At 70.1% G+C, this 217,513-nt stretch carries 226 protein-coding genes, 2 tRNA genes, 2 pseudogenes and 1 riboswitch (2 of these 231 only partly in view); of the genes and pseudogenes, 118 read left to right on the top strand and 112 right to left on the bottom strand.

The genetic code is table 11. From position 1 onward, the window contains the following. The 3 genes from M8231_RS16265 to clpB form a co-directional block, all read right to left on the bottom strand. Window positions 1-1,181, bottom strand: a protein-coding gene (locus tag M8231_RS16265; RefSeq protein ID WP_250201343.1) for an IS3 family transposase whose coding sequence is annotated in 2 segments (ribosomal slippage) — window positions 1-911 and window positions 911-1,181 — 1,197 coding nt in all (it extends 15 nt beyond the left edge of the window). Because the reading frame shifts where the segments join, the coding sequence is not laid out codon by codon here. 46 nt (window positions 1,182-1,227) lie between these two features. Next, window positions 1,228-1,995: a hypothetical protein gene (locus tag M8231_RS16260; protein WP_250201953.1), complete on the bottom strand. Its 768-nt coding sequence runs from the start codon at window positions 1,993-1,995 to the stop codon at window positions 1,228-1,230. A 161-nt stretch (window positions 1,996-2,156) separates the two neighbouring features. Then, entirely contained in the window at window positions 2,157-4,745 is a 2,589-nt protein-coding gene (gene clpB, locus M8231_RS16255) for an ATP-dependent chaperone ClpB (protein WP_249749298.1), read from the bottom strand. Window positions 4,746-4,935: 190 nt separating this feature from the next. On the opposite strand from clpB, the gene M8231_RS16250 reads away from it, so the two are divergent. After that, window positions 4,936-6,840 carry a BCCT family transporter gene (locus M8231_RS16250; protein WP_249749297.1) on the top strand — a complete coding sequence of 635 codons (1,905 nt, stop codon included), beginning with the start codon at window positions 4,936-4,938 and terminating at the stop codon, window positions 6,838-6,840. A 56-nt stretch (window positions 6,841-6,896) separates the two neighbouring features. Then, on the top strand, window positions 6,897-8,510 hold the full coding sequence (locus M8231_RS16245) for a serine hydrolase (protein ID WP_249749296.1): 1,614 nt from the start codon (window positions 6,897-6,899) through the stop codon (window positions 8,508-8,510). On the opposite strand, the gene M8231_RS16240 is transcribed toward M8231_RS16245, so the two are convergent. The 5 genes from M8231_RS16240 to M8231_RS16220 all read right to left on the bottom strand — a co-directional run bounded on the left by M8231_RS16240 (window position 8,470) and on the right by M8231_RS16220 (window position 12,843). Next, window positions 8,470-8,964, bottom strand: coding sequence for a hypothetical protein (locus tag M8231_RS16240; protein ID WP_250201952.1), 495 nt, complete (start codon window positions 8,962-8,964; stop codon window positions 8,470-8,472). The two genes, M8231_RS16245 and M8231_RS16240, sit on opposite strands and share 41 nt — an antisense overlap. After that, window positions 8,961-9,737 (bottom strand): DUF4893 domain-containing protein, encoded by a 777-nt coding sequence (locus M8231_RS16235; RefSeq protein ID WP_249749294.1) that lies wholly within the window; start codon window positions 9,735-9,737, stop codon window positions 8,961-8,963. The genes M8231_RS16240 and M8231_RS16235 overlap by 4 nt, the downstream gene beginning before the upstream one ends. Before the next feature lie 80 nt (window positions 9,738-9,817). After that, complete coding sequence (locus M8231_RS16230) at window positions 9,818-10,504, bottom strand: DUF4893 domain-containing protein (protein WP_250201951.1); 687 nt, start codon at window positions 10,502-10,504, stop codon at window positions 9,818-9,820. Window positions 10,505-10,543: 39 nt separating this feature from the next. Continuing rightward, window positions 10,544-11,833: an ATP-binding response regulator gene (locus tag M8231_RS16225; protein WP_250201950.1), complete on the bottom strand. Its 1,290-nt coding sequence runs from the start codon at window positions 11,831-11,833 to the stop codon at window positions 10,544-10,546. An 86-nt stretch (window positions 11,834-11,919) separates the two neighbouring features. After that, complete coding sequence (locus M8231_RS16220) at window positions 11,920-12,843, bottom strand: DUF4167 domain-containing protein (protein WP_250201949.1); 924 nt, start codon at window positions 12,841-12,843, stop codon at window positions 11,920-11,922. Window positions 12,844-13,223: 380 nt separating this feature from the next. Here M8231_RS16220 and M8231_RS16215 point away from each other — a divergent pair, with 380 nt between their 5' ends. Genes M8231_RS16215 through M8231_RS16205 form a run of 3 tightly spaced genes read left to right on the top strand, consistent with a single transcriptional unit; the run spans window position 13,224 to window position 15,795 of the window. Continuing rightward, on the top strand, window positions 13,224-14,453 hold the full coding sequence (locus tag M8231_RS16215) for an NAD-dependent epimerase/dehydratase family protein (RefSeq protein ID WP_250201948.1): 1,230 nt from the start codon (window positions 13,224-13,226) through the stop codon (window positions 14,451-14,453). A 29-nt stretch (window positions 14,454-14,482) separates the two neighbouring features. Continuing rightward, a complete protein-coding gene (locus tag M8231_RS16210; protein ID WP_249749287.1) occupies window positions 14,483-15,373 on the top strand; it encodes a Rossmann-fold NAD(P)-binding domain-containing protein in 891 nt (296 codons plus the stop codon). Window positions 15,374-15,408: 35 nt separating this feature from the next. Continuing rightward, window positions 15,409-15,795, top strand: a complete 387-nt coding sequence (locus M8231_RS16205; RefSeq protein WP_249749286.1) for a VOC family protein — start codon at window positions 15,409-15,411, stop codon at window positions 15,793-15,795. On the opposite strand, the gene M8231_RS16200 is transcribed toward M8231_RS16205, so the two are convergent. Continuing rightward, window positions 15,792-16,403, bottom strand: coding sequence for a DUF1134 domain-containing protein (locus M8231_RS16200; protein ID WP_249749285.1), 612 nt, complete (start codon window positions 16,401-16,403; stop codon window positions 15,792-15,794). The genes M8231_RS16205 and M8231_RS16200 overlap by 4 nt on opposite strands. A gap of 222 nt (window positions 16,404-16,625) precedes the next feature. On the opposite strand from M8231_RS16200, the gene M8231_RS16195 reads away from it, so the two are divergent. From M8231_RS16195 to M8231_RS16185, 3 genes are all read left to right on the top strand, one after another. Then, a complete protein-coding gene (locus M8231_RS16195; protein WP_249749284.1) occupies window positions 16,626-16,772 on the top strand; it encodes a hypothetical protein in 147 nt (48 codons plus the stop codon). Between the two features lie 151 nt (window positions 16,773-16,923). After that, window positions 16,924-17,331 (top strand): hypothetical protein, encoded by a 408-nt coding sequence (locus M8231_RS16190; RefSeq protein ID WP_249749283.1) that lies wholly within the window; start codon window positions 16,924-16,926, stop codon window positions 17,329-17,331. Between the two features lie 160 nt (window positions 17,332-17,491). Beyond that, window positions 17,492-17,890, top strand: coding sequence for a VOC family protein (locus M8231_RS16185; RefSeq protein ID WP_249749282.1), 399 nt, complete (start codon window positions 17,492-17,494; stop codon window positions 17,888-17,890). 139 nt (window positions 17,891-18,029) lie between these two features. Here M8231_RS16185 and M8231_RS16180 read toward each other — a convergent pair whose 3' ends face one another. Further along, complete coding sequence (locus M8231_RS16180) at window positions 18,030-18,593, bottom strand: hypothetical protein (protein WP_250201947.1); 564 nt, start codon at window positions 18,591-18,593, stop codon at window positions 18,030-18,032. A 291-nt stretch (window positions 18,594-18,884) separates the two neighbouring features. Between M8231_RS16180 and M8231_RS16175 the strand changes: the two genes are divergently transcribed. Both M8231_RS16175 and M8231_RS16170 read left to right on the top strand, forming a co-directional pair. Continuing rightward, window positions 18,885-19,205: a DMT family transporter gene (locus tag M8231_RS16175; protein ID WP_249749280.1), complete on the top strand. Its 321-nt coding sequence runs from the start codon at window positions 18,885-18,887 to the stop codon at window positions 19,203-19,205. 71 nt (window positions 19,206-19,276) lie between these two features. Then, complete coding sequence (locus M8231_RS16170; RefSeq protein ID WP_250201946.1) at window positions 19,277-19,681, top strand: ACT domain-containing protein; 405 nt, start codon at window positions 19,277-19,279, stop codon at window positions 19,679-19,681. A 62-nt stretch (window positions 19,682-19,743) separates the two neighbouring features. Here M8231_RS16170 and pheT read toward each other — a convergent pair whose 3' ends face one another. Genes pheT through M8231_RS16150 form a run of 4 tightly spaced genes read right to left on the bottom strand, consistent with a single transcriptional unit; the run spans window position 19,744 to window position 24,668 of the window. Further along, complete coding sequence (gene pheT, locus M8231_RS16165) at window positions 19,744-22,167, bottom strand: phenylalanine--tRNA ligase subunit beta (RefSeq protein WP_249749278.1); 2,424 nt, start codon at window positions 22,165-22,167, stop codon at window positions 19,744-19,746. Continuing rightward, window positions 22,164-22,553 carry a hypothetical protein gene (locus M8231_RS16160; protein WP_249749277.1) on the bottom strand — a complete coding sequence of 130 codons (390 nt, stop codon included), beginning with the start codon at window positions 22,551-22,553 and terminating at the stop codon, window positions 22,164-22,166. The genes pheT and M8231_RS16160 overlap by 4 nt, the downstream gene beginning before the upstream one ends. Beyond that, window positions 22,553-23,629: a phenylalanine--tRNA ligase subunit alpha gene (gene pheS, locus M8231_RS16155; protein ID WP_249749276.1), complete on the bottom strand. Its 1,077-nt coding sequence runs from the start codon at window positions 23,627-23,629 to the stop codon at window positions 22,553-22,555. Before pheS ends, M8231_RS16160 begins: the two co-directional genes overlap by 1 nt. A gap of 52 nt (window positions 23,630-23,681) precedes the next feature. Continuing rightward, window positions 23,682-24,668: a polysaccharide deacetylase family protein gene (locus tag M8231_RS16150; protein ID WP_249749275.1), complete on the bottom strand. Its 987-nt coding sequence runs from the start codon at window positions 24,666-24,668 to the stop codon at window positions 23,682-23,684. Window positions 24,669-24,825: 157 nt separating this feature from the next. On the opposite strand from M8231_RS16150, the gene M8231_RS16145 reads away from it, so the two are divergent. After that, window positions 24,826-26,436: an ATP-binding protein gene (locus M8231_RS16145; protein WP_249749274.1), complete on the top strand. Its 1,611-nt coding sequence runs from the start codon at window positions 24,826-24,828 to the stop codon at window positions 26,434-26,436. A 127-nt stretch (window positions 26,437-26,563) separates the two neighbouring features. Here M8231_RS16145 and rplT read toward each other — a convergent pair whose 3' ends face one another. The 4 genes from rplT to M8231_RS16125 all read right to left on the bottom strand — a co-directional run bounded on the left by rplT (window position 26,564) and on the right by M8231_RS16125 (window position 29,063). Continuing rightward, on the bottom strand, window positions 26,564-26,917 hold the full coding sequence (gene rplT, locus M8231_RS16140; RefSeq protein WP_249749273.1) for a 50S ribosomal protein L20: 354 nt from the start codon (window positions 26,915-26,917) through the stop codon (window positions 26,564-26,566). Between the two features lie 107 nt (window positions 26,918-27,024). Then, window positions 27,025-27,222, bottom strand: coding sequence for a 50S ribosomal protein L35 (gene rpmI / locus M8231_RS16135; RefSeq protein ID WP_250201945.1), 198 nt, complete (start codon window positions 27,220-27,222; stop codon window positions 27,025-27,027). A 209-nt stretch (window positions 27,223-27,431) separates the two neighbouring features. Next, entirely contained in the window at window positions 27,432-27,953 is a 522-nt protein-coding gene (infC, locus tag M8231_RS16130; RefSeq protein ID WP_250201944.1) for a translation initiation factor IF-3, read from the bottom strand. A 126-nt stretch (window positions 27,954-28,079) separates the two neighbouring features. Further along, window positions 28,080-29,063, bottom strand: a complete 984-nt coding sequence (locus M8231_RS16125) for a glycosyltransferase family 9 protein (RefSeq protein WP_250201943.1) — start codon at window positions 29,061-29,063, stop codon at window positions 28,080-28,082. Between the two features lie 169 nt (window positions 29,064-29,232). On the opposite strand from M8231_RS16125, the gene M8231_RS16120 reads away from it, so the two are divergent. Next, entirely contained in the window at window positions 29,233-29,973 is a 741-nt protein-coding gene (locus M8231_RS16120) for an alpha/beta fold hydrolase (protein WP_250201942.1), read from the top strand. On the opposite strand, the gene prmC is transcribed toward M8231_RS16120, so the two are convergent. Beyond that, entirely contained in the window at window positions 29,970-30,887 is a 918-nt protein-coding gene (prmC, locus tag M8231_RS16115; RefSeq protein WP_249749270.1) for a peptide chain release factor N(5)-glutamine methyltransferase, read from the bottom strand. The genes M8231_RS16120 and prmC overlap by 4 nt on opposite strands. A 77-nt stretch (window positions 30,888-30,964) precedes the next feature. Here prmC and M8231_RS16110 point away from each other — a divergent pair, with 77 nt between their 5' ends. From M8231_RS16110 to M8231_RS16090, 5 genes and pseudogenes are all read left to right on the top strand, one after another. Next, window positions 30,965-32,245, top strand: a complete 1,281-nt coding sequence (locus tag M8231_RS16110; protein WP_249749269.1) for a YihY/virulence factor BrkB family protein — start codon at window positions 30,965-30,967, stop codon at window positions 32,243-32,245. A 168-nt stretch (window positions 32,246-32,413) separates the two neighbouring features. Continuing rightward, complete coding sequence (locus tag M8231_RS16105) at window positions 32,414-32,842, top strand: DUF2141 domain-containing protein (protein WP_249749268.1); 429 nt, start codon at window positions 32,414-32,416, stop codon at window positions 32,840-32,842. A gap of 8 nt (window positions 32,843-32,850) precedes the next feature. Beyond that, window positions 32,851-34,337: pseudogene (locus M8231_RS16100) on the top strand (carotenoid oxygenase family protein). A gap of 66 nt (window positions 34,338-34,403) precedes the next feature. Continuing rightward, the gene (locus M8231_RS16095) at window positions 34,404-35,546 is read left to right on the top strand and encodes an acyltransferase family protein (protein ID WP_249749266.1); all 1,143 of its coding nucleotides are present in this window, start codon (window positions 34,404-34,406) and stop codon (window positions 35,544-35,546) included. A 36-nt stretch (window positions 35,547-35,582) separates the two neighbouring features. After that, window positions 35,583-36,113 (top strand): CHAP domain-containing protein, encoded by a 531-nt coding sequence (locus tag M8231_RS16090; protein WP_250201941.1) that lies wholly within the window; start codon window positions 35,583-35,585, stop codon window positions 36,111-36,113. A gap of 3 nt (window positions 36,114-36,116) precedes the next feature. On the opposite strand, the gene M8231_RS16085 is transcribed toward M8231_RS16090, so the two are convergent. The 4 genes from M8231_RS16085 to dnaK all read right to left on the bottom strand — a co-directional run bounded on the left by M8231_RS16085 (window position 36,117) and on the right by dnaK (window position 41,080). Next, window positions 36,117-37,028, bottom strand: coding sequence for a DMT family transporter (locus M8231_RS16085; RefSeq protein WP_249749264.1), 912 nt, complete (start codon window positions 37,026-37,028; stop codon window positions 36,117-36,119). Between the two features lie 10 nt (window positions 37,029-37,038). After that, on the bottom strand, window positions 37,039-37,788 hold the full coding sequence (dapB, locus tag M8231_RS16080) for a 4-hydroxy-tetrahydrodipicolinate reductase (RefSeq protein WP_249749263.1): 750 nt from the start codon (window positions 37,786-37,788) through the stop codon (window positions 37,039-37,041). Next, a complete protein-coding gene (gene dnaJ / locus M8231_RS16075; protein ID WP_250201940.1) occupies window positions 37,785-38,990 on the bottom strand; it encodes a molecular chaperone DnaJ in 1,206 nt (401 codons plus the stop codon). Before dnaJ ends, dapB begins: the two co-directional genes overlap by 4 nt. A gap of 176 nt (window positions 38,991-39,166) precedes the next feature. Then, on the bottom strand, window positions 39,167-41,080 hold the full coding sequence (dnaK, locus tag M8231_RS16070; protein WP_249749262.1) for a molecular chaperone DnaK: 1,914 nt from the start codon (window positions 41,078-41,080) through the stop codon (window positions 39,167-39,169). 227 nt (window positions 41,081-41,307) lie between these two features. Here dnaK and M8231_RS16065 point away from each other — a divergent pair, with 227 nt between their 5' ends. Then, a complete protein-coding gene (locus tag M8231_RS16065; protein ID WP_249749261.1) occupies window positions 41,308-41,925 on the top strand; it encodes an alpha-ketoglutarate-dependent dioxygenase AlkB in 618 nt (205 codons plus the stop codon). 154 nt (window positions 41,926-42,079) lie between these two features. On the opposite strand, the gene M8231_RS16060 is transcribed toward M8231_RS16065, so the two are convergent. Next, entirely contained in the window at window positions 42,080-42,973 is an 894-nt protein-coding gene (locus M8231_RS16060) for a class I SAM-dependent methyltransferase (RefSeq protein ID WP_250201939.1), read from the bottom strand. On the opposite strand from M8231_RS16060, the gene M8231_RS16055 reads away from it, so the two are divergent. The 7 genes from M8231_RS16055 (at window position 42,972) to M8231_RS16025 (ending at window position 47,190) form a co-directional block, all read left to right on the top strand. Beyond that, the gene (locus M8231_RS16055; protein ID WP_249749260.1) at window positions 42,972-43,766 is read left to right on the top strand and encodes a ComFC family protein; all 795 of its coding nucleotides are present in this window, start codon (window positions 42,972-42,974) and stop codon (window positions 43,764-43,766) included. The genes M8231_RS16060 and M8231_RS16055 overlap by 2 nt on opposite strands. A gap of 67 nt (window positions 43,767-43,833) precedes the next feature. Beyond that, window positions 43,834-44,091 (top strand): glutaredoxin 3, encoded by a 258-nt coding sequence (gene grxC, locus M8231_RS16050; RefSeq protein WP_249749259.1) that lies wholly within the window; start codon window positions 43,834-43,836, stop codon window positions 44,089-44,091. A 3-nt stretch (window positions 44,092-44,094) separates the two neighbouring features. Continuing rightward, entirely contained in the window at window positions 44,095-44,934 is an 840-nt protein-coding gene (locus M8231_RS16045; protein WP_249749258.1) for a carbon-nitrogen hydrolase family protein, read from the top strand. Then, window positions 44,931-45,362 carry a DUF1178 family protein gene (locus tag M8231_RS16040; RefSeq protein ID WP_249749257.1) on the top strand — a complete coding sequence of 144 codons (432 nt, stop codon included), beginning with the start codon at window positions 44,931-44,933 and terminating at the stop codon, window positions 45,360-45,362. The genes M8231_RS16045 and M8231_RS16040 overlap by 4 nt, the downstream gene beginning before the upstream one ends. A gap of 2 nt (window positions 45,363-45,364) precedes the next feature. Next, a complete protein-coding gene (locus M8231_RS16035; protein ID WP_250201938.1) occupies window positions 45,365-46,186 on the top strand; it encodes a helix-turn-helix domain-containing protein in 822 nt (273 codons plus the stop codon). 30 nt (window positions 46,187-46,216) lie between these two features. Next, complete coding sequence (locus M8231_RS16030; RefSeq protein ID WP_249749254.1) at window positions 46,217-46,675, top strand: DUF6265 family protein; 459 nt, start codon at window positions 46,217-46,219, stop codon at window positions 46,673-46,675. After that, a complete protein-coding gene (locus M8231_RS16025; RefSeq protein WP_250201937.1) occupies window positions 46,630-47,190 on the top strand; it encodes a GNAT family N-acetyltransferase in 561 nt (186 codons plus the stop codon). Before M8231_RS16030 ends, M8231_RS16025 begins: the two co-directional genes overlap by 46 nt. 3 nt (window positions 47,191-47,193) lie before the next feature. On the opposite strand, the gene M8231_RS16020 is transcribed toward M8231_RS16025, so the two are convergent. After that, window positions 47,194-47,580, bottom strand: coding sequence for a hypothetical protein (locus M8231_RS16020; RefSeq protein ID WP_250201936.1), 387 nt, complete (start codon window positions 47,578-47,580; stop codon window positions 47,194-47,196). Window positions 47,581-47,654: 74 nt separating this feature from the next. Next, window positions 47,655-48,380 (bottom strand): ribonuclease PH, encoded by a 726-nt coding sequence (rph, locus tag M8231_RS16015; protein ID WP_249749252.1) that lies wholly within the window; start codon window positions 48,378-48,380, stop codon window positions 47,655-47,657. A gap of 44 nt (window positions 48,381-48,424) precedes the next feature. Here rph and hrcA point away from each other — a divergent pair, with 44 nt between their 5' ends. Genes hrcA through arfB form a run of 4 tightly spaced genes read left to right on the top strand, consistent with a single transcriptional unit; the run spans window position 48,425 to window position 51,018 of the window. Next, window positions 48,425-49,495, top strand: a complete 1,071-nt coding sequence (gene hrcA, locus M8231_RS16010) for a heat-inducible transcriptional repressor HrcA (protein WP_250201935.1) — start codon at window positions 48,425-48,427, stop codon at window positions 49,493-49,495. Continuing rightward, a complete protein-coding gene (grpE, locus tag M8231_RS16005; protein ID WP_249749251.1) occupies window positions 49,492-50,136 on the top strand; it encodes a nucleotide exchange factor GrpE in 645 nt (214 codons plus the stop codon). The genes hrcA and grpE overlap by 4 nt, the downstream gene beginning before the upstream one ends. A 25-nt stretch (window positions 50,137-50,161) precedes the next feature. Next, window positions 50,162-50,620: a YaiI/YqxD family protein gene (locus M8231_RS16000; RefSeq protein WP_249749250.1), complete on the top strand. Its 459-nt coding sequence runs from the start codon at window positions 50,162-50,164 to the stop codon at window positions 50,618-50,620. Beyond that, window positions 50,617-51,018 carry an alternative ribosome rescue aminoacyl-tRNA hydrolase ArfB gene (gene arfB / locus M8231_RS15995; RefSeq protein ID WP_249749249.1) on the top strand — a complete coding sequence of 134 codons (402 nt, stop codon included), beginning with the start codon at window positions 50,617-50,619 and terminating at the stop codon, window positions 51,016-51,018. Before M8231_RS16000 ends, arfB begins: the two co-directional genes overlap by 4 nt. On the opposite strand, the gene nth is transcribed toward arfB, so the two are convergent. From nth to M8231_RS15980, 3 genes are read right to left on the bottom strand one after another with little or no spacing between them, the layout of a single operon-like run. Next, complete coding sequence (nth, locus tag M8231_RS15990; RefSeq protein WP_249751897.1) at window positions 51,015-51,704, bottom strand: endonuclease III; 690 nt, start codon at window positions 51,702-51,704, stop codon at window positions 51,015-51,017. The genes arfB and nth overlap by 4 nt on opposite strands. 59 nt (window positions 51,705-51,763) lie before the next feature. Continuing rightward, on the bottom strand, window positions 51,764-53,176 hold the full coding sequence (gene argJ / locus M8231_RS15985) for a bifunctional glutamate N-acetyltransferase/amino-acid acetyltransferase ArgJ (RefSeq protein ID WP_250201934.1): 1,413 nt from the start codon (window positions 53,174-53,176) through the stop codon (window positions 51,764-51,766). A gap of 1 nt (window position 53,177) precedes the next feature. Next, complete coding sequence (locus M8231_RS15980) at window positions 53,178-54,107, bottom strand: peptidylprolyl isomerase (protein ID WP_250202634.1); 930 nt, start codon at window positions 54,105-54,107, stop codon at window positions 53,178-53,180. Between the two features lie 246 nt (window positions 54,108-54,353). Between M8231_RS15980 and secA the strand changes: the two genes are divergently transcribed. From secA to M8231_RS15960, 4 genes are read left to right on the top strand one after another with little or no spacing between them, the layout of a single operon-like run. Further along, entirely contained in the window at window positions 54,354-57,203 is a 2,850-nt protein-coding gene (secA, locus tag M8231_RS15975) for a preprotein translocase subunit SecA (RefSeq protein ID WP_250201933.1), read from the top strand. A 55-nt stretch (window positions 57,204-57,258) separates the two neighbouring features. Next, window positions 57,259-57,540, top strand: a complete 282-nt coding sequence (locus tag M8231_RS15970) for a ribbon-helix-helix domain-containing protein (protein ID WP_249749248.1) — start codon at window positions 57,259-57,261, stop codon at window positions 57,538-57,540. Next, the gene (locus tag M8231_RS15965) at window positions 57,537-57,836 is read left to right on the top strand and encodes a type II toxin-antitoxin system RelE/ParE family toxin (protein WP_249749247.1); all 300 of its coding nucleotides are present in this window, start codon (window positions 57,537-57,539) and stop codon (window positions 57,834-57,836) included. Before M8231_RS15970 ends, M8231_RS15965 begins: the two co-directional genes overlap by 4 nt. Next, entirely contained in the window at window positions 57,833-58,993 is a 1,161-nt protein-coding gene (locus tag M8231_RS15960) for an aminotransferase class V-fold PLP-dependent enzyme (RefSeq protein ID WP_250201932.1), read from the top strand. The genes M8231_RS15965 and M8231_RS15960 overlap by 4 nt, the downstream gene beginning before the upstream one ends. A 22-nt stretch (window positions 58,994-59,015) precedes the next feature. Here the strand turns inward: M8231_RS15960 and M8231_RS15955 are convergent, their stop codons facing one another. Continuing rightward, window positions 59,016-59,192 (bottom strand): YegP family protein, encoded by a 177-nt coding sequence (locus M8231_RS15955; RefSeq protein ID WP_249749246.1) that lies wholly within the window; start codon window positions 59,190-59,192, stop codon window positions 59,016-59,018. A 172-nt stretch (window positions 59,193-59,364) separates the two neighbouring features. Between M8231_RS15955 and M8231_RS15950 the strand changes: the two genes are divergently transcribed. From M8231_RS15950 to M8231_RS15940, 3 genes are all read left to right on the top strand, one after another. After that, on the top strand, window positions 59,365-60,081 hold the full coding sequence (locus M8231_RS15950; protein ID WP_249749245.1) for a glutathione S-transferase N-terminal domain-containing protein: 717 nt from the start codon (window positions 59,365-59,367) through the stop codon (window positions 60,079-60,081). 64 nt (window positions 60,082-60,145) lie between these two features. Continuing rightward, complete coding sequence (locus tag M8231_RS15945; RefSeq protein ID WP_249749244.1) at window positions 60,146-60,544, top strand: DUF3597 domain-containing protein; 399 nt, start codon at window positions 60,146-60,148, stop codon at window positions 60,542-60,544. A 12-nt stretch (window positions 60,545-60,556) separates the two neighbouring features. After that, window positions 60,557-60,763, top strand: a complete 207-nt coding sequence (locus M8231_RS15940) for a KTSC domain-containing protein (protein ID WP_249749243.1) — start codon at window positions 60,557-60,559, stop codon at window positions 60,761-60,763. On the opposite strand, the gene M8231_RS15935 is transcribed toward M8231_RS15940, so the two are convergent. Continuing rightward, complete coding sequence (locus M8231_RS15935) at window positions 60,708-61,922, bottom strand: benzoate/H(+) symporter BenE family transporter (RefSeq protein WP_250201931.1); 1,215 nt, start codon at window positions 61,920-61,922, stop codon at window positions 60,708-60,710. The genes M8231_RS15940 and M8231_RS15935 overlap by 56 nt on opposite strands. 74 nt (window positions 61,923-61,996) lie before the next feature. On the opposite strand from M8231_RS15935, the gene M8231_RS15930 reads away from it, so the two are divergent. Continuing rightward, window positions 61,997-62,401 carry a VOC family protein gene (locus M8231_RS15930; protein ID WP_249751822.1) on the top strand — a complete coding sequence of 135 codons (405 nt, stop codon included), beginning with the start codon at window positions 61,997-61,999 and terminating at the stop codon, window positions 62,399-62,401. A gap of 4 nt (window positions 62,402-62,405) precedes the next feature. Here the strand turns inward: M8231_RS15930 and M8231_RS15925 are convergent, their stop codons facing one another. After that, complete coding sequence (locus M8231_RS15925; protein ID WP_249751821.1) at window positions 62,406-63,227, bottom strand: enoyl-ACP reductase FabI; 822 nt, start codon at window positions 63,225-63,227, stop codon at window positions 62,406-62,408. A 70-nt stretch (window positions 63,228-63,297) separates the two neighbouring features. Further along, entirely contained in the window at window positions 63,298-64,416 is a 1,119-nt protein-coding gene (gene ald / locus M8231_RS15920; protein WP_250201930.1) for an alanine dehydrogenase, read from the bottom strand. Window positions 64,417-64,564: 148 nt separating this feature from the next. On the opposite strand from ald, the gene M8231_RS15915 reads away from it, so the two are divergent. Further along, window positions 64,565-65,041 (top strand): Lrp/AsnC family transcriptional regulator, encoded by a 477-nt coding sequence (locus M8231_RS15915; protein WP_249751819.1) that lies wholly within the window; start codon window positions 64,565-64,567, stop codon window positions 65,039-65,041. A 2-nt stretch (window positions 65,042-65,043) separates the two neighbouring features. Here the strand turns inward: M8231_RS15915 and M8231_RS15910 are convergent, their stop codons facing one another. The 8 genes from M8231_RS15910 to nepR form a co-directional block, all read right to left on the bottom strand. Beyond that, window positions 65,044-66,357: a GSCFA domain-containing protein gene (locus M8231_RS15910; protein WP_250201929.1), complete on the bottom strand. Its 1,314-nt coding sequence runs from the start codon at window positions 66,355-66,357 to the stop codon at window positions 65,044-65,046. Beyond that, entirely contained in the window at window positions 66,357-67,259 is a 903-nt protein-coding gene (locus M8231_RS15905; RefSeq protein ID WP_250201928.1) for a WcbI family polysaccharide biosynthesis putative acetyltransferase, read from the bottom strand. The genes M8231_RS15910 and M8231_RS15905 overlap by 1 nt, the downstream gene beginning before the upstream one ends. Before the next feature lie 78 nt (window positions 67,260-67,337). Further along, window positions 67,338-68,789, bottom strand: a complete 1,452-nt coding sequence (locus tag M8231_RS15900; protein WP_250201927.1) for an NAD-dependent succinate-semialdehyde dehydrogenase — start codon at window positions 68,787-68,789, stop codon at window positions 67,338-67,340. Window positions 68,790-68,829: 40 nt separating this feature from the next. After that, on the bottom strand, window positions 68,830-70,485 hold the full coding sequence (locus M8231_RS15895; protein WP_249751816.1) for an MFS transporter: 1,656 nt from the start codon (window positions 70,483-70,485) through the stop codon (window positions 68,830-68,832). Between the two features lie 119 nt (window positions 70,486-70,604). Then, complete coding sequence (locus M8231_RS15890) at window positions 70,605-70,742, bottom strand: entericidin A/B family lipoprotein (protein ID WP_249751815.1); 138 nt, start codon at window positions 70,740-70,742, stop codon at window positions 70,605-70,607. 90 nt (window positions 70,743-70,832) lie between these two features. Continuing rightward, window positions 70,833-72,491: a sensor histidine kinase PhyK gene (phyK, locus tag M8231_RS15885; RefSeq protein WP_431307139.1), complete on the bottom strand. Its 1,659-nt coding sequence runs from the start codon at window positions 72,489-72,491 to the stop codon at window positions 70,833-70,835. Window positions 72,492-72,593: 102 nt separating this feature from the next. Then, complete coding sequence (locus M8231_RS15880) at window positions 72,594-73,205, bottom strand: sigma-70 family RNA polymerase sigma factor (protein ID WP_249751811.1); 612 nt, start codon at window positions 73,203-73,205, stop codon at window positions 72,594-72,596. Continuing rightward, the gene (nepR, locus tag M8231_RS15875; RefSeq protein WP_249751810.1) at window positions 73,202-73,405 is read right to left on the bottom strand and encodes an anti-sigma T factor NepR; all 204 of its coding nucleotides are present in this window, start codon (window positions 73,403-73,405) and stop codon (window positions 73,202-73,204) included. The genes M8231_RS15880 and nepR overlap by 4 nt, the downstream gene beginning before the upstream one ends. Before the next feature lie 201 nt (window positions 73,406-73,606). Between nepR and phyR the strand changes: the two genes are divergently transcribed. After that, window positions 73,607-74,401 carry an anti-anti sigma factor/receiver protein PhyR gene (phyR, locus tag M8231_RS15870; protein WP_249751809.1) on the top strand — a complete coding sequence of 265 codons (795 nt, stop codon included), beginning with the start codon at window positions 73,607-73,609 and terminating at the stop codon, window positions 74,399-74,401. Between the two features lie 69 nt (window positions 74,402-74,470). On the opposite strand, the gene M8231_RS15865 is transcribed toward phyR, so the two are convergent. Further along, window positions 74,471-74,818: a hypothetical protein gene (locus M8231_RS15865; RefSeq protein WP_250201925.1), complete on the bottom strand. Its 348-nt coding sequence runs from the start codon at window positions 74,816-74,818 to the stop codon at window positions 74,471-74,473. A gap of 315 nt (window positions 74,819-75,133) precedes the next feature. Between M8231_RS15865 and M8231_RS15860 the strand changes: the two genes are divergently transcribed. The 7 genes from M8231_RS15860 (at window position 75,134) to hisS (ending at window position 80,128) form a co-directional block, all read left to right on the top strand. After that, window positions 75,134-76,153, top strand: a complete 1,020-nt coding sequence (locus tag M8231_RS15860) for an NADP-dependent oxidoreductase (RefSeq protein ID WP_250201924.1) — start codon at window positions 75,134-75,136, stop codon at window positions 76,151-76,153. Between the two features lie 14 nt (window positions 76,154-76,167). Then, window positions 76,168-76,575, top strand: a complete 408-nt coding sequence (locus tag M8231_RS15855; protein WP_249751806.1) for a hotdog family protein — start codon at window positions 76,168-76,170, stop codon at window positions 76,573-76,575. A gap of 4 nt (window positions 76,576-76,579) precedes the next feature. Then, window positions 76,580-76,837: a hypothetical protein gene (locus M8231_RS15850; protein WP_249751805.1), complete on the top strand. Its 258-nt coding sequence runs from the start codon at window positions 76,580-76,582 to the stop codon at window positions 76,835-76,837. Between the two features lie 21 nt (window positions 76,838-76,858). Continuing rightward, window positions 76,859-77,878 (top strand): fumarylacetoacetate hydrolase family protein, encoded by a 1,020-nt coding sequence (locus M8231_RS15845; protein ID WP_250201923.1) that lies wholly within the window; start codon window positions 76,859-76,861, stop codon window positions 77,876-77,878. Between the two features lie 48 nt (window positions 77,879-77,926). Then, window positions 77,927-78,457 (top strand): CcdC protein domain-containing protein, encoded by a 531-nt coding sequence (locus tag M8231_RS15840; RefSeq protein ID WP_250201922.1) that lies wholly within the window; start codon window positions 77,927-77,929, stop codon window positions 78,455-78,457. A 47-nt stretch (window positions 78,458-78,504) separates the two neighbouring features. After that, window positions 78,505-78,589: transfer RNA gene (locus tag M8231_RS15835), tRNA-Leu, on the top strand. A gap of 48 nt (window positions 78,590-78,637) precedes the next feature. Further along, complete coding sequence (hisS, locus tag M8231_RS15830; protein ID WP_250201921.1) at window positions 78,638-80,128, top strand: histidine--tRNA ligase; 1,491 nt, start codon at window positions 78,638-78,640, stop codon at window positions 80,126-80,128. A 343-nt stretch (window positions 80,129-80,471) separates the two neighbouring features. Here hisS and M8231_RS15825 read toward each other — a convergent pair whose 3' ends face one another. Further along, window positions 80,472-82,595, bottom strand: a complete 2,124-nt coding sequence (locus M8231_RS15825; protein ID WP_250201920.1) for a M13 family metallopeptidase — start codon at window positions 82,593-82,595, stop codon at window positions 80,472-80,474. Window positions 82,596-82,749: 154 nt separating this feature from the next. On the opposite strand from M8231_RS15825, the gene M8231_RS15820 reads away from it, so the two are divergent. The 5 genes from M8231_RS15820 (at window position 82,750) to M8231_RS15800 (ending at window position 87,328) form a co-directional block, all read left to right on the top strand. After that, window positions 82,750-84,615: a cation:proton antiporter domain-containing protein gene (locus M8231_RS15820; RefSeq protein ID WP_250201919.1), complete on the top strand. Its 1,866-nt coding sequence runs from the start codon at window positions 82,750-82,752 to the stop codon at window positions 84,613-84,615. A gap of 195 nt (window positions 84,616-84,810) precedes the next feature. Continuing rightward, window positions 84,811-85,449 (top strand): TetR/AcrR family transcriptional regulator, encoded by a 639-nt coding sequence (locus tag M8231_RS15815; RefSeq protein ID WP_249751802.1) that lies wholly within the window; start codon window positions 84,811-84,813, stop codon window positions 85,447-85,449. Between the two features lie 240 nt (window positions 85,450-85,689). Further along, the gene (gene rplU, locus M8231_RS15810; RefSeq protein ID WP_249751801.1) at window positions 85,690-86,247 is read left to right on the top strand and encodes a 50S ribosomal protein L21; all 558 of its coding nucleotides are present in this window, start codon (window positions 85,690-85,692) and stop codon (window positions 86,245-86,247) included. A gap of 98 nt (window positions 86,248-86,345) precedes the next feature. Next, the gene (rpmA, locus tag M8231_RS15805) at window positions 86,346-86,630 is read left to right on the top strand and encodes a 50S ribosomal protein L27 (RefSeq protein ID WP_250201918.1); all 285 of its coding nucleotides are present in this window, start codon (window positions 86,346-86,348) and stop codon (window positions 86,628-86,630) included. 164 nt (window positions 86,631-86,794) lie between these two features. Further along, window positions 86,795-87,328: a GNAT family N-acetyltransferase gene (locus M8231_RS15800; RefSeq protein WP_250201917.1), complete on the top strand. Its 534-nt coding sequence runs from the start codon at window positions 86,795-86,797 to the stop codon at window positions 87,326-87,328. Between the two features lie 6 nt (window positions 87,329-87,334). Here M8231_RS15800 and M8231_RS15795 read toward each other — a convergent pair whose 3' ends face one another. The 3 genes from M8231_RS15795 to M8231_RS15785 form a co-directional block, all read right to left on the bottom strand. Next, on the bottom strand, window positions 87,335-87,490 hold the full coding sequence (locus tag M8231_RS15795) for a hypothetical protein (protein WP_250201916.1): 156 nt from the start codon (window positions 87,488-87,490) through the stop codon (window positions 87,335-87,337). Window positions 87,491-87,515: 25 nt separating this feature from the next. Continuing rightward, entirely contained in the window at window positions 87,516-87,704 is a 189-nt protein-coding gene (locus tag M8231_RS15790; RefSeq protein ID WP_250201915.1) for a Flp family type IVb pilin, read from the bottom strand. 125 nt (window positions 87,705-87,829) lie between these two features. Further along, window positions 87,830-88,015, bottom strand: coding sequence for a Flp family type IVb pilin (locus M8231_RS15785; RefSeq protein ID WP_250201914.1), 186 nt, complete (start codon window positions 88,013-88,015; stop codon window positions 87,830-87,832). 235 nt (window positions 88,016-88,250) lie between these two features. Between M8231_RS15785 and M8231_RS15780 the strand changes: the two genes are divergently transcribed. Genes M8231_RS15780 through M8231_RS15770 form a run of 3 tightly spaced genes read left to right on the top strand, consistent with a single transcriptional unit; the run spans window position 88,251 to window position 89,787 of the window. Beyond that, a complete protein-coding gene (locus M8231_RS15780; RefSeq protein ID WP_250201913.1) occupies window positions 88,251-88,691 on the top strand; it encodes a pilus assembly protein N-terminal domain-containing protein in 441 nt (146 codons plus the stop codon). Window positions 88,692-88,696: 5 nt separating this feature from the next. After that, window positions 88,697-89,242 (top strand): TadE/TadG family type IV pilus assembly protein, encoded by a 546-nt coding sequence (locus M8231_RS15775; RefSeq protein ID WP_250201912.1) that lies wholly within the window; start codon window positions 88,697-88,699, stop codon window positions 89,240-89,242. 5 nt (window positions 89,243-89,247) lie between these two features. Then, complete coding sequence (locus M8231_RS15770) at window positions 89,248-89,787, top strand: TadE/TadG family type IV pilus assembly protein (protein ID WP_249751794.1); 540 nt, start codon at window positions 89,248-89,250, stop codon at window positions 89,785-89,787. 70 nt (window positions 89,788-89,857) lie between these two features. Here M8231_RS15770 and M8231_RS15765 read toward each other — a convergent pair whose 3' ends face one another. From M8231_RS15765 to M8231_RS15750, 4 genes are read right to left on the bottom strand one after another with little or no spacing between them, the layout of a single operon-like run. Continuing rightward, window positions 89,858-91,165: an anthranilate synthase component I family protein gene (locus M8231_RS15765; protein WP_250201911.1), complete on the bottom strand. Its 1,308-nt coding sequence runs from the start codon at window positions 91,163-91,165 to the stop codon at window positions 89,858-89,860. Then, the gene (locus M8231_RS15760; protein WP_250201910.1) at window positions 91,162-91,941 is read right to left on the bottom strand and encodes a tyrosine-protein phosphatase; all 780 of its coding nucleotides are present in this window, start codon (window positions 91,939-91,941) and stop codon (window positions 91,162-91,164) included. The genes M8231_RS15765 and M8231_RS15760 overlap by 4 nt, the downstream gene beginning before the upstream one ends. A gap of 8 nt (window positions 91,942-91,949) precedes the next feature. Further along, entirely contained in the window at window positions 91,950-92,252 is a 303-nt protein-coding gene (locus M8231_RS15755) for a winged helix-turn-helix domain-containing protein (protein ID WP_249751793.1), read from the bottom strand. Then, on the bottom strand, window positions 92,252-92,875 hold the full coding sequence (locus tag M8231_RS15750) for a hypothetical protein (protein ID WP_249751792.1): 624 nt from the start codon (window positions 92,873-92,875) through the stop codon (window positions 92,252-92,254). The genes M8231_RS15755 and M8231_RS15750 overlap by 1 nt, the downstream gene beginning before the upstream one ends. A gap of 143 nt (window positions 92,876-93,018) precedes the next feature. Between M8231_RS15750 and M8231_RS15745 the strand changes: the two genes are divergently transcribed. Beyond that, window positions 93,019-93,771 carry an SAM-dependent methyltransferase gene (locus M8231_RS15745; RefSeq protein WP_249751791.1) on the top strand — a complete coding sequence of 251 codons (753 nt, stop codon included), beginning with the start codon at window positions 93,019-93,021 and terminating at the stop codon, window positions 93,769-93,771. A gap of 64 nt (window positions 93,772-93,835) precedes the next feature. Here the strand turns inward: M8231_RS15745 and M8231_RS15740 are convergent, their stop codons facing one another. Beyond that, on the bottom strand, window positions 93,836-95,281 hold the full coding sequence (locus M8231_RS15740; protein WP_250201909.1) for an AMP nucleosidase: 1,446 nt from the start codon (window positions 95,279-95,281) through the stop codon (window positions 93,836-93,838). A 128-nt stretch (window positions 95,282-95,409) separates the two neighbouring features. Here M8231_RS15740 and M8231_RS15735 point away from each other — a divergent pair, with 128 nt between their 5' ends. Continuing rightward, window positions 95,410-96,666, top strand: coding sequence for a multidrug effflux MFS transporter (locus M8231_RS15735; RefSeq protein WP_250201908.1), 1,257 nt, complete (start codon window positions 95,410-95,412; stop codon window positions 96,664-96,666). Window positions 96,667-96,727: 61 nt separating this feature from the next. Then, window positions 96,728-98,680, top strand: coding sequence for a M1 family metallopeptidase (locus M8231_RS15730; RefSeq protein WP_250201907.1), 1,953 nt, complete (start codon window positions 96,728-96,730; stop codon window positions 98,678-98,680). Window positions 98,681-98,997: 317 nt separating this feature from the next. Here the strand turns inward: M8231_RS15730 and M8231_RS15725 are convergent, their stop codons facing one another. After that, a complete protein-coding gene (locus M8231_RS15725; RefSeq protein ID WP_249751790.1) occupies window positions 98,998-99,429 on the bottom strand; it encodes a DUF488 domain-containing protein in 432 nt (143 codons plus the stop codon). Window positions 99,430-99,544: 115 nt separating this feature from the next. Between M8231_RS15725 and M8231_RS15720 the strand changes: the two genes are divergently transcribed. Together M8231_RS15720 and recQ are read left to right on the top strand one after the other, a co-directional pair. Then, a complete protein-coding gene (locus M8231_RS15720; protein WP_249751789.1) occupies window positions 99,545-100,528 on the top strand; it encodes a complex I NDUFA9 subunit family protein in 984 nt (327 codons plus the stop codon). A gap of 71 nt (window positions 100,529-100,599) precedes the next feature. After that, window positions 100,600-102,480: a DNA helicase RecQ gene (gene recQ, locus M8231_RS15715; protein ID WP_249751788.1), complete on the top strand. Its 1,881-nt coding sequence runs from the start codon at window positions 100,600-100,602 to the stop codon at window positions 102,478-102,480. On the opposite strand, the gene M8231_RS15710 is transcribed toward recQ, so the two are convergent. From M8231_RS15710 to mutM, 3 genes are read right to left on the bottom strand one after another with little or no spacing between them, the layout of a single operon-like run. Then, window positions 102,477-103,370 (bottom strand): alpha/beta fold hydrolase, encoded by an 894-nt coding sequence (locus M8231_RS15710; protein ID WP_250201906.1) that lies wholly within the window; start codon window positions 103,368-103,370, stop codon window positions 102,477-102,479. The two genes, recQ and M8231_RS15710, sit on opposite strands and share 4 nt — an antisense overlap. Before the next feature lie 44 nt (window positions 103,371-103,414). Then, window positions 103,415-103,897 (bottom strand): hypothetical protein, encoded by a 483-nt coding sequence (locus tag M8231_RS15705; protein ID WP_249751787.1) that lies wholly within the window; start codon window positions 103,895-103,897, stop codon window positions 103,415-103,417. A 4-nt stretch (window positions 103,898-103,901) separates the two neighbouring features. Further along, window positions 103,902-104,762: a bifunctional DNA-formamidopyrimidine glycosylase/DNA-(apurinic or apyrimidinic site) lyase gene (gene mutM, locus M8231_RS15700; protein ID WP_249751786.1), complete on the bottom strand. Its 861-nt coding sequence runs from the start codon at window positions 104,760-104,762 to the stop codon at window positions 103,902-103,904. A 145-nt stretch (window positions 104,763-104,907) separates the two neighbouring features. Here mutM and M8231_RS15695 point away from each other — a divergent pair, with 145 nt between their 5' ends. The 3 genes from M8231_RS15695 (at window position 104,908) to M8231_RS15685 (ending at window position 107,805) form a co-directional block, all read left to right on the top strand. Further along, window positions 104,908-106,968, top strand: coding sequence for an OPT family oligopeptide transporter (locus M8231_RS15695; protein WP_250201905.1), 2,061 nt, complete (start codon window positions 104,908-104,910; stop codon window positions 106,966-106,968). Window positions 106,969-107,072: 104 nt separating this feature from the next. Further along, entirely contained in the window at window positions 107,073-107,492 is a 420-nt protein-coding gene (locus M8231_RS15690; protein ID WP_249751784.1) for an Hsp20 family protein, read from the top strand. A gap of 61 nt (window positions 107,493-107,553) precedes the next feature. Further along, window positions 107,554-107,805 (top strand): DUF1150 family protein, encoded by a 252-nt coding sequence (locus M8231_RS15685; RefSeq protein ID WP_249751783.1) that lies wholly within the window; start codon window positions 107,554-107,556, stop codon window positions 107,803-107,805. Window positions 107,806-107,826: 21 nt separating this feature from the next. Here M8231_RS15685 and ptsN read toward each other — a convergent pair whose 3' ends face one another. From ptsN to rpoN, 3 genes are all read right to left on the bottom strand, one after another. Then, window positions 107,827-108,294: a PTS IIA-like nitrogen regulatory protein PtsN gene (gene ptsN, locus M8231_RS15680; protein ID WP_249751782.1), complete on the bottom strand. Its 468-nt coding sequence runs from the start codon at window positions 108,292-108,294 to the stop codon at window positions 107,827-107,829. 73 nt (window positions 108,295-108,367) lie between these two features. After that, window positions 108,368-109,018 carry a ribosome hibernation-promoting factor, HPF/YfiA family gene (gene hpf, locus M8231_RS15675; RefSeq protein WP_249751781.1) on the bottom strand — a complete coding sequence of 217 codons (651 nt, stop codon included), beginning with the start codon at window positions 109,016-109,018 and terminating at the stop codon, window positions 108,368-108,370. Between the two features lie 64 nt (window positions 109,019-109,082). Further along, window positions 109,083-110,585: an RNA polymerase factor sigma-54 gene (gene rpoN, locus M8231_RS15670; RefSeq protein ID WP_249751780.1), complete on the bottom strand. Its 1,503-nt coding sequence runs from the start codon at window positions 110,583-110,585 to the stop codon at window positions 109,083-109,085. A gap of 294 nt (window positions 110,586-110,879) precedes the next feature. Here rpoN and M8231_RS15665 point away from each other — a divergent pair, with 294 nt between their 5' ends. Together M8231_RS15665 and M8231_RS15660 are read left to right on the top strand one after the other, a co-directional pair. Beyond that, window positions 110,880-112,142, top strand: coding sequence for a type III PLP-dependent enzyme (locus M8231_RS15665; protein WP_249751779.1), 1,263 nt, complete (start codon window positions 110,880-110,882; stop codon window positions 112,140-112,142). Window positions 112,143-112,265: 123 nt separating this feature from the next. After that, window positions 112,266-113,321 carry a 1,9-bis(guanidino)-5-aza-nonane synthase gene (locus M8231_RS15660; protein ID WP_249751778.1) on the top strand — a complete coding sequence of 352 codons (1,056 nt, stop codon included), beginning with the start codon at window positions 112,266-112,268 and terminating at the stop codon, window positions 113,319-113,321. A gap of 21 nt (window positions 113,322-113,342) precedes the next feature. Here the strand turns inward: M8231_RS15660 and M8231_RS15655 are convergent, their stop codons facing one another. Both M8231_RS15655 and M8231_RS15650 read right to left on the bottom strand, forming a co-directional pair. Beyond that, complete coding sequence (locus M8231_RS15655; protein WP_249751777.1) at window positions 113,343-113,915, bottom strand: cob(I)yrinic acid a,c-diamide adenosyltransferase; 573 nt, start codon at window positions 113,913-113,915, stop codon at window positions 113,343-113,345. Continuing rightward, window positions 113,915-114,118, bottom strand: a complete 204-nt coding sequence (locus M8231_RS15650) for a twin transmembrane helix small protein (RefSeq protein ID WP_250201904.1) — start codon at window positions 114,116-114,118, stop codon at window positions 113,915-113,917. The genes M8231_RS15655 and M8231_RS15650 overlap by 1 nt, the downstream gene beginning before the upstream one ends. 152 nt (window positions 114,119-114,270) lie before the next feature. Between M8231_RS15650 and M8231_RS15645 the strand changes: the two genes are divergently transcribed. Beyond that, on the top strand, window positions 114,271-115,434 hold the full coding sequence (locus tag M8231_RS15645; protein WP_250201903.1) for a hypothetical protein: 1,164 nt from the start codon (window positions 114,271-114,273) through the stop codon (window positions 115,432-115,434). On the opposite strand, the gene M8231_RS15640 is transcribed toward M8231_RS15645, so the two are convergent. From M8231_RS15640 to M8231_RS15630, 3 genes are read right to left on the bottom strand one after another with little or no spacing between them, the layout of a single operon-like run. After that, window positions 115,431-116,027, bottom strand: coding sequence for a Smr/MutS family protein (locus tag M8231_RS15640; protein WP_249751775.1), 597 nt, complete (start codon window positions 116,025-116,027; stop codon window positions 115,431-115,433). The genes M8231_RS15645 and M8231_RS15640 overlap by 4 nt on opposite strands. After that, complete coding sequence (locus M8231_RS15635) at window positions 116,024-116,260, bottom strand: helix-turn-helix domain-containing protein (RefSeq protein WP_249751774.1); 237 nt, start codon at window positions 116,258-116,260, stop codon at window positions 116,024-116,026. Before M8231_RS15635 ends, M8231_RS15640 begins: the two co-directional genes overlap by 4 nt. A 23-nt stretch (window positions 116,261-116,283) precedes the next feature. Beyond that, complete coding sequence (locus M8231_RS15630) at window positions 116,284-116,886, bottom strand: DUF2975 domain-containing protein (protein ID WP_249751773.1); 603 nt, start codon at window positions 116,884-116,886, stop codon at window positions 116,284-116,286. 467 nt (window positions 116,887-117,353) lie between these two features. On the opposite strand from M8231_RS15630, the gene M8231_RS15625 reads away from it, so the two are divergent. Both M8231_RS15625 and hemW read left to right on the top strand, forming a co-directional pair. Further along, window positions 117,354-117,956, top strand: a complete 603-nt coding sequence (locus tag M8231_RS15625) for a non-canonical purine NTP pyrophosphatase (RefSeq protein ID WP_249751772.1) — start codon at window positions 117,354-117,356, stop codon at window positions 117,954-117,956. Continuing rightward, window positions 117,949-119,109 carry a radical SAM family heme chaperone HemW gene (hemW, locus tag M8231_RS15620; protein ID WP_250201902.1) on the top strand — a complete coding sequence of 387 codons (1,161 nt, stop codon included), beginning with the start codon at window positions 117,949-117,951 and terminating at the stop codon, window positions 119,107-119,109. The genes M8231_RS15625 and hemW overlap by 8 nt, the downstream gene beginning before the upstream one ends. On the opposite strand, the gene M8231_RS15615 is transcribed toward hemW, so the two are convergent. Then, on the bottom strand, window positions 119,106-120,761 hold the full coding sequence (locus tag M8231_RS15615) for a GNAT family N-acetyltransferase (protein ID WP_250201901.1): 1,656 nt from the start codon (window positions 120,759-120,761) through the stop codon (window positions 119,106-119,108). The genes hemW and M8231_RS15615 overlap by 4 nt on opposite strands. A 155-nt stretch (window positions 120,762-120,916) precedes the next feature. Here M8231_RS15615 and M8231_RS15610 point away from each other — a divergent pair, with 155 nt between their 5' ends. Further along, entirely contained in the window at window positions 120,917-121,414 is a 498-nt protein-coding gene (locus tag M8231_RS15610; protein WP_249751770.1) for a hypothetical protein, read from the top strand. Between the two features lie 64 nt (window positions 121,415-121,478). Here the strand turns inward: M8231_RS15610 and M8231_RS15605 are convergent, their stop codons facing one another. After that, complete coding sequence (locus M8231_RS15605) at window positions 121,479-121,721, bottom strand: GlsB/YeaQ/YmgE family stress response membrane protein (RefSeq protein ID WP_249751769.1); 243 nt, start codon at window positions 121,719-121,721, stop codon at window positions 121,479-121,481. Between the two features lie 168 nt (window positions 121,722-121,889). Between M8231_RS15605 and M8231_RS15600 the strand changes: the two genes are divergently transcribed. Beyond that, the gene (locus M8231_RS15600; protein ID WP_250201900.1) at window positions 121,890-122,264 is read left to right on the top strand and encodes a helix-turn-helix domain-containing protein; all 375 of its coding nucleotides are present in this window, start codon (window positions 121,890-121,892) and stop codon (window positions 122,262-122,264) included. 39 nt (window positions 122,265-122,303) lie between these two features. Further along, window positions 122,304-123,089, top strand: coding sequence for a histidinol-phosphatase (gene hisN, locus M8231_RS15595; protein WP_250201899.1), 786 nt, complete (start codon window positions 122,304-122,306; stop codon window positions 123,087-123,089). Between the two features lie 189 nt (window positions 123,090-123,278). Here the strand turns inward: hisN and M8231_RS15590 are convergent, their stop codons facing one another. The 3 genes from M8231_RS15590 to M8231_RS15580 all read right to left on the bottom strand — a co-directional run bounded on the left by M8231_RS15590 (window position 123,279) and on the right by M8231_RS15580 (window position 126,108). After that, window positions 123,279-124,280, bottom strand: a complete 1,002-nt coding sequence (locus M8231_RS15590; protein WP_250201898.1) for an alpha/beta fold hydrolase — start codon at window positions 124,278-124,280, stop codon at window positions 123,279-123,281. Further along, window positions 124,277-125,203: a class I SAM-dependent methyltransferase gene (locus M8231_RS15585; protein ID WP_249751768.1), complete on the bottom strand. Its 927-nt coding sequence runs from the start codon at window positions 125,201-125,203 to the stop codon at window positions 124,277-124,279. The genes M8231_RS15590 and M8231_RS15585 overlap by 4 nt, the downstream gene beginning before the upstream one ends. Window positions 125,204-125,322: 119 nt before the next feature. Beyond that, window positions 125,323-126,108: a class I SAM-dependent methyltransferase gene (locus M8231_RS15580; protein WP_249751767.1), complete on the bottom strand. Its 786-nt coding sequence runs from the start codon at window positions 126,106-126,108 to the stop codon at window positions 125,323-125,325. A 253-nt stretch (window positions 126,109-126,361) separates the two neighbouring features. Here M8231_RS15580 and M8231_RS15575 point away from each other — a divergent pair, with 253 nt between their 5' ends. Next, window positions 126,362-126,862 (top strand): Hsp20 family protein, encoded by a 501-nt coding sequence (locus M8231_RS15575; RefSeq protein WP_250201897.1) that lies wholly within the window; start codon window positions 126,362-126,364, stop codon window positions 126,860-126,862. A gap of 17 nt (window positions 126,863-126,879) precedes the next feature. Here the strand turns inward: M8231_RS15575 and M8231_RS15570 are convergent, their stop codons facing one another. From M8231_RS15570 to sdhC, 6 genes are read right to left on the bottom strand one after another with little or no spacing between them, the layout of a single operon-like run. Next, a complete protein-coding gene (locus M8231_RS15570) occupies window positions 126,880-127,236 on the bottom strand; it encodes a PilZ domain-containing protein (RefSeq protein WP_249751766.1) in 357 nt (118 codons plus the stop codon). Between the two features lie 44 nt (window positions 127,237-127,280). Further along, a complete protein-coding gene (locus tag M8231_RS15565; RefSeq protein ID WP_249751765.1) occupies window positions 127,281-127,601 on the bottom strand; it encodes a 2Fe-2S iron-sulfur cluster-binding protein in 321 nt (106 codons plus the stop codon). 52 nt (window positions 127,602-127,653) lie between these two features. Beyond that, the gene (locus tag M8231_RS15560; RefSeq protein WP_249751764.1) at window positions 127,654-128,451 is read right to left on the bottom strand and encodes a succinate dehydrogenase iron-sulfur subunit; all 798 of its coding nucleotides are present in this window, start codon (window positions 128,449-128,451) and stop codon (window positions 127,654-127,656) included. A 1-nt stretch (window position 128,452) separates the two neighbouring features. Further along, the gene (sdhA, locus tag M8231_RS15555; RefSeq protein ID WP_249751763.1) at window positions 128,453-130,237 is read right to left on the bottom strand and encodes a succinate dehydrogenase flavoprotein subunit; all 1,785 of its coding nucleotides are present in this window, start codon (window positions 130,235-130,237) and stop codon (window positions 128,453-128,455) included. Window positions 130,238-130,244: 7 nt separating this feature from the next. Beyond that, window positions 130,245-130,643 carry a succinate dehydrogenase, hydrophobic membrane anchor protein gene (gene sdhD, locus M8231_RS15550; protein ID WP_249751762.1) on the bottom strand — a complete coding sequence of 133 codons (399 nt, stop codon included), beginning with the start codon at window positions 130,641-130,643 and terminating at the stop codon, window positions 130,245-130,247. Next, window positions 130,640-131,104, bottom strand: a complete 465-nt coding sequence (gene sdhC, locus M8231_RS15545; RefSeq protein WP_249751761.1) for a succinate dehydrogenase, cytochrome b556 subunit — start codon at window positions 131,102-131,104, stop codon at window positions 130,640-130,642. The genes sdhD and sdhC overlap by 4 nt, the downstream gene beginning before the upstream one ends. Window positions 131,105-131,308: 204 nt before the next feature. Here sdhC and M8231_RS15540 point away from each other — a divergent pair, with 204 nt between their 5' ends. Next, window positions 131,309-131,905 carry a major capsid protein gene (locus tag M8231_RS15540; RefSeq protein WP_250201896.1) on the top strand — a complete coding sequence of 199 codons (597 nt, stop codon included), beginning with the start codon at window positions 131,309-131,311 and terminating at the stop codon, window positions 131,903-131,905. Window positions 131,906-131,943: 38 nt separating this feature from the next. Further along, window positions 131,944-132,810: a pirin family protein gene (locus M8231_RS15535; RefSeq protein ID WP_249751759.1), complete on the top strand. Its 867-nt coding sequence runs from the start codon at window positions 131,944-131,946 to the stop codon at window positions 132,808-132,810. A 4-nt stretch (window positions 132,811-132,814) separates the two neighbouring features. On the opposite strand, the gene M8231_RS15530 is transcribed toward M8231_RS15535, so the two are convergent. Further along, entirely contained in the window at window positions 132,815-133,942 is a 1,128-nt protein-coding gene (locus tag M8231_RS15530) for an aromatic ring-hydroxylating oxygenase subunit alpha (RefSeq protein WP_249751758.1), read from the bottom strand. 109 nt (window positions 133,943-134,051) lie between these two features. Here M8231_RS15530 and M8231_RS15525 point away from each other — a divergent pair, with 109 nt between their 5' ends. From M8231_RS15525 to M8231_RS15515, 3 genes are all read left to right on the top strand, one after another. Then, window positions 134,052-134,999, top strand: a complete 948-nt coding sequence (locus M8231_RS15525) for an alpha/beta fold hydrolase (RefSeq protein WP_249751757.1) — start codon at window positions 134,052-134,054, stop codon at window positions 134,997-134,999. A gap of 105 nt (window positions 135,000-135,104) precedes the next feature. After that, complete coding sequence (locus tag M8231_RS15520) at window positions 135,105-137,186, top strand: transglycosylase domain-containing protein (RefSeq protein ID WP_250201895.1); 2,082 nt, start codon at window positions 135,105-135,107, stop codon at window positions 137,184-137,186. 231 nt (window positions 137,187-137,417) lie between these two features. Beyond that, a complete protein-coding gene (locus M8231_RS15515; protein ID WP_250201894.1) occupies window positions 137,418-138,005 on the top strand; it encodes a manganese efflux pump MntP in 588 nt (195 codons plus the stop codon). Here M8231_RS15515 and M8231_RS15510 read toward each other — a convergent pair. The 3 genes from M8231_RS15510 to M8231_RS15500 all read right to left on the bottom strand — a co-directional run bounded on the left by M8231_RS15510 (window position 138,002) and on the right by M8231_RS15500 (window position 140,666). Beyond that, complete coding sequence (locus M8231_RS15510; RefSeq protein WP_250201893.1) at window positions 138,002-138,721, bottom strand: M48 family metallopeptidase; 720 nt, start codon at window positions 138,719-138,721, stop codon at window positions 138,002-138,004. The genes M8231_RS15515 and M8231_RS15510 overlap by 4 nt on opposite strands. Further along, a complete protein-coding gene (locus tag M8231_RS15505) occupies window positions 138,687-139,967 on the bottom strand; it encodes a polyhydroxyalkanoate depolymerase (protein ID WP_249751754.1) in 1,281 nt (426 codons plus the stop codon). Before M8231_RS15505 ends, M8231_RS15510 begins: the two co-directional genes overlap by 35 nt. Before the next feature lie 78 nt (window positions 139,968-140,045). After that, a complete protein-coding gene (locus M8231_RS15500; protein ID WP_250201892.1) occupies window positions 140,046-140,666 on the bottom strand; it encodes an SCO family protein in 621 nt (206 codons plus the stop codon). A 44-nt stretch (window positions 140,667-140,710) separates the two neighbouring features. Here M8231_RS15500 and M8231_RS15495 point away from each other — a divergent pair, with 44 nt between their 5' ends. After that, on the top strand, window positions 140,711-142,153 hold the full coding sequence (locus tag M8231_RS15495) for an ActS/PrrB/RegB family redox-sensitive histidine kinase (RefSeq protein ID WP_250201891.1): 1,443 nt from the start codon (window positions 140,711-140,713) through the stop codon (window positions 142,151-142,153). Between the two features lie 99 nt (window positions 142,154-142,252). Beyond that, the gene (locus M8231_RS15490; protein ID WP_249751752.1) at window positions 142,253-142,807 is read left to right on the top strand and encodes an ActR/PrrA/RegA family redox response regulator transcription factor; all 555 of its coding nucleotides are present in this window, start codon (window positions 142,253-142,255) and stop codon (window positions 142,805-142,807) included. A gap of 73 nt (window positions 142,808-142,880) precedes the next feature. Here M8231_RS15490 and mmcB read toward each other — a convergent pair whose 3' ends face one another. The 4 genes and pseudogenes from mmcB to thpR form a co-directional block, all read right to left on the bottom strand. After that, on the bottom strand, window positions 142,881-143,327 hold the full coding sequence (mmcB, locus tag M8231_RS15485; protein WP_250201890.1) for a DNA repair putative endonuclease MmcB: 447 nt from the start codon (window positions 143,325-143,327) through the stop codon (window positions 142,881-142,883). A 43-nt stretch (window positions 143,328-143,370) separates the two neighbouring features. Then, on the bottom strand, window positions 143,371-143,898 hold the full coding sequence (locus M8231_RS15480) for a lipocalin family protein (protein WP_249751751.1): 528 nt from the start codon (window positions 143,896-143,898) through the stop codon (window positions 143,371-143,373). Window positions 143,899-143,959: 61 nt separating this feature from the next. Next, a pseudogene (locus M8231_RS15475) lies at window positions 143,960-144,445 on the bottom strand (GNAT family N-acetyltransferase). A gap of 48 nt (window positions 144,446-144,493) precedes the next feature. Further along, window positions 144,494-145,033 carry an RNA 2',3'-cyclic phosphodiesterase gene (gene thpR, locus M8231_RS15470; RefSeq protein WP_249751750.1) on the bottom strand — a complete coding sequence of 180 codons (540 nt, stop codon included), beginning with the start codon at window positions 145,031-145,033 and terminating at the stop codon, window positions 144,494-144,496. Window positions 145,034-145,165: 132 nt separating this feature from the next. Here thpR and M8231_RS15465 point away from each other — a divergent pair, with 132 nt between their 5' ends. Both M8231_RS15465 and M8231_RS15460 read left to right on the top strand, forming a co-directional pair. Then, window positions 145,166-145,915, top strand: coding sequence for a Bax inhibitor-1/YccA family protein (locus M8231_RS15465; RefSeq protein WP_249751749.1), 750 nt, complete (start codon window positions 145,166-145,168; stop codon window positions 145,913-145,915). Between the two features lie 116 nt (window positions 145,916-146,031). Beyond that, a complete protein-coding gene (locus tag M8231_RS15460) occupies window positions 146,032-146,829 on the top strand; it encodes a hypothetical protein (RefSeq protein ID WP_250201889.1) in 798 nt (265 codons plus the stop codon). Here M8231_RS15460 and M8231_RS15455 read toward each other — a convergent pair. Continuing rightward, window positions 146,826-147,164, bottom strand: coding sequence for a DUF2794 domain-containing protein (locus M8231_RS15455; protein WP_249751747.1), 339 nt, complete (start codon window positions 147,162-147,164; stop codon window positions 146,826-146,828). The genes M8231_RS15460 and M8231_RS15455 overlap by 4 nt on opposite strands. 322 nt (window positions 147,165-147,486) lie before the next feature. After that, window positions 147,487-148,830 (bottom strand): trypsin-like peptidase domain-containing protein, encoded by a 1,344-nt coding sequence (locus tag M8231_RS15450; RefSeq protein WP_249751746.1) that lies wholly within the window; start codon window positions 148,828-148,830, stop codon window positions 147,487-147,489. 132 nt (window positions 148,831-148,962) lie between these two features. Between M8231_RS15450 and M8231_RS15445 the strand changes: the two genes are divergently transcribed. From M8231_RS15445 to M8231_RS15430, 4 genes are all read left to right on the top strand, one after another. Further along, entirely contained in the window at window positions 148,963-149,262 is a 300-nt protein-coding gene (locus M8231_RS15445) for a DUF6356 family protein (protein WP_249751745.1), read from the top strand. A 140-nt stretch (window positions 149,263-149,402) separates the two neighbouring features. Further along, window positions 149,403-150,563: a dual-specificity RNA methyltransferase RlmN gene (gene rlmN / locus M8231_RS15440; protein ID WP_249751744.1), complete on the top strand. Its 1,161-nt coding sequence runs from the start codon at window positions 149,403-149,405 to the stop codon at window positions 150,561-150,563. A gap of 83 nt (window positions 150,564-150,646) precedes the next feature. Next, the gene (locus M8231_RS15435; RefSeq protein WP_249751743.1) at window positions 150,647-151,087 is read left to right on the top strand and encodes a DUF350 domain-containing protein; all 441 of its coding nucleotides are present in this window, start codon (window positions 150,647-150,649) and stop codon (window positions 151,085-151,087) included. Window positions 151,088-151,091: 4 nt separating this feature from the next. Beyond that, entirely contained in the window at window positions 151,092-151,916 is an 825-nt protein-coding gene (locus M8231_RS15430) for a S1 family peptidase (protein WP_249751742.1), read from the top strand. A gap of 14 nt (window positions 151,917-151,930) precedes the next feature. On the opposite strand, the gene M8231_RS15425 is transcribed toward M8231_RS15430, so the two are convergent. From M8231_RS15425 to M8231_RS15415, 3 genes are all read right to left on the bottom strand, one after another. Beyond that, window positions 151,931-152,920, bottom strand: coding sequence for a DUF6607 family protein (locus M8231_RS15425; RefSeq protein WP_249751741.1), 990 nt, complete (start codon window positions 152,918-152,920; stop codon window positions 151,931-151,933). 50 nt (window positions 152,921-152,970) lie between these two features. Continuing rightward, window positions 152,971-155,172, bottom strand: a complete 2,202-nt coding sequence (locus M8231_RS15420; protein ID WP_249751740.1) for a TonB-dependent hemoglobin/transferrin/lactoferrin family receptor — start codon at window positions 155,170-155,172, stop codon at window positions 152,971-152,973. Window positions 155,173-155,262: 90 nt separating this feature from the next. Next, entirely contained in the window at window positions 155,263-156,132 is an 870-nt protein-coding gene (locus tag M8231_RS15415) for an isoaspartyl peptidase/L-asparaginase family protein (RefSeq protein ID WP_250201888.1), read from the bottom strand. 121 nt (window positions 156,133-156,253) lie between these two features. Here M8231_RS15415 and M8231_RS15410 point away from each other — a divergent pair, with 121 nt between their 5' ends. Further along, on the top strand, window positions 156,254-157,255 hold the full coding sequence (locus tag M8231_RS15410) for an NADPH:quinone oxidoreductase family protein (RefSeq protein WP_249751739.1): 1,002 nt from the start codon (window positions 156,254-156,256) through the stop codon (window positions 157,253-157,255). An 18-nt stretch (window positions 157,256-157,273) separates the two neighbouring features. Here the strand turns inward: M8231_RS15410 and M8231_RS15405 are convergent, their stop codons facing one another. The 3 genes from M8231_RS15405 to M8231_RS15395 form a co-directional block, all read right to left on the bottom strand. Continuing rightward, complete coding sequence (locus M8231_RS15405; RefSeq protein ID WP_249751738.1) at window positions 157,274-157,888, bottom strand: hypothetical protein; 615 nt, start codon at window positions 157,886-157,888, stop codon at window positions 157,274-157,276. Between the two features lie 299 nt (window positions 157,889-158,187). Continuing rightward, entirely contained in the window at window positions 158,188-158,415 is a 228-nt protein-coding gene (locus M8231_RS15400; RefSeq protein WP_249751737.1) for a hypothetical protein, read from the bottom strand. Between the two features lie 21 nt (window positions 158,416-158,436). Then, a complete protein-coding gene (locus M8231_RS15395) occupies window positions 158,437-158,844 on the bottom strand; it encodes a YkvA family protein (protein ID WP_250201887.1) in 408 nt (135 codons plus the stop codon). A 54-nt stretch (window positions 158,845-158,898) separates the two neighbouring features. Here M8231_RS15395 and M8231_RS15390 point away from each other — a divergent pair, with 54 nt between their 5' ends. The 3 genes from M8231_RS15390 (at window position 158,899) to M8231_RS15380 (ending at window position 161,627) form a co-directional block, all read left to right on the top strand. Beyond that, window positions 158,899-159,681 carry an SDR family NAD(P)-dependent oxidoreductase gene (locus tag M8231_RS15390; RefSeq protein WP_249751736.1) on the top strand — a complete coding sequence of 261 codons (783 nt, stop codon included), beginning with the start codon at window positions 158,899-158,901 and terminating at the stop codon, window positions 159,679-159,681. Between the two features lie 87 nt (window positions 159,682-159,768). Next, window positions 159,769-159,843: transfer RNA gene (locus M8231_RS15385), tRNA-Gly, on the top strand. Window positions 159,844-160,298: 455 nt separating this feature from the next. Further along, window positions 160,299-161,627 (top strand): tyrosine-type recombinase/integrase, encoded by a 1,329-nt coding sequence (locus M8231_RS15380; RefSeq protein ID WP_250201886.1) that lies wholly within the window; start codon window positions 160,299-160,301, stop codon window positions 161,625-161,627. Here M8231_RS15380 and M8231_RS15375 read toward each other — a convergent pair. Then, window positions 161,607-162,802 (bottom strand): IS3 family transposase gene (locus tag M8231_RS15375; protein WP_250201343.1). Its coding sequence is split into 2 segments (ribosomal slippage): window positions 161,607-162,532 and window positions 162,532-162,802, totalling 1,197 coding nucleotides; the frame shifts between segments, so codons are not numbered across the junction. The genes M8231_RS15380 and M8231_RS15375 overlap by 21 nt on opposite strands. Before the next feature lie 90 nt (window positions 162,803-162,892). Here M8231_RS15375 and M8231_RS15370 point away from each other — a divergent pair. Next, window positions 162,893-163,519: a hypothetical protein gene (locus M8231_RS15370; RefSeq protein ID WP_250201885.1), complete on the top strand. Its 627-nt coding sequence runs from the start codon at window positions 162,893-162,895 to the stop codon at window positions 163,517-163,519. A 105-nt stretch (window positions 163,520-163,624) separates the two neighbouring features. After that, a complete protein-coding gene (locus tag M8231_RS15365; RefSeq protein ID WP_250201884.1) occupies window positions 163,625-163,870 on the top strand; it encodes a hypothetical protein in 246 nt (81 codons plus the stop codon). A 14-nt stretch (window positions 163,871-163,884) separates the two neighbouring features. On the opposite strand, the gene M8231_RS15360 is transcribed toward M8231_RS15365, so the two are convergent. After that, complete coding sequence (locus tag M8231_RS15360) at window positions 163,885-164,820, bottom strand: IS1595 family transposase (protein WP_250201883.1); 936 nt, start codon at window positions 164,818-164,820, stop codon at window positions 163,885-163,887. Window positions 164,821-165,270: 450 nt separating this feature from the next. On the opposite strand from M8231_RS15360, the gene M8231_RS15355 reads away from it, so the two are divergent. The 3 genes from M8231_RS15355 (at window position 165,271) to M8231_RS15345 (ending at window position 168,350) form a co-directional block, all read left to right on the top strand. Further along, window positions 165,271-166,466 (top strand): IS3 family transposase gene (locus M8231_RS15355; RefSeq protein ID WP_250201343.1). Its coding sequence is split into 2 segments (ribosomal slippage): window positions 165,271-165,541 and window positions 165,541-166,466, totalling 1,197 coding nucleotides; the frame shifts between segments, so codons are not numbered across the junction. A gap of 20 nt (window positions 166,467-166,486) precedes the next feature. Beyond that, on the top strand, window positions 166,487-167,392 hold the full coding sequence (locus tag M8231_RS15350; RefSeq protein ID WP_250201882.1) for a fimbria/pilus outer membrane usher protein: 906 nt from the start codon (window positions 166,487-166,489) through the stop codon (window positions 167,390-167,392). A 28-nt stretch (window positions 167,393-167,420) separates the two neighbouring features. After that, complete coding sequence (locus M8231_RS15345) at window positions 167,421-168,350, top strand: hypothetical protein (RefSeq protein ID WP_249749309.1); 930 nt, start codon at window positions 167,421-167,423, stop codon at window positions 168,348-168,350. Window positions 168,351-168,426: 76 nt separating this feature from the next. Here the strand turns inward: M8231_RS15345 and M8231_RS15340 are convergent, their stop codons facing one another. Together M8231_RS15340 and M8231_RS15335 are read right to left on the bottom strand one after the other, a co-directional pair. Further along, window positions 168,427-168,849 (bottom strand): hypothetical protein, encoded by a 423-nt coding sequence (locus M8231_RS15340; protein WP_249749310.1) that lies wholly within the window; start codon window positions 168,847-168,849, stop codon window positions 168,427-168,429. A 131-nt stretch (window positions 168,850-168,980) separates the two neighbouring features. After that, a complete protein-coding gene (locus tag M8231_RS15335) occupies window positions 168,981-169,415 on the bottom strand; it encodes an acyl-CoA thioesterase (protein ID WP_249749311.1) in 435 nt (144 codons plus the stop codon). A gap of 95 nt (window positions 169,416-169,510) precedes the next feature. Here M8231_RS15335 and M8231_RS16955 point away from each other — a divergent pair, with 95 nt between their 5' ends. Then, window positions 169,511-170,668: a zinc-dependent alcohol dehydrogenase family protein gene (locus M8231_RS16955; protein WP_283843564.1), complete on the top strand. Its 1,158-nt coding sequence runs from the start codon at window positions 169,511-169,513 to the stop codon at window positions 170,666-170,668. Window positions 170,669-170,671: 3 nt separating this feature from the next. Here the strand turns inward: M8231_RS16955 and M8231_RS15320 are convergent, their stop codons facing one another. From M8231_RS15320 to M8231_RS15300, 5 genes are all read right to left on the bottom strand, one after another. Then, the gene (locus M8231_RS15320; RefSeq protein ID WP_431307112.1) at window positions 170,672-173,149 is read right to left on the bottom strand and encodes a S9 family peptidase; all 2,478 of its coding nucleotides are present in this window, start codon (window positions 173,147-173,149) and stop codon (window positions 170,672-170,674) included. Window positions 173,150-173,256: 107 nt separating this feature from the next. Beyond that, window positions 173,257-174,993, bottom strand: a complete 1,737-nt coding sequence (locus M8231_RS15315) for a cellulase family glycosylhydrolase (RefSeq protein WP_250201881.1) — start codon at window positions 174,991-174,993, stop codon at window positions 173,257-173,259. Between the two features lie 98 nt (window positions 174,994-175,091). Further along, window positions 175,092-176,351: a hypothetical protein gene (locus M8231_RS15310; RefSeq protein WP_250201880.1), complete on the bottom strand. Its 1,260-nt coding sequence runs from the start codon at window positions 176,349-176,351 to the stop codon at window positions 175,092-175,094. Window positions 176,352-176,406: 55 nt separating this feature from the next. Continuing rightward, a complete protein-coding gene (locus M8231_RS15305) occupies window positions 176,407-177,252 on the bottom strand; it encodes a ribokinase (RefSeq protein WP_249749316.1) in 846 nt (281 codons plus the stop codon). Then, window positions 177,249-178,202 (bottom strand): nucleoside hydrolase, encoded by a 954-nt coding sequence (locus tag M8231_RS15300; RefSeq protein ID WP_250201879.1) that lies wholly within the window; start codon window positions 178,200-178,202, stop codon window positions 177,249-177,251. Before M8231_RS15300 ends, M8231_RS15305 begins: the two co-directional genes overlap by 4 nt. 310 nt (window positions 178,203-178,512) lie before the next feature. Between M8231_RS15300 and M8231_RS15295 the strand changes: the two genes are divergently transcribed. From M8231_RS15295 to M8231_RS15260, 8 genes are all read left to right on the top strand, one after another. Beyond that, window positions 178,513-178,851 (top strand): type II toxin-antitoxin system PemK/MazF family toxin, encoded by a 339-nt coding sequence (locus M8231_RS15295; protein WP_249751901.1) that lies wholly within the window; start codon window positions 178,513-178,515, stop codon window positions 178,849-178,851. A gap of 219 nt (window positions 178,852-179,070) precedes the next feature. Further along, entirely contained in the window at window positions 179,071-179,898 is an 828-nt protein-coding gene (locus tag M8231_RS15290) for a TIGR02587 family membrane protein (protein WP_250201878.1), read from the top strand. A 4-nt stretch (window positions 179,899-179,902) separates the two neighbouring features. After that, complete coding sequence (locus M8231_RS15285; RefSeq protein WP_249749318.1) at window positions 179,903-180,289, top strand: hypothetical protein; 387 nt, start codon at window positions 179,903-179,905, stop codon at window positions 180,287-180,289. 18 nt (window positions 180,290-180,307) lie between these two features. After that, window positions 180,308-180,417: riboswitch (TPP riboswitch) on the top strand. 72 nt (window positions 180,418-180,489) lie between these two features. Then, window positions 180,490-182,526 carry a phosphomethylpyrimidine synthase ThiC gene (thiC, locus tag M8231_RS15280; RefSeq protein WP_249749319.1) on the top strand — a complete coding sequence of 679 codons (2,037 nt, stop codon included), beginning with the start codon at window positions 180,490-180,492 and terminating at the stop codon, window positions 182,524-182,526. A 119-nt stretch (window positions 182,527-182,645) separates the two neighbouring features. Continuing rightward, window positions 182,646-183,413 carry a DUF5131 family protein gene (locus M8231_RS15275; protein ID WP_249749320.1) on the top strand — a complete coding sequence of 256 codons (768 nt, stop codon included), beginning with the start codon at window positions 182,646-182,648 and terminating at the stop codon, window positions 183,411-183,413. Next, window positions 183,410-184,303: a three-Cys-motif partner protein TcmP gene (gene tcmP / locus M8231_RS15270; RefSeq protein WP_249749321.1), complete on the top strand. Its 894-nt coding sequence runs from the start codon at window positions 183,410-183,412 to the stop codon at window positions 184,301-184,303. The genes M8231_RS15275 and tcmP overlap by 4 nt, the downstream gene beginning before the upstream one ends. Then, complete coding sequence (locus M8231_RS15265) at window positions 184,300-184,470, top strand: hypothetical protein (protein ID WP_249749322.1); 171 nt, start codon at window positions 184,300-184,302, stop codon at window positions 184,468-184,470. The genes tcmP and M8231_RS15265 overlap by 4 nt, the downstream gene beginning before the upstream one ends. Window positions 184,471-184,797: 327 nt before the next feature. Further along, entirely contained in the window at window positions 184,798-185,643 is an 846-nt protein-coding gene (locus tag M8231_RS15260; protein WP_250201877.1) for a hypothetical protein, read from the top strand. A gap of 199 nt (window positions 185,644-185,842) precedes the next feature. Here M8231_RS15260 and M8231_RS15255 read toward each other — a convergent pair whose 3' ends face one another. Beyond that, window positions 185,843-186,535 (bottom strand): DsbA family oxidoreductase, encoded by a 693-nt coding sequence (locus tag M8231_RS15255; protein WP_249749325.1) that lies wholly within the window; start codon window positions 186,533-186,535, stop codon window positions 185,843-185,845. 73 nt (window positions 186,536-186,608) lie between these two features. Then, window positions 186,609-187,517 carry a DUF1206 domain-containing protein gene (locus M8231_RS15250; protein WP_250201876.1) on the bottom strand — a complete coding sequence of 303 codons (909 nt, stop codon included), beginning with the start codon at window positions 187,515-187,517 and terminating at the stop codon, window positions 186,609-186,611. A gap of 104 nt (window positions 187,518-187,621) precedes the next feature. Here M8231_RS15250 and M8231_RS15245 point away from each other — a divergent pair, with 104 nt between their 5' ends. The 3 genes from M8231_RS15245 (at window position 187,622) to typA (ending at window position 190,672) form a co-directional block, all read left to right on the top strand. Further along, window positions 187,622-187,822, top strand: a complete 201-nt coding sequence (locus M8231_RS15245) for a hypothetical protein (protein WP_249749327.1) — start codon at window positions 187,622-187,624, stop codon at window positions 187,820-187,822. 119 nt (window positions 187,823-187,941) lie between these two features. Beyond that, complete coding sequence (locus M8231_RS15240) at window positions 187,942-188,637, top strand: Crp/Fnr family transcriptional regulator (RefSeq protein ID WP_250201875.1); 696 nt, start codon at window positions 187,942-187,944, stop codon at window positions 188,635-188,637. Window positions 188,638-188,839: 202 nt separating this feature from the next. Continuing rightward, complete coding sequence (gene typA / locus M8231_RS15235) at window positions 188,840-190,672, top strand: translational GTPase TypA (RefSeq protein WP_249749329.1); 1,833 nt, start codon at window positions 188,840-188,842, stop codon at window positions 190,670-190,672. Window positions 190,673-190,729: 57 nt separating this feature from the next. On the opposite strand, the gene M8231_RS15230 is transcribed toward typA, so the two are convergent. The 3 genes from M8231_RS15230 to M8231_RS15220 form a co-directional block, all read right to left on the bottom strand. Next, window positions 190,730-192,937, bottom strand: coding sequence for a prolyl oligopeptidase family serine peptidase (locus M8231_RS15230; RefSeq protein WP_250201874.1), 2,208 nt, complete (start codon window positions 192,935-192,937; stop codon window positions 190,730-190,732). Between the two features lie 148 nt (window positions 192,938-193,085). Further along, window positions 193,086-195,275 carry a prolyl oligopeptidase family serine peptidase gene (locus M8231_RS15225; RefSeq protein WP_249749331.1) on the bottom strand — a complete coding sequence of 730 codons (2,190 nt, stop codon included), beginning with the start codon at window positions 195,273-195,275 and terminating at the stop codon, window positions 193,086-193,088. An 83-nt stretch (window positions 195,276-195,358) separates the two neighbouring features. Further along, window positions 195,359-196,174 (bottom strand): potassium channel family protein, encoded by an 816-nt coding sequence (locus M8231_RS15220; protein WP_249749332.1) that lies wholly within the window; start codon window positions 196,172-196,174, stop codon window positions 195,359-195,361. A gap of 148 nt (window positions 196,175-196,322) precedes the next feature. Here M8231_RS15220 and dapF point away from each other — a divergent pair, with 148 nt between their 5' ends. The 6 genes from dapF to M8231_RS15190 all read left to right on the top strand — a co-directional run bounded on the left by dapF (window position 196,323) and on the right by M8231_RS15190 (window position 203,049). Beyond that, window positions 196,323-197,156, top strand: coding sequence for a diaminopimelate epimerase (gene dapF, locus M8231_RS15215; RefSeq protein WP_250201873.1), 834 nt, complete (start codon window positions 196,323-196,325; stop codon window positions 197,154-197,156). Continuing rightward, the gene (mtaB, locus tag M8231_RS15210; RefSeq protein ID WP_431307111.1) at window positions 197,153-198,406 is read left to right on the top strand and encodes a tRNA (N(6)-L-threonylcarbamoyladenosine(37)-C(2))-methylthiotransferase MtaB; all 1,254 of its coding nucleotides are present in this window, start codon (window positions 197,153-197,155) and stop codon (window positions 198,404-198,406) included. Before dapF ends, mtaB begins: the two co-directional genes overlap by 4 nt. A 145-nt stretch (window positions 198,407-198,551) precedes the next feature. Beyond that, window positions 198,552-200,891: an NADP-dependent malic enzyme gene (locus M8231_RS15205; RefSeq protein ID WP_250201872.1), complete on the top strand. Its 2,340-nt coding sequence runs from the start codon at window positions 198,552-198,554 to the stop codon at window positions 200,889-200,891. Window positions 200,892-200,928: 37 nt separating this feature from the next. Then, the gene (gene rsmI, locus M8231_RS15200) at window positions 200,929-201,801 is read left to right on the top strand and encodes a 16S rRNA (cytidine(1402)-2'-O)-methyltransferase (RefSeq protein ID WP_250201871.1); all 873 of its coding nucleotides are present in this window, start codon (window positions 200,929-200,931) and stop codon (window positions 201,799-201,801) included. Next, window positions 201,798-202,214: a YraN family protein gene (locus tag M8231_RS15195; protein ID WP_250201870.1), complete on the top strand. Its 417-nt coding sequence runs from the start codon at window positions 201,798-201,800 to the stop codon at window positions 202,212-202,214. The genes rsmI and M8231_RS15195 overlap by 4 nt, the downstream gene beginning before the upstream one ends. Before the next feature lie 19 nt (window positions 202,215-202,233). Continuing rightward, a complete protein-coding gene (locus M8231_RS15190; protein WP_250201869.1) occupies window positions 202,234-203,049 on the top strand; it encodes a SirB1 family protein in 816 nt (271 codons plus the stop codon). Between the two features lie 15 nt (window positions 203,050-203,064). Here the strand turns inward: M8231_RS15190 and M8231_RS15185 are convergent, their stop codons facing one another. The 3 genes from M8231_RS15185 to M8231_RS15175 form a co-directional block, all read right to left on the bottom strand. After that, a complete protein-coding gene (locus tag M8231_RS15185) occupies window positions 203,065-203,862 on the bottom strand; it encodes an exodeoxyribonuclease III (protein WP_250201868.1) in 798 nt (265 codons plus the stop codon). 236 nt (window positions 203,863-204,098) lie between these two features. Then, the gene (locus M8231_RS15180; RefSeq protein ID WP_250201867.1) at window positions 204,099-204,785 is read right to left on the bottom strand and encodes a LolA family protein; all 687 of its coding nucleotides are present in this window, start codon (window positions 204,783-204,785) and stop codon (window positions 204,099-204,101) included. A 357-nt stretch (window positions 204,786-205,142) separates the two neighbouring features. Next, window positions 205,143-207,548 (bottom strand): FtsK/SpoIIIE family DNA translocase, encoded by a 2,406-nt coding sequence (locus M8231_RS15175; protein WP_250201866.1) that lies wholly within the window; start codon window positions 207,546-207,548, stop codon window positions 205,143-205,145. A 119-nt stretch (window positions 207,549-207,667) separates the two neighbouring features. On the opposite strand from M8231_RS15175, the gene M8231_RS15170 reads away from it, so the two are divergent. Together M8231_RS15170 and M8231_RS15165 are read left to right on the top strand one after the other, a co-directional pair. Then, on the top strand, window positions 207,668-208,162 hold the full coding sequence (locus M8231_RS15170; protein ID WP_250201865.1) for a hypothetical protein: 495 nt from the start codon (window positions 207,668-207,670) through the stop codon (window positions 208,160-208,162). 48 nt (window positions 208,163-208,210) lie between these two features. After that, window positions 208,211-209,464 (top strand): UbiH/UbiF/VisC/COQ6 family ubiquinone biosynthesis hydroxylase, encoded by a 1,254-nt coding sequence (locus tag M8231_RS15165; protein WP_250201864.1) that lies wholly within the window; start codon window positions 208,211-208,213, stop codon window positions 209,462-209,464. Here M8231_RS15165 and M8231_RS15160 read toward each other — a convergent pair whose 3' ends face one another. Both M8231_RS15160 and M8231_RS15155 read right to left on the bottom strand, forming a co-directional pair. Then, a complete protein-coding gene (locus M8231_RS15160; RefSeq protein WP_201216989.1) occupies window positions 209,465-210,151 on the bottom strand; it encodes a response regulator transcription factor in 687 nt (228 codons plus the stop codon). It lies immediately after the preceding gene. Window positions 210,152-210,214: 63 nt separating this feature from the next. Continuing rightward, on the bottom strand, window positions 210,215-210,931 hold the full coding sequence (locus M8231_RS15155; RefSeq protein ID WP_249749344.1) for a YggS family pyridoxal phosphate-dependent enzyme: 717 nt from the start codon (window positions 210,929-210,931) through the stop codon (window positions 210,215-210,217). Between M8231_RS15155 and M8231_RS15145 the strand changes: the two genes are divergently transcribed. After that, the gene (locus M8231_RS15145) at window positions 210,930-211,568 is read left to right on the top strand and encodes a thiamine phosphate synthase (RefSeq protein WP_284150795.1); all 639 of its coding nucleotides are present in this window, start codon (window positions 210,930-210,932) and stop codon (window positions 211,566-211,568) included. The two genes, M8231_RS15155 and M8231_RS15145, sit on opposite strands and share 2 nt — an antisense overlap. Here the strand turns inward: M8231_RS15145 and M8231_RS15140 are convergent, their stop codons facing one another. Then, the gene (locus M8231_RS15140) at window positions 211,569-211,952 is read right to left on the bottom strand and encodes an NtrZ family periplasmic regulatory protein (protein ID WP_250201863.1); all 384 of its coding nucleotides are present in this window, start codon (window positions 211,950-211,952) and stop codon (window positions 211,569-211,571) included. A gap of 344 nt (window positions 211,953-212,296) precedes the next feature. Between M8231_RS15140 and M8231_RS15135 the strand changes: the two genes are divergently transcribed. The 4 genes from M8231_RS15135 to holA all read left to right on the top strand — a co-directional run bounded on the left by M8231_RS15135 (window position 212,297) and on the right by holA (window position 217,205). Then, window positions 212,297-212,752 carry a DUF3576 domain-containing protein gene (locus M8231_RS15135; protein WP_249751904.1) on the top strand — a complete coding sequence of 152 codons (456 nt, stop codon included), beginning with the start codon at window positions 212,297-212,299 and terminating at the stop codon, window positions 212,750-212,752. A gap of 235 nt (window positions 212,753-212,987) precedes the next feature. Beyond that, window positions 212,988-215,537: a leucine--tRNA ligase gene (gene leuS, locus M8231_RS15130; RefSeq protein ID WP_249749347.1), complete on the top strand. Its 2,550-nt coding sequence runs from the start codon at window positions 212,988-212,990 to the stop codon at window positions 215,535-215,537. Continuing rightward, window positions 215,537-216,013: an LPS assembly lipoprotein LptE gene (gene lptE / locus M8231_RS15125; protein WP_249749348.1), complete on the top strand. Its 477-nt coding sequence runs from the start codon at window positions 215,537-215,539 to the stop codon at window positions 216,011-216,013. Before leuS ends, lptE begins: the two co-directional genes overlap by 1 nt. A gap of 139 nt (window positions 216,014-216,152) precedes the next feature. After that, complete coding sequence (gene holA / locus M8231_RS15120; RefSeq protein WP_249749349.1) at window positions 216,153-217,205, top strand: DNA polymerase III subunit delta; 1,053 nt, start codon at window positions 216,153-216,155, stop codon at window positions 217,203-217,205. On the opposite strand, the gene M8231_RS15115 is transcribed toward holA, so the two are convergent. Further along, window positions 217,202-217,387: a hypothetical protein gene (locus M8231_RS15115; RefSeq protein WP_249749350.1), complete on the bottom strand. Its 186-nt coding sequence runs from the start codon at window positions 217,385-217,387 to the stop codon at window positions 217,202-217,204. The two genes, holA and M8231_RS15115, sit on opposite strands and share 4 nt — an antisense overlap. Beyond that, window positions 217,384-217,513 carry the 3' end of a class I SAM-dependent DNA methyltransferase gene (locus M8231_RS15110; RefSeq protein ID WP_250201862.1) on the bottom strand. The gene runs 491 nt beyond the window's last position, so the window shows 130 of its 621 coding nt (coding positions 492-621); its start codon lies off the right edge, out of view; its stop codon occupies window positions 217,384-217,386. The genes M8231_RS15115 and M8231_RS15110 overlap by 4 nt, the downstream gene beginning before the upstream one ends.

Raw genomic sequence — 217,513 nt, 5'->3', positions numbered from 1 at the left:
GCCTGACGCCATGGTTGGGTTGGGCGAGCGCGCGCCTTCAAGCGCTGGCGCGCTCGCCCACGGCACGATGTTTCCGGCGCGAGGGATGAGGGCTTCCGGTGCTGGCGGTCGGTACTTCAGGGCGCTGTGCGGTCGCACGGCGTTGAAGTGACGCCGCCACGCCTCGATCAGCACCTGAGCCTCGGCCAGACTGAAGAAGGTCTCGCCGTTCAGCAGTTCATCCCGGAGCTTGGAGTTGAAGCTCTCGCAGTAGCCGTTCTCCCAGGGACTACCGGGTTCGATGTAGGCCGTCTGAGAGCCGACGGCGGCGATCCATTCACGCAGGGTGGTGGCGATGAACTCCGGTCCGTTGTCGGACCGCACATAGGCCGGCGGCCCGCGCAGTATCATCAGGTCCGCCAGGGTCTCTAGCACGTCGGTGGAGTTGAGCCTGCGCTTGACCCGGATCGCCAGAGCCTCGCGCGTGAACTCATCAATCACGCAGAGCATGCGGAACTTCCTGCCGTCCTGGGTGCGATCCTCGACGAAGTCGTAAGACCAGACATGGTTGGGCCGCTCGGCGCGCAGCCGCACGCACGACCCGTCATTGAGCCAGAGCCGGCCGCGTTTCGGCTGTTTCTGCGGGACCTTCAGCCCTTCCCGTCGCCAGATCCGCTGAACCCTTTTGGCGTTCACCGACCAGCCCGCCTGATGCAGCAGCGCCGTGATCCGGCGGTAGCCGTAACGGCCATAGGTCGCCGCCAGTGCGGTGATGGCCGCCGTCAGGGCCGCCTCGTCGGTGCGGCCCCTCGGCGTCTTTCGCTGGGTTGAGCGATGCTGTCGGAGCACCGCGCAGGCGCGCCGCTCCGACACCTTCAACTCGGTCCGCACCTTGTCGATGCAGGCCCGGCGACGGGCAGGGCTCAGAAGTTTCCCCGCGCCGCCTCCGACAGGATCAGCTTGTCCAGCGTCAGGTCCGACACCGCCCGACGAAGCCGGGCGTTCTCCAGCTCCAGCGCCTTCATCCGTTTGACCTGATCGGTCTTCATCCCGCCGAACTCCGCTCGCCAGCGGAAGTAGGTCGTCTCCGTCACCGCTATCGTCTTCACCGCCTCCGCGATCGATTTGCCTTGCCCGGTCAACACTTCAACCTGGCGCAGCTTGGCGATGATCTCTTCGGGCTTGTGACGCTTCCTGGCCATCCTTGGCTCCATCCGTTCCGGTCCGCAGACCAACATAAGGGATGGATCACTTCAAAGGGCGCAGACCACTCTCCACGAGCGACTCTGTCTTGGCTTTGCCGAAGACGACCTCGGCCAACGTTTTGGCTTGCTCAAACACCGCGTACTTCTCGGCGACCTTTCGCGACGTAGCGACAGTTCGGTCCCGCTCAGGAGTGTCGCTTGGCACGACAGTGAGCTGCGGAACAGACTTCCCACTAATACGGAGGCTTCGGACGTCGCCGATGTCCCCCGCGACTTGCGCCTTGTCGAACTCCGCCTGGAAGTTCAGCGGAACATTCTGGCCTAGCGTGCCGGTCTGCTGCTTCAGAAGCCAGTCCATATACTGTCTGAACAGGTCAGAGGTCATAGACTGCGTTTTGACGAATAGCACGTGGTCTCCGATAGCCAGCCAATAGGCCATGCCTCGCACGAACTGAGAACCCGCCGGAGCCGCGCGCTCGTCGAGTCCAAAAATCTCGGCCGTCGTGATATTGGAGAGCTGTACGGTCTGCGCTCTCAGTTGCAGAAGAGCTTGGAGCCCGTGGTTCTGAACCAAGCACATCTCGCCGAACACAGCGCTTTCCAAGTCTGCAACCCGGTTCAACACGAGCTGACCGCCGTCGCTGCCGCCCAAATCAAGCAGCCGGTCTTGTGCGCGCTCCCATAGCGCCTGTCCTCCAGCATTGGCCTGCCCGAGGGCTGTTCGGCACGCGGACTCAAAGGTTTCTGACCCGATATTGACGCCACCAGTGTTGAAGCGGCGGTAGTGAACCATGTGGTAGGCAGTCGGCATTCCATTCCCCTGTCCTCAGCGAGAGCTGAGTCTCTAAGATGTACAGGGAGCATGTCGCCTACCGCAGGTTTCGCCAAGATCAATGTTTTACCAAGAACAAAGATAGAACATTGATGCGTCAATCACGGTCATAGAGTGCGGCGGGTGAGTTAAAATGCCACTTAATGCACCCGCGCCTTCCCGATCTCCAGCCCGTCCGCGCCTGCTGACACGGCGATCACGCTTCCGTCCTCGATCTCGCCCGCCAGCAACTTGCGCGCGATGGGGTCGACGAGGTCCTTCTGGATGACGCGCTTCAGGGGGCGGGCGCCGTACACCGGGTCGTAGCCCTTGTCGGCCAGCCAGGCGGCGGCGCTGTCGTCCAGGGCCAGGGTCAGGCGGCGGTCGGCCATCAGCTTTTCCAGGCGCGACAGCTGGATGCGGACGATGCCGCCCATCTGTTCGCGGCCCAGGCGGCGGAACAGGATGATCTCGTCGATGCGGTTCAGGAACTCGGGCCGGAAGTGGGCGCGCACGGCGTCCATGACGAAGGGGCGCACGGCCTCCACGTCGTCGCCCTCGCCCTGCTCGGCCAGGAACTGGCTGCCCAGGTTCGAGGTCATGATGATCAGGGTGTTGCGGAAGTCGATGGCTCTTCCTTGCCCGTCTGTCAGGCGGCCGTCGTCGAGCACTTGAAGAAGGACGTTGAAGACGTCGGGGTGGGCCTTTTCGACCTCGTCGAACAGCACGACCTGATAGGGGCGCCGACGGACGGCCTCGGTCAGGGCGCCGCCCTCGTCATAGCCGACATAGCCGGGAGGCGCGCCGATCAGGCGGCTGACGCTGTGCTTTTCCATGTATTCCGACATGTCCAGGCGGGTGATGGCCGCCTCGTCGTCGAACAGGAACTCGGCCAGGGCCTTGGTCAGCTCGGTCTTGCCCACGCCCGTCGGGCCCAGGAACAGGAAGCTGCCCAGCGGGCGGTTGGGGTCGTTCAGGCCGGCGCGGGCGCGGCGCACCGCGTCGGAGACGGCGATCAGGGCCTCGTCCTGGCCGACCACGCGGCCGCGAAGCGCGTCCTCCATCTTGAGCAGCTTCTCGCGCTCGCCCTCCAGCATCTTATCGACGGGCACGCCGGTCCAGCGGCTGACGACGGCGGCGATCTGCTCGGCGTCGACGACCTCGGGCGTCAGCGGGCCCTTGTTGTCGGTTTCCCTGGCCTCGGCCTCGGCCAGCTGCTTCTCGATCTGGGGGATCTGGCCGTAGGCGATCTCGGACGCGCGGGCCAGGTCGCCGGCGCGCTGGGCGTTGGTCAGCTCCAGCCGCAGGCGGTCCAGGGTCTCGCGCAACTGGGCGCCCTGGCCGACCTTGTCCTTTTCGGCCTTCCACTGGGCGGTCAGGTCGTCGGACTGACCCTCCAGGTCGGCGATCTCGTCCTCCAGCTTCTCCAGCCGGTGTTGGGAGGCCTGGTCGGTTTCCTTCTTCAGGGCCTCGCGCTCGATCTTCAGCTGGACCAGGCGGCGGTCGATCTCGTCCAGGGCCTCGGGCTTGGAATCCACGGCCATGCGCACGCGCGACGCCGCCTCGTCGACCAGGTCGATGGCCTTGTCGGGCAGGAAGCGGTCGGTGATGTAGCGGTTCGACAGGGTGGCGGCGGCGACGATGGCGCTGTCGGAGATGCGGACCCCGTGGTGGACCTCGTACTTCTCCTTCAGGCCGCGCAGGATGGAGACGGTGTCCTCCACCGTCGGTTCGGAGACGAAGACGGGCTGGAAACGACGGGCCAGGGCCGCGTCCTTCTCGATGTACTTGCGGTATTCGTCCAGGGTGGTGGCGCCGACGCAGTGCAGTTCGCCGCGCGCAAGCGCCGGCTTGAGCAGGTTGGAGGCGTCCATGGCGCCGTCGCTCTTTCCGGCGCCGACCAGGGTGTGCATCTCGTCGATGAACAGGACGATCTGGCCCTCGGCGGCCGAGACCTCGGACAGGACGGCCTTCAGCCGTTCCTCGAACTCGCCGCGGTATTTCGCGCCGGCGATCAGGCTGCCCATGTCCAGGGCCATCACGGTCTTGTCGCGCAAGCTCTCGGGCACGTCGCCGTTGACGATGCGCAGCGCCAGGCCCTCGACGATGGCGGTCTTGCCGACGCCGGGTTCGCCGATCAGGACGGGGTTGTTCTTGGTGCGGCGGGCCAGGACCTGGATGGTGCGGCGGATCTCCTCGTCGCGGCCGATGACCGGATCGATCTTGCCGTCGGCGGCGGCCTGGGTCAGGTCGCGGGCGTAGCGTTTCAGGGCGTCGTAGCCGTCCTCGGCGCCGGCGCTGTCTGCGGTCTTGCCCTTCCTCAGGTCCACGATGGCGGCGTCCAGCTTGTCGGCCGTGACGCCCGAGGCCTTGAGCACCTCGGCGGCGACGGCGCCCTCGCGCGCCAGGGCGGCCAGCAGGCGTTCGGTGGTGACGAAGGCGTCACCGGCCTTCTTGGAGGCCTCCTCGGCGGCGGCGAAGACGCGGGCGGTGGCGCCGTCCAGATACAGCTGGCCCGAGCCGCCCTCGACCTGGGCGCGCTTCTTCAGGGCGGTCTCGACGTCGGCCTCGGCGCGGCGGGCGTCGCCGCCGGCCGCGGTGATCAGGTTGGGGGCCAGGCCGTCGCGTTCCTCCAGCAGCACCTTGAGCAGGTGTTCGGGCGCGAACTGCTGATGACGGCGAGCCAGGGCCAGCGACTGGGCCGACTGGACGGCCTGTTTGGCGCGGTCGGAATAGAGATCGAGATTCATGGTTCAGTCCCCTCGGGAGGCGGATTTCATCCCAATGCGCCCTTACCGAAAGCGACGCCTTGAGCTGTCGCAAACGAGATGGTGTGACATATGGGCCACGCAAGGGCGCGGGAGCGAAATTCGGCGCGGCGGCGGCGTCGGGTCGGAGGCCGGTCGGGGAACCGTAAGCGTCGCCATACGCTTTTCGCCGATGCTGACCACCAAGATGAACCCGCGCGTCTTCTGGGGCGCAAGCCTGATCATCGGCCTGCTGCTCGTCGTCGCGATCGCCGCGCCCGGACAGTCCGACCGGGTGTTCCAGACCGTCCAGGCCTGGGTGATCGACACCTTCGGCTGGTTCTACGTCGCCGCCGTGGCGGGCTTTCTGGGGCTGGCGCTGGTGCTGGCCGTGGGGCCGACGGGCGCGCTGAAGCTGGGGCCGGACGACGCCGAGCCCGACTTTCCCTATCTGTCGTGGCTGGCCATGCTGTTCGCCGCGGGCATGGGCATCGGCCTGATGTATTTCGGCGTGGCCGAGCCGATCCAGCATTTCGTCAGCCCGCCGGAAGGCGAGCCGCGCACCTTCGCCGCCGCGCGCGAGGCGATGGGGATCACCTTCTTCCACTATGGCGTCCACGCCTGGGCCATCTATGCGCTGGTGGGGCTGAGCCTGGCCTTCTTCGCCTATCGCAAGGGCCTGCCGCTGACGCTGCGGTCGGGGCTGTCGCCGCTGCTGGGGCGGCGCATCAACGGGCCGATCGGCGACGCGGTGGACATCTTCGCCATCTGGGGCACGGCCTTCGGCATCGCCACCTCGCTGGGCTTCGGCGTGTCGCAGATGAACAGCGGCCTGACCTATCTGCTGGGCGTACCGAACAACGCCTGGGTCCAGATCGGGCTGATCGCGGCGGTGATGGCGGCGGCGACCGCCTCGGTCATGACCGGGGTGGGCAAGGGGGTGCGCCGGCTGTCGGAGCTGAACCTGACCCTGGCCGTGCTGCTGATGCTGTTCGTGCTGGCCGTCGGGCCGACAGGCTTCCTGTTCAAGGCGCTGGTGCAGAATTTCGGCTTCTATCTGAGCCATCTGGTCGAGCGCACCTTCACCCTGTACGCCTATGAACCGCGGGCCTGGATGGCGGACTGGACGCTGTTCTACTGGGCCTGGTGGATCGCATGGTCGCCGTTCGTGGGCATGTTCATCGCCCGCATCTCGCGCGGGCGGACGGTGCGCGAGTTCATCCTGAACGTGCTGCTGGTCCCGGCCGGCTTCACCTTCCTGTGGATGACGGTGTTCGGCAACACGGCCATCAGCCTGGACATGGGCCAGGCGCAGGGGGCCATCTCGGCCGCGGTGTCGGCGGACCTGTCGACCGCCCTGTTCCACTTCCTGGAGCAGCTGCCCGGCGCGGCGATCACCTCGACCCTGGCGATCCTGCTGGTGGCGGTCTTCTTCATCACCTCGGCCGATTCCGGCGCCCTGGTGATCGACACCATCGCCTCCGGCGGGGCCGACGACACGCCGCGCTGGCAGCGGGTCTATTGGTGCCTGCTGCTGGGCCTGATCGCCGCCCTGCTGCTGCTGGCCGGCGGGCTGGGCGCGCTGCAGGCCGCCACTCTGGGCGCGGCCCTGCCGTTCGTGGTCATCATGGTGCTGCTGTGCGTCGGCCTGGTCCGGCAGATGAACGCCGACGTGGCCGGCCGGGTCATCGAGACCGAAGGGCCGCCGCTGGCCGAACAGCTGAAGCGCATCCTGGCGCCGGCCAGCCGCCGCGACATCGACCGACAGATCGAGCGCAACGGCGCGCCCGCGCTGGAGACCGTCCGCGAGGGCCTGGCGGCCGAGGGGCTGGGCGCCGAGGTGGAACGCGACGCGGACGGCGTCTCGCTGACGGCGCCGGTGGTCGGGGGGCGCGACTTCCACTACCGCCTGACCGCGCGCGAGCGGCCCCGGCCGGCCCTGACCGCGCTGGACGCGCCGGAGCGCAAGCGGGCGATGGAATGGCGGCTGTCGGCGCGGTCGGACGACGGACCCCGGCCGCGCGACATCACCGGCTTCACCCGCGAGCAGATCGTCGCCGACGTGCTGGAACACCTGCACCGCTGGCGCACGGGCTGAGGCTGGCGAAGCGCGCCCGAACCTCTAAGGTGGGCCTTCGTCATTCCGAGGTCGCCATGTCCGTTCGTCTGTCCCGCCGTTCCGCCCTGTTCGTTTCAGGAGGCGTCGCGGCGCTGGCGGCGCGCCCCTCCTGGGGGCAGGCGGCGAACGACGACGTCTCGCTGGCCGAGGCGGTCGACGCCTATGTGGCGAAATGCCGGGCGGCCTGGCCGGACCAGCCGGCGCTGGGCGTGGCGGTGGTGCGCGAGGGCCAGACGGTCTTGGCGCGCGGCTATGGCGTCAAGGCGCAGGACCGGCCGGGGGCCGCGGACGAACACACCTTGTTCGCCATCGCGTCGAACACCAAGAACGTCACCGCCGCCGCCCTGGCCATCCTGGTCGACGAGGGCAAGGTGAAGTGGGACGCGCCGGTGAAGACCTATCTGCCGGACTTCCGCCTGTCGGCCCCCTATATCGGCGAGCACGTCACGGTGCGCGACGCGATCAGCCACCGGGCGGGCTTCGGCCTGGGCGCCGGCGACCTGCTGTTCTGGCCCAACAGCGACCGGACCCGCGCCGAGGTGGTGGCCCAGGCCGCCTTCGTGCCGATCGAGGACGGCTTCCGCGCCCGCTATCACTATTGCAACCTGATGTTCGTGGTCGCCGGCGCGGTGATCGAGGCGGTGTCCGGGCGGTCGTGGGAAGACTTCATCCAGACCCGCATCCTGGACCGCGTGGGCATGAGCGAGACGGTTCCGCTGGCGCGTCTGGCCGATCCGGCGAAATCGGCCCTGCCGCACGGGCGGGTGGGCCCGCCGCTGCGCTATCAGGGGGACATGACGCGCATCGCCCAATCGATCGTCGAGGTGTGGAACTGGGATTCGGCGGCGGCGGCGGGCGGGATCTGCACCACCCCGACCGACTGGGCCAAATGGATGGCGGTGCGGCTGAACGAAGGGGTGCTGCCCGACGGGTCGCGCCTGTTCTCGGAAGACGCGGCGCGGGAGATGTGGAAGCCCAACATCATCGTCGGCTCGTCGGCCGGGCCGACGGCGGAACTGCCCAACCGGTCCATCGCCTCGACCTATGCGATGGGGTTCCAGGTCCAGGACTATCGCGGCGAGCGGCTGATCAGCCACGGCGGCGGTTCGCCCGGCGGCATTTCGGCGACGGTGCTGATCCCTGGGCGCAAGACCGGCTTCTGCATCTTCTCCAATGCGGAGGAAAGCTTCCTGCTGCGCGCGCTGCGCTCGGGGATCGCCGACATCGTCATGGGCAAGGTCGACGTCGACTGGATCGCCGATTCCAAGCGGCTGGAGGCCGAGGGGACCGAGAAGTCTCTGGCCGCCGCCGCCGAGATCGACGCCAAGCAGCGGGCGGGCGCGGCGCCGTCCATGCCGCTGGACGCCTATGTCGGGACCTGGCGCGACCCGTGGTACGGCGACATCGTCATCTCCCGGCGGGGCGAGGGGCTGTGGCTGGACTTCACCCACACGCCCGCGCTGAAGGGGCCGCTGGAGCCCTATGACGGCGAGACCTTCCGCACGCGCTTTCCCGACAGGCGCGAGGAGGACGCCTTCGTCACCTTCGCCATCCAGACGGCCAAGCCGGCCACGGCGACGCTGAAGGGCGTCAGCCCCGACATCGACTTCAGCTACGACTATCAGGACCTGCGGCTGACGCGGGTGTGATCACGATGCGGCGGCCGGGCGCGGGGTCGGCCACGCCGCGTGGCGTCAGGCGCGAGAAGGGCGCCCCGCCGATGTAGGACAGGGCCTCGGCCGCGCCCTTGGCCAGGGCGTCGGCCTGGATGGGGTCAGGGGCGCGGCCCGTGACGACGACGGGCGGACCGTCGCCGGTCCCGATCAGCTCGGCCGCGCGGCGCAGCATGGGTTCGGCCTGGGGCGACAGTTCGGTCGATCCCGGCAGGAACAGGCGGTCGCCGTCGATCAGGACCCGGTCGCCCTGGGCCACGACGCCCTCGACCGGGCCGGACGGCGCCGGCGACAGGGCCGCGGGCGGCGGCGCGCCCGTCTGGTGAACCTGGGGCGCGGCGTCCTCGCCCGGCGAACAGGCGGCCAGGAGCACGACCGACGCCAGGATGACCGACCCCAACGACAAGGGGCGCGACGGGACGCGCGTCACCGCACGACTTCCAGCAGCTCCAGCTTGGACTCCTGCTTGGGCCAGGGCAGGACCAGGCGCCAGCGCTGGTCGCCGATCCGCTCGAACACCCCGACCTGGTCGCGCTCGCGCGTCTGGCCGTAGCGGGGGAAGTGCGCCTCGTCGCCCCAGGCCTGGGCGCCGACATAGACCAGGCGGCGGTCGGTGTCGGGATAGAGCAGCCCCTGGGTGCGCTGCGAGCCGGTCGCCTTGGTCAGGAACAGGTCGCCGCCGGGCGTCAGCTCCACCGTGCAGCGGAAATAGGGATAGGCGACATAGGCCAGCCCCTGGCCCTCGGTCCGGCGGCCCAGCTTGATCGTGCGGCAGCGATAGGTTCCGGGCGCGGGCTGCAGCCGCCCGGCCAGGCCCGCATTGGGATCGACCAGGGCGCCCAGCCTTTCCACCTCGTCGGCGAAGCCGGCGTCCTCGGCCTCGGCCCGCGCCATCCGCCACGCCTGGTCGAGCCGCCCCAGCAGGCTGGCGTCGGCGGCGGAGGCGACCTGACGCCAGTCGTCGGTCCCGCCCTGGGCGCCCGCGGGTGCCGTCGTCGCATCGGCGGCGGGCGCGGCGGCCTGTTCGGGCGTGGCGGCGGCCTGGGGCGCGGCCTGGCCCGGCACGCCCGCGGCCGGGGCGCTGACGGCCGGCGACGTCTCCGCCGGGGTCGAGGGGCTGTTCTCGCCGCAGGCGGCCAGGGCGACGCCCAGCCCCGCAGTCAGGGCCAGGACGGAGATCAGGGCGGTCGGGCTGCGGCGCATCACGCGTCTCCTCAACGGACTGTCAGGCAAACGGCCCAGCCTCGCTCGGGTTCACCGCGCGGCGGGCGGACCCCGTCAGCTCAGGTCGCCGGGCGCAGTTCGATCAGGTCCAGGTTGGACTCGTTGCGCGGCCAGGGCAGCACCAGGCGCCAGCGCGCCTCGCCGATCCGTTCCAGCACGGCCACGAGGTCGCGCTCGGGGTTGCGGCCGTAGGCGTTGGCGGCCGGCTCCTGCGCCAGGGCCATCGAGCCCAGCATCACCATCTCGCGGTCGTTTTCGGGAAACAGCAGGCCCGAGGGGCGCTGCGACCCGGTCAGCTTGACGAACTTCAGGCCCTGGGCGGACGTCTCGATGCGGCAGGCGAACCAGCCATAGACGACATATCCCAGCCCGTCCTCGCCGCCCTGGGACCCCAGCTTGACGGTGCGGCAGCGATAGTCGCCGGGGGGCGGCAGGACGCCCGGACGCGCGGCGTCCGGATCGATCAGCTCGCCCAGGGCGTCCAGGTCGCCCGAGCCGGGCTGGCGGCGCGCCTGTTCCAGCGCCAGGCGCCAGGCGGCGTCGCGGCGCTGATAGCGGTCGCGGTCCGCCGTGGTCACGACGCCGCGCCAGTCCCGGAGGACCGCGCCGGACGATCCGCCCGCGCCCGCGCTGGCGGGCGGCGGCGGCGGCGGCGGAGGCGGCGGGGTGGCGCAGGCGGCGACCAGCGCCAGCAGGGGGGCCGCCACCAGGGCGGGCGACAGGAGATGCCGGGCGGGGGGGCGCATGGTGCCTCCGTTCGTCGGGCCTTGCGGCGGAAGCGTTCCTTAGGCCTCGCGCGCGGCCTCCGCGTCAAGGGCGCGACCGACGTCGTCGACGCGGGACGGCAGGGCGGCCAGGGTCTGGGTCAGGGTCTGGGCCAGGGTTTCGGCCAGGGCTTCGAGGTCCAGCGGCCGGGCCAGAAGGGCGTCGAAACCGGCCGCCAGCAGGGCGGGCGCGCGGCCGTCCGCGCCGGCCTCGGTCAGGGCCACGACCGGCGGGGGAAGGCCGTCCGCATGGACTTCCGCCAGCCGTCGCCGCAGCCGCGCGGCGGCCCTGGGCGCGGGGCCGGCGTCGACCAGCACCACGTCCGGCCGCAGGGCCCGCGCCAGCGTCAGGGCCGCCTCGGGCGTCTCGGCCACCTGCAGGCTGAAGTCCATGCGGACGGCGGCGTGGCGCAGCAGGGCGATCTCGGCCGGGCCCGAGCCGGCGTAAAGGGCCAGCCGGATGCGGGGGCGGGGTAAGGCGGCCTCGGCCGCGGGCAGGCTCAGGCGCAGCGTCGGCCCGGGGGCGGCGCGCGACGGCTCCAGGGTCCCGCCCATCGATTCCGCCAGCCGTTGAACCGCGCCCAGGCCCAGGCCGGGGCGCAGCCGGCCCTCCGCGTCGACGGCGTCGGTCAGGGACCGGGGGCGTCCGGGCGGGGTCCGGGTCGTCCGCGTCAGCTGGATGCGGTCGCCGCGCCGTTCGACATCCAGACGCACGACCTCGCCGGGGGCGGCGTGGCGCAGGGCGTCGTCGATCAGGGCGCGCAGCGCGGCCTGAAGCCGCTGCGGATCCGCCAGGGCGCACAGGCCGGCCGTCGGCGGACCGCATTCCAGCTCGACGCCCGCCGCCTGGGCGCGGCCGTGAAGGCCGTCGCAGGCCAGGCGCGCGGCCAGCCGCAGGTCGACGCGGCGCGGAACGGCCGGGGGCAGCGGTCGATGGGCGTCGGCGCAGGCCCCCGCCTCGTCCAGGCGTCCGGCCAGTTCGGCGGCGGCGCGCGCCATCTCGCGCACGGCCTGCGTCTGCCGCGGGCTGAGCGGGTCCGAGCCGGCGTTGATCTCGAGCAGCTGGGCGAAGCCCGAAAGGGTGTGAAGCGGGCCCCGCAGGTCCCGCAACAGGGCCAGGAGGAAGGCGGTGCGGGCCGTCGCCTCGGCCGCCAGACGGTCGCGGTCGCGCTCGGTCGCGGCCAGGGCCTGTGTCAGGGCCAGGGCGATGGCCTGCGTCGGCGCGGCGTCCTCGGCCGCGTCAGCTCCGAGCGGGGCGGGACGGGGCGCCGAGCGACCGCGTCCTCGCGACAGGCTCCACAACGCTGCCATCGACGGCCTCCCTCGCGCCGGACCTCACGGAGAGAGGATTGCGCGCAAGGGTTGCGTTTCGGTGAAGACGCCAGTCGAGGTTGCGATCAGCCCTCGCTGTCGGCGACCTCGGCCTTGCGACGCGGCGCGCGACGGCGGGGGGCGGGCTCCTGCTCGGCGGCCGCCTCGGTCGCGACGGGCGCGCGGGTCAGGAAGCCGGGAAGGGCGGCGGGCGCGTCGTCGTCGGACGGCGCGGCGGCGGCCGGACGGCGACCGCGACGGGGCCGCTCGGCCGGGGCCTCCTCGCGCGCGGGCGAAGGCGCGTCGCCGGACGGCGCCGCGTCCGCCGAAGGGGCGGGGGCGGGCGGCTGGGCGCCCTGATCCGAAGCGGCGGCGTCGCGCGCCTCGGGCCGGCCGTCGGTCGATCCTTCGGCCTGATCGTCGGACGCGGTCTCGAAGCGGCGGTTGCGTTCCTCGCGGCGGCGTTCCCACCGTTCGCGCCGGCTTTCGCGCCGGCCGCCCTCGCCCTCGGCGCGGGGTTCGCGGTCGTCGCCGGCTTCGCGGTTCTGGTCGCGGTTCTGATCGCGATTCTGGTCCCGACCCTGGTCGCGGTCGCGGTTCTGGTCGCGCTGTTCGGCGCGGTCGGCCGCTTCCTGGGCCTGGCGCTCGGCGGCCTGCTGGGCGGCCAGGAAGGCGGCGGCCTGGGCGCCGGATTCGTCCTCGAAGTCGATGTCGAAGCCCTGGTTCGACAGTTCGCGCGCCGCGATGTCGGAGAAGGACCGCTGCGGCTGCAGCGCCCTGAGGACGCGGTAATAGTGTTCGGCGTGCTGCTGGTAGTTCTCGGCCAGGACGCGGTCGCCGGACGAGGCGGCGTCGCGCGCCAGCTGCTGATAGCGCTCGTACACGGTCTGGGCGTTGCCGCGGACCTTGATGTTCTCGGGACCTTGCGAGTCCCAGGACCGGTTGGGATTGGCGTTGTTCGCGTTGTTCGCCCCCGCCTTGTTGCGGTTGCGTCCACGCTGACGCTTCATGCCCTTGAAATCTCTCATTCGCGCTACCGTGTGCAGGGGCGGAAGGCCGGGTCGTCGAGAGCCGGGTTCCGTCCGTTTCGTCGTTCCGTCTCGCTCGGGGCCGATCCCCGATTGTCGATGTGTTCGGAATGCCGTCGTCGCCCGATGGTGCGCCGGTCCTTTGCGGGGCCGACCGTCATGTCGCCTCAAGACGCGGACAGTCGGGCGCGTGACCCGCAAGGCTGCGTTTGAGTGGGAGACAGCGATGACTTAGCGTGTGCGTCGGCGCTTTCCAAGGGGTATTCGACGGATCGCGGCCCGGCGTGCGTCAAACCGCTGCGCTTTGCCGTGCGGCCCCTGGTGCGTTAGGCAGGGCGCGATCCGGTTGAAAGGCTATTCCCATGCGTGTCCTGGTTCTTGGCGGCGACGGCTTCTGCGGCTGGCCCACGGCGCTGCATCTGTCGGCGCGCGGGTGGGACGTCACGATCGTGGACAACCTGAGCCGGCGCAACATCGACAACGAGCTGGAGGTCCAGTCCCTGACGCCGATCCGCACCATGGGCGAGCGGATCAGGGCCTGGAAGGAGGTCTCGGGCCGCGAGATCGGCTTCGTCAACATGACGGTCGGCAAGGAGTTCGACCGGCTGGTCGCCCTGATCCGCGACCTGGCGCCCGACAGCGTGGTGCATTTCGCCGAACAGCGCGCCGCGCCCTATTCGATGAAGTCGGCGCGGCACAAGCTGTACACCGTCGACAACAACATAAACGCCACCAACCACCTGCTGGCCGCCATCGTCGACAGCGGGCTGGATGTGCACCTGGCGCACCTGGGGACCATGGGGGTCTATGGCTACGGCACCGCCGGCCTGCGCATCCCCGAGGGCTATCTGAAGGTCACGGTCGACACCGACAACGGCCCGGCCGAGCAGGAAATCCTGTTCCCGCCGAACCCGGGCAGCATCTATCACATGACCAAGACGCAGGACGCCCTGCTGTTCCAGTTCTACGCCCGGAACGACGCGCTCAGGATCACCGACCTGCACCAGGGCATCGTCTGGGGCGCCCAGACCGAGGAGACCCGCAGGGACGAGCGGCTGATCAACCGGTTCGACTATGACGGCGACTACGGCACGGTGCTGAACCGGTTCCTGATGCAGGCGGCGGTCGGATACCCGCTGACGGTGCACGGGTCGGGGGGGCAGACGCGGGCCTTCATCCACATCCAGGACACGGTGCGCTGCGTCGAACTGGCGCTGAAGAACCCGCCGAAGCGCGGCGAGCGGGTCAAGATCCTGAACCAGATGACCGAGAGCCGGCGGGTGCGCGACCTGGCCCGGATGGTGGCCGACATGACCGGCGCCGAGATCCGCAACGTGCCCAATCCCCGCCAGGAGGCCGACGAGAACGAGCTGGTGGTCGCCAACGACCAGTTCCGCGAACTGGGCCTGAAGCCGATCACCCTGGCGGAGGGGCTGATGCAGGACGTGACCGAGATCGCGCGCCGCTACGCCGACCGGGCCGAGATGAGCCGCATCCCGTGCGTCTCGGCCTGGAACTGCGGCCGGGCCGAGGCGCTGAAACAGGACGCGCGGCCGCAACCGCCGCAATCCGCCCACGCCCTGTCCGCCTGATCCCAAGTCCGAATTCGCCCGTGTTCGCCATGCCCGACGTCCCCTCCGCCCCGTCCCTGCTGGTTTTCGGCGGCGGCTACCTGGGCCGGGCGGCGGCGCGCGAGGCGCTGCGGCGCGGCGGGCGGGCGACGGCGACGTCTCGCGACCCCGAACGGCGCCGGGCCCTGGAGGCCGAGGGCGTCGCGGCGCTGGATCCGGCCGACGCCGGGGCGCTGAAGACGGCGCTGGAAGCGGCCACGGCGGTCCTGGTCACGGCCGCGCCCGACGCCCAAGGCTGCCCGGCCCTGCGCGCCCTGGGGCCGCTGGCGGGCGACGCCTGGCCCGACTGGATCGGCTATGTCTCCTCCACCAGCGTCTATGGCGACCGGGCCGGCGGCTGGGTGTTCGAGGGCGGGCCGCTGAACGCCGCCAGCCTGGAGGGCGCGCGCCGCGTGCGGGCCGAGCGCGACTGGCTGGACGGGGCGCGGGGCATGGGGCTGACGCTGCAGATCTTCCGCCTGCCGGGCTTCTACGGGCCGGGCCGCAGCGTGGTGGACCGCCTGCGCGACGGTTCCGCCCGGATCGTCCGGAAGCCCGGCCAGGTGTTCAATCGCATCCATGTGGACGACGTGGTCTCGGGCCTGTTCGCCTCGATGGACCGGCCCCGTCCCGGCGCGGCCTACAACCTGACCGACGACGCGCCCGCGCCGGCGGACGTGGTGATGGAGTGGGCCGCCGCCCGCATGGGCCTGCCGCGCCCGCCCGAGATCGACCTGGACGACCCGGCGGTGAGCGACGCCATGCGGCGCTTCTATCTGGACTCCAAACGGGTCTCGAACGCCCTGGCCAAGGCCGAGCTGGGCTGGAGGCCGGCCTATCCGACCTGGCGCGAGGGGCTGGGCGCGATGCTGACGCCGACGCCGGAACGATCGGCCGCCTGAACGGCTTGAGGGGGCGTCCGCCAAGGGAGCGCCCCATGATCCACCACGTCTCGTTCGGCACGCGCGACGCCCGCCGCGCCAAGGCCTTCTACGATCCCGTCCTGGCGGTCGTCGGCTGGCGCTGCATCCAGAGCAGCGACCGGGCCGTCGACTATGGCGTCAGCGACATCATGTTCAGCCTGGAGACGCCGTCCGACGGCGGCGAGGCCGCGGCCGGGAACGGCGGCCACGTCGCCTTCGCAGCGCGGGACCGCGACACGGTGGACCGGTTCCACCGCACGGCGCTGGAGAACGGCGGGACGGACGCCGGCGCGCCGGGCCTGCGGCCCGACTACGACGCCCACTACTACGGCGCCTTCGTGCGCGACCCCGACGGCAACAAGATCGAGGCGGTCACCCTGGCCGCCAAGCGTTCGGCCTAGAACGGCAGCAGGTTGCGCTGGCGGCTGTAGCTCATGGTGCCGACGTTGGCGCCCAGGCGCAGGCCCACGCCGGTGCGGATGGGGGCCAGGACGATGCCGTCCGCCTGCTGATAGTTCACGCCCAGGCCGGCGACCAGATAGGCCGACCCCTCGACCCCCGGATAGCGGCGATAGATCATGTCGGGGTGGTACAGGCCATAGACCAGGGTGAAGACCCGGCTGGCGTTGCCGCCCCAGTCCCAGCCGATCGAGGCGCCCTGCCAGAAGACTTCCTGCGAGGCGCTGAGATCCTTCATGTGCAGCGCGCCGCGGCCGTAGCGGGCGCCGACCACGACGGCGCCGGAACCCTCCTCGCCCGCGATATAGGCGGTGGGGCGGTCGCCCTGATCGGCGAAGACGCGCTCGATGGCGCCGCCCACGACCTCGGCGGCGATGCCCAGCTCGCGCGAGCCGGCCGCGACCAGTTCGTCGAAGGTGTAGGCCTGGGCGTTCTGGTCCGAACGGATCGGATAGTTGGGATCGCGCGCCGGCGCCGAGGCGCAGGCCGTCAGAGACGAGGCCCCGGCGGCGGTCGCGAGGCCGGAAAGGATCATTTGGCGGCGATGCATGGGGGACGCTCCGAGAGGCGGCGAGAGGACGGCCGGCTGGCGCGCCGGTCTTCGCTGCACCGTCCCCGACCTTTGCGGCAGCCTTGCGGCTTCAAGGTTAACCGGACCTTACGGGGGGGGCGGATTGGAGGGGTGGGGCGCCGACGTCGCACGAGTCTGCAACGGGTGGACAGGAGACTTGCGCCCTAAGTAGTCTTTGCCGTCAGAAACTGGAGACGAGAGATGAAAGCCGTGTTGGCTCCATTGGGCGACAAACCCCTCAAGACGGCTGCTCTGATCTTTCTCGCATTGGTAGTGGCGCGCATAGCTGGTGAGTTTGGGGCGGGTGTAATCGATGGCTTCATCGCCGAGATCACGAATGGCGTTTGATCGCTGACCCGATGTCTCAAACGGGTCGATTTCGGCCTAGGCTTCAGACCCGAAAGCGGCCCCCGCTGTCCGGGTGGAGAGCTGACCATCTTCAGCTAGGGGTGGGTAGCCGCCATTGACGGTGTCACATCTGCAAGATGGAGTACCACCGGTGAAGTTGATCGCCGCTATAGTTGTCGCAGGGCTCGTCGGCTTCGCGAATCCAGCATCAGCGTGTCGTTGGATCGGCAATCATCGCGCTCTGGTCCATTCGGCTGCTCCTCCAATGCTGCCTGCTGGGGCCATCGCTCTGGACGTGGAAATTGAGCCTGAAGATGACGACAGCCTTTACCTTAACGGGCTGACGGCGCGCGTTCGCCGCGTGGTAGCAGGCGATTTCGACCGAGCGATCGTGACGCTTAGGTTGAAGGCGCGCGGTAGCTGCGATCATCCGTTCGAAAATGGTTCGGCAGGGTTAATCGTCGGCTTCTTGATGCCGGACGAAACTTTGGCCCCTTTGCTTGTCCAGCAACAGAGCAACTACCAGCTTCAATCCAGCGGCAGGGCGGCTGCGCCTTAGTCATCGACCAAATCGATTTTCACCGAAAGGTCCGCAATGGGTCGATTTCGGTCAAAGGTTTCGGCGCTGAAAGCGGATATCGGCCATCCGTCCGGAGATCGGATGCTCCGAACTTCAGCTATGGTTGAACAGCGGACTGGGGAATGGACGTATCGTCACAGTGGAACGACTGAAAAAGCCCGTCGTTACCCCGAAGCAGCAGCTGGAGGATCGCATGAAGGTCGCTCAGGTGTTTCTCAGTATCAACGCCAAAGACTTCGATGCTCAATCGGCTTGGTGGGCGACTTTTCTCGGACGCCGGTGGGATCGCCGCCCCATGCCGACTTGCCATGAATGGGACTTGAGAGACGGCGTGCTTTTTCAGGTGCTAGACAACAACGACAGCAGCACGACCGCCATATCGATCATGGTGACCGATCTAGACGATCAGATAGCGCGGCTGGGCCAAGCGGGTGTTGCGATCGACGAACCCGAACTTGTGCCCGGTTTCGATCAGCTTCGCTTATGCAGCTTCAAAGACCCGGAAGGCAATCCGGTCAGCCTGCTCGAAGGTCACTGAACCTCGCCAGCGGGTCGATCGCGGTCATTGCCCTACGACCCGGAACTTCGCGCCGGGGCCGGCGCCGAACGTCACGACCGACCCCGCGGAACGACGCACAGCGCCCACCGCGGGCTCCACGGAGGTGGCGCAGGAACAGCTAGCCCGCGATGCTCAGGGGCAGCCATTGCAGGGCCAGGGGAATGATCAACACGAGCAGCACCAGACCGTGCAGCCAACGCCTGCCTACAAAAATACAGGCGACACAGAGGGCGATGAACAGGATGTTCTCCCAAGGCAGCGGCCAGTCGCTCCCGGGCGTCATCAGCCGATGCACGATAGGCGTCACCACCCCGACCAGCAGGACGAAAAAGGCGAACCCGCCGAAAAACAGCCGCCGACCGCTCTCGAACCGCTCACGCAGATCGGTGCTCTCGCCCTCCGGCGCCGGCAGAGCCGCCACCGACACGACGTAGATCGCCAGACACGCGACGGCGCGCACCGCCAGGGCCGCCAATGTCACCTCCTGATCCCTGATGGACCACTGGTACCACCAAAAGATCAGCCCGGATTGGAACACCGCGAGCGCCGCCAGCGGCGAAAGCCAGTCCCACCGCACGCGCGGCCCGGCCATGACAAGCAGGGCGAAGCTGTTGGCCAGATGCGCAAAGCCGAGCCCCAACAGCAGGGACACCAGACCGAACGTGAATTCGAATGCACTCATCGGCCCGAGCCCCCGCCACCGAAGCACAAGCTAAGCCTTATCGATCCCGCCAACAATGTCTGGCGCCGCCTGCCTCAACCGTGAACGGCGCCCCCGGCGTCGTCGGAAACGTCACGACCTTTCTCGGCCATTGCGCAGCGCCGAACACCGACCTCACGACCGTGCAAAAGGGTGGTTAGCGGCGGTTGACCTGCGGCCCTCGCAAAACTATGTGGCGCATCGCGAGGCCACGTCCTCCCCCTTATGGGTATAAGTCCGGGACGGCCCGGCGTCACATCAGGAGGACGCCCAATGGCTTGGGTTTACCTTATCGCTGCCGGACTTCTGGAAATTGTCTGGGCCTTTCTAATGAAGCAGTCCGATGGGTTCACTCGGCTGTGGCCGAGCATCGGAACCATCGCCTTCATGGTAGGCAGCTTCGGTTTGTTGTCGTTGGCTATGCGGACCCTGCCTCTTGGGACCGCTTATACAATCTGGACCGGTGTCGGGGCTGTGGGGGCGTTTCTTGTCGGCGTGACGATCCTGGGCGAGCAGTTGTCTATCATGCGGGTCGTTGCAGCGATCCTCATCGTAGCCGGCTTGGTCGCTATGAAGATGTCGAGCACACACTGAGCGCAGCTACTCTATCAATGCTTGCGAGGTGAGCTCTAATCATGACGAACCCTTCTGCTCAGACCGCAACCTTGAGCGACCTCGGCGCCATGCTACGCGGCATGACCCCGCGCCTAGATGCGGAGACCTATCGCTTTTGTTCGATCACAAGCGACGCCGAAGTCGCCGCGCTTTGGGGCGAGAGCCTGTCGCTGTTCAGAGAAGACGAGGGAGCAACTCTGATTCTGCGTGAAGCTGCCGCAGCGCAACACGGTCTTCCCCCTTCACCCCCGATGCAGCAGATTGTGCTGGAGGTGTTCTCTGCCTTAGAGGGCGTAGGACTAACCGCAGCAGTGGCTTCGGCGCTGGCTAACGAGGGTATTGCTTGCAACATGGTCGCGGCGTTTCACCACGACCATGTGTTTGTGCTTGCCTCTTCATCGGCGAAGGCTCTCGCCGTCCTCCAGTCGTTGCAGAATAAGGCTATTGCCGTTTAACGCCGCAATGGGTCGAAGGCGGCCTTCGGGATCGCGTCCGAAAGCCGCCTTCGATCAGCGCCTCACGCCCGCAGCCTGCCGCCCTGCTTTTCGATCGCGGCGACGACCCTGGCGGTCAGGGCTTCGATCTCGGCGTCGGTCAGGGTCGCCTGGCGGGGCTGGAGGACGACTTCCAGGGCGACGGACTTGAAGCCGTCGTCCACGCCCTTGCCGCGATAGACGTCGAAGACGCGCACCTCGGCGATCAGGGCCTTGTCGGCGCCGGCGGCCGCGCGGACCAGGTCGCCTGCGGGCTTGGCGTCCTCGACCACGAAGGCGAAGTCGCGGGTCAGCGGCATCAGGGTCGCCAGGTCGGCCGGGCCGCGCGCCTTGGACCCCTTGCCGCGCGGTTCGGGGACGGTGTCCAGCACGATCTCGAAGGCCAGCATCGGGCCGTCGGCGTCCAGCGCCTTGAGCACGCGGGGATGCAGTTCGCCGAACTCGACGATCACGTTCTTGGGGCCCAGCTGCAGGCGGGCCGAACGGCCGGGGTGCCACCAGTCGCGGTTCGACCCCTGCGCCAACTGCAGCGAGGCGACCGGCGCGCCGATCTCTTCCAGCAGGGCGGTCAGGTCGCCCTTCAGGGCGAACAGCGGGTCCTCGCCCGCCCCGGCCCAATGGCGCGCGGCGTGGGGCGCGACCAGGGCGGCGACGACGGTGCGCTGATCGTTCGGCCCGTCGCCCAGATAGATCGGGCCGATCTCGAACAGGGCGGCTTCGGCGAAGCCGCGCGCGGCGTTCCTGGCCGCCGCCTGGATCAGGTTCGGCAGGGCCGAGGGCCGCATGCAGTCCAGGTCGGCCGCGATGGGGTTTTCCAGCACCAGCGTCTCATCGCCGCCGCCGAACAGGGCCGCGGTGGATTGCTTAGTGAAGGACCAGGTGACCGCCTCGGCGTAGCCCAGGGCCGCCAGGGCCCGGCGCGCGGTCCGCACGCGGGCCTGGCGCGGGTTCAGCACGCCGCCGGCGGGGCGGGCGACGGGCGGCAGGGGCGTGTCGGGCAGGCGGTCGAAGCCCTCGATGCGGGCGACCTCCTCGACCAGGTCGGCGGGGCCGTCCACGTCGCGGCGGAACGACGGCGGGGTGACGATCCAGGGCTGGGCCTGGCCTTCCGGCGCGGCCTGAACCAAAAAGCCCAACTGGCCCAGGATGGTCCCGATGCGGTCGTCGGCCAGGCTCATGCCCGTCAGCCGCTTCACATGGGCCGGATCGAAGGCGATCGGCGCCGGATTGGCGGGCGGTTCGCCGACATAGACGATCTCGGACGGCTCGCCGCCGCACAGGTCCAGGATCAGGCGGGTCGCCAGCTCCAGCCCCGGCGTGACCGAGGCCGGATCGACGCCGCGCGCAAACCGGTACTGGGCGTCGGAGTGGATGGCGTGGACGCGGCCGGTCTGGGCGATGACCAGCGGCTCGAACCAGGCGCTTTCCAGGAAGACGTCGACGGTGTCGTCGTCGCAGCCGGTGGATTCCCCGCCCATGACGCCGCCCAGGCCGATGGGACGTTCGCCCGCGGCGTCGGCGATGACGCAATCGGCGGGCTGGACGGCATAGGTCTTGCCGTCCAGGGCGATCAGATGTTCCGCCTCGCCGGTCTGGGCCGAGACCTGGCCGGCGCGGACCACGATCTCGGGCCCCGACAGCTTGGCCAGGTCATAGACGTGCAGCGGACGCGCGCGGTCGTAGGCGATCAGATTGGTGACGTCGACCAGGCGGTTGATGGGGCGCAGGCCGATGGCGGTCAGGCGCTTCTGCAGCCAGGCCGGCGACGGGCCGTTCCGGACGCCCCGGATCACGCGCCCGGCGAAGACCGGGCACATCTCGGACGCCTCGATCCGCACCGAGACGGGCGAAGGGAAGCCGCCGCGCACCACGGCGATGTCGAAATGCTTCAGCCTGCCCACGCCGGCGGCGGCCAGGTCGCGGGCGATCCCGGTCACGCCCAGCCAGTCGGGGCGGTTGGGCGTAACCTCGAAGTCGATGACGGGTTCGGCGCCGAACAGGCCGGCGACTGGGGTTCCGACCGGAATCTCGGGCGGCAGCTCCTGGATGCCGTCGCTGTCGTCGGCCAGCTCCAGCTCGGCGGCCGAGCACAGCATGCCGTTGGACACCACGCCGCGCACCGGCTTTTCCACCAGGGTCACGCCCAGGCCGGGCACATAGGCGCCGATGGGGGCGTAGATGGTCGTCAGGCCCGCGCGCGCGTTGGGCGCGCCGCAGACGATCTCCTTCATGCCGTCGACGGTCTCGACCTGGCAGACCTGAAGCCGGTCGGCGTTGGGGTGACGCTCGGCCGAGACGATCTTGGCCACGGTGAAGGGGGCCAGCTTGGCGGCGGGGTCGAGCACCTCCTCGACCTCCAGCCCGGCCATGGTCATGGCCTCGGCGATCCGGTGGACGTCCGCCTCGGTCTCGAGGTGGTCCTTGAGCCAGGAGAGGGTGAATTTCATGCGTTTCCGCCCAGCGTCTGCGGTCGGCCCAACTCGTTGATCATGGCGTCGATGAAGTTCGGATGGCCCGTGAAGCCGACCACGCCGAAGGTGCACTGTTCGAACAGGCAGTCTGCGACCGGGATTGCGCCGATCGCGCGACGTTCGTCCACGGGGCGGAACAGGATCGAGCGAATGTCGTCCACGCCGAAGCTGGTGCGGTCAAAGCGGGTGCCGGGCAGGACCAGGATCAGCGCCGGCCCTTCCAGGATGCAGTTACGGAAGGTGCGGCCGGTCAGGGTGACGCCGTCGCCGGCTTCGACCGTGGCGCGGTGCAGGTCGTGGAACGAAATCTGGATGTTTTCGAAGACCTTGGCCTTCGGGTCGAACTTCGCATTGGGAGCCATCAGGACAGTCCGCTCGCAGGGTTGGGGGCCGCGAAGGCCGAGAAGCCGTAGTGCGCCAGCCAGCGCGTGTCGGCGTCGAACATGGGGCGAAGGTCGGGCACGCCGTACTTCAGCATGGCCAGGCGATCGACGCCCATGCCGAAGGCGAAGCCCTGCCATTCGTTCGGGTCCAGGCCGCAGGCGCTCAGCACGTTCGGATGAACCATGCCGCAGCCCAGGATCTCCAGCCAGTCGTCGCCCGTGTTGAACGTCAGCTGGCCGCCCGACCGGTCGCAGCGGATGTCCATCTCGGCCGACGGCTCGGTGAAGGGGAAGTGGTGCGGCCGGAAGCGGGCCTGGACCTCGTCCAGTTCAAAGAAGCGGCCGATGAAGGTCTGAAGCGTCGTCTTTAGGTGGCCCATGTGGATGTCGCGATCGATCACCAGACCCTCGATCTGGTGGAACATCGGCGTGTGGGTGGCGTCCGAATCCTTACGGAAGGTGCGGCCCGGCGCGATGATGCGGATCGGCGGCTGCTGCGACATCATGGTGCGGACCTGCACCGGGCTGGTGTGGGTGCGCAGCACCTTGCGCTCGCCCGTCTGGGGATCGGGCTTCAGGAAGAAGGTGTCGTGCATCTCCCGCGCCGGATGCTTGGGCGGGAAGTTCAGGGCGGTGAAGTTGTGGAAGTCGTCCTCGACGTCCGGGCCTTCGGCGACGGCGAAGCCCATCTCGGCGAAGATGGCGACCATCTCGTCCATCACCTGCATGGTCGGGTGGACCCCGCCCTTGCGGCGCGGGCGGGGCGGCAGGGTCAGGTCGACCCGTTCGGCCAGCAGGCGCGCATCCAGTTCGTCGGCCTCAAGCTCGGCCTTGCGCGCGGCGATGGCGGCCGAGACCCGGTCGCGCAGGCCGTTGATGAGCGGGCCCTGTTCGCGGCGCGCGTCGGGACTGAGCGCGCCCATTCCCTTCAGCAGGCCGGAGACGGAGCCGGACTTGCCGAGGGCGGCGACGCGCACCTCCTCCACGGCGGCGACGCTTTCGGCCGAGCCGATGGCGTTGATCAGGTCGAGTTCGAGTTGGGCGAGATCGGTCATTTGCGCTGTGCCTTAGCGGGCGATCGCGCCTTCGTCACCCTTCAACGCGCGTTCAGGGCGCGGCGGCGATGGCCGCGAGATCGGCGGCGGGCGCCTTGTTGGCGGCCACGATCCAGGCCGGGGGCGCGGGCTCCCAGCGGATCGGGCGGCCCTCGGTGTGGGTCCAGCGGTGCAGCCAGGATATCCCGTTGGCGCGGACATAGGCGTCCGGGCGGGCGTAGATCGGGTCGGCCAAGGCCTCATCCAGGGTCACGAAGCGATAGCCGCGCGCCAGATAGAGGGCGTGAATCCGCGGATAGAAGGCCTGGTTCAGGCTGTTGGCGTGCAGCAGCAGAACCTGCGCCGGCTCGCGCCCGTCGGCCAGTTCGGCGCTGTAGGGTTCGAAGAAGTCCAGCACCGTGGTCATGTGCGCCACATAGGCCTCGCCGATGCGGCGCATCAGGTCGGCGTCGCCCAGCGTCTCGGCCTTGCGATAGACGTCGGCGAACATCCAGTCGTTGTTGTCGATCGTCACCGGCGCGACGTCATAGCCCCGCGCGGCCAGGCCCGCGGCGATGGCGTCATGCTTTTCCGGGGTTTCGCCGGTGAACAGGAAGGGGTGGCGGAACCAGTGCAGGCGACGCCCCCGCGCCTCCAGCACCGACCGCGCGACGGGGGCGCCGGCGTCCACGTTCGCCAGATAGGCGTCGGCGGCGATGTCGTGGATGTTGACGTGGTCGGCGGTGTGGTTGCCCAGGTCCAGACCCGCGTCCAGCCAGAGGTCGAGCGCCCGCGCCAGCGTCGAGGCGCGGGTCGGGGCGCAGACGCGCCCCTCGTTGACGAAGGCCGTGGCGTGGGTGTCCAGCGGCCGCAGCATCTCGACGAAATCCGTGGTCAGCCGCATCAGGCTGGCCGGATCGCAAAGGGCGGCGTCGGCGGCCTGATAGGGCAGGTCGTCGAAGGTGACGGCCACGCGCCGGTCCTGGGCGTCGGCCGCGCGCGCCAGGCCGAGCGCCAGGGCCAGTGCGACAAGGGCGGACAGGGCGGCGGAAATCCTCATGGCGGCACCCTAGCCCGTGGCGGGCGCGCCGCAAGGCGGGACGTGTTTGATCCGAAGGCGGATCATCTGTCGAAAACCCGCCGCGAAAGGTTCACGAACGGCAAAGCCGGCGTTAAATTTCAACGGTTAGACGGCCTTTCGAGCAGGGAGGGCCCGGATGCCGCTGATCGGTGATTTCGTCGACATGATCCCGCCTCTGGACCTGGGCACGCCCGGGGCCGAGGTGTTCGAGCGATTCCAGGCCGAGCCCAACACCCTGGCGCTGGCCGTGGTGGACGGCGACGGCCGCCCGGTCGGCCTGATCGAGCGCAACGCCTTCACCCTGCGCATGGCGGCCGAGTTCGGCCGCGCCCTGTATGCGCGCAAGCCCGCCGAGAGCCTGATGGATCGCGACCCGCCGATCGCGGACGCCTCGACCAGCGCGGAATCCTTTTTCGAGGCCTATGGCGCGGCGCAGCTGGGGGCGCTGCTCAGCGGCTTCATCGTGGTGTCGAGGGGGCGCTACGTCGGCGTGGGCACGGCGCTGCAGATCGTCCAGGCCGGGGCGGCCGTCCACCGACAGCGCGCCGAGGCCATGAGCGCCCTGGCCCGCGACCTGGCCCTGGCCGAGGCCGAGGCGGTCGCCTCCAGCCGCGCCAAGTCCGAGTTCCTGGCGGTGATGAGCCACGAGATCCGCACGCCGCTGAACGGGGTGCTGGGCGTGGCGGCGCTGATGGAGAAGAAGCTGGAGCAGGAGGAGCTGCGGCCCTATGTCCGCACCGTCATCGATTCCGGCCAGAGCCTGCTGCGGCTGCTGACCGACGCGCTGGACATGTCGCGCGCCTCGGCGGGGATGCTGACCCTGGAGGAGGAGCCGCTGGACCTGGGCGTGCTGGCCCGCGACATCGACGCCCTGTGGCGGGCGCGGGCCGAGGAAAAGAGCCTGACGCTGCGGATCGAGGCGGACCTGCCGGACGCGTCCTGGGTCATGGCCGACGGGATGCGGCTGAAGCAGCTTCTGAACAATCTGATCGGCAACGCCCTGAAATTCACCCACGAGGGCGAGGTCGTCGCCACGATCCGGCGTCGCCCCGACGCCCAGGGCCAGGCGGTCGAACTGACCGTGGACGACAGCGGCCCCGGCGTGCCGCCCGCGGCCGCGGCGACGATCTTCGAGCCGTTCAACACCGGCAAGGCCGGGCGCGAGGGCGCCGGCGCGGGCCTGGGCCTGGCCATCTGCCGCCAGATCGCCGAGCGGATGGGCGGGACGATCGGCCTTTCCACCTCGCCCCAGGGCGGGGCGCGGTTCCAGGTGACGCTGCCGCTGGCGGCCTGCGCCGCCGACGCCGCCCCGGCCGCGGCCCCGCCCGCCGAGCCCACGCCGCACGAGACGCTGCACGTCCTGGTGGTCGACGACAATGCGGCCAACCGCTTCGTGGCCGGCAAGCTGCTGGAGATGTTCGGCTGCTCGGCCGAAATGGCCGAGAACGGGGCCGAGGCGCTGGCCGCGGTGCAGGCCCGCGACTTCGACCTGGTGCTGATGGACATCAAGATGCCGGTGATGGACGGCGTCAGCGCCGCGCGCGCCATCCGCGCCCTGCCCGGACCCCAGGCGCGCCTGCCCATCCTGGCCCTGACCGCCAACGCCGACGAGCGCGACGAGGCCGATTACGTCGCCGCCGGCATGAACGGCGTGGCGCAAAAGCCGATCCAGCCCGACGCCCTGCTGAACGCCATCCGCCTGGTCCTGGCCGAGGCCGGCGACGCGCCGGTCGCCGCGGCCGCCTGAAACGAACGACGCCCGCCCCGGAGACCGGAGCGGGCGTCGGACTTTTTCGCTGTACGCGCGACGCGGTCGCTCGCGGCTTGAGCCGGCGTGTCCGCCAGGCGCGCGCCGCGCGCGGCCTGGGCGAACCTTAAGCCAGGGCGGCGCGGACCTTGTCGGCGACGGCCTTGAAGCCGGTCGCGTCGGCGGCGATCGCGGCCAGGACCTTGCGGTCCAGCTCGATGCCGGCCTTGCCCAGGCCGTGGATGAACTGGCTGTAGGTGAAGCCTTCGACGCGGGCGGCCGCGTTGATGCGCTGGATCCACAGGGCGCGGAAGTTGCGCTTCTTGGTGCGGCGGTCGCGATAGGCGTATTGCCCGGCGCGGTCCACGGCGGCCTTGGCCGTGCGGATGGTGTTCTTGCGACGGCCCCGGAAGCCCTTGGCCTGTTCCAGAACCTTCTTGTGCTTGGCGTGCGAGGTTACGCCACGTTTGACGCGAGCCATGATGTCATTTCCCTTCGGGAAGCCCCTACGTTCGCTGCGCGGCAGCTCACTTCTTCAGGGGCGTCAGTTCAAATTCGATGCGGTGAGAAGAGGTCGATGCCTGCGCCTTAGGCGTAGGGCATGTAGGACTTGATCTTCTTGGCGTCGGCGTCGGCCATGACGGCGGTGCCGCGGTTCTGGCGGATGTACTTGGAATTGTGGCTGATCAAGCGGTGACGCTTGCCCGCCACGCCGGCCTTCACCTTGCCCGACGCGGTGAATTTGAAGCGCTTCTTGGCGCCCGACTTGGTCTTCAGTTTCGGCATTTCAGTCTCCTTTTTTGGAGGGGCTGCCGCCCTTCGGGCTGCTTGAGCCCGTTGGGGGGTGTCTCTCCAGAGTTTAAGAACCGCCCAGGCATGCCTGTTCGCCCGGCGGTTCGGTACGCGAAGGCGCGGCTTCTACGCGAAGGCCCGATCGAAAGCAAGACGCCCCGGCCTTTCGACCGGGGCGTCCATTGTTCGGCGGCGGATCGCGATCAGCGCGGGGCCAGGATCATGATCATCTGGCGGCCTTCCATCTTGGGCGCGAACTCGACCTTGGCCACCTCGTCGAAGTCGGCCTGGACCTTGTTCAGCAGCTTCATGCCCAGTTCGGGGTGCGCCATCTCGCGGCCGCGGAAGCGCAGGGTGACCTTGACCTTGTCGCCTTCCTCGAAGAAGCGCGTCATCGCCTTGGTCTTCACCTCGTAGTCGTGGGTGTCGATGTTGGGGCGGAGCTTGATCTCCTTCAGCTCCACGACCTTCTGACGCTTGCGCTGCTCGGCCTTCTTCTTCTGTTCCTGGAAACGGAATTTGCCGTAGTCGAGGATCTTGGCCACGGGCGGGTCGGCGGTGGCGACGATCTCGACCAGATCCATGCCCGCCTCCTCGGCGGCCTCGAGGGCGGCGGAGGTCGGCATGACTCCCTGCTTTTCGCCGTTCTGATCGATGAGCAGAACGCGGGGGGAGCGGATTTCCTGGTTCATACGCGGCCCGTCCTTCACGGGCGGCGCTTGCATGGGACGGCGAATGGGCGTCGTTTCCTTATGTGGTCGATGAAGGCTTGCAATTCGATGAGCGGAAGCGCGCGGCTGAGCGCCGCGTTCCCCTCAAGGCCGGCAATATGGCCGCGAAAGGCCGGATTTTCAAGGCGTCGTCGGGGTGGAGGGCGCGCCGGCGACATATTGGTCGTGCAGCTGCAGCACGGCCTGGAAGACGTGATCGACGCTCAGGTCCTCGATCGGCGCGAACTGGCCGCGCGTCTCGTTGGAGGCGACGGTCGCCGTCCGGGGGCCCCACGGCCCGTACAGCCACCACTCGGTCGGGCCGAACAGGCCCAGCGTCGGCCGGCCCAGGGCGGCGGCGACGTGCATCAGGCCCGAGTCGTTGCCCACGAACAGGGTCGCCCGGTCGATGGCGGCGGCCGAGGCCAGGATGTCGCCCTTGCCGACGAAGTCGATGCCGCGAGGACCGGCCGCCTCCAGCGCCGGGGTCGCCGGGGGCCGGTCGCCGGGGCCGCCCACGGGCATGAAGCGCCAGCCGTCGAAGCGCGGCTCGGCCTTCAACCTTTCGACCAGGGCGCCCCAGCGGTCGGCGGGCCAGCTCTTGCCGGGCTGGTGGGCGATGGGGGCCAGCGCCAGGATGGGGCCGGGGCCGGACCCGCCGGCCAGCTGCGGGTCGATGACGGCGGCGGCCTCGGCGCGCGCCCGGTCGTCCAGGAAGATCTCGGGATCCAGCGGCCGGTCGGCGCCCATCAGGCGCGACACCATCTCCACCTTGCGCAGGCCGGTCTCCCAGGAGCGGTTATAGACGATGCGCCGCCTGGCCGGGACCAGATAGGCCAGGGCCGAGCCGCGGATGTCGATGACCAGGTCCCAGCGCGTGGCGACGACCTGTCTCCACAGGTCCAGCCAGTGGCCGGCCATCTTCTTCTTGTCCAGGACGATGGTGCGGACCACGCCGGGCGCCGACCGGAAGAAGGGCGCGGGCGGGCGGCCGCAGGCGACGGTGATCGCCGCCCCCGGAAGCTGGCGCGCGATCTCGCGGATCACGCCCGACGAGATGACGCAGTCGCCGATGCGGTTGGAGGTGACGAACAGGACCTGGGGCGGCTGGGAGGGTGCGGACATCGCTTCTTCCGTCATCCTCGGGTCAAGCCCGAGGATCGGGGGCGCGGCGCGAAAGACGCCGGGCGGGTTCACGGCCGAAGCCGCCTGCTGCCCATCCGTGTGCGTCACGCCCGATCCTCGGGTCAAGCCCGAGGATGACGAAGGCGCGGAGTCGGGGCACAAGGGCGCCATGACCGACATCCAGCACCTCTCCCGCCCCGACGGCGAAACGCTCGCCTTCAAGCGCGTCGACGGCGAGGGCCCGACCGTGGTCTGGATCGGCGGCTTCCGCTCGGACATGGAGGGGACCAAGGCCGTGGCGCTGGATGGGGCGGCGCGCGCGCGCGGCTGGAACTATGTCCGCTACGACCACTTCGCCCACGGCCGGTCCTCCGGCGACTGGAGGCGGGCGACGATCGGCCGCTGGCGCGAGGACGCCGTCGCCCTGGTCGACAGCCTGGAAGGGCCGGTGCTCCCGGTCGGATCGTCGATGGGCGGCTGGGTGGCCCTGCTGCTGGCCCTGGCGCGGCCGGAGCGCGTGAAGGGCCTTGTGCTTGTCAATCCGGCCCAGGACTTCACCCAGCGGCTGATGTGGCCGGGCCTGGCCGACCACGAACGTCAGGCCATCCTGCGCGAGGGCGAGACCCTGATCGTGGAGGAGGGGCTGGGCGAATACGTCCTGACGCGCCGCCTGTTCGAGGAGGCGCGCGACTGGCTGCTGCTGGACGGCGCGATCGACATCGCCGCGCCGGTCCACGTGCTGCAGGGCCGCGACGACGACGTGGTGCCGTGGCGGCATCAGGTCGAGCTGGTCGAGCGGCTGACGGGCGGCGACGTGCGGCTGGACCTGATCGCGGGCGGCGACCACCGCCTGTCGACGCCCGCCGACCTGGACCGCCTGGTCGCGGCGGTCGAGGCGATGCGCGCCTAGCCTTCCGCCTGCGGGATCGGATTGACGCGCGGATCGGGGCCGTTGGTGACGACGCGGTCGCGGTCGGCCAGGTCCTTGACCACCTTGACGTCGGCGAAGCCCGCCGCCTCGAACAGGGCCTTGACCTGCGGACCCTGGTCCCAGCCGATCTCGACGGCGAAGACGCCGCCGGGCTTGAGGATGCGCATCACCTCGGGGGCCAGGTCGCGATAGGCCTGGAGCCCGTCCGGCCCGCCGTCCAGCGCCAGGTGCGGGTCGTGGTCGCGCACCTCGGGGTCCAGGCCGGCGATGTGGTCGGTCGGGATGTAGGGCGGATTGGACACCACCAGGTCGAAGCTGTGGTCGCCGAAGCCGGCGGCCCATTCGGTGCGCAGGAAGGTCGCCCGGCCGTTCAGGTCCAGGTTGGCGGCGTTCTCGCGCGCCACCGCCAGGGCCTCCGACGAGATGTCGGACCCGACGCCGGTCGCCGCCGTGCGCTCGCTGAGCAGGGCCAGCAGGATGGCGCCCGAGCCGGTGCCCAGGTCGATGACGCTGAACGCCTCGTGCGGGGCGAAGGCCAGCAGGGCCACGTCCAGCAGGGTCTCGGTGTCCGGGCGCGGGCTGAGCACGTCGGGCGTGACGTTCAGCATGATCTTCCAGAACCCCTTCTTGCCCAGGATGCGCGACACCGGCTCGCGGCGCAGGCGGCGCTCGACCATCGCCTCATAGGCCTGGCGCTGATCGTCGGCGACGGCGCGGTAGGGGTCGGTCAGGATGTCGGTCCGGCTGGCCCCGGCGGCCGCCTCCAGCAGCAGGCGCGCGTCGATGGCCGGGCTGTCGATGCGGCCTTCCTTCAGGCGGGCCTGGGCCGCCTTCCACACGGTCAGCAGGGTCGGGGTGGCGTCGGCGGGCTTTGGGGTCAAGGGGTCGGTCATGTCCGGGTGATTGGGGTTTCGACGGGCGGATTGCAAGCGGCGCGGAACGCGGGGGCGGGCTGGCCGTTGGCCTCGCCATGGCCAAGCCGTCTCGTCCGCCCCTGTCCGCCCTGATCCGTCGCCTTTCCGCCCCGGGCGCGAAGGGAGGGGGCGGCGGCGGCCGGCTGTGGAAATTCGCCGGGGCGGCGCTGGGCGGCCTGGCGGCGGGCGCCGGCGCGGCGCACCTGCTCTACAGCCAGGGACACAAGGTCGGGGTCGAGCTGAGGGCGCCCCGGCCCGAACCCCTGCCGCCCAAGGACCCCACGCCCGAGGACTATGACGCCCAGGAGCCCGGCCGCGGCCGCATGGCCCAGCGTCCCGAGCATATTCCGCGCAAGGGCTGGGTCGACATCCTGTGGCGGACCGGCGCCGCCTATCTGGGCGACCGGGTCGGCTTCGTCGCCGGGGGCGTGACCTTCTTCACCCTGCTGTCGCTGTTCCCGCTGCTGGGGACGTTCGTGACCCTTTACGGCCTGTTCGCCGATCCGGCGGACGCCTGGGGGCGGCTGCAGTTTCTCTACGCCCTGCTGCCCGGCAGCATCGCCCAGTTCCTGGGCGGCGAGATGCAGCGGCTGGCCGAGAATTCCAACAGCCAGCTGACCTTCACCCTGATCTGGACCCTGGCCCTGTCGCTGTGGAGCGCCTCGGGCGCGGTGAAGGTGCTCTTCTACGGGCTGAACATCGCCTATCACGAGGTCGAGCGGCGCAACATCGTCCGCTACAACCTGCTGTGCCTGGGGTTCACGGTCGGCGCCATCCTGGCCGTGCTGCTTACCTCGGCCCTGGTGGTGGGCGTGCCGGTGGTGGTGCGGCTGTTCGGCCTGCAGGAGGAATGGGGCCTGTTCGCGCCGCTGCGCTGGCCGCTGCTGTTCCTGGGCTATGTCGCCGCCCTGACCCTGATCTATCGGTTCGGCCCGTGCCGGCAGAAGGCGCGCTGGCGCTGGCTGACGCCGGGCGCGATCTTCGCCGCCGTGATCAGCCTGACCATCTCCTTCCTGTTCAGCTGGTATCTGACCAACTTCGTGCGCACCGACAGCTACGGCCCGCTGGCGGCGATGATGGGCTTCCTGCTGTGGACCTGGATCTCGGTGCAGGTGATCCTGATGGGGGCCGAGCTGAACGCCGAGATCGAGCACCAGACGGCGATGGACACCACCACGGGCGCGCCCCAGCCGATCGGCGAACGCGGCGCGCGCGTGGCCGACACCGTCGGCGCCCGGCGCGGCAACCCCGCCGCCCTGGCCTTCACCCAGAAGCACGCCGAGGCCATCGCCGATCGGGTCATGGGCGCCGTGGGCCGCCGACGCTCCAAGGGCTGAGGCGGGCGTCCGTTCGCGCTTCGTGAACGGACGGGGGCGGTCGTTGGCGAAGGCGCCGCGGCCGTCGCCGCAACGGCGATGGCGGGGCGGGCGGCGTCGGGCCAGGGTCCGCCCATCGACGGCCGCCGCTCATGGGGAACGGCGCCGCCTTCGCCAAGGACGCCCGCCATGAAGACCGCCTCCCTCTTTCTCACTCCCGCCCTGGGCCTGCTGGCCGCCGGCCTGGCCAGCGCCCCGGCCCTGGCCGCCGATCTGTCCGTGACGTTCGAGCCGGGCGCCGAGACCGGCCGGATCATGGTCGCCCTGTTCGACAGCCAGGCCGCCTATGACGAGGGCCGGTCGGTGCGTCAGGCGGTCGTGGACGTGGCCGCCGGCCAGCGCACCGCCGCCTTCGACGGCCTGCCCGACGGCGACTACGCCGTGCGCGCCTTTCACGACGTCAACGGCGACGGGCGGATGACCACCAACCCCTTCGGCATGCCGACCGAGCCCTACGCCTTTTCCAACAACGCGCGCGGAAACATGGGGCCGGCCAAGTGGGATCAGGCCCGCTTCGCCGCCTCGGGCGCGACCGTCCAGACCGTCTCGATCAAGTGAGCCCGGCCATGACCCCGTCCCGCCGTTCCTTCCTGATGGGCGCCGCCGCGCTGTCGGCCGCTGTGGCCACGCCCGAGGCCGTGCGCGCCGCCGCCGCCCTAGACGCCGCCGCCGACTGGGCCCCCGACTGGGCCCCCGACTGGGCCTTGGCGACCCGCGACGTGGAGGGCGACGTCGCCCGCCGCGCCCTGACCCTGGTCCACGGCCGCGTTCCCGAGGGCCTTTCGGGCGTCCTCTATCGCAACGGGCCGGCCAAGTTCCGCCGGCCGGGCGGCGCGGCGACGCACTGGTTCGACGGCGACGGCCTGATGCGCGCCTTCCGCATCCAGGACGGCCAGGCGACGCTGGAGGCCCGATTCGCCGACACGCCCAAGCGCCGCTGGGAGAGCGAGCTGGACGCGGTGGTCACCCCCGGTTTCGGCACCAAGGGCGACGCGCGCGCCCGCGTCGGCTCCAACGACGACGCCAACGCCGCCAACACCGGCGTGATGACGGCCGGCGATCAGATCTGCTGTGGGAGGGCGGATCGCCCTTGGCGATGGACGCGGCGGACCTGTCGACCGGCGCCTTCGTCACCCTGCGCGACGACCTGAAGGGGATGCCCTTCCAGGCCCATCCGCGCTACGCCCCGGACGGTTCGATCTGGAACGTGGGGGCCTCGGGCGACCGGGCGGTGATCTGGCGGCTGGACCCGGACCGCGGCCTGAGGGACGCCCAGGTCGTGCCCCTGCCGCGCGCCAGCTACATGCACGACTTCACCGCCACGGACCGGCACGTGATCCTGGTGCTTCAGCCCTGGGTGTTCGAGGGGGACGCCATGCCCTTCGTCGCGCGCCTGAACTGGCGGCCCGAGGCGGGGACGCAGGTGATGGTCCTGGACAAGGACGACCTGACCCGGCGGCGGATCTACGACCTGCCCGGCTTCTTCCATTTCCACCTGGGCGACGCCTGGGCCGAGCCGGACGGCACGATCCGCTTCGACGTGGCCGCCAGCGGCGATCCGCGGTTCGCCGTCGACGGCGCCCGGGTGCTGGTCGAGGGGCGCGGCGTCGTGCCGGGAGAGCCCGCGCGCCTGGCCCTGATCACCCTGCGCCCCGACGGCCGGGCCGAGATGACGACGACCGACGCGGTCGGCGAGTTTCCCAAGGCGGACCCGCGGCGCGCAGGCCTGAAGCGCAGCCTGACGGCGCACACCGCCGGCGAGAGCCGGGGACGGCCCCTGCCGACGGGCCTGGCGATCCAGGACTGGAACGCCGGCCGGTCCGACGCCTTCGACTTCGGCGTCCACCAGGTGGTCGAGGAGACGGTCTTCGTGCCCAAGCCCGGCGCGACGGCCGAGCGGGACGCCTGGCTGGTCGGGCCCTCGGTCAACCTGCGCCAGGGGCGCACCGAACTGCACGTGTTCGACGCCGCGCGCGTCGCCGACGGGCCGGTCGCGACCTGGGCCGCCGACCTGGCGCTGCCGGCGGGCTTCCACGGCGTCTGGGCGGGATAGGTCCGTCTGGCGCGGGAATTGCCGGGGGTTCACGGTTCGCAAAGGCTGACGTGCCAAGGTGAGACCATGACCCCCGTCCAGACGCCCGCCGACCTGAAGCCGATCACCGCGCTGCGCTTCGCCGCCGCGCTGTGGGTCGCCGTCTACGCCTTCTGGGAGAACCTGGCCGGCGTCGGCCTGCCGGGCCTGGTGGCCAAGGGCTATCTGGGGGTCGAGCTGTTCTTCGTCCTGTCCGGCTTCATCCTGAGCCACGTCTATCTGGCGCAGGCGGGCGAGAAGCGGTTTTCTTACGGCCGGTTCCTGTGGGCGCGGGTGGCGCGGGTCTATCCGCTGCACATCGCCACCCTGCTGGGGGTCGGGCTGCTGGCCGGCGCGGCGATCGTCGCGGGGATGAGCGTGGATTCCAACGTGCTCAGCTGGTCGTCGCTGCCGGCCAATCTGCTGATGGTCCACGCCTGGGGCCTGGCGCCGGCGGCGGGCTGGAACCACCCGTCGTGGTCGATCTCGGCGGAGTGGTTCGCCTATCTGTGCTTCCCGGCCTTCGCCTTCGTCTTCTGGCGCCTGCGCGACAAGCCGGTCGTGGCCGTGCTGGGCGCGGCGGCCTTCCTGGCGGTGCTGTATTTCGTGTTCGAGCAGTGGGCGGGTTTTCCGCTGACGGAAGCCACCATCCGCTGGGGCGCGCTGCGCATCGTGCCGTGCTTCGCTTTGGGGTGCGCCCTCTATCTGGTCTATCGCAAGGCGCCGCTGAAGGCGCCGGGCCTCAGCGCCGCGATCTTCCTGGCGCTGATGCTGGCCAGCGCGGCCCTGGGCCTGTGGGACGCGATCACCGTGCTGCTGGCGGGCGGGCTGATCCTGTCGCTGGCCTCGCTGCCCAACGCCCGGGCCGGATGGCTGGCGTCCCGCCCGGCCGTCTATCTGGGGGAGATCAGCTATTCGGTCTATATGGTCTGCGTGCCGTGGAAGCTGCTGGCGGTGAATCTGGCGGCCAAGGCGACCGACGCGCCGGACAAGCAGCTTCACGTTTTCGTGTGGTTGGCGATCGTGGCCCTGCTGCCGGTCGTGGCCGCCGTCTCCTATCACCTGGTCGAACACCCGGCGCGCAAGGCTCTGCGCGGCTGGGGCGAGCGTCGCAATAAGACTTCCGCAACGAATACAAAGGACGCGGATACGTCGAAAGGGCTTGCCCCCGGCGGCGAACCCGTGGCCTAGTTTCCCGACCTGAGGCAGGTCGGGATACGCCACAGCATGACGAAACGCTTCACCGCCGCCGCGGTTGCGGCGACCCTTGGATTTTTTGCGGTCGGCGTGACGCCCTCCGCGGCCAGGGCCGACGACCCCTATTGGCAGTGCGTGACCTTCGCCCGGATGTTCTCGGGCATCCAGATCTTCGGCGACGCCTGGACGTGGTGGCGCCAGGCCGCCGACAACTTCCGCACCGGCCGCCGCCCCGAAACGGGCTCGGTGCTGGTGTTCCGCCCCGAGGGCCGCATGAGCCGGGGCCACGTCGCCGTCGTCTCCGACATCCTGACCGACCGCGTGGTGCGCGTGACCCACGCCAACTGGGGCGGCAGCCGCGGCAAGGTCGAGGAGAACGTCACCGTCGTCGACGTCTCGCCGTCCAACGACTGGAGCCAGGTCAAGGTCTGGTACAATCCGATCAACGACCTGGGCACGACCGTCTATCCGACCTACGGATTTATCTACAAGGGCGCGCGCGACGCCTTCGACGCCGGCCGCCAGATCGCCAGCGCCGCGACCGGCCAGGGCCAGCAGTAGCGCTCAGACCGGCGGCGGGGTGGCCTGGACCAGGCGCTGGCGACGCCGCACGTGCTCGCGCCAGGCCGTATAGAGGCCGCTGGCGCCGATCAGGCCCGCGCCCGCCAGGGTGGCCAGGCTGGGCGGACTGGCCAGCAGCCACCAGCCGAAGCCGATCGCGCCCACGATCTGCAGATAGTCGAACGGCGCGACCACGGCGACGGGCGCGCGCTGCAGCGAGGCGGTCATGAACAGCTGGGCCAGCCCGCCGGTCACGCCCGCGCCGACCAGCAGGGCGTAGGTCGCCGGGGCGTGGACATGGCCCACGAAGGGCAGCAGCAGCGCCCCCACGGCGGAAGACGCCGCGAAGAACCAGAAGACGATGGCGGCGACGTGCTCGCTGTCGCGCAGCTGGCGCAGGGTGATGGTCACCCCGGCGGTCAGCAGCGCCGCCGTCAGGCCGAACGCCAGCCCTTCCAGCGGGACGCCCCCGGCCGCGCCGGGCCGGGTCACCACCACCACGCCGATGAAGCCGACCGCGACCGCGGCCCAGCGGCGCGGGCCGACCGGCTCCTTCAGGATCAGGAAGGACAGCAGGGTGGCGAAGACCGGCGCGGTGAAGCTCAGCGTCGTCGCGTCCGCCAGCGGCAGCAGGGTCAGGGTCTGGAACACGCACAGGATGGAGGCGATGCCCAGGGCGCTGCGCCCCACGTGCGCCCACGGCCGGCGGGTCGACAGGGCCTTCAGCCCGCCCTGGCCGGTCATGACCCAGGCCAGCACCACCGGCAGGCCGAAGAAGGCGCGGTAGAACAGCATCTCGGGCGCGACCACGCCGTCCAGCGAGGCCAGCTTCAGCAGGGCGGCCATGACGGAGAAACAGCCCGCCGCCGCGACGCGCAGCGCGATCCCCCGGCCGATGGCTTCCGACGACGACACGGCGGCCTCCTCAGGCCTGGCGGAAGCCCAGGACGTCCTGCATGTCGTAGAGGCCCGGGCGGCGCGTGCGCACCCAGGCGGCGGCGGCCACGGCGCCCTTGGCGAACAGGGACCGGTCGATGGCCGAATGGCTGAGGGTCAGGACCTCGTCCTCGGAGGCGAACATGACGGTGTGCTCGCCGATGACGCCGCCCGCGCGGATCGAGGAGAAGCCGATCTTGCCGACGGGCCGTTCGCCGGTGATCCCGTCGTAGGGCTTCAGCCGCAGGTCCGCCAGGTCCGAGAACCGGCCCTCGGCCGCCGCCTCGCCCAGCATCAAGGCGGTGCCGGACGGCGCGTCGATCTTGCGCCGGTGGTGGGCCTCGGCGACCTCGATGTCCCAGTCCTGGGCGTCCAGCCGCTGGGCCGCGTGCTGGACCAGGCCGATCAGGATGTTGACGCCCAGCGAGAAGTTGCCGCTCTTGACGATGGCGATGCGCTCGGCGGCCTGCTGCAGCGCCGCCTCCTGCTCGGGCGTGAATCCGGTGGAGCCGATCACCAGGGCGGGTCCGCCGCGTTCGGCCGCCGCCTGGGCCAGGGCCAGGGAGGCGTCGGCGGTGGAGAAGTCGATCACCACGTCGCACAGCGACAGGTCGGCCTCGTCGCCCCAGTCGATGCGGGCGGCCACGACCACGTCGTCGCGCGCGTCCAGCACCTGGGACACCGCCCGACCCATCCGGCCGCGATAGCCGGAGATGCCGGCGTGGAAGATGGCGCTCAAGCCGCGTTCTCTTTCGACCCGTCCGCATCCTGGTTGCCCAGGATGTCGGCCCAGAAGCGCTTCGCCTTTCCGGCGAAGCTGGAGTTGCGGGGGTTCTGCTCCTCGCCGAACGACAGGGCAAGCTCCTGAAGCAATTCCTTCTGGCGGGCGGTCAGGTCGGTGGGGGTCTCCACGAACAGTTCGACGACCAGGTCGCCGCGCCCGCGTCCGTTCAGGTGCGGCATGCCCTTGCCCTTGATGCGGACCGTCTTGCCGGTCTGGGCGCCGGCGGGCACGTCGACCGAGGCCTTGCAGCGGCCGTCGCAGGCCTCGGACACCAGGCAGGGGGCGTCGACCACCCCGCCCAGGGCCGCCACCGTCATCGGCACCGGCACCGTGACCAGCAGGTCCAGGTTGTCGCGCTCGAACAGTTCGTGCGGGGTGACGGACAGGAAGACGTACAGGTCGCCGCGCGGGCCGCCGCGCTGGCCGGCGTCGCCCTCGCCCGACAGGCGGATGCGCGAGCCGTCGTCCACGCCGGCGGGAATCTTCAGGTTCAGGGTGCGGGTCTTGCGCACCTGGCCGTGGCCCTGGCAGGTCGTGCAGACGTCGGCGGCGGCGATGCGCTGGCCGGCGCCGCCGCAGGACGGGCAGGTCCGTTCCATCTGGAAGAAGCCGTTGGCCTGGCGGATGCGCCCGGCGCCGCGGCAGGTGGCGCAGGTCGTGGGCTTGGCCCCCGGCTTGGCGCCCGAGCCCTCGCAGGTTTCGCAGGTGGCGGTGGCGGGGACGGAAATCTCGACCTCGGCGCCCTTGTAGGCCTGCTCCAGGGTGATCTCCAGGTCGTAGCGCAGGTCGGAGCCGCGGCGGGGGCCGCCCTGGCTGCGGCCCTGGCGGCCGCCGAACGCATCGCCGAAGGCGTCGCCGAACACCTGGGAGAAGATGTCGTTCAGGTCGTTGAAGCCGGCGCCGCCGCCCTGGCCGAACGGATTACCGCCGCCGCCGTTCACCCCGGCATGGCCGAAGCGGTCATAGGCGGCGCGCTTCTGGTCGTCCGACAGGACCGCATAGGCCTCCGAGATTTCCTTGAACACGGCCAGCGATTCCTCGGAGCCGCCGTTGCGGTCCGGATGGTGCTGCATGGCCAGCTTGCGATAGGCGGCCTTCAGGCCGGGCGCGTCGATGGTGCGCTCGACGCCCAGAACCTCGTAGTAATCACGCGCCATCGGGCGTTGGTCCTCATACTTCCCCGGTCGGCCCCGCCGTCGCGCCTCTGGCGGACGCTGGCGGGAAACGATGTCCCGGCTGACATGGGGGCCGGGACGGATGATGCAAGTTTCATGAAAAGACCCCGCCCATCGCGAGACAAGCGGGGTCCTGTCATTTCAGCGACCTGATGCGATCAGGCGCTCTTCTTGTCGTCGGCGTTGTCGGCGTCCGAGACTTCCTCGAACTCCGCATCCACCACGCCGTCGTCGGCCGGCTGGCCCTCGGCGGCGTCGCCCGCGCCCTGCTGGGCGGCGTACATGGCCTCGCCCAGCTTCATCGAGGCCTGGACCAGGGTGTTGGTCTTGGCCCGGATGTCCTCGGGATCGGTCCCGTCGCGAGCGGTCTTCAGATCGGCCAGGCCGGTCTCGATGGCCGTCTTCTCGTCGGCGCCGACCTTGTCGCCGTGTTCGGCCAGGGCCTTCTCGGTCGAGTGGATCAGGCTGTCGGCGGCGTTCTGGGCCTCGACCAGGTCCTTCCTGGCCTTGTCGGCGGCGGCGTTGGCCTCGGCTTCCTTGACCATCTTGTCGATGTCGGCGTCCGACAGGCCGCCGTTCGCCTGGATGCGGATCGACTGCTCCTTGTTGGTCGCCTTGTCCTTGGCCGAGACGTTGACGATGCCGTTGGCGTCGATGTCGAAGGCGACCTCGATCTGCGGCATGCCGCGCGGGGCCGGCGGGATGCCCATCAGGTCGAACTGACCCAGCATCTTGTTGTCGGCCGCCATCGGACGCTCGCCCTGGAAGACCCGGATCGTCACGGCCGACTGGTTGTCGTCGGCGGTCGAGAAGGTCTGGCTCTTCTTGGTCGGGATGGTGGTGTTGCGCTCGATCAGGGGCGTGAAGACGCCGCCCAGGGTCTCGATGCCCAGGGTCAGGGGCGTCACGTCCAGCAGCAGCACGTCCTTGACGTCGCCCTGCAGCACGCCGGCCTGGACCGCGGCGCCCAGGGCCACGACCTCGTCCGGGTTCACGCCCTTGTGCGGCTCCTTGCCGAAGAAGGTCTTCACCGCTTCCTGCACGGCCGGCATCCGGGTCATGCCGCCGACCAGCACCACCTCGTCGATGTCCGAGGCCTTCAGCCCGGCGTCGGCCAGGGCCTTCTTGCACGGCTCGATGGTGCGCTGGATCAGGTCGCCGACCAGGGCTTCCAGCTTGGCGCGCGTCAGCTTGATGTTCAGGTGCAGCGGACCGGACGCGTTCATGGTGATGAACGGCAGGTTGACGTCGTACTGGGCGGTCGAGGACAGCTCCTTCTTGGCCTTTTCCGCTTCCTCGCGCAGGCGCTGCAGGGCCAGCTTGTCCTGGCGCAGGTCGACGCCCTGTTCCTTCTTGAACTCGTCGGCCAGATAGTCGGCCAGGCGCACGTCGAAGTCCTCGCCGCCCAGGAAGGTGTCGCCGTTGGTCGACTTCACCTCGAAGACGCCGTCGCCGATCTCCAGGATCGAGACGTCGAACGTGCCGCCGCCCAGGTCATAGACGGCGATCTTCTGGCCGTCGTTCTTCTCCAGGCCATAGGCCAGGGCCGCCGCGGTCGGCTCGTTGATGATGCGCAGCACTTCCAGGCCGGCGATCTTGCCGGCGTCCTTGGTGGCCTGGCGCTGGCTGTCGTTGAAATAGGCCGGGACGGTGATGACGGCCTGGGTGACCTTCTCGCCCAGATAGGCCTCGGCGGCCTCCTTCATCTTGGTCAGGGTGAAGGCCGAGATCTGCTGGGGCGAATAGTCCTTGCCGTGCGAACGCACCCAGGCGTCGCCGTTCGGGCCCTTGACGATCTCGTAGGGCACCATGCCCTTGTCCTTGGCCACGATCGGATCGTCGAAGTTGCGGCCGATCAGGCGCTTGATGGCGAAGAAGGTGTTGGCGGGATTGGTCACCGCCTGGCGCTTGGCCGGCTGGCCGACCAGGGTCTCGCCGCCGTCCTGAAGGGCGACCACCGACGGGGTGGTGCGGGCGCCTTCGGCGTTCTCGATGACCTTGGGGTTCTTGCCGTCCATGACGGCCACGCACGAGTTGGTGGTGCCGAGGTCGATGCCGATGATCTTGGCCATGGGCGTTCTATTTCTCTCCGTATCGGCGGGCGATGCGGCGGCCTTCGACGAAGCGCCGCGCGTGACCGCCCCCAGTGGGTTGGCGTTGAACTTTCCGGATAGCCCCAGTTTTCTCGGGGTTTCTCCGAAGCTGGCCCCGATATGGGAAACACCCCTAGGGCCGCAAGGCCTTGATTGCGATCCGAAGGCCTTTTGCGGGGATGCGGGGCGGGCCTATGTGAAGGCGCATGATCCCGCTTCCGCCAGAAACGCCCACGGCGACCCCCGGCTTCCGGCTGTGGCGCGGCGCCCTGGCGGCGTCGGCTCAGGCGGCGCTGGTCGAGGCGGTGATGCAGGGGCTGGAGGCCGCGCCCCTCTATCGGCCCGTCACGCCGGGCGGGCGGCCGCTGTCGGTCAAGATGAGCAACTTCGGACCGCTGGGCTGGGTGTCGGACCGGGCCGGCTATCGCTACCAGCCGACCCACCCCGAGACCGGCCGACCCTGGCCGTCGATCCCGCAGGCGCTGCTGGAGCTGTGGCGGGCGACCGTGAACTGGCCCGATCCGCCCGACGCCTGCCTGGTGAACCTTTATCGCGACACGGCGAAGATGGGCCTGCACCAGGACCGGGACGAGGCGGACCTGAAGGCGCCGGTGCTGTCGGTGTCGCTGGGCGACACGGCCGTGTTCCGCATCGCCGGCGCCGACGGAAAGACCTCGACGCTGAAGCTGGAAAGCGGCGACGTCTGCGCCCTGGCCGGCCCGGCGCGGCTGGCGCGCCACGGGGTGGACCGCGTCCTGGCGGGATCGTCGCGACTGATCCCCGGCGGCGGGCGCATCAACCTGACCCTGCGCCGGGCGCGCTGATCTTGCCGTCGTTCCGGGACTGAGCGAAGCGATGAACCCGGAAGCCACGGCCGCATCCACGATCTGAACCGCATGGTGGACGGGCCGGATGACGGCCTCCTGGGTTCCGGGTTCGCCCTGCGGACGCCCCGGAAAGACGATGTCTGGGGCGATCCTAGTCCCCCGTCTGTTCCTTGACGCCCAGAGCGTCGGCCAGGCGCATCTTGGCCGAGCCGCGCGGCAGGGGCTTCTGCTGGCTCTCGTGCGGCTTCCAGCCGGCAAGATGGACGATCTCGAAGGTGGCGGGGATGCGGCCGTCGGCCTCGGCGTGGCGCTCGGCGTAGAGGGCGGCGGCGCGGCCGAGGACGGCGCGCGACAACGGCCGGATCGGGCCGGCCAGGACATTGGTCTCGCCCATCGCCCGCAGGTCGCGGACCAGGGCGGCCAGGTCGGGATAGCGCACGGTGAACCGGTCCACGTCGGACACGGGCAGGGCGAACCCCGCCCGCTGCAGCAGGGCCGCGCCGTCGAAGCCGTCGGCGAAGGGCGAGACCCGCGCCTGGGCGCCGCCGCGCTCGGCCAGTTCCGCCTCGGTCAGCACCCCGCGCAGCTCCTTCAGCGTGCCGGCCCCGAACAGCGTGCCGATGAACAGGCCGTCCGGCTTCAGGGCGCGGCGGATCTGGGCCAGGGCGCCCGGCAGGTCGTTGGCCCAGTGCAGGCTGAGCAGAGACACGATCAGGTCGGTCGAGCCGGGGTCCAGCGGCAGGGCGGCGGCGCCCGGCGCGGCGCGCTGGTCCAGGCTGGTCGGCGTCGACACGGGGCCGATGCGGCCCGCCGCGTCGCTGGCCGCCACGGCCTCGGAAAACACCCCCGGTTGCGCCGAGAGGTCGACCGCGACGGGAAAGTCGCGCAGGATCGCCTCCAGGCTGCCCGCCGCGTTCTCGGCGGCCCGCCGGTGCAGGAAGTCCGCCTCGCGAAAGCGCCGGGCCGAACGCGCCAGCCGGGCCGCGCGGCGGCGGGCGTCGAAGATCTGCGGGGGGCCGGAGGCGGCCGGGGAGGGGTCGGTCATGGACGCACAGGATGGGGTCTGGCGCGCGACGTGGAAAGGGGCGAGCCGACGCGCGCGCGACCTGGGGCGGTCCGCCGCCGACCTGATCCTGCCGCCGCTGGCCCACGACAGCCGCGAGGCGACCGCCGCCGCCGGCCTGACGCCCGACGCCTGGAGCCGCATCGCCTTTCTGGAGGCGCCGGTGTGCGACGGCTGCGGCGCGGCGTTCGAATATGACGGCGGGGCGTTCGCCCAGGACCGCTGCGCCGCCTGCCTGGCCCAGCCCTACGGCTTTCACCGGGCGCGGGCGGCTTGCGTCTATGACGACGCCTCGCGCGGGCTGATCCTACGCTACAAGCACGGCGACCAGCAGCAGTTCGCGCCCCTGTTCGCCCGCTGGATCGGCCGGGCGGCCGCCGACCTGCTGGGCGAGGCCGATGTCATCGCGCCCGTGCCGCTGCACCCGTTCCGGCTGCTGTCGCGCCGCTTCAACCAGGCGGCAGAGATCGCCCGGCCGCTGGCCCGCACGGCCGGCCTCGACTATGTCCCCGACGCCCTGGTCCGCATCGTCCGCACCGACAGCCAGGGCGGCAAGAGTCGGCGCGGGCGGCGGTTGAACGTGAAGAAGGCCTTCGCCGTCACCGAGGCCGGCCGCCGTCGCATCAAGGGCCGTCGCATCCTTCTGGTCGACGACGTGTTGACCACGGGCGCGACCGGAGAGGCCTGCGCCCGCGCCCTGGTCGACGCCGGGGCCCGGGCCGTGGACCTGGCCGTGATCGCCCGGGTGAAAAACGCCCGGCAACTGATTATCTAGAAGCGGCCCCTATGTTCGCCGCGCGGCGGCTCACGACTTGAGGGCGCATAATGATTGGAGATGCCTTTTGGCCGACGTCGTCATCTACACCAAACCCGGCTGCCCCTACTGCTTCAGCGCCATGGCGCTGCTGAAGAAGAAGGGCGTCGACTACACCGAGATCGTCGCCTCGAACGATCCCGCCAAGAAGGCCGAGATGGTCGAGCGGTCGGGCGGGGCCATGACCTTCCCGCAGATCTTCATCGACGGGCGGCACGTCGGCGGGTCCGACGACATCCACGCCCTGGACCGCCAGGGCGAGTTGGACCCCCTGCTGGCGGCCTGAGCCGTGGCGGGCGCGCTCGACATCGCCCTGGTCCAGACCCGCACCCCGGCGACGGCGCAGGCGGGGCTGGATCACGTCGCGCCGCTGATCCGCGAGGCGGCGGCGGGCGGGGCGAAATTCGTCCTGACGCCCGAGGGGACCAACCTGCTGGAACAGCGCCGCGACCGCCGCGCGGCCGTCCTGTCGAGCGAGGACCAGGATGTCGCCGTCCTGGGCTTGCGTCGGCTGGCGGCCGAGCTGGGCGTCTGGCTGCTGATCGGCTCGGCGATCGTCCGCTCGGGCCGGGAGGGCGACGACCGCGCCGCCAACCGGTCCCTGCTGATCGACGACAAGGGCGCCGTCGTGGCCCGCTATGACAAGCTGCACGTCTTCGACGTCAACCTGCCCAACGGCGAGCGCTACCGCGAGAGCGCGACCGTGCGGCCCGGCGACGGGGCGGCCGTCGCCGACACGCCCTGGGGCCGGCTGGGCCTGACCATCTGCTACGACATCCGCTTTCCCCACCTGCATCGCCAGCTGGCCCAGGCGGGGGCGTCGATGATCGCCGTGCCCGCCGCCTTCACCGCCCCGACCGGCGAGGCGCACTGGGAGACCCTGCTGCGCGCCCGCGCCATCGAGACGGGCGCCTTCGTCCTGGCCCCGGCGCAAGGGGGGCTGCACGAGGACGGCCGGCGCACCTGGGGCCGCTCGACCGTCGTCGGTCCGTGGGGCGAGGTCATCGCCAAGGCGGATCACGACCAGCCTTGCGTTCTTCACGCGAAACTGGACATGGAGGCCGTGGCCAAGGCGCGCGCGGCCATTCCCTCCTTGACCCACGATCGCGATTTCGCCCCCGTCCGATGATCCGCTACGCCCTGAAGTGCGACCACGACCACGGCTTCGAGGCCTGGTTCGGCTCCTCGTCGGACTATGACGACCAGGCCGCGCGCGGGCTGGTCGAATGCCCGTTCTGCGGCTCCCATGCGGTGGAGAAGGCGATCATGGCCCCGTCGGTCGGCGGCACGAAGAAATCCGCCGCGCCCGACATGGCCGCGAAGATGCAGACCATGATGATGGAGGCCGCGCGCGAGGTCCGCGCCCATGTCGAGGCCAACTTCGACTATGTCGGCGACGCCTTCGCCCGCGAGGCCCGCGACATCCACGAGGGCCGGTCCGAGAAGCGCGAGATCTACGGCGAGGCCACGCCCGCCGAGGTCAGGAAGCTGAAGGACGACGGCGTCCCCGTCGCGCCCCTGCCGGCCCCGCCGCCGGACCCGACCAAGGTCAACTGATCATGGCCTCGGGGGAGGAGCGGTATCAGGAGTTCGGGCCGCCGCCGGCGCTCCGCCCCTTCGTCCGCACGATCTGGACCTACGCCGCGCCGGCGCCGACGCCGGTCGTCCAGCGCATCGCCCCCGACGGTTGCCCCGAACTGATCTTCGACATCGGCGCGCCCTATGAGGAGCAGGACGACGACGGTGAATGGCGTCTTCAGCCGTCCGCCCTCTTCGCCGGCCAGATGACCCGGCCGCTGGCGCTGCGTCCCGTCGGCGCGACCGAACTCGTCGCCATCCGCTTCGAACCGGACGGCGCGCGCGACTGGCTGGGCCTGCCGCTGCATCAGGCGACGGACCGCCGGCTTGACATGACCGGGCGTCTGCGCGGCTTCAGCGCGCCGGCGGGCGATCCGGCCGGGCAGGCGGCGGCGTTCGGGGACTGGCTGGACGCCCAGCGCCGGGCCGGCGACTGGCGCATCGACCCGCGGGTCCGCGCCGAGGTCGAGGCGGCGACCGAGGCGCGTTCAGTCCCGCCCCGCGCGCCGACCGAGCAACGCGCCCTGCAGCGCCGCTTCGCCGACCGGGTCGGCGTGTCGCCGCGCCTGCTGCGTTCCATCTTCCGCTTCCGGCGGGTGTTCGACCACGCCGCCGATCCGGCGCGGGCCGAGGGCTGGCTGGGGGCGGGGCTGGAGGCCGGCTATTTCGATCAGCCGCAGATGGCGCGCGACTTCCGCCGCTTCCTGGGCTGCACCGCCACCGACTGGGCGCGCGAACAGCACGACCTGGCGCGGGCCATCGCGTCGCAATCCTACAAGCCGGGCGTCCCGCCTTCGGCCTAGCGTCGACTTCGCAGAGAGGGAGACCCGACGATGCTGACGCTGCTGATGATCACCGCCCTGCAGGCGGACCCGCGCCCCGACCTGAGGTGGATGGCCGGCTACTGGCTGTCCTGCGAGGACGGGCGCGAGGTCTCGGAGACCTGGACCGATCCGCGCCTGGGCCTGATGGCGGGAACCTCGGTCACCGTGCGCGGCGGCCGCGTCGGCTTCGAACTGTCGCGCATCGCCCCGACGGGGCCGGCGCCGGACGCGCCCCTGGCCTATTTCGCCCAGCCGGAGGGCATGGCGGTCACCGTCTTCCCCGTCGTCGCCTCGGGGCCGAACCAGGTGACGTTCGAACAGCCCGCCCACGACTTCCCCAGGCGCATCGTCTATGAACGCGCCGGCGATATGTTGTCGGCCCGGATCGAGGGCGACATCGACGGCGAGACGAGGACGATCCGATGGCGCTTCCGGACGGCGGAACTGAACGCGCGCTGCCCGGCCTGACCGGCCTGGACTGGCGGGCCATGCGGCCCGAGGACATCGACGCGGTGGTCGAGGTCGCGCGCCTGTCCTTCCCCGACCATTTCGAGGACCGCGCCTGTTTCGAGAACCGCCTGGCGCTCTATCCGCGCGGCTGCTTCGTTCTGGCGGGAGCCGGTGCGGAGGACGGGGCGGAGCCGGCGCGGGGCTATCTGATCGCCTACCCCTGGCGGGCCGACGCGGCGCCGGCCCTGAACACGGTGATCGAGGGCCTGCCGGCCCAGGCCGAGGTTCTCTATCTGCACGACCTGGCGCTGGACCCCCGGGCGCGCGGGGGCGGCCGGACCGGCGCGGTGATCGAGCGCCTGGCCGAACAGGCGGCCGAGGACGGCTGGCCCGCCCTCGCCCTGGTCGCCGTCAACGCCGCCTCGGGCTTCTGGGCCCGCCACGGCTTCGAGCCGCGCGATCCGCCCGGCATGGCGCAAAAGCTGGCCAGCTACGGCGAAGACGCCCGCTACATGGTGCGAACCCTGGCCTGAGCCTCAGCGGGCGCATTCCTTGGGCGCGTTTCCGTCGCGCGCCCACATCGCGCACGAGCGGTCGATCTCGGCCTGGATCATCTCGCAGGGATTGGCGGCGTTGCAGGGCGGGCGGGTCGCGGGGCTGACCATCCGGCACTGTTCGGCCAGGGCCGTGGCGGCCGCCTCGCCGATCTGGTCGCGGCACGGCTGGGCGCTCGTCGCGGGCGGCGCCGGGGTTTCCGGCGCGGTCGGAACCGGCGCGGGCGCAGGCGCGACGGGCGTGACGGGTGCGGGCGCGGGGGCCGGCGCGGCGGGGGCCGGCTCCGGCGCGGACGGGGCCGGTTGCTGCTGGCAGGCGGCCAGCGCCAGGGCCAGGGACAGGATCGGGGCGTAAACGGCGGCTTTCATGACGTCCTCGCGGTCTGTTCCAGGCAAGAACGCCGCCCGGGCCGTCCGGCTCCGCCCCGCCTGGGCCGCCGGTCTCAGCGGGCGACCGCCGCCAGCGCCGCCTTCTGCAGGGCGAACAGTTCGCCGCAGCCGCTCTCGGCCAGGGAGAACAGCCGGTCGAACTCGGCGCGCGAGAAGCCGCGCTTCTCGCCGGTGGCCTGGACCTCCACGATCTGACCGGCGCCGGTCAGGACGAAGTTGGAATCCGCCTCGGCCTGGGAGTCCTCCTCATAGTCCAGGTCCAGGACCGGAACGCCGTCGCAGACGCCGCACGACACCGCCGCCACCTGGTCCAGGATCGGGTCCGCCTTCAGCACACCCTCGTCGCGCAGATAGGTCAGCGCCGAGGCCATGGCGACCCAGGCGCCGGTGATGGCGGCCGTGCGGGTGCCGCCGTCGGCCTGGATCACGTCGCAGTCCAGCACCACCTGGCGCTCGCCCAGCGCCTTCAGGTCGACCACGGCGCGCAGGGACCGGCCGATCAGGCGCTGGATCTCCTGGGTGCGGCCCGTCTGCTTGCCCGCGGCGGCCTCGCGACGGCCGCGCGTGTGGGTGGCGCGGGGCAGCATGCCGTATTCGGCCGTGACCCAGCCCTGGCCCTTGCCGCGCATCCAGCCGGGGATGGTCTCCTCGACCGAGGCGGTGACCAGGACCCGGGTGTGGCCGAAGGCGATCAGGCACGACCCCTCGGCGTAGCGGTTGACGCCCGTTTCGATGGTGACGGCGCGCAATTGGTCGTCGGTGCGTTGCGAAGGGCGCATGGCTTGTCCTTGGAAGAGCTGGCGGCGGTGCTTATCCTGAAACCATGAGCCTGATCCACCCCTCGGCCAGCCTCGCCGCCCTGGACGAGCGCGCGCGCGACATCTTCCGTCGCATCGTCGAGTCCTATCTGGACACCGGCGAGCCGGTGGGGTCGCGCACCCTGTCGCTGGGCGGGGTGGCGCTGTCGCCCGCCTCGATCCGCAACACCATGCAGGACCTGACGCTGGCGGGCCTGCTGGCCTCGCCCCACGCCTCGGCGGGGCGGATCCCGACCCATGCGGGGCTGCGGCTGTTCGTGGACGGCCTGCTGGAGATCGGCGACCTGAGCCAGGAGGAAAGGCGCGAGATCGACGGGCGCCTGGCCGGGCGGGGTCGCAACTTCGAGGCGGCGCTGGACGAGGCCTCCAATCTTCTGTCGGGCTTGGCGGGCGGCGCGGGCGTCGTGTCCAGCCCGGTCCGCGAGTCCGGGGTCAAGCACGTGGAATTCGTGGCCCTGGGCGGCGACCAGGCGCTGGCGGTCATCGTCGCCGACGACGGCACGGTGGAGAACCGGATCATGACCCTGTCGGCGGGGGTCACCCCCTCGACCCTGGTCGAGGCGTCCAACTTCCTGAACGCGCGCCTGCGGGGCCGCCCCTTCGCCGACGCCCGCCGCGAGATGGCCCGCGAGCTGGAGGCCGCCCGGGCCGAGCTGGACCAGACCGCCGCCCGTCTGGTCGAGGACGGCCTGGCCGCCTGGTCCGGCGGCCCGGACCGCGAGCGCGCCCTGATCGTGCGCGGCCGCGCCAATCTGCTGCAGGACCGGGACGGCCTGGCCGATCTGGAGCGGGTGCGGGTGCTGTTCGACGACCTGGAGCAGAAGGAGCAGCTGATCGGCCTGCTGGACGGGGTCGACGCGGCCCAGGGGGTCCGCATCTTCATCGGCGCGGAAACGCGCCTGTTTTCACTTTCGGGTTCCGCCGTGATCGCGGCGCCCTATATGAGCGGCCGGCAGCGGGTCCTGGGCGCCATCGGCGTGATCGGACCCGCGCGGTTGAACTACGCCCGTGTCATCCCGTTGGTGGACTATACCGCCCGGGTGCTGGGCCGGATGCTGGACGGGAACGACAAGTGAGCGACAAGCCCCTAAACGACGAAGACTTCACCGAGCTGGACGCCGATCAGGCCGAGGCCAACGCCGAGCACGGCCTGGACTCGCATCCGGGCGACGACCTGGCCCCGCTGGACGCCGTCATCGCCGAGCGCGACGAGTGGAAGGACCGCGCCCTGCGCGTCGCCGCCGAGATGGAGAACCTGAAGCGCCGCTCGGAGGCGCAGCAGAACGACGCCCGCGCCTTCGCCATCCAGCGCTTCGCCAAGGACCTGCTGGGCGTCGCCGACAACCTGGAGCGCGCCCTGATGGCGGCGCCCAAGGACGCCGACGGCCCCGCCGCCGGACTGGTCACAGGGCTGGAGATGACCCAGAAGTCCCTGCTTCAGGCGTTCGAGACCAACGGCCTGAAGCGCGTCGCGCCCCAGCCAGGCGACGCCTTCGACCCCCACCTGCACCAGGCCATGATGGAGCAGCCGTCCGACACGGTTCAGGGCGGCGCCGTGCTGCAGACCATGCAGCCGGGCTTCGAACTGTTCGGCCGCACGGTGCGCCCGGCCATGGTGGTGGTCGCCGCCAAGGGATCGGGCGGCGGCTCGGCGGGCGGGGGCAACCCCTATGCGGCCGCCCCGGCGTCGGGTCAGACGTTCGACGGCAAGGCCTGACGGCGCCGCCCGCCGCGCCCTGTCCATGCCCACGGTCCTCTACATCGACGCCGACGCCTGCCCGGTGAAGGAGGAGGTCTATCGCGTGGCGCGGCGCTACGGGCTGAAGACCTATGTGGTCTCCAACGGCTGGATGCAGGTCCCGCGCGAGGCGTTGATCGAGCAGGTGGTGGTCGACGCCGGCCCCGACGTCGCCGACGACTGGATCGCCGAGCGGGCGGGGCCGGGCGACGTGGTGATCACCGCCGACATCCCCCTGGCCGACCGCTGCCTGAAGGCCGGGGCCCAGGCGCTGAAGGCCAACGGCCAGCCGTTCACGCCCGATTCCATCGGCTCGGCCCTGGCCGGGCGGATGGTGGGCGAGCACCTGCGGTCGATGGGCGTGGCGACCTCGGGCCCGCCGCCCTTCTCGGCCGCCGACCGCTCGCGCTTCCTGCAGGCCCTGGACCAGGCGGTGGTCAGGGCGCGCAAGGCCGTCCGATGACGACGATCCCGGAAGAGGAACTGGAGTTCCGCTTCTACCGCGCCGGCGGGCCGGGCGGCCAGAACGTCAACAAGGTCGCGACCGCCGTGCAGATGCGCTTCGACGTCGGGAACTCGCCCAGCCTGGCGGAGGCGGTCAAGGCGCGGCTGATGAAGCTGGCGGGCAGTCGGCTGACGCTGGACGGGGTGATCGTCATCAGCGCCGTGCGGTTCCGCACCCAGGAGCGCAACCGCGCCGATGCGATGGAGCGGCTGCAGGCGATGGTCGACCAGGCCTCGGTCCGGCCGACCTATCGCGTGCCGACCCGGCCGACCAAGGCGTCCAAGGAGCGGCGGCTGAAGGCCAAGACGACGCGCGGTTCGATCAAGTCCGGCCGAGGCAAGCCGTCGCTGGACTAGGTTCGCGCCTCGCCCAGCGCCTGCAGCCCCGCGCGCGAGGGACACAGGTCGGCGATGACGCAGGCCGGGCAGTTGGGCTTTCGCGCCGTGCAGGTGTAGCGGCCGTGCAGGATCAGCCAGTGGTGCGCCTTGGGCAGCCAGTCCTCGGGCACGACGCGGAACAGCTGGGCCTCGACCTTGTCGGGGGTGGCGGCGTTGGCCAGGCCCAGCCGGTGCGAGACGCGGAAGACGTGGGTGTCGACCGCGATGGCCGCCTCGATCCCCAGCTCGTTCAGCACCACCGACGCCGTCTTGCGGCCGACGCCGGGCAGGGCCTGCAGCCCCTCGCGCGTCAGCGGAACCTCGCCGCCGTGCTGCTCCAGGACGATGCGGCTCAGCGCGATGACGTTCTTGGCCTTGTTCCGATAAAGGCCGATGGAGGCGATGTAGGGGATCAGCCCTTCCTCCCCCAGCGCCAGCATCTTCTGCGGCGTGTCGGCGACCTTGAACAGCCGGTCGGTCGCCTTGTTGACCGAGACGTCGGTGGCCTGGGCCGACAGGGCGACCGCCACCACCAGGGTGAAGGGATTGCTGAAGTTCAGCTCGGTCTTAGGATCGGGCATGACCCCGCTCAGCCGCTCGAAGATCGCCTCCACGCGGTCGGGGTCGGGCGGCCAGCCCAGCACGGGGATGGCCGCGCCGGTCATCACCGACGGACGGCGCGGCGCCGGTCCGGCCTTGCGCCTGGCGGGGGGCTTGCCGGCCACTAGCTGCGGTAGTCGCCGTTGATCTCGATGTAGCCCTTGGTCAGGTCGCAGGTCCACACCGTGGCCGAGGCGCGGCCCGAGGCGACGTCGACGGTGATGTCGATCTCGGGGTTCCTCATATAGGCGCTCATCTTCGCCTCGTCGTAGGTCGGGGACGGGGCGCCGTCGATCGCCGCCTGGTGCGGGCCGAACTTGATGGCCAGGCGGTCGCGGTCGACCGGCTCTTCGGTCTTGCCCACGGCCATGACGACGCGGCCCCAGTTGGCGTCCTCGCCGGCGATGGCGGTCTTGACCAGGGGGCTGTCGGCGATGGACTTGGCCAGCTTGCGGGCCGAGGCGGGGCTGGCGGCGCCGTCGACCGTGACCTTGACGAACTTGGTCGCGCCCTCGCCGTCGCGCACCAGCTGGTGCGCCAGGTCCAGCATGACCTTGTCCAGCGCGGCGGAGAAGCTCTTCAGCCGCCGGTCGCCCACCCGTCCGATCCGCGGCGCGCCCGAGGCGCCGGTGGCGAACAGCAGGCAGGTGTCGTTGGTCGAGGTGTCGCCGTCCACCGTCACGCTGTTGAACGTCGTGCGCACGTGCAGGCCCAAAAGGGCGCGCAGGACGTTGGGATGGATGTCGGCGTCGGTGACGATGAAGGCCAGCATGGTCGCCATGTCCGGCGCGATCATGCCCGACCCCTTGGCGATCCCGGCGATGCGGACCTTGTAGCCCTCGATCTCGGCCTCGGCGTAGGAGCCCTTGGGGAAGGTGTCGGTGGTCATGATCCCCCGACCTGCGCGCGCCCACTGTTCGGTGGGCGGCACGTCGCCGTCCAGGGCGTGCTCGACCTCGGGCAGGCGGGCGACGATCTTCTTGTCGTCCAGCACCACGCCGATCACCCCGGTCGAGGCCAGCATGACGTCGCGCTGGCGGCAGCCGAAGCGTTTGGCGACCTCCGAGGCGGTGCGGCGGGCGGCGTCGGCACCGGCCTTGCCGGTGAAGGCGTTGGCGCAGCCGGCGTTGACGACCAGGGCGCGCACGTCCTTGCCGCCCTCGCTCGCGCCCAGCTGCTTCTTGCACCAGTCGACCGGCGCCGACCCGATCTTGTGGCGGGTGAAGACCCCCGCGCAGCTGGTTCCCCGCGCGAAGCGGAACACCACCAGGTCGTCGCGCTCGTGCTTGTAGAAGCCGGCGCGGGCGGCGGCGATCTCGACCCCGCCGATGGGCGGAATGGCGGGGAAGGGCACGGCCAGGGGCGAAATCTTCAGGCCCGGCTTGCCGGCCGGCGGCGGGGCGGCGGCGGGCTCGGCGGCGGCGGGCGCTCGCGTCGCCCGCTTCAGCGCCGAGGCGAAGGGGTCCAGGGCCTTTTCGAACGCCTGCTCGATCTTCTGGCTGGCCTTGGGGCCGGGCTTGCTCGGGGTCTTGGACATGTCAGGCGGCCGGGGCGGGAGGGGAGGGGGCGGGCGCGGCGGAGGGGGGCGGCGCCGGCGATGCGGGCGCGGGCGCGGGCGGGGCGGCGGGCGTCAGCACCTCGACCCGGGCCTTGCCGCGCAGCTGCTCCAGCAGCTGGCGCACCCCCTCATAGGTCAGATAGCGCACGATCTGAGGACGCGCCTGCTCCAGCGTCGGCGGGTTCTCCTTGCGTCGATCCTCGATCTTCAGCACGGCCCAGCCGCCCTCGGTCTCAAACGGGCCGACCACGGCGCCGGCGGGCTTGTCGCGCAGGGCGTCGGCGTAGGCCTGGGGCAGGACGTCCAGCGTCGAATAGCCCAGGTCTCCGCCGGAGAAGCGCGTCGCCTCGTCGATGGAGCGTTCCGTGGCCACGGCCTCGAACCCGGCGCCCTGGGCCAGGACGCCGACCACCGCATCGGCCTCGGGCTTGGTGCGCGACAGGATCAGGCGCAGCCGATACTCCTCGGACGACCGCGCCAGCCGCAGCTGTTCGTTGTAGAGGCGCTGGACGTCCTGGTCGGTGACGGCGTCGTTGACCACGCTCTCGACCAGCATGTCGCCCAGGATGCGTTCGCGCGTCGCCTCCAGCCGCCGCTGCGCCAGGGGCGAGGCGTCCAGCCGGCGCCGTTCGGCCTCGCGCGCCAGCAGCTTCTGGTCGATCACCTCGTCCAGGACGCGGCGGAACAGGTCCGAGGCGGGATCCAGCGGCTCGCCCTCGCCGACCAGCCCCTGGGCCACGGCCTCGCGCCGCACGTCGGAGGCCCAGATCGTTCGGTCCTGCACCCGCGCCACGGCCTGGTCGCCCTTTTCCGGCGGCGCGTCCTCGCCGCCGCGCGAACAGGCCGACAGGGCCAGCGCGGCGCTCACGGCGGCGATGGCCAGGAAGGAGAACGGTCGCCGGACTGGGATCAAGGGGGCGCTCCGTCGCTGGGGCGAGAAGGCCCTCGCGTTGACAGGGATAAGGCCGGTGCTTAAGTCCCGCCTGCGCCCAAGTCGAGGGGTTTTGATCGTCTGCGCGGCCCTTCGCGCGCGCCCGTGGCGGCGCTTTCGAGGGTCGCCGCCGGTCCGGGCCTCTCCCGCGGCGTCCGTATCGCCGCCCCCCTTCAGGGATTCCAGAGCCGCTCCTTCGACGCTCGACCGCCTATCGGACCCACCATGCTCGGCTTCGCCAAGAAACTCTTCGGCTCTTCCAACGATCGCAAGGTCAAGGCCTTCCAGGACCAGGCCCAGCGCATCAATGCGCTGGAGCCCAAGTTCGCCGCCCTGTCGGACGACGAGCTGCGGATGATGACCGACGCCTTCAAGGACCGGCTGAACGGCGGCGAGAGCCTGGACAAGATCCTGCCCGAAGCCTTCGCCGTGGTGCGCGAGGCGTCCAAGCGGGTGCTGGGCCAGCGCCAGTACGACGTCCAGCTGGCCGGCGGCATGATCCTGCACGAGGGCGGCATCGCCGAGATGCGGACCGGCGAGGGCAAGACCCTGGTCGCCGTGGCCCCCGTCTATCTGAACGCCCTGACCGGCAAGGGCGTGCACGTCATCACCGTCAACGACTATCTGGCCCGGCGCGACGCCGAGACCATGGGCCGCGTCTATCGCTTCCTGGGGCTGGAGGTCGGCGTCATCGTCAACGGCCTGTCGCAGGGCCAGCGCCAGGCGGCCTACAACGCCGACGTCACCTACGGCACCAACAACGAGTTCGGCTTCGACTATCTGCGCGACAACCTGGTCTATGACCGGCGCGAGATGGTGCAGCGCCCGCACAACTTCGCCATCGTCGACGAGGTCGATTCCATCCTGATCGACGAGGCGCGCACCCCGCTGATCATCTCGGGCCCGACCGAGGACCGTTCGGACCTGTACAAGGTCCTGGACGGCCTGGTGAAGGAGCTGATCAAAGACAAGTCGACCTACGACCTGGACGAGAAGCAGAAGCAGTCGCTGCTGACCGAGGAAGGCTCCGAGCGCATCGAGGAGATGCTGGAGAAGGGCGGCTATTTCGCCGCCGACACCACGGGCCTCTACGACGCCGCCAACATCAGCCTGGTCCACCACGTCAACCAGGCCCTGCGCGCCAACACCCTGTATCAGCGCGACAAGGACTACATCATCAAGGGCGGCGAGATCGTCCTGATCGACGAATTCACCGGGCGGATGATGACCGGGCGGCGCCTGTCCGAAGGCCTGCATCAGGCCATCGAGGCCAAGGAAGACGTCAAGATCCAGCCCGAGAACCAGACCCTGGCCTCGGTGACCATCCAGAACTACTTCCGCCTCTACGAAAAGCTGTCGGGCATGACCGGCACGGCCGCGACCGAGGCGCAGGAATTCCTCGACATCTACAAGATGGACGTTCTGGAGGTGCCGACCAACCGGCCGATCCAGCGCAAGGACTTCGACGACGAGGTCTATCGCACCCACGCCGAGAAGAACCAGGCCATCGCCAGGCAGATCGCCGAATGCCACCTGGCCGGACAGCCGATCCTGGTCGGCACGGTGTCGATCGAACGCTCGGAACAGCTGTCGGACCTGCTGAGCCGCTATGAATACAAGGTCGAGGTTTCGCGCACGCTGAAGCCGGAATACGCCGGCAAGGCCAAGGAGGCCGAGAAGGTCGGCGACGCCGCCTATGACATCGTCTGGGAGACCAGGCTGCGCGGCATCCCGCACAACGTGCTGAACGCGCGCCAGCACGAGCAGGAAGCCTATATCGTCGCTGACGCGGGCCTGCCCGGCGCGGTCACGATCGCCACCAACATGGCCGGCCGCGGCACCGACATCCAGCTCGGGGGCAACCTCGAGATGAAGATGCAGAAGTGGCTGCTGGACCAGCGCAACCTGGCCGTCGAGGTCACGCCCGAGATGGAGGCGGCCAAGGAGGCCGAGTTCAAGGCCGAGATCGCCGTGCTGAAGGAACAGGCCCTGGCCGCCGGCGGCCTGTTCGTCCTGGGCACCGAACGCCACGAGAGCCGCCGCATCGACAACCAGCTGCGCGGCCGCACCGGCCGCCAGGGCGACCCCGGCGTGTCGAAATTCTACCTGTCCTGCGAGGACGACCTGCTGCGCATCTTCGCCGGCGACCGTCTGGACTCGATCATGAAGACGTTCGGCGTGGGCGAGGGCGAGGCCATCACCCATCCCTGGCTGAACCGCGCCATCGAGACCGCCCAGAAGCGCGTCGAGACCCGCAACTACGACATCCGCAAGAACCTGCTGAAGTACGACGACGTCGTGAACGACCAGCGCAAGGCCGTGTTCGAGCAGCGCCAGGAGTTCATGGACTCCGAGGATCTGTCGGAACTGGTCGGCGACTTCCGCCGCGACGTGGTGTCCGACCTGGTCGAACGCTACATGCCGCCCAAGGCCTATGCCGAGCAGTGGGACATCGACGGCCTGGACGAAAAGGTCCGCTCGACCCTGGGGCTGGAGCTTCCGCTGCACGACTGGGCCGCCGAGGAAGGCGTCTCCAACGAGGAGATCGAGGAGCGGCTGCTGGCCGCCGCCGACGCCCGCGCCGCCGAACGCCTGGAGCAGATCGGCGCCGACCAGACGCGCGGTCTGGAAAAGCAGTTCATGCTGCAGATGATCGACATGCAGTGGCGCGAGCACCTGGTCCACCTGGACCACCTGCGCGGCGTCATCGGCCTGCGCGGCTATGGCCAGCGCGACCCGCTGAACGAGTACAAGACCGAGGCCTTCTCGCTGTTCGAAAGCCTGCTCTATGACCTGCGCCACAACGTCACGCGCTGGCTGATGACGGTCGAGTTCCGCTTCCAGCCGCCGCCCGAACTGCCCGAGTTCCAGGAAATCCACCTGAACCCCGGCACCGGCGAGAACGAGATGGCCAATCCGGCGGCGCAGAATCCGGAAGGCGCGCTGATCGGCGACGACCGGTCCAGGCTGCCGGTCGAGATGCTGCCGGCCGGCTGGGAGATGACCGGCCGCAACTCGCCCTGCCCCTGCGGCTCGGGCCGCAAGTTCAAGCACTGCCACGGCGCGCTGATCTAGGGCGGGCTTGCGCGTCGAAAAGGCATCGCCGATCTTGACCATGAAGGAGATCGCGATGGGACGTCACGAACGCATATCGACCGATCTTCCGGACTATATGGTCAGCGAGCTTCGTTCGGCCGTGGAGTCCGGAGAGTTCGCCTCGACGGACGAGGCGGTGCGCGAGGCCCTGACCCACTGGCTGGGCGCGCGCGCCATGGGCGCCGTGACGGCCGAGGACCTGCGTGTCGCCCTTCAGCGCGAGGTCGAAGGCCCGGGGCGTGACGCCGACGCCGTGTTCGACCGGCTGGAGGCCCTGTGCGGCGACCGGATCGAGGCGAGCGAGCGCAAGGCATGAAGCTGGTCTTCTCGCAAGGCGGCGAGAGGGACCTTGAACAGATCGTCGACCACATCGCGCGGGACAATCCGCGCCGCGCCCTGAGCTTCGTCAGGGAACTCCGCGCCGCGGCGCGGGCCCTGGTCCGAAACCCCGAAGGGCGTCCCGGGGCGAACTTCGATTCCCGCATCCGCCGGTCGGTTCATCGCGGTTACAATCTCTACTCCGCCATTCTTCCGGGCGAGATTCGCATCCTGGCCGTCATCCATGGCTCACGCGCGGACGACGCCGTCCTGTTCGATCTGGTCAAACGATGAACCGCAAGTCCCTCTTCTCCCGCGCGCTGGCCCTGTCGCCCGGGCGGCTGCATTTCGCCGCGCACAGCCACCATCTGTGGCCGGACGCCAGCTTCGAGGCGCAGCAACAGGCGTGGCTGGACGCCAACCGGCACGCCGACCGCAAATGGGATCTGGTCTTCGACGCGGTGATCCCCGAGGCGCAGCGCCAGGTGGCGGCGGAACTGAACCTGCCGTCGCCCGACAGCATCGTCTTCTCCTCCAACACGCACGATCTGCTGTTGCGGGTCTTCTCGGCCTTCGAACGCGGGCCGGTGCGGATTCTGTCGACCGACGGGGAGTTCCATTCCTTCCGCCGCCAGGCGGACCGCTGGGAGGAGGCGGGCCAGGCGGTGGTGACGCGCGTGCCGCTGCAGCCGTTCGACACCTTCGCCGAACGGTTCGTCGATGCGGCGCGGGCGGGGGGGCATGACTGGATCGTGGTCAGCCAGGTCTTCTTCCGCACCGGCGGCCTGTTCGACCGCATCGGCGACCTGGCGGCCCTGGCGCGGCCCCAGGGGCCGTGGGTCCTGGTCGACGGCTATCACGGCTTCATGGCCACGCCGACCGATCTGTCGGCCGTAGCCGACCGGATATTCTATGTCGCCGGCGGGTACAAATACGCCATGGCCGGGGAGGGCGCCTGTTTCCTGCACGCGCCGGACGGGTTCGCGCCGCGGCCGGTCGTGACGGGCTGGTTTTCCGAGTTCGGCGACCTGTCGGGGCCGCCAGGCGGGGTGCCGTACCGCAGCGACGGCGGCCGCTTCTGGGGCGCCACCTTCGACTGTTCGGCGCTGTATCGCTTCAACGCCGCGCGACGCGCCCTGGCCGGCGCGGGCCTGGACACCGCCGCCGTCGCCGACCATGCGCGGACCCTGGCCACGATGGTCCAAGAGGCGGTCCAGGCGGGCCGGGCCGGCCCCCTGTCGGAGGCCGAAATCCTCAACCCCGTTCGGGGCGATGCGCCGCGGGCCCGCTTCCTGGCCCTGCGCCATCCCGACGCCGCGGCCTGGCGCGCCCGGCTGCTGGAGGCGGACGTGGTGGCCGACGTGCGCGACGACGTGATCCGTTTCGGCTTCGGCCTGTATCAGGACCAGGCCGACGTCCAGGGCCTGATCGCGGCCGCCCGCGCCCTGTAGGACGCAGGCGGCCGGGGCGGGGTCAGGCGGCGTCCTCGACCGGCGCGTCGCCGACGTGCTTCTTGATCGACTCGATCGCGCGCTTGGCGCCCGACTTGTCGGAATAGCCTTCGGTCGAGAAGATGACCTCGGAATTGTACTTGAAGCGGACGCGGAACTCGCCCGCCTTGTCCTGATAGACTTCGAACTTGTGAGCCATGCGGCGTCTCCGTTTGCGGCGCCCCCGATCGGGCCAAGGCCAAGCTGGCATGGGCGGCCGCGTCGTCAAACCCCGAATGCGCGCTTTCGAACACAAGGGCGCGAGCGCGCCGCCGGGCGTTGGCGGATCGGGCGCCAGCGACCACATGACCCGGGCAGATCAAGGAATCCCCATGACCGACCTTTCCGCCTTTCCGATCACCACGCGCTGGCCGGCGCGCCATCCCGATCGCCTGCAGCTCTATTCGCTGAACACGCCGAACGGGGTGAAGGTCTCCATCATGCTGGAGGAGATCGGCCTGCCCTATGAGCCGCATTTCGTCGACATCACCAAGAACGAGACGTGGGGGCCGGAATTCCTGTCGCTGAACCCGAACGGCAAGATCCCCGCTATCCTGGATCCGAACGGGCCCGACGGCCGGCCGCTGGCCCTGTTCGAATCCGGCGCCATCCTGCTCTATCTGGCCGAAAAGACGGGCCGGCTGCTGTCGACCGATCCGGCCGAACGCTATCAGACGATCCAGTGGGTCATGTTCCAGATGGCGGCCATCGGGCCGATGTTCGGCCAGCTGGGCTTCTTCCACCGCTTCGCCGGCAAGGACTATGAGGACAAGCGCCCGCGCGACCGCTATGTCGCCGAGAGCCGCCGCCTGCTGGGCGTGCTGAACGACCGTCTGGCCAATGACGCGGGAACGCCGCGCGACTGGATCATGGGCGACTATTCCATCGCCGACGTCGCCGCCCTGGGCTGGGTGCGCAACCTGGTCGGCTTCTACGAGGCGGGCGAGATCGTCGGCTTCCAGGATTTCGCGAACGTCGCGGCCTGGCTGGAGCGCGGCCTGGCCCGTCCCGCCGTCCAGCGCGGGCTGGAGATTCCGGCCCGTCCGTGAAACCGGCCTGAACCACAGCCCGTCGGTCGCGTTGTCTCGCCACATCCAACCAGGAGCGCGACCGATGGGCATCTTCTCTTCGATCTGGAACAAGATCACCGGCCACAAACCCAAGGCGGCGCCGAAGCCGGCCCCGGCTCCGACAGCGACCGGCGCGCCACCCACGCCCAGCGCCGGGCCGGTTCCCACCGCCCAGCCGTTGCCGCCCGTCGACGTCGAGGCGGTGCTCAGCGACCTGGCGGAATCGAAGGGCGGCGGCGGCAACTGGCGCACCTCGATCGTCGACCTGCTGAAGCTGCTGGACCTGGATTCCAGCCTCGCCGCCCGCAAGGAACTGGCCGAGGAGCTGAACGTCCACGCCGGCGAGCACGGCTCGGCCGAACAGAACATCGCCCTGTCCAAGGCCGTCTGGAAGAAGCTGGCCGAGAACGGCGGCCAGGTCCCGGCCTCGCTCCGGGACTGATGGACGGGCGTCATGCCCTCCAGCGTGATCCGGCGGTTCGACTATGACCCATCGCGGCGTCGCCTGAGCGTGACCTTCACCTCGGGCGACCGCTACGACTATCAGGCGGTGCCGCCGGAGGTCGCCGACGGCCTGCGCGGCGCCGTGTCCAAGGGCCGCTTCTTCAGCGCGCGGATTCGCGATCGCTATGCGTTCGAGCGTCATCCGAAGACGGAATAGGCCGGATCCACCGCAGGGCGGCCAGCGCCGCGAAGCCGACGACCAGACCCCAGAAGGCCGCGCCGAGGTCGAACAGGGCCAGGCCCGAGCCCGTGGCGGCGAAGGTCAGGACGGCCGCCTCCCGCTCAGCCGTCTTCGCCAGCATGGTCGCCAGCGCCCCGGTCAGGGGCGCGACCAGGGCCAGGCCGGTGATGATGGCCAGAACGGCGGGCGGCATGGCGATGAACAGTCCCGCCAGCGGCGCGGCGAACAGGGCGACGACGACATAGAAGCCGCCATAGACGACGCCGACGATCCAGCGCCGCGCGGGGTCGGGATGGGCGTCCGGCCCGGTGCAGAGGGCGGCGGTGATGGCGGCCAGATTGACCCCGTGCGCCCCGAACGGCGCGGCGACGACGCTGGCCAGGCCGGTCGCCAGGATCAGGCGGTTGGCGGGCGGCTCGTATCCGGCGGCCCTCAGCACGACCAGCCCCGGCAGGTTCTGCGACGCCAGCGTCACCAGGAACAGCGGCAGGCCCAGGCTGACGGCGACCTTCGTGTCGAAAACGGGCATGACCGGCGACAGCGTCCCGAACAGGCCGGTTCCCGGCGGCAGGCCGATCTGGCCCCGCAGCGCCAGGACGACCACGGCGGCGCCCAGCACGGCGGGCAGGGCCCAGGCGGGCCACAGCCGCCGCGCGACGATGAAGACCGCCAGCAGGCCGACCGCCAGCGCCGTCTCGGTCGGCACGACCGCGAACAGCCTCAGCACGAAGGGCAGCAGCACCCCCGCCAGCATGGCCGAGGCGACGGACGCCGGAATGCGCTGCGCCAGCCGTCCCAGGGCGGGCAGCAGGCCGGTCAGCGCCATCAGCCCGCCGGCGACGACGAAGGCCCCCACCGCATTGGCCCAGCCCAGCCCGAGCGTGGAGGCGGCCAGCAGCGCCGCGCCCGGCGTGGACCAGGCCAGCACCACAGGCATGCGCAGCCGCCAGCTCAGCAGCGCGCCCGGCAGCCCGATTCCCAGGCACAGGGCCGTGACCATCGACACGATCTGGGCCGGCGTCGCGCCGAACGCCTGCCCGGCCTGGACCACCAGGGCCACGGTCCCGCCGAAGCCGACGACGGTCGCCACTGCGGCGGCGGAGATGCTGGAGGGCGGAAGGCGGGACGGGTTCATGGCCCCGGCTTAGGCCGGGACGCCGCGCGCCGAAAGGGGTGGAACGGCCGGCCCCGACCGGTAGTTGAACCGCCATGTTCGACCACACCGGAATCGTCGTCTCGGACCTGAAGGCCGCTCGCCGCTTCTACGACGCGGTGGCGGCCGCGCTGAAGCTGCAGACCATCAGCAACTCGCCCGAATCCTTCCTGTTCGGCCACAGCGCCGACCAGCCGATCCCCTATCTGTGGATCGGGACCACGCGGCCGTCCTACTGGGTCGAGGGCTCGCGCGCCGGGCGGAACCAGATGCACGTGGCCTTCGTCGCCGAGGACAAGGCGATGGTCGACGCCTTCCATCGGGCGGCGCTGGCGGCGGGCGGCCGCGACAACGGCGCGCCCGGCCCCCGCGAAGGGGCCGGGGACTATTACGGCGCCTTCGTGCTGGACCCGGACGGCAACAATATCGAAGCCTGCTGCCGGGGCGCGGCGGCCCGCTGAGCGATCAGCCCTCGACGTCTTCGGGCAGGCCGACGGCGTGGAAGCCGGCGTCGACGTGGACGACCTCGCCCGTGGTCGACCGGCCCAGGTCCGAGCACAGCCACAGGGCGGCGCCGGCGACGCCTTCCATCGAGGTCTCTTCCTTGATCAGCGAGAACTGCGCCGACTTGGAATGCAGGCCGCGCCCGCCCGAGATGCCGGCCAGGCTAAGAGTGCGCATCGCGCCGGCGCTGATCGCGTTGACGCGGATGTTCTTGGGCCCCAGGTCGCGGGCGATATAGCGGGTCGCCGCCTCCAGCGCCGCCTTGGCCACGCCCATGGTGTTGTAGTTCGGAATGACCCGTTCCGACCCCAGATAGGTCAGGGTGATCATCGACCCGCCGTTCGGCATCAGCCTGGCCGACCGCTTGGCCACGTCGACGAAGCTGAAGGCCGAGATGTTCATGGCCAGCAGGAAGCTGTCGCGGGTGGTGTTGTCGACGAACGAGCCCTTCAGCTCGTCCTTGTTGGCGAAGGCCACCGAGTGGACGACGAAGTCGATCGCGCCGAATTCCTTCTCCAGCTCCTCGAAGGCCTTGTCCATCGAGGCGTCGTCGGTGACGTCGGCCTGGATCAGCAGCTTGGCGCCGACGCTTTCGGCCAGCGGGCGCACGCGCCGCTCCAGGCTTTCGCCCAGGTAGGTGAAGGCCAGTTCGGCGCCCTGGGCCGCCAGCTGCGAGGCGATGCCCCAGGCGATGGAGCTGGAGTTCGCGACCCCCATGATCAGGCCCTTCTTGCCCTTCATGAGGTCGCCGGTCGGCATGTCCCAGCCTTCGGAAGCGGCCATGGTTCGTCTCCTGATGATTTGGCGGAGGGTTAGCAGGGGCCGGGCCGGACCGGAACCCTCCGCGTCGTCGTCAGCCGTGCGCCCAGACGCCGAACGGATCGGACCATTCCAGGCCCAGCGCCTGGGCCACCGCCGGATAGGTGATCTGGCCCTTCAGCACGTTCAGGCCGCGCGCCAGGTGCGGGTCCTTCTTCAGGGCGTCCAGGCCGTGGTCGGCCAGGGCCAGGCCGAACGGCAGGGTGGCGTTGTTCAGGGCCTCGGAACTGGTGCGCGGCGCCGCGCCCGGCATGTTGGCCACGCAATAGTGGACCACGCCGTCGATGACATAGGTCGGGTCCTCGTGCGTCGTCGGCCTGGAGGTCTCGAAACAGCCGCCCTGGTCGATGGCGACGTCGACCAGCACCGAGCCGGGCTTCATCTTCGCCAGATGCTCGCGCTTGACCAGCTTGGGCGCCGAGGCGCCCGGCACCAGGACGGCGCCGATGACCACGTCGGCCTTGACGATCTCCTCGTCGATCGCGCCGATCGAGGAATAGCGGGTGATGACGCGGCCGCCCGTGACCTCGTCGATATAGGCCATGCGCGGGATCGAGCGTTCCAGCACCACCACCTCGGCGCCCAGGCCCATGGCCATGCGCGCCGCGTTCAGGCCGACGACGCCGCCGCCCAGCACCAGCACCCGCGCGGGCGCCACGCCCGGCACGCCGCAGAACAGCAGGCCCATGCCGCCGTTGTGCTTCAGCAGGGTCTCGGCCGCCGAGAAGACGGCGATCCGGCCGGCGACCTCGGACATCGGCGCCAGCAGCGGCAGGCCGCCGCGCGCGTCCGTCACGGTCTCATAGGCGATGGCGGCGCATTTCGACGCCAGCAGGCCCTGGGTCTGTTCGGGATCGGGCGCCAGGTGCAGGTAGGTGTAGAGGATCTGGTCCTCGCGCAGCATCTCCCACTCGACCTTCTGGGGCTCCTTGACCTTCACGATCATGTCCGAGCCCGAGAAGACGGCTGCGGCGTCGGGGGCGATGCTCGCGCCAGCCTTGCGATAGTCCTCGTCGGTGAAGCCTGCGCCGGCCCCGGCCCCCGCCTGGACCATGACCGAATGGCCGCGGGCCGCATATTCGCGCACCGCCGTCGGCGTCAGGCCGACCCGGTGTTCATTGGTCTTGATCTCGCTGGGAACGCCGACGCGCATCTGTGTCTCCTCCGGGAAAAGGGCCTTCCGCCTGTTCCCGGCGGACCGCCTCGTCGATCGCACTTATATCGCCCAGCGAAACGCAGATTCCTGTTCATTTCGCGGCGAGGGGTGCAGAAAGCGAAGAATCCGCCAGGGAAAGCCGCAGATGAAGACCGTTTCCGCCGTCGAACTGGATGCGACCGACAGAAAGATGCTCCGCCTGCTTCAGGAGGACGGCCGCATGACCAATGCGGACCTGGCCAAGCGGGTGGCCCTGTCGGAGAGCGCCTGCCTGCGCCGCCTGCGGGCCCTGGAAGGGGCGGGGGTGATCCGCCGCTACGCCGCCGTCATCAACGAGCGGGCCGTCGGCCTGCCCATCAGCGTCTTCGTCACCGTGACCCTGTCGTCGCAGTCGGAGGCGGCGCTGTCGGCGTTCGAGCAGGCCGTCGCCGCCGTGCCGGAGGTGATGGAGTGCTATCTGATGACCGGCGGGGCCGACTATCTGCTGCGGCTGGTGGTCCGCGACGTCGACGACCTGGAGCGCCTGCACGCCAAGGCCCTGACCCGGCTGCCCGGCGTCCACCGCGTCTCCTCCAGCGTGGCCATGCGCCCCGTCGTCAAGCGCGGGGCGCTGCCGGTGTGACGTCAGGCGGACAGCCAGTCGATCCATTCGGCGAACCGGTCCGGCGCGTCCGGACGGCGGCCCTGACGAAACTCGTCGGATCGCACCAGCGACAGGGCGAAGCTTCGTCGGTCCGAAAACGTACGCCGGTGGAGCGTGATCACCTCCTCGGATTCCGGCGCCCTTTGCAGGAAGAGGCGGTAGCCGTCGCGCACCTCCTTGACGGACAGGCCCAGGGCTTCTCCCTCCTCGGCCAGGACCGGGGCGTCCTGACGCCGTATGCGACTGCCTTGAAGGGCGGCTTCCAGCACGTCCTCGTCGCAGATGACGTCGCTGTGCCCGCCGGTGTCGAACACCGGCGCGGCGGCGGCTGCGGGATCGGCGCCTTCGCCCCGGATGAAGTGCCGTTCGAACACGCGCATCACATGGGCGACGCCGAGGTCCTTCACCTCCCGCAGATCCTGGGCGTAGTAGCGCCCGGCCCCGCCCGGTCCGGTGATGATCTCGAACGACGGGAAATAGACCACGTCATCATGGGAATCCGCCGCGTGCTGAGCGGCGACGCGGAGCACGGACTTGCTGTACACCGTCGACTGCAGCACGTGGCGATCCTCGAAGGTCGCCTTGAGCGGCACCGGGGAGACCGTCAGGATGATGCGGACGCCGGCGTTGACCGACCGCGTCTTCGTCACGAACAGATCCAGATCGGCGATGACCTCGTCGACCTTGAAGTTGACCGGCTCGAACAGGGCCGGATCGAAGGCGCCGCCGGCCACGCCGGGGGCCGTGGGATAGACGGCGCCCGTGGCGATCGACCGCCATGCTTCCGTCAGCCCCAGGGTGAAGACCAGCACGTCGGCTTCCTCGAACACCCGCCGCACCGCGGCCAGATGTTCGGCGCGCGACGCCCGCAGCGCGTTCAGATCGGCGAAGCCCTTCGGGTCGATCTGCGGCCGAAAGGGGTCCACCAGCCGGTCGTCCCGCTCCCACGCCTCGTCGAACGTCGCGTGACCGAAGGCCCGATCGAACAGCTGAACCGCCTGGCGAACCGTGTAGATGTTGCCATAGCGGGCGGAGAAGACGCCGTAGTTCGCCGCCTTGGCCTCGGCCGCCGGCAGGGACGCGGGCGCCGCTTCAGGCACGAAATAGTTGAAGCCGGAGGCCTGCAGCCGACGCGAGATGTGCTGGGCGAAGCAGCTGCCCATCGTCGCCACCTTGTCGGAGGCGGAAATCATGAACGGCGCCCTGGACATCGGGTCCATCTGGGCCGGATGCACCCAGGTGACGCCCCGGCTCCAGAAGCAGTGATCGGGAAGCGAGCTGTAGGGATTGCTCATCAGGCGGCGATCTCGCGAAGTATGGACCTGAATTGCGGCGTGTCGGCCATGGCGCAGGTCACCGGGCCGTCCGCAGCGTCCAGAGCGCGGAACTGCGCCTCCAGATAGTCGTCCAGGGTATAGAGGACGTCGCCGATCTTCCACAGCCAGCTGGGCTGCAGGCCCAGCGCCTCCGCGACGCCCGGATAGACCGGCCAGATCGGCCCCAGACTGAGGGCGTCGGGCACCATGTCCTCGAGCGGCTGGCGAAGGTCCGCCTCGGCCGCCCCCAGCCGACGCGCCACGCCGCGCGCCAGTTGGGCGATCGCCGCGATGTGCGGGTGGTTGAAGGTGTGCATGAAGAGCCTGCCCGACGCCTGGAGCGGCAGGAAGTAGTCCGTGAACGGAATGGTCGTGGCGGCGAAATCCGCGCGGCTCTCCGCCACGGCCTTGGTCCAGTATCGGTCGTATCCCAGCGCGCCCATCGTCCGTTGCGTGAAAAGGCGTCGCGCGTCGCGGGCGGTCAGGCCCCGCTTCCACGCCCAGACCCCAATGGCCGATTGATAGGGCACGCCCGCCAGGACGTTGATCCGCGTCTGGCCCGCATAGGCGATGGTCAGGTCGGGATGGAAGCCGGCGAAGTGAATGCTGGGAATAATCACGCACTTGGTTTCGTCGAATCCGTGCTCGGCCGCCATCTGCGCGCGCAGGTCGGGCGGCGCGGAGGTCACGACGATGTCGGCGTCCGCGGCTGCGGCCGCGGCGTTCGCCTTGCCCTCCTCGGAATATAGCCAGTGAAGGCCCGTCACCGTGTCCCGAGGCAGCAGCAGGTCAAGGCAGGCGGTCAGTCCCCCGGTCTGGCAGTTCGCCAGAACGAAGATCCGGCGGCCGTCTCGAACCGGGGGAGGAGGGAAGTCGCTCAACGTCGTCGATCCGAGTGGTGGGGGGCAGCCGCCGATTATCAGCAAAGCGACGTCGACTTCCACCCCTTCACGTCGGACCTAGCGCAACGCCAGGGTCACGGCCTTGACGTCGACGTATTCGTCGATGCCGTGGATCGAGCCTTCGCGGCCGTAGCCGGACTGCTTGACCCCGCCGAACGGGGCGACGGGGGTCGAGATCAGGCCGGTGTTGACGCCGCACATGCCGGCCTCGATGCGGCGGCCGATGCGCATGGCGCGGTCCAGGTCGCGGGTGAACAGATAGGAGGCCAGGCCGAACTCGCTGGCGTTGGCCTTGTCCAGGACCTCGTCCTCGGCATCGAAGGCGAAGACCGGGATCATGGGGCCGAAGGTCTCTTCCTCGCGGAACAGCCGGTCGTCGCCGCCCAGGGTCACGGTCGGCTGGAAGAAGCGGCCGCCCAGGGCGTGCCGTTCGCCGCCGGTCAGGACGCGGCCGCCGTCGGCCTTCACCGCCGCCACGTGCTTCTCGACCTTGTCCAGGGCCTTCTCCTCGATCAGGGGGCCGACCTTGACGCCGTCGTCGAACGCGTTTCCGACCGGAATCTTCGCGACCTCGGCGGCCAGTTTCTCGGCATAGGCCTCGGCGACCGGACGTTCGACATAGACGCGGTTGGGACAGACGCAGGTCTGGCCCGAGTTCCTGAACTTGCCCTTGATGGTCTCGGCCACGGCCAGGTCCAGGTCGGCGTCGGCGAAGACGATCAGGGGGGCGGCGCCGCCCAGCTCCATCGACACCCGCTTCAGGGTCGGGGCGCACTGTTCGGCCAGCATCCGGCCCACGCCGGTGGAGCCAGTGAAGGACAGCTTGCGGATGTCGGGGCTGTCGGTCAGCGCCTTGCCGATGGTCGCCGCGTCGCCGGTGACGACCGACAGGGCGCCGACGGGCAGCCCCGCCTGATAGGCCAGTTCAGCCAGGGCGATGGCGGTGAAGGGCGTCTGGCTGGCCGGCTTGACCACGGCGGTGCAGCCGGCGGCGAAGGCCGGACCCAGCTTGCGCGTCAGCATGGCGGCCGGGAAGTTCCACGGCGTGATCAGGGCGCACGGACCCACCGCCTCGCGGTAGGTCAGGATCAGATGCCCCAGCGGGCTGTCCTGGGTCTCGCCGATCAGGCGCTCGGCCTCGCCGGCGAACCATTTGATGAAGCCGTTGGCGTAGGCGACCTCGCCCTTGGCCTCCTCGAACGGCTTGCCGTTCTCCAGCGCCATCAGGGCGCCCAGCCCCTCGGCGTTCTCGTCGATCAGCGCCGCCCACTTGCGCAGGAAGGCCGCGCGCGCGTGCGGGTCGGACCGGGACCAGGCGGGAAAGGCCTCGGTCGCGGCCTGGATCGCCCGCCGGGTCTCGGCTTCGCCCAGGTCGGGCACATGACCGATCACCGCGCCGGTCGCCGGATCGTCCACGGCGATCCCGCCGCCGTTCGCCGCAATGGGCTCCCCGGCGATCAGGGCGTGCTGGCGCAAAAGGTTGAGGCCGGCGTCGCGAGGACTGGTCATGAAGGCGCTCCGATGTCTGGGTCCGAGCCCTAGAACGCGCTCAGGCCCCGATGGTGTCCAGGTCGCGCCCCTTGGTCTCGGGCATGAACAGGACGGTGACGACGACGGCGATGACGGTGAAGACGACCGAATACCACAGGCCGAAGTAGATGTTGCCCGACGCCGCCGCCAGGGCGAAGCTGGCGGCCGGCAACAGCCCGCCCACCCAGCCGGTGCCGATGTTGTAGGGCAGGCTCATGGCCGTATAGCGCACCCGCGTGGGGAACAGCTCGACCAGGGCCGCGGCCTGGGGGCCGTAAAGCGCGCAGGCGGCCGTCATGAAGACCATCAGGATCAGGAAGACCATCGGCAGGTTGATCCGCGCGGGATCGGCCCGGTCGGGATAGCCCGCCGCCGCCAGCGCGGCCTTGATGCGCGCCTCGACATCGCCGCGGGCGGCCTTCAGCTGGGCGGGCGTCAGGCGGGCGCCGTCGACGGAGGCGACCTCGGCCGCCCCCACCCGGACCAGGGCCGTGGCCCCGGCGGACGCCGCGACCGTGTCGTAGGAGACGCCGGCGTTGGTCAGTATGGTCTTGGCGATGTCGCAGGCGCTGACGAAGGCGGCCTTGCCGACCGGATCGAACTGGACCGCGCAGGTGGCGGGATCGGCCACGACCGTGACCGGCGCGCGGGCCTGCGCCTCGGCCAGGGCGGGGTTGGCCGCGCGGGTCAGGGCGTGAAAGCCGGGGAAGAAGGCGACCAGCGCCAGGATCATGCCGAACAGCATGACGGGCTTGCGCCCCACCCGGTCCGACAGCCAGCCGAAGAAGACATACAGAAAGGCCGAGGCCAGCGAGATGGCCAGGATCAGGCCGTCCACCGTCGCCACGTCCACCTTCAGCATCCGCTCCATGAAGAAGCGGGTGTAGAAATAGCCGCAGTACCAGACCGCCCCTTGCGCGAACATGACGCCGAACAGGGCGATCAGGACGAAGCGGCCGTTCTTCCAGGTCAGGAAGGCCCCGCGATAGGGCGCGCGCCGGGCGCCGCCCTCGGCCTCCATGCGGCGAAAGGCCGGGCTCTCGTTCAGCTTCAGCCGGATCCACAGCGAAATGGCCAGCAGCAGGCCCGACAGCAGGAAGGGGATCCGCCAGCCCCAGGCGTCGAACGCCTCGACGCCCACGATCAGGCGGGTGACCAGGATCACCACCAGGGCGCCGATCAGGCCCAGGGCCGCGGTGGTGTTGATCCAGCTGGTCATGAAGCCGCGGTTGCGGGGCTGGGCGTGCTCGGCGACATAGATGGCCGCGCCGCCGTATTCCCCGCCCAGGGCGAAGCCCTGCAGCACGCGCATCAGCAACAGCAGCGCCGGCGCCAACAGGCCGATCTGGCCGTAGTCGGGCAGCAGGCCGATCGCCACCGTCGCCAGGCCCATCATGGTGATGGTCACCAGGAAGGTGGTCTTTCGCCCCACCCTGTCGCCGAACCAGCCGAACACCAGGGCCCCCAGGGGCCGCACCACGAAGCCGACGCCGAAGGTCAGCAGCGCCAGGACATAGCTCGTGGCCTCTCCCACGTCGGCGTAGAAATGGCGGGCGATGACGGTGGTCAGCGAGCCGAAGATGAAGAAGTCGTACCACTCGAACGCCGTGCCGGCCGCGGAGGCCCCCACCACGGTCTTCAGGCCCGGCTCACGGGCGGCGGCGGCTTGGGCCATCTGTCCTCCGACGCCATCTGACGGGCGCTTCCGGGACCAAGCCTAGCCCTGGCGCGCGCATACGAAAAGGCCCCGCCGCAGGGTGCGACGGGGCCCTGAACGTCTGGCTCAGGCCAAGATCAGCAGACGCGGCCTTCGGCGCAGTTCTCGACGGCCTGACCGGCGGCCTGGGCGTCTTGGCCGACGCCGGAAACGGTGTTGCAGGCGGCCGTGGTCAGGGCGGCGGCGGCGGCGAACAGGACGAAAATCTTGCGCATTCTTTTCTCTCCGACAATCCCGGCGCAGGAATGGCCGGTTCCGTGGCAGTCAACGCCACCCAGGCTTGGCGGTTCCGCACCGTGAAGCTTTTAAGGCGCTTCTTCCGGGTGAACGGCCTCGGGCGTGGCGAACGTCATGCGCGCGATGGTTCCGCCTCCGGGCGCGGGGAGCATCTGCGCCTCTCCCCGCAGCTGTTTGGCGAAGGCGCCCATCAGGGTCCGGCCCACGCCCACGTCGTCGTCGGACGGCACGCCGGGGCCGTCGTCCTCGACCTCCAGGACGCTGGTCGCGCCGTCGACGCGGAAGCGGACCTTCAGATGGCCGCCGCGCCCGGCGAAGGCGTGCTTCTGGGCGTTGGACACGGCCTCGACCAGCCACAGCGCCAGGGGGGCCAGCTTGTCCGGGTCGACATACAGGGTGTCGGCCTCGACCGAACTGACGACCATCGGCCCGCGCCCGGCTTCGCTGGCGATCAGCTGGCCGACCAGCTCGGTCAGAAAGACGCGCGCGTCGGCGTGGCGCACGTCGTCGCTCTGGTACAGGGTGCGGTAGATCAGGGCCAGGGCCGAGATCCGCTGGCGCGTGTCGCCCAGCGCCGCCTTGGCCGAGGCGTCCGCCACCGCCCGCTGCTGCATCGACAGCAGCGAGGAGATGATCTGCAGGTTGTTCTTCACCCGGTGGTGGATCTCGCGCATCAGCGCGTCCTTTTCCGCCAGGGAGTCGGTCAGCGACCGGTCGCGCACCGTGATCGCCTCGGCCATCTCGTCCAGGGTGCGGGCCATGACCCGGATTTCGGACGGGGCGTTCATGGCCTGGATCGGCCGCACCGAGAAACGCCCCTTGGCGTAGATGGCGGCGACCCGCTCCAGATAGTCCAGCCAGCGGATGAACAGCCGCTCCGACAGCAGCATCACCGCCGCGAAGGCCGTCAGCCACGCGCCCAGCGGCAGCAGCAGGGCGCCGATCGGATTGAGCCGCGCCCACGACAGCAGGCCCGGCGACGGCGCCGAGATCAGCACATAAAGGTCGCCGCCCGCCAGCGCAGCGCCGGCGTAGTCGCGGCGCTGGCCCCGGCTGTCCCGCGCCTCGAACACCGCCGCCCCGTCGTTGCGCGCCCGCTCGACCCAGCCGGCCACGTCGCCCCCGCCGGACAGCTGGAAGGCGCTGGCGTCGCTGGCGGTCAGCAGGCGGCCGGCGCCGTCGGTCAGGGCCGTTTCCGATCCCTGGGGCAGGGCGGGGTCGCGGGTGTCGGGCTGCAGCGTGGTCAAGGGGATGACCGCCGCCATGGCGCCGTCGAACCGGCCCATCGGCCGCTCGGCGCGGATGGCCACGATCAGCGCGGGCGGATAGTCGGAATCGACCGGGGCGCGCATGACCACCATGTCCTCGCCGGCCCGCAGGCGCTCGAACCAGCCGGACTGGCCGGCCGGGGCGACGCCGGACCGGAAACCCTCGTCGCGGCCGGACGCGCAGACGGCCTGGCCGGTCGGGCTGACGCGATAGAGGCCTTCATAGCCTTCCAAATCGTCGACCAGGGCCGAAAGACGCGGGGTGCAATAGGGGCCGAGCGCGGCGGGGCTGAGCGCGCGCAACAGCACCTGCGTGCTGTCCAGCCGCGCCTTGGTGGACGCCGACGACCGTTCCGCCGCCAACTGCAGGTTGACGCGCCGCGCCTCGGCCTGCTGGCGGAAATCGGCCTGGGTCTGGATCAGGCTCAGGATGAAGATCGGCAACAGGGCCGCCGCCATCGCCAGGCCCAGGCGAAAGCGGATGCCCTGAAGACGGTCCGGCCGCCAGCCGAACCGTCGGGCGGGAGATCGCCCCGTCGTTCTGGTTTCGGCGGGCACCCGCTAGTCCCGGGCGCCGCTCAGGCGATCCGCTTCCCCCAGGATTGTGCGCATGGCGTCGCCCGCGGCCTGGCCGTCGCGCGCGTAGCCGCCGCGTTCCAGCGTGGCCAGCAGCGCCCGACGCGCGCGGCTGACGCGGCTCTTGACCGTGCCGACCGCGCAGCCGCAGATCTCGGCCGCCTCCTCGTAGGCGAAGCCGCCCGCCCCGACCAGGATCAGGGCTTCGCGCTGCTCCTCCGGCAGGGTCTTCAGCGCCTGGCGCAGTTCGTCCAGGGCGACGGGCGCCTCGGGATCGTCCACCGCCACCAGGGTCCGCTCGGCCGCTTCCTGGTCCAGCTGCGACTGGCGCCACGACCGGCGCTTCTCGGAATAGAACTGGTTGCGCAGGATCATGAAGGTCCAGGCCTTCATGTTGGTGCCCATTTGATAGCTGGCGCGCGCGTCCCAGGCCTTCATCATGGCGTCCTGCGCCAGGTCGTCGGCGGCGGTCGGATCGCCGGTCAGGGTGCGCGCGAAGGCGCGCAGGTGCGGGATCAGGGCGACGAGTTGGGTCTTGAAGGCGTTGTCGTCGCTCGACGGCGGCTTGGGCGCCGCGCCCAGACGAGAGGCGCTCATGCGCCACCCTCGCCCGAACGATTGTCCGCGCGCTTGAGGATGTCCAGGAATTCGTCGGGGACCGGCTCGTTGACGACCTCGTCGAACATGTGCCGCAGCTTGACCCCGATGGCCTGCTGTCGAAGCCGGGCCTCTTCAAGACCGGCCGTCCCCGCCTTTTCATCGACCTTGCGGTGCGGGGATTCAGAAGAATTAGTCATAGACAGAACACCGCCCACCCAACATGCAGTGCAGAAATGCAGCGTCGATAACGTCGCCCCCCGGCGGGGGTTCCTGCCTTACGACCTTTTAATGCTCAAGCTTGATCGTTTCGCCGGAACCGTGACGCCTTTGGCACGTTTCGTTCCGCTGTAGCGCCTCTCCTTGGGTTGGAGGGGCCATTAGTCGGGGAATTCCGGAATATGAGCCTTCTGGCCAGACTTGCGCCGCACCTGCCCTATGTCCGCCGTTACGCTCGCGCGCTGACCGGGGACCAGGCGACCGGCGACAATTATGTCCGCGTCGCGCTGGAGGCGCTGGCCGCCGGCGAACAGCAGCTGTCGCCGGACATGACGCCGCGCGTGGCGCTGTATCACGTCTTTCACGCCATCTGGGTGTCGACCGGCGCCCAGCTGGAGGACGCCAGCGGGGTCGAGGCGCGCGACGACGCCTCGCGCCGCCTGCTGCGCATCGCGCCGCGCTCGCGCCAGGCCTTCCTGCTGACGGCGCTGGAGGGGTTCACCCCGTCCGAGGCGGCGCAGATCCTGTCGGCCGACCCGCGCGAGGTCGAACGCCTGATCGGCGAGGCCCAGTCCGACATCGACGCCGAACTGGCCACCGACGTGCTGGTGATCGAGGACGAGGCCATCATCTCGGCCGACATCCAGAGCCTGGTCAAGGAACTGGGGCACCGGGTCACCGGCGCCGCCACCACCCATGACGAAGCCATCGACGCCGTGGCCCGCCACAAGCCCGGCCTGGTGCTGGCCGACATCCAGCTGGCCGACGGCTCGTCCGGCATCGACGCGGTCAAGGACATCCTCAAGAGCATGGACGTGCCGGTGATCTTCATCACCGCCTTCCCCGAACGCCTGCTGACCGGCGAGCGGCCCGAGCCCACCTTCCTGATCACCAAGCCGTTCCAGCCCGAGACGGTGAAGGCGGCGATCAGCCAGGCGCTGTTCTTCCATCCGTCGCGCCAGAAGCAGGCGGCCTGATCCGACGGAACGGTTCAATTGAAAAGGCCCCCGGAGCGGCGCTCCGGGGGCCTTTCTCTTGTCTGTCGATCAGTTGGAGGGTTCGGTCGGGGCGTTGACGTTGGGCGCCTCGCCGGTGGGAACCGGCTGGGCCTCGCCCGTCGGGCCGGTGGGCGCGTCCGGCGTCGGCGCGGCGGCGCCTTCACCCTGGAAGGCCTGGGCGTCCACCGCCTGGGCCCCGTTGTTGGCGTTGGTCTGGGAGAAGCCGCCCTGGCTGACCAGCCACAGGCCCAGCAGCACCACGGCGGCGGCGCCGGCCGAGATGATCAGCAGCCACAGGATCCGCACGCCCGGCCGCCCCTGGCGCGTGTCGCGCGCGTCCACGGGATGGCCCTGGCGCGGCGTGTCCGGGGTTCGGTTGGGGTCGAGTTGAGTCATTCAGGCCTCCCGCCTCTTGTCCTTGGGTCGGCTGTTGAACGCCGGTCAGGCTTGGCTGTTCCGAAAGCGGAAAAAACCTGTCCGGCGTCGGAACCGCCGTCAGCGGGCGCCGTTATCGGGATGCGGAGGCGGCGACGCCCCCCGACTTGATCGGCCCCAAAACCGATCTGTCGCCTCCGCGCCTCATTCTCGATGATGCCACTCCCAAAGGCGGTCCGCACGGACCGCCTTTTTTCTTTTCTTGCGCACGCGTCTCGACGGCGCCCGCGCCTGCGCTAGTATGCGTCCTGAATGAAAACGCATGGGAGAGCCGACATGGCCCGAACCAATCGTCAGTGGGTGCTGCGTCAACGGCCCAAGGGGGTCGTTCAGGACGGCGACCTGGAACTGGTCGAGAGCCCCATCCCGGACCTGAAGGAGTCCGAGGTTCTGGTCCGCACCGTCTATCTGTCGCTGGACCCGACCAACCGCACCTGGATGAACGACGCCGAAGGCTATCTGCCGCCGGTGGGCCTGGGCGACGTGATGCGCGGCCTGACCCTGGGCGTGGTCGAGGACAGCCGCTCGGAACGGTTCAAGGTCGGCGACGTGGTCATGCCGATCTCGGGCGGCTGGGCCGACTATGCGGTCGTGCCCGAGGCCGGCCTGCGCCCCGTCCACCGCGCGCCGGGCCTGCCGCTGACGGCCAATATGTCCGTGCTGGGGATGACCGGCCTGACCGCCTATTTCGGCGTCACCGACGTGCTGAAGGCCCAGGCGGGCGAGACGCTGGTGATCTCGGCGGCGGCGGGCGCCGTCGGCTCCATCGCCGGCCAGGTCGCCAAGCAGCGCGGCTGCCGCGTCATCGGCATCGCCGGCGGCCCGGAGAAGTGCGCCTGGCTGACCGACGAACTCGGCTTCGACGCCGCCATCGACTACAAGAACGAGGACGTGGGCGACGCGCTTGACCGGCTGGCCCCGGACGGGATCGACCTGAACTTCGAGAACGTCGGCGGCGACATCATGATCGCCGTCTTCAACCGCCTGAAGGTGCACGGCCGCATGGCGGTCTGCGGCCTGGTGTCCTCGTACAACGCCACGCGGATGCCGCCGGCGCCGAACTTCGGCCGGATCATCACCCACCGCCTGAACGTCCAGGGCTTCCTGGTGCTGGACTACGCCCCCCGCGCCAAGGAGATGGTCGCCGAGATGGGGCCGTGGCTGGCGGACGGGAAGATCAAGTGGAAGGTCCACGTCGACGACGGGCTGGAAGGCGCCGTCTCCTCGCTGAACCGCTTGTTCACGGGCGATCACGACGGCAAGCTGCTGGTTCGCGTCTCCGAAGAACCGGCCTGAAGGATCGACCGCCCATGAGCGACCCGCTGCTCGTCCATTTCGAGGATCTGGAGGTGGGGCAGGTCGTTCCCCTGGGCGCCTGCGCGGTCGACCAGGGCGCGCTCGACATCTTCGTCGAGCGGTTCCAGCCCGGCTGGGACGTCGCCTATGGCGCGCCGGACGCCCTAATCTATGTGCTGTGGAGCCGACTGGCCGCCGACAAGGCCGCCGGGTGGGCCCAGACCAAGGTGCTGGCCGTCGACGGCCTGCGCTATATGCGCAATCCGCCGGCGGGCGAGCTGCTGCGCGGGCGGATGACGGTGATGGGCAAGGATCCGGTGGGCGACGAGAAGGGCATCGTCATCGCCTCGCACGACCTGCTGGACGAAGGCGGCCGGCTGGTATTCTCGGGCCTGACCCGCGCCCTGTTCTCGCGGCGCTGACGCCATGACCGACGAACTGGACGCCATGGCCCAGGAAGAGCTGGACGCCGCCTGCGCCCTGCCGTTCGCCGACATCCGCAAGGTCACGCCCTGGGGCGACAGCTTCGCCGGCTTCGCCCCCTCGGGCCGCGCGGTCGAGGTGGAGCGCCGCTATCTGTGGGCGGTCGAACCGAAGGGCGCGGTGGTGGTCGAGGTCGAGGTGCGCGACCCCGCCGCCCGCGCCGGCGCCGAGGCCCGGACCCTGCTGCTGGCCCCCGACTGATTTTCGGTCTAGGCCTTGGGCATGAAACTCGCCTCGCTCAAGCACGGCCGCGACGGCCGCCTCGTGGTCGTCTCCAGCGACCTTCACTGGTTCACCGACGCCTTCCTGATCGCGCCCACCCTGCAGGCGGCGCTGGACGACTGGGATCGCTGCGAACCGCTGCTGCGCGCCCTGGCCGAAAGCCTGGAGCACGAGGCCGTGCCGCGCGGGCGCTTCCGCGAGCACGAGGCCGCCAGCCCCCTGCCGCGCGCCTATCAGTGGGCGGACGGCTCGGCCTATGTGAACCACGTCGAACTGGTGCGTAGGGCGCGCGGCGCCGAGATGCCCGAGAGCTTCTGGACCGACCCGCTGATGTACCAGGGCGGGTCCGACGGCTTTTTGGGCCCGCGCGACCCCATTCCGCTGGCCGACCCGGCCTGGGGCTGCGACCTAGAAGCGGAGATCGTGGTGGTCGTGGGCGACGTGGCCCAAGGCGCGACGCGGGAAGAGGCGCTGGCCGCCATCCGCCTGGTCGGCCTGGTCAACGACGTCTCGCTGCGGAACCTGATCCCGGCCGAACTGGCCAAGGGCTTCGGCTTCGTCCAGTCCAAGCCCGCCAGCGCCTTGTCGCCCGTCCTGGTCGCGCCCGACGCCCTGGGCGACCGCTGGAAGGACGGCAAGCTGCACGGCGAGCTGTCGGTGCAGCTGAACGGCCGCGACTTCGGCAAGGCGGACGCCGGGGTCGACATGACCTTCGACTTCGGGACCCTGATCGCGCATCTGGCCAAGACGCGCGCCTTGAGCGCCGGCACGATCATCGGTTCGGGCACGGTGTCGAACCGCGACGCCGACGGCGGCCCCGGCCGTCCGGTCGCCGAGGGCGGCCTGGGCTATTCCTGCATCGCCGAGGTCCGCACCGTGGAGACGATCCTGCGCGGCAAGCCCGAGACGCCCTTCCTGGCCCACGGCGACACGGTGCGGATCGAGATGCTGGACGCGCGTCACCACTCGATCTTCGGCGCCATCGAACAGAGCGTGGAGCCGCTTTCGCGCAACGCCTGACGCGGCTAGTCTGGCCCCGGCCTCAAGGGGGAGGTCGGGGAAGAGATCATGTCGCCGCAACAGTGGATTCCGCTGGCCGTCATTCCGGTCGTCATCGTTCTGGTCCTGCTGCGCAACCGCAGGCGGCGCGTCCTGCGCCCGAACCTGCTGTGGGTCATGCCGGCGATCGTGGGACCGCTGATCCTGCTGGGCGTGTGGGGCTCGACCCGCGCCGTCGGGGCGTCGCCGTTCGGCCTGGACGTCTGGGCGATCCTGCTGGTCGGGGCGGTGCTGGGCGGCGTCGCCGGCTGGTGGCGCGGCAAGACCATCACCATCGAGAAGGAGCCCGACGGGTCGCTGCGGTCCCAGGCCTCGCCGCTGGGCCTGGTGCTGGTGGTGGCCCTGTTCGCCTTCCGCGGCGTGCTGCGCCCCCTGATCGAGAGCCACGCGGCCCAGTGGCATCTGAACGCCCTGGCCGTCACCGAGGCCTTCCTGGTGTTCGCCCTGGCCCTGATCGTGCTGCAGCGCGTCGAGATGTTCATCCGCGCCCGCCGCATCCTGGCCGGCCGCCCGGACGACCACGTGGAAGTCGCGGCCTAGTCGCCGCTTTACGCCGCCCGCGTCCGTGTGGCATGAGGCGGCCCAATGCGGGCGTGGTGAAATTGGTAGACGCGCCGGACTCAAAATCCGGTTCCGAAAGGAGTGTCGGTTCGACCCCGACCGCCCGCACCACCATCCTCTTCGGTTGCGACCGCGCGTGCCTTGGCTTAAGCGCGCGCCATGAGCACCGAAGGCCCCCTCCGCCCCCTCGCCCGCAATCCGCGCGGTTTCGCCGACAAGCGCGGGCGCGACCTGTCCGCCGAACGGCGCATCGTGCGCCAGGTGTCCGAGGTCTATGAGCGCTGGGGCTTCGAGCCGCTGGAGACGCCGGCCTTCGAATACGCCGACGCCCTGGGCAAGTTCCTGCCCGACGCCGACCGGCCCAACGAGGGCGTCTTCGCGCTGCAGGACGACGCCGGATCGGACGAGCCGGGCGACTGGATGGCGCTGCGCTACGACCACACCGCGCCCCTGGCCCGGTTCGCGGCGCAGTCGTGGGAGACCCTGCCCAAGCCCTTCCGCCGCTACGCCTATGGCCCGGTGTGGAGGAACGAGAAGCCCGGTCCCGGCCGGTTCCGCGAATTCTGGCAGTGCGACGCCGACACCGTGGGCTCGGACCGGCCCGAGGCCGACGCCGAGATCATCGCCATGGCCTGTCAGGGCCTCCAGGCCGCCGGCCTGGCGCCGGGCCAGGCCCAGATCCGCGTGTCCAACCGCAAGCTGTTCGACGGCCTGTTCGACGCCGGCGGCGTGACCGAGGCGGGCCAGCGGCTGACGGCGCTGCGCGCGATCGACAAGTTCGACCGCCTGGGCTGGGACGGCGTGGTCCAACTGCTGGGCGAAGGCCGGCTGGACGAGTCGGGCGACTACACACGGGGGGCGAACCTGCCGGCCACGGTCAAGGGCGCCGTCGAGGCCTTCCTGGCCTCGGCCAACACGCCGGGCCTGACCCGCGCCCAGACCCTGGACGCCGTGGCCCGATCGGGCGACCTGGGCGCGGCGGGCGAGGCGGCCCTGAACGAACTGGCCGCCATCGACCGCGCCCTGAACGCCATGTCGGTCGACCCGGCGGCGGTGACCTTCGACCCGACCATCGTGCGCGGCCTGGAATACTACACCGGCGCGGTGTTCGAGGCCGAACTGCTGCTGGAGACGGCCGACGACAAGGGTCGCCCGGTCCGCTTCGGCTCGATCGGCGGGGGCGGCCGCTACGACGACCTGGTCGCCCGCTTCACCGGCCAGAGCGTGCCCGCCACCGGCTTCTCGTTCGGCGTCTCGCGCCTGGCCTCGGCCCTGCGCGCGGCCGGGCGGGGCGACGCCGACGCCGTGCGCGGCCCGGTGGTGGTCATCGTCTTCTCGGAGGACGACATGGCGCACTATCTGTCGGCCGTGGCCGAGCTGCGCGCCGCCGGGATCGCGGCCGAACTCTACCTGGGCCGGGCCGGCATGAAGGCGCAGATGAAATACGCCGACCGGCGCGGCGCCCCGGCCGCCGTCATCCTGGGCGGGGACGAGATCGCGGCCGGACAGGTGACCATCAAGGACCTGGACGCCGGCCGCGCCGCCGCCGCCGGGATCGCCGACAACGAAGCCTGGAAGGCCGAGCGTCCCGGACAGGTCGTCCTGCCGCGCGCCGAACTAGTCTCCGCCATCCGCCGCATTATCGAATAAGCTTCGATAAATAGTCTCGCCAAGGATGAGTTATCAGCGATAAGTCGACGAAAGTTCGATTTGCGGCGAAACCCCCGTTGACGACAGCCCCGGGATGGCGTCAATTGGTCTCACTCGAGGACGAGCGGTGCTCAAGCACGCAGTTCTTGAAGGCGTTTCGGGGAGGAAACGTCGGCTCACAAGAGCCTCGGAAAGCCCGCTGCGACGTATCCCCCGCAGCGGGCTTTTTCGTGCCTGAAATCAGCAGCCTGGACCGTCGCCGCGCCTTCGCCGAACAGGACGCCGGACAGCAGAAAGGCCGGGCTCGCCCCCGGCCTTTCGCGATTCTCGAAGGAGCGTCGCCTTACCAGATGCGGACGCGATCCTCCGGCGCCAGATAGTATTTGGCGCCCGGCTCCACGTCGAAGGCGTCGTACCAGGCGTCGACGTTGCGCAGCGGGCCGATCACGCGGAACTGCGCCGGCGAGTGCGGGTCGGTCGCCACCTGCTGCTTCAGGGCCTCGTCGCGGTACTTCGACTGCCACACCTGGGCCCAGCCGTAGAAGAAGCGCTGGTCGCCGGTGGTCCCGTCCAGGACCGGCGCGACCTGGCCGTTCAGCGACAGGTGATAGGCCTCCAGGCCCACCGCCACGCCCGAGGCGTCGCCGATGTTCTCGCCCATCGTCAGCCCGCCCTGCACGTGATAGCCGGGCAGGGGCTCGTACTGGTCGTACTGGGCGCCCAGGCGGGTGGTCAGGGCCTCGAAGTTGGCCTTGTCCTCGGCGGTCCACCAGTTGCGCAGCACGCCGTCGCCGTCGGACTTGGAGCCCTGGTCGTCGAAGCCGTGGCCGATCTCGTGGCCGATCACGCCGCCGATGCCGCCGTAGTTGACCGCCGGGTCCGCGTCCGGATCGAAGAAGGGCGGCTGCAGGATGGCGGCCGGGAAGACGATCTCGTTGTTGGCCGAGTTGTAGTAGGCGTTGACCGTCTGCGGGGTCATGCCCCACTCGGACTTGTCGACCGGCTCGTCCAGGCGGGCCAGGTCATAGTTCCACTCGAACAGGCCGCGGCGCTCGGCGTTGCCGACCAGGTCGTCGGCGCGGACCTCCAGGCCGGAATAGTCGCGCCACTTGTCGGGATAGCCGATCTTGACGGTGAACTTGGTCAGCTTCTCCTGCGCCGCCGCCTTGGTCTCGGCGCCCATCCAGCTCAGGCCGTCGATGCGGTGCGACAGGGCGGTGCGCAGGTTGGCGACCAGCTGTTCCATCTTGGCCTTGGACTCGGCCGGGAAATATTCGGCCACATAGAGCCGTCCCGTGGCCTCGCCCAGGGCGTTCTCGGCGAAGGAGATGGCCCGCTTCTCACGGCTGCGCTGCCCGGGCTGGCCCGACAGGTCGCGCGAGCGGAAGGCCCATTGCGCGTCGGAAAAGCGCTTGGACAGGAAGGGCGCCATGTCGTCGGCGGTGTGGAAGGCCTCCCACGCCTGCAGCAGCTCGACCGGCGTCTCGGCGTACAGGGCCGCGATCTTGGGCATGGCCGTGTCCTGGCGTACGATCAGACGCGGCGTCCCGCCCAGTTCGGCGGCGTCGAAATAGGTCTGCCAGTCGAAGCCGGGCGCGTCGGCGGCCAGGCGGGCGATGGTGTATTCGTTGTAGGTCTCGTCGCGGTTGCGGTTCTGGATCGGGGTCCAGTGCGCCTCGGCGATCTTGGTCTCCAGGGCCACGATGGCGGCGGCGGTCTCGGCCGGGTTCGCCCAGCCGATCATGCCCAGCATGTCGGCGACGTAGGCCTGGTACTTCTCCTTCTTGTCGGCGTAGCGCGCGTCCAGATAGTAGTCGCGGTTGGGCAGGCCGATGCCCGACTGGCCGGTGGAGACGACGTAGCGGGTCGGCTGCTTGGCGTCGATGGTGATGCCGGTGCCGAAGAAGGACCCGCCGAAGCGGCCGACCGTCTGGCCCATGTAGGCGGCCAGCTTCTCATGGCTGTCGGCGGCGCGGATGGCGCTCAGATAGGGTTGCAGCGGCTGGGCGTCCAACTGCTCGATGCGGGCCTCGTCCATGTAGGCGCGATAGGCGTCGGCGATCTTGGCCTCGTCCGATCCGGGCGCCAGGTCGGTGCGCGCCGCCAGGCCCGTGACCAGTTCCTTCATCCGGTTGTCCGACAGTTCGCGCAGCAGGGCGAACGAGCCGTAGCTGGTGCGGTCCGACGGGATGATCAGCTTGTCGATCGCCGTCCCGTTGGCGTAGCGGAAGAAGTCGTCGCCCGGCGCCACGGCGGTGTCGCGCCCCGCCAGGTCGAAGCCCCAGGTCCCGTACTTGGGCGCCTCGGTCCCCTGCCAGCCGGCGGCGGTCTCCTCGCCCGAGAACAGCGAGACGATGGTGCAGCTCTCGTCCAGGCAGGCGTGGTCGTGTCCGATGTCCTGCGCCAGGGCGGCGGTGGCGGGCAGCAGAAGGGCGCCCGCGGCGGCCCCGATAAGCAGACGTTTCATACTTCGATCCTCGATCCCGGCCCCGATGCGGCCGGGCGGCCGGACCCTAGACCGGACAAGGGGCCTGTCGCCTTAAAATAAGTTCATGAAAGCGCGCCGGCCTCTCGCCAGACGACGCGCGGCGCCCTCTGATACGCCGGGCGACGGAGGGCGGATGACCAACGGGCACGGCGGCGGCGAATACAAGGATCTGGTGGTCTTCCTGGCGGCCGCGGGCGTCATGGTGCCCCTGGTCAACCGGCTGAAGATCAGCCCGATCCTGGGGTTCCTGGCGGCCGGCGTCCTGCTGGGGCCGGACGGGCTGGCGCGCTTCTCCGACGCCCTGCCATGGCTGTCGTGGGCCACGATCAGCGATCCGGGCCAGCTGGCCCAGCTGTCCGAACTGGGCGTGGCCTTCCTCCTGTTCATGATCGGGCTGGAGCTGTCGTGGGAACGGCTGCGGGCTCTGCGCCGCCTGGTCTTCGGCCTGGGGCTGATGCAGGTCGTCGCCTGCACCGTCGTGCTGGCGGCCCTGTTCATGCTGACCGGCCAGCCGCTGGCCGGGGCGGTGGTTCTGGGCATGGGCCTGGCCCTGTCGTCGACCGCCGTGGTCATGCCGGTGCTGGCCGAGCGCGGGCGGCTGAAGGGGGTGGTCGGCCGCTCGACCTTCGCCGTGCTTCTGGCCCAGGACCTGTCGGTGGCGCCGATCCTGATCACCGTCACCGTTCTGGCCGCCCTGGCGCAGAGCGCCGGCCTGGGGGGAAGCGTCCTGGAACCGGCCGTCCTGGGCCGCGCCCTGCTGACGCTGGTTCCCGCCGCGATCGGCCTGGGGCTGCTGGTGCTGCTGGGCCGGATCGTGCTGCGGCCGATGTTCCGCTCGGTCGCGCGCGCCCGGCGGGCCGAGCAGGGCGGGGAGCTGTTCGTCGCCGCCAGCCTGCTGGTGGTCATCGGCGCCGGCCTGGCGGCCCAGGCCGCGGGCCTGTCGATGAGCCTGGGCGCCCTGGTCGCCGGGGTGCTGCTGGCCGAGACCGAGTTCCGGCGCGAGGTCGAGGTCTCGATCGAGCCGTTCAAGGGCCTGCTGCTGGGGGTCTTCTTCGTGGGGGTGGGCCTGGGGCTGGACCTGGACGCGGTGGCGGCCGACCCGGCGGGGGTGTTCGGCCTGGCGCTGGCCATCGTGGCGGTCAAGGCCGCGGTCGTCTTCGGTTTGGCGCGGCTGTGGGGCCTGGCCTGGCGTCCGGCGCTGGAGACGGCCCTGGTCCTGGCCCCGGCGGGAGAGTTCGCCTTCGTGGTCTTCGCCACCGGCCTGGTCGAGGGCGTGGCCTCGCCGGGGATCACGGCCGCCGTCGCCCTGTCGGCCACGATCAGCATCTTCTGCATCCCCCTTCTGGCCCTGCTGGGTCAGCGGCTGACCCGCCCGGCCGCGGGCGCGCCCCACGACCCGGGACCGGATGCGGTCGGCGCCGTCCCCGACCCCGGCGAGGGGGCGACCGTCATCGTCGGCTTCGGCCGCGTCGGGCGGCTGATCGGCGAGATGCTGCGCGAGCATGACCAGCCCTTCATCGCCGTGGACGCCGATCCGGCCACGGTGGCGGCGGGCCGCCGGGCGGGCTTCGACGTCTTCTACGGCGACGCCGGCCGGTCCGAGATGCTGCTGCGCTGCGGCGTCATGACCACCCGCGCCCTGGTCGTGACGATGGATTCCCCGGCCAAGGTGGACGAGGTCGTCCGCGTCGCCCGGCCCCTGCGCGAGGACCTGATCCTGATCGCGCGCGCCCGCGACGACCAGCACGCCGCCCGCCTCTATGCGCTGGGGGTCACCGACGCCGTGCCCGAAACCACCGAGGCCAGCCTGCAGCTGGCCGAGAACACCCTGGTCGACCTGGGCGTGCCGATGGGCCTGGTCCTGGCCTCCATCCACGAACGGCGCGACCAGTTCCGCCGCGCCTTCCAGGCCGCAACCCCGGAGTCGCGTCGCCACCGCCCCATGCGCGCGCTCAGGAACAGCCAGCTTAACCATAGGCGTCCGTCGCCCACAGAATAGAGTACGTAGTTATACGAGGAGCCTTGTCCGTGACCCATTTTTGTCATGGTTCCGTGGTGGAAGCGCTGCCTCTGTATTCATCGCATCGGCGGAGACTTCAGCGCCCATCGCCCCGGATCGCGCCGATCCCCTTCAGTCAACTTCGTCTCGTCCCCCGCGGGTTCGGAGTCCTTCGTAGAGTACACGCCCCCGTTCATGACCGATTCCATCGCCGCCTCCCCCGAGCCCCGTCTGAACCGTCGCCAGGCCGCCAAGATCCGCACCCGCCAGAAGGTGCTGGAGGCCGCCCGCTCGCTCTTCGCCGAGCGCGGCTACGAGCCGGCCACGATCCGCGACATCGCCAAGGGGGCCGGAATGTCGACCGGCGCGGTCTTCGCCAACTTCCAGGACAAGGCCGAACTGTTCGAGGCGGTCCTGACCGAGGACATGACCCGTCTGGCCGAGGTGGTCGAGGCCGGGGCGCCGCAGGGCGAGCCGGTGCGCGACCGCCTGGTGTCCGCGCTCAGCGCCGGCTACCACTCGTCGCTGGACCAGCTGCCGCTGTTCCAGGCCATCGTCGCCCGGTCCTGGTTCCAGCCGCTGGCGGCCGAGATGCGGGCCCGCGCCGCCACCCGGAAGCTGCAGCTGGCCATCGGCGCCATCCTCCAGGACGCGGTCTCGCGCGGGGAGATCAGCCAGGACGCCGACCTGCGCCTGTTGGTCGAGCTGATCTGGGACGCCTATCTGTCCAACTATCGCCGCGCCGCCTACGACAACTGGGACGCCCAGGCCCTGTCGGATCATGTGGCGCGTCAGATCGACGTGATCCTGGCGGGCGCGCTGGCCGCCCGCTGACCCGACGTCGGTCCCGACCTGGAAAGGCCCCGCTTCGGCGGGGCTTTTTCTTTGCGGGCGTCTTGTCGGCTCCGGCGAAGCGCTGCAGAGAGCCGTCAGGGGCGATTCGTCCGAATTCACCCCGAAAACGCGGCAAATCGCGTTGACTCCGCGACCGCCTTCCGTATATGTCGCCGCTCTTCGCCCGCGGGGGTCACCCGGCGGGCGCACTCTTTTTTGCGTTTGCGCTGAGGCTTCAACATGTACGCGGTGATCAAGACCGGCGGCAAGCAGTACCGGGTCCAACCGGGCGACACCATCGTCGTCGAAAAGCTCGACGGCGACGCCGGCGCCGAGCTGAAGTTCGACAGCGTCCTGATGCTGGGCGGCGACAAGGGCGTGACCCTGGGCGCCCCGCTGATCGACGGCGCCTTCGTCGGCGCGACCCTGATCGAGACCCGCAAGGGCGAGAAGGTCAAGATCTTCAAGAAGACCCGTCGCCAGGGCTATCGCCGCACGAACGGCCATCGCCAGATGGAATCGGTCCTGCGCATCACCGGCATCGAAGGCGCCGGCGAGACCGCCAAGTGGGACGGCAAGATCGACCTGCTGACCAAGGCCGAGATCGACCTGCGCGCGCGTGGCCTGGCCACCCGCGGGGCGACCTCCTCGATCGGTTCGACCGAGACGGTCGTGACCGAGGCCGACGGCGCCGACGTCAAGGGCGCCGTGGTCGAGAGCTCGGCTCCCGCCAAGAAGGCTCCGGCCAAGAAGAAGGCTCCCGCCAAGAAGGCCGAAGCGGCCGGCGACGAAGCCTAAGACATTCACCGGCGCTTCACCGGCGCCATAGGATATAAGGAGCGTCCTCAAGTAGGCCGAACGGCTGATAGGACGCTAGGAAAGAGCGGAGCGATACGATGGCTCACAAGAAATCCGGCGGTTCGTCGCGCAACGGTCGCGACTCCGAGTCCAAGCGCCTCGGCGTGAAGAAGTTCGGCGGCGAGCGCGTGCTGGCCGGCAACATCATCGTGCGTCAGCGCGGCACCACCTTCCACCCGGGCGAGAACATCGGCATGGGCCGCGACCACACCCTGTTCGCCCTGACCCCGGGCGCCGTGAAATTCACCACCAAGCGTGGCGGCCGTTGTTACGTGTCCGTGCTTGCGGCCAACGACGACGCTCAGGCCATGGCCGCCGAGTAACGCCATCTGGAAAGCCCGGATCGCGTTGCTCCACCAGCAGCCGATCCGGACCAGGGAAATTTTCCGCGGGGAGTCTGGATCACCAGGCTCCCCGTTTGCGTTTCCCCGCCTCGAAGACCGTCCGAGCCCTCCAAGGAGACGGTCCAGAGAATGAGGCGACCGCCATGTGCGTCATTGAAACCTCCCCCGTCGTCGAGACGCGGCGTCTGGTGCTGCGCGCGCCCGCGCCCCAGGACGCGCCGCGCATCGCCGCCCTGGCCAACGACATCGACATCGCCCGCATGACCAAGCGGATGCCGCATCCCTTCCATGTGAAGCACGCCGAGGATTTCGTCGTGCAGGTCGCCGCCCAGGACCCAGCGCGCGCCAGCACCTTCGTCATCGAGCATGAGGACCAGGGTCCCGTCGGCGTGATCGGCCTGTTCGAGGGTGAGGACCGCGTGCCCGAGACCGGCTACTGGATCGGCCGCGAATTCTGGGGCCGGGGCTTCGCCACAGAGGCCCTGGAGGGCGCCCTGGTCTGGGCCAGCCGCAAGTGGCGCCGTCGCGCCCTGGTCGCCGGCCACTTCGCCGACAATCCGGCGTCGGGGCGGGTGCTGGAAAAGGCGGGCTTCCTCTACACCGGCGAGACGCGTCGCGCCTTCAGCCTGGCGCGCCGGGCCGATGCGGACACCCGCATGATGGTGTGGATGGCCTGACCGCCGTCAGGGCGCGCCCGAGGCCGGGCCGCCCGGCTCGTCCTGTTCGCCGTCCGCGTCGCGATCGACCCGGCCGCGACCGCGGCCCTCGATCCCCATCGACAGGGCGAACAGGGCGCCGGCGAAGACCATGGCCAGGATGATCAGCAGGATCAGGTTCATGGGATCGCAACGCCCCAGGCGCCGATCAGTTCGAGGTCACGTCCGGCGGGGCCGCCATCCGGCCGCCCATCCGGGTGAAGGCCTCTTTCATCTCGGGGCCGAAGGCGCTGAGGCAGACGATCAGGGCGGCGCCCATCAGGCCGACCAGAAGGCCGTATTCTATGGCGGTCGCGCCGGACTGGTCGCGGCGGAAACGTCGGATAAGCGCGGTCATGCCGGCTCGCCTCCTCGGGCGCGGAGCCCGTGCGGGTCGATCGGCCGAAGGGCCGGTCCCGTGAATTGAAAGAAGGCCGGGACGAAACGCCCCGGCCTTCTCCGACTTGGCGTCAGACGTCAGGATCAGCCCGTGATGTTCTTGGTGCCGGTCATGCTGGTGCCGATACCCGTGAACGCTTGCTTCATCTGCGGGCCGAAGGCGGTCAGGCAGGTGATGATGGCGACGGCCATCAGGGCGGCGATCAGGCCGTATTCGATGGCGGTGGCGCCGGACTCGTCCTTGACGAAACGCGAAACGAACTTGGTCATGGTAATCCCTTTTCGATTTGATCTGCGAGCAACTGGCGGGGGGAGCCGGCAGCCCGCTTGACCCCCAAAACGCAGGATCAAAATGCCCGACAGCCGTTAAAGTGAGGTCACGGCGTTTGGTTACCCCCTGATTCACCACGAAAAATATGCATGACGGTCCGAAATCCTTTGTTGAGGATTGCGGCGCATCCTCGCGGACGTCCCGCGCGTGCGCGCCTTATTCATCAGGGTCGCCATGTCCCGCCTTCCCGTCCTGTTGAGCGCGCTCGCGCTGATCGCCGTTCCGGCCGTCGCCCCCGGCGTCGCCCTGGCCCAGGCCAACACCCTGAGCATCGAGATCGACCGCGCTTCGCGGGTCCAACTGCCGGGCGCGGCCGCCTCGGTCATCGTCGGCAATCCGCAGATCGCCGATGTCTCGGTGGTCGACGCCAACACCCTGTTCATCACCGGCAAGGGCTATGGCGTGACGGAAGTCATCGCCGTGGACGCCATCGGCCGCACCCTGTTCCAGCGCGAGGTGGTCGTCACCGGCGGTTCGACCGGATCGGTGCGCGTGTGGCGCGGCGGCCAGGCGACCGAGATGGCCTGCGCCGCCTCCTGCGCCCCCAGCGTGCGCGCGGCCGGCGACACCGGCGCGGTCGGTTCGCCCTCGGCTCCAACCGTCACGACGCCCTGACCCGGATGCGCCTGTCCATCGCCAATCTGCGCCGTCTCCAGCGCCGCCGTCGGTCGCGCGACGGCTCGGCGGCGGTCGAATTCGCGATGATCGCCCTGCCGTTCTTCATGATGCTGTTCGCCATCTTCGAGCTGGCGACGGTCATCACCCTGGATTCGGTGCTGGAGAACGCCACCATCCAGACGGGCCGCCTGGTCCGCACCGGCCAGGCCGAATCCCAGGGCTTCGACGGGGTGAAGTTCAAACAGGCCCTGTGCCAGCGGATGAACGTCTTCCGCCCCGACTGCCTCAATCGCGCGCGCGTCGACGTGCGGGTGGTCGACAACTTCGCCAATCCGATCCCGCCGGTCGAGCAGCCGACCGGACCGGACGACCCCTATAACGGCGGCGAACCGGGCGAACTGATGCTGGTCACCGTCTGGTACCGCCAGCCGGTCCTGACGCCCTTCCTCTCCAAGGGCACCTCGGGCTCGGGCCGCGAGACGGTGCTGACCGCCACCACCGCCTTCCGCAACGAACCCTGGGGCACGCCGGCCCCGCTGGCGGGATGAGGCCGATGATCCGGACCTTCCTTCGCCGGCTGCGGCACGACACCCGCGGCGTCTCGGCCGTGGAGTTCGCCATCCTGGCCCCGACCATCATCATGATCTATTTCGGCCTCGTGGAGTTCGCCCAGGGCTACATGGCCCAGAAGCGCACCACCCACGTCGCCTCCATGGTGGCCGATCTGACGGCCCAGAACGCGACCCTGAACACCAGCCAGATCACCAACATCTTCGGCATCGGCGACAAGATCATGCGTCCCTTCTCGGACGCCGACCTCAGCCAGCGCGTCACCAGCCTGAGCCGCACCGGCAATACGGTGAAGGTCGTCTGGAGCCGCGCCACCGGCGACCTGACGCCCCTGGCCAAGAACAGCGTCTATGAGGTGCCGTCGCTCGATCTGATCCCGAACGGGGAGGGGCTGGTCGTCGCGGAATCGGCGTTCGAATACACCTCGCCGGTCGATTTCGTCCTGCCCCAGCCGGTGACGTTCAAGCACGTCTCGTACCTGCGCCCGCGCAACACCGACCAGGTCGAGTGCAGCAACTGCTAGAGCCTGATCCGTTGAGAGGGAATCGGTTCGCGATCCCTCAATGCGGTGGATCAGGCTCCAAGCATGAGCTCTAGCCGGCTAGCGCCTGCCGGATCGCGGCGATCTTGGCGTCGGTCTCGGCCAGTTCGGCGGCGGGATCGCTGTCGGCCACGATCCCGGCGCCGGCCAGGGTGCGGAAGCGCCAGCCGCCGTCCCCGTCCATCTCGAACGCGGCCGTGCGGATCAGGACCGAGGCCGTCAGACCGCCGTCCTCCTCGATCAGGAACAGCGATCCGCACCAGGGTCCGCGCGGCGGCTCGTGGGCGGCGATCACCTTCATCGCCTGGTGTTTGGGCGCGCCCGTGATCGAGCCGGGCGGAAAGGTCGCCTCCAGCAGATCCGCCGGTCCGACCCCCGCCGCCGCCCGCGCCGTGACCGTCGACACCAGGTGATGCACGGTCGGATGGCGCTCGATCGCGAACAGGGCCTCGACCCGGACCGAACCGGGTTGCGAGACGCGCGCCAGGTCATTCCTCATCAGGTCGACGATCATCAGGTTCTCGGCCCGGTCCTTGGCGCTGGCCAGAAGGTCGGCGGCGCGGGCGGCGTCCTCGGCCGGGTCGGCGGCGCGGGGGCGGGTGCCCTTGATCGGCCGGGCCTCGATCCGGCCCGTCGCGGCCTGAAAGGCCAGGAACAGTTCGGGCGAGTTGGACACCAGCGCCCGCGCGCCGATCCGCCAATAGGCGCCGAACGGCGAGGCCCGGCCCTGCTGCAGGCGCAGGAAGGCGTCGAACGGATCGGCGCCCGGCCTCAGCCGCCCGCCCCAGGCGCGCGCCACATTGGCCTGGAACAGTTCGCCCGCCGCGATGCGCGCCACCACGTCCGCGACGGCGGCGCGATAGGCGTCGTCGCCGGCCTCGGCCGCGAAGGTCTCGGCCGGGGCGGCGGGGGCGGCGGGCGTCGCCGCGCGCGCCAGCCAGCCGGCGGCCCGGCGCGCGGCGGCCTCGGCCTGGGCGGTCGTGCGCCCGCGCCCGATGGCGCGGACCGTCCGCGTCTGGTGGTCGAAGCTCAGCATCGCCGGATAGCGGGCCAGCATCAGGTCGGGCCAGATCGGCGCCCGGGGTCCCGTCGCCGGCCGCGCCCCGGCGTCATAGGCGGCCAGCCCGACCGTGCCGGGTCCGAACGCCGGATCGCGCAGGGCGGCGAAGGCGGCGGTCGCCTCGACGGCCCCCGCATGAACCCGGTCCGGCCCGGTCGCCACGTGCGACCAGCGCCCGCCCGGCCCGCCGTCCGACAGCAGGACCAGGGCGCCGTCGCCCCCGCCCAGGCCCGCGGCGACCCGCACAGGATCCGTCCACGGACGATCCAGGACGACGACCGTCTCGCCCGTCGCGCTCACGCCGACAGCCGCGCCTCGATCCGCGCGCGTAGGGGGGCGTCCACGCCCACGGCCTGTTCCAGATAGGCGTCGACCGTGCCGTGCCGCGCCTCGATCTCGGCGAAGGCGGCTTCCAGATAGGCCGCCTCCACCCCCAGGAAGGCGACCACCGCCGCGTCGGAGGCGACCCGCCCGGTCATCCTTTCCAACTGCCGCGCGATAGCCGGCGCCCGGCCCGCCAGGTCCACCGCCGTATTGGTCAGCAGATAGTCCTCCACCATGTCGTCGCGGCCGACGCCCAGCAGCCGATGAGTCAGGGCGGCCAGGAAGCCGGTGCGGTCCTTGCCCGCCGCGCAGTGGATCAGCACCGCCCCGTCCGTCTCGGCCAGGGCGCGGAAATAGCGGGCGAAGACGTCCAGATAGGCCGGGTCGAACGGCAGGCGGCGATAGGTCTGGTCCATGAACCGTCGCCCGCTGTCGGCGGTCAGGTCCGCGCTCTTCAGGAAGGCGATGTGCGGGGCCTCGGCCCCGTCGTCCAGGCCCCCCTCGATCACCGCGGCGGCGAACCCCGCGTGCCGGCGCGAGGGTTGGTCGCGGCGTTCGCCGGGCCGGCGCAGGTCGACCACCGCCCCGATCCCCAGCGCCTTCAGCCGCTCCAGGTCCGCCTCGCTGGCCCGCCCGTGATGGGCCGAACGCAACAGGCGGCCGGGACGAAGGCGTCGCCCGGCCGCCGTGGCGTAGTCGCCGAAGTCGCGGAAGTTGTCGATGGCGTCGAAACGCAGGATGCGCGGGCTCATGCCCCCTTCTAGCGCGCGGGCAGCAGCCCCGCCATCGCGTCCAGATAGGCCACGAAGGCGGTGCGGCCGTCGTCGGTCAGCCGCGCCGTGGTCAGGGGCTTGCGGCCGCTGAAGGTCTTTTCGACGGCGACGAACCCCGCCTCTTCCAGCTTGCGCAGATGGACCGACAGATTGCCGTCGGTGGTCTGAAGCCGCGCCTTTAGGGTGGCGAAATCCGCCGCCTCGGCGCCCGACAGATAGGCCATGATCCCCAGGCGGATGCGGCCGTGGATCACCTCGTCGATGCGGCCGATGTCGAAATCGTCCGCCATCAGACGACCTCCGACGGTTCCTGCCGCATCAGGATCAGCCCGGGGATCAGGGCGACGGCCGCCAGCACGACGGTGAAGGCCAGATAGATCGCCGGCGTATCCGCGAACCAGGCCACGGCCACCGCTCCGGCGTAGGACAGCAGGGCCGTCATCGTCATCCAGCGGGTCCGCGTCATGGCCGCGCCGACCATCCAGGCCGAGCCGTAGGCGACCAGAACGATCGTCGGCATCGCCATCATCCACCGCCAGTCGCCCGATTTCACCGCCAGGGCGACCAGGCCCAGCCAGGTGACGAAGATGCCATAGCCGACCCCGCTCCAGGCCGCGCCGACCGCAGTGTTGCCCGAGGAGTTGTAGCCCGGCCTGCCCTTCATCCGTCCGATCAGAACCGTCAACACGCCTGCGAAGACGACGCCCGCGCCGATCCACAGCCACAACTGCGCCCAGGGACTGACGCTCACGACGCCAGACTGAAGGGCCCATTGGCCCAGATTGGCGGCGCCGAAGATCACGGCGGCGGCGACCAGCACCGGCCCGGCCAGCAGGGGCGCGTGCCGCCCCTCGTGGGCCAGGGCCCGCATATAGGCGATGTCGTCTTGAATGGTCTGCGTGTCGCGCGTCATGGCGTCCTCCCGTTGAAAGTCGGGATACCATGCATCAAGAACTTTATGTTGTAAAGTGCTCTGTTGCCCTTTGAACCAAACGGGATCGACAAGCCTGCCGCGACCGTATTGTCTCGCGTCGTCCACACAGCGCCCGGTGTCCCATGTCCGTGAATTTCCAGCGTGTCGCCTATGCGACGCTTCCGGTCTGCAACGCCCTGGGGATGGCGGATGTGGAGGCGGCCGTGTCGCGCACGGGCCTGGCGCCTGGCGCCCGCGCGCTGGACCTCGGCTGCGCCCACGCCGGCGTGGCCATCCAGCTGGCTCGGCGCTTCGCCCTCGACTTCGACGCAGTGGACGCCGACGGCGCCATGATCGAATTGGCGCGCGAGCGGATTGACCAGGCTGGGGTCGGCGATCACGTGACGCTCCACCACGCCTGGTCCGGCGCCTTTCTGGCGGACCAGTCGCCCTATCAGCTGATCGTCGCCATAGGCGTGATCGAGCCGGTCGGAGCGGGTGTGCGCGAACCCGCCGCGATGATGGCGGGCCTGAGTCGTCGTCTGACGCCTGGCGGCTGGCTGCTGTGGGGCGACCTGGTGTGGAAGGGCGAGCCGCCGGCGCCCTTGCGCCAGGTGATCGAGGCCAACAATCTCTACGCCGACCATACGGGCTGGCAGGCGGCCGCGCGCGACGCCGGGCTGGAGGTCGTTTCGGCCGGCCTGTCCGATGACGCGACCTGGGCGCGTTATCTGGCGGCGATGGACGCGGCCGTGCGCGACTGGACCGCCGCCAACCCCGACCGGCCCGAGACGCCCGCCATCGCCGCACGCGGCGACCAGGTCAGGAGCCTGTTCGCCTTCGGCCGCGATTATCTCGACTTCGGTCTCTACCTGCTGCGCCGCCCCGAAAGCTGAAGACGCCCCTGAACAGGCGGGCATCGCCGAAATCCCTCGCTCAAGCAGCAACCGTCAGCGGCCTTCACCGGAACGGCGGCTCGTCGAAGGCGCGCAGCTTGCGCGAATGCAGGCGCGGGCCTTCGCGCCGCATCAGGTCCACCGCCTGGATGCCGATCTGCAGGTGTTCGGAGATCGAGCCCTCGTAGAAGCGGTTGGCCTGGCCCGGCAGCTTGATCTCGCCGTGCAGCGGCTTGTCCGACACGCACAGCAGCGTCCCGTAGGGCACCCGGAACCGATACCCCTGGGCGGCGATGGTGGCGCTTTCCATGTCGATGGCGACGGCCCGGCTCTGGTTGAAGCGCAGCGCCGACTTGGAATAGCGCAGCTCCCAGTTCCGGTCGTCGGTGGTGACGACCGTGCCGGTGCGCAGGCGCAGCTTGACCTCGTCGCCGGGCATGCCGCTGACCGACTTGGTGGCGTCGTACAGGGCGCGCTGCACCTCGGCGATCGACGGGATCGGGATGTCGGGCGGCAGCACCGCGTCCAGCACATGGTCGTCGCGCAGATAGGCGTGGGCCAGCACGTAGTCGCCGATGGTCTGGCTGGCGCGCAGGCCCCCGCAGTGGCCGATCATCAGCCAGACGTGCGGGCGGGTGACCGCCAGGTGGTCGGTGATGGTCTTGGCGTTCGACGGCCCGACCCCGATGTTGACCAGGGTGACGCCCTTATGCCCCGGCGCGGTCAGGTGGTAGGCCGGCATCTGGTGCTTCTTCCAGGCCGTGTCGCTGATCGCCTCTTCCGGGTTGGGCGTGTCCTTGGTGATGACCACGCCGCCGGCGCACGACAGGGTTTCGTACGGGCTGTCGGGCCGCTTCAGCTGCTCGATGGCCCAGCGCACGAACTCGTCGACATAGCGGTTGTAGTTGGTGAACAGCACATAGGACTGGACGTCGTCCACCGGCGTGCCGGTGTAGTGGCGCAGCCGGGCCAGCGAGAAGTCGGTGCGCAGGCCGTCGAAGTGCGACAGGGGGAAGTCGCCGGCCATGTCGAACAGGCCGTCGGCGATCTCGTCGCCGATATGGGCCAGGTCCGTGGTCGGGAACCAGCGCGCCAGGGCCGCGGTCATCGACCGGTCCAGCGCCACGTCCAGACCGTCGGTCACATAGGGGAAGGGGATTTCCTGGTTCGACACCCCGACCTCGAACGTCGCGCCGTATTCCTGCTCCAGCAGGCCCAGCTGTTCGGTCAGATAGGGGCGGAACAGGTCCGGCCGGGTGACGGTGGTGGAATAGCGGCCCTGTTTCGACAGCCGGGCGTAGGCGCGCGGCTCCAGGTCCTGGGGCCGGTCGCCGTCCCAGCGGATGCGAAGTTCGGGATAGGCGAACACCCCTTCGGCGCGCCGGACCGGATCGGGCCGGGCGCCGGTCTCGACGAAGTCCCGCACGGCGTCGCGCAGGTTGGTCACGGATCGGGTGTAGAGGGTTTCGAGGCGGTCCAGCGCCGCCTGGGCTGTCATCTTGTCTGTCATGACTTCCTCTAGCCGAGCTTGGCGTCCTTGGCGAGGCGATCCCCGTTCAAGCTCGATTTCGCTGCATTGCAGCAATTTATGACACGCGCATGGTTGCGGCCGGGGCGGTCATGGCGCATCTGGCCCGGATGACCACTTCCGCCGCGTCAACGCCCGCCCAGAAGCCCGGCTTCGTCGAATTCGTCTGCCTGGTCGCGGCCCTGATGGCGATGAACGCCCTGGCCATCGATTCCATGCTGCCGGCCCTGCCGCACATCGGCCAGGACCTGGCCGTCCAGTCGGCCAACGGCGTGCAATGGGTCGTCACCGCCTATCTGCTGGGCTTCGGCGCCGCCCAGCTGATCTACGGCCCCCTGGCCGACCGGTTCGGCCGCAAGCCGATCCTGATGGCGGGCGTGGGCGTCTATGTGCTGTTCAGCCTGCTGGCGACCCTGGCGCCGACCTTCGACGCCCTGATCGCGGCCCGCATCGGCCAGGGCCTGGGCAGCGCGGCGACGCGGGTGCTGGTCGTCTCCATCGTGCGCGACCGCTACAGCGGCCGCGACATGGCGCGGGTCATGTCGCTCAGCTTCCTGGTCTTCCTGGGCGTGCCCATCCTGGCCCCGTCCGTCGGCGCCCTGATCATGCAGTTCGGCCCGTGGCGCTGGATCTTCGGCGTGCTGATGGTCTTCGGCCTGTCGGTCATGCTGTGGGCCCTGCTGCGCCTGCCCGAAACCCTGCACCCCGAATATCGCCAGCCCATCCGCCTGCCGCGCATCGTCGCCGGCTTCCGCGAGGCCCTGACCAACCGCGTGTCCCTGGGCTACACCCTGGCCATGGGCGCCCTGATGGGCGGGCTGTTCGGCTTCATCAACTCGGCCGAGCAGATCTTCTCCCAGGTCTTCCACGCCCCGTCCGTTTTTCCCCTGGTGTTCGCCGCCATCGCCGGCGGCATCGCCGTGGCCTCGCTGCTGAACGCCCGGCTGGTCGGGCGGCTGGGCTCGCGGCTGATCTCGCACACGGCGCTGATCGCCTTCATCGTCATCGCGGCCATCCACGCGGGCGTGGCGCTGGCGGGCGTGGAGTCGATCTGGACCTTCGGCGTGCTGCAGGCCCTGACCATGTTCTGCTTCGGCCTGATGGCGGGCAATTTCGGTTCGATGGCGATGGAGCCGATGGGCCATATCGCCGGCACCGCCTCGTCCGCGCAGGGGTTCCTGTCGACCATCCTGGGCTCCCTGGCGGGCTTCGCGGTGGGCCAGCAGTTCAACGGGACCACCGTGCCGATGATGGTCGGCCTGACGGTCTATGGCCTTCTGGCGCTGGCCATGGTGCTGTTCGCCGAGAAGGGCCGCCTGTTCCGCGCCCACCACCTGCCGTCGGCCAAGGTCGCCGCCGAGGCTTGATCTTTTCGCCGTTTCCGCGCGTTCTCCGGGCCGTCGTCATGGTCAGCCCCGGAAAGCCTCGATGAAGCGCAAAGCCTTCGGTCTCGTCTCCGCCCTCGCCCTCGCCGCCGCCCTGGGGGTCAGCGCCTGTTCCACCCCGACCGGAGGCGCCGCCATGACGCCGCCCGCCATCGCCCCCGCGCCCGGCCCGGAGGCCGTGGACAGCCACACCTACGCCCGGCCCGAGATCGCCCGCGTCGTCGACGTGGCGCTGGACCTGACCGCCGACTTCAACGCCAAGACGCTGTCGGGCACGGCCACCCTGGACATCCTGGCCGTCCCCGGCGCCAACGAGGTGATTCTGGACATCCGCAACCTGGACATCCAGGACGTGCGCGACGCGGCCGGCCAGCCGCTGCGCTTCGTCGTCGGCGACGACGACGCCATCAAGGGCCAGCCCCTGACGGTCTATTTCCCGGCCTTCGCCGCCGACGAGCGTCGCAAGATCACCATCCGCTATTCCACCCGGCCGGACGCGGCGGCGCTGCAGTGGCTCACCCCCGCCCAGACCGCCGGCGGCGACAAGCCCTATCTGTTCAGCCAGGGCCAGGCGATCCTGACCCGCACCTGGGTGCCGACCCAGGACAGCCCCGGCATCCGCCAGACCTATTCGGCCCGCATCGTCGCGCCCGAGGACCTGACCGTGGTCATGAGCGCCGACCACCTGACGCCGCAGGGCGAGCCGGCCGGAAACGGCATGAAGGCGTGGCGCTTCCGCATGGACAATCCGATCCCGCCCTATCTGATCGCCATCGGCGTGGGCGACCTGGCCTTCGCCCCGTTCGACGCGCGCACCGGCGTCTGGACCGAGCCCAGCCGCCTGCGCGCCGCGGCCTGGGAGCTGGAGCCCACCGCCCAGATGGTGGACGCCGCCGAGAAGCTCTACGGCCCCTATCGCTGGGGCCGCTACGACCTTTTGGTCCTACCGCCCAGCTTCCCGTTCGGCGGCATGGAGAACCCCAAGCTGACCTTCGCCACCCCGACCATCATCGCCGGCGACCGCTCGCTGGTGTCGCTGGTGGCGCACGAACTGGCGCACTCCTGGTCGGGCAACCTGGTCACCAACGCCACCTGGAACGACTTCTGGCTGAACGAGGGCTTCACCACCTATTTCGAGAACCGCATCATGGAGTCGCTCTACGGCCATGACCGCGCGGTCCAGGAACAGGTGCTCAGCTGGGACGGGCTGCAGGACGAGCTGAAGACCCTGCCCGCCGCCGACACCCGGCTGCACCTGGACCTGAAGGGCCGCGATCCCGACGACGGCATGAACACCATCGCCTACGACAAGGGCTCGGCCTTCCTGCGCACCATCGAGCGCATCGCGGGCCGCGAGCGGTTCGACGCCTGGCTGCGCGGCTATTTCGACCGCAACGCCTATCGGCCGATGACCACGGCCATGTTCCTGGACGACATCCGCGCCAATCTGGTCAAGGGCGACGCCGCGCTGGAGGCCGAACTTCAGCTGGACGCCTGGGTCTATCAGCCCGGCCTGCCCTCCAACGCCGTCGCCCCGGTCTCGCACGCCTTCGAACCGGTGGACGCCGCCGCCCTGGCCTTCTTCCGCGACAAGGGTCCGGCTTCGGCCATCCCCTGGGCGGACTGGAACACCCAGCAGCGCCAGCGCTTCCTGGGCTGGCGGCCCGAGGGTCTGCGCGCAAACGCCGACTGGCTGACGCCGGCCCAGCTGGCCGACCTGGAATCGACCCTGAACCTGGCGAACGAGGGCAACAGCGAACTGACCTTCGCCTGGCTGCAGATCGCCCTGGCCCACCGCTATCAGCCCGCGGTCGCCACGGCCGAGAAGTTCCTGACCAGCCAGGGCCGGCGCAAGTTCGTCTATCCGCTGTTCCAGACCCTGTGGGCCGAGGGCGACTGGGGCCGCCCCATCGCGCGCCGCATCTACGCCGAGGCGCGGCCGCTGTACCACCCGGTCACCTCGGGCTCGGTCGACGACCTGGTCGGCCGGCCCTGACGCCCGACGAGGAGGGGTGAGGCGCGGCCCTCATCCCTTCCTTCCGTCAGTCCGGGCGAAACGGCCCTCCGCCCGGAACGGCGAAAGGGGGCGTCGCCATCCTATTTCCGAGCCTGAAGGGCTGGAACATCAGCGCTCTAGGCGGCCCGCGGGGCCTTCGGCCTAACACGCCCCAAAACCGTGCGATCCTTCCCGACCACGCCCGCGCCTGATCATCCGATCGAGCCCCAGGGTGACGAAAGGGGAGGAGCCGACCGACGCCGATTTCACACGATTCACACTATTCAGACGGTCTTTTTCCGCCCAGGGGTCCGAAATCACAGATTGACGATCCGCGCCCCGTCCTCGTGCGCCAGCCGCTCGGCCAGGACCGCGCGGTGGCATCCGGCGGGGTCGGCCTCGAAGCACAGCAGGGCGACGCGCCTCTCGGCCGCCAGGGCCTTCAGCCGGGCGTAGTCCATCTGGGCCTGCGGCTCGGCCATGTGGTCGGCGAAGATGGCGCGCATCTCCGCCACATGGCCCTTGCGCGCCGCGTCGCGCCCGGCCTTGGGCGTGCCCAGGCCGCGCAGATGGACATAGTCGACGCCCTGGGCCTTCAGGCTCTCGCCCAGCAGGGTCTTGGAAAAGCCGGCCCGGCGAGAGGCGGCGATGGCCCGCACGTCGACCAGGACCTCGACCCCGGCCGCCTTCAGACGGTCGATGACCTGGGCCTGGGTCGCGCCTTCGTAACCGATGGTGAACAGTTGCATCGGCCACAGATGGGCGTCGGCGCCCCGATCGCCAGCTTGGCCGCCAACGCCCGCGTTGCGGCGCGGCGCCCTATCGTCTATCCCGCCGACACTGATTTCGACTGGAGCTTTTCCCATGGCTGACCTGGCGCCTGGCGTGGTGACCCTTTTCGGAGGATCGGGCTTCATCGGGTCGCAGGCCGTGCGCGCCCTGGCCCGTCGCGGCTGGCGCATCCGCGTGGCCGTGCGCAACCCGGTCCTGGCCATCGAGGTCCAGCCGTTGGGCGACCCCGGCCAGATCCAGTTCATGCGCTGCGACGTGACCAACCCCGACGACGTGGCCCGCGCGCTGCGGGGGTCGGACGCCCTGGTCAACCTGGTCGGCGTCCTTCACGACGGCGGCAAGCGCCGCGGCTTCCAGGCCGTCCACGTCGAGGCGGCCCGCACCATCGCCCAGGCGGCCCGCGCCGCCGGCGTGCGCCGCGTGGTCCAGATCTCGGCCATCGGCGCCGACCTGGACAGCCCCTCGGCCTACGCCCGGTCCAAGGCCCAGGCGGAACAGGAAATCCGCGCCGTCCATCCGGACGCGGTGATCCTGCGCCCGTCGCTGGTCTTCGGCGCCGGCGACGGCTTCCTCAACCGCTTCGCTTCGATGGCGACCTTCAGCCCCGTCCTGCCGCTGATCGGCGGGGGCGAGACGAAGTTCCAGCCCGTCTATGTCGGCGACGTGGCCGAGGCGATCGCCCGCGCGGTTGTCCAGGGCGCGGCTGCGGGCCAGACCTACGAACTGGGCGGACCCTCGGTCTGGACCTTCCGCGAGGTGCTGGAGCTGGTGAAGCGCGAGACCGGGCGCGACCGCCTGCTGGCCCCCGTGCCCTTCGTCGTCGCCCGCCCGCTGGGCGCCGCGCTGGAGATGGTCGGCCTGTTCGGCCTGACCCCGCCCTTGACCCGCGACCAGGTGCTGATGCTGGAAGTCGACAACGTCGTCGCGCCGGGCGCCGCGACCCTGGCCGACCTGGGCGTGGTCCATCCGACGGGGATGGAGGCCATCGCCCCCTCCTATCTGTGGCGCTACCGCACCGGCGGCCAGTTCGCCCAGCTTCCCGCGCTCGACGCCTGAGCGCTTGCCCGGGCTGACGATCGGGTCGGCCGATCGCTTGCCTGCCGGAACAAATCGTGCACAACTCAAGGATGCTCGCCGCGCAGTCCCGACCTGCCCTGACAGAGACGCCCGGCCTCGACCAGGCCCGCGCCCTGCTGTCCCGCGTCTGGGGCCACGGCGACTTCCGCGGCCTGCAGGGCCAGGTGGTCGGCCAGATCCTGTCCGGCGGCGACGTGCTGGCCGTCCTGCCCACCGGCGGCGGCAAGAGCGTCTGCTACCAGATCCCCGCCATCCTGCGTCCCGGCCTGGGCCTGGTCGTCTCGCCGCTGATCGCCCTGATGACCGACCAGGTCGAGGCGCTGAAGCAGCAGGGCGTGGCCGCCGCGCGGCTCGATTCCGGCGTCTCTCTGGATGACCGCTCGGCCATCTGGCGCGCCGCCCGGGCCGGGGAGCTGGACCTGCTCTACGTCTCGCCGGAAGGGCTGGCGGCCGGCGCCATGCTGGACCGGCTGGCCGAGCTGCCGCTCAGCCTGATCGCCATCGACGAGGCCCACTGCGTCAGCCAGTGGGGCCACGACTTCCGCCCCGACTATCGCAATCTGGGCCTTCTGGCCGAGCGCTTCCCCGGCGTGCCCCGGATCGCCGTCACCGCCACCGCCGACGCCCGCACCCGCGACGACATCCTGCGCTCGCTGCGGCTGGAGGGCGCCCAGGTCTTCGTCGACAGCTTCGCCCGCCCGAACCTGCAGCTGTCGGCCGAGCGCAAGGAGAATGCGTCCCGCGCCAAGACCGACGCCCGCGTCATCGAGATGGTGCGCGAGCGGCGCGGCAAGTCCGGCGTGGTCTATTGCGGCAGCCGCGACGGCTGCGACCGCGTGGCCCAGGCCCTGCGCGACGCCGGGACCAACGCCATCGCCTATCACGCGGGCATGGACACCCGGGAGCGCGACCGCCGGCTGGAGCGCTTCCTGGCCGAGGACGGGGCGGTCATGGTCGCCACCATCGCCTTCGGCATGGGGGTCGACAAGGCCGACGTCCGCTTCGTCATCCACGCCGATCCGCCGGGCAGCCTTGAGGCCTATTGGCAGGAGATCGGCCGCGCCGGGCGCGACGGCGAACCGGCCGAGGGGATCACCCTGTACGGCCCGTCCGACATCGCCTGGTCGCTGCGCCGCCTCGACGGCCGCCCGATGGCCGAGGAGGTCAAGCAGGTGCAGGTGCGCAAGGTGCGCCAGCTGTTCGCCATGCTGGACGGGGCGGTCTGCCGGCCCCAGGCGGTGCGCCGCTACTTCGGCGAACAGGACGCGGCGCCCTGCGGCGTCTGCGACGTCTGTTCCGATCCGCCCCAGCTCTATGACGCGACCGTGCCCGCCCAGAAGGCCCTGGCGGCGGTCCAGCGGCTGGGCGGACGCTTCGGCCGGGGGCGGGTTATCGACCATCTGACCGGCCGCACCAAGGACGTCCAGCCGTGGGAGCAGCAGCTGTCCACCTGGGGCGTCGGCCGGGAGATCTCGCTGAACTCGTGGCGCGAGATCGTCGACCACCTGCTGTTCGAGGGCCTGCTGGTCGAGGATCCCAACGACGGCAAGCCGCTGGTCGGCCTGGGCGATCCCGACGCCGTCCGCGCGGTCTACAAGGCCGAACGCCAGGTCGAGGTTCGCCGCGCGCCGCTCCGCGCCGACGCGGCGCCGCGCCGACGCGACCGCTCCGGCGAAGGCCGCAACGCCGCCCTGGAGACGATGGACGCCGACGTCCGCGCCCGCTTCGAGGCCCTGCGCGCCTGGCGCCGCGACCGCGCGTCCGAACAGCACGTGCCGCCCTATGTCATCTTCCAGGACAAGACCCTGCTGGAGATCGCCCACGCCGAACCCGGCGACCTGTCGGCGCTGGCCGCCGTCTCGGGCGTCGGCCAATCCAAGCTGGACCGCTACGGCAAGGGCGTGCTGGAGGCGCTGAGAGGTCTGGCCTAGCCCAGGAACCGGCGCACCGCGGCCAGGAAGCGGTCCGGCTGGTCGATCATCACCTGGTGCTCGGCCCCCTCGATCCGCTCGAACCGGGCGGGCTGGCGCAGGGTGGCGAAGCCGTGGCGATATAGCCCCTCCAGCCGGTTGCGGGGGTTGCGGCTGTCGGCGCTCCAGCCATAGGCGACCGTGACCGGGGCGGTGATGTCGCGCAGGCGCAGGCGCAGGTCCACCGTCAGCGCCTCGTAAAGGCCCTGGGCCAGCACCCGCCGGTCGCCGCCCTGCAGGCCCAGACCGTTGAACACCATGTCGCCCGCCAGCCCCAGGTCGCCGCCCAGGGCCGACACCTGGCCCGCCAGCGCCTTGTCCCCGAACAGCATCAGGGCCTGGTAGCCCAGGCGCGCCAGCGGCTCGACCTGGCCCGGCGTGGCGCGGGAATCCACCAGGGCCGGAAAGAAGGGCGAGGAATCCACCACCATCACCCGCCCCACGCCCTCGACCATGTCGGCGGCGACCCTCAGGGCGATCTGCCCGCCCAGCGAGTGGCCGATCAGGGCGGGCCGGCGCAGGCCCTGCGTCTGGATATAGCGGCGGATCTCGTTGGCGGCCGGTCCGGACAGGCCGCCGCCCGCATTGGCGCAGATGTCGGTCTGGCCGAAGCCGCGCAGCGTCACCAGGTGCACGCGATAGCGGTCGTCGAGCCGGTCCGCCGTCGACCGCCACGCCGCCCCGGTCGAGCCGAGGCCGGGAATGAAGATCACGTCCGGCCCGCGTCCGCGCGTCTCGACGATGATCCGATCCGAATGGAACGGCGGGGTGCGGCTCGGGGCCTGGGCGTCGGCGCCGTCGGGGGCGACGATGGCGATGAACAGGCACAGGGCGGCGAGAAGGCGAAGCATGGCGGCGACCTAACGTCGGATCGGGGCCATTGGTTGACCCCGGTTCACCGTCGCGTCCGCAGATAGGCCAGCGTCAGGCCGAAGCGCGCCAGTTCCGACAGGACCAGACAGGCCAGCAGGGCGTTGGCGATCAGAACCAGCAGGTTGGCCGGCGTGGTCCAGCGCAGCAGGGGCCGCAGGACGGGATCTCCGATCAGGCCCAGGACGAACAGGGTCGCCGCCACCGCCGACAGAAGCCCGATCAGCGCCATCAGCGAGACGTGGCTGGCGGTCAGGGCCGCCCGGCGCTCGGCCGCGCCCTCGCGCTCGCGTCCGCAGGGCGCCAGGCGCGCGACCAGGGTCAGGACGCCTTCCCCGACCGCGATGAGCGCCAGCCCCAGCACGAACAGCCCGCCCATGTCGGCGGCGAAGCCCTGGCCCTTCAGGTCGCCCGCCGCGACGTGCGAGACCAGCCGCCAGCCATAGAGGCCCCACACGCCCACGGTGACGATGATGGCGATCCACAGGTGACGTTCGCGCAGGCTCATGGCCTCACCGTCTCTGGCAACTGGGGCAGTAGAAGGTCGAGCGCCCGCCCTGGACGATGCGGCGCACGACGCCGGTGCAGCCCTCGCCCCGGCACGGCTGGCCCTCGCGGCCGTACACGTCGAAGCGGTGCTGGAAATAGCCCTGTCCGCCCTCGGCGTTGGCGAAGTCGCGCAGGGTCGAGCCGCCGGCCGCGATGGCGTCGTCCAGCACCGCGCGGACCTGCGTCGCCAGCCGCTCCAGCCGGGGCCGCGACACGGCGCCGGCGGCGACCAGCGGCGAGATGCGCGCCCGAAACAGAGCCTCGCAGACATAGATGTTGCCCAGCCCGGCGACGATGCGCTGATCCAGCAGCGAGACCTTGATGGTCTGCTTCTTGCCGGCGAAGGCCTCGGCCAGATGGGCGCCGGAGAAGCCGTCGCCCAGCGGCTCCGGCCCCAGGCCCGCGAACCACGGATGGGTCTCGACCTCGGCCGTGGGGATCAGGCCCATGAAGCCGAAGCGGCGCGCGTCGGCGAAGCCGATGCGGGTGCGGCCGTCGCGTTCGGCGCAGGCGCTGAAATGCTCGTGCTTGCCGGCGATGGGGGCGGGTTCCTCGAACTCGCCCAACTGGCGGCCATCCAGGGTGAAGCGGCCGGTCATGCCCAGGTGGGTGATCCACGTCTCCCCGGTCGACAGGGGCGCCAGCAGATATTTGGCGCGGCGGTCGATCCGCTCGACCCGGGCGCCCTCCAGCCGTTCCACGAAGCGCTCGGGGAAGGGGAACCGAAGATCGGGGCGGTTGATCCGCACATGCGTCAACCGCGCGCCCTCCAGCACCGGCGTCAGGCCGCGTCTGACGGTTTCGACCTCGGGAAGTTCGGGCATGGCCCGTCCTAGCCCGCCCGACGGGTCCGATCCAGCGGCGCGGCGGGCCGGCTGGCCTCGCGCGCCGACGGGCCTGGGCCGATCAGCCTCTAGGCGCCTGCGACATTATGCGCTTACGGTCGCTGCGAACCGTGGGGACTTTCCGATGACTGATGCAAACGCCGCGGCCGCGAAAGGCGGCAAGCGGCTCGAACTCACCCTCCGCGCCGTGGTGCTGGGGTGCCTGCTGGCGGTGATCTTCACCGCCGCCAACACCTATCTGGGCCTGCTGGTGGGCCTGACCTTCGCCTCGGCCATTCCGGCGGCGGTGATCTCGATGGCAATCCTGCGGGCGTTCCGCACCTCGACCATCTGGGAGAACATGACCGTCCAGACCGTCGCCTCGGTCGGCGGGGCCATGAGCTCCATCATCTTCGTCCTGCCGGGCCTGGTGATGATCGGCTGGTGGCTGTCCTTCCCCTTCTGGCAGTCGGTGCTGATCTGCATCTTGGGCGGGGTTCTGGGCGTGACCTTCTCCATCCCGCTGCGCCGGGCCCTGGTGGTCAACGGCGGCCTGCCCTATCCAGAGGGCGTCGCCGCCGCCGAGGTGCTGAAGGTCGGCTCGCGCGGCGCCGAACAGAGCGAAAGCGCGGTGCGCGAGAACAAGTCGGGCCTGTGGGTCGTGGTGGCCGGGGCCGTCGCCTCGGCCGGCTATGCGCTGCTGGTGGGAGGCCGCGTCTTCGCCGGCGAGGCCGCGCGCTTCTTCAAGCTGCCTGCGGCCCTGGGCGGCGGGGCCACGGGCATGGGCTTCGGCATGCAGTTCGCCCTGCTGGGCGCCGGCCACCTGATCGGCCTGACCGTCGGACTGGCGCAGCTGTTCGGCCTGGTGCTGGCCTGGGCGATCGCCGTGCCGATCCTGACCAGCCCGGACACGGTCGCCTGGCTGACGGCGCACGGCGTCCCGTCGATCGCCTCGACCCTGCCGGCGGGCGTGTCCGCCGAGGAGCTGGCCGGGACGGTGTGGAGCCGCGAGGTGCGCTTCATGGGGGCCGGCGTGATCGGCGTCGCCGCCATCTGGACCCTGCTGAAGCTGGCCGGGCCGCTGGTCGGGGGCCTGACCTCGGCCCTGGCCGCCAACGCCCGCCGCTCGCACGGCGAGACGCTGGAGCGGACCGAGATGGACCTGCCGATCAAGCTGGTGGGCGGACTTTCCCTGGTCTGCCTGATCGGCATCGCCGGCCTGCTGGCCTGGTTCGCCCAGAGCGCGCCGGCCCTGGCCGGATCGACCGTCCTGCTGGTCGGCGGCGGCTTGGTCTATGTGGTGCTGATCGGTTTCGCCGTGGCGGCCATCTGCGGCTACATGGCCGGCCTGATCGGTTCGTCCAACAGCCCCGTCTCGGGCGTCGGCATCCTGGCCATCGTCATCGCCTCGGTGCTGATGCTGGGGGTGATGGCCGTCGCGGGGGTGCCGGCCGATCCGTCGATCATCGCCTTCGCCCTGATCGTGACCGCCGTGGTCTTCGCCGTGGCCGTCATCGCCAACGACAACCTGCAGGACCTGAAGACCGGCCAGCTGGTCGAGGCCACGCCGTGGCGTCAGCAGGTCGCGCTGATCGTCGGCGTCGGCGCGGGGGCGCTGGTCATCCCCTTCATCCTGAACCTGCTGAACCAGGCCTTCGGTTTCGAGGGCGGCCCGCCCGCCATCGTCGAGGGGGCCCAGACCCTGGCGGCGCCCCAGGCGACGCTGATCTCGGCCCTGGCGCGCGGCGTCATCGGCGGCGACCTGCGCTGGGACCTGATCGGCCTGGGCGCGGTGATCGGCGTGGTCATCATCGTGCTGGACGCGGTGCTGGAACGGGCCACCAAGGGACGGGTCAAGCTGCCGCCTCTGGCCGTCGGCATCGGCTTCTATCTGCCGGCCGCCGTGACCACCATGCTGGTGATCGGCGCCGTGTGCGGCTGGCTGTACGAGCGGGCCACGGCCTCCACCACCTACGCCCCCGTCGCGCGGCGCATGGGGGTGCTGCTGGCGTCCGGCCTGATCGTGGGCGAGAGCCTGTTCGGCGTCCTGACCGCGGGCGTCATCGTCGCCACGCGCGACGACGCGCCCTTCGCCATGATCCCCGCGGGAACCGCATGGCCGGCTATGGCGGCGGGCATCGTCGGCTTCGCGGCGCTCACCTTCGGCCTGTACCGCTGGACCCAGGGGCGGGCCGCAAAGGTCTGACGACGGTTGATCGGGGGGCTGCGGCCCCCCATCTTCCCTTCGCCGGACGTCTCGCCGATCGCGGGGGACGAGGACCGGCGCCGGTCGCTTTGACGAGGACCAGAATGACGACGCGCACCATCCTGTTCGACAGCCCCTTCCTGCTGGGCTTCGACCATACCCGGACCCTGATCGACCGGGCGGCCAAGGCGGCGGCCGAGAGCTATCCGCCCTACAACGTCGAACAGATCGGCGACGCCGGGGTGCGCATCACCCTGGCGGTGGCCGGCTTCTCTCCCGAGGATCTGAACGTGACGCTGGAAGGCCGCCAGCTGACGGTCGCCGGCAAGCGCGACGACGCCGCCAAGGGCGAACAGGCCTTTCTGCACCGGGGCATCGCGGCGCGCGGCTTCGTGCGCAGCTTCGTCCTGGCCGACGGGCTGGAGGTGGCCGGCGCGCGTCTGGAGCACGGTCTGCTGCACGTCGACCTGACCCGTCCGGAGGCCGAGCGCGTGGCCCGGCGCATTCCCATCACCGCCGGCTGACAGGGCGACGGATGAACCGCTCGGCTCGCCGGGCATTGGTATCGAGTAAGGAGGCGGTCCTATGACGCCGATGAAGTTGAGCAAGGAAGATTTCGCCGATCTGGGCGCGCCGGATCTGGTCTATGTGCGCCAGGTCAAGGCGGCCGACCTGTTGGCCGATGCGGCCGACGCGCGGGATCTGGATCTGGACAGCGACCAGACGCTTTACGCCGTGCACAGCGCGGACGGGGAACGTCTGGCGGTCATGCTGGATCGCGACACCGCCTTCGCCGCCGCCGTGGCGCACGAGCTGGCGCCGGTGTCCGTTCACTGAACCGAGAGGCCGCCGCGCAGCTCAGGCGGCCGTGGCGGGAATGTCGTCGCGCACGAACAGGGCGCGCACCGCATCGGGCGTGCGGGCCTGGCGCAGCTGCTCGCGCAGCTCGGCCGACCGCAGGGCCCGCGACACCGCCGCCAGGGCGCGCAGATGCTCGGCGCCGTCCTTGGGCGGGGCGAACAGGGCGAACATCAGGTCCACGGGCCGATCGTCGACCGCCTCGAACGCCACGGGCGCGTCCAGACGCACGAACACGCCCGTGACCCGCTCCAGGCCCTGAAGCCGCGCGTGGGGCACGGCCACGCCGGCGCCCAGGCCGGTCGAACCCAGGGCCTCGCGCTCCAGCAGGGCGTCGAACACCCGGCCTTCCTGCATGCCCAGAACCTGGGCCGCCGCCTCGGCGACGGCGTGCAGCGCCTGGCGCTTGGACGAGGTTCCGCCACGCAGCACCACGCCCTCGGGCGCGAGCAAATCACCGATGTCCATGGACTTCCGACTCTAAAGGCGACAGGCGGGGCGTCGCGGGCGCCCGTTTAGAGAAACCCGCGACGAAGTCAAACTAGGCCGTTCCGGCCTGGCCGTTGGACTTGGCGGTCCGTTCCGGGTCGATCCAGCCCACATTGCCGTCCGGGCGACGATAGACGACGGACAGGCCGCCGTGCGCGGCGTTGCGGAACAGCACGACCGGATAGCCGGTCATGTCCAGCTCCAGCACCGCGCGGCCCACCGTGATGGTGCGGATCTCTGACTGGGTCTCGGCGATGACCATGCCCACCGGCGGCGGGCCGTCGTCCTCGCCCGCCGAGCCGAAGGCGTCGTCGTCGACGCTGTCGGGATCGCGCAGCACGATGCTGCGGGCCACCTCGCGGGCGGCGTCCTCGGTCTTTTCGGGCGACAGGCCCTTGGGGCCGATGTGATGGTCCTTGAGCCGACGCTTGTAGCGCCGCACGCGGGTCTCCAGCCGCTCCAGCGCCTCGGTGAAGGCCGAATGGGCGTCGCCGCCGAAGCCGGTCGTCACCAGGGTCTGGCCCGAGGCCAGCCGCACCCAACAGTCCACTTTGAAGTTGTGGCCGTCCTTGGAGACCACGACTTCGGCGTCATCGCCGCCGCGGGCGAAGTACTTGCCGACTCCGTCTTCGAGTTCCTGGGAGATGCGCGAGCCTAACGCTTCGCCGACATCCACTTGCTTGCCGCTGACTTGGACTTGCATGGCGATAGAACGCTACCGACCGGATTTGGTGTCAATCCGGATCACCGATTTGTGGTGACGCTTGTCAGGCCGTCCGCATCAGCCGGCGACGCTGGACCGAGGACGGAATCCTGAGCGCTTCCCGATACTTGGCGACCGTCCGACGGGCGATGTCGATGCCGGCCTCCTTCAGGATCTCGACGATGCGGTCGTCGGACAAAACGTCGCCGTCGGCGCCCTCGGCGTCGATCATGGCCTTGATCCGGTGACGGACGGCCTCGGCGGAATGCGAGGCGGCCCCGTCGGTCGACTGGATGGCGGCGGTGAAGAAGAATTTCAGCTCGAACACCCCGCGCGGCGTCGACAGGTATTTGTTCGAGGTGACGCGGCTGACGGTCGATTCGTGCATGCCGATGGCGTCCGCCACCGTCTTCAGGTTCAGGGGGCGCAGGAACTCCACGCCGAAGGCCAGGAAGGCGTCCTGCTGGCGCACGATCTCGGACGTCACCTTCAATATGGTCTTGGCCCGCTGATCCAGCGACTTGACCAGCCAGTTCGCCTGGGCCGCGCAGTCGGCCACATAGCTCTTTTCGGTCTCCGACCGGGCGCCGGTCTGGACCACGGCGTGATAGCGCTTGTCGACCAGCAGGCGGGGCAGGGTGTCGGCGTTCAGCTCCACCTTCCAGCCGCCGGCCGGATCGGGCCGGACGTGGACGTCGGGGATGACCGTCTGGGCCGGCTCGCCGCCGAAGCCGGCGCCGGGGCGCGGCGTCAGCCCCTTCAGTTCGGCGATCATCTCGGCCAGATCCTCGGCGTCGACGCCGCACACCTGTCGCAGGCCCGCCAGGTCGCGCCGCGCCAGCAGGTCCAGATTGTCCAGCAGGGCCGCCATGGCCGGGTCGAAGCGGTTGCGCTCGATCAGCTGCAGCTTCAGGCATTCGGGCACCGAGCGCGCCATGACGCCCGTGGGCTCGAAGCCCTGGCAGACAGCCAGCACCGCCTCGATCCGCTCCAGCGGCACGCCCAGGCGGTCGGCGAACTCGGCCAGTTCGCCGCGCAGGTATCCGCCCTCGTCGGTGGCGTCGATCAGCGTCAGGGCCACGCCGTGGTCGGCGACGCCGAAGCCGGCGGACGAGGCCTGGGCCTGAAGGTGCTCCCACAGGGTCGGCTCGTGGGCGTCGGGCCGTTCGCCGTCGCCTTCGAACGTCGATCCGCCCTTGCCCGCGCCGGACCAGTCCGAAAGCCCCGGCTGGGCCTCGTCGGTCATCCGGTCGCTGGTGCGTTCGCCGGGCGCGGCGTCGCCGTAAACGTCGTCGGCGCCGGCGTCCAGGGCGCTGGCCGCCTCGTGGCCGACGCCGTCGCCAAAGGCCATCTCGCCGTCGTTGGAGGCGGTCCGCTCGGGCTCGGGCGCGTCGGGGCCGTCGCCTTCGGGCTCCTCGCGCTGCAGCAGCGGATTGCGCTCCAGCTCCGCCTCGACGTAATCCTCGAGCTCGAGGTTGGACAGCTGCAGCAGCTTGATCGCCTGCTGCAGCTGGGGCGTGATGACCAGCCCCTGCCCCTGCCTGACCTCCAGCCTCTGACCGATCACGTCCGATGTTCCCGCCGGGCGCGGAAGTGGCCCGGAACTTGCTGGAGCAGTATGTCGCCGGAACGGTTAACGCCCCCCAAACGCGCGGCGTCCCTTCAAGGCGGCGCCCGGCGCGCCGTCGCGCGGCCGAGACCCAGGCTGCCGCAGGCGGCCGGATCGTCGCCGCCATTAAAAAACCGCTTTACATGACAGCGCGATACCCCCATATCGCGCCTTCCGGCGGACCCCGTAGGTCTTACCGTTACGCGCTGCTAACGCCGGTCTGGGTTAACAATCAACAGGGGGTTACGTGAATTGCGCACGTACCAACTTCCCCTGGACCTGGTCCGTGAGCGGCCTCCTGAGCGTCCCGTCGCCCTCGTGCGGCCGCGCTCGGTTTCCGTAGCGGCGCGCTGGTTCCAGGATAATCTCAAGGCCGACGTCTTCTACGCCGTGAAGGCGAATCCGTCGCGCTGGGTCGTCGAAACGCTGGTCGAAGCCGGCGTGCGCGGCTTCGACGTGGCCTCGCTGGCCGAGATCGAGCTGGTCCGCTCGGTCACGACCGACGCGCGCCTGGCCTTCATGCACCCGGTCAAGAGCCGGGCGGCCATCACCAAGGCCTATTTCGATCACGGCGTCCGCACCTTCTCGCTGGACTGCGTGGAGGAGCTGAACAAGATCCTCGACGCCACCGGCGGCGCGAACGACCTGAACCTGATCGTGCGCATGGCGGTCTCGGCCGACGGCGCGGCCTATACGCTGTCGGGCAAGTTCGGCGTGTCGTCGGACCAGGCCCCGGCGCTGCTGCTGGCGACCCGCCAGGCGGTGAAGGACGGCCTGATGGGCGTCAGCTTTCACGTCGGTTCGCAGTGCATGCGCCCGACGGCCTATCAGGCGGCGATGGCCCAGGTCGGCCGTTCGATCAGCCGCGCGGGCGTGATCGTCGACATCGTCGATGTCGGCGGCGGCTTCCCGTCGGTCTATCCGGGCATGGTCCCGCCGGACATGAGCGAATACGCCGACGCCATCCATCGCGGCTTTAACGAGATGCCGGTGTCGGAAACGACCGAGCTGTGGTGCGAGCCCGGCCGGGCGCTGGTGGCCGAGTCGTCCTCGGTGCTGGCCCGCGTCGATCTGCGCAAGGGCGACGCCCTGTACCTGAACGACGGCTCCTACGGTTCGCTGTTCGACGCGACCCACTCGCGCTGGCCCTTCCCGACCAAGCTGGTCCGGGACGGCGACAGCGCCGGCGAGTTGAAGGCGTTCCAGTTCTACGGCCCGACCTGCGATTCCATCGACCACATGCCGGGCCCGTTCTGGCTGCCGGCCGACATCCGCGAAGGCGACTACATCGAGATCGGCATGCTGGGCGCCTATGGCGTGGCCATGACGACGGGCTTCAACGGCTATGGCGAACATGACGTCGCCGCGGTCGAGGACGCCCCGATGGCCTCGCTCTACGGCCTGGCGCCGCGCTCCATCCCGACCGTGCGCACCACGGCGGAAGAGACCGCCCGCAAGGTCGTGCGGTTGTCACGTCCGAAGGGTAAGGCCGGTCAGCGCAAGCGCCGGAAGTAACCTCGCATTGCGTCACCCTCGGGAACTGTTCCGGGGGTGACGGTCTATCAGGACCGTCGGTCGCTCCGTCCCGACGGTCCCGTTGTTTCCGACGGGCGCTCAAATCAAAGGGAAACCTCCGAAATGAACGCTCCCGTTCAATCGAACACCAAGGCCCAGCTGCTGCAGAACGTGGTCGAGCACGTCGACATCACCAGCTTCGACGCGCGCCCGATCATCGACTCGATGCGCAAGATGTCCTTCTCGTCGCGCGACACCGCCCGCGCCGCCGACATCTTCAACATGGCGCTGGAAGACCAGGACTGCTCGCCGTGGCTTATCCTGGCCGGCTCGACCTCGGCCGGCGGCTGCATGCACGTGTACCGCGACATGGTGAAATTCGGCATGATCGACGCCGTGGTCGCCACCGGCGCCTCGATCGTCGACATGGATTTCTTCGAAGCCCTGGGCTTCAAGCACTACCAGGCCGCCGGCGAGGTGGACGACAACGTCCTGCGCGACAACTACATCGACCGGATCTACGACACCTACATCGACGAGGAAGAGCTCCAGGCCTGCGACCACACGATTCTTGAGATCGCCAATCGTCTGGAGCCGCGCGGCTATTCCAGCCGCGAGTTCATCTGGGAGATGGGCAAGTGGCTGTCCGAGGGCAACGCCAAAAAGGAAGGCAGCCTGATCCAGACCGCCTATGAGCAGGGCGTGCCGATCTTCTGCCCGGCCTTCGTGGACTCGTCCGCCGGTTTCGGCCTGGTCAAGCACCAGAAGGAGCGGGCCGCCGCCGGCCAGCCCTATATGATGCTGGACGCCATCGCCGACTTCCGCGAACTGACCGACATCAAGATCGCGGCGGGCGTCACCGGCCTGTTCATGGTCGGCGGCGGCGTGCCCAAGAACTTCGCCCAGGACACCGTCGTCTGCGCCGAGATCCTGGGGATCGAGGCCGAGATGCACCGCTATGCGGTCCAGATCACCGTCGCCGACGTGCGCGACGGCGCCTGCTCGTCCTCGACGCTGAAGGAAGCCGCGTCCTGGGGCAAGGTGCAGACCACCCACGAGCAGATGGTGTTCGCCGAGGCGACCACGGTCGTGCCGCTGATCGGCTCGGACGCCTATCACCGCGCCGCCTGGAAGAACCGGACGCCGCGCCGCTGGCAGAAGCTGTTCGAAAAGGCCTGATCGGGGTCTGGGGAGCGGCGCCTAGCGCGTCGCTCCCGGTTTCCACTTCACGTCGCCGGCCCCGTTGGCGTTGGCCCGGCGGGCGGCGACGAACAGGTGGTCGGACAGGCGGTTCAGGTATTTGACGGCCTCGACGTTGATCGGCGCGCCGGTCTCGACCAGGGCCACGGCCTCGCGCTCGGCGCGGCGGCAGACGGTGCGCGCCAGATGCAGATGCGCCGACAGGGGCGCCCCGCCCGGCAGGATGAAGCTGTCCAGCGGCTTCAGGCTTTCGTTCATCCAGTCGATCTCTGATTCCAGGCGGGCGACCTGGCTCTCGACGATGCGCAGCGCCTCCCACGTCGGGGGCGGGTCCAGCGGCGTGGCCAGGTCGGCGCCCAGGTCGAACAGTTCGTTCTGGATGCGCGCCAGCATGGCGTCGATGCGGTCGTTCTGGCCGCTGTTCAGCCGGGCCACGCCGATCACCGCGTTCAGTTCGTCCACGGCGCCATAGGCGGCGACGCGCGCATCGGTCTTGGACACGCTGGCGCCCGACGCCAGGCGCGTCGCGCCCTGGTCGCCGGTCCGTGTGTAGATCTTGTTCAGGACCACCATCAGCCGCGGCTCGTCGCTTTCCAGACCATGCCGGCGACCAGCACCAGCACCGCCGCCGCCTGGAGCCCGACCCGCAACCGCATCAGCCGGTTGGAATGCGACCGGGCGTAGGCGCCGCCCCGGAACAGGGAATAGAGCCCCAGGCCCAGGGTGACGCTGACCGCTCCCACGGCGACCAGCACGAGAATGTCGAACAGATGCATGGCCCTGTCATAATCCCAGCCCCGCTCCGACGCCAGCGGGACCCGAAAGGGCGCCCCCTGGCGGCTGCCGGCCCCGACAGCGAAGGGCGTTTCGGCGACCCCTGTTCGTTTTCCCAAGCAAGCTAAGCCCTTGGTCATGATTGCCGTGCACCATGGCCGCCATGACCGACCGCGCCGTCCGCAGCCTTGAACATCTCCGCGGCTCCGCCTCCACGGCGCGCGTGCTGAACCTGCTTCGCGTCTGGGAAGAGAACGGCGACAGCCGCTCGGACGGCGCCGTGCGCAACCCCGAGTGGGCGGCGCGGCCGATCTTCAGGACCCCGGCGCTGAACCGCGCCCTGATCATCAAGCATCGGTTGCGGCGCAACGAGTTCGATCTGTTCACGGGTCGGCGTCAGGTGGCCACCAAGGTGGTCATCCCGATCGAGGACGACGACCTGAAGACCGGCGGCCGCTACGTCTTCGTCAACCAGATCGGTTTCGAACGGGCGATGATGGAGGCCTTCGGCGTCCAGCCGACCCACCCGGACATCGAGACGCTGCGCCTGATCGACCGCCTGCCGTCGCTGGACCCCTTCCTGTTGCGCGAACAGCTGCGGCGCGGCGGGCTGGACCCGGCGCCCTGCTATTTCTCGATCAGCGATGCGGACCTGCAGCGGATGACCGCCTTCGTCCGCAGCGAGATCGAGCCTCTGGTGACGCTGAGCCTGGGGGGCGACGATTCGGCCGACTCTCGCGATTCGGCCGCGCGGATGGCGGCCAAGATCCTGTCGAACACGCCGGGCAACCAGCTGGACGCCCTGCGCCTGACCCTGCGCCTGGCGCCCGAGCAGTACGAGGAGGGGGTCTTCTGCTGGAAGGGCTTCCTCTATTACAAATGGACGCTGGCGGCGCTGCTGACCGACGTGGCGGCGGTGGCCGAGGCGGTCCGCACCATCCGCCCGGTGGGCAAGGTCGACGCCCAGGCCAAGGAATACATCGCCCGCGGGCGCGACGTCCTGCGCGGGCGCATCATCAAGACCTGCGACGAGGTCAGCCGCACTCTGCGCGTCTATGACGACGCCTACGCCAAGCTGACCCAGGAGGGGCGGCCGATCGCCTTCCGCGACTTCCTGCTGGACGCGCCGTCCATGTTCTCGCGCTTGGGCGACCAGCTGGGCGCGGTCCAGCACATCGTCAGCTACTGGCGCTTCCGCTTCGGCCCCGGCGCCCCGGCGGTGAACGTCGAGGAGCTGATGGACATCTTCATGGACTTCGAGACCGGCCTGCTGGGCCGGGGCGAGACCGCCGACATGGCGGGGCGGGTCGCCGCCTAGGTCCTGCGGCGCAGGGTCACGTAGAAGGCGCCGTTTCCGCCGTGACGCGGATGGGCGACGCTATAGCCGGACACCACGGCCCGAAGCGCGGGCGCGTGCATCCAGTCGGCGAACGCCGCGCGGATGACGCCGCCGCCCAGACGCCCCTGGCCGGTGATGACCAGGACGGCCCGCATCCCGCGCGCCTGGCACGAGATCAGGAAGGCTCGAAGCTGGTCCTCGGCCTCGAACCGGCCGAAGCCGTGCAGGTCGATGCGCGCCTCGATCGGGTCGCGTTCGCGGGTCAGGCGCCGCTTGCGGCTGGGCTCCACGTCCTCGGGGGCGGACGGCGTCCGCGGCGCGGCGCGGGGCGTCCCGGTCGAGACGGCGGCGGGGGGCGCGGGCGTCCGCTTGGCCGCGGGCCGGCTGGCCGGACGCTCCTGCAGGGCGGCCAGGACCTGGGCCATGACGTCGACATGGGCCGCGTCGGCGCGGACGCGCGCGGCCTTTCGCTTTCGCGGCGGGGTGACGGTGCCGCTGACGCGCCCCCAGATGCGGCGGTCCTCGGGCGTCAGGCCGTTCTCGTCGCGCGGATCCGTCGGCGGCCGCTTCATTCGGCGTCGTCGGCGAAGGCCTCGGGCGGGCCGGGCTCATGCGCCAGCAGGTCGCCCGGCTGGCACTCCAGTTCGCGGCACAGGGCGTCCAGGGTGGAAAAGCGGACCGCGCGCGCCTTGCCGGTCTTCAGGATCGACAGATTGGCCACCGTCACCCCGACGCGGTCGGCGAGCTCGGTCAGCGACATGCGGCGTTCGACGAGGACGCGATCGAGCTGGACGCGGATGGCCATGGGGAAACCTTAGGGGAAACGGCTCAGATCGTCAGTTCGGATTCGCGCCTCAGGCGCGCGCCTTCGCGGAACACCTCGGCCAGGACGAAGACGATCAGGACGGAAAACACCGGGGTCAGAAGCTCGCCGATCCCCTGCGGCTCCATCACGCCGGGCGCCAGGCGGGCGGCCACGAAGCCCTGGGCCAGCCACACGCCGCCGGTCACGACCGCCAGGGTCAGGCCGATCTGGCGCAGGCGGCGCACGTTGTGGGGATGAAAGGGGTCGCCGACGGTCAGGGTGCGGAAGATGCGGCGCAGGCTGCGCAGGATCAGCATGAAGCCGCCGAAATAGGCCGTCACGGCGCCCAGGCCGAACAGCAGCAGCATTCGCGTCAACGGCAGCTGGCGTCCCCCCGAATCCCCGCTGACGGTGACGTTGAGGTTGTCCAGCGGAATGAAGACGGCCGCGATCAGCAGCAGCAGCAGCACGCCGGTGATCAGGGCCAGAAGCACATAGGCCACGTCCAGGGCGACCTTCAGGACGCTGGAGACCGAGCCGGGGCCCAGGCCGCGCACGGACGCCAGGAAGCGGGAGCCGGGGGCTCCGTCGGGCTTCGACGTCGATCGCAACCTCGGCAGGCGCATGGAGGGTCGGCCTTTCAGGCCGGATATTGGGGCCGCATGGCCGTGCGGGGTCCGGCGAACCCGCGCACGGCTCTATACATCGCGGTCTTCATCGAGATCGTCAAAGCTCTCTTGATCGAAACTGAGGGACGGCTCAGGACGGATCAGAAGGCCTGGATCAGGATGGCGACCAGGGCGGTCGGCAGGGCGGCGATCATGACCGTGTTGACGAAAGCGGCGCCGACCTTGTCCAGCCACATCGAGGTGTTCATCGTATGCATCGTGTTTCTCCGTTGATCCTGAAGGGACGATTTTCGCCCCGTTGATTGTATTTCCGCACGATGTTTCCGGCTTGTCGGAAAATCCGGAACGTTGCGGCCCCGTTCCTGATGTTCACAACATAGGCCGTGCCCAGCGGGAAAGCACGTTACATATCGTTTAACGATATTAAACTTTGGCAATGGACTGTTTCAGGGGCGTGATCGTCGATGACTCTCAAGCTTATCAAGGGGATGCGGCTCGTCGCCGCCACCCATAACCCCGGCAAGGCGCGCGAGATCGAGGCGCTGCTGGATGGAGATTACCGGATCGTCACCGCCGGCGCGCTGAACCTGCCCGAACCGGACGAGACCGAGACCACCTTCGTCGGCAACGCCATGCTGAAGGCGCGCCACGCGGCCCAGCTGTCGGGCGAGGTGTCTCTGGCCGATGATTCCGGCGTGTCGGTCGCCGCGCTGGACGGCGCGCCGGGCATCTTCTCCGCCCGCTGGGCCGGGCCGTCCAAGGATTTCGCCCTGGCCATGAAGAAGGTCGAGGACCGGCTGGACGAGATCGGCTCCAGCGACCGTCGCGCCTGGTTCACCTCGGCCCTGGCCGTCGCCTGGCCCGACGGCCCGTGCGTCGTCGTCGAGGGGGTGGTTCACGGCGAACTGACCTTCCCGCCGCGCGGCGATCGCGGCTTCGGCTACGATCCCATCTTCATCCCCGAGGGCCAGGCCCTGACCTATGGCGAGCTGGACCCGGCCGTGAAGGAGGCCGACAGCCACCGCACGCGCGCCTTCATGAAGCTGAAGGCCGCGCTGATTGACTGATCCCTTCGACCCGGGGACGGACGTCGGCCTCTATGTCCACTGGCCCTACTGTTCGCGCATCTGCCCCTACTGCGACTTCAACGTGGTGCGCGACCGGGGGCGGGGCCAGGAGCAGACGGCGCTGGCCGCGGCCATCCTGGCCGACCTGGAGGCGCAGGCGGCCCTGGCGGGGCCGCGCCGCCTGGCGTCCATCTTCTTCGGGGGCGGCACGCCGTCGCTGATGGACCCGGCCGCCGTCGCGGCGATCGTCGAGCGCGCCCGGACCCTGTTCCCCCCACGCGGCGCCGTGGAGATCACCCTGGAGGCCAATCCGACCGACGCCGAGGCCGACCGGTTCGCCGCCCTGGCCCAGGCGGGCGTCAACCGGCTGTCGATGGGGGTCCAGGCGCTGGACGACGCCGCCCTGTCGTTCCTGGGGCGCAACCATTCGGCGGCCGAGGCCCTGCGCGCCGTGGACCTGGCTGGACGGCTGTTCCCGCGCCTGTCGATCGATCTGATCTACGCCCGCCCCGGCCAGACCGTCGACGCATGGGAGGCGGAGCTTCGGTCCGCCCTGGACCTGGGGTTCGAGCACGTCTCGCCCTATCAACTGACCATAGAGGCCGAGACCGCCTTCGGCCGGGCCGTTCGGCGCGGGACCCTGACGCCCCCCGACGAGGACCGGGCCGTCGCCCTTTACGAAGCCACCCAGTCGGCGCTTCAGGCGGCCGGGCTGGACGCCTACGAGGTCTCCAACCACGCGCGCGGGCCCGGGGCGCGCTCGGCCCACAATCTGCACGTCTGGCGCGGCGGCGACTATCTGGGCCTGGGGCCGGGGGCGCATGGGCGGCTGACGCTGGACGGCGCACGCACCGCGACCGTCGCCCATCGCCGCATCGGCGACTATGTCGCTGGCGTCCATGCCGGCTCGCCCTGGTCCGAGGCCGACCGCCTGTCGCCCCGGGACGCGGCCGAGGAACGGCTGCTGCTGGGCCTCCGGACGGTGGAGGGCGTCCCAGCGGGGACCCTGGGGGCGCTTGGCCTGTCGACGACCGCGGAGCCGGTCGCGAGCCTGATCTCGGACGGCTTTCTCGCCCTGACCGCCGGCCGCCTGGCCGCCACGGCCCAAGGCCGCCCCGTCCTGGACGGCGTCCTGAAGGCCCTGCTGACCTAGCCCTTCCTGAGGCCCAGCATCCCCAGCCAGCCGCCGCTGGTCAGCAGCGCCACGTCCAGCAGCGCCAGGGGCAGGGGGGTGGAGGCGGGGGCGGCGATGAAGCGGGGCGTCCAGCGCGGGGCGAACTTGGCCTTGTAGCTGCGCAGGCCCTGGAAGCCGTAGAGGGCGCCGCCCTCCTCGAACACCAGGGCGCCGACGCGGGCGAAAACGGGCGCCAGGCGACGGTCTTCCAGCCCCGCCAGCGGGGCCATGCCCAGGTCGAAGCGGGCGATCCCCTCGGCCTTGGCCCACTGGATGCAGCGCGTGAACAGATAGTCCATCACCCCGTGCGGGGCCTCGGGGCTGTGCCGCATCAGGTCCACCGCCGCCTCGCCGGGCGTGACCAGAAGGTTGGCGAAGGCGACGATGCGCCCCCCCTCGCGGATCACCGCCAGCGGCGTCAGGTCCAGATAGCCGATGTCGAACCGCCCCATGGAGAAGGCCTTTTCCTCTCCGTTGTGAAGCGAAAGCCAGGCCTCGGACACCGCGCGCAGCTCCGCCTCCAGCGGGCGGGCCGATCCGGGCGGCAGCACCTCGAAACTGCCCCCCTCGCGCTCGGCGCGGTTCAGGGCCGTGCGCAGGTTCTGCTTGCTCTTGCCCTCGATGGAGAAGGTCGCGGCGTCCACCACGGCCGTCTCCCCGACCTTGCGCACCGCCAGCCCCATGGTGGCCAGTTCGCCCAGCATGGCCTCGCCGACCGAATAGAAGACCGGCGCGCCGCCGTAGCTGTCGGCCATCTCGGCGAAAGCCCACAACAGGTCCTGGCGTTCCTCCGGCGCGCCGGCGGGTTCGCCCATTACGATCCAGCGTCGCCCGCGCACCCTATACGCCAGGAAGCTGCGGCCCGACGGGCTGAACAGCAGGGCCTTGTCGCCCAGCATGGCCAGCCAGGCCTCGGGCGTCGCCTCGCCGGCGGCCTCCAGCGCGGTGCGGGCGCGGGCGATCTCTTCAGGGCCGGCGGGGCCGTGCTCGTGCGCGCCGGGCGAGCTCAGCAGCGACCGCCCCGCCACCACGAGCGTCAGAACCGCCAGCGCCAGGCCCGCGCGCAGGAAGCCCGACGCCTGGCGATCGCCGATGAAGCGCCACCACAGCTCGTCGGAATAGGCCACGTCGCGATAGGCGAAGAAGCCCAGCCACAGCATGGCCCCCACCACGGCGATCAGCAGCAGCAGCCAGCTGGGCCTCAGGGGCTCGCTGAGCCGCGAGCGCCGGATGAAGGCGGACCGGCACGGGGCCAAGAGGGCCGCGACCAGGATCAGGTCGATCGATTCCGCCCAGTCCAGCCCCTTCAGCACCGAGAACACCGCCCCCACCCCCAGCACCGCCAGCGCCGCCCAATAGGCGCCGCGCCGCCGCCGCCACAGGCCGGCCGACAGCAGCATCAGCAGAAAGCCCGCGATGGAGGCGACCAGGTGCGACAGGTCGATCAGCAGGGGCGAGACGACCCCCGTCAGCTGACGAAGGCGACCGTCGAGCTCGGGCGTCACCGCCGAAGCCAGCATCAGCGCGCCGGCGGCGAAGGCCACCACGGCGAACAGCTGCGGGGTCAGCTCATAGCCCAAGCCGAGCAGGCGGCGCAGCAGCCTAAGGGCGTGGTCAGGGCGGCGCGGCAAGCCGATCTCCGATGATTCGTTGGCGGCGCCCCAGCATAGACCAAGAATCGGCCAACTGGGGCGGGCGCGGGGTCATTTCGGGGCGGCTGAAACAATATGAAATATGGCGGATTACCTCTGTGCGGGCGTCGGGCCCGCGTCACCGGGGTAATCCCATGAACTTCAAGACCGCTCTTCTCGCCGGCGCCGTGGGCGCCGTCCTGACCGCCGCGCCGGCCCTGGCGCAAGAGGCGGCCGCGCCCGCCCAGGAAACCGCCGCCCCCGCGCAGCAAAGCCTGCAGCTCACGCCCGGCGCCACGGTTCGCGGCCCGGACGGCGCGCTGGGCCAGCTGGAAGGCGTGCAAGCCAACGCCGAGGGCGGCCAGGAACTGACCGTGCGCGGCGCCGACGGCCAGCTTCGCGCCGTGCCCCTGGGCGGCATCCGCCAGGAAGGCGCCGATGTGGTGGTGGCCTACACCAAGGCCGAATATGACGCCGCCGCGCCGATCGCCGGCGCCGCCCCTGCGCCGGCCGCGACCCCGGCGCCGTCCAGCGACCCGGCGGCCGATCCGACCACCGCGGATCCGTCCTCGACCATGACGGACCCGGCCGATCCGGCGACGACCGCCGATCCGATGGCCCCGCCCACCGACTCGACCCAGCCTCAGGGCTGAGGGTCCGGGCATGAAGAAAGGGGCGGCTCGACGAGCCGCCCCTTTTTCGCATCCGCCGAGCCGATCAGGCGCGACGCTTGATCAGTCCCAGCAGGAACAGCAGGATCACGGCGCCGATGGTGGCGACGATGGTCGAACCGATCCAGCCGCCCCAGGCGAAGCCCAGCGCGTTGGCGATGAAGCCGCCGATCAGGGCGCCGACGACGCCGACGATCAGATTGGTCAGCAGGCCGTGGTTGCGGCCCATGATTTGTTCGGCGAGCCAACCGGCGATGATGCCGATGATGATCCAGGCGATAATACCCATGCTCAGTATCCTTCCTTCCAAAAGCCAAGCTGTCAGCTAAATGCACGTCGCGCCGACGGGTTGCCTGGGGCGTGGCATTCCCCTGGAGCGCGACCCCGGCACGCCCCTTGCCGCCCGCAAGGCGAGCCGTCCCGATGCGGGACGACGGGCAGACGAGGGAGCCGGTTCATGGCCGCCGACATCGACCTTCACCTGGGGCGCCGCCTGCGCCGGCGCCGGCGCCTGCTGGGCCTGACCCAGCAGCAGCTGGCGCTGCAGGTGGGCATCCGCTTCCAGCAGATCCAGAAGTACGAGTGCGGCGCCAACCGCATCTCGGCCGCCCGCCTGTGGCAGCTGGCCGAGGCGCTGGAGACGCCGGTGGCCTATTTCTACGAAGGCCTGGCGGAAGCGCTGGAGGCCCCCGCGCCCGCCCGGGCGGAGGTGTTCTCGCGCCGCGAGACGCTGGACCTGATCCAGGCCTTCTACCAGCTGGACGAAACGCCGCGCCGTCGCCTGCTGGACCTGGCCAAGTCCCTGCACGTCGAGGGCCCGCCCGCCCGCTGAGCGGTTCCGCCCGGCCCGGTCATGCTCTATGAGGCCGGCATGACCGAATTCGAAGCCTTCGCCGTCGACCTGGCCCGGGACGCGGCGCGCGTGACCCTGCCGCTGTTCCGTTCCGACATCGGCCACGACGACAAGGGCGGGGCCGGCGGCTTCGACCCCGTGACCGAGGCGGACCGCCAGGCCGAGGCCGTCATCCGCCGGCGCATCGCCGAACGCTATCCCGACCACGGGGTGATCGGCGAGGAATACGGCGCGGACCGCCCCGACGCCGAACACGTCTGGGTGCTGGACCCCGTCGACGGCACCCGCGCCTTCATCGCCGGCCTGCCGCTGTGGACCACCCTGATCGCCCTGAGGACGGCGGGGACGCCGACCGTCGGGGTGATCGCCCAGCCCTATCTGGACGAGATCTTCGTCGGCGGACCGTCCGGCGCGCGGCTGCTGCGCGGCGAGACCGAGACGCCGCTGGCCGTGCGGGCCTGCGAGCGGCTGAACGACGCCGTCATCGCCACGACGGACCCCGACATCTTCACCGGCTCGGAACTGGGCGCCTGGACCCAGGTCCGGGCCGCCGCCCGCCTGGCGCGGCTGGGCTGCGACGCCTACGCCTACGCCATGCTGGCCGCCGGGCGCATCGACCTGGTGGCCGAGGCCGGGCTGAAGCCCTGGGACTGGTCGGCCCTGGTCCCGGTGATCCGCGCCGCCGGCGGCGCGGTGGTCAACTGGCGCGGCCAGGCCCCGGACGACGGCGGCCAGATCCTGGCGGTGGGCGACGCCCGCCTGATCGACCAGGCCCTGGTGACGCTGCGGCGCGCGGCGCTGTAGGGCGTCATCGAAAAAGACAGTGTGAACCGTGTGAATCGTATGAAATCGCGCGGCGCCTCCTGCAGGACGGATCCAGCCGCGCATCATAGGCGATGTTCGGACCGCGGTTGGTCGAAAGCGCCGGACGCCCTGCAAGCGATTGATTTTGCAGGGGCGTGCGCGCCGAATTAGGCGCGCAAGCCGCCGGACCTAGGCGCCCGTCGTCTCCAGCACCGGGGCCACCGTGTCGGCCAGGGCGTCGAACTCCTGCAGGAAGACGCCGCGCATCTCGTCCGCCTCCATGATGATCTCGTGGCGCGCGCCGGGGATTTCGACATAGCGGCCGCGCTCCAGCCGCTTGGCGGCCCATCGGCTGGTCTGTTTCCAGACCAGTTCGTCGCGGTCGGCCTGGACCACGGTGACGGGGATCTTCACCGCCTTCAGGGCCTTGGGCTTCAGCGCCCGTTCGCCCGCGTCGATGGCGAAGGCCAGCCAGCCATAGGTGGGGGCCCCGACGGCCAGGTGAGGGCAGGCGAACAGCTGCTGGCGCCACAGGTCGTAGCGGGCCGCGTCCGACGTCAGGGTGTTGCCCTCGAAGTCATGGTCGAAGGGGTCGTCGACGTCGTCCAGCACATAGTCGCCGGCCTTGCCGTGACGGATGTTCCAGCGCAGGGCCAGCTTGACCGACCACATCGAGCGCTTGCCCGTCTTGACCCGCAGCATGGGGCTGGACAGCAGGGCGGCGGCGAACCGGTCCTCGCCGGCCTCCAGCGTCAGCAGGTTCAGGCAGGCGCCCATCGAATGGCCGACCATGATCCAGGGCTGGGGCATCCGCGCCTGATAGGTCTCCAGCAGCCGGCCGTAGTCGTCCAGGAACTCCTCGACCGCGCGGGCGTGGCCCTTCAGCCGGTCGGGCAGCAGGCGCGCCGACAGCCCCTGGCCGCGCCAGTCGTGGGCCAGGACGCACCAGCCGCGCGCCAGCAGATTGCCGATGAATTCGTAGTATTTCTCGATCGGCTCGGTGCGGCCGGCGCTGAGCACCACGGTGCCGCGCGGGGTCTTGGCCACCATCGGCGACGGCGTCCACAGCGCCGCGCGCAGGCGCATGCCGCCCGCGCCCCGGAACCAGTCGCCGTCTCCGCCGGGCGGCGGGGCGGCGCCGGGCACGCCCATCAGCGGGGCATGGGCGGCGAAGGTCTGGGCGCGGTTCACACGGGCTTCCTGAATTTCAAGGTCATGCGGTCGCTCTCGCCGATCTCTTCATACGGCGCGCGGTCGAAGGCGGGGTCCGCGGGCTCTCCGCGCGGCGCGGTCAGCCGCATCGGCGGCAGGGTGTCGACGCCGAACGGATGGTCCTTAGTGTCCTTGTCGTTGGCGTTGATCTCGGAGGCGGCGACGAAGACGAAGCCGGCCTCGGCGGCCAGCTGGCGGACGAACGCCTCCTGGACGTATCCGTTCGCGGCGACCGGGTCCTGGTCCTCTTCCGGGCCGAGCCGGTGCTGCTCGACGCCCAGGACGCCGCCGGGCTTCAGCGCGGCGTAGGCGTCGGCGAAGGCCTTTTCCGCGATCCCGGCGGCCATCCAGCCGTGCAGGGTGCGCATGAACAGGGCCATGTCCGCCGTGCCGGGATCGGCCGCCGGCCCGCTGGCCGCGCCGAAGGTGGAGAAGCGAGGTTCGCCGTAAAGCCGCCTGTCGGACGAGAAGCGGGCGCGGAAGGCCGCGTTCAGCGCCGCCTGGGCCGGGTCGGCCGTCGGTCCCTCGGGAAACAGGGCCGCGACATAGGCGCCGGCGCCCTTGTTCAGATAGGGGGCCAGGATTTCCGTGTACCAGCCGCTGCCCGGCCAGAATTCGAGCACCGTCATGCGCGGCTGCAGGCCGAAGAAGCGCAGCGTCTCCATCGGGTGGCGGAAGGCGTCGCGGGCCTTGTCCTGGGGCGTGCGCCAGGCGCCGGCGACGGCCCATTCCAGCGATCCCTCGGGCGGGCCCTGCGGCCCGGCGGGCGGCGCGGCCGTCTTCTCCTCGCCGCGACCGCAGCCCGACAGCGACGCGCCCAGGCCCGCCAGCGCCAGTCCGGTCGCGCCGGCCAGCAACGTCCGGCGCGACACGCGGTCCTGGTTCGCTGCAAAATCGGCCATCAAACATCCCTGCGGAGCATCGCCCCGGCGCCCGACCGACTTCGGCGGCGACGGGGGCGATGACGGGCTTACTCAGGTTCGCCGCCGGGGTCAAAGGCCCCGGGGCCCGCCGGGGCGGACTATTCCGGCTTGCGGAATCTCAGGGTCATGCGGTCGCTCTCGCCGATGGCGTCGAAGGCGGCGCGCTGGTCGGGGGTCAGGGCGCGCCCCTGATCGTCCGCGGACCGACGGACCGGCGGCAGCGTCCAGACGCCGAACGGATGGTCGCGATCGTCGGCGGGGTTGGCGTTCAGCTCGCTGCGGGCCTCCAGCACGAAGCCGGCGTCCTGGGCGGCCTTGATGACATAGCTTTCGGGAACGTAGCCGGTGGGGGCGACGTCGGCGACGTTCAGGCCGTCGACGCTGCGGTGCTGTTCCACCGCCAGGACGCCGCCGGGCTTCAGCGCCTGGAAGAAGGCGGCCAGATAGGGCTCGGTGCGGCCGCCGCGCGACCAGTTGTGGAAGGCGCGCGCCACCAGGATGAAGTCGGCGCTTCCCGGCGCGACCCCCATGCTCTCCAGCGGCCGGTTGACCGGCACATAGCGCCCGCCCGTGGCGGCGGCGTAGGGCTCCAGGATATGGCGCCACCAGCTGGCGCCGCCGGGCTCGATCTCGACCACCGTCATGCCCGGCGTCAGGCCCCAGAAGGTCAGGGCCTCGTAGGGGTGACGCCACCGGTCGCGCGCGCGGTCGGCCTCGGGCCGGGTCGTGGAGGCCACGGCCGCCTGGAGCGCGGCGTCTTCCTGGAGCTGGGGGATCGCCGTGGACAGGGCCGAGCGCGGCAGGGTCGGGGTCTGCTGGGCCTGGGCCAGGCCGGGAGCGGCGCAGGCCGCGAGCGCGGCGGCGGCGAGAAGGGCGTGACGCATGGCAAGTTCTCCCGAGGATTCCCTTCTCCATAGCAGCCCGCGTCCGGCGACCAAGCCCGCTTCGACGGGGCAGACGAAATGACGCGCGGACGTCTTGACGGGCGAAGGGCGCATCCCATCTGAACCCACGAGAACGCCGACGCCGGGTTCTCCAGACCCGCCGGGGCCGATTTCGGGCCGGCAGGACTGATCTCCATCCGTCCGGGCCAAACCGCCGGGCGGCTCAACCTTGCTGATCCTCAGGAGGATGCTGATGCGTACCTATGATTTCACCCCGCTGTACCGTTCGGCCGTCGGCTTCGACCGTCTGGCCAATCTGCTGGAAAGCGCCGCGCGCACCAGCCAGGACACGGGCTATCCGCCCTACAACATCGAGACCACGGGCGAGAACGCCTATCGCATCGAGATCGCCGTCGCCGGCTTCACGCCCGACGAGCTGAACATCGAGGTGAAGGAGAACCTGCTCACCGTCACCGGCCGCAAGACCGCCAACGACGCTTCTCTGGATGGGGGGGCGCCGCAGAAGACCTATCTGCACCGCGGCCTGGCCGAACGCGACTTCGAGCGTCGGTTTCAGCTGGCCGACTATGTCGTCGTGACCGAGGCGAACCTGGTCAACGGCCTGCTGTCGATCGCCCTGAAGCGCGAACTGCCCGAAGCGCTGAAGCCCCGCCGCATCGAGATCGGCGCCGGCACGCCGCTGATCGAGGGCCAGGTCCAGGGCAAGGCGGAGAAGGCGGCCAAGGCCGCCTGATCGGCCCGATCCCGTGACTAACGGCCGCCCGCGCGGAGCCAGGCTTCGCGCGCGGCGGTCATCCGGGCCGGCGTCAGCCCCCTCAGCGGGGTTGGCCCGGCCTGTTTGATTCCAGCTTCCTGGCCCTTCTGCCAGACGACGACGCCCGGATAGGCCAGCCCCTCGGCCACGTCGATGACCACGACGTCGCGCGGCAGGGCGGCGCCGCGGTCGAGCCGAAGCCGGAAACCGGCCGCGGACTGGTCCACGATCAGACAGGCGGTCTCGACGCCCGAGGCGACGACCACCCCGCGCGCGTTGGCCGCCCGACGGGGCTCCTGGCGGCGGTCGGCCGGGTCCGGGGCGCGACCGAATTTCGAACCGAACAAGCTCACGGAGCGGTCAACGCGCCAGAAGCCGGATGGCGCCGCGCGTCACGTCAGTGCTGGTTTTCGGGCAGGCGCACGACCAGGCCGTCCAGGGCGTCGGAGACGCGGATCTGGCACGACAGGCGGCTGTTGGGCTCGACCTCCTCGGCGAAGTCCAGCATGGATTCCTCCATGGCGCTGGGCGACCCCGTGGCCTCGCGCCAGGCCTCGTCGACATAGACGTGGCAGGTGGCGCAGGCGCAGGCCCCGCCGCAATCGGCGTCTATGCCCGGCACATTGTTGCGGATCGCGCCTTCCATGACCGAAAGGCCCGGCTTGACGTCGACGACGTGCTCGGTCCCGTCATGCTCGATATAGGTGATCTTGGGCATGGGGCGCTCTTAGACGAGGGCGCGGCGGAGGCAAGCCTCCGCCGCACGATCCTCAGGCCGCCTGCTTCTTGCGGCCGGGGGCGATCATCAGCTTCTTGGTCTCGGCGATGGCCTTGGCCGGGTTCAGGCCCTTGGGGCAGACCTGGGCGCAGTTCATGATCGTGTGGCAGCGATACAGCTTGAACGGGTCTTCCAGGTCGTCCAGGCGCTTCTGGGTGGCGTCGTCGCGGCTGTCGGAGATCCAGCGGTAGGACTGCAGCAGGGCGGCCGGGCCGAGGTATTCTTCCTGGTTCCACCAGTAGCTGGGGCACGAGGTCGAGCAGCAGGCGCACAGGATGCATTCGTACAGGCCGTCCAGCTTCTCGCGGTCGGCGGGCGACTGCAGCCGCTCCTTCTCCGGATCCGGCTCGTCGGACTGGAGGTAGGGCTGGATGGAATCGTACTGGGCGTAGAACAGGCTGAGGTCCGTCACCAGGTCCTTGACCACCGGCTGGTGGGGCAGGGGGGCGATGGTGATGTTGGACGACTGGCATTCGTCCCAGCCCTTGGTGCAGGCCAGGGTGTTGCGCCCGTCGATGTTCATCGAGCACGAGCCGCAGATGCCCTCGCGGCACGAGCGGCGGAACGACAGGGTGGGGTCGATGGTGTTCTTGATGTGGATCAGGGCGTCCAGCAGCATCGGGCCGTGGTCGCCGGTCGGCACCTCATAGACATCCCAGCGCGGGTCGGCGTCGACCTCGGGGTCGTAGCGATAGACCTTGTAGGTCTTGACGTCCTTCGATCCCGGCGCGGCCTTGAAGACCTTGCCCGTCGTCGGCTTGGAGCCCTTGGGGAGAGTGAGCTGGACCATCTTAGTAAACCCGCGCCTTGGGCTCGATGTACGAGACTTCGTCGGACATGGTGTAGTTGTGCACCGGACGGTAATCGATCTGGACGCCTTCGCCCGGCCGCTTCCAGGCCAGGGTATGCTTCATCCAGTTCACGTCGTCGCGGTCCGGATAGTCCTCGCGGGCGTGGGCGCCGCGCGATTCCGTGCGGTTCAGGCCGCCCTCGATCGTGACCAGGGCCTGGGCGATCAGGTTGTCGTATTCCAGGGTCTCGACCAGGTCGGTGTTCCAGATCAGGCCGCGATCGACAGTCTTGATGTCGGCGCCGGCGGCGTCGATGGCGCGCAGCTTGTCGACGCCCTGCTGCAGGGTCTCGCCGGTGCGGAACACCGCCGCGTCGGCCTGCATGGCGCGCTGCATCGACAGGCGCAGCTCGGCGGTCGGGGTCGAGCCGTTCGCGTTCCTGAAGCGGTCCAGGCGGGCCAGGTGAGCGTCGATCTGGGCCTTGGGCGCGGCGGGCACGGCCGAGGCCTTGTCCACCACCTCGCCGCAGCGCAGGCCGACGGCGCGGCCGAACACCACCAGATCGGTCAGCGAGTTGGAGCCCAGGCGGTTGGCGCCGTGCACCGAGACGCAGGCGGCCTCGCCCACGGCCATCAGGCCCGGAACCACGCTGTCGGGGTTGCCGTCGCGCAGGGTCAGCACCTCGCCGTGATAGTTCGTCGGGATGCCGCCCATGTTGTAGTGGACGGTCGGCAGGACCGGGATCGGCTCCTTGGTCACGTCGACGCCGGCGAAGATCTTGGCGCTTTCGGAGATGCCCGGCAGGCGCTGGTGCAGGATCTTGGGATCCAGGTGGTCCAGGTGCAGGAAGATGTGGTCCTTGTTCGGGCCCACGCCGCGGCCTTCGCGGATCTCGATGGTCATGGAGCGCGAAACCATGTCGCGCGGGGCCAGGTCCTTCACGGTCGGCGCATAGCGCTCCATGAAGCGCTCGCCTTCCGAGTTGGTCAGGTATCCGCCCTCGCCGCGCGCGCCCTCGGTGATCAGGCAGCCGGCGCCGTAGATGCCGGTCGGGTGGAACTGGACGAACTCCATGTCCTGCAGCGGCAGGCCGGCGCGCAGCACCATGGCGTTGCCGTCGCCGGTGCAGGTGTGGGCGCTGGTGGCCGAGAAATAGGCGCGGCCGTAGCCGCCGGTCGCCAGCACCACCATCTTGGCGCGGAACTGGTGCAGCTGGCCGGTGTCGAGCTGAAGCGCGGTGACGCCGGTGCAGGCGCCGTCCTGCATGATCAGGTCCAGCGCGAAATATTCGATGAAGAACTTCACCTCGCGGCGCACCGACTGGCCGTAGAGGGTGTGCAGGATGGCGTGGCCGGTGCGGTCGGCGGCGGCGCAGGTGCGCTGCACCGGGCCTTCGCCGAAGTTGCGGGTCATGCCGCCGAAGGCGCGCTGATAGATCTTGCCCTCGTCCGTGCGGGAGAAGGGCACGCCCCAGTGCTCCAGCTCATAGACGGCCTTGGGGGCGTTCCTGACCAGATATTCGATGGCGTCCTGGTCGCCCAGCCAGTCCGACCCCTTGACGGTGTCGTACATGTGCCACTGCCAGCTGTCCTCGCCCATGTTGCCGAGGCTGGCCGAGATGCCGCCCTGGGCGGCCACGGTGTGGGAGCGGGTGGGGAAGACCTTGGTCACGCAGGCGACCTTCAGCCCCTGCTGGGCGGCGCCCAGGGCGGCGCGCAGGCCCGAACCGCCGGCGCCGACGACGACGACGTCGTATTCGTGATCGATAAGCTCGTAAGCAGCCATGACGGGATCAGACTCCGGCCGGCAGCGGGGCCGAGCCCAGCGCCAGACGCACGATGAAGAAGACGCTGGCGGCCGCCAGCGCGAAGAAGAGGATGTTCACCACGACCAGCAGCAGGGCCTTGTTGCCCGGCCGGTGGATGTAGTCCTCGACGATGACCTTCCAGGCCAGGGCGCCGAACCCGCAGAAGGCCACGGCGGCGAGGACCGCCAGGGCGGCGTTCAGCCCGTTGCCGAACCAGGCGGCGACGGCGCCGTAGTCGGCGCCGGCCAGGGTGACGGCGCTGGAGGCGACCCACAGGCCGAGCGGCATCAGGGCCGCCAGCAGCAGCTTCTCGATGGTCCATTCGCCGGCGCCGTGGCGCTCGGAAATCTTGACGCGGTTCCTGAACTTAGCCGGGCTGCTCACAGCGAGACCCTCCCCGTGGCGAACAAGGCGATCCAGAACAGCACCGCCAGCGGGATCGGCCCCCAGACGGCGATGGCGGACAGGAGGTTGGCCGGCTTGATCGTCAGGGCCGCGCCCGTGTCGTTGATCAGGTGGCGAGCGCCGTTGAGGATGAAGGAGAACAGCACCACCGTCAGGCCGAAGCCGATGAACAGGCCCAGCGGCGATCCGGCGAAGGCCAGCGCCCCGGCGTAGGCGTCCGGTCCGGCGGCGGCCGCGGCCAGCCAGGCCAGGGCGATCAGGGCCGCGACCGTCATCGCGCCGATGGTCACGCGGAACAGGATCGACGCGGCCATGGTGATGTGCCAGCGCCAGACGCTGATGTGAGGGGACAGGGGTCGAACGTGACCGTTCGGCTGGGTGACGAAACGGCCGGTCTGGTCGTCGCGCGCATCCCCCGACGTCGGGTTGGGATGAGTCATGCGAATCGTTCTCAAAAGCGAATGAATTCAATCGCCGTGTGCGGTTGCGAAGGCTTTAGTGACCCGCGCGCGGCGGTGTCAACAAACGGCTTCAACAAGTGTTGCGGAGACGGCCGTCGCGAGGCCGGGACGTCGTCGATCACGTTTGCGCGCATCCGCCGGCGGGGGTTGCGGCCGGCGGGGCGGCTTTGGCAGGGTAAGCCCATGATCTGGTTCGCCTTCGCCCCCGCCCTCGCCGCCGGCCTGACCCTCCAGACCCCCTACGGCGCCCTGGACGCGACGCCGGAAACCTATCAGCCGCCGGTGGTGCGGCCGTTCGAGCCGCCCTCCGACTTTGGTCGCGAACAGGCCCAGGGCGATTCCGGCGACGCCGCCCATCGCCGCGCCCTGACCCAGCCGGTCGTGGTCGGCGCCTATGTCGGCAGCTACGAGACCAGCCCCAGCGACGCCGAGACCGCCTATGACCAGGGCGTGGCCCAGGCCGAGATCACCATGGACAGCCGCGCCGGACCGCTGGACGGACGCTGGCGGGTGCTGGACGCCGAGGGGCGGCCGCTGATGTCGCTGGCCCTGACCGACCTGGGCGGCGGGCGCCGGATCGAGGGGGCCTGGCGGCGGCTGGATCCGCGCGTCGGCAGGGACGACGGCGGCGTGGCCGGGCCGGCGCGGACCGACGGCGCGACCACGGTGGTTCCGGTCGGGACGGGCGCGCTGCGCCTGCACGCGTCGGACAAGGGCTGGACCGGGGTCCTGGTCCAGGGCGGCCAACGCCGGCCCGTGACGGTGGCGCGCCCGGGCTGACGCTCGCCACGGCCGATCCGCCACCCTATATGTGACGAATGACACACCCTGCGCCCCGCCCCGTCGTCCGCCTGCATCGGGCCCAGCGCGACGACATCGGCGACCTGACGACACGTCGGCCCGTGCCGGGGCCGGGGCTGGAGCAGGTCGATCCCTTCCTGTTCCTGAACCATCACGGACCGCAGACCTATCCGCCGAACAACCGCGGCCTGCCGTTCGGGCCGCATCCGCATCGCGGGTTCGAGACCGTCACCTTCATCCTGGACGGCGAGCTGGCCCACACCGATTCCGGCGGCGGGGAGAGCATCATCAAGGCGGGCGGGATCCAGTGGATGACCGCCGGATCGGGCCTGATCCACGCCGAACTGTCGCCGGCCGCCTTCAAGCGCGACGGCGGGCCGATGGAGATCCTGCAGCTGTGGGTCAACCTGCCGTCGCGGCTGAAGATGACGCGGCCCAACTACGTGGGCCTGCAGGCCGCCGACATCCCGACCTTCGTGACCGACGCCGGCGTGACGGTCGAGCCGATCTCTGGCCGATGGCAGGGACGGACCGCGCCGATCCAGTCTTTGATCGACGTGAACCTGGCGGTGGTTCGCCTGCCGGCCGGGTCGCGCTTCGTCGAGCCGGTGGCGGCCGACCGCAACGTCTTTCTCTATGTGGTCAAGGGCCAGGTCGAGGTGGCCGGGACGGCGGTTCCGCAATGGACCCTGGCGGCGCTGGGCGACGGGGCGGCGGTGGAGATGACGGCGGCGTCGGACGCGGTCGTCCTGCTGGGCCACGCCCGGCCGATCGGCGAACCGGTCTTCGCCCACGGCCCCTTCGTGATGAACACCCGCGAGGAGATCGTCGCCGCGATCCAGGACTATCAGGCCGGAAAGTTCGGCCCGCCGCCGGCCGTATAGGGCCTCAGCTCTTCCAGCGCAGGGTGGTCGGCTGGATCGGATTGACGAAGGCCCGGTCCTCGGCCCGGCTGCGGGTCCATTCGCGCTTCAGCTGCTGGTACCACTTGGCCTGCCTGTCGGCGTCGTCGATCCAGATCAGGGCCGGGTCGTAGCGCAGGCCCTCGTTCTGCAGGTTCACCATGCCGCCGTCCTGCTTCAGGAAGGCGACCACCCCCATCCGCAGGAAGGGCTTGGCCAGCCCGAACACCCAGTGATCGGACCAGAAGATCTGGGTGATGCGGGTCCGGGTCTCGGTGATCGGGGTCAGGCAGGTCAGGGCCAGGACCTGCCTTTCGCCGACCTGGATATGCTCCCAGCGATAGCCCGGCAGGCGGAAGGTGATCTCGGTCGCCGGGGCGCCGCCCAGGATCTTGTACAGGCGGCTGTTCGACGACGGGGCGTGGCGCGTCATGGCCCAGCCGTGCTCGACCGGGGCGAAGGCCTTGGCCTTCTCGTGCATCGAATGCTCGGACCGCCACCACCATTGCTGGTGGACGTAGGGGCCGTGGGCCGGGTCCATCAGGCCGACGACGGCGTGGTCGATATGGCTGTCGAAATCCATCGCCTCGACCAGGCGGACGGGGCCGACCGCGCCGGGGAAGACCGGCGGTTCGTGGTCCGGCGCCATCGGATTGCGGGCGTCCGAGGCCATCCAGACGAAGACCAGGCCCTGCTGCTCGCGCACCGGATAGGACCGGACGCGGATGCGGTCGGTGTCGAAAGCCTGGTCCTCGACCAGGGACGGGATGGCCGCGCAGACGCCGTCGGGGCGGAAACGCCAGCCGTGGTAGGGGCATTCGACCGTCTCGCCCTCGCCGGGCTTGTCCACCAGCCGCCCGGCCGACAGGGGCGCGGCGCGGTGCGGGCAGATGTCGCGCATCGCATAGACCTGGCCCGCGCGGGTGCGGCCGACCAGCACCGGCTCGCCCATGATCTCATGGCGTTTCAGCGAGGCGGGGGCGACGTCGCGGGCCAGGGCGACGAAATACCAGGCGTCGGTGACGAACCCCTTGCCGAAGGGGGCCGGCCCGGTCCGGGCGGGGGCGGCCTGGGCCTTGGGCGACTGGACGGGATCGGCGGCGTCGGTCTTCATGGGGCCTGTCTAACAGAGGGATGCGGGATCTGTCGCGCGCCTGATGTAAAGAGCTTTACACAACAAAGCAGATGCGCCATCGTGGCCGCGTCCTAGAGGGAGACACACCATGATCCGCGCCGCCGTTATCGCCGCCGTGATGCTGGCCGCCGCGCCCGCCGCCGTTCTGGCCCAGGATGCGGCCGCCGCCCCCGGCCATCGGCACGCCGACTTCGCCTCGGACCGGATCCACGTCCGGGTGGACGGCGACATGGACGGGCGCGACATCATCCTGATCCCGGGTCTCAGCTCCTCGCCCGAGATATGGCAGGAGACGGTGGATCATCTGACGGCCCAGGACGGGGTGGGCTGGCGCGTCCACCGCATCCACGTCCAGGGCTTCGCCGGGGCGCCGGCCGAGGGCAACGCCCAGACGGGGGACGCGCCCGGCCTGGTCGCCGCCCCGGTCGCCGAGGAGATCGCCCGCTATATCCGCGAGACCCATCTGTCGCGTCCCGCCGTGGTCGGCCATTCGATGGGCGGGACCATCGGCCTGATGCTGGCCGCGCGCCACCCGGACCTGGTCGGCCGGCTGATGGTCGTGGACATGATCCCCTTCATGGGCGCCATGTTCGGCCCGCCCGGAACCACGGCCGAAGGCGTGGCCCCCGTCGCCGACCGGATCTGGGCGGCCCAGGCCAACAGCCCGCGCGAGGCCTATGTCGCCCAGGCGACCGCGGCCATCACCGGCATGATCAACACCGAATCCCGCCGCGAAGAGGCGCTGGAGGACATGCGGACCAGCGACCAGAAGGTCTCGGCCGCCGCCTATCGCGAACTGGTCACCACCGACCTGCGCCCCGAACTGTCGAACATCACCGCCCCGACCGAGGTGCTCTACGTCAAGTTCAACGATCCGCGCATGACGCCCCAGATCACCGACGCCATCTACCAGGCGTCCTACGCCGACCTGCGGGGGGCGACGCTGAAGCGGATCGACGACAGCGCCCACTTCATCATGTTCGACCAGCCCCGGGCCTTCCAGGACGAACTGGACGCCTTTCTTTCGGCCGAATAGCGCCTCACGCTCGCGTGATGTCGGCGGGGCCGTTTCGGCGGCGGTTCATACGGGATACATACCCGTGGAGCTAAATCCGCCTGAGCGCGGCATCTGAGGGTGAAAATGGCGGGTCAAGAACGGGGCGAGGGCAGGCCCAGGCGCTCGGCGCTCCAGCGTCTGGTCTATTGGGGCGCGGTGATGGCGGTCTGGGGGCTGATCTTCCTGGTCGTCTTCTTCGCCGTGTTCGCGCGCGGCCTGCCGGACACCTCCAGCCTGTACCAGGTCGACCGCCAGCCCTCGATCACCTATCTGGACCGCAACGGGGCGCTGATCGCCACGCGGGGCACGCAGATGGCGCCGCCGGCGGACCTGGACGCCCTGCCGGACTATGTGCCGGCGGCCTTCATCGCCATCGAGGACCGGCGCTTCTATCACCACCCCGGTTTCGACCCCATCGGCATGATGCGGGCGGCGGCGGCCAACATGCGCGCGGGCCGGGTGGTGCAGGGCGGCTCGACCCTGACGCAGCAGCTGGCCAAGAACCTGTTCCTGACGCCCGACCAGAACATGCGCCGCAAGGTGCAGGAGCTGATGCTGGCGGTCTGGCTGGAGATGAAATTCTCCAAGAAGGAGATCCTGGCCCTGTATCTGAACCGGGTCTATTTCGGCGCCGGCGCCTATGGCATCGAGGCGGCGTCGCAGCGTTATTTCGACAAGCCGGCCAGCGACCTGACCATCGGCGAGGCCGCGCTGCTGGCGGGCCTTCTGAAGGCGCCGTCGCGCTATTCGCCCCTGTCCGAGAGCGAGCGGGCGGCCACGCGCGCCACCGTCGTGCTGAACGAGATGGAAGAGGCCGGCGTCATCACCGCGGCCCAGCGCGAACAGGCCGTGACCCAGCCGGTCATCGTCTCGCGCACCCTGGCGACCCAGCACGCCCAGTATTTCATCGACTGGCTGGACAAGTCGATCCGCGGCCTGGTCGGCGAACCGACCGAGGACATGATCGTCGAGACCACCCTGGACCTGACCCTGCAGACCGCCGCCGAACGCTCGGTGCGGCGCATCCTGGAGCGGGACGAGGGACGGGGCGTCGAGCAGGCGGCCCTGGTGGCGCTGGACGGCGACGGCCGGGTGCGCGCCATGATCGGCGGCGCCTCCTACGCCGACAGCCAGTTCAACCGCGCGGTGGACGCGCGCCGCCAGGCCGGCTCGGCCTGGAAGCCGTTCGTCTATCTGGCGGCGCTGGAGGCGGGCTACACGCCCCAGACGCCGGTGGTGGACGAGCCGATCACCATCGGGAACTGGTCGCCGCGCAACTATTCGGGGACCTTCTCGGGCCCCATGACCCTGGCCCAGGCCGTGGCCCAGTCGACCAACACGGTGGCGGCCTCGGTCGCCGACCAGATCGGCCGCGACAGCGTGGCCCGCGCCGCCCGCCGCCTGGGCATCGAGAGCCGCATCGGCCTGGAGCCCGCCATGGCCCTGGGCGCGGTCGAGGTCTCGCCGCTGGAGATGGCCGGCGCCTATGACGCCTTCGCCAACGGCGGCCGCCGGGTCGAACCCTATGGCGTCAGCCGCATCCGCACGCCGCAGGGGCGGGTCATCTACCAGCGCTCCAACCCCGAGACGGGCCAGGCCATCAACAATCCGCCGCTCTATTATCTGAACGAGATGCTGCGCGGGGTGATCACCTCGGGCAGCGGGCGCGGCGCGGCCATCGCCGGGCGCGACCTGGCGGGCAAGACGGGCACCACCTCGGACTACAAGGACGCCTGGTTCGTCGGCTACACCGGCGGTTTCGTCGCCGCCGTCTGGGTCGGCAAGGACGACAACACCGCGATGCGCGGCGTGACCGGCGGATCGTCGCCCGCCGCCATCTGGAAGGGCTTCATGGAGGCGGCCCTGCCGCGCCTGAACGCCCCGCGCATCCCCGACGGCCCCGCCATGCCCGAGGGGTGGCGCGCGCCCGACCCGGTCGGCGACCTGCTGTCCAACGTGGGCGACGGCCAGCCGGTAGAGCCGGTCGATCCCGGCCAGGGCGATCCCTACGCCCCGCAACCGGCGCAGACCCCGCCGCAACCGGGCGCCGGCCAGCCCCCGATCGTGCGCCCGACCTCGCCCCAGCCCGCCCAGCCGCGCGAGCCGGAACAGCAGGTCGACGGCCGCCTGCCGCCCGAACGCCGGCAGGAGCCGCTGTTCTACTGACGGCCGTCGCCTTGCATCGAAGGCGCGGCGGCTGTAGAGCGCCCGCTCCTGTTGGGGAGTAGCTTCCGGCGTTCGAAGCCGGGGTCGCGTCAACACATTCGCCGCCGCCCCTTCCGGCGTCGGCGTGGCGCGACCAGCGGAACGTCGCTTCCGCCTAGCGAGACCAGCGCATCCCGCGGCCGCGCCGGCCGGTGCGGGGGCGTTGCGTCTCGTGTCCGGCGGAGTGAGTTCATGACCCCCGGCGCCATCGCGGTCCTGTCGCTCAGCATGTCCACCGACGCCTTCGCCGCGGCGGTCGGTCGCGGGGCCTCGCATCGGCCGGCCCTGGGCCAGGCCCTGCGCGCGGGCCTGGTGTTCGGCGTCATCGAGGCCATCACCCCGATCATCGGCTGGAGCCTGGGCCTGCTCGCGGCCGGGCTGATCCAGCAGATCGACCACTGGATCGCCTTCGCCCTGCTGGCCGTCGTCGGCGCCCACATGATCAGGGAAGGCCTGTCCAGGCCGGACGCCGGGGACGGGGAGGCGGCGCCGTCCCGTCGCGGCGGCTTGCTGGCCCTGGTCGCCACCGCCGTCGGCACCAGCATCGACGCCGCCGCCGTGGGCGTGGGCCTGGCCTTCATCGGCGTGAACATCTGGATCGTCGCCGCCTCGATCGGCTTCACCACCTTCGTGCTGACGACGACGGGAATGCTGATCGGCAAGGCGGTCGGCGTGCGCTTCGGCAAGGGGGCGGAACTGTTGGGCGGACTGGCCCTGATCGGCGTCGGCGTGCTGATCCTGGCCGACCACCTGGGCTGGATCGGGGGGCTGGCTTCCTAGCGCCCCACGGCGTGCAGCGCCGCGCCGTGGTCGCGCAGCCAGCGGCGCAACGGCCGGTGGTCGCCGATCAGGCGCTCCACCACCGCCCAATAGGCCGGGCTGTGGTCGGCGTGGACCAGGTGGCCGACCTCGTGCGCGGCCAGATAGTCGATCACCGGCGGCGGGGCCATCACCACCCGCCAGGAATAGCGGATGGTGCGGTTGTGCGGGCTGCACGATCCCCAACGCGAGCGGGTGTCGGCGATCGAAACCCTGACCGGCCGCTGGCCCAGCGTGCGCAGGTGATGCTCGGTCCGTTCCACCAGGACGTCGCGGGCCAGCCGCTTCAGCAGGTTCTCGACGCGCCGGGCGTAGGCCTCGCCCTCGCCGCCCGAGCGGATGACCGTCCCGTCCTCGACCAGGCGCGCGGCGCCCGCGCCGGGGGTCGCCTCCAGCCGGACGGGACGGCCCTTCAGCGAGATCACCTGGCCGGGCTGGAGCGGCCGCCCCCGGGGGCGCGCCGCCAGACGTTCGGAAATCCACACGCCCTTGGACCGCGCGAAGGCGACGGCCTGGGCCAGGCCGCGTTCGCTGGGCGCGATCACCACCGCCTCGCCCGCGCGCGCGTCGATCCGCACCGACAGCCGCCGGGCGCGCGGATTGACCGACAGTCTCAGGACGGGGCCGGGACCGCCCCGCTCGTCAAGCGGCAGACGCTGGCCGTCGCGATACGCCACTGAGCGCCTCGTTGCTGGCGATGAAGTCGCGCACGCGGGGATAGATCTCGTCGCGGAAGCGGCGGCCGTTGAACACGCCGTAGTGGCCGACCCGGGGCTGGACGTACAGCTGGCGGCGATCGTCCGGGACGTTGGGGCACAGGCCGTGGGCGGCCTGGGTCTGGCCGACGCCGGAGATGTCGTCCTTTTCCCCCTCCACCGTCATCAGGCCGATGTCGGCGATCCGGGTCAGGTCCACCTTGCGCCCGCGATGCTCCAGCAGGCCGCGCGGCAGCAGGTGCTGCTGGAAGACGATGTCGATGGTCTGGAGGTAGAATTCCTCGGTCAGGTCCAGCACCGACAGGTACTCGTCGTAGAATTCCTCGTGCTTCTCGACCCCGTCGCCGTCGCCGTCGATCAGGCTGTTGAAATAGTCCCAGTGGGCGTCGCGGTGGCGTTCCTCGTTCATCGACATGAAGCTGTAGAGCTGGACGAAGCCCGGATAGACGCGACGGCCGAAGCCCGGATAGGGCCAGGGCACGGTGTGGATCATGTTGGACCGGAACCAGGTGAAGGGCTTTTCCTCGGCCAGCTGGTTGGTGACGGTCGGCGACAGGCGCGCGTCGATCGGCGAGCCCATGAAGGTCATGGAGGCGGGGCGGTTGGGGTCGGCGTCCTCGGCCATGATCGCCGCCGCCGCCAAGACCGGCGGCCCCGGCTGGCAGACGCCGACGACGTGCGGGCGCCCGCCGATCTCGGCCAGCATCATGCGGACGTGGTCGATGTAGTCGAAGAAGTCGAACCGGCCTTCCAGCACCGGGACCTGGCGGGCGTTGACCCAGTCGGTGACATAGACGTCGTGGTCCTGCAGGAAGGCCTCGACCGTGCCGCGCAGCAGGGTGGCGTAATGGCCCGACAGCGGGGCCACGATCAGCACCGCCGGACCCGAGGCGGGCTTTCCGGCGCGCTTCAGGTCGCCGATGTTGCGCGCGAAGCGGACCAGGCGGCACCAGGGGCTCTGCCAGATCACCTGTTCGACGGTCCGCACCGGCTTGCCGTCGATGTCGATCGTCGCGAGCCGCCAGTCGGGCTTGCCGTAGCGGCGGGTGACGCTTTCGAACAGTTCGGCCGAGGCGTAGGCCGTGCGGCCGATGGCCGTGTCGGCGGCCGGGTTGAACGGCGAGTTCCAGAAGCGGCGCGCCGCCTGGGCGCCGATGCGCCAGGGCAGGGCGGACTGATAGGCGAGTTCGTGAAGGGCGTAGAGCATGGACATCCCGGCGGCGACGGCCGCTTTTGCAGCGCAGCATAGAACGCGCGGCCCTGCAAAAGGATTATGGGCGCCGGTTCAGCCGCGCGCCATGGCGTCCTGGATGATCTTCGTCGACTTGTCCGGCCCCAGCCCATAGGCGACGGCGGTGCGGAACTTCCCGTCCGGCCCCATCAGATAGACGGTCAGGCTGTGGTTCATCGTATAGCCGTCGCCCTCTCCGACCTTTTCGTAATAGGCGCGGTAGGCCTTGGCCGCCTGGGCGACCTGCTCCGGCGAGCCCGTCAGGCCGATGGTTCCCCGGGGGAAGCCGTCAGAGGACAGATAGTCCTTCAACGCCTGGGGCGTGTCGCGCTGGGGGTCGATGCTGATGAAGACGATCTGCAGGTCGTCGGCCTGGGCGCCCAGCCGCTGCTGCACCGCCGCCAGCTCGGCCAGGGTGGTGGGGCAGAATTCGGGGCAGTAGGTGAAGCCGAAGAAGACCAGGCTCCACTTGCCGTCCAGCATCGTCTGGTCGACCGGCCGCCCGTCCTGGTCGACCAGGTGGAATTCGCCGCCCACCAGCGGCTGGCCGGTGGAGGTCGCCTCTCCGGCGCCGGCCCCCTCGCGCCCCGTGACGACCACCATGGTGACCAGCGCCAGGACGGCGGCGAAGACGATGCAGGCGCCTGCGAACAGCAGGACGGAACGACGCGGCATGACGACCTCTCACGCTGGGGACGGGTCCGGTCTATAGAGGGGGCGTGACCTCGACAGAAGCCCGCATCGCGCCGCAGGCGCCGCCCGCCGACATGCTGCAGGGCTGGCGCGACGCCCCGCGCCGGGGGCGGGGATTCTCGCTGCGCACCTTGATCGTGCTGCGCTGGCTGACGATCCTGGGCCAGAGTTCGGCGATCCTGACGGCCTATGTCGCCCTGCACTTTCCGCTGCCCTTGTGGCCCTGCCTGACGGTCATCGCCGTCAGCGCGGCGGTCAATCTGGGCGCGATGGCGCGGGTGCGGCGGCTGGAAGCCAGCCTGCCGGACGGGCGGCTGACGGCGCTGCACCTGGGGTTCGACATCTTCCAGCTGGGGGTGCTGCTGGGCCTGACGGGGGGGCTGGAGAACCCGTTCTGCCTGCTGCTGGTCGCGCCGGTGACCATCGCCGCGGCGGCGCTGCCGGCGCGCCAGGCGCTGCTTTTGGGACTGCTGGCCCTGCTGGCGGTGGCGATCCTGTTCTTCTGGTCCGAGCCCTTGCCGTGGCGGCCCTATGAGCATTTCGCCCTGCCGACCCTGTACCGCTTCGGCATGGCGCTGGCCCTGGTGACGGGGGTGGTGTTCACCGCCGGCTACGCCTGGCGGGTGGCGGCCGACGCCGAGAAGCTGGAGCTGGCCCTGGCCACGACCCAGGACGTGCTGCAGCGCGAGCAGCGGCTGGCGGCGCTGGGCGGGCTGGCGGCGGCGGCGGCGCACGAGCTGGGCACGCCGCTGGCCACCATCCAGGTCGTGGCCAAGGAGATGCAGCGCGCCGCGCCCCCCGGCGGCGACCTGGCCGAGGACGCCGACCTGATCCTGCAGCAGGCCGAGCGCTGTCGCGGCATCCTGGCCCAGCTGTCGCGCGAGCCCGAGGGCGACGACGCCCTCTATGCCGACGTGGCGCTGAAGGCCCTGCTGGAAGAGGTGGTGGAGCCGCACCGGGGCTTCGACCTGGCGTTCGAGGTCAATGTCCGCACCCCGCCGGGCCAGCCCGCGCCGCGCGTGCGCCGGATGCCCGAGGTGGTGCACGGCCTGTCCACCCTGGTCGAGAACGCCGCCGACTTCGCCCGCTCGACCGTGCGGGTCCAGGCCCTGGTCGACGCCGGCTGGATCGAGATCGAGATCCTGGACGACGGACCGGGCTTTCCCGGCGACATCCTGCCTCGGCTGGGCGAGCCCTATGTGACCAGCCGCCCCCAGGGCAAGGCGCGGCGCGCCCTGGCCGCCCAGATCGCCGACGCCGCCCGCCGCCGCGCCCCGGCCGCGCCGCAGATCGCCCCCAGCCAGGGCGGCATGGGCCTGGGCTTCTTCATCGCCCGCACCCTGCTGGAGCGGACCGGGGGCCAGGTCAGCGTCGGGCAGGGCCTGCCCCAGTCCGAGCACAAGGGCGCGCCGCGCGGCGCCCGCGTGGCCGTGCGCTGGGCGCGGCCGGCGCTGGAAGTGGCGGACTGAGCGGCCGCCGCGTCTTGGGTCGAAGCGTCGCAGGGGGAACCCCGGTCTTGACCCGCGCGCTTCGGGCCCCGACTTGATGCGGCAGGAGAACCTTCGAGAATGTCCGACCTAGAGACGCGCATCGCCGCCCTGCCCGACAAGTCCCTGCTGCTGCTGGACGACGACCAGGCCCTGCGCACCCGCATGGGCCGCGCCCTGGAGGCGCGCGGCTTCCAGGTCACCACGGCGGATTCGGTCGCGGCGGCCACGGCGGCGCTGAGGGACCACGCCCCCGCCTTCGCGGTGCTGGACATGCGGCTGGAGGACGGCAACGGCCTGAAGGTGGTCGAGGCCGTGCGCGACCGCCGCGCCGACGCCCGCATTGTCATGCTGACCGGCTACGGCGCCATCGCCACGGCGGTCGCGGCGGTCAAGGCCGGGGCGGTCGACTATCTGTCCAAGCCCGCCGACGCCGACGACGTGGTCAAGGCCCTGCTGGCCGCCGGCGACGCGCCCGAGCCGCCCGAGAACCCGATGAGCGCCGACCGCGTGCGCTGGGAGCACATCCAGCGGGTCTATGAGCTGTGCGACCACAACGTCTCGGAAACCGCGCGCCGCCTGGGCATGCACCGCCGCACCCTGCAACGGATCCTGGCTAAGCGCGCGCCAAGGTGAATTCGGGAGCGCGGACCTCTGGTCCGCAGGCCCGCGTTTCGTCGCGGACCGGAGGTCCGCGCTCTCCTGCCCCTCAGTCCCGCATCGTCCGCAGCGCGCCCAGGCGAGCGAAGGCCAGGGTCAGGGCCTTGCGGCGGGCGGGGGCCAGGGGGGAGGCGGGGGCGTCCCTGACCACGGCCCCGCCGAAGGCGTCGGCGACGATCAGTCCTGGTTCATCCGGCAGGACGGCTTGCGGGAACTCCGGGGCCACGGCGAAGTAGAAGGCGTCGCAGAAGGGGGCGTATTCGGGCCACTTGCGGTCGACCCGATAGTCGTCGATCCCGGACTTCACCTCGCAGATGACGATGTCGCCCTTGCGCCCCACGGCCATGACGTCGGCGCGGCGACCGTTGGGCAGGCACACCTCCAGCAGCGGCGCATAGCCCATGTCCATCAGCAGCCGCGCCGCCCCGCGCGTGACCGACAGGGTGGTCTCGGGACGGCTGAAGACCAGCTCCAGATGAACGGCGGCGGCGGGCATCCGCCCTTATGTTCCGCCTCCGTTCCGCCCGCAAGCGGCGCCGTCAGCCGCCGGTGGAGATGACCCGGCTCATGTCCATGCCCAGGGCGCGGGCGCGGGCCAGAAGCCGCTGGCGTTCGGCCGGGCTGGCGCTGGGACTGCGCCGCCAGATCCACCAGTCCGACTTGTCCGGCAGGGCCAGGATCGCCCAGCCGTAGTCCGGGTCGTGGTCCCACACCCAATAGTTCTGCCCCGCAAGGCCGCCGAAGCTGAGCAGGCCGGTCAGGGTGAAGCGGAACTTGGCGTTCGTCTCGGCATCGGTGACGCGGGCGTTGGCGCGCAGGGTCTCGACCTGGCCGTCCGCGCGTCGGGTGCAGGTCACCGTCAGGCCATAGCGGCCCGGCGCATCCTGGGGCGTGAAGTCGATCTGGGCCCGGCTGCAGTCCTTCTGCACATTGTTGTGGCTGCGTTCGATCTCGAACCAGCGGCCGTCGAAGCGGTCCATGTCGACCGCCCGGGCCTGGGCCTGGGCGGCGGCGGGCGCGAGCAGGATCACAGCGGCGATCGGGGCGATCGGGGCGGCGCGCATCATCGGGCGTATCCTCGTTCCGTTCAGGTCCGATACGCGGCGTCCAGGCGTTCGGTTGCCCCCGTCAGCGCGTCCGCGCGCGCCATTCGTCGCGCGTCTGGCCCCAGACGCCCACCGGCAGGGCGTCGAACGGCGGCGGCAGGCGGCCCGGTCCGCGATACCGCGAGCCCAGCCGCTCGGCCAGGCGGATGGAGGCGGCGTTGTCGGCGTCGATGGTGTGGATCGCCTCGTCCTAGCCCAGCACGTCGAAGGCGTAGTCCAGGCTGGCGACGGCGGCTTCGCGCGCATAGCCCTTGCCGGCGGCGTCGGGGTGCAGGCTCCAGCCCACTTCCGGCCCCGGCCAGCCCTCGGGCCGCCACGGCCCGATCCGCCCGACCCATTGGCCCGACGCCTTTTCGATAACCGAGAAGAAGCTGATCCCCGTCAGGCTCCAGGCGCCGGCGACGGTCATCAGGATGCGCCAGGTCTCGGGCGGCGTCTTGGGGCCGCCGATGAAGCGGGTCGTCTCGGCGTCGGCCTGGAACTGGGCCCAGCGGGGAAAGTCCGCCATCGTCGGCGGGCGCAGGATCAGGCGTTCGGTCTCGATCACGGGTCCCGGTCACAGCAGATACTCCCGCTCCAGCTGATAATGGCTGCCCGCATCGGTCAGGACGCTGGAATACAGGCCGAAGCGGTCGATGCGGATCGGCGGCGAATGCAGCAGGTTGTGGCCGGTGATCCAGGCCCCGACGCGGGCCGGGTCGGTCTGGGGCTTCAGATAGGCCAGGGTGACGTGCGGGCGGTATTCGCGCGCCTCCGCGGCGATCCCGGCGCGCGCCGCCGCCGCCCGGCAGCGCCCGGCCAGGACCGACAGGGCCTGGTTGGGCGTCTCGACCCCGGCCCAGATCGTGTGGCTGCGGTGGGCGTCGCCGAAGGCCCCCACGCCCTTCAGCGCGATCTGGAACGGCGCGCCCCCGACGCGAGACAGCTCCGAGGCCAGGTCGTCGGCGCGGCGTTCGTCCATCTCGCCGTGGAAGGCCAGGGTGACGTGCAGCGCCTCCGGCAGCCGCCAGCGCGCGCCGGGCAGGCCGGACTGGCGCCGCTGCAGCGTCTCGGCGACATCCTCGGGGATCGACAGGGCGGTGAACAGGCGCAGCATGCGACGGTTGGTAGCGGCCGGAACGCCCGGCTCCAAGTCCGGTTTTCCTTGCAGGGACGCCCCCGCGTCCCGATATTCGCGACATACGACCGGGGAAAGCCTTCCCCGGCCTATGGGAGAAAGTTCGTCGCCATGAGCGATTTCAACAACGGCTACGCCCGCCCGCTGCCGCAGACGGCCGACATGTCCGTCGACGCCGGCCTGCGGTCCTTCATGCTGGGCGTCTATAACAAGCTGGCGCTGGGCCTGCTGGTCGCGGCGGCCCTCGCCTATGTCACCGGCAATGTGCCGGCGGTGCAGCAGATGCTGTTCGCCGTCGGCCCCGACGGCCGCATCGGCCTGACGGTGCTGGGCATGATCGTCCAGTTCTCGCCGCTGGTGATGCTGTTCGGCTCGATGTTCTTCATGAAGAACCCGACGGCGCGCGGCGTGAACATGCTGTACTGGGCCGTGGTCGCCACCATCGGCGCGGGCCTGGGCATCCTGTTCCTGCGCTATACGGGCGGCAGCCTGGTCTCGACCTTCCTGGTCACGGCGGCGGCCTTCGGCGGCCTGTCGCTGGTGGGCTACACCACCAAGAAGGACCTGTCGGGCATGGGCACCTTCCTGATCATGGGCGTGATCGGCCTGATCCTGGCCTCGATCGTCAACATGTTCCTGCAGTCGGGGATGTTCTACCTGATCATCAGCGGCCTGGGCGTGCTGATCTTCTCGGGCCTGATCGCCTATGACACCCAGCGGCTGAAGATGACCTACTACGCCCTGGGCGGCGACCAGAACGCGATGGGCGTGGCCACCGGCTTCGGCGCGCTGAGCCTGTTCATCAACTTCATCAACCTGTTCCAGTTCCTGCTGGCCTTCATGGGCGGCAACCGGAACTGACGACGGGCGACAGTCGGATGTGGAAAGGGCCCCTTGGGGCCCTTTCTTTTTGCCCGCAGACTTGCTCCGCGCGTCGCTTCGGGGTTGTGTGCGGGCGTCGTGTTTCGGAGTCTTGCATGCGCCGCCTGCTCGTCCCCCTGCTCGCCGCGGCGGCCCTGGCGTCGCCCGTGTCCGCCCGGCAGCAGGCCCCCGAGCCGGTGAGCGTCTGGTCCATCGACGAGACCGCGCGTCTGGGGCAGGCGATCTGGCGCCAGGACGTCGCCGCCGCGCGCGCAACCGACGCCCTTCTGGCGCAGTCCGGCGGCCAGCCTCCCGACGGTCTGATCGGTTGGGTCGTGGTCGAGGAAGGCGACGGTCAGCGGGTTCGGTTCCTCAAGGGCTCGCGCGAGGCGCCCCAGGCGTTCAAGGACGTCGTGGTGGACGCCCGCTTGCAGGCCGGCGCCGTGACGGACGCCGCCGATCCGGCGTTGACGTCCGACGAAGCCGCGCGTTTCCAGGCCCGGACCGCCGCCGCCGACGCCTTCGGCCCCCTGCGTTGCGCCGCCCGCTACAACGCCGTGGTCCTGCCGGACCCGGACGGGGAGGGCTGGCTGGTCTGGCTGCTGGCGGCGACCACGGACGCTGACGTCGTGCCGATGGGCGGCCACTACCGCTTTCACGTCAGCGCCGACGGCCGCGCCGTCGAACGTAGAGAGCAGCTGTCGGGCGGCTGCCTGAACATGGACAGGCGGCAGGCGACCCAAGGGGGGCGGATGGTCGGTCTCGTCACGAACCTGGTCGTCGCGCCTCAGCCGCTGGAGGTGCACGTTTTCCTGTCCCTGCTGAACAGGACGACGATCTACGCCATGGCGGGCGACAAATTGTGGGCCGTCGAGGGCGCACGCATCCGCGAGGTGAAGACCCCCCCGCGCTAGTCCACCACCTGGAACCGGCGGCCGTCGAAGACGCGCAGGGCCTGTGCCAGGTCGCGGCCGCGGCGCAAGACCTGGCCGCCGTCGCCGATGACGGCCCACTGGCCCTGACGGGTCTGCAGGGCGGGGCGTTTCTCGATGCGGTAGGCCGGGGCGTCGCCCGAGCGGCGGAAGACGGCGAACTCGGCGAAGTCCTTGTGGCCGACGACGGAATAATCGCGCCATTCGCCCTGGGCCACCATCCGCCCATAGACCCGCAGGATCAGGTCCAGTTCGCGCCGGTCGAAGAAGACCGGGCCGGGCAGGGGCGGGGCGGCGACGGCGGGGTCCTGGCTCATGGCTTCAACTTAGGCCGATGCGGCCCCGGCGCCAGTCTCCCGGGCGCGCGTCTGGCGGGCGCGCGCCAGGGTTTTCGCGCACGACACGAAAAGGCCCCCTTTCGGTCCTTCGCCCGCCCGTTTGGAGAGCGACACATCGATCATCGGCTCGTCGGAGTTCGGAAGCGTCCGGATCCTGAACAGCCCCCCAGCCCCCTGGATGTTTCCATCAAAGGGCTCCGGCGGCCGATGCTTCCTCCAAGCGAGCGCCCGTCCTGCCGAACCCCTCCCCCTCCCCGGCAAGGCGGGCGTTTCGCTGTCCGGGGCCCGGTTCGGTCCCGATCTAGGGGGTCAGGGTCAGGGCCACGCTCTCGCCGCCCCGCGTCGCCGAAATCTCGATCGTCTCGCCCGCCGCCCGCAGGGCCTCGCCCGCCGCGCGCGCGTCCGCGACCGGCGCGCCGCCGACGGCGGTGATCAGGTCGCCGGCGGCCAGTTCGGCCTGGGCGGCGGGCGAGCCGGCCTCGACCGTGGTGACCTGGGCGCCGCCGTCGGCGTCGCGCAGGGTCGCGCCATAGGCCACGACGCGGTCGGCGCCGACGACGACGGGCGCGGCCTCGGGCGTTTCCACCCGCAGGGCCGTGGTCGCCTCGTGGCCGCCGCGCAGATAGACCAGGTTGAGGCTCGAGTCCGGCGCGGCGATGCCGACGGTGGCGTTGATCGATCCGGCGTTGGCCACCGGCCGGCCCTGGATGCGGGTGACGACGTCGTCGCGTCGCAGGCCGGCGCGCTCGGCCGGGGAGCCGGGGGCCACGTCCGCCACGATGGCCCCGCGCACGATGCGCAGCTCCATCTCGCGCGCGCGTTCGGCGGTCAGGGAGGCGAAGAGGGCCCCGGTCTGGCCGCGCTTGACCTCGCCGTTCTTCCTCAGCTGCTCGGCGACATAGAGCATGATGCGCGACGGCACGGCGAAGGCGATGCCGTCGTTGCCGCCGCCGAAGCCGCCCGACAGGATGGAGGTGTTGATGCCGATCAGCCGCCCCCGGCTGTCCAGCAGCGGCCCGCCGGAGTTGCCCGAATTCACCGCCGCGTCGGTCTGGATGTAGTCCTCGACCGCGTCGCCCAGGCCCGAGCGGTTCAGGCCCGAGATCACCCCCATCGTCAGCGTCTGGTCCAGGCCCAGCGGATAGCCGACCGCGAAGGCCAGGTCGCCGGTCCGCAGGGTGTCGGAATCGACCGTCTGGACCTGCGACAGGTTCAGCGGCCGGCCGTCCGGCACGATCTTCAGCACGGCGATGTCGGTGGCCTTGTCGGCGCCGACCAGCACCGCGTCGAACAGCCGGCCGTCGGTCAGGTCGACGGTGAATTTGCGACCGCCCTCGACCACGTGGTTGTTGGTGATCAGCACCCCTTCGGCCGCGTCGACGATGACGCCCGAGCCCGAGGCGAACGGCTTGGGGTCGTCGGCGTCCGAGGTCGGCCCGCGCGACTGGCCCAGGGTTGTGACCTGCACCACGGCCGGCAGGGAATCGTCCAGGCCGGGGGCGAAGCTGAACACCCCGCGCCGCGCGTCATAGGGCAGATAGCTGGGGCCGGGCTGGGCTTGGGCCGGCGCCGCCTGGATCAGGACGACCCCCGCCAGGACGGACGACAGGCCGGTGGACAGCAGGGCCTTGAGGCGAGGCGACATGGACGTTCCCTTGTTCGAACCGCGACCCTAGCGCGGGAAGTCCCGCATGACGATGGGGCGCGGCGCGTTTGCGGGCTTGCCTCCATCGGCCATCGACGCGACCATGGCGCGACCCATCCGGAGGCCGCCTGCATGACCCAGATCCTGCCCGACCGCGACCGCCCGGGGTCCACGCCGTTCGACCGGCTGTTCCGCGATCACCCGCGCGAGGTGGGCGAGAGCTATCTGGAGCATTTCGCCGCCTCGGCCGGCTTCGGGTTCAGGCTCCTGGGCCTGGCCGGCGCCGCCTTCGCCCACGCCCTGGTCCCCGGCGTGCACAAGGCGACCGTCTCCACGGCCATCCGCGGCATGGCCCGCGACATGGGCGGCCGCGCCGAAGAGGCGCGCGAAACCCGGATGCGCGACGCGGGCGTCTGGGACGTGGGGCTGTAGGAGGGCTTAGGGCTTAGGGCTTAGGGCTTAGGACTTAGGGCTTGGGGGGAGCGTCCTAAGCCCTACCCCTCGCCCCCGGCCATGCAATCGCCGGGATCCGTGCTATATAGGGCGGCTCAACCTCACGCAGGATCGCCGCCTTGAGCATCACGCTCGACCTTTCGCGCGTCTCGAACGCCCCCGCCGCACCGGCGCCCGTCAACCTCAGCGGCCTGACGCGCGAGGGACTGCGCCAGGCCCTGATCGACGCCGGCGTCTGCCCGCCGGAGAAGGCCAGGATGCGCGCCAGCCAGGTGTGGGGCTGGATCCACCACTACGGCGTCACCGACTTTGCGGCGATGAGCAACGTCGCCAAGGAGATGCAGGCCAAACTGGCCGAGCACTTCACCCTGGCCCGCCCCGAGGTGGTCGAGCGCCAGGTGTCCAAGGACGGCACCCGCAAGTGGCTGATCCGCACCGCGCCGGGCATCGAGATCGAGACCGTCTATATCCCCGACGTGGGCCGCGCCGGCGCCCTGTGCGTGTCGTCCCAGGTCGGCTGCACCCTGAACTGCACCTTCTGCCACACCGGCACCCAGAAGCTGGTGCGCAACCTGACCGCCGCCGAGATCGTGGCCCAGGTCCAGGTGGCCCGCGACGACCTGGAGGAATGGCCGTCGCCCAAGGAAGACCGCCGCCTGTCCAACATCGTCTTCATGGGCATGGGCGAGCCGCTCTACAATCTGGACCATGTGTCGGACGCCATCGACATCATCAGCGACAACGAGGGCATCGCCCTGTCGCGCCGCCGGATCACGGTCTCGACCTCGGGCGTCGTGCCCCAGCTCCAGGCCCTGGGCGACCGCACGGCGGCCATGCTGGCCATCAGCCTGCACGCCACCAACGACGCCCTGCGTGACGTGCTGGTGCCGCTGAACAAGAAGTATCCGCTGGACCAGCTGATGGCCGCCATCCGCGCCTATCCCGGCCTGTCGAACGCGCGCCGGGTGACGTTCGAATACGTCATGCTGAAGGGCGTCAACGACAGCCCCGAGGAGGCGCGCGCCCTGCTCAAGCTGATCGAGGGCATCCCGGCCAAGGTCAACCTGATCCCCTTCAACCCTTGGCCCGGCACCGACTATCAGTGCTCGGACTGGAAGACGATCGAACGCTTCGCCGCCATCCTGAACAAGGCCGGCTACGCCAGCCCCATCCGCACCCCCCGCGGCCGCGACATCCTGGCCGCCTGCGGCCAGCTGAAGAGCGAGAGCGAAAAGATCCGGGCGTCGGCGCTGAGGAAGGCCGAGCAGGCGGCGGCGTAGGGCGTCGACTGTAATCTTTCGTCACCAGGTGTGGCCGCCCAGCGCTTGCGGATTGGGGCGTCAATGGGGCAAGGCGTCGGGGTATGGATCCGTCCCTGTCCAACGTCCTGACCAGCGCCGAGGTGCAGGCCTTCGCCTCCGGATTCCCGGTCATGGTGATGCACCTGGTGGTGACCCTGCTGCTGCTGGCGGCGGGGGCGACGGTCTATGCGCTGATGACGCCGTGGAAGGAGGTCGCGCTGATCCGCGACGGCAATCCGGCGGCCGCCCTGGCCTTCGCGGGCGTGCTGCTGGGCCTGGCCATTCCGCTGGCGGTCAGCCTGTCGGTCTCGACCTCGGTGCGCGACATCGCCATCTGGGGGGTGGCGACCCTGGTGCTGCAGCTGCTGTGCTTCCGCGTGGTGGACCTGCTGCTGACGGGCCTGCCGCAGCGCATCAAGGACGGGCAGATGTCGGCCGCCATCGTGCTGGTCGGGGCCAAGCTGGCGACGGCGGTGGTGCTGTCGGCCGCCCTGACGGGCTGACGCCATGCAATTTCCCCGTCTGCCGGACTGGACCATCTACGCCGCGGTGGTCGGGGTGCTGCTGGCGGTGTCGCTGAGCCGGCGCGAGAACGCCGACGCCCCGCCGGCCCCGCCCGAGGACGGGGAGGGCGCGCTTCTGGGACCCATCACCCCCTTCGACGCCACGGTCACGGTCGATGCGCCGGACACGCCGTTCAAGCCGACGGCCGGCACGGCCTTCTCCATCGCCGGGCGGGGCCGCTGGGTCACGGCGCGCCATGTGGTCGAGGGCTGTCGGCGTCCGGCGCTGGTGATCGGCGGGGGGCGCGCGGTCGCCGCCGACGTGCGCCTGGCGCCGCGCGCGGACGTGGCGCTGCTGCTGACCGACGGCGGCCCGACGGCCCTGCCGGTCGCCGCCGAGGCGCCGCTGAGGAAGGGGCAGCGCGCCTATCATCCGGGCTTTCCACAGGGGCGGCCGGGCGAGGTCGCCACGCGCCTGCTGGGCCGCGAGACGCTGAAGGTCTCGGGCCGCGACGCCCACGACGAGCCGGTCCTGGCCTGGGCCGAGGTAGGCCGCACCAACGGGCTGGAGGGCACGCTGTCGGGCCTGTCGGGCGCCCCGGCGCTGGATTCGCGCGGGCGGGTGATCGGCGTCACCCTGGCCGAGGCGCCGCGCCGGGGCCGGATCTACACCACCGCCCCGGAATCGTTCGGGCCCGCCATTCGCGGGGAACAGCGGGCCGACGAGGCCGCCAAGGGCCAGTCCATCACCGTGGACGACTACGGCCAGGTCTCGGACCGCCTGCGCCGCGACCTGCGCGTGGCCCAGGTGGTGTGCCTGGCCGTCTGAGCCCCGTCTGAGGCTCAGCGCGCGGCCGTCGCCTCCAGGATGACGGCGCGGCCCCGGGCGATGGCGTCGCCCTCGGCGATCTCGCCGTCGGCCATCTGCTGGGCCAGGTCCATCAGGGGCGCGCCGGTGACCGCGCCGGTCTCGCCCTCTTCGGCCAGGCGCACGCCGCCGTCGCGCGCGATCACGGCGTCCCACTGGTCGCGGATCGCCGCCCAATAGGCCTTGGTCGCGGCCCAGTAGTCGTCGCCCGGCTTGGGCGAATAGGCGCTGGAGCGGTCGTAGGTGTTGATGACGTCTTCCTGGACGATGGCGATCGGCTCGCCGCCGTCCCGGCCCGACATCTTCATGTTGTCCTGGATGTGCACCCAGCCGTCGGGCTTCAGGATGTGGCGGTTGGTCCCCAGGTAGCGGTCATAGACGGGGTTGCGCACCGCGTCGCGCCGCGCCAGCGGCCGCCAGGTCGCGTCCGAGGTCCAGGCGGCCAGGCCGTTGTCGTAGGTCCAGCGGCCGACCCCGCCATAGCGGGGCGAATCGTCGGTCTGCCACACGGTCTGGGACCAGGCGCCTTGGCGCTGGTCGGCGGGAACGGGGGTCAGGGTCCACTGGTTCGGCCCGGCGTAGGTCAGGACGGCCTCGGGCTGGTAGGCCCAGTCCTGGCGCCAGTGCTTGACCACGATGGACTGGCCGTCGTGCTCCATCACCAGGATGTGCTGCAGGCTGATGCGGTCGCCCTGGTCATGGACCACACGCACGATCTCGCTGCCGCCCGACAGCTTTTCCTCCAGCGGGTCGTAGTCGGCGCGGAAGCTGACGTTCTCGCGCATGTCGAAGTGGACGCGGTACTGGCCGGCCTGGGCCAGGATCGACTGGCGGTCGCGCTCGAAGGCGCCGGCGGGCGCGGCGGGAGGCGCCGCAGCCTGGGCCGGAGCCGGGGAGGCCGACTGGGCCAGGGCGGCCGGCGCGACGCCGGTCAGCAGGGCGGCGGCGATGAGGATGGCGCGCATGGGCGGGGTTTTCCGGGTCTTGGGGGCGGGATGGGACGGCAACTGGGACATCACAGGCGCAGGCTCAGCGACACGCCGAAGTTCCGGCCCGGCTGGGTGTAGGCGTCCCTGACGGTCGAGGTCGCCGACAGGCCCTGGATGTCGCTCCACCAGGCGTACTTTTCGTCGAAGACGTTGAACACCCCTGCGCGCAGCGTGGCCCGCTCTGTCACGTTCCAGTAGGCGGTCAGGTCCAGCAGGGTGAAGCTGTCGCCCAGATAGCAGGCGGCGGCGCACGGCAGGTTGTAGGTCGCCTGATCCTTCTTGCCCGACCAGGTCACGACGGCCGAACCGCCCCAGACGCCCGACGGCGCGGCGTAGTTCAGGCCGGCCACCAGCTTGACCGGATCGACGCTGGGCAGGTCGGTGCGTGCGCCGTCGGTGCGCTGGTCGCCTTCGGCGTAGGCGGCCGAGACGATCAGGCCCAGGCCGTTGTCCCAGTCGATGTCGCCGCGCGCCTCCAGGCCGCGGATCTCCACCTCGGTCAGGTTGACGTACTGGTAGATCAGCGGATCGACGCCGGGCACGCCCGAGCCCGACACCACCACCTGTTCGATGAAGTTGTCGTAGTTGCTGGCGAAGGCGGTCGCCTGCAGCCGGGCCACGCCGCCGAAGGCCGCGATGTCGCGGAACCGGACCCCGCCCTCGAAGCTGTCGCTGGTCTCGGGTTCCAGGTCGGGGTTGGGGATGGACTCATAGCCGAAGACCGGATTGGCGAAATAGTTGTTCACCTGCATCGGCGACGGCGCCCGGAAGCCCTCGGCGTAGTTGGCGAAGACGCCGAAGCGCGGGTGCGGCCAATAGACCACCCCCAGCTTGGGCGAGATGTGGTCGTCGCTCTGACCCTCCGCCGCGGCCGGAAACAGGGCGTCGGGCTGCGGGTCGAGGTCGTACCAGTCGTACCGCACCGACGGAATGATGCTCAGCGCGCCGTCCAGCAACGCGATCTCGTCCTGAACGAACAGGCCGGCCAGCTGGTATTCGGTCTTGGGGAAGGGGCGGGCGGGGAAGGGCTCGCCCACCGGAGGCGTCACGCCGTCGCGCAGGCCCTCCTGGGTCGTCAGGGACCAGTCGCCGCCGAAGGTCACGCGGTGGCGCGCGGCCTCGGAGCCGAAGGTTTTCGCCCCCTGGCCCGCCACGCCGTAAACCGTGTTGTCGAAGGTGACGTCCCGTTCGCGGTCGGCCAGGGTCGCGCGATCCTCGTAGGTGACCTGCCGCGTCGTCGCATCCTGCCAGTAGGCCGAGATCGAGCCGTCATCCAGGCCGGCGATGTCGGTGAAGCGCCAGTCCAGGCTGACCCGGTCGCGCTGGGTCTCGTCATGGGCCGTCACCGCCAGGGTCGTCGCCGACAGGCTGCTCAGCGCCTCGCCGTCCATCTCGGAATCCAGGTGGTCGTAGGTCAGGCGCAGAGTGTGGCGGGGCGAGGCCTCCCACACCAGCTTGCCCAGGACGGCGTTGGAGCCGAAATCCTGCGGATTGGGCTGGGTGCGGGCCGCGCCCACGCCGCCGACCTCGCCCTGGTTTTCGGTCTCCTGGCTGTCGCGGCGGGTGTAGGCCAGCAGGCCCGACAGCGAGCCGCTGCGACCGGCCAGCGCCAGGCCCTCGGTCCAGCCCTCGTCGGCCGAGTTGTAGGCGACGCGGCCCTGCGCGCCGAAGGCCTGGCCGTCAGTCAGGAAATCGACCGGATCCTTGGTGGTGAAGGCCACCGCGCCGGCGACGCCGTCCGAGCCGTAGAGGGCCGAGGCCGGGCCGCGCAGGATTTCGACCGACTTGACCAGGTCCAGGTCGTTGTAGCCGCCGCGTCCCACCGCCTGGGCGCCGAAGGAGAAGCCGCCGGGCAGGCGGACGCCGTCGTTGACGATCAGCACCCGGTCGCCGCCCATGCCCCGGATGGTGAAGCCGGCGTTTCCGTCGCGGCCGGCGCCCGACAGCGCCAGGCTGAAGCGGGCCGGGCTGGTCGGGACGCTGACGCCGGGCTCGTAGCGGATCAGGTCCTTGATGTCGGTCGCCAGCATCGCCTGGATCTGGGCGTCGGTGATGACGCTGACGGTCGCCGGCGTGTCGCCGGCCCGGCGCTCGGACCGGGTGGCCAGGACCACGACGGGATCCAGCTGGGCGGCCGTCTGGTCCGCCGTCTCGGCGCGCCCCGGCTGGGCGATCAGGGTCGAGGCCAGGCCGGCGACGGCGGTGGAGAGAAGAAGACGGCTACGCATGGTGAAAGCCCCGCTGAAAACAATAGCGGCGCTTTAATGCGAACGATTATCATAATCAACCGCAATGACGATGCGGGATTGGCCGGGGGCTCAGCGGCCGAAAACCTCCACCTCGATCTCGCCGGCCGGGGTCAGCCAGGCGCGCTTCATGCCCTGGCTGTTGAAGGGGGCGGCGATGTTTCCCTGGGCGTCCAGGGCGATCAGGCCCCCGTCGCCGCCCACCGCGCCGATGTCGTCGATCACGGCCTGGGTCGCCTGGGCCAGGGTCTGGCCCGTTCCGACGCGCCAGCCGACCTGGGCCGTTGCGGCCACGCGGATGAAATATTCGCCCTGGCCGGTGCCGCTGGCGGCCACGCGCGCGTCGGCCCAGGTTCCCGCCGCGGGCAGGGGGGTGTCGCCCACCCGTCCCGGCATCTTGCCGAAGACGCCGGCGGTGGAGGTCGCCGCCGCCAGCCGCCCCTGCGCGTCCAGCACGCAGCAGCCGACCGTGCCGTGGCTCAGGGTTCCGGGCGGATGATTGTCCTCGCCTTGGCCGGCGTGGGTGAACCAGGCGGCCTCGTCGGCGATCGGCTCCAGCCCCTGGTCGTGGGCGAACAGGGCCGCGCCCTCGCCCGCCAGCATGACGTGCGGCGTCCGCTCCATCACCGCGCGGGCGGCCAGGACCGGATTGCGGAAGCCCTGCAGGGCCGCCACCGCCCCGGCCCGCCGCGTCGCTCCGTCCATGATTGACGCGTCCAGCTCATAGGCGCCGGCCAGGTTGGGCGAAGCGCCCTTGCCCGCGACATAGAGGCCCGAATCCTCCAGCAGGACGACCGCGGCCGTCGCCACGTCCAGGGCGCTGTCGCCCGCCTCCAGCCGCGCCTTCATGACCTCGACCACCTGGCGCATGTGCGCGACCTCGGCGTCGTAGTTGCGTTCGCGCCGGGCGCCGGCGCCGCCGTGGAGGATGAGGGCGGTCATGTCGTGGTCCTGAGCCTGTTCTCGTCGCCTCTTTCAATCGGGCGTGGCGCTGTTTAGCGTCGCCATGAAGGCCGCGCCATGGCGCGGGACAACAGCGGCCTCGAATGGCCCAGGAGGAATGATGCGCGCCGTTCTCTCAAAGGCCCCCGGCGGTCCCGACACCCTGGTCGTGGAGGACATCCTCGATCCGACGCCCAAGGCCGGCGAGGTGGTGATCGAGGTCAAGGCGGTGGGGATCAACTATCCCGACACCCTGATCATCGAGGACAAATACCAGTTCAAGCCGCCGCGTCCCTTCGCCCCGGGGGCCGAGGTCGCCGGCGTGGTCGAGGCGGTGGGCGAGGGCGTCAAGGGCGTGTTCAAGGGCGACCGCGTCATCGCCGTGCCCGGCTGGGGCGGGCTGGTCGAGCGGCTGGCGGTTCCGGCCGCGACCCTGACGCCGATCCCGGAGGGCATGAGCTTTGAGGAAGCCGCGGCCCTGATCATGACCTACGGCACCAGCTATTACGCGCTGAAGGACCGGGCGAAGCTGCAGCCGGGCGAGACCCTGCTGGTGCTGGGCGCGGCCGGCGGCGTCGGGGCCGCGGCGGTGGAGCTGGGCAAGGCGATGGGCGCGCGCGTGGTCGCCGCCGCCTCGACCAACGACAAGGTGGAGTTCGCCCTGGACCTGGGGGCCGACAACGGCCTGATCTATCCCTCCGGCCCGATGGACAAGGCCGCCCAGAAGGAGCTGTCGGGCGAGTTCAAGCTGGCCGCCGGCCGCGACGGCGCCGACGTGGTCTATGACGCGGTCGGCGGCGACTACGCCGAACCCGCGCTTCGGGCCATGGACTGGAACGGCCGCTATCTGGTCGTCGGCTTCCCGGCCGGCATCCCGTCCCTGCCGCTGAACCTGACCCTGCTGAAGTCCGTGTCGGTGATCGGCGTCTTCTGGGGCGCGGCGGTGATGCGCGATCCCAAGGCCCACGCCGCCAACATGGCCGAGCTGATGCGGATGTACGCCGACGGCAAGATCCGTCCGCGCGTGTCCCGGACCTTCCCCCTGGAAAAGGCCGCCGACGCCATCAAGGCCCTGGGCGACCGCCAGGCGCTCGGCAAGATCGTGGTGACGATCGAGGACTGACGTATGCGAGGTCGATATTCAGCGACGTGGTTGCTTGCGAGCAGGTTTTCGTGTCGGAGGTTTTCTGACAGCTGCCGCCGCTTGGCCAACGACGTCGGCGATTGCGCCGCTATCAAGCACCCCTCGGGTCAACCCTATGGCGGCACCGGCCGCCGCGCCGGCGGCGGGGCCTACGAACGGGATTGGCAAAGCGATTAATGCGCCGACAGCGGCGCCAGCCGCGGCGTCTTTGGTGATTTCGTGTCGCGCAACAGCCTTTCCAAGTTCACCGGCTTCGCGCGCGATCCCAGCAGCGGCTTTCCCTGCGGCATGGCGAGCAATCTTCCAATCATCCTCATCGACCTTGCCGTCTCCGTTCAAATCGCCGACGGCGTAGTATGCGGCGACGCCGAGTTCGCCAGAGGCTCTCGCCGTGGCGTCAGCAGCCTTTTTCACGGCATCCACTGCAATGACCATTCCATGGCCTGCAACGGCTGCGGCCGCGCGCGTTTGGTCGCTGCCGGACTGGAGTGAACTTTTAACTTTGTCCAAGACCTGGGGCCCGATCCTCCTTGCTTTGCCGGCCGGCGCCGTCTCTGTCACCAGTACGGCTGGCGTATTGGTGTCGTCGGATGCTTTGGATCTTTTGGTCATGACAGCCCCCTGAGTTCTACTTCGACGACGTATGCGAACGCGTCAAGTCGGAAGGCGAGGTCTGCCACCAAGGCTCGAGAAGCAACCGATACAATCGAATGTTGAGAAAAGCCTCGATGCTCTTCGCCGCCAACATGGCTGAACTGATGCGGATGTAAGCCGACGGCAAGATCCGTCCGCGCGTGTCCCGGACCTTCCCCCTGGACAAGGCCGCCGACGCCATCAAGGCCTGGGCGAACGCCAGGCCCTGGGCAAGATCGTGGTGACGATCAACGACTGACGGGGTCCGCGCGCCGATCTCAGGGCGCGCAGCGGAAGGCTTCGCGCGGAACGCCCGAGACGGTCGACAGCCGCTCGGCCGGCAGCTTGATCGTCAGGCCCGACCGCTCCAGCGGAAGGTCGTAGATCGCGCCCAGCAGCCCGGCCATCGGACAGCCCGTGACGCGCGCGCCCAGGGCGTCCAGGCCCACGGCCAGACCCTCGCCCATGCTGCCGGTGACGCTGAGACCGCCGGGCGCGCCGGGCAACTGAATAATCGGTAAGCCTGGCTATTCGCCTCGGCGATCCCTGAGCCGCTTCACGGCCGCCTCGGCCTGGTCGCGGTGGCGGCGCTTGATGTTGGCGCCCAGGGTGGCCAGCAGGGCCGTGATGACCGCCGCGTCGTCGGTGAAGCCGATGCCGGCGAAGAGGTCCGGGATGGCGTCGATAGGCATGACGAAATAGGCCAGGCCGGCGAAGATCATGCCCTTGGCCGCCATCGGCGTCTGCGGATCGCGCGCGGCGTACCAGGCCGCCAGCGCCTGGTCGGCGAAGGGGATGCGCGCGGCGGTGCGGGTGATCTTGGGCCAGAAGCCGCGCTTCACCCGCGTCTCGTTGACGCGCACCACCGCCGGGACCAGGGCCTTTTCGGGGTCCAGGACGTCGTCGGGCGAGATCGGTTTGGCTTTGCCGGGCATGGCCGCTAAATCCTCGATCGAAACTCAGGTTCACCAGATATAGGGAATGGACGCATGAAACTCGACAGCCGCATCGCCGCCGTCGTCACCGGGGGCGCCTCGGGCCTGGGCGAGGGCACGGCCCGCGCCATCGCCGCCACCGGCGCCAAGGTCGCCCTGTTCGACCTGAACGCCGAGAAGGGCGAGGCCATCGCGGCCGAGATCGGCGGCGTCTTCTGCCAGGTGGACGTCACCGACGACGCCTCGGTCGCCTCAGCCTTCGAAAAGGCCCGCGCCGCCCACGGCCAGGAGCGGCTGACCGTCAACTGCGCCGGGATCGCCACCGGCATGAAGACCGTCTCGCGCAAGAAGGACACCGGCGAGATCAAGGCCCACGACATGGCCCAGTTCGAACGCACCGTGCGGGTCAACCTGTTCGGCACCTTCCGCGTCCTGTCGCAGTCGGCGGCGGGCATGGTGACGCTGGAGCCTATGGCCGACGGCGAGCGCGGCCTGATCGTCAACACGGCCTCGGTCGCGGCCCAGGACGGCCAGATCGGCCAGGCGGCCTATTCGGCGTCCAAGGGCGGGGTTTACGCCATGACCCTGCCGATCGCGCGCGACCTGGCCCAGGAAGGGGTGCGCTGCAACACCATCCTGCCCGGCATCATGTGGACGCCGATGATGGCGGGCATGGACCAGAAGATCCAGGACGCCCTGGCCGCCGCCATCCCCTTCCCCAGCCGCCTGGGCACGCCGGCCGACTATGCGTCGCTGGTGCTGGAGCTGGCGCGCAACGTCTATATCAACGGCGAATGCATCCGCCTGGACGGGGCCATCAGATTGGCGCCGCGGTAAAAAGCAAAAAACCCTCTTGCGAAGGAGCGGGGCGCTCCGCTATACGCCCCCTCCTCGACGGGGAGCGCACATCGCTCCCAACGGAGTGCGGGCGTAGCTCAGGGGTAGAGCATCACCTTGCCAAGGTGAGGGTCGGGCGTTCGAATCGCCTCGCCCGCTCCAGTCGAAGCAAGAAAATCAGGCGCCTGTCGATTCGGCAGGCGCCGATTTTTTTCCGGACCCTTCCTCATCACGCGGTCATCGAACCAGGCGGCCGGTCGGCGGCGCCTTGCGGCGGGTCGCGCCATCGCCGTCCGTCCCGCGCATGCTCGGGGCGAGCCGCACCCCCGCGGGCGCCGGATGTCCGGGACAGCCGCGACGTCGCCGCCGAGGACGGCGTTCACAATCTTGAATGGAAGTGGCGCACCCGAGAGGATTCGAACCTCTGACCCCTGCCTTCGGAGGGCTATCAAGCCAGACCCGCCACGACAGGGTTTCAGGGCTAGAATTCAGTCGTGGCGGCGATTTGCACTTTCGGATCGTGCTATCGTGTTCTACAGGTGTTCACGGGTGTCACCTTCGCGGTGATGACCATGTGATGACCACGGGCTCACCGCGGTCGGCAGGTGGAAGGTGAAATGGCGGATGAAATTGGACGATCGGCACGCATTACCAAGCGTGTCGTGGACGCCGCCAAGCCGGGGGTCGAGCGCTTCACTGTCTGGGACAGCGATCTGAAGGGGTTCGGCCTTCGCGTCTCGCCCCACGGCACGAAGACGTACGTGGCCCGATACCGGGTCGGGGGAGGCCGGAGCGGCACACTGCGCCAGCTCGTTATCGGGCGGCATGGTGCAATCACCGCCGACGAAGCCAGAGACGAGGCGCGCAAGGTCTTGGCTTCGGCCACTAGGGGCGCCGACCCGCAAGCCGACCGGGCGAAGGTCCGCGCCGACATCACCGTTTCGGAACTGTGCGACCTGTATCTGGAGCAGGGCGTGGCGATGAAGAAACCGTCCACCTTGGCCACGGACAAGGGACGAATCGAACGCCACATCAAGCCCATCCTCGGTAACAAGCGGGTCAACGTCGTCACACTGCCTGACGTCGAGCGGTGGATGCAGGACGTCGCATCCGGCCGGACAGCATCGAAGATCAAGCCGTCAATGGCGCAGGTTAAAGCCGGGCAGGTCCCCAAGGACGCCGAGCGCCGGCGCCTGAAAGATCCAATGGCCAAAGGCGGAAAGGGGACCGCGACGCGGACCGCTGGTCTGCTGGGCGGGATTTTCGAGTTTGCAGTCAAGCGGAAGATGCGACCAGATAATCCCGTGCGCGGCCTTAAGCGCTACCGCGACCGTAAGATGGAACGCTTCCTGTCGCCGACGGAGCTGACGGCCCTCGGCGAAGCCATGGCGGCGTCGGATGCGGCCGGCGGCAATCGGTCCGCCACCCGCATTTTGCGACTGCTGGCCCTGACTGGCGCCAGGCGCGGCGAGATCGAACAGCTTAAGTGGTCTGAGGTTGATTCCGACTTCGGGTGCCTGCGTCTCGAGGACAGCAAGACAGGCCAGAAAATCGTGCCCGTCGGTCGAGTTGCACTGGAGGTCATAGAGGCCGTGCCGAAGGTGAAGGATAGCCCATATGTGTTCCCCTCCGCGACGGACCCGCTGAAGCCATTCGGTCAGTTGCAGAAGACGTGGCGCGTCGTGCGCAAGGCGGCCGGTCTGGAAGACGTACGAATCCACGACCTGCGCCACTCATTCGCCAGTAGTGGGGTCGCATCTGGGCAAGGCTTGGTCGTCCTGGGTAAGCTGCTAGGCCATGCAGACGTGAAGACCACTGCTCGCTACGCGCACTTGGCCGACGATCCGGTGCGGGCGGCGGCAGATAGTATCGCCGAATCGATCGACGCTGTTGGTCTGCCCCCATGGGGTGATCCGGTTTCGATGTTAGTTCATGGGCGGGCCTGACGCCATGGTTGGGTTGGGCGAGCGCGCGCCTTCAAGCGCTGGCGCGCTCGCCCACGGCACGATGTTTCCGGCGCGAGGGATGAGGGCTTCCGGTGCTGGCGGTCGGTACTTCAGGGCGCTGTGCGGTCGCACGGCGTTGAAGTGACGCCGCCACGCCTCGATCAGCACCTGAGCCTCGGCCAGACTGAAGAAGGTCTCGCCGTTCAGCAGTTCATCCCGGAGCTTGGAGTTGAAGCTCTCGCAGTAGCCGTTCTCCCAGGGACTACCGGGTTCGATGTAGGCCGTCTGAGAGCCGACGGCGGCGATCCATTCACGCAGGGTGGTGGCGATGAACTCCGGTCCGTTGTCGGACCGCACATAGGCCGGCGGCCCGCGCAGTATCATCAGGTCCGCCAGGGTCTCTAGCACGTCGGTGGAGTTGAGCCTGCGCTTGACCCGGATCGCCAGAGCCTCGCGCGTGAACTCATCAATCACGCAGAGCATGCGGAACTTCCTGCCGTCCTGGGTGCGATCCTCGACGAAGTCGTAAGACCAGACATGGTTGGGCCGCTCGGCGCGCAGCCGCACGCACGACCCGTCATTGAGCCAGAGCCGGCCGCGTTTCGGCTGTTTCTGCGGGACCTTCAGCCCTTCCCGTCGCCAGATCCGCTGAACCCTTTTGGCGTTCACCGACCAGCCCGCCTGATGCAGCAGCGCCGTGATCCGGCGGTAGCCGTAACGGCCATAGGTCGCCGCCAGTGCGGTGATGGCCGCCGTCAGGGCCGCCTCGTCGGTGCGGCCCCTCGGCGTCTTTCGCTGGGTTGAGCGATGCTGTCGGAGCACCGCGCAGGCGCGCCGCTCCGACACCTTCAACTCGGTCCGCACCTTGTCGATGCAGGCCCGGCGACGGGCAGGGCTCAGAAGTTTCCCCGCGCCGCCTCCGACAGGATCAGCTTGTCCAGCGTCAGGTCCGACACCGCCCGACGAAGCCGGGCGTTCTCCAGCTCCAGCGCCTTCATCCGTTTGACCTGATCGGTCTTCATCCCGCCGAACTCCGCTCGCCAGCGGAAGTAGGTCGTCTCCGTCACCGCTATCGTCTTCACCGCCTCCGCGATCGATTTGCCTTGCCCGGTCAACACTTCAACCTGGCGCAGCTTGGCGATGATCTCTTCGGGCTTGTGACGCTTCCTGGCCATCCTTGGCTCCATCCGTTCCGGTCCGCAGACCAACATAAGGGATGGATCACTTCAAAGGGCGCAGACCACTGCGATGGGGCCGAGAGCCTGATGGCCCCACGTAAGCCAAGGCCGCCAGCGCAAAATCCTCAGATTTCTCTGATCGAGGCCATCAGCGCAGTGGCCTACGGTCAACCCGTCTCGGCTGAAGCGTACCGCCAACGTTGCCGCGCTCATCCTCGCTATTCAGCGTGGCAGGCGCGGATGGCATGCGGGCCATTTGATGCACGATCTATCGCAGCGCGTGCCGCGAAAGCTGCCATCTTCGAACAGCACGTAATTTTCGGGATGCTGCGGAAGGAGCACTTCGAGACGGAGCAGTGGCAAGCCGCGTATCGGCTGATCTACGAGCTATTACTCAGCGGAGAGGTGCGCGCGACAGGCTCCCCGAACTTCGCTGCCGATCGAATTTTTCAGGCTTCTGGTCGAGCCGACATTCCGCGCGGATATTGGGCCGTTTACCGCGCCTGGGCTCATTTCTCCTGGCACGACATGGGCGTCGCATGCGGCATTACCGCCGATAATATCGGCCAGACCGAACCGGATCTGAAACACTGGGCTCGGGTGGAACTCGGAAAGGATGACGGGTCGGTCCTATTTGGCTGGAGAGACGTCTGCCTCAACCGGTCTGATTTCATAAAAGGCTTATCCCTTTGCATCAGGTTGCGCTATTGGTAGATGCTATTGATCTTGACAAATCACAGTTTTACGCGTAATGCTGGCGTATATTTTGGCCCGTTTTGCGAGGCTTAAAGTTCCCCCAAGCACCACCGTGAGACCCCCATGCACGCCATGTCCATGAACGATGAGAAGAAGAAGACCGGGGGCCAACGGGCCTACGGCACTCCTCAAGAGGAGTTTTCAGCCGCTGTTACGGCGCTCGGAAAGGCTATCGAACTTCACGAGGATCACATGAGTGGGAAGGCCCCGACGACCGGAGCCGATGGAGAGAAGTCTCAAATGAAGATGATGGCTCTGATGCAGCGGGCCTACGCCGCTCTGATGGAAGCAAAAAAGTCCCTGAAGTAATCGCGTCGGCTTTTTCACGCTTTGGATACAAGCGTCCGATATGGCAGCGACCCCACCCGCAGCCCGATCCCGAGCAGGGTGTCGAAGCTGCGGTGACGCCATTTGCGGCGGTTCCATCGGAAGCAATACTCGTCCAGATACGCTTGGAGATAGGCGCGGCGGAAACCGTGATAGACGCCGAGCCCGAACCGCTTGAGGTTTGAAAACACCCGGTGAATCCACGGCATGAAGACATGGGCGGGCATCTTGCCGATGACCTGCGCCGACACCGTCCGGTCAGGGACGCCCGCGTAGCCGATGTTGCCGTCGGTCGAGATCAGCGATCCCGGTAGGGTGACCGAGGTCAGGAAGTCGTGCAGCGTGGTCCGCTTGAAGTCGGGGATCGCGCGGAGCCGGATGCGACCGGGCGACCCGTCGTCGTGGACCTCCACGCCACCCACCACGACCAGCTTGCCGATCGGTGATCGTCCTTGACCGCCGGCGACGGGTTCGTCCTTGGTGCGGAAGGGGATGGTGGTCTCGTCGGTCTCGATCACCCCGACCAGTCCGCCCCGGTCGGGATCAACCATCGCTCGGCGCAGGCGGTGCAGGAGGAACCACGCGGTCTTGTAGGAGCCAATCGAGGCCTGTTCGCGCAGTTGGAGCGCGCTGATACCGTTCGAGTGTGTCGCCACGAGGTGCGAGGCGATAAACCACGTCAGCAGCGGCAGGTGGGTCCGGTGCATGATCGTCCCGGCGGTGACGGAGGTCTGCCTGTGGCAGGCCGCGCACTCCCAGATCGCCGCCCGGTGCGTGAGTTTCCAGCCCTTCTCCGAGGGACAGGCGGGACACCGGAAGCCTTCGGGCCAACGCTTCGCCGCGAGATAGTCGGCGCAGGCGACGTCGTCGGGGAATCGCCGCATGAACGCCTGTAGCGATATGGGACGGTTGGCTTTGGTTTCCTCGTTCATCCCCTCCAAGGAGCAAGGGTCAGACCACTAAATGTGGGACAGCCTGATGCAAGGGGATAAGCCTTTTTCATAAAGTCCACGCGAGCCCGTGGCTTGGAAGTCAGCGCGGGGACGCTTCGAACGGACGGAGCAGGGGAGGCTAATCTTGCTGAGGGGAACAAAAAACGAGACCGAGCCGTCCAGTTGGTCGCTCAAGGTTATGCGCGGTCTTGGTGGTCTCTGTGTCAACAAATTGCTCAGGAATTCAGCATCACGGACGAGGGAGCCGAGGCGGTATTGAACCCTATCAAGGCCAACCTCGTAGCGGAAATGTCCTAACCGGCGTCACGCCGGTCCCCCTAAGCGGCGTGACGCCGGTTCCTGAACCACCCCGCTATGGCGGTGGTCTGCGCCCTTTGAAGTGATCCATCCCTTATGTTGGTCTGCGGACCGGAACGGATGGAGCCAAGGATGGCCAGGAAGCGTCACAAGCCCGAAGAGATCATCGCCAAGCTGCGCCAGGTTGAAGTGTTGACCGGGCAAGGCAAATCGATCGCGGAGGCGGTGAAGACGATAGCGGTGACGGAGACGACCTACTTCCGCTGGCGAGCGGAGTTCGGCGGGATGAAGACCGATCAGGTCAAACGGATGAAGGCGCTGGAGCTGGAGAACGCCCGGCTTCGTCGGGCGGTGTCGGACCTGACGCTGGACAAGCTGATCCTGTCGGAGGCGGCGCGGGGAAACTTCTGAGCCCTGCCCGTCGCCGGGCCTGCATCGACAAGGTGCGGACCGAGTTGAAGGTGTCGGAGCGGCGCGCCTGCGCGGTGCTCCGACAGCATCGCTCAACCCAGCGAAAGACGCCGAGGGGCCGCACCGACGAGGCGGCCCTGACGGCGGCCATCACCGCACTGGCGGCGACCTATGGCCGTTACGGCTACCGCCGGATCACGGCGCTGCTGCATCAGGCGGGCTGGTCGGTGAACGCCAAAAGGGTTCAGCGGATCTGGCGACGGGAAGGGCTGAAGGTCCCGCAGAAACAGCCGAAACGCGGCCGGCTCTGGCTCAATGACGGGTCGTGCGTGCGGCTGCGCGCCGAGCGGCCCAACCATGTCTGGTCTTACGACTTCGTCGAGGATCGCACCCAGGACGGCAGGAAGTTCCGCATGCTCTGCGTGATTGATGAGTTCACGCGCGAGGCTCTGGCGATCCGGGTCAAGCGCAGGCTCAACTCCACCGACGTGCTAGAGACCCTGGCGGACCTGATGATACTGCGCGGGCCGCCGGCCTATGTGCGGTCCGACAACGGACCGGAGTTCATCGCCACCACCCTGCGTGAATGGATCGCCGCCGTCGGCTCTCAGACGGCCTACATCGAACCCGGTAGTCCCTGGGAGAACGGCTACTGCGAGAGCTTCAACTCCAAGCTCCGGGATGAACTGCTGAACGGCGAGACCTTCTTCAGTCTGGCCGAGGCTCAGGTGCTGATCGAGGCGTGGCGGCGTCACTTCAACGCCGTGCGACCGCACAGCGCCCTGAAGTACCGACCGCCAGCACCGGAAGCCCTCATCCCTCGCGCCGGAAACATCGTGCCGTGGGCGAGCGCGCCAGCGCTTGAAGGCGCGCGCTCGCCCAACCCAACCATGGCGTCAGGCCCGCCCATGAACTAACATCGAAACCGGATCACCCCATGGGGGCAGACCACAACCGCGACGGCTTCGGCGTCACCGCCGCGCTGGTATGGCAGGGGGCGTTCGGCCGTCGCGCCGAGGCCCGCTACGCCTCGGCGCGCGATTCCGGCAGCGTCCGGTTCCAGCAGGCCAGCGAGAACCGCGTCGGCGCCTTCGGCTACGCCCTGGCCTCGACCTACGACGACGGAGCCGGCTCGGTGTCCGGCCAGGCCGACTATATCGCCAACCGCTTCGACGCCAGCCTGTCGCACACGGCCTTCGGCCGCAGCTTCGACGACATCACCGAGGAGCAGGTCACCAGCCTTCGGATCGGCTCGTCCATCGCCACCACCGGCGGCAAGGTCGCCATCGGGCGCAACATCTTCGACAGCTTCGCCATCGTCTATCCGCACGAGAGCCTGGAAGATTCGCCGGTGATCGTCGGCGACAATCTGCAGGGGGTCTATCAGGCCCGCAGCGGCGCCCTTGGCCCGGCGCTGGCCGGCCGGCTGACCTCCTACGTCAACCAGTCGATCCGCTACGACGCCCTGGACCCGCCGCGCGGCTACAACATCGGCGACGGCATCGCCCGGGTGCGGCCGGCCTACAAGAGCGGCTACGCCATCCAGGTCGGCAGCGCCAAGTTCGTCAGCGCCCTGGGCCGGCTGGTCGGCAACGCCGACCGTCCTGTGGCCCTGATGTCCGGCCGCGTGCGGCCCGTCGACGATCTGACGGCCGAGCCCGAACTGTTCTTCACCAACTCGGTGGGCCGTTTCGCCGTGCAGAACCTGGAGCCGGGCAAGCGCTACCGCGTCGAGCTGTTCTCCAGCCCGGTCCGGGGTTTCGAATTCACCGTGCCCGAAGACAACGAGGGCCTGCTCGACCTCCAGGTCGTGAACGTGCCGCTCGACGTACCCGAAGACTGAAGCCCCATGACAAGCCCAGGAGGCTGAAATGTCCCGTATCCGTATCTCCGCCCTGATGACGGCCGCCGCCGCGGCGGCGGCGACTCTGCTGGGCGCCGCGTCGGCCCAGGCCCAGACTTCGGCCCAGACCGACGGCTGCCGTCTGATCATCGAATCCGGCGCCGACAACTGGACCATGCGGTACGATCCCTTCCAGCAGGACGCCGTGGTCCAGGAATTCGACGTCGCCGTGGTCAATCAGGGGCCGGGTCCCTGCGCCGCCGTCAGCCGGGTGGAGCTGCGCGGCGAGCAGTTCGGCCTGGCGCACGAGGCCGGCGGCGCCCAGCGCATGGCCTACGCCCTCGTCGACGAACGTGGCGGGACGGACGTGACCCCTCGCGCGGGCCAGAGCGCGCGCCGCGTCGGCGTGCGCCCGCTGAACCTGGCCCCGGGCGAGCGCGGCCTGGTGCGCTTCTCCTTCACCGCCGCCCCGTCCGAAACCCTGTCGGCCGGTCTCTATTCCCAGAACGCCTTCATCAGCCTGGAGACGCCCGAGGGCCAGACCCTGGCCGAAAAGCCGGTCACCCTCAGCATCGAGGTGCCCTCGGCCGCCGTCATGGGCCTGAAGGGCGAGTTCCGGCGGACCGGCGGCACGGCCACCATCGACCTGGGCGAACTGACGCAAGGGGTGCGCCCGCTGCGCACCACCCTCTATGTGCTCAGCACCGCCGGCTACAGCGTCTCGGTCTCGTCCGAGAACCGCGGCCGCCTGCGCCAGGGCGCCAGCGAATGGTACGTGCCCTACGCCCTGGCCCTGGGCGATCGCGACATGGACCTGGGCCGCGGCGGTCGGCTGGACGTGGTGTCGCGCCGGGCCCGGCTGGACGACTATCCCCTGACCATCAGCGTGGGCTCGGTCGCGGGCAAGCGCGCCGGCGACTATTCCGACATCCTGACCTTCACCGTCGCCGCTCTCTGAGGCGCGCGGGCTGAAACGCGAAAGGGGCGGGCCGCCGCGCGACCCGCCCCTTCAAGGCGTCTGGCTGTCGATCGGATCAGATCGGCTGGATCGTCAGCGCCAGGATCAGCGGCTGCTCCAACTCCACCTCGTTGAAGCGGTAGGACACCGAGCGGATGGTGGCGATGCTGGAGCGGCGCAGCACCTGCCCGCCCGACTTGTCCAGGTCCAGGATCCGGTCGCCATAGAACATGGTCGCCTTCTCGGTGGGCGACAGGGGGCGGTACTGGGCCGAGACGGTGAAGCCGCCGGGGCTGTTGCAGGCCTCGACCACTTCGCCGGACCGGCCGCTCTCGGCCATCACCGGCGACGTGGGCTTCACCCAGCAGGCCACCGGCACGGTGGCGCGAAGACGATAGGTGCCGCCGGCGGTGGACCCGGCCAGGGCCGGCGCGGCGGCGGCGAACAGGCCCAGGCCGAGCGTGGCGGCGGCAAGGGCGCGAAGGACGCGGTGGGTCATCGGTGGTTCCGATCTGCTCGTTGCAGACCGACCCTAGCCCGGCGCCTCTTAAGGTCCGGCGAGCGAACAGGGCTAACCGGGGCTTGAGGACCATGCTTACCGGGCGGTGAACCGCGCCGGCCTGCGTTTCCCTATTCCGCCCTCAGGTTTTCCACCACCGCCCGCAGCTTGTCCGGCAGGGGCTTGGGCCGGCGGGTCTCGGCGTCGACATAGACGTGGACGAAATGGCCGATCGCCGCCGGGACCGCCGTCCCGCGCCGGAACACGGCGAACCCATAGCGCACGCTGGAGGTGCCGATCTGGTCGACCTTGATCCCCACCTCGATCACATCGGGGAACTTCAGCGCCGAGGCGTACCGGCAGCCGCTGTCGACCACCAGGCCGATGGACTCGTCCAGGGCGTCGGCGATCAGCAGGTGGGCGTTCACCGCCGAATCCACGAACTCGTAGAATTTGGCGTTGTTGATGTGCCCGTACTGGTCGTTGTCGGCCCAGCGGGTCGAGACCATGTGGAAGGCCCGATAGGTGGCGCGGTCGGCCAGGGGGCCTTCGTCTCTCTTCGGCATTCGCTTCTCCCTTGCGGCGCCGGCGCCTTTCGGCGGCGCTCTCGTCCGTTCCGCGACGCTCGGGCTTGGACGACGCGACGTCAAGCGCCTATCGAATGACGATCGATGACGAAGGCTTGACCATGCCGCAGCAGACCCGCGCCGCCGTCCTGTCCGCCATGAAGGCGGCCCCGCCCTACGCCGACAGCCGCCCCCTGGCGGTCCAGACCGTCTCGCTGGAGCCGCCCGGCCGCGGCGAGGTCCAAGTGGCCATACGCGCGGCGGGCCTGTGCCATTCGGACCTGTCGGTCATCAACGGCGACCGGCCGCGCCCCCTGCCGATGGCCCTGGGCCACGAGGCCGCCGGCGTGGTCGAGGCGCTGGGCCCCGGCGTCGAGGACCTGGAGATCGGCGACCATGTGGTCATGGTCTTCATGCCGTCCTGCGGCCATTGCGACCCCTGCGCCGGCGGCCGCCCCGCCCTGTGCGAGCCCGGCGCCGCCGCCAACGGCCGGGGCGAACTGTTGGGCGGCGGCCGGCGCCTGTTCCGCGAGGGCCGGGCCCTGAACCACCACCTGGGCTGTTCCGCCTTCGCCCAGCGCGCCGTGGTCTCGCGCCGGTCGCTGGTGCGCATCGACCCGGACCTGCCGTTCGAGATCGCGGCCCTGTTCGGTTGCGCCGTGCTGACGGGCGTGGGCGCGGTGGTGAACACCGCCGGCGTCAAGGCGGGCCAGTCGGTGGTCGTGGTCGGCCTGGGCGGCGTCGGCCTGGCCAGCGTCCTGGGCGCCCTGGCCTGCGGCGCCGCGCCCGTCGTCGCCGTGGACCTGTCGGAGGACAAGCTGGCGCTCGCCCGCTCGCTCGGCCCGGTCCGCACCGTCAACGCCGCCGACCCCGACGCGGTCGAGCAGGTCCGCGCCCTGACGAACGGCGGCGCCGACGTCGCCTTCGAGATGGCCGGCTCGGTCCGCGCCCTGGAGGCGGCCTGGACCATGACCCGGCGCGGCGGAACCACCGTCACCGCCGGCCTGCCCCCGCCCGACGCCGCCCTGGCCGTCAACGTCGTCTCCCTGGTCGGCGAGGAGCGCACCCTGAAGGGCTCCTACATCGGGACCTGCGTCCCCAGCCGCGACATCCCCCGCTACGTCGCCCTGTACCGCGACGGCCGCCTGCCGGTCGATCGCCTGCTCAGCGGCGTCATCGCGCTGGACGACATCAACGCCGGCTTCGACCGCCTTAACGCCGGCGAGGTGGTCCGCCTGGTGGTCCGGCCCTGACGCCTATTCCGCCGCCGGCGCCGCCTTCAGGTTCAGGTCCAGCCAGCGGGTCATCTCCCACAGCGTATGGCCGACCGATTCCCGCGCGCGATAGCCGTGCGCCTCCAGCGGCAGGGTGACATAGCGCGCCGTCGCCCCCAGCCCCTTCAGCGCCGCATAGAAGCGCTCGGTCTGCACCGGATAGGTGCCCGAGTTGTCGTCCGCCTCGCCGTGGATCAGCAGGATCGGCTCATTGACCTGGTTCGCGTAGGTGAAGGGCGACATCCGCGTATAGATGTCGGTCGCCTCCCAATAGGTGCGCTGCTCGGCCTGGAAGCCGAACGGCGTCAGGGTGCGGTTATAGGCGCCCGACCGCGCGATGCCGGTGCGGAACAGGTCCGTGTGCGCCAGCAGGTTCGCCGTCATGAAGGCGCCGTAGCTGTGCCCGCCGATGGCGATCCGGTCGCGGCGGGCCACGCCCATGCCCACCACCGCGTCCACCGCCGCCTGGGCGTCGGCGGTCAGCTGCTCGACATAGGTGTCGTTCGGCTCGGCCCCGTCCTTGCCGATGATCGGCATGGAGGGATTGTCGAAGATCGCATAGCCCTGGGTCAGCAGGAACAGGTGACTGGACCCGCTGGGCCGCACGAAGCGGTTCTGCACGTCCACCGTCTGGCCGGCCACGGCCGCGTCGGTGAACTCGGCCGGATAGGCCCACATCAGCATCGGCAGCGGCCCGTCGCGGTCCTTGTCGTAGCCGGCCGGCAGATACAACGTGCCCGACAGCTTGACCCCGTCCGGCCGCTCGTAGGTCACCAGCTGGCGCGTCGCCTCGGCCAGCTGCGGCGCCGGATCGGGGAAGTCGGTCAGGGCCGTGGTCTGGCCGCTGGCCAGGTCCCGCACCTGGAGATTGGGCGGGTCCAGCCGCGTCTCGCGCTGGGTCACGACGCGCCGGCCCGCCTCGTCCAGGAAGCCGATCACGAACTCGTAGTCGCCGGGCGCCGAGGTCCACAGCCGCTCGCTCTGGCCTGTCGCCGGGTCCATCGCCGCCAGGAAGGGGAAGGCGCCCTCGGGCGTCGCGCCCGGCCCGGTCATCAGGATGCGCCCCTGCGGATCGAACCGCATCACCGGCCGCCCGGCCGCGTTGGGCTCGGTCACCGGCTCGCCCGGATTGTCGTAGCGGGCCTGGTAGTTCCGCTCCAGCAGCACCCGGCCCTGGCCGGGGTTCGACGGATCGACGACGAAGCGCGTCTCGTGCCGGGTGTTGAACCAGGCGCTGTTGACGATGGCCAGGTCGTCGCGGCCCCAGTCGATGCCGGCGTAGCGCTCCTTCAGGTCGATCAGCGTCGCCGGCGGCGCGTCGAACGGCGCGGCCTGCATCAGGACCCGGTCGCGGAACTCGGCCTCGGTCCTGATGTCGCCGCCGTCCAGCGCCTCGACCCAGGCCAGGGTCGCGGGGGCGTCGGCGCGCCACTGGACCGAACGCGGCCCCGGCGCCACGGCGTCGAAGGCGGTCGGCACGTCGTCGCGCAGCGGCAGGTCGGCGACCCGGCGCACCTCGCGCCCGGTCATGTCCAGCACCGCGATCTCGGTCGGGAACAGGCCCGCCGGCACGGCGTAGCTATAGGGCCGCTTCAGCGTCTCGGTCAGGATGTAGCGCCCGTCCGGCGACACGGCGACGTCGGCGTGGACGCCGGGCGCGCCGATCGGCCGGGGATCGCCGCCCAGCGGCGCCAGGGTCAGCTGGCTGGTGAAATAGTGGTCGAACAGCGCCTCGTCGTGGGCGTCCTGCAGCAGGTCCTGATAGGTCCGCGCCGGCGCCACGCGGCCGGTCGTCTCCTCGATGGTGGGGCCGCGCGGCGTGGGGTCGGCCGCCGGCGCCGGCCCGCGCCCGGCCGGAACCGCCTCGATCAGCAGGCCCGAGCTGTCGGGCAGCCACTGATAGCCCGCGCCCTGGGTCATGTTGACCGCCACGCCGTTCAGCTTGCGGGCCCGGGCCGCCTGCACGTCCACGACCCACAGCTCCAGCGCGGCTGGGCCGTCCATCACCAGCGCCACATGGCGGCCGTCGGGCGAGAAGCGCGCGCCCGTGAACCGGGCCCCGGCCGGCAGCGGCACGGTCCGCGCCTCGCCCCCGTCCACCGGCTTCAGCGACAGGCCGGTCAGCCAGGCGACCCGGCTCTCGGCCGGGCCGTTGTTGCGCGGATTGATGCGATAGCCCGCCAGCCTCAGCATCGGCTCGGACAGGGCCTTGATCGACGGCAGGTTCGACCGGTCCATCAGCGCCAGCGTCGCGCGGTCCGGGCTCAGCATCGACGCCGGCGTCGGCCTGGCGTCCAGGATGTCCGCGATCGGCTGCGGCGGCTGCTGATAGACCGATGGGCCGGCCGGCGCCGCCTGGGCCTGCGGAGTCTGGGCCTGGGCCAGGGCGCCGCTCGCGCTCGAAGCCAGCAACAGGGTCGCCAGCGCCAGGCCGGCCCCGCGAACGTGCGTCGTCATCATCGAATGCCCCTCCAGGTCAGGGCTCCAGACCTAGCGTCCCGCCGCCCCCGGCGCCAAGCGCTTTCGTCGTTATACTGTAACCGTCCGGCCCGACCCGGCGCCGCTCGTCAGTCGAACCGGATCGCCTCCACCCGACAGGCGGCGCAGGCCTCGGCCTTCAGGATCAGGGTGTTGGTTCCCTCAAGCAACGGCAGGGCCGGCGGGGTCGCCCCGCCCCGACCGTCGCCCGCCGTCAGGTCCAGCATCACCGGCGCGCCGCCGTTCAGCGACACCGACACCCGGCCGCCCGCGCCGATCACCGTCGCCGTCCGCTCGCCCCCCGCCTCCGCCTTCAGGGTGTAGCGCAGCCATTCGCCGGTCTCGAATTCAACCACCACCGGGCGGCCCCCGTTCAGAGCGATGTCCACGGCGATGTCGACGCCGTCGTTCCGCCAGGTGCGACCGGTGTTCCACCAGGGAATGCGCTCTCCCGGCCCGTCGGTGTCGGACGCGTAGACGTCGGACCAGGCCACGCCCGCCCGCCCCAGGTCATAGTCCGCCGCCCGGATGATCAGTCCCTCCGCCCCAAGCCGATGCTCCGTGTACGGAATGACGGCGTCCGAATGCGGCTGGCGCAGCATGGCGTCGACCACGTCGCGATGGGCGAAATTGTTCTCGAAGCGGATGTCGTAGGTCGCCAGCCGCATCAGCGTCGCCTCCGCCTCGGCCTCCGGCGGCCTCGGCCCCTCGCCGGTCAGATAGGCGACCAAGGCCGCCCAGCCCGGATTGGGCGTGATCTCCAGCGGCTGGTTGAATCCGATCTTCTTCAGCGGCCAGAAGGCCCAGCCGATCCCTTCGCCCTCGACCGTGGCGATGGTCTCGGTGAACCAGCTGTTGGAGTTCTCGCCCGATTCCCCCAGCCACACCGGCGCGCCGGTCTCCTCCCGCAGGCGCAGGATGTCGGCGATGGAGGCTCGATCCGTCGCGTTCCAGTATTTGTGGAAGCTGATGACGGTGTTGTCGTCCCACAGGGGCGTGACGCCGCGATAGTTGTTGCCCCAGCAATTGCCCTCGATGATGATGATGTGCCGCTGGTCCACCTCGCGGATGGCGGCGGTGATCTCCATCATCAGCTGGCGCAGCGGGGCGTTGGTCGTCTCCTCGCAGCCGTGCCCGCCACCCGGCTTTTCGAAGTCCCAGTTCGGCTCGTTGAGGATGTCATAGGCGCCGATCCCCGGCTCGTCGGCGTAGCGTTCGGCCAGCCGCCGCCACAGGGCGACCGTCTTCCTGCGGTTCTCGGCGCTGTCCCACAGCGACGGCTTGTCCGGATCCCGGTCCGAGATGGCCAGGTCCGTCCCCTGCCCGCCCGGCGCGGCGTGCAGGTCCAGGATCAGGTGCATCCCGTTGGCCTTGGTCCAGGCCAAGAGGGCGTCGATCTCGGCGAAGCCCTCGTCCTTCCAGGTGTCCTGTCCCGCAACCGGCTCCTGCTCGATCGGCAGGGTCAGCCGGTCATAGTGCATCGGCAGCCGCACCGAGTTGAAGCCCCACCGCCCCATGGCGTCGATGTCCGCCTTGGTCACATGGTTGGCGCGCCAGGCGGCGTAGAAGGCCTCCGTCTTCTCCTCGCCGATCAGGTCGATGATCCGTTCACGGATGACATGCTGCTGCCCCAGGGCGCCCAGCTGCAGCATATAGCCTTCCTGCAGCAGCCAGCCCCCCAGCCCCATGCCGCGCAGGATCACCGGCTCGCCCGCCTCGTCGACGATCCGCGTCCCCTCGACCCGCAGCCAGTCCTGCGCCGAGGCGCTCCCGGCCATGCCGACCACCAGGGCCGCCGCGCAGGCCGCCCGTCCCAAAGCCCTCATCGTCGCCTCCCGGACGTTCTTGTGAACGTTCTCAGCCGCGGAGGGTCGCCCGCGATCCCGGAGGCGTCAAGACTCGCCGATCCGTCGGCGTCGCGTCTTCAGACGGTCAGTGTCCCGAACGCGGGCTCGATCCCGCGCGTGGTCTCAAGCCGCAGGAAATACCGGCCCGGCCGCAGCATCAGGGTCGCCCGCGCCTGACCCGGCTCCAGCAGCAGATGATCCGCCGGAATCGCCGGTCCCTCGTCGATATGCAGCGCCTGAAGCAGCGTCGGTCCCTCGAACGGCGGCGCCGCCACCTCGACAGGCTTGCGCCCGGGGTCGGCCGCCAGCCAGCCAGGTCGCCCGGCGACACGAGGCAGACGCGGATGAAAGACGCTCAGGTCGGTCTTGCCGTCATAGATTCGATTGGCGAAGACCTTTCCATCGCGCCACACGACGATCGGCGCGGTCGGCGCGAACCGTCGCAACACGGCCGCCACTTGCGGGCTGTCGGTTTCAGGCCGGGTTCCGGGCCAGTTGCCGGATTGATCGATGGTCAGCGGATCGATCCCGGTCACGGCCTTCAGCCGTCCCGCGAACCACAGCCCGCCCCATCCTTCCGCCTCCAGGGCGTGGTTGTAGCCGCACAGGACGAAGATGCGGGCGTCGGGTCGCGACTTCAGCACATTCTCGATCAGGTTCGTCGCCTGAGCGGTCTCGCGCGCGACGACGCGCGCCTCACCGCTCGCATCGGCGGGCGCGCTCTGGTCGTCCCGCTGTTCGTAGTCGGCGAAGACATAGCCCAGGCTCGCCGCTTCCCGGACCGTCTCGGCGAAGACGGGATCGGCGATGTAATAGCCCAGCGCCTGGCGGAAGGGCGCGCCTTCGCGGTACGTCCAGACGCCGGAGCGGAACGCCGGCGATCGCGGGGTGAACGTCTCCGCCGCGAAGGTGTCGAACCCCAGGGGTCTCAGCGCTCGCATCACGCAGGCCGCGAAACCACGGTGACCTGAAATGTTGTGCGCCTCGTTCAGTATGACGACCTGCCGGTCGGCGGCCGCGTCGACGATGACGTCCAGCGCGTTCCGGCTCTCCGCCCTGATGAGATCGGGCAGGGCCAGATCGGCGGGCCGTTCGCGTTCCTGGCTGCCGATGGCGGTTTCCTCATCGCCGAGAAAGGCCGCGAACTGCGGCGCCAGCGCCATGGCCGACTCGTCGCCGGCCGCCGCCTGGGCCTTCAACTCCAGATACTGCGGCAGGTAGCGTCCCTCGATGCGAAACTGCTCTTCCGCCGTCAGTCTCTCCTGCGACCGCGCGGATGACGCGGCCAGAGCGGCCGTCGCCGCCATCGACAGGCCCAGGGATCTTCGCGTCAACATCCTTCGCCCTCGCTGCAACTCACAGGTGCGATCGGACGGTCATGTGCCGACGCTGTCAACCCGACAGCAGCGCCTCGACCTCCGCCCTTTCCGGCAACGAGGACTGCGCTCCCGCCCGCGTCGCGGCGGCGGCCCCGGCGGCGCAGGCGAAGCGCAGGGCCTCGGCCGGGTCCATGCCCTCGAGCAGCGCCACGGCGAGGGCGGCGACGAAGGCGTCGCCGGCCCCGGTCGCGTCGATCGCCTCGACCGCGGGCGGCGTCGCCCAGGCCATCTCCACCCCGCGCTGGTACATCGCCGCGCCCTTGGCGCCCTTGGTCACCACCACCCGGCCGCCGCCCCGGTGCAGGCCGTCGCCGTAGAAGGCGGCCTCGGTCTCGTTGACCACGATCAGGTCGGCGCGGCGCAGCAGCCGCTCGGACACCGGCTGGGCCGGCGCCAGATTGGCGCAGACGAAGCCGGTCGCCCGGCCCACCGCCGCCTCCACCGTCTCGATCGGCAGCTCCAGCTGCACGATCAGCGCCCCCTCGATCCGCTGCGGCAGCTGTTCGGGCGTGACCAGGTGGTTGGCCCCGGCCGCGACGACGATCTGGTTCTCACCCGTCGCATCGACGGCGATCAGGGCCACGCCGGTGGGCGCCGCCACATCGACCTCCACCCCCGCCAGGTCGACGCCGTAGTCCTCCATCAGGGCCAGCGCCTCGCCGGCCTGGGCGTCGTTCCCCACCCGTCCGATCAGGCAGACCTCGGCGCCCAGCTTCTCGGCCGCCAGGGCCTGGTTCGCCCCCTTGCCGCCGGGGTGGCGCGACAGGGCCGCGCCCGTCACCGTCTCGCCCGGCGCGGGCAAGCGTTCGGCGCGCGCCACGAAGTCCAGGTTGATCGAACCGACGACGGTGATCCTCATCGGGCGGCCTCCTCCAGGGTGCGGGCGATCAGGTCGAACACGCCCTGGGCGTCGGCGCCGACGGCCCAGCGGTGGCGCGCCGTCGCCGGATCGACGCGGAACTCCACCGCCGTGTGGCCGCGCGTCAGGTCCGACTGGGTCTCCACCTCGATGCGGCACGGCCTCAGGTCGAACAGCGCGGGCGCCATCGCCCACGCCACCGGGCAGGCGTCGTGCAGCGGCGCGCCCCAGTCGGGCGTGGGCCAGCCGACGATCTCGCGCTCGACCCGCTGCGAGAAGCGCAGCATGGCCGCCGCCGTCCGCGCCGCCTCGCTGTCCACGGCCTCTATGGCCCGGATGCGCGCCTCGGTGGCCCGCACCTGGTGCGTCGCGTCCAGGCCGAAGGCGACCACTTCGCAGCCCGATCCGAACACCACCGCCGCCGCGTCCGGGTCGGCCCAGATGTTGAACTCGGCCGAGGCGGTGATGTTGCCGCCCTCCGCGCGCGCGCCGCCCATGACGGCGACCGGCCCCAGCCGCCCCGCCAGCCGGGGCTCGCGCCGCATGGCCAGGGCCAGGTTGGTCATCGGCCCCAGCACGGCCAGGCTCACCGTCCCCTCGGGCCGGCGCATGACCAGGTCGACGATGGCGTTGGCCGCCGGCCCGTCGCCGACGATGGCGGCCGGCTCGAACGGTTCCAGGTCGCCCAGACCCTCCGGCCCGTGGAATTCGCCCGCCCCCGCCGGGGGCCGCTTCATCGGCCGTTCCGCCCCGCCGAAGACGGGCACGTCCGCCCGCCCGGCGATCTGGCGCATCATGCGCGCGTTCCGCTGGGTCGCATGGCCGGGCGCGTTGCCGGCCACGGTGGTGATCGCCAGCAGATCCAGCGCGGGCGCCGCGAAGGCCAGCAGCAAGGCCACGGCGTCGTCCACGCCGGGGTCGCAATCGATGATGAGGGCAGGTCTGTTCACCGCGCCTGACTAGGCAGCCCCGCCGCCCCCGGCAAGCGGCATCGGTCGCGGCGGGCGTGGCGCCTATCCGATGGCGTCTGGAATTTCTCGCAATCCGGCGTGGTTGCGGCTCACAATCCGGCATTGAAAGTCGGGGTTCATCGGGCAAGATCACGGGCATGACGAAACCACCCCGCAGGCCATTGACCGCAACCCCGGCGATGCGTGAAGCCGCCGCCGAGCGAACCTCGCCGGACCTGCGCAGCGACCGAAATCGAACCTCACTCGCGACACGCGTTCGGGCGAAGTCTACTGGTGCGAGTTCAGCCCCCTGAACTGGACGCCGGAGTTCGATTATCAGCACCTTGTGGTCATCGTCAGGGGCGGAAAGATCTCAAACGACATTCACGTGGTTCTGCCGCTGACCAAGTCGGATCAATCGGGCAATCCCCATGGATACCGCCTTGCGCATAATCCGAACCCCGGCTCGGCGGCGGAGTCCTGGGCGGTCTGCAATCACGTCTATTCCGTCGCGTCCGAGCGTCTCCAGCCCTTGCGGGACCCGGGCGGCAATCGTCGCACGCCGGAAAAACTCCATCCCGATGATCTTCGCCAGATCAGCGCGCGTATGCAAAGGGCGCTCGCGACCTTCCTCGCCCTGGGGGTCTAGGCCTCGCTCGGACAAGTCGCGGCTGGGTTGAATTCTGCCGCCTGGCGGCTATATTGGAGTCACGGTTTCGGCCGTTGGACCGCGTGCGGTCCCCGCCCCTCACGGGGCTAATCAAAAGGGCCAGTCGTTCGCCGACTGGCCCTTTTATTTCCGAGGTCCCGGAAGCGGCCGCCCACCGGCGCCACGGAGCCAAAGCGCCTCCTCAAGCGTTGCCGCGACATGACCGCCGCCCGCCCCTTCGATCTGCGCCGAGAGAGCGCCTATCTGCGCGACCTGGGCCGCGCCTTCGGCGGGGCGCTGCTGTTCAACGTCCCCCTGCTGATGACGATGGAGATGTGGGAGCAGGGCGTGACGATGGATCGCTGGCGGCTGCTGGCCTTCATCCTGTCCGGCCTGCCGCTGCTGTACGGCCTGGCCTATTACGCCGGCTTCTCGAAGCGGCGGGGGCTGAGGAACGACCTGCTGGACACCGCCGTCGCCCTGGCGGTCGGCTTCGTCACCGCCTCGGTCCTCTTGGTGATGTTCGGCGTGGTCGACTGGAACGCGCCCCCGCGCGAGGCCCTGGGCATGGTGGCGCTGCAGGCGATCCCCGGCGGCATGGGCGCCCTTCTGGCGCGGCGCCAGCTGGCGGGCGGGGGCGGCGACGACGGTGACGAGGACCAGGCCTCCTATGTCGGCGAACTGTTCCTGATGGCGGCGGGCGCCCTGTTCTTCGCCCTGAACGTGGCGCCGACCGAGGAGGTCATCCTGATCGCCTACAAGGCCACGCCCTGGCACGCCCTGGCGCTGATCGTCGCCTCGGTCGCCCTGATGCACGTCATCGTCTTCGAGGCCGGGTTCGCCGGCCAGGAGGAGGCCGAACATCCGCTCAAGGCCTTCGCCCACTTCACCCTGCCCGGCTACGCCATCGCCCTGGGGATCAGCCTGTTCGTCCTGTTCCTGTTCGGCCGGGTCGAGGGCCATTCGCTGGAGGGCCTGACCCAGACCGTGATCGTCCTGGGCTTTCCCGCCGCCGTCGGCGCCGCCGCCGCCCGCCTGCTGGTCTGAGCCCATGCCGTCCAGGAAGACTCCCGCCCGAAAGGTCGTCGCCCCCCGCCCGGTGCTGCAGGCCGTCATGGCCGCGCTGGGCGCCCTTGTCACCCTGGCGGCCCTGGCCATCGTGGTGTGGGAGGCGATGCAGCCCGCCGCGCCGCCCGCCCTTTCGGCCCGCATCGTCGGCGTCCAGGCCACGTCCGCCGGCCACGTCGCCACCGTCGAGGTCTCGAACGACGGGCTCGACACCGCCGCCGGCGTCGACATCGAGGGGGTGCTGGGCGACCAGACCGCGACGGCCACCCTGGACTATGTCCCCGGCCGGGGCCGCGCCAAGGCCTATCTGCGCTTCGACGCCGACCCGACCCGGGCGGCCGTGTCGGTCAAGGGCTGGTCGGCGCCCTGACCCTGGGTTAATGTGTCCGCCTGTTCTCCCGGGGGCGGCAATCGAGCCGCTGAGATAAGGGTCTCTCCCTTGACCGGTCGAACCTGATCCGGGTCATGCCGGCGAAGGGAAGAGATCCTGACGGGCCGCATCGCCGCGGCTTGTCATCCCCGCGCGAGCGGGGACGCGCCGGCGGTCCCTCTTTTGAAGAAGAGGCCGCCATGAACGTTCATATCTCCAACACCTCCACCGACGAGGCTCAAGCAGCGAGCGACCGCGTCGCGAGCGATAGCCTCCCTCTCAGCGAAGCGCGGAAGAAGGTCGCGGCGAAACACGGCCGCATCCCCACCGGCCCGCGCGAGGGCGGACACAAGGTCTATGTCGCCGGCGACCTCTATCCCGACCTCCGCGTCCCCTTCCGCGAGGTCCGCGTCCACCCCAGCGCCAACGAGCCGCCGGTGACGATGTACGACCCGTCCGGCCCCTACACCGACCCTGACGCCCGCATCGACATCACGCGCGGCCTGAACGCCGTCGTCGGCCCCGACTGGCGCCTGGCGCGCGGCGACATCGCCCCGGTCGAGGCCCCGCGCGAGGTCCGGCCCGAGGACAACGGCCACGCCAGCGGCAAGCACCTGGCCCCCCGCTTCGACACGGCGAACCACCGCGTGTTCAGGGGCGTGGCCGGCCGCCCGGTCACCCAGCTGGAATACGCCCGCGCCGGCGTCGTCACCCCCGAGATGGAGTTCATCGCCATCCGCGAGAACCTGAGGCGCGAGCAAGCAGCCAGCGGCGAGCGGCGCGTGGCGAGCGAGGACGCCCAGACCATCACCCTGGCCGACGGCTCGACCCTGGCTCTTCCTTCCTCGCCGCTCGCCGCTCGCCGCTCGCCGCTCGCCAGGGACGGCGAATCCTTCGGCGCCTCGATCCCCGATTTCGTCACGCCCGAGTTCGTCCGCCAGGAGGTCGCCCGCGGCCGCGCCGTCATCCCCGCCAACATCAACCACCGCGAGGTCGAGCCGATGATCATCGGCCGCAACTTCCTGGTGAAGATCAATGCGAACATCGGCAACTCGGCCGTCCTGTCGACCGTCGACGACGAGGTCGACAAGCTGGTCTGGGCCACGCGCTGGGGCGCCGACACGGTCATGGACCTGTCGACGGGGCGCAACATCCACAACATCCGCGACTGGATCATCCGCAACAGCCCCGTCCCCATCGGCACCGTGCCCATCTATCAGGCGCTGGAGAAGGTCGGCGGCGTGGCCGAGGACCTGACCTTCGACGTCTTCGCCGACACCCTGATCGAACAGGCCGAGCAGGGCGTGGACTATTTCACCATCCACGCCGGGGTGCGCCTGCCCTTCGTGCCGCTGACGGCGAACCGCGTCACCGGCATCGTCTCGCGCGGCGGCTCGATCATGGCCAAGTGGTGCCTGGCCCACCACCGCGAGTCCTTCCTGTACGAGCGCTTCGACGAGATCTGCGAGATCATGCGCGCCTATGACGTCAGCTTCAGCCTGGGCGACGGCCTGCGCCCCGGCTCCATCGCCGACGCCAACGACGAGGCCCAGTTCGCCGAGCTGCGCACCCTGGGCGAGCTGACCAAGGTCGCCTGGGACCACGGCTGCCAGGTCATGATCGAGGGCCCCGGCCACGTGCCGATGCACAAGATCAAGCAGAACATGGACGAGCAGCTGAAGCACTGCCACGAGGCGCCCTTTTACACCCTCGGGCCGCTGACCACCGACATCGCCCCCGGCTACGACCACATCACCAGCGCCATCGGGGCGGCCATGATCGGCTGGTTCGGCACGGCCATGCTCTGCTACGTCACGCCCAAGGAGCACCTGGGCCTGCCCGACCGCCAGGACGTCAAGGACGGCGTCATCACCTACAAGATCGCCGCCCACGCCGCCGACCTGGCCAAGGGCCACCCCGCCGCCCGCCTGCACGACGACGCCCTGTCGCGCGCCCGGTTCGAGTTCCGCTGGGAAGACCAGTTCAACCTGGGCCTGGACCCCGAGACCGCCCGCCAGTTCCACGACGAGACCCTCCCCAAGGAAGCCCACAAGACCGCCCACTTCTGCTCCATGTGCGGCCCCAAGTTCTGCAGCATGAAGATCAGCCAGGACATCCGCGACGCGGCGCGCGGGCAGAACGATGCGGGCGCCAGCCTGGCCGAGGCGGAGGCCGGCATGGCGGAGATGTCGGCGAAGTTCCGCGCCGGCGGCGGGGTGGTGGAGGTGAAGGTGTGACGCGCCCAACAAAGGGCGCAACCTAGCATTAACCACGTGGCGGTGAGAATCTCGCCAGCCGACGTCCCCTTCTGACGTGGATAGGATCATATTCCCATCATCGGCTCACGGAGGCGCTGATGGCTGACACGACCATCGAATGGACGGATGCGACTTGGAACCCGGTCGCGGGCTGCTTGGTGATTACACCGGGCTGCACCAACTGTTACGCCATGCGCATGGCGGCGCGTTTGGAGGCGATGGGGGTGCCCAAGTATGAAGGGCTGACCCGTAAGAGCGGCGACCGCTATGTGTGGACAGGTAAGGTTCGCCTGGACGAAGCTTCGCTCGAAATTCCGCTGAAATGGCGGAGGCCACGCAAGATTTTCGTCAACTCGATGTCGGACCTCTTCCACCCGGATGTCCCGCCGGAGTTCGTCGAGCGTGTTTGGGAGGTGATGGCGAAGACCCCTCAGCACACCTACCAAATCCTTACCAAACGGCCTGAGCGGATGAGGCAGGTCGTCACCGACCTCGCGTTGCCGGCACTACCTCACGTGTGGCTGGGTACCAGCGTCGAAGACAGTCGCGTTCTTTCGCGACTGGACGACCTACGCGCAACACCGGCGATTATCCGCTTCGTTTCCTTCGAACCGTTGATCGGATCCGTGGCGAAAGCGAACCTCGACGGAATCCACTGGGCCATCGTTGGCGGCGAGTCTGGTCCGAGAGCACGCCCAATGGCGGAACAGTGGGTCGATGAAATTCGACTCGCTTGCCTAGGTGCGGGGGCAGCATTCTTTTTTAAACAATGGGGCGGGAGGAACAAGAAGGCTGCAGGGCGCCTTCTCCATGGGCGAGAATGGAACAACCTTCCATTGCAAAGCTCTGCTATACTGGCTGAATGAGCGAAGAATCAGATTTGGCCGAAGTCGGCCCATGGGCCGAGCAGAAGTTGGCCGCTTTGGCCTCCTATCTGAATTACTACACGACGGTGCTCAAGAATCAGGTTTGGTGCAGAACGATCTATCTCGATGCGTTTGCAGGAGGTGGAAAGGCGAGCCTCCGTAGCGTAACTAAACACCCGTTAGTTGAAACGCCGCTTTGGGATGACGAGCGCCCGGCAGAGCACACTCAGATTGTTGTAGGCAGCCCAAGAAGGGCTTTGGATCTCGCAAACCCGTTCGACCGATACGTGTTTGTGGACGCTGACCCAAAGCGGGTGAGCCAACTTTATCACCTGCAAAGTGAGTACGAGGGGAGGCGTCGGATCGATGTTCGGCAGGGGAGCGCGGAAGATCAAATTACTTGGCTTCTGAAGCAGAACATCTCCAAGACAACGCATCGCGGCGTGGCGTTTCTCGACCCGTTCGGCGCTCATTTGCCATGGACCTCGGTTCAGGCGCTGGCGGCCACTAGGATATTCGAAGCGATCATCAACTTTCCGCTGCATATGTGCATCAATCGGCTCGCCACGTTGAATCCCGCCATCCCATCAAACTGGCGGGATCAGCTCGACAGTTTCTTTGGGCCGGGGTGGTACGATGAGGTTTACGAAACCACCGAGGGCTTGTTCGGCGCAGCGACTAGGAAGAGGGCTGACGCAACCGATCGACTTCTCCGATTTTATCGAGCAAACCTAAAAAACGCATTCGGTCATGTCTCTCAACCTATGCTTATTCGAAATACGAGAGGTAGCCCACTGTACTACATCATCTGGGCGGGCCCTCACCGTAAAGGGTTAGAGGGAGCGGATTACGTCCTAAAGACAGGGGAACGCTTACAGAAGCGAGCATGATGCCCACCCTCGTCCTCCTCGCCGGGCCTAACGGCCGCGCGGGGGAGATGGCCAAGAACGGCACGCGCGAAGAGAAGTCCGGCAAGTTCCTGCCGCCGCCCGGCTGGAAGGGGCGTCTGGTCGCCGCCGACGACGCGCCGCGCGCGCTGAGGAAGACGCGGGCCTGACTTTCGTCATCCTCCGGCAAGCCGCGCAGCGGCGCGGACCGGGGGACCCAGCGGCGCGCGGGAGCGCGAACCTGTCGCGGACTCGGCGGCCGACGGTCGTGCGGCGGACATATCGCCTTCGGCGCCGCTGGGTCCCCCGGTCTCGCTGCGCGAGCCGGAGGATGACGAAAGAGGGAAGGCGAGGCCTCTGCCATCCTAATTCCGCCACCCCGCCCTCTGAATTCCCTCGCCTTTCCGCCGCCGCGCGCCAATCGACCTAACACCCCTCCCGGCCGTCCCATAATGCCCCGGCCCCGCGCGTGGGGCGGATCGGCGTCGGAGGGGCGCATGGAACGGGATGAGGATCGCCGGCCGGGCTGCGGGCCCGATGACGCGGGATCGGGCTGGGACGACGGCCGGGCGCCCTATGACTATTGGGACGGCCGCCTGACCAATGAGGACTTCGTCGACCGCCCCCGAAACGAGGGATCTTGCGACGAGGGATTCAGCGACGACCCGCCCCGCCCCGACGCGCCCCGCGACCCCGCGCGCCCCCTCTACGACGGGCGGCCCGTGCGCGATCCCTATGACCGGGGCGGCGGCTATCGCCGCGTGTCCGAGGCGGCGTGGGCGCGGGCGCGGGAGGAATATCTGCAGGGCGAGTCCTGCCCGACCGTGTGCGCCCGCCACGGCATGGCCGAGTCCACCTTCCGCCAGCGCGCCAAGGCCGGGGGTTGGCGCCGCATCGACCAGCCCGATCCCGAGCCGGTCGACCTGGACGCCGAGGAGGAGGCGGGCCTGCTGGACTACGCCCAGATGGCGCGCCACGCCCTGGTGCGGCTGAACCGCGCCGTCCTGCGCGGCCGGGTCGCCGAGGCCGCCGGCTGGATGCGGCTGCACACGCGCCTTTCGGACCTGGCCCGCGCCGCCGATGGAACGCCGCCCGCGCCGAAACCCGCTCCGAAACCTGCGAAGACCCCCGACCCCCAGGCGACCGCGATGGCCAAGGCCCGCACCGTCCAGACCCTGGTCCGCGCCGTCGCCGACCTGGACCCGGCGGACCCGACCGGCCGCCGCCTGATCGACAAGAGCCTGGAGGTGCTGGACGCCCTGGAGCGGGCGCCGATTTCAGACGATTCACTCTATTCAGACGGTGGTTTTCCGGACGCGGAGCCTGAAACCGGCCCGCCGTGATTTCCTTCTTTCGTCATTCCGGGCGAAGCGCAGCGGAGACCCGGAACCCAGCGGCGCCGAAGGCGAAATCTATCCGTCGCGTGATGTCTGAAGGCCTGATCTGCGACAGGTTCGCGCTCTCGCGCGCCGCTGGGTCCCCCGGTCTTCGCCGCTGCGCGGCTTGCCGGAGGATGACAAAAGAGGATGACGAAGGGAGAGCCTACGCCTCCTTGGCGATCTGGCGCAGCGCCTGTTCGAACGCCTCGGCCGGCTGGCCGCCGCTGATCAGATACTTGCCCTCCACCACCACGGCGGGGACTGAGTTGATGCCCCGCGACCGCCACAGCTGCTCGGCCTGGCGCACCGCCTGGGCGTAGCGGCCGGACGCCAGCACCTCGGCCGCCTCGGCCCGGTCCAGCCCCGCGGCCTCGGCCGCCTGGGTCAGGACGCCGGCGTCGGTCAGGTTGCGGTTGTCGGTGAAGTGGGCGGTGAACAGCGCCCGCTTCAGCGCCTTCTGCTTGTCCGGCGCTGTCTCGTGCGCCCAGTGCAGCAGGCGGTGGGCGTCGAAGGTGTTCCAGATGCGGCTTGTCTCGCCCATCCGCATGTCGAAGCCCGCTTCCGCCGCGCGGGCCTTGATCATCTCGCGGTTGGCGGCGGACTGTTCGGGGGTCGAGCCGTACTTGCGGCCGATGTGTTCGACGATCCCCTCGCCCTCGGGCGCCATGTCGGGGTTCAGCTCGAACGGCTGGAAGGCGATGTCGGCGGCGATCCCCTCGGGCTCCAGCCGCTCCAGCGCCGTCTCCAGCCCGCCCAGCCCCACCACGCACCAGGGGCAGACGACGTCGGAGACGAAGTCGATCTTCAGGGTCTTGAGCGGGGCGGGGGTCGAGGTCTGGGGGGCGGTGTCGGTCATCGGCGCGGCCTTCTGGAACAGCAGGTGTTGCGATGGGATATGGCGACGCGAGCGGCCAATGCCAGGCCCCGGCTCACCCCAGCTCCCGGGGCGCGCGGATGCGCCGCCAGCGGGCCTCCACGAAGGCGAAGGCGCCGAAGGCCATCAGCCCGGCCGCCGTCAGCCCCAGGATCCACGATCCGCCCGGCTGGGCCTCCAGCGCCGCCAGCGCCCCGGCCGTGCTGGTCACCTCGCCCGCGCGGGCGTGCAGGCCCGCCAGCACCACGAAGACGCCCAGCGGCAGATAGGCGAAGCCCCGCGCCGCATAGCCCGTCCGCGCCAGGATCGAGGCCGGCCGGCAGAAGGCCTCGGGGCAGGCCAGGGCCGCGTCGAAGTCGTCCCGGAAGGCCCTGACGATGTTGCCGATCCCGACCGCCAGGACCACCAGCCCGGCCGTCGCCAGCAGGGCCCCGCCGAAGGGCAGGCCCAGCAGCATGGCCGCCTTCTCCTGGTTCTCGGCCACGCTCTCGGCCCGGTCGGCGGCGGCGCTGGTCGCCTCGCCTGCCTCGTCCAGATACTCGAACACCCCGGCCGCCAGCACCCCGTAGAACAGCCCGCTCAGCGCCTGGCCCGCCCGCGTGGCCCAGCCCTTCAGGTCCGTCCCCTCATGATCCGCGTCGAACACCGCCTGCAGCACGCGCCAGCCGACGAAGGCCCACAGCCCCAGGCCCAGCAGCACCAGCCACAGCCGCCCGAACGGCTGCTCGGCCAGCCAGCCCGCCGCCCCGCCCGTGCCGACCGCCGCCCCGATCCGGTCCGTGGCCGCCAGCAGGGTCAGCGCCCCCGCCGACAGATAGACGAAGCCCCGCGCGCCATAGCCGATCCGTGCGGCCCACTCGACCAGGGTCGCCAGCCTGGGCGTCCGCCGGGCCAGCGGCAGGCGGCGGCGGGCGGTCTCTCCCAGGCGGGCGGCGGCGCGGCGAAGGGGGGCGAAGGCGGTCATGACCGGGCGTCAACGCCGGGCCTACGGCAAAGGCTCCGCCTCTGTCGCCTTCCGACAGACGCCGGTCGTCGATCCGGCCTATCCTTCGCTGTCCGGGGCCTGCGATGCGCATCTACGAACTCCACTTCTTCGACGACGAGGGCCGACGCCCGCTGCTCGACTTCCACGACGGGGCCGACGACCACGACGCCCTGCGCGCGGCCGCGGCGCTGCTGGCCCGGCACGCCTCCTGCGCGGGGGTGGAGATCCACGACGGCGACCGCATCGTCGGCCGGCTGGAGCGGTCAAACCTCGGCCCGGTGTGATCGGTCGCGTACACAAGCCGCGAATTCAACGACTTGTCCCCAGATACGGGCCGAAATTACTGCAACGCTGTGTCGGGTTCCGACAGACGCCTTCACGCAATCGCCTTATGCGCGAATTCATGCGTCACCATCCGCCGGGAAATCTCCTGCTCAGCGCCATGGCGCCCGAGGACCGGGCCGCCCTCTCGGCCATCGCGACGCCGATCGACTTCGCCCACGGCCAGGTCTTCGCCGAGCCCGACGACCCGATCGAGCACCTGCACTTCATCGAAAGCGGGTTCTGCTCCTCGGTGGCGGTGCTGGAGGACGGCCGCACGGTGGAGACGCTGATGGTCGGGCGCGAGGGCGTGCTGGGCGTGGTTGCGGCGCTGACCCCTCAACGCGCCCACACCCGCAGCGTGGCCCAGGTGGCCGGCTCGGCCCAGCGGGTGGAGGCCCAGCGCCTGCGCGTCCTGGCGGCCCAGCGGCCTGGGGTGCGCGACATCCTGGCCGACTACATGGCCCGGCTGCAGGGCGAACTGGAGCAGTCCGCCGCCTGCAACGCCCTGCACCACGCCGGGCGCCGCTTCGCCAAATGGCTGCTGCGCTGCCACGACCGGGTCGAGGGCGACACCCTGAACCTGACCCAGGAATATCTGGCCTCGATGCTGGGCTCGCAGCGCACCACGGTCAACGAGGCCGCCCAGGGGCTGCAGAAGGCCGGGGCCATCGCCTATTCGCGCGGCCGCATCACCGTGCTGGACCGCGCCGCCCTGGAGCACGCCGCCTGCGAATGCTACCGCGCCGGCGACGTCTTCCGCCTCAAGGCCGGCTGACCCGCCCGGGCGCGACCGGCCGCGCGCCCCGCAGGTCGCCTGTCAGATCGCCTGTCACGTCGCCGGGCGCCGTGGCGCGCCTGCTCTGGCGTTTGCGAGCACTTGCCTGTAAGAGGCGCCCCGAACACTCCCCCCTTCTCCCTGCACCTTCCTGCAGCGGCGCGGATATCCCGCGGCCGAACACAGTCCGCCCGAGCCCAAAATGAACCTGCGCAACGTCGCCATCATCGCCCACGTCGACCACGGCAAGACCACCCTGGTGGACCAGCTCCTGGCCCAGTCCGGCGTCTTCCGCGCCAATGAGGCGACCACCGAGCGCGCCATGGACTCCAACGACCAGGAGCGCGAGCGCGGCATCACCATCCTGGCCAAGTGCACCTCGGTGCTGTGGAACGGCAAGGCGGGAGAGACCCGCATCAACATCATCGACACCCCCGGCCACGCCGACTTCGGCGGCGAGGTGGAGCGGATCCTGGGCATGGTCGACGGCTGCGTCATCCTGGTCGACGCCGAAGAGGGCGTCATGCCCCAGACCAAGTTCGTGCTGACCAAGGCGCTGAAGATGGGCCTGCGCCCGATCCTGTGCATCAACAAGGTCGACCGCGCCCACGCCGACCCGGACCGGGTGCACCTGGAGACCATCGAGCTGTTCGAGGCCATCGGCGCCTCGCCGGAACAGCTGGACTTCCCGCACATCTACGCCTCGGGCCGCAACGGCTGGGCGACGCTGGACATGAACGAGCCGTCCGACACCCTGGCGCCGCTGTTCGACCTGATCGTCGACCACGTGCCGCCGCCGCCGGTGGCCGAGAACAAGGACAAGCCGTTCCGCATCCTGAACGTGCTGATCGAGAGCGACCCCTTCCTGGGCCGCATCCTCACGGGCCGCATCGAAAGCGGCAAGGCGGTCCCCGGCATGCCGATCAAGGCGCTGGACCGCGACGGCAAGCAGATCGAACAGGGCCGGATCACCAAGGTCCTGGCCTTCCGCGGCCTGAAGCGCCAGCCGCTGGACGAGGGTTCGGAAGCGGGCGACATCGTCGCCATCGCCGGCATGTCCAAGGCCACCGTGGCCGACACCCTGTGCGCCCTGGAAGTGACCGAGGCGCTGGACGCCCAGCCGATCGACCCGCCGACCATCTCCATGACCGTGGGCGTCAACGACAGCCCCCTGGCCGGCCGCGAAGGCGACAAGGTCCAGTCGCGCGTGATCCGCGACCGCCTGCTGAAGGAGGCCGAGGCCAACGTCGCCATCCGCATCACCGAGACCCCCGGCTCGGACGCCTATGAGGTCGCCGGCCGCGGCGAACTGCAGCTGGGCGTGCTGGTCGAGAACATGCGCCGCGAAGGCTTCGAACTGTCGATCAGCCGCCCGCGCGTGGTCTATCAGACCGGCGAGAACGGCGAGCGGCTGGAGCCGATCGAGGACGTGGTCATCGACGTCGACGACGAATACACCGGCGTGGTCATCGAGAAGCTGAGCCAGCGCAAGGCCGAGCTGCGCGACATGGGCCCGTCGGGCGCCGGCAAGACCCGCATCCAGCTGAACTGCCCGTCGCGGGCCCTGATCGGCTATCAGGGCGAGTTCCTGACCGACACGCGCGGTTCGGGCGTGCTGAACCGCGTGTTCAGCCACTACGAGCCGCACAAGGGCGCGATCGAAGGCCGCCTGAAGGGCGTGCTGGTCTCCAACTCCGACGGCGACACGGCGGCCTACGCCCTGTGGAACCTGGAGGAGCGCGGCGTCATGTTCGTCGGCGCCGGCGAGAAGACCTACCAGGGCATGATCATCGGCGAGAACAGCCGCTCAGACGACCTGGACGTCAACCCGATCAAGGGCAAGCAGCTGACCAACGTCCGCGCCTCCGGCAAGGACGAGGCCGTGCGCCTGACCCCGCCGCGCCGTCCGTCGCTGGAACAGGCCATCGCCTATATCGAGGAAGACGAGCTGGTCGAGGTCACGCCCAAGTCGATCCGCCTGCGCAAGGAAGTCCTGAACCCCTCCTTCCGCAAGAAGCGCGTCCGCGCCGACTGAGGACGGCCATCGCCGGAAACGATCAGGGGAGCCGCGACGCGGCTCCCCTTTTTCGTCTCAGTCCATCAGCTGCTGGGCCAGATAGACATAGTGCCGGGCCCAGCGCCGGGCGTTGGCCACCGGGTCGGCGTCGTTGGAGTGACCGCCCGCCGTGTCCTCGTAATAGAGGTGGTCGTGGCCCTGGTCGCCCAGGCGCGCGGCGAACTTGCGGGCATGGCCCGGATGCACGCGGTCGTCGCGGGTGTTGGTGGTGATGTAGACACGGGGGTAGTCGACCTCGGGCCGCAGCTGCTGGTAGGCGGAATAGCGGGCGATCCACTCGGCCTCCTCGGGGATGCGCGGGTCGCCGTATTCGCCGATCCACGAGGCGCCGGCCAGCAGCTCGTGATAGCGCAGCATGTCGATCAGCGGGCTCTCGATCACCGCGGCGTTGAACAGCTCCGGGTGCTGGGTGATGGAGACGCTGGTCAGCACCCCGCCGTTCGACCGGCCGTAGATGCCCAAGTGACGCGGGCTGGTGATCCCGCGCCGCTCCAGGTCGCGGGCCACGGCGGCGAAGTCGTCGAAGGCGCGCTGCCGGTTCCCGTCCAGCGCCGCCTGGTGCCAGTCGGGCCCGAACTCGCCGCCGCCGCGGATGTTGGCCTGGACGAAGACCCCGCCCCGCTCCAGCCACAGCTTGCCCATCTCGGGCTTGTAGGCGGGGTTCAGGCTGATCTGGAAGCCGCCGTAGCCCAGCATGACGGTCGGCGCCGTCCCGTCCATCGCCAGGTCGCGCGGGCGGGTGACGAAGTAGGGGATCTTGGTCCCGTCGGTCGAGGTCGCCTCATATTGCTCGGTGACATGGGTCGAGGCGTCGAACTTGGCGGGCGCGGCCTTCAGTTCGGTCAGCGAGCCGGCGCTGGCGTCCGCCAGGCTCAGCGTCGGCGGAACGAGGAAGCCCTGGGTCGAGACGAAGACCTGCCCTCGCGACTTGGAGGAGTCGCCCAGGCCGACGGCCAGGTTGGCGGGCACGGCGATGGGCGCGGCGGTCCACCCCGACGGGCCCGCCTGGAAACGCAGAAGCGTGCCGGCGACGTTGTCGGTGACGGCGGCGACGAGGGTGTCGGACAGGACGGCGACGCCCTGCAGCGCCTGACGCTGGGCAGGCTGGAAGACCAGGGCGTCGTCGCGGCCGATGCGCCCGTGCGGGCGGGTCTCGCCCAGCACGCCCAGCGGAAGCGCCAGCAGCGACCCGGCGATGTAGTCCTCTCCGTCGAAGCTCCAGGCCTGGTCGGGCGAGAAGACCAGGCGGCCGTCGATGACGCCGGAGATCCCGACCCGTTCCGGCAGGTTCAGCTTCTGCGCCTTGCCGTCGTGGCTCAGGCTCCAGGTCTCGGACCGGAAGGTGTCCAGCGGACGGGTGATGATCACGGCCTGCACCACGCCTTCCTTGTCGCGATAGACGGCCGGGCTGACGCCGTATCCGCCATCGCCCTGATCGCCGCGATAGACCTCGACCGCCTGGTCCAGGGCCTGGCCGCGCTTCAGCGTCTTGACGATGAAGGGATAGCCCGACTCGGTCATGGTGCCGGGGCCGAAGTCGGTGGCGACCAGAAGCGTGTCGCGGTCCAGCCACTCGATGCGGTGCTTGCCCTCCGGCAGGTTGAAGCCCCCGTCCACGAACCGTTTCGTCGTCAGGTCGAACTCGCGCACGACCACGGCGTCCTTGCCGCCGTCGGACAGGTTGATCAGGCAGCGGGTCTCGTCCGGGGCCAGGCAGTCGGCGCCCTTGAACACCCAGTCGCGGCCCTCGGCCTTGGCCAGGGCGTCGATGTCGAGCAGCGTCTCCCAGCGCGGCTGGGCGGTGCGGTAGCTGTCCAGCGTCGTGCGCCGCCACACCCCCTTGGGATTGGCCGCGTCCTGCCAGAAGTTGCCCACGCCGTCGCCCAGGAAGGACGGCATGGGGATGCGGTCCTCGGCGGTCAGGATGGCCTCGGCCTCGCGGCGGAAGGTCTCGTAGCGGGGGTCGCCGGTCAGGGCGGCCAGGGACTTGCGGTTCTCCTCGGCGACGAAGGCCATGGCCTCGGCCCCGTCCACCTGCTCCAGCGCCAGGTGGTCGTCGGCGGCCGCGACGCCGGCGGGGGTGAGGTTGTGTGGGTAGTGGGGTGGCGGGCCCAAGCGCTCAGGATGGTCGTGCCTGTGCTGCTCATCGGTCGTCACCGGAGCCGTGGCGCAGGCGCCCAGCAGGAGCGCCGGAATGGCGACGGACAGGATCAGGTGACGCATTTCATTACTCCGCTCATCCCGGCGAAAACCGGGACCCAGATCTTTGGGCGTTCGGCGTCGCCCGTTCGCAGTGAACCCGATCCCAGCCGCCGATCCTCGCGAAAGAACTGGGTCCCGGCTTTCGCCGGGATGAGCGGATGCAAGAAGCCTATTCCTGCGCCGGCGTGTCCATCAGGCGGCGCGACAGATAGGTGTATTCCAGCGCGATCCGGCGGGCGGTCTCCTGCAGGTTGGCGCCGGCCGCGTGGCCGCCGTCGGTGTTCTCGTAGAACAGCACCGGATAGCCCAGTTCCTCAAGCCGCGCGGCGGCCTTCCTGGCATGGCCGGGATGGACGCGGTCGTCCTTGGTCGAGGTGTGGATGAAGACTTCCGGATAGGGCTGGCCCGCGCGCAGGTTCTGATAGGGCGAATAGCGCTCGATCCAGGCGCGCTGTTCGGGGATGTCCGGGTCGCCGTATTCGCCGATCCACGACGCGCCGGCCAGCAGCTTGTGGAAGCGCAACATGTCGAACAGCGGCACCTGGATGACGGCGGCGTTGATCAGGTCCGGGCGCTGGGTCAGCATCACCCCCATGAACAGCCCGCCCTGCGACCCGCCCATGATCCCCAGGTGCGGCTGGCTGGTGATGTCGCGGGCGATCAGGTCCAACGCCACGGCCTGGAAGTCCTCGTGCGCGCGCTGGCGGTTCTGCTGCAGCGCCGCCTCGTGCCAGCGGGGTCCGAACTCGCCGCCGCCGCGGGTGTTGGCGATGACATAGACGCCGCCCCGCTCCAGCCACAGCTTGCCGACCGTGGCCGAATAGCCGGGCAGCAGCGAGCTTTCGAAGCCGCCGTAGCCGTAGAGCAGCGTCGGGTTGGAGCCGTCCAGCGGCATGTCCGCCTTGTGCACCACGAAGTAGGGGATCATCGTTCCGTCGGCCGAGCGGGCCTCGTGCTGATCCACCGTCATGCCCGTGGCGTCGAACTTGGCCGGCATCGACTTGATCTGTTCGACGTCGCCCGTCGCGGCGTCCGCCAGCCACAGGCTGGACGGGTTCAGATAGCCGGTGACGCTGACGAAGACCCGGTCGTCGGTCTCCGAGGCCGAACCGACGCCGACCGACACGTTCTGCGGCAGGTCCAGGGTCGTGTGCGTCCATTCGGTCTGGCCGGGGCGATAGACGCGCACCGATCCGCGCACATTGTCATAGAGGGCCACGACCAGGGTGTGGCGGGTCGCGTTGACGCCTTCCACCGACTGACGCTCGGTCGGGCGCAGCACCAGCTGCGCCGGGGTCGCCGGATCGGCCAGCCAGGCGTCCAGCGGCCAGGCGATCAGGTCGCCGGTCTGGAAGGCCTGGCCCGACGGCGCGGTCCAGTCCTGCTTCAGCGACACCACCAGCCGGCCGTCGATCAGGCCGTTGATCTCCGACTTGGCCGGCAGGGCCAGCTGCACCAGCGAGCCGTCGTCCTTCGGCCGCCAGGTCTCGGACGAATAGAAGTCGACCGAGCGGTTGATCAGCACCGCCTTCACCGCGCCGTCGGCGTCACGCAGGGTGTAGCCGGACACGGCCACGTCGGTCGGCTGGCCGGTGAAGATGACCGGCGCCTGTTCCGGCGCCTGGCCGCGCTTCAGCAGCCGCACCGTCATCGGATAGCCGGAATCGGTCAGGGTGCCGGGGCCGAAGTCGCGCGAGATCAGCAGCGTGTCCCGGTCGATCCAGGCCGCCCCGCCCTTGGATTCCGGCAGGACGATCCCGCCCTCGACGAAGGCGCGCTCCACGGCGTCGAATTCGCGCAGCGTCGTGGCGTCCTTGCCGCCGTTCGACAGGCTGACCAGGCAGCGGCGTTCCTCGGGCGCCAGGCAGTTGACGCCCTTGTAGACCCAGTTGGCGTCCTCGGCCGCCGCCAGGGCGTCGATGTCCAGGATGGTGTCCCACTGGGGCGCGTCGGTGCGGAAGCTGTCGACCGTGGTCTGGCGCCAGACGCCGCGCACATGGTCCGCGTCCTGCCAGAAGTTGCTCAGCGTGCCGTCGCGGTTGAAGCCCACGCCCGGGATGCGGTCCTTGGCCTGGACGATGGCCAGGGCCTCCTGGTGCAGCGGCTCGTAGCGCGGGTCGCCCTGCAGCACGCCCAGGCTCTTCTCATTGTGTTCGCGCACCCATTCCATCGCGCGGGCGCCCTCGACGTCCTCCAGCCAGATATAGGGGTCGGTCGCCTCGCTGGTCGCAAAACCGGACGAAGCCGGCGCCGGGGCGGGGGCGGCGGAAGCGGAAGGGGCGGTCTGGGCCATGGCGACGGCGCTCAACGAACTGGAGGCGAGAAGGGCCGCGAGCGCGGCGGCGGACGAACGGATCATGGCGGGGTCCCCGAAAACGAAGGCGGCACCTTAACGGCGGCGGCCCGACCGGCAAGGCGCGCGGCCCGATCCTTACGGCTTTGTCATCTTCCGTCGTCGGGGATGCACAGCAGATTGCCGCAGGCCTTGCAGTGGACGGCGTCGGGGTCGTGCTTCTGAAGACCGCAACGGTCGCAGGGGAAGGCGACCTTGCTGGGCCGGATGAAGGCCTGGGCCAGGCGCAGGAACAGGGTGATGCCCACCAGCATGATGGCGATGGACAGCAGCCGCCCCCACGGCCCCGGCAGCGTCACGTCGCCGAAGCCGGTCGTGGTCAGGGTGGCCACGGTGAAATACAGCGCATCGACATAGCCGGCGATCCCGTCGTGCCCCCGGAAGGTCGCATAGACGAAGCCGGTCGCCACGAAGACGAAGGTCACCAGATTGGCCAGGGCGCGCGTGATCTCCTCGACGCGGGTATCGTCGAACCTGCGGCCCACGGTGCGCCAGAAGAAGTCCGAGTTCAGCAGGGTCCACAGCCGGAGCATCCGCAGGAAGCCCAGGTTGAACAGCCAGATGGGGAACAGCAGGGTCGCCAGGACGAACAGGTCCACCCAGACGATCGGCCGCTTCAGCCAATCCTTGATGTCGGACCAGGCGTAGGCCCGCGCGGCCAGGTCGATCGCCAGGACGGCGGCGATCAGATAGTCGATGACATAGAAGGCCCAGCCCATGTTCCTGAGGATCGGCGCGGCCAGGAAGAAGCCGATGATGGCCAGGTCGATGACGATGACCGTCAGCCGGAACCGCACCGCCGGCGGCTGGGAGCCCTGGTAGAGATAGCGCAGCCGGGCCCGCAGGCGCAGGCCCTCGTCACGGGGGGCGCCGTCTTGCTTCGGGGAGGCTTTGGTGGAGGGCAATTCGGTATCCGTTCGTCCCGGCCACGCCGGCGTCCGTTGGCGCGCGCCACTCAACCGTCTGACGCGCCGTCTGTCCAACGCTTCCGAACGATCGGTTCGAACAGGGCGGAGATTTCGCCGCGCGGCCAGGCGGCCTATATGGCCAGGCATGACCTCTCGTCCCTTCGTCAAGATGAACGGCGCCGGCAACGACTTCGTCGTGGTCGACGCCCTGGCGCGGCCGTTCACGCCTTCGGAGGACCAGGTGCGCGCCCTGGCCGACCGTGGGACCGGCGAGGGGTTCGACCAGCTGATCGCGATGGAGCCGTCGTCGACGGCCGACGCCTTCATGCGGGTGTGGAACGCCGACGGCGCGATGGTCCAGACCTGCGGCAACGCCCTGCGCTGCGTCGGCTGGCTGCTGATGGAGGCGAGCGGGTCCGACCGGGTGGTCATCGACACCGCCGCCGGCCCGACTGTCGCGACCCGGGCGGGCGACCATCGCGTGACCGTCGACATGGGCGAACCGCGCCTGGCCTGGGACCAGGTGCCGCTGGCCGAGGCGATGGACACGCGCGGGATCGAGCTTCAGGTCGGGCCGATCGACGCGCCGGTGCTGCACACGCCCGGCGCCGTGTCGATGGGCAATCCGCACGTGGTCTTCTTCACCGACCGCCAGGACGACGGCTTCGTCACGGGTTCGGGCTCGCTGGTCGAGCATCACCCGCTGTTCCCGGAAGGGGTCAACGTCGGCTTCGCCAAGGTGCTGGACCGGTCCCACATCCGTCTGCGGGTGTGGGAGCGGGGGGCGGGCCTGACCAAGGCGTGCGGCACCGGCGCCTGCGCCGCCCAGGTCGCGGCCGTGCGGCGCGGCCTGACCGAGCGCAAGGCGACCGTCGTCGTCGACGGCGGCGAACTGGTCATCGACTGGGACGCGGCGTCCGGCCACGTCTTCATGACCGGCCCGGTGGAGATCGAGCGCACCGGGACGCTGTCGGTTTGACGCTGGACGTCCTCACCTTCGGCTGCCGCCTGAACGCGGTCGAGAGCGAGGCCATGCGGGCGCGGGCCGAGGCGGATGGGCTTACGGACGCCGTCCTGGTCAACACCTGCGCCGTCACCGCCGAGGCCGTGCGCCAGGCCCGCCAGGCCATCCGCCGCGCGCGCAGGGAAAGGCCGGACGCGCCCATAATCGTCACCGGCTGCGCCGCCCAGACCGAGGCCCAGACCTTCGCCGCCATGCCCGAGGTGACGCGGGTTCTGGGCAACGCCTTGAAGACCGCGCCCGGCGCCTATCGCCTGTCGGGCCAGCGGCTGGCCGTCTCCGACATCTTCGCCGCCCCGGTCGAGCTGGCGACCGCGCGACCGCTGAAGGACCGGGTGCGGGCCCATGTCGCGGTCCAGACCGGCTGCGACCACCGCTGCACCTTCTGCGTCATCCCCTATGGCCGGGGAAACAGCCGCTCGGTCCCGGCCGGCGAGGTGGTGGCCCAGGTCCGCGCCCTGGTCGATCAGGGGGTGAAGGAAGTGGTGCTGACCGGCGTGGACCTGACCAGCTGGGGCGCCGACCTGCCGGGGGCGCCGCCGCTGGGGCGGCTGGTCCAGCGCATCCTGAAGCTGGTTCCCGACCTGGCGCGCCTGCGCCTGTCCTCGATCGACGCGGCCGAGATCGACGCCGCCCTGCTGGACGCCTTCGCCACGTCCGAACGGCTGATGCCCTATCTGCACCTGTCGCTCCAGCACGGCGACGACCTGATGCTGAAGCGGATGAAGCGGCGCCACCTGCGGGCGGACGCCCTGGCCCTGGTCGCGCGCGTCCGCGCCGTGCGGCCCGACGTCGCTTTCGGCGCCGACCTGATCGCCGGCTTCCCGACCGAGAGCGAGGCGGCCTTTTCCAACCTGCTGTCGCTGGTCGACGAGGCGGACCTGGCCTTCGTCCACACCTTTCCCTACAGCCCCCGCCCCGGCACGCCGGCCGCGCGGATGCCCCAGCTGCCCCCCCAGACGATCAAGGCCCGCGCGGCCGCCCTGCGCCAGACGGGCGACCGCGCCCTGGACCGGCATCTGCGCGCCCAGGTCGGACGCACGGTCCAGGCGCTGGTCGAGAACGGCGGCCAGGCCCGCGCGCCGGATCATTCGCCGATCGCCTTCGAGGGCGCGCCCGGCGCCCTGGCGAGACTGGTGCTGACCGGCGCGGAGGGCGCCCGGCTGACCGCGACGCCGGCCGTTGGCGGAAATCCGCACGCCGGCTGAGCCCCGGATCACCTTTTCCGCACAAGCGCGGACGTTTGCAGGCCGGCGCGGCGTCGTTCGGCCGTGCGCGGTTGTCCCGCTTCGTCCGTCGCTCTAGGAACGGAAGGATCAATCAGAAACGCCGCGCCGGAAACGCCCCGAAGCCATGCCCGACCAGACCGACAAACAGACGTTCTCCGACGAAGAGGCGCTGGACTTCCACCGCATCCCGACGCCGGGCAAGATCTCCATGGCCCCGACCAAGCCGATGGCGACCCAGCGCGACCTGTCGCTGGCCTATTCTCCGGGCGTGGCCGTTCCCGTGCGCGCCATCGCCGAAGACCCCGACCTGGCCTACGACTACACGTCCAAGGGAAACATGGTCGCCGTCATCTCGAACGGCACCGCCATCCTGGGCCTGGGCAACCTGGGCCACATGGCGTCCAAGCCGGTGATGGAGGGCAAGTCCGTCCTGTTCAAGCGCTTCGCCGACGTCGACAGCTTCGACGTGGAGGTGAAGACCACCGATCCGGACGAGTTCGTCACCGTCGTCAAGAACATCGGCGACACCTGGGGCGGCATCAACCTGGAGGACATCAAGTCCCCGGAATGCTTCGTCATCGAAAGCGAGCTGCAGGACCTGCTGGACATTCCGGTCTTCCACGACGACCAGCACGGCACGGCCATCATCTCGACCGCCGGCCTGATCAACGCCGTCCACATCGCCGGCAAGCAGATGGACCAGGTCAAGGTGGTGCTGTCCGGCGCCGGCGCGGCGGGCCTGTCGTCCATCGCCCTGATGAAGGCCGCCGGCGTCAGGCCCGAGAACACCGTGATCTGCGACCGCGACGGCGTGGTCTACAAGGGCCGCGAGCACGGCATGGACCAGTGGAAGGCCGCCCACGCCACCGACACGCCGTTCCGCACCATGGCCGAGGCCATGGTCGGCGCCGACGTGGTGCTGGGGCTCAGCGCGAAGGGCGCCATCACCAAGGAGATGGTGGCCTCCATGGCGCCCAATCCCATCATCTTCGCCATGGCCAACCCCGACCCGGAGATCACGCCCGAGGACGTCAAGTCGGTGCGCTCGGACGCCATCATCGCCACCGGCCGCTCCGACTACGTCAACCAGGTCAACAACGTCCTGGCCTTCCCCTATCTGTTCCGTGGCGCCCTGGACGTGCGCGCGCGCCGGGTGAACCACGAGATGAAGGTGGCCTGCGCCCAGGCCCTGGCGGCGCTGGCGCGCGAGGACGTGCCCGACGAGGTCGCCGCCGCCTATCGCGGCCGCAAGCTGAAGTTCGGCCCCGACTACATCATCCCGACCCCGTTCGACCCGCGCCTGATCTGGTACATCCCGCCCTTCATCGCCCAGGCGGCGATGGACACCGGCGTGGCGCGCCGGCCGATCGAGGACATGGACGCCTATCGCCACAGCCTGCGGTCGCGCGTCGATCCGTCGGCGGCCCTGATGCAGAAGATCACCTCGGCGGTGCGCGGCGGCCCGAACAAGCGCGTCGTCTTCGCCGAGGGCGAGGAGCCGGCCGTCATCCGCGCCGCCTGGGCCTTCAAGCAGGCCGAGCTGGGCACGCCGGTCCTGGTCGGCCGCGAGGATCTGATCCATCAGAACGCCGCCGAGGCGGGCCTGAACTTCGACGAACTGGGCATCGAGATCACCAACGCCCGGGTCTCCGGCTGCAACGCCGAATACACCGACTGGCTGTACGAAAAGCTGCAGCGCCGGGGCTATCTGCGTCGCGACGTGCAGCGGATGATCAACCAGGACCGCAACTATTTCGCCGCCACCCTGGTCGCCCAGGGCCGGGCCGACGCCATGGTCGCGGGCGTGACCCGCAACTTCAACATGGCGCTGAAGGAGGTCCAGCGCGTGCTGGACGTGGACGACACCCTGATCGGCCTGTCGATCCTGCTGGCCAAGGGCCGCACCCTGTTCGTCGCCGACACCTCGATCCACGAACTGCCCGACGCCCGGGAGCTGGCCGAAATCGCCATCAAGGCCGCCGACACCGTGCGCCGCCTGGGCCGCAATCCGCGCGTCGGCTTCCTCAGCTACTCGACGTTCGGCAACCCGCCCGGCGACCGGGGCGAGAAGGTGCGCGAGGCCATCCGCATCCTGGACCGGAAGGGCGTCGACTTCGAATACGAGGGCGAGATGCCGCCCGAGGTGGCGCTGGACCCGCACGGGCACCCGGCCTACGCCTTCAACCGCCTGAGCAAGCCGGCCAACACCCTGGTCATGCCCGCCATCCATTCGGCCGCCATCTCGACCAAGCTGGTCCAGGCGCTGGGCGGCGCGACCCTGATCGGGCCGCTGCTGGTGGGTCTGGAGAAGCCGGTGCAGATCGTGTCGCTGGGGGCCTCGGTCAACGAGATCCTGACCGGCGCCACCTTCGCCGCCTACGACGCCGGCCCGGCCTTCCAGGGCACCGGCCTGACCTCGGCGCCGCCGCCGCCGGCCGCCCTGGCCGAGCGGGACGCGGACTGAGCTTGAACCGGACCTCCGCGGCGAGCAGGCTGGGCGCATGAGCGACGCCGCGCCCTTCCCGCCCGCCGCCCCGCCGCCCCGGCGGGTCGAGCCGGGGCTGTATCTGGTCGCCACCCCGATCGGGAACCTGCGCGACATGACGCTGAGGGCGCTGGACGTGCTGGCGGCGGCGGACCTGGTGCTGGCCGAGGACACGCGCGTCACCGCCAAGCTGCTGTCGGCCTATGGGCTGAAGGCCAGGCTGGAGCGCTGCGACGACCACGCTTCGGCCCGCGCGGCGGAGCAGGCGGTCGAGCGTCTGCGCGAGGGGCAGGTGGTGGCCCTGGTGTCCGACGCGGGCACGCCGCTGGTCAGCGATCCGGGCTTCGTCGTCGCCCGGGCGGTGATCGCCGAGGGCCTGCCGGTCCATCCCGTGCCCGGCCCGTCCAGCCTGCTGGCCGCCCTGTGCGTCGCCGGCCTGCCCGCCGACCGGGTGCTGTTCGCCGGCTTCCTGCCGCCCAGGACCGCCGGCCGCCGCGCCGCGCTGGAAGAGATGAAGGGCCCGCGCCAGACCCTGGTCTTCTTCGAGAGCGGCCCGCGGCTGAAGGACAGCCTGGCCGACATGGCCGCCGTGCTGGGGCCGCGCCCGGCCGCCGTCGCGCGCGAGCTGACCAAGCTCTACGAGGAGTGCGTGCGCGGCCCGCTGGACCAGCTGGCCGTCGACCCTCGCCTGGATGCGCCCAAGGGCGAGATCGTCGTCGTCGTCGGGCCGGGCGAGGCCGAACAGGCGTCCGAGGCCGAGGCCGACGCCGCCCTGGCCGAGGCCCTGACCCGGCTTTCGACCGGAGAGGCCGCCTCCGAGGTCGCCAAGGCGCTGGGGCTGAACCGAAAGGCCCTCTACCGCCGGGCCCTGGAGCTGCAGGGGAAATGACCCAGCGCCTGCCCCGCCCCGCGCCGATCCGTCGCCCCAAGGCGGCGTGGCGCCAGGCCAGGGGCGGGGCCGCCTTCCGCGACGGCCATGCGGCCGAATGGATCGCGGCGGTCTGGCTGATGGCCAAGGGCTACCAGATCCTGGGTTTTCGCCTGAAGGGGCGAGGCGGCGAGATCGACCTTCTGGCCCGGCGCGGACGGGTGCTGGCGGTGGTGGAGGTCAAGCGGCGCGCCACGCTGGACGCCGCCGTCCTGTCGCTGAAGCCGGCCCAGTTCGAGCGGCTGCGGGCGGCCGGCGAGGCCGTGCGCCGCAATCGCCCGGCGCTGCAACCGCTTGAATTGAGAATTGATATGGTGGCGCTGGCCCCAGGCCGCTTTCCGCGTCATCTTCGCGGCGTCGAACGCGGCGGCTGAAAGGGAGCATCGAGGGCGGATGACCCGCGACGAGGCCGAGTCCATCCTGACGACGGCGGGCGAGGCCGGCGACGCGGACTTCCCCCTGCTCGAGGCCGCCATCGCCTGCGCCATTCACGACTATCCGTTCCGCGACCCCGAGCCGGTCCGCACCCTGGCGCGCAACGCCTGCGAGCGTCTGGCCGAACGGATCGGCGGCGAAGGCCCCGACGACGCCCTGGCCGAGACGATGGCCGCCGACCTGCGGCTGAACGGCGACCTGCTGCACTACGACCATCCGTCGAACACCGACATCATCGACGTGGCCGAGCGGCGGCGCGGCCTGCCGGCGGCCCTGGCGGTCTTCTACCTCCACGCGGCCAAGGCGGCCGGGCTTCAGGCGGCGGGGGTCGACTTTCCCGGACACTTCATGGTGCGGGTCGAGACGAGCGAGGGACCGGTGGCCCTGGACCCGTTCAGCCAGGGCCGGCTGGTCCTGCCCAGCGAACTGACGCGGCGCGCGCTCAGGGCGGGGCTGACGCCGCACGTGGCCGACCGGCTGGACCTGCTGATGGCGCCCGTGACGGACCGGCAGTCGCTGATCCGGCTGCAGAACGTCCTGTTCAGCCGCGCCATCCGGGCCCAGGACTACGACGGGGCCGAACGCTCGGCCCTGCGCCGGGCGCTGCTGGACCCCGGCGACCACCGGCCGTGGCTGGACGTGGCCTCGGCGCGGGAGAAACAGGGCGCCCTGGCCGGAGCGATGGAGGCCCTGTCGCGCGCACGCGGCCTGGACGGCGTCGAGGAGGCCCGCCGGTCCACGACCTTCGAGCGGGTCAGGATGCGCCTGAACTGAGCCGGCCGGCGGCCGTCAGACGTCCAGGTCGACCGTGACCGGGGCGTGATCGCTGGGCCGCTCCCATTCGCGCACGTCGTCGTGGATGCGGGCCGTGTCCTTGACCACCGCCGGCGTCAGGCCGGGCGAGGTCCAGATGTGGTCCAGGCGCAGGCCGCGGTTCGACTTCCTGAAGTCGGCGGCGCGATAGCTCCACCATGAGGCCAGCTTCTGCGGCTCGGGGAACCGGTCGCGCAGAACGTCGGCGAAGCCTCCGGCGTCCTGCAGACGGTTCAGCGTCTCGACCTCGATCGGGGTGTGGCTGACGATCTTGGACATGTAGCGGTGGTTCCACACGTCGTTCTCGCCGGGCGCGATGTTGAAGTCCCCGGCCAGAACCAGGGGCGCGTGGCGGTCGCGCTTGGCGATCTCGGCGGTCAGCCGCTGGTAGAAGTCCATCTTGTGATCGAACTTGGGGTTCAGCGCGCGGTCGGGCACGTCGCCCCCGGCCGGGATGTAGAAGTTCTGGATGTCGACGCCGGCCACCCGCGCGGAAACGCAGCGCGCGTGGCCCAGCTTGCACACCTCCAGCGTGGTGTTGTCGGCGATGGGCAGGCGGCTGGCGATGGCCACGCCGTGCCAGCCCTTCTGGCCCGCGACCCTGAGGTGCGGCAGGCCCATCTCCTCGAAGGCGGCGCGGGGAAACTGGTCCGTGGTGCATTTGATTTCCTGCAGCAGCAGGACGTCGGGCGCGCGCTCCTGCACGAACCGGGCGACCTGGTCGATGCGCAGGCGGACGGAGTTGATGTTCCATGTGGCGAGGCGAAGGGTCATGCCCTGCGAATAGCAGGCCCGACGCCGGATTCAGCCCATAAAAAAGGCCCGGCCGCAAAGGGCCGGGCTCGGGAAGGTTTCGTCTCTCTCGCCGCCGGGAGGGGGATGACATCCGTGGCGGTCGGACGGCCGCCGCCGTCCTGTGCTTAAAGTGTCACGCCGAAGAGAAAAGGTCAAATTGTCATATTTGACTATTGCCTGTGATTCTCCGGACACGGACCGATAACGGCGATTCGTCAGTTGCGGCCCGGCCGGCGGGTCGGATCGCGCAGCTGGAACAGGCTGGAGGCTAGGCCCGAGGCCGGTTGCAGCGAGGTCAGCTGGGTGCGGGTCCGCGACCCCTGGGCGTCGGTGATGGTCCATTCGTGCAGACGCATCGGATCGCCGGCGAAGGCCAGGATGACCTGGCCGTCGTTGGGGCGGCCCGAGTCGCGCGCGGTGATGGCGAAGGCGCCGGAATCCATGCGCGTCACGCGGTCGATCCGCACGCCCTGATCCAGCCGGACCTCGCGCGCCAGGAACGTCGACAGGGGGGTGCGCCCCAGCGGGACCTGCTGGAAGTTGTTCAGGCGCGGGTCGTAGCGCTTGACGTTGTAGCCGTCGGACACGACCAGCAGGCCGGCCGGGTCGGTGTATTCGAACCGCATCTTGCCCGGCCGCTGCAGATAGAAGCGGCCCTGGCGACGCTGTCCGTTCGGGCCGGTCTCGACGAAGGTCCCCTGCGCCGAGGTCAGACCCTGCAGATAGGCCTGGGCGCGCTGCACCACCTGGCGGTCGGCCGCGGACAGGTTCGACTGGGCCTGCGCCGGCGCGGCCAAGCCGCCCAGGACGGCGGCGCCGCTCAGAAGGCCGGCGCCCAGCAGAAGCTGGCGGCGCTGGAGGTCGGCGGGGGCGGGCGCGAGGGCGCGGACGCGTGCGGTCATGTCAGTCGTCTCCCGTTCGGGATGGTTGTCGATCCTGCCGTCTTGCCCGGCCGGCTTGGCGTCGGAATGACGCGAGCCTGACCATATTCCGGCGCTCCGATGAAGCCCTGTTCATCGAAATGCTGAAGCTTGGGAGGACAGCGGGGTGGAGAACGGACCGGAGCGAGGAGGGTTGCGCACGAACTTCTCCCTCCCCGTTCCGGGGAGGGTGGCCGAGCGAAGCGAGGACGGGTGGGGGCGACCGGGCGATGCATAGCCGACATCAAGCGTCTGAGGAATGCAGCTTCGCCTTGCCGCCCCCACCCCGTCGCTACGCGACGACCCTCCCCCGCAGGGGGAGGGAGAGGGCCCGGCGCCTCACGCCATCGGCGGCGGGCCGGCCAGGACGTCGCGCTTGCCGGCGTGGTTGGCGGGGCTGACCACGCCTTCCTGCTCCATCCGTTCGATCAGGGTGGCGGCGCGGTTGTAGCCGATCTGGAGGCGGCGCTGGACGTAGGAGGTCGAGGCCTTGCGATCGCGCGTCACCACCGCCACGGCGCGGTCGTAGAGGTCGTCGCCGGACCCGCCGTTCCCGCCCTCGTCGAAGCCGCCGTCCCCGTCGCCGTCCGGCTCGTCGGTGATCAGGTCCAGATAGTCGGGCTCGGCCTGGGCCTTCAGATGCTTGCAGACGTCCTCGACCTCCTTGTCGTCGACGAAGGGGCCGTGCAGGCGGGTGATGCGGCCGCCGCCGGCCATGTAGAGCATATCGCCCTGGCCCAGCAGCTGCTCGCCGCCCTGTTCGCCCAGGATGGTGCGGCTGTCGATCTTGGAGGTGACCTGGAAAGATATCCGGGTCGGGAAGTTGGCCTTGATGGTGCCGGTGATGACGTCGACCGACGGGCGCTGGGTGGCCATGATCAGGTGGATGCCGGCGGCGCGCGCCATCTGGGCCAGGCGCTGGACGGCGCCTTCCACGTCCTTGCCGGCGACCAGCATCAGGTCGGCCATCTCGTCCATGACCACGACCAGATAGGGCATGGGCTCGGGGCGGATCTTCTCGGACTCATAGACCGGGCGGCCCTGCTCGTCGAAGCCGGTCTGGACCGTGCGTTCGAAATGCTCGCCCTTCGCCTGGGCCTCGCGGGCGCGCTCATTGTAGCTGGCGACGTTTCTCACCCCCAGCTTGGACATGCGGCGATAGCGGTCCTCCATCTCGCGCACCGTCCATTTCAGCGCGACCACCGCCTTCTTCGGATCGGTGACGACGGGCGCCAGCAGGTGCGGGATGCCGTCATAGACCGACAGCTCCAGCATCTTGGGGTCGATCATGATGAAGCGGCATTCGGCCGGGCTGTGGCGATACAGGATCGACAGGATCATGGCGTTGACCCCCACCGACTTGCCCGATCCGGTGGTGCCCGCGATCAGCAGGTGCGGCATCCGCGCCAGGTCGGCGACATAGGGCTCGCCGCCGATGGTCTCGCCCAGCGCCAGGGGCAGCAGGTGGCCCTTCTTGTCGTATTCGGCGCTGGCCAGCAGGTCGCGCAGATAGACGGTCTCGCGCTTGGCGTTGGGCAGTTCGATGCCGATGGCGTTCCTGCCCTGGACCACCGAGATGCGGCAGGCGCGGGCGGACATGGAGCGGGCGATGTCGTCCGCCAGGGCCACGACGCGGCCGTGCTTCACGCCGGGCGCCGGGACCAGTTCGTACAGGGTGACGACGGGGCCGGGGCGGATCTGGTCGATCACGCCGCGCACGCCGAACTCCTGCAGCACGCCCTCCAGCATCTTGGCGTTCTGCTTCAGCGATTCCTCGTCGACCGAGGCGACGCGCTGGCTGGGCTTGGTCAGGATGCCCAGCGGCGGCAGGTCGAAGGCGCCTTCCGGACGCACGAAGTCGAAGGCCTGCTGATCGACGTCCACGTCCTTGCGGGCCTTGGGCGCCTTGACCGCGGCGACGCGCGGCTCCTCGGGCCGGCCCGGGGCGCGCGTCGGCGGCGGCGGCGGGGCGGGCTCATCTTCCCACGGCGGCAGGTCGTCATAGGCGGTTTGCGGGCCCTCGTCCGAAGCGGGCGCGTCTTCGGGCGGCGCGGCGACGCGCGGCTCGGGTTGCGGACGGGCCGCCTTGGCGCGCGGGGCCTTGGCGGGGGGCGGCGCGGCGGGGGCGCGCAGCGAACGCCCCCAGTTCAGGGCGTCGAGAAAGTCGGCGGCCCTCAGGCCGATGGCGAAACCGGTCGCCCACAGCCCCCCGGCCAGAAAGACCAGGCCGGCGATGATCCGGGCGCCCGGAATTCTCAGGGCCCCCAGTCCCTGCGCCGCCAGACCGGTCACGGCGTCGCCCCACAGACCGCCCAGCCCCGCCGCCAGCGGCCAGGCCGCCGGCGCGGCCAGGGCCGCCAGGGCCGCCGACAGCAGCAGCACCCCGCCGGTCGCGGCCAGCGCCTTCAGCGGCGTCGGCTTTAACCGCTGCTGGAGCACATCGCCGATCGCCCGGGCCAGGCCGAAGGCGACCAGCAGCAGGGCGGCGGGCCAGGCCGCCAGCCCCAGCGACTGCATGAACAGGTCGGCGAACAGCGCGCCGTTCGCGCCCAGCCAGTTGGTGGTCGGCAGGCTGGAGGCCGCGTTCAGGCTGGCGTCCGCCGGGTTCCAGGACACCAGGGCGACCAGCAGCAGGGTCGCCAGCAAGGCCTGCAGCACGCCCCGGAACCGCACCACGAACGGCGCGTCCCACAGGATGCGGGCGCTGATCCAGGCCTGGCGGCCGACGGCGAGAGCGGTGGACATGGGAAGGGCGGACCCTGGCGGCGAAGGACGGTCCCGCCCTTGTCGCACCGACAGGGTTAAGGGGCTGTTTACCAGCGAAGCCGTGGACAAGCGCCGGGCTCCATGAGAGGTTGCCGATCATGAAACTCTGGGTATCGATCCTGCTGCTCGCCTTCCTGGCTGGGTGCACTTCCCGGACGGACCGCGCGCCGCCCCGGCCGCTGTTCGATCTGGGCGGGGTCCCCCACGAATGGGCGCTGGCGCACGGGAAGGTCGGCGGGCTTATCCTTTCAAGACTGGACGGAACGGGACGGGGCACGCCCGTCTTGGTCATGACCTGCGACGACAGCACCCGCGGGGGCCTCCAGGTCCGATTCCCGGAAGCGACTGCAGGACCCATGCGCCTTCAAGCCGGCGACAAGACCTTCCAGGTCGAGGCGAGGCAAAAGGATGACCTGTGGGCTGTTCAAGGCGAGGGGCGCTTCCCCGCAGGATGGTTCGAGGCGTTGGCCGCCGCTGACACGCTGCGCCTATCCTATGGAACGCGAGCGCTCGCCGTGCCCGCGCCGGGCGCGCCGTCCGTAGAACATTACGCGCGCTATTGCGATCTATTGACCGCCGGCAGGCCTGCCTGAATCGATCCGGGCTCTGGACGCCGCGCCGCTCCGGCGCGACAAGCCCTTATGGCCGACATCGAACGCTACGACATCGTCATCGCCGGCGCGGGGCTGACCGGGGCGGCGTTCGCCCTGGCGGCGGCGCAGGCCGGGCTCAGGGTCGTGATGGTCGACCCCCAGCCGTTCGACGCCCAGCTGGCGCCGACCTTTGACGGACGATCGACGGCGATCGCCTTTTCCACCTTCCGCATGTTGGACGCCTTGGGCCTGGGCGAGACCCTGCGGCCGCACGCCTGCCGCATGGACCATATCCTGGTGACGGACGGACGCCGGCCGGGGGCGGCCAGCCGCGCCGCCTCGCCGGCCTTCCTGCGCTTCGACGCCGAGGAGATCAGCGGCCGCACCGGCGGCGAGCCGCTGGGCTACATGGTCGAGAACCGCCGCATCCGCGCGGCCCTGGCCGAGGCGGTGACGCGCGCGGAGATCGAGGTGCGGGCGCCGGCCTCGGTCGCGGCGGTGGAGGTCGATCCGGGCAAGGCGACGGTCGTGCTGGCGGACGGATCACGCCTGGTCGCGCCGCTGGTGGTCGGGGCCGAGGGGCGCGGCTCCACCGTGCGCAGGGCCGCCGGCATCGACACCGTCGGCTGGGGCTATGGCCAGAGCGGCGTGGTGGCGACCGTGAAGCTGGGCCGCGACCACGGTGACGTCGCCCACGAATATTTCCTGCCCGGCGGCCCCTTCGCCATCCTGCCGCTGACCGAGCAACGCGCCAGCCTGGTGTGGACCGAGACGACGCGCCGGGGCGAGGCGCTGCGCGACGCCTCGGACGCCGCCTTCCACGCCCATCTGATGCGCCGGTTCGGCGAATTCCTGGACGGGGCGACGGTGGAGGGGCCGCGCTTCGTCTATCCGCTGTCGCTCAGCCTGGCCGAGCGCCTGACCGCGCCGCGCATCGCCCTGATCGGCGACGCGGCGCATGGCGTGCATCCGGTGGCGGGCCAGGGGCTGAACATGGGGCTGAAGGACGCCGCCGCCCTGGCCGAGGTGCTGGCCGAGGCCGCGCGCCTGGGCGAGGACATCGGCGCCGAGACGGTGCTGGAACGCTACGCCCGCTGGCGGCGGTTCGACAATGCGGCGCTGGCGGCCGGCTTCGACGCCTTCGTGCGGCTGTTCTCCAACGACATCGCGCCGGTGCGGCTGGCGCGCGACATCGGCCTGGCGGCGGTCAACCGCATCGGCCCCCTGCGCCGCGCCTTCATGCACGAGGCCGGCGGCGCGACGGGCGACCTGCCCCGCCTGCTGCGCGGCGAAGCCGTCTGATCAGGGCTGGAGCCGGTAGCCGCCCGCGTCGGTCAGCAGCAGGCGGGCCTGGCCCGGCTCGGGCTCGATCTTCTGGCGCAGGCGATAGATGTGGGTTTCCAGGGTGTGGGTGGTGACCCCGGCGTTATAGCCCCAGACCTCCGTCAGCAGCTCCTCGCGCGACACCGGCTTGGCCCCGGCGCGATAGAGGTACTTCAGGATGTTGGTTTCTTTCTCCGTCAGCCGGATCTTCTTGCCCTTGGCGTCCATCAGCACCTTGGCGGCGGGCCGGAACTCGTACGGGCCGATGGAGAAGACCGCGTCCTCGGACTGTTCGTGGCTGCGCAGGTGGGCGCGGATGCGGGCCAGCAGGACGGCGAAGCGGAAGGGCTTGGTGACATAGTCGTTGGCCCCGGCGTCCAGGCCCAGGATGGCGTCGGCGTCGGCCGACTGGGCCGTCAGCATGATGATCGGGGTCGAGACCCCGTCCTTGCGCAGCAGGCGGCAGGCCTCGCGGCCGTCCATGTCGGGCAGGTCGACGTCCAGCAGGATCAGGTCGGCGCGGATCTCGCGGCCCATGCGCACGCCGTCGGTCGCGGTCGAGGCCTGCTGGGTCTTGAACTCCTCGTGCAGGTTCAGCTGCTCGGCCAACGCCTCGCGCAGGTCGTCGTCGTCGTCGATGATCAGGATGGTCTTGGGCGTGGGCATGGATCAGACAATGGCGAGGCTTGGCCCCCGCGCCAAGGCTTGGGGGCGTGAATTCACGTCGGGTTACGGCCTAGAGGCCTCTTCGGGGCGATTACGTTCCCCGAACAGCGCGGTTCCGACCCGCACATGGGTCGCGCCGCGCCGGATCGCCGTCTCGTAGTCGCCGCTCATTCCCATCGACAGGACGCCCAGCCCGTTGCGGTCCGCGATGCGGGCCAGCAGGGCGAAATGCGGCTCTGGATCCTGGTCGGCGGGCGGAATGCACATCAGCCCCTCGATCGTCAGGCCGTAGGTCCGCCGCGCCTGGCCGATCAGGGCGTCGGCCGCGTCGGGCGGGACGCCGGCCTTTTGCGGCTCGGCGCCGGTGTTGACCTGGACCAGCAGGCGCGGCGTCCGGCCCAGCTTGCCGGACGCCTCGGCCAGGGCGCGCGCCATCTTCTCCCGATCCAGCGTCTCGATCACGTCGAACAGGGCGACCGCGTCCGGCGCCTTGTTGGTCTGCAGCGGGCCGATCAGCCGCAGCTCCAGATCCGGCAGCCCCGGCCGCCGGTCGCTCCAGCGCTCCTGCGCCTCCTGCACGCGGTTTTCGCCGAAGACGCGCTGACCCGTCGCCAGGGCCGCGTCGATCGCCTCGGGCGGCTGGGTCTTGGACACGGCCGTCAGGGTCGCGGCGTCGGGATCGCGCCCGGCCTCGCGGCAGGCCTGGACGATGCGGCCGCGCACCCGGGCGAACCGGTCGGCGATGGACGCGGACGACGAAGCGGGGGAAGAAGCGGTCATGACCCTGCCGGACGGCTATAGCGATGAGGCGCGCGCGCTGTGGGACGCCGCGACGGCTCTAAACCGCCAGGCGGGCGCTGTCAGCCTGCCGCCGCTGCTGTTCTTCACCGACCCGGAGCGCACCCCCCGTCCCTGGGAGACGGCGGCCCGCCTGCCCGCCGGGGCCGGCGTGGTCTATCGCGCGTTCGGCCGCGCGGACGCCGCGACGACCGGCCGCCGCCTGCGCGAGGCGACGCGACAGGCCGGGGTCCGGCTGCTGGTCGGCCTGGACATGGCCCTGGCCGAGGCGGTCCAGGCCGACGGCCTGCATCTGCCCGAACGGGCGGCGGGCCAGGCGCAGGCGATACACGCCGCCCGCCCCGACTGGCTGCTGACGGCCGCCTGGCACGGGGGTCCCGTCGAGTGCGCGGGGCTGGACGCCCTGGTGCTGTCGCCGGTCTTTTCCGCCGGCGGAGCGTCGGCCGCTCGGCCGGCGCTGGGCGTAGAGGGGTTTCGAGACCGGGCCGAGGCGGCCGGTCCGCCTGTCTATGCGCTGGGCGGGATCAGGGCCGGCGACGTCGGCGCGCTGGCCGGGTCCGGCGCCTGCGGCCTGGCGGCGGTGTCGGCGATCCAGGCGGCTTTTCAGGCCTTCGCCTGATCAGAATTTGAAGATGGTTTCCAGGCGAACGCGCGGCTGGGCGCGGCCGTTGGTCTCGGGCGCGCGGGCCGGATCGGCCTCGGGCGAGGCCACGGCGGCGGCGGCGCCGACGCGCAGGCGGTCGTTCAGGCGATAATAGGCCCCGGCCTCGACGTCGCCCCAGTCGGTCTCGCGGCCGACGGGCTGGTTCAGGTTGAAGTCCAGGCCCCAGCGGCCGTTGTCGTTCAGACGCAGGCCGCGACGCTGCTGGGCGGGAGCGTTGCGCTGGGCCTGCTGGGCCTCGGTCAGGGACACCGAGGGCGTGCGCGACTGAGCCGCGGCCGAACCGGCGGCGGCCGTGACCGAAATCACGGCGGCGACAGCGATGAAAGCGCCAAGACGCATTTCCAACCCTTCAGGCGCGCCTGACGACGCGCCGACAAACCTGAACCGGCCTTATGCGACCGTGAACCTCGCGATTAGACATCGGAGGCCCGCCCGGTCAACGCAACGTCGTCCGCATAACCCGGTTCCCCGTCATTGTTGCGGTGCGATGTGGCGCGAGCGTCACGGGAATCGGACCATCACGGGGCCTTTCCCTCTCGGTCCCGTGCCGGCGGGGCGGACGCGGCGCGCGCTTCGCCTTGTCATCGCCCCTTTTCACCGTGTTATAGAGCCCTGCTCCTGCGCGGAGCCGCGCGCGTGCGGGCCAGGCCCCCACGATCCCAATGGTTACGGAGACTTCCTTGATGCGCCTCAACACGGCCCTGGTTCGCGGCGTCGCCGTCGTCCTCCTGTCGGGCGTGGCCCTGTCGGCCTGCTCCAGCATCCCCTTCGTCGGCGGCGGCGACCGCAAGACCCAGCGCGTCGACGTCCAGCAGGGCATCGGGGTCAACGGCTATCTGTGGCGCGCCTCGCTGGACACGCTCAGCTTCATGCCGCTGGCCAACGCCGATCCGTGGGGCGGCGTCATCAACTATGACTGGTACATCAACCCCCAGACGCCGAACGAGCGCTTCAAGGCGACCGTCTTCATCCTGGACACCCGTCTGCGCGCCGACGCCCTGAACGTGACGGTGACCAAGGAGATCAAGGGCGCCGACGGCCAGTGGACCGGGGCGCCGGTCGCGGCCCAGACCGAGGCGGACCTGGAAAACGCCATCCTGACCCGCGCGCGCCAGTTGAACCTGGCCAACGCCGGCTGACGCCCGGCTCGGCCTTTCCTTTGGCGCCGTCGCCCTTCGGGCGGCCTGAGCGCCATCGTTCCTGCGCTAACGCCCTTCGGGCTGCTTGAGCGCAGTTGTTCCCGCGCTAACGCCCTTCGGGCGGCTTGAGCGCTTCGCGCCCGTTTCGCGACGCAGCGCAAAATTTCTTGGGCGCTGTCGTCCTTCGGGCTAGTTGAGCCGGGGGCGGCAGCGCCCTTTTGACTTCAGGACGACCGTGGCCCGCTACGAACCCAAGACCGCCGAACCCCGCCAGCAGGCCCGCTGGGCCCAGGCGAACGCCTTCGTCACCCGCGACACCGGCCGGCCGAAATACTATGTCCTTGAAATGTTTCCCTATCCTTCGGGGAACATCCACATGGGCCACGCCCGAAACTATGTGATGGGCGACGTGGTGGCCCGGTCCAAGCGCGCGCAGGGCTTCGACGTGCTGCATCCGATGGGCTGGGACGCCTTCGGCATGCCGGCCGAGAACGCGGCGATGGAACGCGGCATCCACCCCAAGGGCTGGACCTATTCCAACATCGCCACCATGCGCGAGCAGCTGAAGCTGCTGGGCCTGTCGCTGGACTGGTCGCGCGAGTTCGCCACCTGCGACCCCGAATACTACGGCAAGCAGCAGGCCTGGTTCCTGGAACTGTATCGGCGCGGCCTGGTCTATCGCAAGGACGGCGTCGTCAACTGGGACCCGGTCGACAACACCGTCCTGGCCAATGAGCAGGTGATCGACGGGCGCGGCTGGCGCTCGGGCGCGGTGGTGGAGAAGCGCAAGCTGAACCAGTGGTTCCTGCGCATCACCGACTACGCCGACGACCTGATCGAGGGGTTGAAGACGCTGGACCGCTGGCCCGAGAAGGTCCGGCTGATGCAGGAGAACTGGATCGGCCGCTCCAAGGGGCTGCAGATGACCTGGGCCTTCGCCGGGCCCGCCCCCGAAGGGTTCGACGCCGGCGTCGAGATCTACACCACCCGCCCCGACACCCTGTTCGGCGCCAGCTTCCTGGGCCTGGCCCCCGATCACCCCTTGTCGAAACAACTGGCCGAGGCCGATCCGCGCGTCGCCGAGTTCGTCGCCAAATGCCGCGAGGGCGGCACGTCCCAGGCCGACATCGAACAGGCCGAGAAGATCGGCTGGGACACGGGCCTGAAGGTCCGCCACCCCTTCACCGGCGCCGACGTTCCCGTCTGGATCGCCAACTTCATCCTGTCCGAATACGGCACGGGCGCCATCTTCGCCTGCCCGGCCCACGACCAGCGCGACCTGGACTTCGCCCGCAAGTACGATCTGCCGGTCATCCCCGTGGTGCGGCCCGAGGGCGCCGGCGACGACTTCGCCGTGGACGACGAGGCCTATGTCGGCCCGGGGACGATCTTCCATTCCGACTTCCTGGACGGTCTGGACATCGAGGCGGCCAAGGCCGAGGCGGTGCGCCGCGTCGAGGCGGCGGGAACCGGCCAGGGCGCGACCATCTACCGGCTGCGCGACTGGGGCGTGTCGCGCCAGCGCTACTGGGGCTGTCCCATCCCGATCATCCACTGCCCGTCGTGCGGCCCGGTGGAGGTTCCCGCCGACCAGCTGCCGGTCGAACTGCCCGAGGACGTCACGTTCGACACGCCCGGCAATCCGCTGGATCGGCATCCGACCTGGAAGCACGTCAAATGCCCGTCCTGCGGCGCCGAGGCGACGCGCGAGACCGACACGCTGGACACCTTCGTCGATTCCAGCTGGTACTTCGCCCGCTTCACCGACCCGAAGGCCGCCCAGCCGATCGACAAGGCCGCCGCCGATCGCTGGCTGCCGGTCGACCAGTACATCGGCGGGGTCGAGCACGCGGTGCTGCACCTGCTCTACGCCCGCTTCGTCACCCGCGCGCTCAGCGACGCCGGACTGATGGACGTCAAGGAGCCGTTCGCCGGCCTGTTCACCCAGGGGATGGTGGTCCACGAGACCTATCGCCGCCCCGACGGCCAGTGGGTCGAACCCACCGACGTCGAACTGAGCAACGACGGCGGCGTCCGCTCGGCGCGCCAGCGGTCGACCGGCGAGACCCTGACGATCGGCGACATCGAGAAGATGTCCAAGTCCAAGAAGAACGTCGTCGCCCCGGCCGAAATCCTGGAAAGCCACGGCGTCGACGCCGGCCGCCTGTTCGTCCTGTCCGACAGCCCGCCCGAGCGGGACGTGCAGTGGACGCCCGGCGGGGTGGAAGGCGCCAGCCGCTTCGTCCAGCGCGCCTGGTCGCTGTTCGACGCCTACGATCCCGCCTTCGCCGGCGAGGACAAGGCCAACGCCGACCTGCTGCGTGAGACGCATAAGGCCGTCAAGGCCGTGTCAGAGGGGGTCGAGGGCTTCCGCTTCAACTCCGCCATCGCCAAGCTGTACGCCTTCGTCGCCACGATCCGCGACAACGACAAGGCCGGCGGCGAGGCGCGGCGTCAGGCCCTGTCGGCGCTGGCCCGGCTGATCGCGCCCTTCACGCCCCACCTGGCCGAGGAATGCTGGAGTCGGTTGGGCGAGGACGGCATGGTTCTGGACGCGCCGTGGCCCGTGTGGGACGCTGCCCTGGCGGCCGACGACGAGGTGGTCCTGCCCATCCAGATCAACGGCAAGCGCCGGGCGGAAATCCGCGTGGCGCGCGGCATGGAGCCGTCCGCGGTCGAGGCGCTGGTCCTGGCCGACGAGACGGTCAAGGCGCGGCTGGAGGGTCTGAGCGTGAAGAAGATCGTCGTGGTCAAGGACCGCATCGTCAATCTGGTGGCCGGCTGATGCGCCGCGCCCTTCTGGCGCTTCTGCTGGCGGCGCCGCTGGCGTCGGCCTGCGGCTTCACCCCGCTCTACGCCGATCCGGGCGTGGGCTCGTCGCTGCGGCGCATCGCGGTCGCGACCCAGGACGACCGGCTGGGCTATCGCCTGCGCGAGCAGCTGGAGGACGCCCTGGCCTGGGACCGCGCCTCCGCCCCCCTCTACCGCCTGGACATCCGGGTCGAGCAGAGCCGTCGCTCGCTGGGCCGCCGCATCGACGACACCGCCACCCGCTACGAGCTGACGGTCAAGGCGACCTGGACCCTGACGCCGGCCTCGGGCGGGACCCCGATGACCGGGACCGAGACGGTGACCACCACCTACGCCGCCGCCGACCAGCCCTACGCCGCCATCGCGGCCCAGCAGGACGGCGAGGAACGCGCCGCCTCCGAACTGGCCCGCCTGATCCGCCTGGACCTGATGCAGGCCCTGGCCCAATGATCCTCCCCCGCGCAGCGGGGGAGGGGGACCACGGAGTGGTGGAGGGGGCGACCCCGGACTTGGTGTGCGCCTTTCCCCCCTCCACCGCCTGCGGCGGTCCCCCTCCCCCGTTCTGCTGCGCTTCTCGGGGGAGGATCTCATGATCCTCTCCAAACGCCCCGAGATCGACCGGTTCCTGAAGGCGCCCGATCCGGCGATCCGGGCGGCGGTGATCCACGGCAAGGACCGCTCGGGCGTCGCCGAACGCGCCGAGATCCTGTGCCGCACGGTGACGCCCGACCTGAACGACCCGTTCAACGTCACCGTCCTGACCGACAGCGACATCGACGGCGACGAGACCCGGCTGGAAGAAGCGCTGACGGCGCTGTCGATGATGGGCGGCCGGCGTCTGGTGCGGGTGCGCCTGTCGACCTTCAAGGCCGGGGTGGACAAGGCGGTCGCGGCGGCGGTGAAGATCCACGCCGAGGGCGGCTACAATCCCGACGCCCTGCTGGTGGTCGAGGCCGACCAGCTGGGCCGCGAATCCGCCCTTCGCAAGACCGCCGAGAAGGAAACGGGGGCCGTCGGAATCGTCTGCTACGAGGACGAGACCGGCGACGTCGCCCGCATGGTCCGCGAGGCCCTGGCGGCCGACAAGGTGGGCCTGACCTCCGACGCCCTGGACCGGTTCGTCGCCCGCCTGCCCCGAGAGCGCGGCCTGATGCGCCAGGAGATCGAGCGCCTGGCCCTGTTCGTGGGCCCCGGCTCGGGCCGCAGCATCGACCTGGACGAGTTGGAGACCCATCTGGGCGTGGAGCCGGACGCCTCCCTGTCGGATGCGGCGCTCCAGGCCTTCGGCGCCCGGCCCGGCCCGGCCCAGTCGGCCCTCAGGCGCGCCTTCGCCGAGGGCGAATCCTCGGTCCTGGCCGTGCGGTCCGCCGCGATTCACCTGGGAAAGCTCAGGCGGATCAATATCTTGCAGGCCAACGGCGCGAACGCCAAGGAGGCCGCCAAGGCCGCCGGCGTGTTCTGGAAACAGGAGGCCGAAATACTGCGCCAGGCCCGGTCCTGGCGGCTGGAGGCGCTGGACGAGACGCTCGACAGCATCAACGCCGCGGACGTGGCGACCAAGACGACCGGAACGCCCGATCAGCTGATCGCCGAGCGCCTGCTGCTGGAAATCGCCGGCAAAGCGCGCCGACTGGGGCTCTAGCCGCGCTTCGACGCGCGGCGGAAGGCGGGCTTGTTCAGCGCCGCATTCTGGTGCGCCACGCCCTTCTCGGCGTGCCGGGCGGGTTTGAACGCGCCCGTGGACGCGGTCGCGCCTCCGGCGCGCTTGGCGGCCAGCGCCTTCTTCATAGCCTCGGCGGTGGGGTTGGCGGGCTTGTCTGTCATCCGACCACCTTGCCACCGCGCCGCCGTGCAAGCCAGACGGTGGCTCCGCCGCAGTTCCGATCGCTCACGACGTGGCGGCGCACGTCCAGCCCCACATCGTCCAGCCCTGTCCGATAGGCATCGAGC

This window comes from Brevundimonas albigilva (assembly GCF_023573565.1).
Classification (GTDB): Bacteria; Pseudomonadota; Alphaproteobacteria; order Caulobacterales; family Caulobacteraceae; genus Brevundimonas; species Brevundimonas albigilva.
The sequence above is the reverse complement of the archived record's forward strand: the minus strand, read 5'-3'. Positions and strand labels throughout refer to the sequence as shown.

Coding starts and splice junctions, on each gene's coding strand:
- M8231_RS16260 (WP_250201953.1), bottom strand. CDS start 1,995: ATGCCGACTGCCTACCACATGGTTCACTACCGCCGCTTCAACACTGGT.
- clpB (WP_249749298.1), bottom strand. CDS start 4,745: ATGAATCTCGATCTCTATTCCGACCGCGCCAAACAGGCCGTCCAGTCG.
- M8231_RS16250 (WP_249749297.1), top strand. CDS start 4,936: ATGCTGACCACCAAGATGAACCCGCGCGTCTTCTGGGGCGCAAGCCTG.
- M8231_RS16245 (WP_249749296.1), top strand. CDS start 6,897: ATGTCCGTTCGTCTGTCCCGCCGTTCCGCCCTGTTCGTTTCAGGAGGC.
- M8231_RS16235 (WP_249749294.1), bottom strand. CDS start 9,737: ATGCGCCGCAGCCCGACCGCCCTGATCTCCGTCCTGGCCCTGACTGCG.
- M8231_RS16230 (WP_250201951.1), bottom strand. CDS start 10,504: ATGCGCCCCCCCGCCCGGCATCTCCTGTCGCCCGCCCTGGTGGCGGCC.
- M8231_RS16225 (WP_250201950.1), bottom strand. CDS start 11,833: ATGGCAGCGTTGTGGAGCCTGTCGCGAGGACGCGGTCGCTCGGCGCCC.
- M8231_RS16220 (WP_250201949.1), bottom strand. CDS start 12,843: ATGAAGCGTCAGCGTGGACGCAACCGCAACAAGGCGGGGGCGAACAAC.
- M8231_RS16215 (WP_250201948.1), top strand. CDS start 13,224: ATGCGTGTCCTGGTTCTTGGCGGCGACGGCTTCTGCGGCTGGCCCACG.
- M8231_RS16210 (WP_249749287.1), top strand. CDS start 14,483: ATGCCCGACGTCCCCTCCGCCCCGTCCCTGCTGGTTTTCGGCGGCGGC.
- M8231_RS16205 (WP_249749286.1), top strand. CDS start 15,409: ATGATCCACCACGTCTCGTTCGGCACGCGCGACGCCCGCCGCGCCAAG.
- M8231_RS16200 (WP_249749285.1), bottom strand. CDS start 16,403: ATGCATCGCCGCCAAATGATCCTTTCCGGCCTCGCGACCGCCGCCGGG.
- M8231_RS16195 (WP_249749284.1), top strand. CDS start 16,626: ATGAAAGCCGTGTTGGCTCCATTGGGCGACAAACCCCTCAAGACGGCT.
- M8231_RS16180 (WP_250201947.1), bottom strand. CDS start 18,593: ATGAGTGCATTCGAATTCACGTTCGGTCTGGTGTCCCTGCTGTTGGGG.
- M8231_RS16175 (WP_249749280.1), top strand. CDS start 18,885: ATGGCTTGGGTTTACCTTATCGCTGCCGGACTTCTGGAAATTGTCTGG.
- pheT (WP_249749278.1), bottom strand. CDS start 22,167: ATGAAATTCACCCTCTCCTGGCTCAAGGACCACCTCGAGACCGAGGCG.
- M8231_RS16160 (WP_249749277.1), bottom strand. CDS start 22,553: ATGGCTCCCAATGCGAAGTTCGACCCGAAGGCCAAGGTCTTCGAAAAC.
- pheS (WP_249749276.1), bottom strand. CDS start 23,629: ATGACCGATCTCGCCCAACTCGAACTCGACCTGATCAACGCCATCGGC.
- M8231_RS16150 (WP_249749275.1), bottom strand. CDS start 24,668: ATGAGGATTTCCGCCGCCCTGTCCGCCCTTGTCGCACTGGCCCTGGCG.
- M8231_RS16145 (WP_249749274.1), top strand. CDS start 24,826: ATGCCGCTGATCGGTGATTTCGTCGACATGATCCCGCCTCTGGACCTG.
- rplT (WP_249749273.1), bottom strand. CDS start 26,917: ATGGCTCGCGTCAAACGTGGCGTAACCTCGCACGCCAAGCACAAGAAG.
- rpmI (WP_250201945.1), bottom strand. CDS start 27,222: ATGCCGAAACTGAAGACCAAGTCGGGCGCCAAGAAGCGCTTCAAATTC.
- infC (WP_250201944.1), bottom strand. CDS start 27,953: ATGCAAGCGCCGCCCGTGAAGGACGGGCCGCGTATGAACCAGGAAATC.
- M8231_RS16125 (WP_250201943.1), bottom strand. CDS start 29,063: ATGTCCGCACCCTCCCAGCCGCCCCAGGTCCTGTTCGTCACCTCCAAC.
- M8231_RS16120 (WP_250201942.1), top strand. CDS start 29,233: ATGACCGACATCCAGCACCTCTCCCGCCCCGACGGCGAAACGCTCGCC.
- prmC (WP_249749270.1), bottom strand. CDS start 30,887: ATGACCGACCCCTTGACCCCAAAGCCCGCCGACGCCACCCCGACCCTG.
- M8231_RS16110 (WP_249749269.1), top strand. CDS start 30,965: ATGGCCAAGCCGTCTCGTCCGCCCCTGTCCGCCCTGATCCGTCGCCTT.
- M8231_RS16105 (WP_249749268.1), top strand. CDS start 32,414: ATGAAGACCGCCTCCCTCTTTCTCACTCCCGCCCTGGGCCTGCTGGCC.
- M8231_RS16095 (WP_249749266.1), top strand. CDS start 34,404: ATGACCCCCGTCCAGACGCCCGCCGACCTGAAGCCGATCACCGCGCTG.
- M8231_RS16090 (WP_250201941.1), top strand. CDS start 35,583: ATGACGAAACGCTTCACCGCCGCCGCGGTTGCGGCGACCCTTGGATTT.
- dnaJ (WP_250201940.1), bottom strand. CDS start 38,990: ATGGCGCGTGATTACTACGAGGTTCTGGGCGTCGAGCGCACCATCGAC.
- dnaK (WP_249749262.1), bottom strand. CDS start 41,080: ATGGCCAAGATCATCGGCATCGACCTCGGCACCACCAACTCGTGCGTG.
- M8231_RS16065 (WP_249749261.1), top strand. CDS start 41,308: ATGATCCCGCTTCCGCCAGAAACGCCCACGGCGACCCCCGGCTTCCGG.
- M8231_RS16055 (WP_249749260.1), top strand. CDS start 42,972: ATGGACGCACAGGATGGGGTCTGGCGCGCGACGTGGAAAGGGGCGAGC.
- M8231_RS16060 (WP_250201939.1), bottom strand. CDS start 42,973: ATGACCGACCCCTCCCCGGCCGCCTCCGGCCCCCCGCAGATCTTCGAC.
- M8231_RS16040 (WP_249749257.1), top strand. CDS start 44,931: ATGATCCGCTACGCCCTGAAGTGCGACCACGACCACGGCTTCGAGGCC.
- M8231_RS16035 (WP_250201938.1), top strand. CDS start 45,365: ATGGCCTCGGGGGAGGAGCGGTATCAGGAGTTCGGGCCGCCGCCGGCG.
- M8231_RS16030 (WP_249749254.1), top strand. CDS start 46,217: ATGCTGACGCTGCTGATGATCACCGCCCTGCAGGCGGACCCGCGCCCC.
- M8231_RS16025 (WP_250201937.1), top strand. CDS start 46,630: ATGGCGCTTCCGGACGGCGGAACTGAACGCGCGCTGCCCGGCCTGACC.
- M8231_RS16020 (WP_250201936.1), bottom strand. CDS start 47,580: ATGAAAGCCGCCGTTTACGCCCCGATCCTGTCCCTGGCCCTGGCGCTG.
- rph (WP_249749252.1), bottom strand. CDS start 48,380: ATGCGCCCTTCGCAACGCACCGACGACCAATTGCGCGCCGTCACCATC.
- hrcA (WP_250201935.1), top strand. CDS start 48,425: ATGAGCCTGATCCACCCCTCGGCCAGCCTCGCCGCCCTGGACGAGCGC.
- M8231_RS16000 (WP_249749250.1), top strand. CDS start 50,162: ATGCCCACGGTCCTCTACATCGACGCCGACGCCTGCCCGGTGAAGGAG.
- arfB (WP_249749249.1), top strand. CDS start 50,617: ATGACGACGATCCCGGAAGAGGAACTGGAGTTCCGCTTCTACCGCGCC.
- nth (WP_249751897.1), bottom strand. CDS start 51,704: ATGACCGGCGCGGCCATCCCCGTGCTGGGCTGGCCGCCCGACCCCGAC.
- argJ (WP_250201934.1), bottom strand. CDS start 53,176: ATGTCCAAGACCCCGAGCAAGCCCGGCCCCAAGGCCAGCCAGAAGATC.
- secA (WP_250201933.1), top strand. CDS start 54,354: ATGCTCGGCTTCGCCAAGAAACTCTTCGGCTCTTCCAACGATCGCAAG.
- M8231_RS15970 (WP_249749248.1), top strand. CDS start 57,259: ATGGGACGTCACGAACGCATATCGACCGATCTTCCGGACTATATGGTC.
- M8231_RS15965 (WP_249749247.1), top strand. CDS start 57,537: ATGAAGCTGGTCTTCTCGCAAGGCGGCGAGAGGGACCTTGAACAGATC.
- M8231_RS15960 (WP_250201932.1), top strand. CDS start 57,833: ATGAACCGCAAGTCCCTCTTCTCCCGCGCGCTGGCCCTGTCGCCCGGG.
- M8231_RS15955 (WP_249749246.1), bottom strand. CDS start 59,192: ATGGCTCACAAGTTCGAAGTCTATCAGGACAAGGCGGGCGAGTTCCGC.
- M8231_RS15950 (WP_249749245.1), top strand. CDS start 59,365: ATGACCGACCTTTCCGCCTTTCCGATCACCACGCGCTGGCCGGCGCGC.
- M8231_RS15945 (WP_249749244.1), top strand. CDS start 60,146: ATGGGCATCTTCTCTTCGATCTGGAACAAGATCACCGGCCACAAACCC.
- M8231_RS15940 (WP_249749243.1), top strand. CDS start 60,557: ATGCCCTCCAGCGTGATCCGGCGGTTCGACTATGACCCATCGCGGCGT.
- M8231_RS15935 (WP_250201931.1), bottom strand. CDS start 61,922: ATGAACCCGTCCCGCCTTCCGCCCTCCAGCATCTCCGCCGCCGCAGTG.
- M8231_RS15930 (WP_249751822.1), top strand. CDS start 61,997: ATGTTCGACCACACCGGAATCGTCGTCTCGGACCTGAAGGCCGCTCGC.
- M8231_RS15925 (WP_249751821.1), bottom strand. CDS start 63,227: ATGGCCGCTTCCGAAGGCTGGGACATGCCGACCGGCGACCTCATGAAG.
- ald (WP_250201930.1), bottom strand. CDS start 64,416: ATGCGCGTCGGCGTTCCCAGCGAGATCAAGACCAATGAACACCGGGTC.
- M8231_RS15915 (WP_249751819.1), top strand. CDS start 64,565: ATGAAGACCGTTTCCGCCGTCGAACTGGATGCGACCGACAGAAAGATG.
- M8231_RS15910 (WP_250201929.1), bottom strand. CDS start 66,357: ATGAGCAATCCCTACAGCTCGCTTCCCGATCACTGCTTCTGGAGCCGG.
- M8231_RS15900 (WP_250201927.1), bottom strand. CDS start 68,789: ATGACCAGTCCTCGCGACGCCGGCCTCAACCTTTTGCGCCAGCACGCC.
- M8231_RS15895 (WP_249751816.1), bottom strand. CDS start 70,485: ATGGCCCAAGCCGCCGCCGCCCGTGAGCCGGGCCTGAAGACCGTGGTG.
- M8231_RS15890 (WP_249751815.1), bottom strand. CDS start 70,742: ATGCGCAAGATTTTCGTCCTGTTCGCCGCCGCCGCCGCCCTGACCACG.
- phyK (WP_431307139.1), bottom strand. CDS start 72,491: ATGGCGGCGGCCCTGTTGCCGATCTTCATCCTGAGCCTGATCCAGACC.
- M8231_RS15880 (WP_249751811.1), bottom strand. CDS start 73,205: ATGAGCGCCTCTCGTCTGGGCGCGGCGCCCAAGCCGCCGTCGAGCGAC.
- nepR (WP_249751810.1), bottom strand. CDS start 73,405: ATGACTAATTCTTCTGAATCCCCGCACCGCAAGGTCGATGAAAAGGCG.
- phyR (WP_249751809.1), top strand. CDS start 73,607: ATGAGCCTTCTGGCCAGACTTGCGCCGCACCTGCCCTATGTCCGCCGT.
- M8231_RS15865 (WP_250201925.1), bottom strand. CDS start 74,818: ATGACTCAACTCGACCCCAACCGAACCCCGGACACGCCGCGCCAGGGC.
- M8231_RS15860 (WP_250201924.1), top strand. CDS start 75,134: ATGGCCCGAACCAATCGTCAGTGGGTGCTGCGTCAACGGCCCAAGGGG.
- M8231_RS15855 (WP_249751806.1), top strand. CDS start 76,168: ATGAGCGACCCGCTGCTCGTCCATTTCGAGGATCTGGAGGTGGGGCAG.
- M8231_RS15850 (WP_249751805.1), top strand. CDS start 76,580: ATGACCGACGAACTGGACGCCATGGCCCAGGAAGAGCTGGACGCCGCC.
- M8231_RS15845 (WP_250201923.1), top strand. CDS start 76,859: ATGAAACTCGCCTCGCTCAAGCACGGCCGCGACGGCCGCCTCGTGGTC.
- M8231_RS15840 (WP_250201922.1), top strand. CDS start 77,927: ATGTCGCCGCAACAGTGGATTCCGCTGGCCGTCATTCCGGTCGTCATC.
- hisS (WP_250201921.1), top strand. CDS start 78,638: ATGAGCACCGAAGGCCCCCTCCGCCCCCTCGCCCGCAATCCGCGCGGT.
- M8231_RS15825 (WP_250201920.1), bottom strand. CDS start 82,595: ATGAAACGTCTGCTTATCGGGGCCGCCGCGGGCGCCCTTCTGCTGCCC.
- M8231_RS15820 (WP_250201919.1), top strand. CDS start 82,750: ATGACCAACGGGCACGGCGGCGGCGAATACAAGGATCTGGTGGTCTTC.
- M8231_RS15815 (WP_249751802.1), top strand. CDS start 84,811: ATGACCGATTCCATCGCCGCCTCCCCCGAGCCCCGTCTGAACCGTCGC.
- rplU (WP_249751801.1), top strand. CDS start 85,690: ATGTACGCGGTGATCAAGACCGGCGGCAAGCAGTACCGGGTCCAACCG.
- rpmA (WP_250201918.1), top strand. CDS start 86,346: ATGGCTCACAAGAAATCCGGCGGTTCGTCGCGCAACGGTCGCGACTCC.
- M8231_RS15800 (WP_250201917.1), top strand. CDS start 86,795: ATGTGCGTCATTGAAACCTCCCCCGTCGTCGAGACGCGGCGTCTGGTG.
- M8231_RS15795 (WP_250201916.1), bottom strand. CDS start 87,490: ATGAACCTGATCCTGCTGATCATCCTGGCCATGGTCTTCGCCGGCGCC.
- M8231_RS15790 (WP_250201915.1), bottom strand. CDS start 87,704: ATGACCGCGCTTATCCGACGTTTCCGCCGCGACCAGTCCGGCGCGACC.
- M8231_RS15785 (WP_250201914.1), bottom strand. CDS start 88,015: ATGACCAAGTTCGTTTCGCGTTTCGTCAAGGACGAGTCCGGCGCCACC.
- M8231_RS15780 (WP_250201913.1), top strand. CDS start 88,251: ATGTCCCGCCTTCCCGTCCTGTTGAGCGCGCTCGCGCTGATCGCCGTT.
- M8231_RS15775 (WP_250201912.1), top strand. CDS start 88,697: ATGCGCCTGTCCATCGCCAATCTGCGCCGTCTCCAGCGCCGCCGTCGG.
- M8231_RS15770 (WP_249751794.1), top strand. CDS start 89,248: ATGATCCGGACCTTCCTTCGCCGGCTGCGGCACGACACCCGCGGCGTC.
- M8231_RS15760 (WP_250201910.1), bottom strand. CDS start 91,941: ATGAGCCCGCGCATCCTGCGTTTCGACGCCATCGACAACTTCCGCGAC.
- M8231_RS15755 (WP_249751793.1), bottom strand. CDS start 92,252: ATGGCGGACGATTTCGACATCGGCCGCATCGACGAGGTGATCCACGGC.
- M8231_RS15750 (WP_249751792.1), bottom strand. CDS start 92,875: ATGACGCGCGACACGCAGACCATTCAAGACGACATCGCCTATATGCGG.
- M8231_RS15745 (WP_249751791.1), top strand. CDS start 93,019: ATGTCCGTGAATTTCCAGCGTGTCGCCTATGCGACGCTTCCGGTCTGC.
- M8231_RS15740 (WP_250201909.1), bottom strand. CDS start 95,281: ATGACAGACAAGATGACAGCCCAGGCGGCGCTGGACCGCCTCGAAACC.
- M8231_RS15735 (WP_250201908.1), top strand. CDS start 95,410: ATGACCACTTCCGCCGCGTCAACGCCCGCCCAGAAGCCCGGCTTCGTC.
- M8231_RS15730 (WP_250201907.1), top strand. CDS start 96,728: ATGAAGCGCAAAGCCTTCGGTCTCGTCTCCGCCCTCGCCCTCGCCGCC.
- M8231_RS15725 (WP_249751790.1), bottom strand. CDS start 99,429: ATGCAACTGTTCACCATCGGTTACGAAGGCGCGACCCAGGCCCAGGTC.
- M8231_RS15720 (WP_249751789.1), top strand. CDS start 99,545: ATGGCTGACCTGGCGCCTGGCGTGGTGACCCTTTTCGGAGGATCGGGC.
- recQ (WP_249751788.1), top strand. CDS start 100,600: ATGCTCGCCGCGCAGTCCCGACCTGCCCTGACAGAGACGCCCGGCCTC.
- M8231_RS15710 (WP_250201906.1), bottom strand. CDS start 103,370: ATGCTTCGCCTTCTCGCCGCCCTGTGCCTGTTCATCGCCATCGTCGCC.
- M8231_RS15705 (WP_249751787.1), bottom strand. CDS start 103,897: ATGAGCCTGCGCGAACGTCACCTGTGGATCGCCATCATCGTCACCGTG.
- mutM (WP_249751786.1), bottom strand. CDS start 104,762: ATGCCCGAACTTCCCGAGGTCGAAACCGTCAGACGCGGCCTGACGCCG.
- M8231_RS15695 (WP_250201905.1), top strand. CDS start 104,908: ATGACTGATGCAAACGCCGCGGCCGCGAAAGGCGGCAAGCGGCTCGAA.
- M8231_RS15690 (WP_249751784.1), top strand. CDS start 107,073: ATGACGACGCGCACCATCCTGTTCGACAGCCCCTTCCTGCTGGGCTTC.
- M8231_RS15685 (WP_249751783.1), top strand. CDS start 107,554: ATGACGCCGATGAAGTTGAGCAAGGAAGATTTCGCCGATCTGGGCGCG.
- ptsN (WP_249751782.1), bottom strand. CDS start 108,294: ATGGACATCGGTGATTTGCTCGCGCCCGAGGGCGTGGTGCTGCGTGGC.
- hpf (WP_249751781.1), bottom strand. CDS start 109,018: ATGCAAGTCCAAGTCAGCGGCAAGCAAGTGGATGTCGGCGAAGCGTTA.
- M8231_RS15660 (WP_249751778.1), top strand. CDS start 112,266: ATGAACGCTCCCGTTCAATCGAACACCAAGGCCCAGCTGCTGCAGAAC.
- M8231_RS15655 (WP_249751777.1), bottom strand. CDS start 113,915: ATGGTGGTCCTGAACAAGATCTACACACGGACCGGCGACCAGGGCGCG.
- M8231_RS15650 (WP_250201904.1), bottom strand. CDS start 114,118: ATGCATCTGTTCGACATTCTCGTGCTGGTCGCCGTGGGAGCGGTCAGC.
- M8231_RS15645 (WP_250201903.1), top strand. CDS start 114,271: ATGGCCGCCATGACCGACCGCGCCGTCCGCAGCCTTGAACATCTCCGC.
- M8231_RS15640 (WP_249751775.1), bottom strand. CDS start 116,027: ATGAAGCGGCCGCCGACGGATCCGCGCGACGAGAACGGCCTGACGCCC.
- M8231_RS15635 (WP_249751774.1), bottom strand. CDS start 116,260: ATGGCCATCCGCGTCCAGCTCGATCGCGTCCTCGTCGAACGCCGCATG.
- M8231_RS15630 (WP_249751773.1), bottom strand. CDS start 116,886: ATGCGCCTGCCGAGGTTGCGATCGACGTCGAAGCCCGACGGAGCCCCC.
- M8231_RS15625 (WP_249751772.1), top strand. CDS start 117,354: ATGACTCTCAAGCTTATCAAGGGGATGCGGCTCGTCGCCGCCACCCAT.
- M8231_RS15610 (WP_249751770.1), top strand. CDS start 120,917: ATGAACTTCAAGACCGCTCTTCTCGCCGGCGCCGTGGGCGCCGTCCTG.
- M8231_RS15605 (WP_249751769.1), bottom strand. CDS start 121,721: ATGGGTATTATCGCCTGGATCATCATCGGCATCATCGCCGGTTGGCTC.
- M8231_RS15600 (WP_250201900.1), top strand. CDS start 121,890: ATGGCCGCCGACATCGACCTTCACCTGGGGCGCCGCCTGCGCCGGCGC.
- hisN (WP_250201899.1), top strand. CDS start 122,304: ATGACCGAATTCGAAGCCTTCGCCGTCGACCTGGCCCGGGACGCGGCG.
- M8231_RS15585 (WP_249751768.1), bottom strand. CDS start 125,203: ATGGCCGATTTTGCAGCGAACCAGGACCGCGTGTCGCGCCGGACGTTG.
- M8231_RS15580 (WP_249751767.1), bottom strand. CDS start 126,108: ATGCGTCACGCCCTTCTCGCCGCCGCCGCGCTCGCGGCCTGCGCCGCT.
- M8231_RS15575 (WP_250201897.1), top strand. CDS start 126,362: ATGCGTACCTATGATTTCACCCCGCTGTACCGTTCGGCCGTCGGCTTC.
- M8231_RS15565 (WP_249751765.1), bottom strand. CDS start 127,601: ATGCCCAAGATCACCTATATCGAGCATGACGGGACCGAGCACGTCGTC.
- M8231_RS15560 (WP_249751764.1), bottom strand. CDS start 128,451: ATGGTCCAGCTCACTCTCCCCAAGGGCTCCAAGCCGACGACGGGCAAG.
- sdhA (WP_249751763.1), bottom strand. CDS start 130,237: ATGGCTGCTTACGAGCTTATCGATCACGAATACGACGTCGTCGTCGTC.
- sdhC (WP_249751761.1), bottom strand. CDS start 131,104: ATGACTCATCCCAACCCGACGTCGGGGGATGCGCGCGACGACCAGACC.
- M8231_RS15540 (WP_250201896.1), top strand. CDS start 131,309: ATGATCTGGTTCGCCTTCGCCCCCGCCCTCGCCGCCGGCCTGACCCTC.
- M8231_RS15535 (WP_249751759.1), top strand. CDS start 131,944: ATGACACACCCTGCGCCCCGCCCCGTCGTCCGCCTGCATCGGGCCCAG.
- M8231_RS15530 (WP_249751758.1), bottom strand. CDS start 133,942: ATGAAGACCGACGCCGCCGATCCCGTCCAGTCGCCCAAGGCCCAGGCC.
- M8231_RS15525 (WP_249751757.1), top strand. CDS start 134,052: ATGATCCGCGCCGCCGTTATCGCCGCCGTGATGCTGGCCGCCGCGCCC.
- M8231_RS15520 (WP_250201895.1), top strand. CDS start 135,105: ATGGCGGGTCAAGAACGGGGCGAGGGCAGGCCCAGGCGCTCGGCGCTC.
- M8231_RS15515 (WP_250201894.1), top strand. CDS start 137,418: ATGACCCCCGGCGCCATCGCGGTCCTGTCGCTCAGCATGTCCACCGAC.
- M8231_RS15505 (WP_249751754.1), bottom strand. CDS start 139,967: ATGCTCTACGCCCTTCACGAACTCGCCTATCAGTCCGCCCTGCCCTGG.
- M8231_RS15500 (WP_250201892.1), bottom strand. CDS start 140,666: ATGCCGCGTCGTTCCGTCCTGCTGTTCGCAGGCGCCTGCATCGTCTTC.
- M8231_RS15490 (WP_249751752.1), top strand. CDS start 142,253: ATGTCCGACCTAGAGACGCGCATCGCCGCCCTGCCCGACAAGTCCCTG.
- mmcB (WP_250201890.1), bottom strand. CDS start 143,327: ATGCCCGCCGCCGCCGTTCATCTGGAGCTGGTCTTCAGCCGTCCCGAG.
- M8231_RS15480 (WP_249751751.1), bottom strand. CDS start 143,898: ATGATGCGCGCCGCCCCGATCGCCCCGATCGCCGCTGTGATCCTGCTC.
- thpR (WP_249751750.1), bottom strand. CDS start 145,033: ATGCTGCGCCTGTTCACCGCCCTGTCGATCCCCGAGGATGTCGCCGAG.
- M8231_RS15465 (WP_249751749.1), top strand. CDS start 145,166: ATGAGCGATTTCAACAACGGCTACGCCCGCCCGCTGCCGCAGACGGCC.
- M8231_RS15460 (WP_250201889.1), top strand. CDS start 146,032: ATGCGCCGCCTGCTCGTCCCCCTGCTCGCCGCGGCGGCCCTGGCGTCG.
- M8231_RS15455 (WP_249751747.1), bottom strand. CDS start 147,164: ATGAGCCAGGACCCCGCCGTCGCCGCCCCGCCCCTGCCCGGCCCGGTC.
- M8231_RS15450 (WP_249751746.1), bottom strand. CDS start 148,830: ATGTCGCCTCGCCTCAAGGCCCTGCTGTCCACCGGCCTGTCGTCCGTC.
- M8231_RS15445 (WP_249751745.1), top strand. CDS start 148,963: ATGACCCAGATCCTGCCCGACCGCGACCGCCCGGGGTCCACGCCGTTC.
- M8231_RS15435 (WP_249751743.1), top strand. CDS start 150,647: ATGGATCCGTCCCTGTCCAACGTCCTGACCAGCGCCGAGGTGCAGGCC.
- M8231_RS15430 (WP_249751742.1), top strand. CDS start 151,092: ATGCAATTTCCCCGTCTGCCGGACTGGACCATCTACGCCGCGGTGGTC.
- M8231_RS15425 (WP_249751741.1), bottom strand. CDS start 152,920: ATGCGCGCCATCCTCATCGCCGCCGCCCTGCTGACCGGCGTCGCGCCG.
- M8231_RS15420 (WP_249751740.1), bottom strand. CDS start 155,172: ATGCGTAGCCGTCTTCTTCTCTCCACCGCCGTCGCCGGCCTGGCCTCG.
- M8231_RS15415 (WP_250201888.1), bottom strand. CDS start 156,132: ATGACCGCCCTCATCCTCCACGGCGGCGCCGGCGCCCGGCGCGAACGC.
- M8231_RS15410 (WP_249751739.1), top strand. CDS start 156,254: ATGCGCGCCGTTCTCTCAAAGGCCCCCGGCGGTCCCGACACCCTGGTC.
- M8231_RS15405 (WP_249751738.1), bottom strand. CDS start 157,888: ATGACCAAAAGATCCAAAGCATCCGACGACACCAATACGCCAGCCGTA.
- M8231_RS15395 (WP_250201887.1), bottom strand. CDS start 158,844: ATGCCCGGCAAAGCCAAACCGATCTCGCCCGACGACGTCCTGGACCCC.
- M8231_RS15390 (WP_249751736.1), top strand. CDS start 158,899: ATGAAACTCGACAGCCGCATCGCCGCCGTCGTCACCGGGGGCGCCTCG.
- M8231_RS15380 (WP_250201886.1), top strand. CDS start 160,299: ATGGCGGATGAAATTGGACGATCGGCACGCATTACCAAGCGTGTCGTG.
- M8231_RS15370 (WP_250201885.1), top strand. CDS start 162,893: ATGGCCCCACGTAAGCCAAGGCCGCCAGCGCAAAATCCTCAGATTTCT.
- M8231_RS15365 (WP_250201884.1), top strand. CDS start 163,625: ATGCACGCCATGTCCATGAACGATGAGAAGAAGAAGACCGGGGGCCAA.
- M8231_RS15360 (WP_250201883.1), bottom strand. CDS start 164,820: ATGAACGAGGAAACCAAAGCCAACCGTCCCATATCGCTACAGGCGTTC.
- M8231_RS15350 (WP_250201882.1), top strand. CDS start 166,487: ATGGGGGCAGACCACAACCGCGACGGCTTCGGCGTCACCGCCGCGCTG.
- M8231_RS15345 (WP_249749309.1), top strand. CDS start 167,421: ATGTCCCGTATCCGTATCTCCGCCCTGATGACGGCCGCCGCCGCGGCG.
- M8231_RS15340 (WP_249749310.1), bottom strand. CDS start 168,849: ATGACCCACCGCGTCCTTCGCGCCCTTGCCGCCGCCACGCTCGGCCTG.
- M8231_RS15335 (WP_249749311.1), bottom strand. CDS start 169,415: ATGCCGAAGAGAGACGAAGGCCCCCTGGCCGACCGCGCCACCTATCGG.
- M8231_RS16955 (WP_283843564.1), top strand. CDS start 169,511: ATGACGATCGATGACGAAGGCTTGACCATGCCGCAGCAGACCCGCGCC.
- M8231_RS15320 (WP_431307112.1), bottom strand. CDS start 173,149: ATGATGACGACGCACGTTCGCGGGGCCGGCCTGGCGCTGGCGACCCTG.
- M8231_RS15315 (WP_250201881.1), bottom strand. CDS start 174,993: ATGAGGGCTTTGGGACGGGCGGCCTGCGCGGCGGCCCTGGTGGTCGGC.
- M8231_RS15310 (WP_250201880.1), bottom strand. CDS start 176,351: ATGTTGACGCGAAGATCCCTGGGCCTGTCGATGGCGGCGACGGCCGCT.
- M8231_RS15305 (WP_249749316.1), bottom strand. CDS start 177,252: ATGAGGATCACCGTCGTCGGTTCGATCAACCTGGACTTCGTGGCGCGC.
- M8231_RS15290 (WP_250201878.1), top strand. CDS start 179,071: ATGACCGCCGCCCGCCCCTTCGATCTGCGCCGAGAGAGCGCCTATCTG.
- M8231_RS15285 (WP_249749318.1), top strand. CDS start 179,903: ATGCCGTCCAGGAAGACTCCCGCCCGAAAGGTCGTCGCCCCCCGCCCG.
- thiC (WP_249749319.1), top strand. CDS start 180,490: ATGAACGTTCATATCTCCAACACCTCCACCGACGAGGCTCAAGCAGCG.
- M8231_RS15275 (WP_249749320.1), top strand. CDS start 182,646: ATGGCTGACACGACCATCGAATGGACGGATGCGACTTGGAACCCGGTC.
- tcmP (WP_249749321.1), top strand. CDS start 183,410: ATGAGCGAAGAATCAGATTTGGCCGAAGTCGGCCCATGGGCCGAGCAG.
- M8231_RS15265 (WP_249749322.1), top strand. CDS start 184,300: ATGATGCCCACCCTCGTCCTCCTCGCCGGGCCTAACGGCCGCGCGGGG.
- M8231_RS15260 (WP_250201877.1), top strand. CDS start 184,798: ATGGAACGGGATGAGGATCGCCGGCCGGGCTGCGGGCCCGATGACGCG.
- M8231_RS15255 (WP_249749325.1), bottom strand. CDS start 186,535: ATGACCGACACCGCCCCCCAGACCTCGACCCCCGCCCCGCTCAAGACC.
- M8231_RS15250 (WP_250201876.1), bottom strand. CDS start 187,517: ATGACCGCCTTCGCCCCCCTTCGCCGCGCCGCCGCCCGCCTGGGAGAG.
- M8231_RS15245 (WP_249749327.1), top strand. CDS start 187,622: ATGCGCATCTACGAACTCCACTTCTTCGACGACGAGGGCCGACGCCCG.
- M8231_RS15240 (WP_250201875.1), top strand. CDS start 187,942: ATGCGTCACCATCCGCCGGGAAATCTCCTGCTCAGCGCCATGGCGCCC.
- typA (WP_249749329.1), top strand. CDS start 188,840: ATGAACCTGCGCAACGTCGCCATCATCGCCCACGTCGACCACGGCAAG.
- M8231_RS15230 (WP_250201874.1), bottom strand. CDS start 192,937: ATGCGTCACCTGATCCTGTCCGTCGCCATTCCGGCGCTCCTGCTGGGC.
- M8231_RS15225 (WP_249749331.1), bottom strand. CDS start 195,275: ATGATCCGTTCGTCCGCCGCCGCGCTCGCGGCCCTTCTCGCCTCCAGT.
- dapF (WP_250201873.1), top strand. CDS start 196,323: ATGACCTCTCGTCCCTTCGTCAAGATGAACGGCGCCGGCAACGACTTC.
- M8231_RS15205 (WP_250201872.1), top strand. CDS start 198,552: ATGCCCGACCAGACCGACAAACAGACGTTCTCCGACGAAGAGGCGCTG.
- rsmI (WP_250201871.1), top strand. CDS start 200,929: ATGAGCGACGCCGCGCCCTTCCCGCCCGCCGCCCCGCCGCCCCGGCGG.
- M8231_RS15195 (WP_250201870.1), top strand. CDS start 201,798: ATGACCCAGCGCCTGCCCCGCCCCGCGCCGATCCGTCGCCCCAAGGCG.
- M8231_RS15190 (WP_250201869.1), top strand. CDS start 202,234: ATGACCCGCGACGAGGCCGAGTCCATCCTGACGACGGCGGGCGAGGCC.
- M8231_RS15185 (WP_250201868.1), bottom strand. CDS start 203,862: ATGACCCTTCGCCTCGCCACATGGAACATCAACTCCGTCCGCCTGCGC.
- M8231_RS15180 (WP_250201867.1), bottom strand. CDS start 204,785: ATGACCGCACGCGTCCGCGCCCTCGCGCCCGCCCCCGCCGACCTCCAG.
- M8231_RS15175 (WP_250201866.1), bottom strand. CDS start 207,548: ATGTCCACCGCTCTCGCCGTCGGCCGCCAGGCCTGGATCAGCGCCCGC.
- M8231_RS15170 (WP_250201865.1), top strand. CDS start 207,668: ATGAAACTCTGGGTATCGATCCTGCTGCTCGCCTTCCTGGCTGGGTGC.
- M8231_RS15165 (WP_250201864.1), top strand. CDS start 208,211: ATGGCCGACATCGAACGCTACGACATCGTCATCGCCGGCGCGGGGCTG.
- M8231_RS15160 (WP_201216989.1), bottom strand. CDS start 210,151: ATGCCCACGCCCAAGACCATCCTGATCATCGACGACGACGACGACCTG.
- M8231_RS15145 (WP_284150795.1), top strand. CDS start 210,930: ATGACCCTGCCGGACGGCTATAGCGATGAGGCGCGCGCGCTGTGGGAC.
- M8231_RS15155 (WP_249749344.1), bottom strand. CDS start 210,931: ATGACCGCTTCTTCCCCCGCTTCGTCGTCCGCGTCCATCGCCGACCGG.
- M8231_RS15140 (WP_250201863.1), bottom strand. CDS start 211,952: ATGCGTCTTGGCGCTTTCATCGCTGTCGCCGCCGTGATTTCGGTCACG.
- M8231_RS15135 (WP_249751904.1), top strand. CDS start 212,297: ATGCGCCTCAACACGGCCCTGGTTCGCGGCGTCGCCGTCGTCCTCCTG.
- lptE (WP_249749348.1), top strand. CDS start 215,537: ATGCGCCGCGCCCTTCTGGCGCTTCTGCTGGCGGCGCCGCTGGCGTCG.
- holA (WP_249749349.1), top strand. CDS start 216,153: ATGATCCTCTCCAAACGCCCCGAGATCGACCGGTTCCTGAAGGCGCCC.
- M8231_RS15115 (WP_249749350.1), bottom strand. CDS start 217,387: ATGACAGACAAGCCCGCCAACCCCACCGCCGAGGCTATGAAGAAGGCG.